Annotated in this window: 208 protein-coding genes, 4 tRNA genes, 3 rRNA genes, 1 other RNA gene and 1 pseudogene (2 of these 217 running past the window's edge); 84 read left to right on the top strand and 133 right to left on the bottom strand. The window is 69.3% G+C overall.

The genetic code is table 11. The features are described from left to right. The 3 genes from QM711_RS01360 to QM711_RS01350 all read left to right on the top strand — a co-directional run. On the top strand, window positions 1-211 hold the final stretch of the coding sequence (locus tag QM711_RS01360; protein WP_415095923.1) for a DUF2505 domain-containing protein. It extends 266 nt beyond the left edge of the window; 211 of the gene's 477 nt are visible here — the last part of the coding sequence; its start codon lies beyond the left edge, outside the window; the stop codon is at window positions 209-211. Between the two features lie 146 nt (window positions 212-357). Continuing rightward, window positions 358-1,581 (top strand): MFS transporter, encoded by a 1,224-nt coding sequence (locus tag QM711_RS01355; protein WP_415095922.1) that lies wholly within the window; start codon window positions 358-360, stop codon window positions 1,579-1,581. Continuing rightward, entirely contained in the window at window positions 1,556-2,293 is a 738-nt protein-coding gene (locus QM711_RS01350) for a MerR family transcriptional regulator (RefSeq protein WP_415095921.1), read from the top strand. The genes QM711_RS01355 and QM711_RS01350 overlap by 26 nt, the downstream gene beginning before the upstream one ends. 146 nt (window positions 2,294-2,439) lie before the next feature. Here the strand turns inward: QM711_RS01350 and pruA are convergent, their stop codons facing one another. The 4 genes from pruA to QM711_RS01330 all read right to left on the bottom strand — a co-directional run bounded on the left by pruA (window position 2,440) and on the right by QM711_RS01330 (window position 7,170). Continuing rightward, window positions 2,440-4,068: an L-glutamate gamma-semialdehyde dehydrogenase gene (gene pruA / locus QM711_RS01345; RefSeq protein ID WP_415095920.1), complete on the bottom strand. Its 1,629-nt coding sequence runs from the start codon at window positions 4,066-4,068 to the stop codon at window positions 2,440-2,442. A gap of 84 nt (window positions 4,069-4,152) precedes the next feature. Next, window positions 4,153-4,956, bottom strand: coding sequence for a Ku protein (locus QM711_RS01340; RefSeq protein WP_415095919.1), 804 nt, complete (start codon window positions 4,954-4,956; stop codon window positions 4,153-4,155). Window positions 4,957-5,080: 124 nt separating this feature from the next. Further along, window positions 5,081-5,914: a DUF6912 family protein gene (locus QM711_RS01335; protein WP_415095918.1), complete on the bottom strand. Its 834-nt coding sequence runs from the start codon at window positions 5,912-5,914 to the stop codon at window positions 5,081-5,083. Then, window positions 5,914-7,170, bottom strand: a complete 1,257-nt coding sequence (locus QM711_RS01330; RefSeq protein ID WP_415095917.1) for a wax ester/triacylglycerol synthase domain-containing protein — start codon at window positions 7,168-7,170, stop codon at window positions 5,914-5,916. The genes QM711_RS01335 and QM711_RS01330 overlap by 1 nt, the downstream gene beginning before the upstream one ends. A gap of 120 nt (window positions 7,171-7,290) precedes the next feature. Here QM711_RS01330 and QM711_RS01325 point away from each other — a divergent pair, with 120 nt between their 5' ends. From QM711_RS01325 to QM711_RS01315, 3 genes are all read left to right on the top strand, one after another. Continuing rightward, the gene (locus QM711_RS01325; RefSeq protein ID WP_415095916.1) at window positions 7,291-7,725 is read left to right on the top strand and encodes a hypothetical protein; all 435 of its coding nucleotides are present in this window, start codon (window positions 7,291-7,293) and stop codon (window positions 7,723-7,725) included. Then, on the top strand, window positions 7,722-9,008 hold the full coding sequence (locus QM711_RS01320; RefSeq protein WP_415095915.1) for a hypothetical protein: 1,287 nt from the start codon (window positions 7,722-7,724) through the stop codon (window positions 9,006-9,008). The genes QM711_RS01325 and QM711_RS01320 overlap by 4 nt, the downstream gene beginning before the upstream one ends. An 82-nt stretch (window positions 9,009-9,090) precedes the next feature. After that, the gene (locus QM711_RS01315; RefSeq protein WP_415095914.1) at window positions 9,091-9,561 is read left to right on the top strand and encodes an Rv3235 family protein; all 471 of its coding nucleotides are present in this window, start codon (window positions 9,091-9,093) and stop codon (window positions 9,559-9,561) included. A 547-nt stretch (window positions 9,562-10,108) separates the two neighbouring features. On the opposite strand, the gene secA is transcribed toward QM711_RS01315, so the two are convergent. Next, window positions 10,109-12,904, bottom strand: coding sequence for a preprotein translocase subunit SecA (gene secA, locus QM711_RS01310; RefSeq protein WP_415096845.1), 2,796 nt, complete (start codon window positions 12,902-12,904; stop codon window positions 10,109-10,111). A 325-nt stretch (window positions 12,905-13,229) separates the two neighbouring features. Here secA and QM711_RS01305 point away from each other — a divergent pair, with 325 nt between their 5' ends. Together QM711_RS01305 and QM711_RS01300 are read left to right on the top strand one after the other, a co-directional pair. After that, window positions 13,230-13,637, top strand: coding sequence for a YciI family protein (locus QM711_RS01305; RefSeq protein WP_415095913.1), 408 nt, complete (start codon window positions 13,230-13,232; stop codon window positions 13,635-13,637). 8 nt (window positions 13,638-13,645) lie between these two features. Further along, the gene (locus QM711_RS01300; protein ID WP_415095912.1) at window positions 13,646-14,785 is read left to right on the top strand and encodes an RNA polymerase sigma factor; all 1,140 of its coding nucleotides are present in this window, start codon (window positions 13,646-13,648) and stop codon (window positions 14,783-14,785) included. A 136-nt stretch (window positions 14,786-14,921) separates the two neighbouring features. On the opposite strand, the gene QM711_RS01295 is transcribed toward QM711_RS01300, so the two are convergent. The 3 genes from QM711_RS01295 to QM711_RS01285 all read right to left on the bottom strand — a co-directional run bounded on the left by QM711_RS01295 (window position 14,922) and on the right by QM711_RS01285 (window position 19,370). Then, on the bottom strand, window positions 14,922-16,316 hold the full coding sequence (locus QM711_RS01295; RefSeq protein WP_415095911.1) for a GntP family permease: 1,395 nt from the start codon (window positions 16,314-16,316) through the stop codon (window positions 14,922-14,924). A 77-nt stretch (window positions 16,317-16,393) separates the two neighbouring features. Further along, window positions 16,394-18,046 (bottom strand): N-acyl-D-amino-acid deacylase family protein, encoded by a 1,653-nt coding sequence (locus QM711_RS01290; protein WP_415095910.1) that lies wholly within the window; start codon window positions 18,044-18,046, stop codon window positions 16,394-16,396. Window positions 18,047-18,056: 10 nt separating this feature from the next. After that, window positions 18,057-19,370, bottom strand: a complete 1,314-nt coding sequence (locus tag QM711_RS01285; protein WP_415095909.1) for an alanine racemase — start codon at window positions 19,368-19,370, stop codon at window positions 18,057-18,059. A 485-nt stretch (window positions 19,371-19,855) separates the two neighbouring features. On the opposite strand from QM711_RS01285, the gene QM711_RS01280 reads away from it, so the two are divergent. Further along, complete coding sequence (locus QM711_RS01280; protein ID WP_415095908.1) at window positions 19,856-20,257, top strand: RidA family protein; 402 nt, start codon at window positions 19,856-19,858, stop codon at window positions 20,255-20,257. 151 nt (window positions 20,258-20,408) lie between these two features. On the opposite strand, the gene QM711_RS01275 is transcribed toward QM711_RS01280, so the two are convergent. The 8 genes and pseudogenes from QM711_RS01275 to QM711_RS01240 all read right to left on the bottom strand — a co-directional run. Further along, window positions 20,409-21,302, bottom strand: coding sequence for a winged helix-turn-helix domain-containing protein (locus tag QM711_RS01275; protein WP_415095907.1), 894 nt, complete (start codon window positions 21,300-21,302; stop codon window positions 20,409-20,411). A gap of 4 nt (window positions 21,303-21,306) precedes the next feature. Further along, entirely contained in the window at window positions 21,307-21,615 is a 309-nt protein-coding gene (locus QM711_RS01270; RefSeq protein WP_415095906.1) for a DNA glycosylase AlkZ-like family protein, read from the bottom strand. Between the two features lie 258 nt (window positions 21,616-21,873). Then, window positions 21,874-21,990 (bottom strand): 5S ribosomal RNA (gene rrf, locus QM711_RS01265). A gap of 73 nt (window positions 21,991-22,063) precedes the next feature. Beyond that, a 23S ribosomal RNA gene (locus QM711_RS01260) occupies window positions 22,064-25,185 on the bottom strand. Window positions 25,186-25,512: 327 nt separating this feature from the next. Next, window positions 25,513-27,026, bottom strand: a 16S ribosomal RNA gene (locus QM711_RS01255). Together the 16S, 23S and 5S rRNA genes form the textbook arrangement of a ribosomal RNA operon. 1,212 nt (window positions 27,027-28,238) lie before the next feature. Next, a complete protein-coding gene (locus QM711_RS01250; RefSeq protein ID WP_415085776.1) occupies window positions 28,239-28,577 on the bottom strand; it encodes a P-II family nitrogen regulator in 339 nt (112 codons plus the stop codon). After that, complete coding sequence (locus tag QM711_RS01245) at window positions 28,574-29,023, bottom strand: hypothetical protein (RefSeq protein WP_415095905.1); 450 nt, start codon at window positions 29,021-29,023, stop codon at window positions 28,574-28,576. The genes QM711_RS01250 and QM711_RS01245 overlap by 4 nt, the downstream gene beginning before the upstream one ends. A gap of 112 nt (window positions 29,024-29,135) precedes the next feature. After that, window positions 29,136-29,873 (bottom strand): annotated as a pseudogene (locus QM711_RS01240) (ammonium transporter); the annotation flags it as partial. Window positions 29,874-30,191: 318 nt separating this feature from the next. On the opposite strand from QM711_RS01240, the gene hpf reads away from it, so the two are divergent. Continuing rightward, window positions 30,192-30,815: a ribosome hibernation-promoting factor, HPF/YfiA family gene (gene hpf / locus QM711_RS01235; protein WP_415095904.1), complete on the top strand. Its 624-nt coding sequence runs from the start codon at window positions 30,192-30,194 to the stop codon at window positions 30,813-30,815. Window positions 30,816-30,936: 121 nt separating this feature from the next. On the opposite strand, the gene QM711_RS01230 is transcribed toward hpf, so the two are convergent. The 8 genes from QM711_RS01230 to QM711_RS01195 form a co-directional block, all read right to left on the bottom strand. Further along, window positions 30,937-31,632, bottom strand: a complete 696-nt coding sequence (locus tag QM711_RS01230; protein WP_415095903.1) for a ComF family protein — start codon at window positions 31,630-31,632, stop codon at window positions 30,937-30,939. 69 nt (window positions 31,633-31,701) lie between these two features. Further along, entirely contained in the window at window positions 31,702-33,399 is a 1,698-nt protein-coding gene (locus QM711_RS01225; protein WP_415095902.1) for an LpqB family beta-propeller domain-containing protein, read from the bottom strand. Continuing rightward, window positions 33,396-34,898 carry an MtrAB system histidine kinase MtrB gene (gene mtrB, locus QM711_RS01220; RefSeq protein ID WP_415096843.1) on the bottom strand — a complete coding sequence of 501 codons (1,503 nt, stop codon included), beginning with the start codon at window positions 34,896-34,898 and terminating at the stop codon, window positions 33,396-33,398. The genes QM711_RS01225 and mtrB overlap by 4 nt, the downstream gene beginning before the upstream one ends. Before the next feature lie 47 nt (window positions 34,899-34,945). Next, window positions 34,946-35,650 carry an MtrAB system response regulator MtrA gene (gene mtrA, locus QM711_RS01215; protein ID WP_415095901.1) on the bottom strand — a complete coding sequence of 235 codons (705 nt, stop codon included), beginning with the start codon at window positions 35,648-35,650 and terminating at the stop codon, window positions 34,946-34,948. A gap of 82 nt (window positions 35,651-35,732) precedes the next feature. Next, entirely contained in the window at window positions 35,733-36,293 is a 561-nt protein-coding gene (locus QM711_RS01210; protein WP_415095900.1) for a YqgE/AlgH family protein, read from the bottom strand. Between the two features lie 142 nt (window positions 36,294-36,435). Beyond that, complete coding sequence (locus QM711_RS01205) at window positions 36,436-38,868, bottom strand: hypothetical protein (RefSeq protein ID WP_415095899.1); 2,433 nt, start codon at window positions 38,866-38,868, stop codon at window positions 36,436-36,438. 410 nt (window positions 38,869-39,278) lie between these two features. After that, window positions 39,279-39,648, bottom strand: a transfer-messenger RNA (tmRNA) gene (gene ssrA / locus QM711_RS01200). Window positions 39,649-39,702: 54 nt separating this feature from the next. Beyond that, the gene (locus QM711_RS01195) at window positions 39,703-40,317 is read right to left on the bottom strand and encodes a DUF4870 domain-containing protein (protein ID WP_415095898.1); all 615 of its coding nucleotides are present in this window, start codon (window positions 40,315-40,317) and stop codon (window positions 39,703-39,705) included. 139 nt (window positions 40,318-40,456) lie between these two features. On the opposite strand from QM711_RS01195, the gene QM711_RS01190 reads away from it, so the two are divergent. Then, window positions 40,457-41,221, top strand: a complete 765-nt coding sequence (locus QM711_RS01190; protein ID WP_415095897.1) for a maleylpyruvate isomerase family mycothiol-dependent enzyme — start codon at window positions 40,457-40,459, stop codon at window positions 41,219-41,221. Window positions 41,222-41,283: 62 nt separating this feature from the next. Here QM711_RS01190 and smpB read toward each other — a convergent pair whose 3' ends face one another. From smpB to QM711_RS01135, 11 genes are all read right to left on the bottom strand, one after another. Beyond that, window positions 41,284-41,757: an SsrA-binding protein SmpB gene (smpB, locus tag QM711_RS01185; RefSeq protein ID WP_415095896.1), complete on the bottom strand. Its 474-nt coding sequence runs from the start codon at window positions 41,755-41,757 to the stop codon at window positions 41,284-41,286. Between the two features lie 79 nt (window positions 41,758-41,836). Then, window positions 41,837-43,204 (bottom strand): peptidoglycan DD-metalloendopeptidase family protein, encoded by a 1,368-nt coding sequence (locus tag QM711_RS01180; protein ID WP_415095895.1) that lies wholly within the window; start codon window positions 43,202-43,204, stop codon window positions 41,837-41,839. 48 nt (window positions 43,205-43,252) lie between these two features. Further along, window positions 43,253-44,155 carry a permease-like cell division protein FtsX gene (gene ftsX, locus QM711_RS01175; RefSeq protein WP_415095894.1) on the bottom strand — a complete coding sequence of 301 codons (903 nt, stop codon included), beginning with the start codon at window positions 44,153-44,155 and terminating at the stop codon, window positions 43,253-43,255. 51 nt (window positions 44,156-44,206) lie between these two features. Beyond that, a complete protein-coding gene (gene ftsE, locus QM711_RS01170) occupies window positions 44,207-44,893 on the bottom strand; it encodes a cell division ATP-binding protein FtsE (RefSeq protein ID WP_415095893.1) in 687 nt (228 codons plus the stop codon). 414 nt (window positions 44,894-45,307) lie between these two features. After that, window positions 45,308-46,417: a peptide chain release factor 2 gene (gene prfB, locus QM711_RS01165; protein WP_415095892.1), complete on the bottom strand. Its 1,110-nt coding sequence runs from the start codon at window positions 46,415-46,417 to the stop codon at window positions 45,308-45,310. Window positions 46,418-46,486: 69 nt separating this feature from the next. After that, on the bottom strand, window positions 46,487-48,775 hold the full coding sequence (locus QM711_RS01160) for an excinuclease ABC subunit UvrA (protein WP_415095891.1): 2,289 nt from the start codon (window positions 48,773-48,775) through the stop codon (window positions 46,487-46,489). Between the two features lie 101 nt (window positions 48,776-48,876). Then, the gene (locus QM711_RS01155) at window positions 48,877-49,224 is read right to left on the bottom strand and encodes a TfoX/Sxy family protein (RefSeq protein WP_415095890.1); all 348 of its coding nucleotides are present in this window, start codon (window positions 49,222-49,224) and stop codon (window positions 48,877-48,879) included. A 15-nt stretch (window positions 49,225-49,239) separates the two neighbouring features. Further along, window positions 49,240-49,599 carry a nuclear transport factor 2 family protein gene (locus QM711_RS01150; RefSeq protein ID WP_415095889.1) on the bottom strand — a complete coding sequence of 120 codons (360 nt, stop codon included), beginning with the start codon at window positions 49,597-49,599 and terminating at the stop codon, window positions 49,240-49,242. 33 nt (window positions 49,600-49,632) lie between these two features. Continuing rightward, window positions 49,633-50,058, bottom strand: a complete 426-nt coding sequence (locus QM711_RS01145) for an SRPBCC family protein (RefSeq protein ID WP_415095888.1) — start codon at window positions 50,056-50,058, stop codon at window positions 49,633-49,635. Next, window positions 50,051-50,383 (bottom strand): ArsR/SmtB family transcription factor, encoded by a 333-nt coding sequence (locus QM711_RS01140; RefSeq protein ID WP_415095887.1) that lies wholly within the window; start codon window positions 50,381-50,383, stop codon window positions 50,051-50,053. Before QM711_RS01140 ends, QM711_RS01145 begins: the two co-directional genes overlap by 8 nt. Window positions 50,384-50,495: 112 nt before the next feature. Then, a complete protein-coding gene (locus QM711_RS01135; protein WP_415095886.1) occupies window positions 50,496-51,287 on the bottom strand; it encodes an alpha/beta fold hydrolase in 792 nt (263 codons plus the stop codon). Between the two features lie 50 nt (window positions 51,288-51,337). On the opposite strand from QM711_RS01135, the gene QM711_RS01130 reads away from it, so the two are divergent. Together QM711_RS01130 and QM711_RS01125 are read left to right on the top strand one after the other, a co-directional pair. Continuing rightward, window positions 51,338-52,015 carry a TetR/AcrR family transcriptional regulator gene (locus QM711_RS01130; protein ID WP_415095885.1) on the top strand — a complete coding sequence of 226 codons (678 nt, stop codon included), beginning with the start codon at window positions 51,338-51,340 and terminating at the stop codon, window positions 52,013-52,015. 113 nt (window positions 52,016-52,128) lie between these two features. Further along, entirely contained in the window at window positions 52,129-52,518 is a 390-nt protein-coding gene (locus tag QM711_RS01125; RefSeq protein WP_415095884.1) for a DUF952 domain-containing protein, read from the top strand. Here QM711_RS01125 and QM711_RS01120 read toward each other — a convergent pair. Further along, a complete protein-coding gene (locus QM711_RS01120; protein WP_415095883.1) occupies window positions 52,487-53,038 on the bottom strand; it encodes a helix-turn-helix domain-containing protein in 552 nt (183 codons plus the stop codon). The genes QM711_RS01125 and QM711_RS01120 overlap by 32 nt on opposite strands. 59 nt (window positions 53,039-53,097) lie before the next feature. On the opposite strand from QM711_RS01120, the gene QM711_RS01115 reads away from it, so the two are divergent. The 5 genes from QM711_RS01115 to QM711_RS01095 all read left to right on the top strand — a co-directional run bounded on the left by QM711_RS01115 (window position 53,098) and on the right by QM711_RS01095 (window position 55,751). Beyond that, window positions 53,098-53,925, top strand: a complete 828-nt coding sequence (locus tag QM711_RS01115; protein ID WP_415095882.1) for a class I SAM-dependent methyltransferase — start codon at window positions 53,098-53,100, stop codon at window positions 53,923-53,925. Between the two features lie 113 nt (window positions 53,926-54,038). Continuing rightward, window positions 54,039-54,398 carry an ArsR/SmtB family transcription factor gene (locus QM711_RS01110; protein ID WP_415095881.1) on the top strand — a complete coding sequence of 120 codons (360 nt, stop codon included), beginning with the start codon at window positions 54,039-54,041 and terminating at the stop codon, window positions 54,396-54,398. Then, window positions 54,395-54,685 (top strand): SRPBCC domain-containing protein, encoded by a 291-nt coding sequence (locus tag QM711_RS01105; protein ID WP_415095880.1) that lies wholly within the window; start codon window positions 54,395-54,397, stop codon window positions 54,683-54,685. Before QM711_RS01110 ends, QM711_RS01105 begins: the two co-directional genes overlap by 4 nt. A 10-nt stretch (window positions 54,686-54,695) precedes the next feature. Beyond that, a complete protein-coding gene (locus QM711_RS01100; RefSeq protein WP_415095879.1) occupies window positions 54,696-54,926 on the top strand; it encodes an SRPBCC domain-containing protein in 231 nt (76 codons plus the stop codon). Window positions 54,927-54,968: 42 nt separating this feature from the next. Beyond that, on the top strand, window positions 54,969-55,751 hold the full coding sequence (locus QM711_RS01095; protein ID WP_415095878.1) for an alpha/beta fold hydrolase: 783 nt from the start codon (window positions 54,969-54,971) through the stop codon (window positions 55,749-55,751). Window positions 55,752-56,073: 322 nt separating this feature from the next. On the opposite strand, the gene QM711_RS01090 is transcribed toward QM711_RS01095, so the two are convergent. The 9 genes from QM711_RS01090 to QM711_RS01050 all read right to left on the bottom strand — a co-directional run bounded on the left by QM711_RS01090 (window position 56,074) and on the right by QM711_RS01050 (window position 64,936). Further along, on the bottom strand, window positions 56,074-56,301 hold the full coding sequence (locus tag QM711_RS01090) for a hypothetical protein (RefSeq protein ID WP_415095877.1): 228 nt from the start codon (window positions 56,299-56,301) through the stop codon (window positions 56,074-56,076). Beyond that, window positions 56,298-57,683: an MFS transporter gene (locus QM711_RS01085; RefSeq protein WP_415095876.1), complete on the bottom strand. Its 1,386-nt coding sequence runs from the start codon at window positions 57,681-57,683 to the stop codon at window positions 56,298-56,300. The genes QM711_RS01090 and QM711_RS01085 overlap by 4 nt, the downstream gene beginning before the upstream one ends. 602 nt (window positions 57,684-58,285) lie before the next feature. Further along, the gene (locus tag QM711_RS01080; RefSeq protein ID WP_415095875.1) at window positions 58,286-59,137 is read right to left on the bottom strand and encodes a hypothetical protein; all 852 of its coding nucleotides are present in this window, start codon (window positions 59,135-59,137) and stop codon (window positions 58,286-58,288) included. 22 nt (window positions 59,138-59,159) lie between these two features. Further along, entirely contained in the window at window positions 59,160-60,566 is a 1,407-nt protein-coding gene (locus QM711_RS01075) for a hypothetical protein (RefSeq protein ID WP_415095874.1), read from the bottom strand. Then, a complete protein-coding gene (locus QM711_RS01070) occupies window positions 60,563-61,207 on the bottom strand; it encodes a hypothetical protein (protein ID WP_415095873.1) in 645 nt (214 codons plus the stop codon). The genes QM711_RS01075 and QM711_RS01070 overlap by 4 nt, the downstream gene beginning before the upstream one ends. 459 nt (window positions 61,208-61,666) lie before the next feature. Continuing rightward, window positions 61,667-64,096: a bifunctional DNA primase/polymerase gene (locus tag QM711_RS01065; protein WP_415095872.1), complete on the bottom strand. Its 2,430-nt coding sequence runs from the start codon at window positions 64,094-64,096 to the stop codon at window positions 61,667-61,669. Further along, on the bottom strand, window positions 64,093-64,368 hold the full coding sequence (locus QM711_RS01060) for a hypothetical protein (RefSeq protein WP_415095871.1): 276 nt from the start codon (window positions 64,366-64,368) through the stop codon (window positions 64,093-64,095). Before QM711_RS01060 ends, QM711_RS01065 begins: the two co-directional genes overlap by 4 nt. A 116-nt stretch (window positions 64,369-64,484) precedes the next feature. After that, the gene (locus tag QM711_RS01055) at window positions 64,485-64,670 is read right to left on the bottom strand and encodes a helix-turn-helix domain-containing protein (RefSeq protein WP_415095870.1); all 186 of its coding nucleotides are present in this window, start codon (window positions 64,668-64,670) and stop codon (window positions 64,485-64,487) included. Next, a complete protein-coding gene (locus QM711_RS01050; protein WP_415095869.1) occupies window positions 64,667-64,936 on the bottom strand; it encodes a helix-turn-helix domain-containing protein in 270 nt (89 codons plus the stop codon). The genes QM711_RS01055 and QM711_RS01050 overlap by 4 nt, the downstream gene beginning before the upstream one ends. Window positions 64,937-65,053: 117 nt before the next feature. Between QM711_RS01050 and QM711_RS01045 the strand changes: the two genes are divergently transcribed. Both QM711_RS01045 and xerC read left to right on the top strand, forming a co-directional pair. Then, window positions 65,054-65,800, top strand: coding sequence for a hypothetical protein (locus QM711_RS01045; protein ID WP_415095868.1), 747 nt, complete (start codon window positions 65,054-65,056; stop codon window positions 65,798-65,800). Beyond that, window positions 65,797-67,173, top strand: a complete 1,377-nt coding sequence (gene xerC, locus QM711_RS01040) for a site-specific integrase (RefSeq protein WP_415095867.1) — start codon at window positions 65,797-65,799, stop codon at window positions 67,171-67,173. Before QM711_RS01045 ends, xerC begins: the two co-directional genes overlap by 4 nt. A 139-nt stretch (window positions 67,174-67,312) precedes the next feature. On the opposite strand, the gene QM711_RS01035 is transcribed toward xerC, so the two are convergent. The 4 genes from QM711_RS01035 to QM711_RS01020 form a co-directional block, all read right to left on the bottom strand. Then, window positions 67,313-67,386: transfer RNA gene (locus tag QM711_RS01035), tRNA-Val, on the bottom strand. Between the two features lie 28 nt (window positions 67,387-67,414). Further along, window positions 67,415-67,837 carry a DUF3052 domain-containing protein gene (locus tag QM711_RS01030; RefSeq protein WP_415095866.1) on the bottom strand — a complete coding sequence of 141 codons (423 nt, stop codon included), beginning with the start codon at window positions 67,835-67,837 and terminating at the stop codon, window positions 67,415-67,417. Window positions 67,838-67,971: 134 nt separating this feature from the next. Continuing rightward, window positions 67,972-70,728 carry a pyruvate dehydrogenase (acetyl-transferring), homodimeric type gene (gene aceE / locus QM711_RS01025; protein ID WP_415095865.1) on the bottom strand — a complete coding sequence of 919 codons (2,757 nt, stop codon included), beginning with the start codon at window positions 70,726-70,728 and terminating at the stop codon, window positions 67,972-67,974. Between the two features lie 157 nt (window positions 70,729-70,885). Further along, window positions 70,886-71,899, bottom strand: a complete 1,014-nt coding sequence (locus tag QM711_RS01020) for a PHP domain-containing protein (protein WP_415095864.1) — start codon at window positions 71,897-71,899, stop codon at window positions 70,886-70,888. A 122-nt stretch (window positions 71,900-72,021) separates the two neighbouring features. Here QM711_RS01020 and QM711_RS01015 point away from each other — a divergent pair, with 122 nt between their 5' ends. The 6 genes from QM711_RS01015 (at window position 72,022) to QM711_RS00990 (ending at window position 77,725) form a co-directional block, all read left to right on the top strand. Then, window positions 72,022-73,215, top strand: coding sequence for a PucR family transcriptional regulator (locus tag QM711_RS01015; protein ID WP_415095863.1), 1,194 nt, complete (start codon window positions 72,022-72,024; stop codon window positions 73,213-73,215). A gap of 132 nt (window positions 73,216-73,347) precedes the next feature. Beyond that, on the top strand, window positions 73,348-74,274 hold the full coding sequence (locus QM711_RS01010) for an ACP S-malonyltransferase (RefSeq protein ID WP_415095862.1): 927 nt from the start codon (window positions 73,348-73,350) through the stop codon (window positions 74,272-74,274). Further along, window positions 74,271-75,266, top strand: coding sequence for a beta-ketoacyl-ACP synthase III (locus QM711_RS01005; RefSeq protein WP_415095861.1), 996 nt, complete (start codon window positions 74,271-74,273; stop codon window positions 75,264-75,266). The genes QM711_RS01010 and QM711_RS01005 overlap by 4 nt, the downstream gene beginning before the upstream one ends. Window positions 75,267-75,320: 54 nt before the next feature. Further along, window positions 75,321-75,563: an acyl carrier protein gene (locus tag QM711_RS01000; RefSeq protein WP_298135049.1), complete on the top strand. Its 243-nt coding sequence runs from the start codon at window positions 75,321-75,323 to the stop codon at window positions 75,561-75,563. A gap of 85 nt (window positions 75,564-75,648) precedes the next feature. Continuing rightward, window positions 75,649-76,905 carry a beta-ketoacyl-[acyl-carrier-protein] synthase family protein gene (locus QM711_RS00995; RefSeq protein WP_415095860.1) on the top strand — a complete coding sequence of 419 codons (1,257 nt, stop codon included), beginning with the start codon at window positions 75,649-75,651 and terminating at the stop codon, window positions 76,903-76,905. A 400-nt stretch (window positions 76,906-77,305) separates the two neighbouring features. Continuing rightward, window positions 77,306-77,725, top strand: coding sequence for a hypothetical protein (locus QM711_RS00990; RefSeq protein ID WP_415095859.1), 420 nt, complete (start codon window positions 77,306-77,308; stop codon window positions 77,723-77,725). A 109-nt stretch (window positions 77,726-77,834) separates the two neighbouring features. Here the strand turns inward: QM711_RS00990 and QM711_RS00985 are convergent. Continuing rightward, window positions 77,835-79,123 (bottom strand): IS3 family transposase gene (locus QM711_RS00985; RefSeq protein ID WP_415095858.1). Its coding sequence is split into 2 segments (ribosomal slippage): window positions 77,835-78,850 and window positions 78,850-79,123, totalling 1,290 coding nucleotides; the frame shifts between segments, so codons are not numbered across the junction. A gap of 104 nt (window positions 79,124-79,227) precedes the next feature. Between QM711_RS00985 and QM711_RS00980 the strand changes: the two genes are divergently transcribed. Further along, window positions 79,228-79,794, top strand: coding sequence for a hypothetical protein (locus QM711_RS00980; protein ID WP_415095857.1), 567 nt, complete (start codon window positions 79,228-79,230; stop codon window positions 79,792-79,794). Between the two features lie 90 nt (window positions 79,795-79,884). Here QM711_RS00980 and QM711_RS00975 read toward each other — a convergent pair whose 3' ends face one another. Next, window positions 79,885-80,382 carry a DUF3145 domain-containing protein gene (locus QM711_RS00975; RefSeq protein WP_415095856.1) on the bottom strand — a complete coding sequence of 166 codons (498 nt, stop codon included), beginning with the start codon at window positions 80,380-80,382 and terminating at the stop codon, window positions 79,885-79,887. Window positions 80,383-80,541: 159 nt separating this feature from the next. On the opposite strand from QM711_RS00975, the gene QM711_RS00970 reads away from it, so the two are divergent. Genes QM711_RS00970 through QM711_RS00960 form a run of 3 tightly spaced genes read left to right on the top strand, consistent with a single transcriptional unit; the run spans window position 80,542 to window position 82,974 of the window. Then, on the top strand, window positions 80,542-80,964 hold the full coding sequence (locus QM711_RS00970; RefSeq protein ID WP_415095855.1) for a ChaB family protein: 423 nt from the start codon (window positions 80,542-80,544) through the stop codon (window positions 80,962-80,964). Window positions 80,965-80,996: 32 nt separating this feature from the next. Next, window positions 80,997-81,773, top strand: coding sequence for a crotonase/enoyl-CoA hydratase family protein (locus QM711_RS00965; RefSeq protein WP_415095854.1), 777 nt, complete (start codon window positions 80,997-80,999; stop codon window positions 81,771-81,773). A gap of 49 nt (window positions 81,774-81,822) precedes the next feature. After that, a complete protein-coding gene (locus QM711_RS00960; RefSeq protein ID WP_415095853.1) occupies window positions 81,823-82,974 on the top strand; it encodes a PQQ-dependent sugar dehydrogenase in 1,152 nt (383 codons plus the stop codon). A gap of 61 nt (window positions 82,975-83,035) precedes the next feature. Here QM711_RS00960 and QM711_RS00955 read toward each other — a convergent pair whose 3' ends face one another. From QM711_RS00955 to QM711_RS00940, 4 genes are read right to left on the bottom strand one after another with little or no spacing between them, the layout of a single operon-like run. Then, window positions 83,036-84,004, bottom strand: coding sequence for a VWA domain-containing protein (locus QM711_RS00955; RefSeq protein ID WP_415095852.1), 969 nt, complete (start codon window positions 84,002-84,004; stop codon window positions 83,036-83,038). Then, window positions 84,001-84,945: a VWA domain-containing protein gene (locus QM711_RS00950; protein WP_415096841.1), complete on the bottom strand. Its 945-nt coding sequence runs from the start codon at window positions 84,943-84,945 to the stop codon at window positions 84,001-84,003. Before QM711_RS00950 ends, QM711_RS00955 begins: the two co-directional genes overlap by 4 nt. An 11-nt stretch (window positions 84,946-84,956) precedes the next feature. Next, the gene (locus tag QM711_RS00945) at window positions 84,957-85,994 is read right to left on the bottom strand and encodes a DUF58 domain-containing protein (protein ID WP_415095851.1); all 1,038 of its coding nucleotides are present in this window, start codon (window positions 85,992-85,994) and stop codon (window positions 84,957-84,959) included. Window positions 85,995-86,010: 16 nt separating this feature from the next. After that, window positions 86,011-87,087 carry an AAA family ATPase gene (locus QM711_RS00940; protein WP_415095850.1) on the bottom strand — a complete coding sequence of 359 codons (1,077 nt, stop codon included), beginning with the start codon at window positions 87,085-87,087 and terminating at the stop codon, window positions 86,011-86,013. A gap of 268 nt (window positions 87,088-87,355) precedes the next feature. Between QM711_RS00940 and QM711_RS00935 the strand changes: the two genes are divergently transcribed. From QM711_RS00935 to QM711_RS00925, 3 genes are all read left to right on the top strand, one after another. After that, window positions 87,356-88,264, top strand: a complete 909-nt coding sequence (locus QM711_RS00935; RefSeq protein ID WP_415095849.1) for a hypothetical protein — start codon at window positions 87,356-87,358, stop codon at window positions 88,262-88,264. Further along, on the top strand, window positions 88,261-89,055 hold the full coding sequence (locus QM711_RS00930) for an HAD family hydrolase (protein ID WP_415095848.1): 795 nt from the start codon (window positions 88,261-88,263) through the stop codon (window positions 89,053-89,055). The genes QM711_RS00935 and QM711_RS00930 overlap by 4 nt, the downstream gene beginning before the upstream one ends. 223 nt (window positions 89,056-89,278) lie before the next feature. Continuing rightward, window positions 89,279-90,616 (top strand): serine hydrolase domain-containing protein, encoded by a 1,338-nt coding sequence (locus QM711_RS00925; protein WP_415095847.1) that lies wholly within the window; start codon window positions 89,279-89,281, stop codon window positions 90,614-90,616. Between the two features lie 12 nt (window positions 90,617-90,628). Here QM711_RS00925 and QM711_RS00920 read toward each other — a convergent pair whose 3' ends face one another. Together QM711_RS00920 and QM711_RS00915 are read right to left on the bottom strand one after the other, a co-directional pair. Beyond that, on the bottom strand, window positions 90,629-91,240 hold the full coding sequence (locus QM711_RS00920) for a hypothetical protein (RefSeq protein WP_415095846.1): 612 nt from the start codon (window positions 91,238-91,240) through the stop codon (window positions 90,629-90,631). Then, window positions 91,237-92,733, bottom strand: coding sequence for an FAD-dependent monooxygenase (locus QM711_RS00915; RefSeq protein WP_415095845.1), 1,497 nt, complete (start codon window positions 92,731-92,733; stop codon window positions 91,237-91,239). Before QM711_RS00915 ends, QM711_RS00920 begins: the two co-directional genes overlap by 4 nt. A gap of 112 nt (window positions 92,734-92,845) precedes the next feature. On the opposite strand from QM711_RS00915, the gene QM711_RS00910 reads away from it, so the two are divergent. Next, window positions 92,846-93,499: a cupin domain-containing protein gene (locus QM711_RS00910; protein ID WP_415095844.1), complete on the top strand. Its 654-nt coding sequence runs from the start codon at window positions 92,846-92,848 to the stop codon at window positions 93,497-93,499. A gap of 182 nt (window positions 93,500-93,681) precedes the next feature. Further along, complete coding sequence (locus QM711_RS00905) at window positions 93,682-94,218, top strand: hypothetical protein (protein ID WP_415095843.1); 537 nt, start codon at window positions 93,682-93,684, stop codon at window positions 94,216-94,218. Between the two features lie 243 nt (window positions 94,219-94,461). Here the strand turns inward: QM711_RS00905 and QM711_RS00900 are convergent, their stop codons facing one another. The 3 genes from QM711_RS00900 to QM711_RS00890 form a co-directional block, all read right to left on the bottom strand. Next, window positions 94,462-95,079: a TetR/AcrR family transcriptional regulator gene (locus tag QM711_RS00900; RefSeq protein ID WP_415095842.1), complete on the bottom strand. Its 618-nt coding sequence runs from the start codon at window positions 95,077-95,079 to the stop codon at window positions 94,462-94,464. Between the two features lie 60 nt (window positions 95,080-95,139). Continuing rightward, window positions 95,140-96,162 carry a ketopantoate reductase family protein gene (locus tag QM711_RS00895; RefSeq protein ID WP_415095841.1) on the bottom strand — a complete coding sequence of 341 codons (1,023 nt, stop codon included), beginning with the start codon at window positions 96,160-96,162 and terminating at the stop codon, window positions 95,140-95,142. Between the two features lie 153 nt (window positions 96,163-96,315). Further along, on the bottom strand, window positions 96,316-97,317 hold the full coding sequence (locus QM711_RS00890) for an iron-siderophore ABC transporter substrate-binding protein (RefSeq protein ID WP_415095840.1): 1,002 nt from the start codon (window positions 97,315-97,317) through the stop codon (window positions 96,316-96,318). A gap of 92 nt (window positions 97,318-97,409) precedes the next feature. Between QM711_RS00890 and QM711_RS00885 the strand changes: the two genes are divergently transcribed. From QM711_RS00885 to QM711_RS00865, 5 genes are all read left to right on the top strand, one after another. Further along, window positions 97,410-98,462, top strand: a complete 1,053-nt coding sequence (locus QM711_RS00885; protein ID WP_415095839.1) for a FecCD family ABC transporter permease — start codon at window positions 97,410-97,412, stop codon at window positions 98,460-98,462. Beyond that, window positions 98,459-99,514, top strand: a complete 1,056-nt coding sequence (locus tag QM711_RS00880; protein WP_415095838.1) for a FecCD family ABC transporter permease — start codon at window positions 98,459-98,461, stop codon at window positions 99,512-99,514. Before QM711_RS00885 ends, QM711_RS00880 begins: the two co-directional genes overlap by 4 nt. Continuing rightward, entirely contained in the window at window positions 99,511-100,326 is an 816-nt protein-coding gene (locus QM711_RS00875; RefSeq protein ID WP_415095837.1) for an ABC transporter ATP-binding protein, read from the top strand. Before QM711_RS00880 ends, QM711_RS00875 begins: the two co-directional genes overlap by 4 nt. A gap of 217 nt (window positions 100,327-100,543) precedes the next feature. Further along, a complete protein-coding gene (locus tag QM711_RS00870; RefSeq protein ID WP_415095836.1) occupies window positions 100,544-101,212 on the top strand; it encodes a GntR family transcriptional regulator in 669 nt (222 codons plus the stop codon). Continuing rightward, on the top strand, window positions 101,209-102,408 hold the full coding sequence (locus QM711_RS00865; RefSeq protein ID WP_415095835.1) for an MFS transporter: 1,200 nt from the start codon (window positions 101,209-101,211) through the stop codon (window positions 102,406-102,408). The genes QM711_RS00870 and QM711_RS00865 overlap by 4 nt, the downstream gene beginning before the upstream one ends. On the opposite strand, the gene QM711_RS00860 is transcribed toward QM711_RS00865, so the two are convergent. Further along, window positions 102,409-103,812, bottom strand: coding sequence for a CitMHS family transporter (locus QM711_RS00860; RefSeq protein ID WP_415095834.1), 1,404 nt, complete (start codon window positions 103,810-103,812; stop codon window positions 102,409-102,411). It abuts the gene before it with no gap. Between the two features lie 257 nt (window positions 103,813-104,069). Here QM711_RS00860 and QM711_RS00855 point away from each other — a divergent pair, with 257 nt between their 5' ends. Both QM711_RS00855 and QM711_RS00850 read left to right on the top strand, forming a co-directional pair. After that, window positions 104,070-105,803: an ATP-binding protein gene (locus QM711_RS00855; RefSeq protein WP_415095833.1), complete on the top strand. Its 1,734-nt coding sequence runs from the start codon at window positions 104,070-104,072 to the stop codon at window positions 105,801-105,803. 4 nt (window positions 105,804-105,807) lie between these two features. Further along, window positions 105,808-106,488 (top strand): response regulator, encoded by a 681-nt coding sequence (locus QM711_RS00850; protein WP_415095832.1) that lies wholly within the window; start codon window positions 105,808-105,810, stop codon window positions 106,486-106,488. 409 nt (window positions 106,489-106,897) lie between these two features. Here QM711_RS00850 and QM711_RS00845 read toward each other — a convergent pair whose 3' ends face one another. The 3 genes from QM711_RS00845 to QM711_RS00835 are packed head-to-tail and all read right to left on the bottom strand — an operon-like array spanning window position 106,898 to window position 109,148. Beyond that, complete coding sequence (locus QM711_RS00845) at window positions 106,898-107,779, bottom strand: sucrase ferredoxin (protein ID WP_415095831.1); 882 nt, start codon at window positions 107,777-107,779, stop codon at window positions 106,898-106,900. Continuing rightward, complete coding sequence (locus QM711_RS00840) at window positions 107,776-108,897, bottom strand: JmjC domain-containing protein (RefSeq protein ID WP_415095830.1); 1,122 nt, start codon at window positions 108,895-108,897, stop codon at window positions 107,776-107,778. Before QM711_RS00840 ends, QM711_RS00845 begins: the two co-directional genes overlap by 4 nt. Before the next feature lie 2 nt (window positions 108,898-108,899). Next, the gene (locus QM711_RS00835) at window positions 108,900-109,148 is read right to left on the bottom strand and encodes a hypothetical protein (protein ID WP_415095829.1); all 249 of its coding nucleotides are present in this window, start codon (window positions 109,146-109,148) and stop codon (window positions 108,900-108,902) included. Window positions 109,149-109,395: 247 nt separating this feature from the next. Between QM711_RS00835 and efeU the strand changes: the two genes are divergently transcribed. The 3 genes from efeU to QM711_RS00820 are packed head-to-tail and all read left to right on the top strand — an operon-like array spanning window position 109,396 to window position 113,636. Continuing rightward, a complete protein-coding gene (gene efeU / locus QM711_RS00830; protein ID WP_415095828.1) occupies window positions 109,396-110,991 on the top strand; it encodes an iron uptake transporter permease EfeU in 1,596 nt (531 codons plus the stop codon). Continuing rightward, on the top strand, window positions 110,981-112,240 hold the full coding sequence (gene efeO, locus QM711_RS00825) for an iron uptake system protein EfeO (RefSeq protein WP_415095827.1): 1,260 nt from the start codon (window positions 110,981-110,983) through the stop codon (window positions 112,238-112,240). Before efeU ends, efeO begins: the two co-directional genes overlap by 11 nt. 31 nt (window positions 112,241-112,271) lie before the next feature. After that, the gene (locus QM711_RS00820) at window positions 112,272-113,636 is read left to right on the top strand and encodes a Dyp-type peroxidase (RefSeq protein ID WP_415095826.1); all 1,365 of its coding nucleotides are present in this window, start codon (window positions 112,272-112,274) and stop codon (window positions 113,634-113,636) included. 185 nt (window positions 113,637-113,821) lie between these two features. Here the strand turns inward: QM711_RS00820 and QM711_RS00815 are convergent, their stop codons facing one another. Both QM711_RS00815 and QM711_RS00810 read right to left on the bottom strand, forming a co-directional pair. Further along, window positions 113,822-115,168, bottom strand: coding sequence for a DUF3100 domain-containing protein (locus tag QM711_RS00815; RefSeq protein ID WP_415095825.1), 1,347 nt, complete (start codon window positions 115,166-115,168; stop codon window positions 113,822-113,824). Between the two features lie 42 nt (window positions 115,169-115,210). Next, window positions 115,211-116,458, bottom strand: a complete 1,248-nt coding sequence (locus tag QM711_RS00810; RefSeq protein ID WP_415095824.1) for an amidohydrolase — start codon at window positions 116,456-116,458, stop codon at window positions 115,211-115,213. 282 nt (window positions 116,459-116,740) lie between these two features. On the opposite strand from QM711_RS00810, the gene QM711_RS00805 reads away from it, so the two are divergent. Further along, window positions 116,741-116,814, top strand: a tRNA-Ile gene (locus tag QM711_RS00805). Between the two features lie 268 nt (window positions 116,815-117,082). Further along, the gene (locus tag QM711_RS00800) at window positions 117,083-117,397 is read left to right on the top strand and encodes a hypothetical protein (RefSeq protein WP_415095823.1); all 315 of its coding nucleotides are present in this window, start codon (window positions 117,083-117,085) and stop codon (window positions 117,395-117,397) included. Window positions 117,398-117,736: 339 nt separating this feature from the next. On the opposite strand, the gene QM711_RS00795 is transcribed toward QM711_RS00800, so the two are convergent. The 6 genes from QM711_RS00795 to QM711_RS00770 form a co-directional block, all read right to left on the bottom strand. Then, a complete protein-coding gene (locus QM711_RS00795) occupies window positions 117,737-119,266 on the bottom strand; it encodes a TIR domain-containing protein (protein WP_415095822.1) in 1,530 nt (509 codons plus the stop codon). Between the two features lie 645 nt (window positions 119,267-119,911). Continuing rightward, the gene (locus tag QM711_RS00790; protein ID WP_415095821.1) at window positions 119,912-120,184 is read right to left on the bottom strand and encodes a type II toxin-antitoxin system RelE family toxin; all 273 of its coding nucleotides are present in this window, start codon (window positions 120,182-120,184) and stop codon (window positions 119,912-119,914) included. 4 nt (window positions 120,185-120,188) lie between these two features. Further along, a complete protein-coding gene (locus QM711_RS00785) occupies window positions 120,189-120,464 on the bottom strand; it encodes a type II toxin-antitoxin system Phd/YefM family antitoxin (protein ID WP_415095820.1) in 276 nt (91 codons plus the stop codon). A gap of 255 nt (window positions 120,465-120,719) precedes the next feature. Further along, window positions 120,720-120,869, bottom strand: coding sequence for a hypothetical protein (locus QM711_RS00780; RefSeq protein ID WP_415095819.1), 150 nt, complete (start codon window positions 120,867-120,869; stop codon window positions 120,720-120,722). Window positions 120,870-120,885: 16 nt separating this feature from the next. Continuing rightward, window positions 120,886-121,098: a hypothetical protein gene (locus QM711_RS00775; RefSeq protein WP_415096900.1), complete on the bottom strand. Its 213-nt coding sequence runs from the start codon at window positions 121,096-121,098 to the stop codon at window positions 120,886-120,888. After that, window positions 121,041-121,271, bottom strand: coding sequence for a maltose acetyltransferase domain-containing protein (locus QM711_RS00770; RefSeq protein ID WP_415096839.1), 231 nt, complete (start codon window positions 121,269-121,271; stop codon window positions 121,041-121,043). The genes QM711_RS00775 and QM711_RS00770 overlap by 58 nt, the downstream gene beginning before the upstream one ends. A gap of 305 nt (window positions 121,272-121,576) precedes the next feature. Here QM711_RS00770 and QM711_RS00765 point away from each other — a divergent pair, with 305 nt between their 5' ends. Continuing rightward, entirely contained in the window at window positions 121,577-121,870 is a 294-nt protein-coding gene (locus tag QM711_RS00765; protein WP_415095818.1) for a DUF4235 domain-containing protein, read from the top strand. Between the two features lie 136 nt (window positions 121,871-122,006). Here QM711_RS00765 and QM711_RS00760 read toward each other — a convergent pair whose 3' ends face one another. Then, entirely contained in the window at window positions 122,007-122,303 is a 297-nt protein-coding gene (locus QM711_RS00760) for a DUF4193 domain-containing protein (RefSeq protein ID WP_415095817.1), read from the bottom strand. A gap of 228 nt (window positions 122,304-122,531) precedes the next feature. Between QM711_RS00760 and sepH the strand changes: the two genes are divergently transcribed. Next, complete coding sequence (sepH, locus tag QM711_RS00755) at window positions 122,532-124,109, top strand: septation protein SepH (RefSeq protein ID WP_415095816.1); 1,578 nt, start codon at window positions 122,532-122,534, stop codon at window positions 124,107-124,109. A 42-nt stretch (window positions 124,110-124,151) separates the two neighbouring features. Here sepH and QM711_RS00750 read toward each other — a convergent pair whose 3' ends face one another. Further along, window positions 124,152-126,059 (bottom strand): ABC transporter ATP-binding protein, encoded by a 1,908-nt coding sequence (locus QM711_RS00750; protein WP_415095815.1) that lies wholly within the window; start codon window positions 126,057-126,059, stop codon window positions 124,152-124,154. 70 nt (window positions 126,060-126,129) lie between these two features. Between QM711_RS00750 and QM711_RS00745 the strand changes: the two genes are divergently transcribed. Then, window positions 126,130-126,333, top strand: a complete 204-nt coding sequence (locus QM711_RS00745; RefSeq protein ID WP_415095814.1) for a CopG family transcriptional regulator — start codon at window positions 126,130-126,132, stop codon at window positions 126,331-126,333. Further along, on the top strand, window positions 126,330-126,704 hold the full coding sequence (locus QM711_RS00740) for a type II toxin-antitoxin system death-on-curing family toxin (RefSeq protein ID WP_415095813.1): 375 nt from the start codon (window positions 126,330-126,332) through the stop codon (window positions 126,702-126,704). The genes QM711_RS00745 and QM711_RS00740 overlap by 4 nt, the downstream gene beginning before the upstream one ends. 61 nt (window positions 126,705-126,765) lie before the next feature. Here QM711_RS00740 and QM711_RS00735 read toward each other — a convergent pair whose 3' ends face one another. From QM711_RS00735 to QM711_RS00725, 3 genes are read right to left on the bottom strand one after another with little or no spacing between them, the layout of a single operon-like run. After that, window positions 126,766-127,395 carry a thymidine kinase gene (locus QM711_RS00735; RefSeq protein ID WP_415095812.1) on the bottom strand — a complete coding sequence of 210 codons (630 nt, stop codon included), beginning with the start codon at window positions 127,393-127,395 and terminating at the stop codon, window positions 126,766-126,768. Between the two features lie 3 nt (window positions 127,396-127,398). Further along, entirely contained in the window at window positions 127,399-128,517 is a 1,119-nt protein-coding gene (locus QM711_RS00730; protein WP_415095811.1) for an alkaline phosphatase family protein, read from the bottom strand. Beyond that, window positions 128,514-129,092, bottom strand: coding sequence for a DUF5998 family protein (locus QM711_RS00725; protein ID WP_415095810.1), 579 nt, complete (start codon window positions 129,090-129,092; stop codon window positions 128,514-128,516). The genes QM711_RS00730 and QM711_RS00725 overlap by 4 nt, the downstream gene beginning before the upstream one ends. A 109-nt stretch (window positions 129,093-129,201) precedes the next feature. Here QM711_RS00725 and QM711_RS00720 point away from each other — a divergent pair, with 109 nt between their 5' ends. The 5 genes from QM711_RS00720 (at window position 129,202) to QM711_RS00700 (ending at window position 136,721) form a co-directional block, all read left to right on the top strand. Further along, window positions 129,202-130,248 (top strand): App1 family protein, encoded by a 1,047-nt coding sequence (locus tag QM711_RS00720; RefSeq protein WP_415095809.1) that lies wholly within the window; start codon window positions 129,202-129,204, stop codon window positions 130,246-130,248. A 158-nt stretch (window positions 130,249-130,406) separates the two neighbouring features. Beyond that, window positions 130,407-132,851, top strand: a complete 2,445-nt coding sequence (locus QM711_RS00715; protein WP_415095808.1) for a DNA gyrase/topoisomerase IV subunit A — start codon at window positions 130,407-130,409, stop codon at window positions 132,849-132,851. A gap of 272 nt (window positions 132,852-133,123) precedes the next feature. Further along, entirely contained in the window at window positions 133,124-133,618 is a 495-nt protein-coding gene (locus tag QM711_RS00710; RefSeq protein WP_415095807.1) for a beta-class carbonic anhydrase, read from the top strand. A gap of 304 nt (window positions 133,619-133,922) precedes the next feature. Then, entirely contained in the window at window positions 133,923-136,091 is a 2,169-nt protein-coding gene (locus QM711_RS00705; RefSeq protein ID WP_415095806.1) for a RecQ family ATP-dependent DNA helicase, read from the top strand. A 270-nt stretch (window positions 136,092-136,361) separates the two neighbouring features. Next, on the top strand, window positions 136,362-136,721 hold the full coding sequence (locus QM711_RS00700) for a hypothetical protein (RefSeq protein ID WP_415095805.1): 360 nt from the start codon (window positions 136,362-136,364) through the stop codon (window positions 136,719-136,721). A 108-nt stretch (window positions 136,722-136,829) separates the two neighbouring features. Here the strand turns inward: QM711_RS00700 and QM711_RS00695 are convergent, their stop codons facing one another. Continuing rightward, a complete protein-coding gene (locus tag QM711_RS00695; RefSeq protein WP_415095804.1) occupies window positions 136,830-137,888 on the bottom strand; it encodes a hypothetical protein in 1,059 nt (352 codons plus the stop codon). An 88-nt stretch (window positions 137,889-137,976) separates the two neighbouring features. Further along, a complete protein-coding gene (locus QM711_RS00690) occupies window positions 137,977-140,064 on the bottom strand; it encodes a DNA gyrase/topoisomerase IV subunit B (protein WP_415095803.1) in 2,088 nt (695 codons plus the stop codon). Window positions 140,065-140,228: 164 nt separating this feature from the next. Between QM711_RS00690 and QM711_RS00685 the strand changes: the two genes are divergently transcribed. Further along, complete coding sequence (locus tag QM711_RS00685) at window positions 140,229-140,417, top strand: hypothetical protein (protein WP_415095802.1); 189 nt, start codon at window positions 140,229-140,231, stop codon at window positions 140,415-140,417. 111 nt (window positions 140,418-140,528) lie between these two features. Here the strand turns inward: QM711_RS00685 and QM711_RS00680 are convergent, their stop codons facing one another. Further along, window positions 140,529-141,230, bottom strand: a complete 702-nt coding sequence (locus tag QM711_RS00680; RefSeq protein ID WP_415095801.1) for a DUF6882 domain-containing protein — start codon at window positions 141,228-141,230, stop codon at window positions 140,529-140,531. 78 nt (window positions 141,231-141,308) lie between these two features. On the opposite strand from QM711_RS00680, the gene QM711_RS00675 reads away from it, so the two are divergent. Together QM711_RS00675 and QM711_RS00670 are read left to right on the top strand one after the other, a co-directional pair. Next, the gene (locus tag QM711_RS00675; RefSeq protein WP_415095800.1) at window positions 141,309-141,821 is read left to right on the top strand and encodes an O-acetyl-ADP-ribose deacetylase; all 513 of its coding nucleotides are present in this window, start codon (window positions 141,309-141,311) and stop codon (window positions 141,819-141,821) included. 119 nt (window positions 141,822-141,940) lie between these two features. Continuing rightward, window positions 141,941-142,564: a TetR/AcrR family transcriptional regulator gene (locus QM711_RS00670; RefSeq protein WP_415096837.1), complete on the top strand. Its 624-nt coding sequence runs from the start codon at window positions 141,941-141,943 to the stop codon at window positions 142,562-142,564. A 51-nt stretch (window positions 142,565-142,615) separates the two neighbouring features. Here QM711_RS00670 and QM711_RS00665 read toward each other — a convergent pair whose 3' ends face one another. Then, entirely contained in the window at window positions 142,616-144,004 is a 1,389-nt protein-coding gene (locus QM711_RS00665) for an RNA polymerase sigma factor (protein ID WP_415095799.1), read from the bottom strand. A 111-nt stretch (window positions 144,005-144,115) separates the two neighbouring features. Here QM711_RS00665 and QM711_RS00660 point away from each other — a divergent pair, with 111 nt between their 5' ends. Together QM711_RS00660 and QM711_RS00655 are read left to right on the top strand one after the other, a co-directional pair. Beyond that, the gene (locus QM711_RS00660; RefSeq protein ID WP_415095798.1) at window positions 144,116-146,233 is read left to right on the top strand and encodes a S9 family peptidase; all 2,118 of its coding nucleotides are present in this window, start codon (window positions 144,116-144,118) and stop codon (window positions 146,231-146,233) included. 184 nt (window positions 146,234-146,417) lie between these two features. Continuing rightward, window positions 146,418-147,362 (top strand): RNA polymerase sigma factor RpoD/SigA, encoded by a 945-nt coding sequence (locus tag QM711_RS00655; protein ID WP_415096835.1) that lies wholly within the window; start codon window positions 146,418-146,420, stop codon window positions 147,360-147,362. A 152-nt stretch (window positions 147,363-147,514) separates the two neighbouring features. Here the strand turns inward: QM711_RS00655 and QM711_RS00650 are convergent, their stop codons facing one another. The 3 genes from QM711_RS00650 to QM711_RS00640 form a co-directional block, all read right to left on the bottom strand. Further along, window positions 147,515-148,366, bottom strand: coding sequence for an acyl-CoA thioesterase (locus tag QM711_RS00650; RefSeq protein ID WP_415095797.1), 852 nt, complete (start codon window positions 148,364-148,366; stop codon window positions 147,515-147,517). A gap of 1 nt (window position 148,367) precedes the next feature. Continuing rightward, window positions 148,368-149,267: a PAC2 family protein gene (locus tag QM711_RS00645; protein WP_415095796.1), complete on the bottom strand. Its 900-nt coding sequence runs from the start codon at window positions 149,265-149,267 to the stop codon at window positions 148,368-148,370. A gap of 103 nt (window positions 149,268-149,370) precedes the next feature. After that, entirely contained in the window at window positions 149,371-150,021 is a 651-nt protein-coding gene (locus QM711_RS00640) for a maleylpyruvate isomerase family mycothiol-dependent enzyme (RefSeq protein ID WP_415095795.1), read from the bottom strand. A 75-nt stretch (window positions 150,022-150,096) separates the two neighbouring features. On the opposite strand from QM711_RS00640, the gene QM711_RS00635 reads away from it, so the two are divergent. After that, window positions 150,097-150,537: a MarR family winged helix-turn-helix transcriptional regulator gene (locus QM711_RS00635; RefSeq protein WP_415095794.1), complete on the top strand. Its 441-nt coding sequence runs from the start codon at window positions 150,097-150,099 to the stop codon at window positions 150,535-150,537. A 34-nt stretch (window positions 150,538-150,571) separates the two neighbouring features. On the opposite strand, the gene hrpA is transcribed toward QM711_RS00635, so the two are convergent. The 6 genes from hrpA to QM711_RS00605 form a co-directional block, all read right to left on the bottom strand. After that, window positions 150,572-154,609 carry an ATP-dependent RNA helicase HrpA gene (gene hrpA, locus QM711_RS00630; protein WP_415095793.1) on the bottom strand — a complete coding sequence of 1,346 codons (4,038 nt, stop codon included), beginning with the start codon at window positions 154,607-154,609 and terminating at the stop codon, window positions 150,572-150,574. 236 nt (window positions 154,610-154,845) lie between these two features. Then, the gene (locus QM711_RS00625) at window positions 154,846-155,715 is read right to left on the bottom strand and encodes a universal stress protein (RefSeq protein WP_415095792.1); all 870 of its coding nucleotides are present in this window, start codon (window positions 155,713-155,715) and stop codon (window positions 154,846-154,848) included. 9 nt (window positions 155,716-155,724) lie between these two features. Further along, entirely contained in the window at window positions 155,725-156,117 is a 393-nt protein-coding gene (locus tag QM711_RS00620; protein ID WP_415095791.1) for a pyridoxamine 5'-phosphate oxidase family protein, read from the bottom strand. A gap of 17 nt (window positions 156,118-156,134) precedes the next feature. Further along, complete coding sequence (locus tag QM711_RS00615; RefSeq protein ID WP_415095790.1) at window positions 156,135-158,510, bottom strand: phosphoketolase; 2,376 nt, start codon at window positions 158,508-158,510, stop codon at window positions 156,135-156,137. Window positions 158,511-158,802: 292 nt separating this feature from the next. Next, entirely contained in the window at window positions 158,803-159,744 is a 942-nt protein-coding gene (locus QM711_RS00610; protein ID WP_415095789.1) for a T3SS (YopN, CesT) and YbjN peptide-binding chaperone 1, read from the bottom strand. A gap of 80 nt (window positions 159,745-159,824) precedes the next feature. Next, on the bottom strand, window positions 159,825-160,757 hold the full coding sequence (locus tag QM711_RS00605; RefSeq protein WP_415095788.1) for an AEC family transporter: 933 nt from the start codon (window positions 160,755-160,757) through the stop codon (window positions 159,825-159,827). 80 nt (window positions 160,758-160,837) lie between these two features. On the opposite strand from QM711_RS00605, the gene QM711_RS00600 reads away from it, so the two are divergent. From QM711_RS00600 to QM711_RS00580, 5 genes are all read left to right on the top strand, one after another. Then, on the top strand, window positions 160,838-162,091 hold the full coding sequence (locus tag QM711_RS00600; protein WP_415095787.1) for an acyltransferase family protein: 1,254 nt from the start codon (window positions 160,838-160,840) through the stop codon (window positions 162,089-162,091). A 51-nt stretch (window positions 162,092-162,142) separates the two neighbouring features. Then, complete coding sequence (locus tag QM711_RS00595; RefSeq protein ID WP_415095786.1) at window positions 162,143-162,646, top strand: DedA family protein; 504 nt, start codon at window positions 162,143-162,145, stop codon at window positions 162,644-162,646. 212 nt (window positions 162,647-162,858) lie between these two features. Continuing rightward, on the top strand, window positions 162,859-163,431 hold the full coding sequence (locus QM711_RS00590; protein WP_415095785.1) for a PadR family transcriptional regulator: 573 nt from the start codon (window positions 162,859-162,861) through the stop codon (window positions 163,429-163,431). Beyond that, on the top strand, window positions 163,428-164,135 hold the full coding sequence (locus tag QM711_RS00585; RefSeq protein ID WP_415095784.1) for an ABC transporter ATP-binding protein: 708 nt from the start codon (window positions 163,428-163,430) through the stop codon (window positions 164,133-164,135). Before QM711_RS00590 ends, QM711_RS00585 begins: the two co-directional genes overlap by 4 nt. Next, window positions 164,132-166,861, top strand: coding sequence for an FtsX-like permease family protein (locus tag QM711_RS00580; protein WP_415095783.1), 2,730 nt, complete (start codon window positions 164,132-164,134; stop codon window positions 166,859-166,861). Before QM711_RS00585 ends, QM711_RS00580 begins: the two co-directional genes overlap by 4 nt. Window positions 166,862-166,943: 82 nt before the next feature. Here the strand turns inward: QM711_RS00580 and QM711_RS00575 are convergent, their stop codons facing one another. The 5 genes from QM711_RS00575 to QM711_RS00555 form a co-directional block, all read right to left on the bottom strand. Further along, window positions 166,944-168,284 carry a formimidoylglutamate deiminase gene (locus QM711_RS00575; protein ID WP_415095782.1) on the bottom strand — a complete coding sequence of 447 codons (1,341 nt, stop codon included), beginning with the start codon at window positions 168,282-168,284 and terminating at the stop codon, window positions 166,944-166,946. Then, a complete protein-coding gene (locus tag QM711_RS00570) occupies window positions 168,281-169,534 on the bottom strand; it encodes an allantoate amidohydrolase (protein WP_415095781.1) in 1,254 nt (417 codons plus the stop codon). The genes QM711_RS00575 and QM711_RS00570 overlap by 4 nt, the downstream gene beginning before the upstream one ends. Before the next feature lie 214 nt (window positions 169,535-169,748). Then, the gene (locus QM711_RS00565; RefSeq protein ID WP_415095780.1) at window positions 169,749-172,586 is read right to left on the bottom strand and encodes a vitamin B12-dependent ribonucleotide reductase; all 2,838 of its coding nucleotides are present in this window, start codon (window positions 172,584-172,586) and stop codon (window positions 169,749-169,751) included. Window positions 172,587-172,645: 59 nt separating this feature from the next. Further along, window positions 172,646-173,104, bottom strand: coding sequence for a transcriptional regulator NrdR (gene nrdR, locus QM711_RS00560; RefSeq protein WP_415095779.1), 459 nt, complete (start codon window positions 173,102-173,104; stop codon window positions 172,646-172,648). 303 nt (window positions 173,105-173,407) lie between these two features. Then, on the bottom strand, window positions 173,408-173,758 hold the full coding sequence (locus QM711_RS00555) for a hypothetical protein (RefSeq protein WP_415095778.1): 351 nt from the start codon (window positions 173,756-173,758) through the stop codon (window positions 173,408-173,410). Between the two features lie 371 nt (window positions 173,759-174,129). Between QM711_RS00555 and lexA the strand changes: the two genes are divergently transcribed. Both lexA and map read left to right on the top strand, forming a co-directional pair. Then, window positions 174,130-174,891 carry a transcriptional repressor LexA gene (lexA, locus tag QM711_RS00550; protein WP_415096833.1) on the top strand — a complete coding sequence of 254 codons (762 nt, stop codon included), beginning with the start codon at window positions 174,130-174,132 and terminating at the stop codon, window positions 174,889-174,891. Between the two features lie 40 nt (window positions 174,892-174,931). Then, a complete protein-coding gene (gene map / locus QM711_RS00545; protein ID WP_415095777.1) occupies window positions 174,932-175,705 on the top strand; it encodes a type I methionyl aminopeptidase in 774 nt (257 codons plus the stop codon). A 111-nt stretch (window positions 175,706-175,816) separates the two neighbouring features. On the opposite strand, the gene QM711_RS00540 is transcribed toward map, so the two are convergent. Together QM711_RS00540 and QM711_RS00535 are read right to left on the bottom strand one after the other, a co-directional pair. Continuing rightward, window positions 175,817-176,485, bottom strand: a complete 669-nt coding sequence (locus QM711_RS00540; protein WP_415095776.1) for a hypothetical protein — start codon at window positions 176,483-176,485, stop codon at window positions 175,817-175,819. Window positions 176,486-176,521: 36 nt separating this feature from the next. After that, window positions 176,522-177,532 (bottom strand): LacI family DNA-binding transcriptional regulator, encoded by a 1,011-nt coding sequence (locus tag QM711_RS00535; RefSeq protein ID WP_415095775.1) that lies wholly within the window; start codon window positions 177,530-177,532, stop codon window positions 176,522-176,524. 188 nt (window positions 177,533-177,720) lie between these two features. On the opposite strand from QM711_RS00535, the gene QM711_RS00530 reads away from it, so the two are divergent. Then, the gene (locus QM711_RS00530) at window positions 177,721-178,920 is read left to right on the top strand and encodes a Gfo/Idh/MocA family protein (RefSeq protein WP_415095774.1); all 1,200 of its coding nucleotides are present in this window, start codon (window positions 177,721-177,723) and stop codon (window positions 178,918-178,920) included. Window positions 178,921-178,951: 31 nt separating this feature from the next. Here the strand turns inward: QM711_RS00530 and QM711_RS00525 are convergent, their stop codons facing one another. The 5 genes from QM711_RS00525 to miaA form a co-directional block, all read right to left on the bottom strand. Further along, the gene (locus tag QM711_RS00525) at window positions 178,952-180,973 is read right to left on the bottom strand and encodes an ATP-dependent DNA helicase (RefSeq protein WP_415095773.1); all 2,022 of its coding nucleotides are present in this window, start codon (window positions 180,971-180,973) and stop codon (window positions 178,952-178,954) included. A gap of 9 nt (window positions 180,974-180,982) precedes the next feature. Then, window positions 180,983-181,849 (bottom strand): Cof-type HAD-IIB family hydrolase, encoded by an 867-nt coding sequence (locus QM711_RS00520; protein WP_415095772.1) that lies wholly within the window; start codon window positions 181,847-181,849, stop codon window positions 180,983-180,985. A gap of 65 nt (window positions 181,850-181,914) precedes the next feature. Further along, on the bottom strand, window positions 181,915-183,327 hold the full coding sequence (hflX, locus tag QM711_RS00515; RefSeq protein WP_415095771.1) for a GTPase HflX: 1,413 nt from the start codon (window positions 183,325-183,327) through the stop codon (window positions 181,915-181,917). Window positions 183,328-183,444: 117 nt separating this feature from the next. Continuing rightward, on the bottom strand, window positions 183,445-184,134 hold the full coding sequence (gene dapF, locus QM711_RS00510; protein WP_415095770.1) for a diaminopimelate epimerase: 690 nt from the start codon (window positions 184,132-184,134) through the stop codon (window positions 183,445-183,447). Between the two features lie 126 nt (window positions 184,135-184,260). Next, entirely contained in the window at window positions 184,261-185,175 is a 915-nt protein-coding gene (gene miaA, locus QM711_RS00505; RefSeq protein ID WP_415095769.1) for a tRNA (adenosine(37)-N6)-dimethylallyltransferase MiaA, read from the bottom strand. 146 nt (window positions 185,176-185,321) lie between these two features. Here miaA and QM711_RS00500 point away from each other — a divergent pair, with 146 nt between their 5' ends. After that, complete coding sequence (locus QM711_RS00500; RefSeq protein ID WP_415095768.1) at window positions 185,322-185,516, top strand: antitoxin; 195 nt, start codon at window positions 185,322-185,324, stop codon at window positions 185,514-185,516. Between the two features lie 298 nt (window positions 185,517-185,814). Here QM711_RS00500 and QM711_RS00495 read toward each other — a convergent pair whose 3' ends face one another. From QM711_RS00495 to QM711_RS00485, 3 genes are all read right to left on the bottom strand, one after another. Beyond that, entirely contained in the window at window positions 185,815-186,336 is a 522-nt protein-coding gene (locus QM711_RS00495; protein WP_415095767.1) for a hypothetical protein, read from the bottom strand. A 63-nt stretch (window positions 186,337-186,399) separates the two neighbouring features. Then, the gene (gene miaB, locus QM711_RS00490; protein ID WP_415095766.1) at window positions 186,400-187,860 is read right to left on the bottom strand and encodes a tRNA (N6-isopentenyl adenosine(37)-C2)-methylthiotransferase MiaB; all 1,461 of its coding nucleotides are present in this window, start codon (window positions 187,858-187,860) and stop codon (window positions 186,400-186,402) included. A 178-nt stretch (window positions 187,861-188,038) separates the two neighbouring features. Further along, window positions 188,039-188,866, bottom strand: a complete 828-nt coding sequence (locus tag QM711_RS00485) for an AraC family transcriptional regulator (protein ID WP_415095765.1) — start codon at window positions 188,864-188,866, stop codon at window positions 188,039-188,041. Between the two features lie 50 nt (window positions 188,867-188,916). On the opposite strand from QM711_RS00485, the gene QM711_RS00480 reads away from it, so the two are divergent. Then, window positions 188,917-189,471, top strand: a complete 555-nt coding sequence (locus tag QM711_RS00480; RefSeq protein ID WP_415095764.1) for a TIGR03086 family metal-binding protein — start codon at window positions 188,917-188,919, stop codon at window positions 189,469-189,471. A 10-nt stretch (window positions 189,472-189,481) separates the two neighbouring features. Here the strand turns inward: QM711_RS00480 and QM711_RS00475 are convergent, their stop codons facing one another. Together QM711_RS00475 and QM711_RS00470 are read right to left on the bottom strand one after the other, a co-directional pair. Further along, window positions 189,482-189,916 carry an SRPBCC family protein gene (locus QM711_RS00475; RefSeq protein WP_415095763.1) on the bottom strand — a complete coding sequence of 145 codons (435 nt, stop codon included), beginning with the start codon at window positions 189,914-189,916 and terminating at the stop codon, window positions 189,482-189,484. Then, window positions 189,913-190,872 carry an AraC family transcriptional regulator gene (locus tag QM711_RS00470; RefSeq protein WP_415095762.1) on the bottom strand — a complete coding sequence of 320 codons (960 nt, stop codon included), beginning with the start codon at window positions 190,870-190,872 and terminating at the stop codon, window positions 189,913-189,915. The genes QM711_RS00475 and QM711_RS00470 overlap by 4 nt, the downstream gene beginning before the upstream one ends. Before the next feature lie 120 nt (window positions 190,873-190,992). Between QM711_RS00470 and QM711_RS00465 the strand changes: the two genes are divergently transcribed. Further along, window positions 190,993-192,084 carry a HEAT repeat domain-containing protein gene (locus QM711_RS00465; RefSeq protein WP_415095761.1) on the top strand — a complete coding sequence of 364 codons (1,092 nt, stop codon included), beginning with the start codon at window positions 190,993-190,995 and terminating at the stop codon, window positions 192,082-192,084. On the opposite strand, the gene QM711_RS00460 is transcribed toward QM711_RS00465, so the two are convergent. The 11 genes from QM711_RS00460 to QM711_RS00410 all read right to left on the bottom strand — a co-directional run bounded on the left by QM711_RS00460 (window position 192,062) and on the right by QM711_RS00410 (window position 203,812). Continuing rightward, window positions 192,062-193,531: a HEAT repeat domain-containing protein gene (locus tag QM711_RS00460; protein ID WP_415095760.1), complete on the bottom strand. Its 1,470-nt coding sequence runs from the start codon at window positions 193,529-193,531 to the stop codon at window positions 192,062-192,064. The genes QM711_RS00465 and QM711_RS00460 overlap by 23 nt on opposite strands. Window positions 193,532-193,584: 53 nt before the next feature. Beyond that, window positions 193,585-195,213, bottom strand: coding sequence for a ribonuclease Y (gene rny / locus QM711_RS00455; protein WP_415095759.1), 1,629 nt, complete (start codon window positions 195,211-195,213; stop codon window positions 193,585-193,587). Window positions 195,214-195,467: 254 nt separating this feature from the next. After that, window positions 195,468-195,995, bottom strand: a complete 528-nt coding sequence (locus QM711_RS00450; RefSeq protein ID WP_415095758.1) for a regulatory protein RecX — start codon at window positions 195,993-195,995, stop codon at window positions 195,468-195,470. A gap of 2 nt (window positions 195,996-195,997) precedes the next feature. Further along, on the bottom strand, window positions 195,998-197,044 hold the full coding sequence (gene recA / locus QM711_RS00445; RefSeq protein ID WP_415095757.1) for a recombinase RecA: 1,047 nt from the start codon (window positions 197,042-197,044) through the stop codon (window positions 195,998-196,000). A gap of 178 nt (window positions 197,045-197,222) precedes the next feature. Further along, window positions 197,223-197,417 (bottom strand): DUF3046 domain-containing protein, encoded by a 195-nt coding sequence (locus tag QM711_RS00440; RefSeq protein WP_415095756.1) that lies wholly within the window; start codon window positions 197,415-197,417, stop codon window positions 197,223-197,225. 1 nt (window position 197,418) lies between these two features. After that, window positions 197,419-197,718 (bottom strand): helix-turn-helix domain-containing protein, encoded by a 300-nt coding sequence (locus QM711_RS00435; RefSeq protein ID WP_415095755.1) that lies wholly within the window; start codon window positions 197,716-197,718, stop codon window positions 197,419-197,421. Between the two features lie 155 nt (window positions 197,719-197,873). Next, window positions 197,874-198,380 carry a CinA family protein gene (locus QM711_RS00430; protein ID WP_415095754.1) on the bottom strand — a complete coding sequence of 169 codons (507 nt, stop codon included), beginning with the start codon at window positions 198,378-198,380 and terminating at the stop codon, window positions 197,874-197,876. Next, a complete protein-coding gene (locus tag QM711_RS00425) occupies window positions 198,381-198,962 on the bottom strand; it encodes a CDP-alcohol phosphatidyltransferase family protein (RefSeq protein ID WP_415095753.1) in 582 nt (193 codons plus the stop codon). A gap of 186 nt (window positions 198,963-199,148) precedes the next feature. Further along, window positions 199,149-201,578 (bottom strand): DNA translocase FtsK, encoded by a 2,430-nt coding sequence (locus QM711_RS00420; RefSeq protein ID WP_415095752.1) that lies wholly within the window; start codon window positions 201,576-201,578, stop codon window positions 199,149-199,151. 153 nt (window positions 201,579-201,731) lie between these two features. Next, window positions 201,732-202,724 (bottom strand): esterase/lipase family protein, encoded by a 993-nt coding sequence (locus tag QM711_RS00415; RefSeq protein WP_415095751.1) that lies wholly within the window; start codon window positions 202,722-202,724, stop codon window positions 201,732-201,734. Window positions 202,725-202,864: 140 nt separating this feature from the next. Further along, a complete protein-coding gene (locus QM711_RS00410) occupies window positions 202,865-203,812 on the bottom strand; it encodes a thiamine-phosphate kinase (RefSeq protein WP_415095750.1) in 948 nt (315 codons plus the stop codon). Window positions 203,813-203,853: 41 nt separating this feature from the next. On the opposite strand from QM711_RS00410, the gene rarD reads away from it, so the two are divergent. Continuing rightward, entirely contained in the window at window positions 203,854-204,750 is an 897-nt protein-coding gene (rarD, locus tag QM711_RS00405) for an EamA family transporter RarD (protein WP_415095749.1), read from the top strand. A 125-nt stretch (window positions 204,751-204,875) separates the two neighbouring features. On the opposite strand, the gene QM711_RS00400 is transcribed toward rarD, so the two are convergent. The 4 genes from QM711_RS00400 to leuC form a co-directional block, all read right to left on the bottom strand. Then, entirely contained in the window at window positions 204,876-205,991 is a 1,116-nt protein-coding gene (locus QM711_RS00400; protein WP_415095748.1) for a D-alanine--D-alanine ligase family protein, read from the bottom strand. Window positions 205,992-206,074: 83 nt separating this feature from the next. Beyond that, window positions 206,075-206,848, bottom strand: a complete 774-nt coding sequence (locus QM711_RS00395) for a lysophospholipid acyltransferase family protein (protein WP_415095747.1) — start codon at window positions 206,846-206,848, stop codon at window positions 206,075-206,077. 244 nt (window positions 206,849-207,092) lie between these two features. Beyond that, window positions 207,093-207,698: a 3-isopropylmalate dehydratase small subunit gene (gene leuD, locus QM711_RS00390; RefSeq protein ID WP_415095746.1), complete on the bottom strand. Its 606-nt coding sequence runs from the start codon at window positions 207,696-207,698 to the stop codon at window positions 207,093-207,095. 11 nt (window positions 207,699-207,709) lie between these two features. After that, window positions 207,710-209,107 (bottom strand): 3-isopropylmalate dehydratase large subunit, encoded by a 1,398-nt coding sequence (gene leuC, locus QM711_RS00385; protein WP_415095745.1) that lies wholly within the window; start codon window positions 209,105-209,107, stop codon window positions 207,710-207,712. Between the two features lie 93 nt (window positions 209,108-209,200). Here leuC and QM711_RS00380 point away from each other — a divergent pair, with 93 nt between their 5' ends. Beyond that, window positions 209,201-209,926 (top strand): IclR family transcriptional regulator, encoded by a 726-nt coding sequence (locus QM711_RS00380; RefSeq protein ID WP_264701618.1) that lies wholly within the window; start codon window positions 209,201-209,203, stop codon window positions 209,924-209,926. A gap of 312 nt (window positions 209,927-210,238) precedes the next feature. Then, on the top strand, window positions 210,239-210,961 hold the full coding sequence (locus QM711_RS00375; protein ID WP_415095744.1) for a transposase: 723 nt from the start codon (window positions 210,239-210,241) through the stop codon (window positions 210,959-210,961). Window positions 210,962-211,121: 160 nt separating this feature from the next. Here QM711_RS00375 and QM711_RS00370 read toward each other — a convergent pair whose 3' ends face one another. Continuing rightward, window positions 211,122-212,042, bottom strand: coding sequence for a L,D-transpeptidase family protein (locus QM711_RS00370; RefSeq protein ID WP_415095743.1), 921 nt, complete (start codon window positions 212,040-212,042; stop codon window positions 211,122-211,124). Window positions 212,043-212,210: 168 nt separating this feature from the next. Then, a complete protein-coding gene (locus QM711_RS00365; protein ID WP_415095742.1) occupies window positions 212,211-213,083 on the bottom strand; it encodes a GNAT family N-acetyltransferase in 873 nt (290 codons plus the stop codon). Between the two features lie 134 nt (window positions 213,084-213,217). Between QM711_RS00365 and QM711_RS00360 the strand changes: the two genes are divergently transcribed. From QM711_RS00360 to QM711_RS00350, 3 genes are read left to right on the top strand one after another with little or no spacing between them, the layout of a single operon-like run. Continuing rightward, window positions 213,218-215,329 (top strand): hypothetical protein, encoded by a 2,112-nt coding sequence (locus QM711_RS00360; protein ID WP_415095741.1) that lies wholly within the window; start codon window positions 213,218-213,220, stop codon window positions 215,327-215,329. Window position 215,330: 1 nt separating this feature from the next. Then, a complete protein-coding gene (locus tag QM711_RS00355) occupies window positions 215,331-215,585 on the top strand; it encodes a hypothetical protein (RefSeq protein WP_415095740.1) in 255 nt (84 codons plus the stop codon). Next, the gene (locus QM711_RS00350; protein ID WP_415095739.1) at window positions 215,585-215,983 is read left to right on the top strand and encodes a hypothetical protein; all 399 of its coding nucleotides are present in this window, start codon (window positions 215,585-215,587) and stop codon (window positions 215,981-215,983) included. Before QM711_RS00355 ends, QM711_RS00350 begins: the two co-directional genes overlap by 1 nt. A 52-nt stretch (window positions 215,984-216,035) precedes the next feature. On the opposite strand, the gene QM711_RS00345 is transcribed toward QM711_RS00350, so the two are convergent. The 4 genes from QM711_RS00345 to QM711_RS00330 all read right to left on the bottom strand — a co-directional run bounded on the left by QM711_RS00345 (window position 216,036) and on the right by QM711_RS00330 (window position 218,237). Continuing rightward, window positions 216,036-216,108, bottom strand: a tRNA-Glu gene (locus tag QM711_RS00345). Between the two features lie 67 nt (window positions 216,109-216,175). Beyond that, window positions 216,176-216,247: transfer RNA gene (locus tag QM711_RS00340), tRNA-Gln, on the bottom strand. Window positions 216,248-216,451: 204 nt separating this feature from the next. After that, window positions 216,452-217,432, bottom strand: coding sequence for a lysostaphin resistance A-like protein (locus QM711_RS00335; protein WP_415095738.1), 981 nt, complete (start codon window positions 217,430-217,432; stop codon window positions 216,452-216,454). Between the two features lies 1 nt (window position 217,433). Continuing rightward, the gene (locus tag QM711_RS00330) at window positions 217,434-218,237 is read right to left on the bottom strand and encodes a fumarylacetoacetate hydrolase family protein (protein ID WP_415095737.1); all 804 of its coding nucleotides are present in this window, start codon (window positions 218,235-218,237) and stop codon (window positions 217,434-217,436) included. Window positions 218,238-218,510: 273 nt separating this feature from the next. On the opposite strand from QM711_RS00330, the gene QM711_RS00325 reads away from it, so the two are divergent. Then, entirely contained in the window at window positions 218,511-218,801 is a 291-nt protein-coding gene (locus QM711_RS00325) for an isoamylase early set domain-containing protein (RefSeq protein ID WP_415095736.1), read from the top strand. A gap of 303 nt (window positions 218,802-219,104) precedes the next feature. Here QM711_RS00325 and QM711_RS00320 read toward each other — a convergent pair whose 3' ends face one another. Together QM711_RS00320 and cimA are read right to left on the bottom strand one after the other, a co-directional pair. Next, window positions 219,105-219,782: a DUF1707 SHOCT-like domain-containing protein gene (locus tag QM711_RS00320; RefSeq protein ID WP_415095735.1), complete on the bottom strand. Its 678-nt coding sequence runs from the start codon at window positions 219,780-219,782 to the stop codon at window positions 219,105-219,107. A gap of 82 nt (window positions 219,783-219,864) precedes the next feature. Then, window positions 219,865-221,448, bottom strand: coding sequence for a citramalate synthase (gene cimA / locus QM711_RS00315; protein ID WP_415095734.1), 1,584 nt, complete (start codon window positions 221,446-221,448; stop codon window positions 219,865-219,867). A gap of 178 nt (window positions 221,449-221,626) precedes the next feature. On the opposite strand from cimA, the gene tpx reads away from it, so the two are divergent. After that, window positions 221,627-222,124 carry a thiol peroxidase gene (gene tpx / locus QM711_RS00310; RefSeq protein ID WP_415095733.1) on the top strand — a complete coding sequence of 166 codons (498 nt, stop codon included), beginning with the start codon at window positions 221,627-221,629 and terminating at the stop codon, window positions 222,122-222,124. Window positions 222,125-222,184: 60 nt separating this feature from the next. Here tpx and QM711_RS00305 read toward each other — a convergent pair whose 3' ends face one another. Both QM711_RS00305 and QM711_RS00300 read right to left on the bottom strand, forming a co-directional pair. Beyond that, a complete protein-coding gene (locus QM711_RS00305) occupies window positions 222,185-223,273 on the bottom strand; it encodes a branched-chain amino acid aminotransferase (RefSeq protein WP_415095732.1) in 1,089 nt (362 codons plus the stop codon). A 38-nt stretch (window positions 223,274-223,311) separates the two neighbouring features. Further along, window positions 223,312-224,634, bottom strand: coding sequence for an aspartate aminotransferase family protein (locus tag QM711_RS00300; protein ID WP_415095731.1), 1,323 nt, complete (start codon window positions 224,632-224,634; stop codon window positions 223,312-223,314). A 131-nt stretch (window positions 224,635-224,765) separates the two neighbouring features. On the opposite strand from QM711_RS00300, the gene QM711_RS00295 reads away from it, so the two are divergent. Next, window positions 224,766-226,289: a PucR family transcriptional regulator gene (locus tag QM711_RS00295; RefSeq protein ID WP_415095730.1), complete on the top strand. Its 1,524-nt coding sequence runs from the start codon at window positions 224,766-224,768 to the stop codon at window positions 226,287-226,289. A 131-nt stretch (window positions 226,290-226,420) separates the two neighbouring features. Here QM711_RS00295 and QM711_RS00290 read toward each other — a convergent pair whose 3' ends face one another. Next, on the bottom strand, window positions 226,421-227,923 hold the full coding sequence (locus tag QM711_RS00290; RefSeq protein WP_415095729.1) for a CoA-acylating methylmalonate-semialdehyde dehydrogenase: 1,503 nt from the start codon (window positions 227,921-227,923) through the stop codon (window positions 226,421-226,423). Between the two features lie 198 nt (window positions 227,924-228,121). On the opposite strand from QM711_RS00290, the gene QM711_RS00285 reads away from it, so the two are divergent. Both QM711_RS00285 and QM711_RS00280 read left to right on the top strand, forming a co-directional pair. Next, window positions 228,122-228,364: a hypothetical protein gene (locus tag QM711_RS00285; RefSeq protein WP_415095728.1), complete on the top strand. Its 243-nt coding sequence runs from the start codon at window positions 228,122-228,124 to the stop codon at window positions 228,362-228,364. Further along, a protein-coding gene (locus QM711_RS00280) for a Clp protease N-terminal domain-containing protein (RefSeq protein ID WP_415095727.1) crosses the window boundary here: on the top strand, window positions 228,361-228,852 show its 5' portion. The gene runs 462 nt beyond the window's last position; only the first 492 of its 954 coding nucleotides appear in the window; it begins with the start codon at window positions 228,361-228,363; its stop codon lies off the right edge, out of view. Before QM711_RS00285 ends, QM711_RS00280 begins: the two co-directional genes overlap by 4 nt.

Below are 228,852 nucleotides of genomic sequence, written 5' to 3'. Positions count from 1 at the left end.
ACTCACCGTCCGGGGCATGCCGGCCCGGGCCGAAGTGGCCATCGACCTGCGTCCCGGCGGCCGCGGCACCCTGGTCGACTTCACCGGCGAGTTCACCATCAAGGTGCCGCTGGTCGGGCGCTCGCTGGAGGCCAAGGCCGTTCCGGCGCTGACCGCCGGCTTCGACGTCCAGCAGCGGGTCGGCGACGACTGGATCGCAGCGGGCCGCTGAGAAAGCACTGAATTACCGTTGGTCGAGCTTGTCGAGACCTCTCCCAAACGGGTTTCGACACGCTCAACCAGCAAGATCCTGAATCGACCAGCGCTTTCCTGACCCCACTTGACCTTGACGCTGCGTCAAGGGTCCACACTCGATTCGTGACCTCGAAGACGACCCTGCCGTTGTACCTGACGGCGACCGCCACGTCCCTGTTCGGGAACTCGGCGATCGCGATCGTGCTGCCCTGGCTGGTGTTGGAGCGGACCGGTGACCCCGCCATGGCCGGAACCGTCGCAGCCGCCAGTGCACTGCCGGGCGCGATCGCCGCCTTCGCCGGCGGACACCTGATCGACAAGGTCGGACGCCGCCGGATGTCGGTGCTTTCCGACATCGGCTCCGCCATCGCGGTGGCCGCGCTGGCGATCGTGGACGCCGCGGTGGGCTTGAACGTGGGCTGGTTCATCGCGCTGGGCGTGCTCGGCGCGCTGTTCGACGTCCCCGGGATGACCGCCAGGGAGACACTGCTGGCCAACGTGTCCGAAAGCTCCGGCGTTGCCCTGGACAAGGTGGCGTCGCTGCGCGGCATGTTGTTCGGCCTGTCCTTCCTGGCCGGCCCGGCGCTGGCCGGGTGGCTGCTGGCCCTGCTGCCCGCGATCACTGTGGTCTGGCTGACCGCGGCCTGCTCGGCCCTGGCCGCACTGGCGATCGGCCTGATGCCGCTGCTGCCCAGCACCGCCGCGGCAACCGACGACAACTCCCCGCTGGCCGGCTTCAGCCACATCTGGCGCAGCCGTCCGTTGCTCACCCTGCTGGTGGTGAGCCTGGGCTCGATGCTGCTGGTCGCGCCACTGCTGAGCATCGTGCTGCCGGCGCACTTCGTCACACTGGCCGCGCCCGGACTGCTCGGCCTCAGCCTGTCCGCCTACGCGGTCGGGACGATGACCGGGTCGGGCATCTACGGCTGGGCGTTCCGCGGCCGCCGCTGGGCGGCCTGGGTGGTGGCGAACCTGCTCTACGTCGTCTCCGCCGTGCTGATCGCCACTCTGGACGGCTTCTGGCTGGTCGCCGCCGGAATGGCGGCCGCGGGCCTCGGCTCGGGTCTGCTACAGCCGATCAGCACCGTGGTGCTCACCGAGCAGGTGCCGGACGCCCTGCGCGGCCGGGTGTTCGGCGCCTACGCCGCGCTGGCGATGGTGGTCAGTCCGCTGGGTCTGGGTTTGATGGCACTGGTGCTGTCCGGCGCCGACCTGCGCACCGGCGCCTGGATCCTCGCCGCCGGCTGGCTGCTGGTCGGCGTCTACGCGCTCATCGCCCCGGGGCTGAAGGGCTTCATCGAGCCGCGAGCGGAGGGCGTCCATGCTGAGCATCGGCCAGTTGGCTGACTACGTCGGGGTGACCCGCCGGGCGATCCGGCACTACCACGCCCTCGGCCTGCTGCCCGAGCCGGAGCGGGACGCGGCGGGCTACCGCAGCTACGACGCGAACGCCGTGGTCGAACTGCACCGGATCAAGGTGCTGGCCGACGCCGGCGTCCCGCTGTCGCGCGTCCGGGAGCTGATCGAGGCCGAGCCGGACGCCTTCCGCGAAGCCGCTGCTGAGGTGGACGTCGAACTGCAGGCGCGGATCGCCGACCTGGAGGCCACCCGACGGGCGCTGAACCGGCTCGCCGTCCGGGGCGAGCCGTTCCTGCCGCCGGAGGTGGCCCGGATGCATGGCGCGATGCGGGCGCTCGGGGTGTCGGAACGCACCCTGGACATGGAACGGGACGCCTGGCTGCTCATTCAGGTGTTGTTCCCCGAGCTGGTCAGCACCTGGATCGGGACTCAGCAGGCGATGCTCGAGGATCCGGACTACCGGGACCTCTACCTACGCACCGACCGGGCCTTCGACTACCAGGCGGACGATCCGCGGATCGAGCAGATCGCCCGGGCCACCGTGGACTGGATGATGACCCACCGTCCGCCGCCCGAGGCGTCCGAATGGAAGGACGACGCGCTCGCCCAGGAGTTGGTGGTCGGCTTTCGCCGCGACGCCTCCCCCGGCTGGAGCCGGCTGATGGAACGCATGGAGGAACTCGTCCAGGACTGCACCTGAGTGACGCCAAAGTGACCGAAAGAACCGTCCCCAGTGACCGAAAGAACCGTCCCCAGTGACCCTGGGGACGGTTCTCTTGGTCACCGGGGACGGTTCCCTTGGTCACCAGGTGGCTGGCTCACCGTTGATCGAGCCAGCGGACGGCCTCAGAGCATGTGCGGGTAGCCGATGGACGTCGGGGGCACCAGGGTCTCTTTGATCGCGCGCGGGCTCGTCCAGCGCATCAGGTTCCACATCGAGCCGGCCTTGTCGTTGGTGCCGGACGCCCGCGCACCGCCGAACGGCTGCTGGCCGACGACCGCACCGGTCGGCTTGTCGTTGATGTAGAAGTTGCCGGCGGTGTACCGCAGCCGGTTCTGGGCGAGTTCGATGGCCGTCCGGTCGGTGGCCAGGATCGATCCGGTCAGCGCGTAGGCGGACGCGGTGTCGACCAGGTCGAGCACCTTGTCGAAGTCGGCGTCGTCGTAGACGAAGATGCCGAGCAGCGGGCCGAAGTACTCGGTGACGAAGATGTCCTGCTTCGGATTGTCCGACACCGCCAGGGTCGGCCGGATGAACCAGCCCTCACTACGGTCATAGCTGCCGCCGGCGACGATCTCGGCGTCCGAGCTGGCCTTGACGGCGTCGATCGCGCCGGACAGCTTGTCGAAGGCACGCTCGTCGATCACCGCCGAGGTGAAGTTGGCGAAGTCCCGGACGTCGCCGACCGCGAGCGCCTCGGTCTGGGCGATCAGGTCGTCCTTCAGCTTGTTCCACAGGCTGCGCGGCAGGTAGGCCCGGGACGCCGCGGAGCACTTCTGGCCCGAGTACTCGAAGGCGCCGCGGATCAGCGCGGTGTTGACCATCGCCGGGTCGGCGCTCGGATGCACCAGGATGAAGTCCTTGCCGCCGGTCTCCCCGACGATCCGCGGGTACGAGCGGTAGTTGGCGATGTTGCCGCCGACCTCGCCCCACAGCCCCTGGAAGACCCGGGTCGAACCGGTGAAGTGGATGCCGGCCAGGTCCCGGTGCGCGAGTGCGACATCGGAGATCTCCTTGCCGTGGCCCGGCACCAGGTTGATCACGCCGTCCGGCAGGCCGGCGGCGCGCAGCACGTCGACGAAGATGTGCGCGGCCAGCATCTGCGTAAGCGCCGGCTTCCACAGCACCGGGTTGCCCATCAGCGCGGCCGAGGTCGGCAGGTTGCCGGCGATCGCGGTGAAGTTGAACGGGGTGATGGCGTAGACGAAGCCCTCCAGCGGGCGGTAGTCCATCCGGTTCCACACCCCGGGGCTGTTCTGCGGCTGGTTGGCGTAGATCTGCTGCGCGAAGTGCGTGTTGAAGCGCAGGAAGTCGATCAGTTCGCAGGCCGAATCGATCTCGGCCTGCTGCGCCGTCTTCGCCTGGCCGAGCATCGTGGCCGCGTTCATCCGGGCCCGGTACGGACCGGCAATCAGGTCGGCGGCACGCAGGAAGATCGCGGCCCGCTGGTCGTAGGGGGTGTCCGCCCACTCCGGCGCGACCGCCATCGCGGCGGTGACGGCCGCCTCGGCGTCGGCATGGTTCGCCTGCTGCACGTAGCCCAGCAGCTGGGAGTGATCGGACGGCATCCGCAACTCGTAGCGGCCCGCTCCACTGCCCGGACGGCGCTCGGCGCCGAAAGTGCCGAGCAGTTCGATCGGCTCGGCGGTCAGGTCAGCGAGCGCGGTTTCCAGTTCGCCCCGTTCAGCGCTACCGGGGACGTAGCTCTTGACCGGCTCGTTGACCGGCACCGGCACCGAAGTGATAGCATCCACGGCACCAGATTAACGCACAGACTCCTGCTGCAACAAGAAATATTCCGCCGTTGTGGCGTCAGACGCAACAGAATCTTTCGAGTCTCAGCCTGCCTTGGCGGCTTCTTCCCGTCGCTTCTTCGCTGCTTCGACCGAGGCCCGAAGGGCCGCCACCAGATCGACCACCTCGGCCTGCTGCGGCGCCTCCTCGGCGGCCTCCGGCGCGGGCGCGCCGGCCAGCTTGGCCTCGACGACCGCCTCCAGCGCCTCGCGATAGACGTCGGAGAACTGGCTCGGGTCGAAGGTCCCGCTGAGCTGGTCGATGAACATCCGGGCCATCTCGACCTCGGCGTCCGACACCTTCACGTCGGCGGACGGCTCGGCGAACGACCCGTCGCGCAGTTCGTCCGGCCAGAGCATGGTGTGCATCAGCAACAGATCGTCCTTGGCCCGGACCAGCGCCAGCGACTCACGGGAGCGCAGCGCCACCTTGACCAGAGCGGCCTTGCCGGCGTCCGCCAGCGCGCGGCGCAGCAGCACGTACGGCTTGGCGCCCGGGCCGTCCGCCTCCAGGAAGTAGGTGCGTTCGAAATAGGTCGGGTCGACCTCTTCGGCGTCGACGAACTGGACGACGTCGACCGCCTTGGTGGTCGGCAGCGGCAGGTTGTCGAAGTCCTCGGCCTCCAGGATCACCATCCGCCCGTCGCCGGTCTCGTAGCCCTTGGCGATCTCGGTGTACGGGATCTCCTTGCCGCAGGCTTCGCAGACCCGCTTGTACTTGATCCGCCCGCCGTCCTCGGGATGGACCTGCCGGAACGAGAGGTCCTTGGTCTCGGTGGCGCCGTAGACCTTGATCGGGATGGTGATCAGCCCGAACGAGATCGCGCCCTTCCAGATGGACCGTGGCATGACCGCCTCCTTCGCGTTGGTCCCAGCCTGCCGCATCACCCCTGGTCATGCCAGCACCAGCAGGGGGTGATGACGGACCGCCGAGTGCTCCGTCGCGGGTTCGCCGGCCGGTCTCCATCTCACGCTAACGAGGCCCGGTCGGCTCGCCGATTGTTCCGCGGCCGATCTCCCGGTCACCGTAGATGAGGGTGAATGCACGTCCCGGCGTCGCCAGATCGCGCGCAACCGGGGCCCAGAACAGCAACGCAACCGCGCGTTCGGAGTCTCCGGGGCTCAGCGGCACCTCGTCATCGGTGTAGATCTCGGCCCCCAGCTGCACGTCACCGATCAGGAAGAGGAAGGACGGGGTCGGGTTCTGGAACCAGGCGCTCTTCAGTCCACCGTCCGCGGTGGTCCGCAGGTCAAGGGACGCGCTCACCCAGGTGGATTCGTACCTGGTCCCCGAGTCCGACCCCCGGTTCTCATCTATTGCCACCACAGCCCCGGTGTCGTCGACGTTGAGCGGCCCCACCAGCGTGCCCCACTCCCCCGGACCGTGCCACAGCAACTCGTGCTCAGCCAGAAATTCGGCGACCTCATCCTCGTCCCAGGCCGTCGCCAGAGAGCGGCCCGCCAGCCGCTCGCCCAGAGCCGCGGCGGCGTCGGGCGCGTCGTCGCTGAACAGCGCGGTCACCGAACTCCACGGCAGCTCACCCACCTTGACCTCGCCGAACTCGGACCACGGCTCCGGTCGCGCGGACGCCTCGGCGACCGCCACCAGCCGCGTCCTGAGGTAGAGCAAGCCGTCGAGACCCGCGATGTGCAGCACGGTGTGTTCGGCGTCCTCGTCATCGGCGGCGGTGAATCCGAACGCCTTCCGCAGCGACGTCGTCACCGCGAAGGCCTGCGTGGGGACGATCGGACCGCCCACGGCCCACCAGGTCAGCCGCGAGGCGGTCAGCGGGATGAAGACCAGCATCAGCGCACCGCCCGCAGCAGCACCCCGAGTTCCTCGGCGACATCGCGGGCGAACCTCGGCAGCGGCACCACCGCGGACGCCGCGAAGCTGACCCGATCGGCCAGGCTGCTGACCCCGACGGTGATCACCTGATCGTCGACGGTGGACGCGAAGGCATGCAGTGCCCGGACCCGCTGCTCGCCCAGCCAGCGCGGCGTGGACGGCCCTGGCACGTTCGCGATCAGCACCTCGTGCGGGCGTCCGGACGTGACCGTGGCGGCCGCGACCGCGTGGCTGCTGGGCGGCGGGAAGCCGGCCAGTTCGGTGAGCTCGCGCGCGGGGACGAGCCGATCGGAGTCGATCCGGGCTTGGGTGAGCGTGGCGATGACGTCGAGCCGTTCCCGCGCGGTGATCGCGGTGACCGGGAGCTGGACGAACTGGGCGGCGACCAGGCAGCCGAGCGCGCTGGCGCCGTCGTCGTCGACCGCCAGCGGGATCAGCGCTACCGGTTCGTGCAGCAGCCGCTCCCCGGAGATCTGGGCACCACGGACGCCGGCCGTCGCCAGCGCGACGATGACGTCGTGCACGGTGCAGCCGGCCCCGGCCGCGACCAGCTTGAGGTCCGCGAGCGCGCATTCGACTGCGGCCACCTGGCGGGGGGTCGCCACGGTTGTCGCCTGCCGGACGCCGTACTGGGCCAGCCCGCCGAGCCCGGCTGCCGCGTCCTTCAGCGCCCGCACCGGGTCGCCGAGGTTGCGCAACAGCCCGGTGAAGCCTGGTGCTTCCTCCGCCGCGGGTTCCCAGGCGATGGGTTCGCCGGCGATCGGGGTGGGTTGCTCATCGAGCAATTCGTGCAGCAGGTGGACGTGGTCGGCGCCGTCGATCAGCGCGGGATGGGTCCGAACGACCAGTGCCCACGCACCGCCCGGCAGGCCGCTCAGGATGGTCGCGTCCCACAACGGATGCAGCCGGTCGAGCGGTAGTGCGAGTTGGTCGGCCAGCCAAGCCTCGATGGCCGCGCCGGCCGGCAGGGTGGCGGTCTTCAGGTGTCCGGCGACCCGGAAGCCGCGATCGTCGATCCAGGACTGCAATCCGGTGCCGGCGAGCTTCTGCCGGAACCGCGGCGCGTAGCCGATCCGCTGCCCGATCAGCCGGGCCAGGGTCGCCGGGGTCGGTGCGGACCCATCGACGACCAGCATGCTCAACTGGTGCCACGGCTGCGCCGGCTGGTCGCGAGCGAGCAACAGCGACTCGGTCATGCTGACGGGGTCGGCCACGATGACCTCCTGACTACGGTTGCCGGGACATCGGTCAGCCTACTTGGACGCGCCCAGCCGGCGGACGGCCGGGGTGGGTCGTACCGCCTACTGCCGGGCGATCGTGCCAGAATCGGGCTCGTGCGCGGAATCCTCTCCCTTGCGGCTCTCGTCCTGGTCCTGACCGGTTGCGCCGGTGCCCCGGCATCCGCCCCGAGCGCGGTCGCCTCGGCGTCCCCGCTGATCACGCCCGCCGAGACGGCATCCCCGGGCACACCCTCGCTGAGCACGCCGAGCGTCGCACCGACCCCCGGCGTCCGGACCATCACCATCGAGCTGGCCAAGGGGAAGGTGTCCCCCAACGGCAGCCGGGTCGATCTGGCCAAGGGCGAGCCGTTCGTCCTCGACATCACCTCGGACCGCGACGATGAAGTGCACGTGCACGGTTTCGACAAGGAGATCGAGGTCAAGGCCGGGAAGCGGGTGCAGGTGGAGATGACGGCGGACCGCACCGGTCGCTACGAGGTCGAATCGCATCACCCCGAACTGTTGATCGTCGTGCTGCAGATCCGGTGATCCTGCCGCTCCACGGGCTCGGGTCCCGGCAGGATCTGCCGCTGCCCTTCGAACTCGTCCTGCTCGGTGCCGCGCTGGCCCTGGTGGTGTCGTTCGCGGTGCTCGTCCTGGCGTGGCGCCGGCCCCGCTACACCCGGCCGGCCGGACGTCCCCTGCCCCGGCTCACTCGGCTGGTGGACGCGCCCCAGACCCGCGCCGTCCTGCGGCTGCTCGCGCTGGGGGTGTACGGCTGGATGGCGTTGGCGCTGTGGTTCGGGCAGGACCGGGTGACCAACCCGGTGTTCGGGTTCGTCTTCGTCTGGCTCTGGGTCGGCCTGGTGCCCGTGTCGTTGCTGCTCGGACCGATCTGGCGGCTGGCGAACCCGCTGCGCACCGTCGCCCGGCTGGTGCTGGCTCCACGGGGGCCGCTGCGGCCGTTGAGCGAGTCGGCGTGGCGGCGGCTCGGGGTGCTGCCCGGGGTGATCACGCTGCTCGGATTCGCCTGGCTGGAGCTCGTCCAGCCCGACAACAACACCCTCGCGGTGCTGCGCTGGTGGGCAGTGGCCTGGGTGCTGGTCGTGCTCGGCGGAGCGATTGTGTTCGGCGAACGGTGGGTGGCGGCGTCCGACCCGTTCGAGGTGTTCGCCGAGCGGGTGGCGACGCTGTCACCGTGGCAGCGGGTCGGCGACGACATCCGGCTGACCGATCCGTTGCGGCACGCGGCCACCGCGGCCGCCCCGCGCGGAGCGGCCTGGGTGACCTGCACGCTGCTCGGCATCACCGCTTACGACAGCTTCACCAACACCACCGGCTGGGTCGGCTGGGTGCAGTCCTCCGCGCTGCCCCGGGAGGCCTGGGGGACGTTCGGCCTGCTGGCGATGACGCTGCTGGTCGCGGCCACCTTCGCGCTGGCGGCTCGGGCGACGGCGTCCGGTTGGACGGACCGGGCCGCGGCCAGCCTGGTGCCGATCGTGGTCGGCTACACCGCCGCGCACTACCTGAGCCTGCTGGTGATCGAGGGACAGCGGACGGCGATCCTGGCCTCCGACCCGCTCGGCTTGGGTTGGAACGTCTTCGGCACCGCCGAGCTGGGTGTGAACACCGGCATCTTCGACTACCCGGAGGTGGTCGCCACCATCCAACTCGGCGCGATCGTGATCGGTCACCTGCTCGGCGTCCTGATCGCGCACGATCTCTCCCTGGGGGTGCTGCCGTCCCGTCGGGTAGTCCGCGGTCAGCTGCCGATGCTGGTGCTGATGGTCGGCTACACCTGCGCGGGACTGGTGCTGCTGTTCTCGCCCTGAGTTATCCACAATCTGGTCCGCGAGTGCCCCGCGACCCGTCGTTGTCGATGCAGAGTGAGGGATGCATTGCGCGCCAGCCCTCGTGACCCGGGCACCCGTGGTTCTCGCACCGGCCGTCCGACTCATCGAACCGTTCCTGCCGCTGCTGTCCTGGCAGGACCCGCTGCTGCCCTGGGACAATCCCGAACCCGTCGCCGCAGCGCCGATCCCCGAGGTGCCGGACGCGCTGCGCCGCCGTGCCGGAGCCCTGATCGCGGCCGCGGTCGAGGTGCTGCGCGGACGGCGTCCGCTGCTTCATCTGGAACCGCATCTCAGCGGGGTGGCGCTCGAACTGATCGGACGCCTGGGCTCCGCCGGTCCGCTGCCGAACCTGCGGCTCGCGTCCCTACGAGTGACCCAACCCGCCGAGTCGGCGATCGAGGCGTCCGCTCGCCTCACCCTCGGTGACGCGTCCCACGCGGTGGCGTTCCGGCTGGAACCTGACGCCGGACGCTGGCTGCTCACCGAACTCGAACTCACCCTGGGTGCGAAGATCCACCGCGCACTCAGGTGACCGGACCCTGACCGCGAACGTCGCGGGTCGCCCGGATCCCCACTGGCCGACCGACGGGTGGCCGGCACGGTCTCGACAAGCTCGACCAGCGCGTGGCCGGCACGGTCTCAACAAGCTCGACCAACCGAAACGGGCTCGCTGACGAACCGAGCAGGACGCGAGTCCCGGCACGGACGCAACTCTCAAAGCGGAGTGGGCTGCACCCCGTCCGGGTGGGTCGGGCGTAAGGCGACGCTCGTCCCCTGCCGGAAACCGCAGACGAACAGCAAAGCAGGACGAGCAGCGCCAATGGGCGGGACGGGGTGCAGCCCACTCCGCGGAGCAGAACGCAACCGGCAAGGACGCAACCACAAGACGTCTCGACAAGCTCGACCAACGGAAGGCCGGTCTCGACAAGCTCGACCAACGAAAGGCCGGTCCGAAAAGCGCGAACGGATCAGGTCTCTGCAAGGTGACCGAAAGAACCGTCCCCGGCGTTCCAGTTCCGGCAAGGTGACCGAAAGAACCGTCCCCGACGGTCCAAAGCTCAAGCGACCGGAGGCGGCCCTCAGCTACGGCGTCCGTGGCACATCTTGTACTTCTTGCCGGAGCCGCAGGGGCAGGGTGCATTCCGCCCGACACCGGCGTAAGGATCGTCGTCCTCATCCCGGCTGGCGACCGCTTCGCCGGTCTCCGAGGGGGCCGAGTAGGCCATCGGACGCTGTTGCCGCTCGCCGAGGCCCTTGGCCTTGACCACCGGACGCGCCTTCGGCTCGTCGACCTCGACGTCGTCCACCGCGTCGGGCTCGTCCGTTGCGACCGAGGCGATCAACTCTTCGAGCACCTCCGCCGACATCGGGACGCCGGCCGAGTCGGTCTGCAGACCGACCGTCGGCTGCTGCACGTTGACCTCGAGGTTGAACAGGAAGCCGACGACCTCCTCCATGAAGGCTTCCATCATGGCGTTGAACATGTCGCCGCCCTCGCGCTGGTACTCGACCAGCGGGTCGCGCTGTGCCATCGCTCGCAGTCCGATGCCCTCGCGCAGGTAGTCCATCTCGTAGAGGTGCTCGCGCCACTTGCGGTCGAGCACGGTGAGCAGCACCTGGCGCTCCAGTTCGCGCATGGTCTCTTCGCCGAGTTCTTCCTCGCGGCGGTCGTAGGCGGCCTGGGCATCGGCCTTGAAGTCCTCGACCAGCTCGTCGGCGGTCATCTCGACGCCCTCGTATTCGGAACGGTCCAGCCCGACCGGGTACAGCGTGCCCATCTGGGTCCAGAGTTGTTCCAGGTCCCAGTCCTCGACGAAGCCCTCGGTGTTCGCTCGCACGTACTGCTCGACCACCGAGTCGACGGTGCCGCGCAGCTGCACCTCGACGTCCGCGCCTTCGAGCACCCGGCGCCGGTCGCCGTAGATGGCGTGCCGCTGCCGGTTCATCACGTCGTCGTACTTGAGCACGTTCTTACGCATCTCGAAGTTCTGCGCCTCGACCTGCTCCTGGGCCTGCTGGATCGAACTGCTGACCCGCTTGTTCTCGATCGGGACGTCGTCGGGCACCTTCAAGGCCACCATCACCCAGTTGATGATGTCGGACTTGAACAGCCGCATCAGGTCGTCCTCGAGGCTGAGGTAGAACCGGCTTTCGCCCGGGTCGCCCTGACGCCCGGACCGGCCGCGCAGCTGGTTGTCGATGCGTCGCGACTCGTGCCGCTCGGAGCCCACCACGTACAGGCCGCCCAGTTCGACCACCTCGTCGTGCTCGGCTTCCACCTGCTCCTCGATCTCGGTGATCACCTCGGCCCAGGCCGTTTCGTACTCGTCGGCGTGCTCGACCGGATCGAGTCCCTTGGCGCGCAGGGCGGCGTCGGCGAGGAACTCGGGGTTGCCGCCCAGGATGATGTCGGTGCCACGTCCGGCCATGTTGGTGGCGACGGTCACCGCGCCCTTGCGTCCGGCGAGCGCGATGATCGCGGCCTCACGGGCGTGGTTCTTGGCATTCAGCACCTCGTGCTTCACGCCGGCCTTCTTCAGCAGTTTCGACAGGATCTCGGATTTGGCCACGGACGCGGTGCCGATCAGGATCGGCTGACCCTTCTCGTGCCGCTCGGCCACATCGTCGACCACGGCCTCGAATTTGGCGGCCTCGGTGCGGTAGATCAGGTCCTTGGCGTCGACCCGGATCATCGGCTTGTTGGTCTCGATCGGCAGCACGCCGAGGCCGTAGATCTTCTGGAACTCGCTCTCTTCGGTCTTGGCCGTACCGGTCATCCCGGCGAGCTTGTCGTACATCCGGAAGTAGTTCTGCAGCGTGATGGTGGCGAGGGTCTGGTACTCGTCCTTGATCTCGACCTTCTCCTTCGCCTCGAGCGCCTGGTGCAGGCCCTCGTTGTAGCGGCGTCCGATCAGGGTGCGGCCGGTGTGCTCGTCGACGATCAGCACTTCGCCGTCGAGGATGACGTAGTCCTTGTCCTTCTTGAACAGCTCCTTGGCCTTGATGGCGTTGTTCAGGTACGAGATCAGCGGCGTGTTGGCGCTCTCGTAGAGGTTCTCGATGCCGAGCCGGTTCTCCACCTCGGTGATGCCGCCCTCGAGGATGGAGACGGTGCGCTTCTTCTCGTCCACTTCGTAGTGGGTGTCTCGGTCCAGCCGGGCCGCGATCTTGGCGAACTCGGGGTACCACTGGTGGTTGTCCTCGGCCGGGCCGGAGATGATCAGCGGCGTCCGGGCTTCGTCGACCAGGATCGAGTCGACCTCGTCGACGATCGCGTAGTGGTGGCCGCGCTGGACGCAGTCGTCCAGCGACAGCGCCATGTTGTCGCGCAGGTAGTCGAAGCCGAATTCGTTGTTGGTGCCGTAGGTGATGTCGGCGGCGTACTGCTTGCGCCGTTCGGCCGGCGTCATGTGCGCCAGGATCACCCCGACGTCCAGGCCGAGGAAGTGATGCACCCGGCCCATCTGCTCGGACTGGTACTTGGCCAGGTAGTCGTTGACCGTGACGATGTGGACGCCCTCGCCGGTCAGCGCGTTCAGGTAGGACGGCATCAGCGCGACGATGGTCTTGCCCTCACCGGTCTTCATCTCGGCGATGTTCGCCCGGTGCAGCGCCACGCCACCCATCACCTGGACGTCGTAGGGGCGCTTGCCGAGCACCCGCTTGGTGGCTTCGCGGACGGTCGCGAACGCCTCGGGCAGGATCGCGTCGATGCTTTCGCCGTCGTCCAGCCGTTTGCGGAACTCGTCGGTCTGGGCGCGCAGTTCCTCGTCGCTCATCGCCTCGAAGTCGGGTTCGATCATGGCCACCTGATCGGCGACCCGGCGCAGTTCCCTGAGCTTGCGCCCGTCGCCCATGTGCAGCAGCTTGTCCAGAACACCCACGATGGTTTCAACGCTTCCTGGTCGATGACAGTCGCGCGCCATCTTAGTGTGCTCGGCCGACACCGCCCGCGCACCGGTCGTTGGTTCTGCGGCCGGCGCTGCAGTGGACCGCGGGGACGGTTCCTCCGGACACCTGCCAATGGACCGCCGGGACGGTTCTTCCGGACACCTGCCCATGGACCGCTTGTCCCCCTGAGTTGAGCACCTGTCCGATTCGGTTGGAGAAAGCTGCCCGCAGCATGTCGAGAAACCGCGACCGGCTCCGTCCCCGCTATAGAGCCGACCACAATGGTCGGCACCGAACCAAGGAGTCATGATGGCCAAGTACCTGCTGCTCAAGCACTACCGGGGCGCCCCGAAGGGCGTCAACGACGTGCCGATGGAGTCCTGGACGCCGCAGGAGATCACCGACCATATCCAGTACATGAACGACTTCGCCGCCCGGCTCGAGGACACCGGCGAGTTCGTCGACGGTCAGGCGCTGGCCCCCGAGGGCGCCTGGGTCCGCTACGACGGCGAGGGCCGTCCGCCGGTCACCGACGGTCCGTTCGCCGAGACCAAGGACCTGATCGCCGGCTGGATGATCATCGACGTGGAGGGCTGGGAACGGGCCGTGGAACTGGCCGGCGAGCTGTCCGCCGCACCGGGCGCGGGCGGCAAGCCGATCCACGAGTGGCTGGAAGTCCGTCCCTTCCTGACCCACGCACCGACCGTCACCGACTAAGTCCGGACGTGGACGAGTCTGCGCTGCGCGGCCTGATCCCGGCCGTCCTGGCGATCCTCGTCCGCCGCGGAGCCGACTTCGCGGCGGCCGAGGACGCCGTCCAGGACGCCCTGGTCGAGGCGTTGCGCAGCTGGCCGGACGACCCTCCCCGGGACCAGAAGGGCTGGCTGATCACCGTCGCCTGGCGGCGTTTCCTGGACGCCACCAGGAGCGAGGCCGCCCGCGAGCGACGCCAGCAGCTTGTCGAGGACGAGCCCGCCCCCGGCCCGGTGCCGGACGTCGACGACTCGCTGTGGCTGTACTTCCTGTGCGCGCACCCGCGGCTCACCCCGTCCTCGGCGGCGGCACTGACCCTGCGCGCCGTCGGCGGCCTGACCACCCGGCAGATCGCGTCGGCGTACCTGGTGCCTGAGGCGACGATGGCGCAGCGGATCAGCCGCGCCAAGCGCACGGTCACCGACGTCCGGTTCGACCGGCCCGGCGACGTCGACACGGTGCTGCGGGTGCTCTACCTGATCTTCAACGAGGGCTACACCAGCGACGACGCCGATCTGGCCGCCGAGGCGATCCGGCTGGCCCGCCAGTTGGCGGCCCTGCACGATCACCCGGAGATCGCCGGGTTGCTGGCGCTGATGCTGCTGCACCATGCCCGTCGGGCCGCGCGCTTCACCGCCGACGGCGCCCTGGTGCCGCTCGCCGACCAGGACCGTGGTCGCTGGGACACCGCCGCCATCGCCGAGGCGGTCGACATCCTGCAGGCCGCGCTGGCTCGGGACGCCCTGGGCGAGTTCCAGGCCCAGGCCGCCATCGCGGCGCTGCACGCCGACGCGCCGAGCACCGCCGAGACCGATTGGGTGCAGATCGTCGAGTGGTACGACGAGCTGGTGCGGCTGACCGACTCGCCGGTGGTCCGGCTGAATCGGGCGGTCGCCGTCGGCGAGGCGGATGGGCCGCTGGCCGGGCTGGCGGCGCTGGCCGAACTGGACGCATCACTGCCCCGGTTCGATGCCGTGGCCGCCCACCTGCATGAGCGCGCCGGCGACCTCGCCGAGGCCGCCCGGCGCTATGCGGCGGCCGCCCGGGCCGCGGACAACCTGGCCGAACGCGAGCACCTCTACCGTCAGGCGTCCCGGCTCAACACCCGCTGAGCAACGCGCCGACTCCGCGGTTGAGTGGGCCTAGGCCATCGGGAGTCAGTGGGAGTCGAGCTTGTCGAAACCTCGCTGGCTACGGGTTTCGACCAGCTCGACCAGCGCGGCGCCGCAGTGCGCAGGCAACGCTTCGCTATCGGACGAAGGTGAACAGCAGCGACGCCATCGCGAAGCCGACCACCGACAGCACAGTCTCGAGCACGGTCCAGGTCTGCAGGGTCTGCTTCACGGTCATGTTGAAGTACTTGGCGATGATCCAGAAGCCGCCGTCATTGACGTGCGAGGCGATGATCGAACCAGCCGAGATCGCCATCACGATCAGCGCCAGCTGAGGTTGCGAGAACTGGCCGCTGGTCAGCACCGGCGCCAGGATGCCGCCGGTGGTGACGATGGCGACCGTCGCCGATCCCTGCGCGATCCGCAGGCCGCAGGCGATCACGTACGCCGAGACGATGATCGGCAGACCGGCCGCCGACAACGTTGTGGCGACCGCCTTGCCGACCCCGGTGGCGGCGAGGACGGCGCCGAAGAAGGCACCGGCGCCGACGACCAGCAGGATCATCCCGATCGGCTTCAGCGACGAACCGCTCAGTTCGCCCAACTCCTCGGCGGTCATCCCCTGCCGGAAGCCGAGCAGCCACATGGCGATCAGCACGGCCACGGTCAGCGCGATGCCCGGGTTGCCGAAGAAGATCAGCGTGTCGCGCAGCGCTCCGGGCGGGGCGAAGACGTTGCCGAAGGTGCCGCCGAGAATCAGGATCATCGGCAGGCCGATGACCAGCAGGACGACGCCGAGACTGGGCTCGTGACCTTTCGCCTCCTCGGACTCGGGAACGATCCGGTCTTCGGGCACGGTGACATGGATGCGCTTGCCGATCCAGGTGCCGTAGACGATGCCGCCGACGAACCAGGCCGGAATGCCGCAGGCCAGGCCCATGATGATGATCCAGCCGAGCTCGACGTGGAACAGCCCCGCCGCGGCGACCGGGCCGGGGTGCGGCGGCAGGAAGGCGTGAGTGATCGACAGGCCGGCCAGCAACGGCAGGGTGTACAGCACCAGCGAGCGGCCACCACGGATCGCGGCCACGTAGATCAGGGGCGCGAGCACGAAGATGCCGATGTCGAAGAAGACCGGAATGCCCAAGACGAAGCCGGTGATGCCCATGGCGAGCGGGGTTCCCTTCTCGCCGAACACCTGGACCAGCTTGCCCAGCAACACCTCGGCACCGCCGGAGCGTTCCAGGATCGCGCCGAGCACGGTACCCAGGCCGATGATCAAGGTGATGTGGCCCAGGATGCCGGCGAAGCCCTTCTCGATCAGGGCGTCCGAACTCTTGATCGGGGTGCCGACCAGGGCTTCGATGCTGACCCCGCCGGCCAGCGCGACCAGCACACCGACGCCGACGAGGGCGATGAAGGGCTCGACCTTCAACTTGATGATCAGGAAGAGCAGCACGGCGATGCCGAGACCGGCCAGCGTCAGCAGCCCCGCCGTGTCCTGGCGCAGCCAGGTGAGAAAGGCGTCCATCTGTTTCTCCATTCGTGGTTGGGGTGACCGGGCGAGGGCGGCGGGGCTGGGACGTCCGGAGGACTGGGCGGACGGGCTCAGCCGTCGTTGGCGGCCGTCCCATCGCGGGTCCGGCGCAGCGCTCGGCCTGCCCGGGCACCGGTCGGGGCGCCGTCGGCGATCGCGGCGACGCCGTTGACGAAGACGTAGCGGACGCCGGCGGCCGGCCGCCGCGGTTCGGCGAAGGTCGCCGTGTCGGCGATCGTGTCGGGGTCGAACAGCACCAGGTCGGCCGCGTGGCCCTCGCGGACCAGGCCGCGGTCGACCAGCTTGAGCCGCGCCGCGGGGCGTCCGGTGAGGTGATTGACCGTCTCTTCCAGGCTCATCAGTCCCAGGTCGCGGCAGTAGTGGCCGAGGTAGCGCGGGAAGGTGCCCCAAGCCCGGGGGTGCGGCTTGCCGCCCACCAGCAGGCCGTCGCTGCCGCCGGTGTGCACCGGGTGCACCATGATCGCCCGGACGTTCTCCTCATGGCCGACGTGCTGCAGGATGCCGGTGCCGCAGTGGTCACGGAGAAGGATGTCGACGAAGGTGTCGAACGGATCGGCGCCCCGCTCGGCGGCGATCTGCTCGACGGTCCTGCCGACGATCCCGTCCAGTTCGGGGTTCTGGACGCCGCTGATCTCCAGCGTGTCCCACTCGGCGATCACGCCGTGGCAGCCGTCCGAACCGTCGACTTCGAGGGCCTGGCGGATCCGGGCCAGCGTCTCGGGGTTCTGCAGCCGCTTCAAGGTGGCCTCGATGCCGCCCGACGCGCTCCAGCTGGGCAGCGCCGCGGCCAGCGTGGTGGCGCCCGGCAGGTAGGGGTAGGTGTCCAGGGTGATGTCGACGCCGTCGGCGCGGGCGGCGTCGATCAGCGCCAGCAACTCGGGGGCGCGGCCCTTGTTGACGCCGAAGTTCATCGTCGCGTGGGCCAGGTGCAGCGGGCAGCCGGTGGCCCGGCTGAGCTCGATCATCTCGGCGTAGGCCTCGAGTGCACCCTTGCCGTAGGAGCGCTGGTGCGGGTCGTAGAAGCCGCCCAGCTCCCCCACCGTTGTGAGCAGGGCCTCGAGTTCGGCGGTGTCGGCGTACATGCCCGGGGTGTAGGTGAGGCCGGACGACATGCCGATCGCACCCTGGGCCATGCTGTCGCGGATGACCTGCTGTTGCCGCACGATCTCCTCGGGGGTGGCCGGACGGTCCTCGAAGCCGACCACCAGCGCACGCAGGGTCCCTTGCGGGATCAGGTAGGCGGCGTTGGTCGCGATCCGGTTGCCGTCGGCGTCCGGACGGTCCAGCCGGTCGAGGTACTCCCCCACCGTGCGCCAGTCCCAGTCGAAGTCGTCCGGGTTGGCGTTCCAGCCGGCGATCTGCTTGCGGACGCCGTCCAGGGTGGGCTCGTCGACGGGTGCGTAGGACAGGCCGTCCTGGCCGAGCAGTTCCGTGGTGACGCCTTGGCTGAGCTTGGCGTAATGGTCGGGGTTGACCAGCAGCTGCAGGTCGGAGTGCGCGTGCATGTCGATGAATCCCGGGCTGAGCACCAGGCCGGTGCCGTCGATCACCGTGCCGGATCCGGCGAGCGTGCGCGATTCGGTGAGCGCCCCAGGCTCGGCTATCCGGGCGATCAGGCCGCCGGCGATGGCGACGTCCGCGGTGTAGCGGGCCTCGCCGGTGCCGTCCACGACGATGACGTTGCCGATCACGGTGCTGGTCATCTCGCTCCCCTCAGAAAAACGTCCGGACGGTGCCGACGACGACGGGGTCGACCGGGTCGGCAACGCTGTCGAGCACCGGCATCAGTGTCCACTTGTCCAACGCGGTGCAGGGGTGCGACAGGCCGAGCAGCACCACGTCGCCGGGTCGCACGTCCAGTTCGTCGGAGTAGCACAGGAACGCATGCTGATCGTTCACCGCGGTGATCGCCGCACCGGGCAGCGGCCGCAGCGGCTGCCCGAGTTCCCCGCCGATGCCCAGGGGAATAGGCAGCCCCTCGTCGAACGGCAGGTCACGCTTGCCGCCCTCCAGGATCGCCAGGCCGGGTTCGGTACGGGACACCACCCGCGCCCAGAACCGCATCGCCGAGACGAACGCGTCAGCGGCGTCCGGGTCACGGCGGGACAGCGGCGAGATGCCGCGATAGAACCCGTCGTCGTGGATCACGTACGCCCCGCTGCGCAGGATCACCTCGACGCCGGAACCGGCGCAGGGGCCGAGGATCTCGACCACGTCGTCGAAGTACGCGCTACCGCCGGCGGTCAGGATCACCTCGTCGGTCTCGTAGGTGTCATCACCGGCGAGCGTCTCGTGGAGGTGCCGGAAGTCGCCGAGATAGCCACGGACCGCGCTGAGCCCCGCCTCGTCCCAGCTGTGCGCGAGCGCGCCTTCGTACCCGCCGATGCCGCCCAGTCGCAGGCGGGACGCCGCCCGCACCGCCTCGGCGACCGTGCGCGCGGCGTCCACACCGCGCGCGCCGGTTCGGCCGCCGCGTCCGCCGATCTCGACCAGGACCTCCAGCGAACCCGCGCCGGCGGCGTCCAGAACGCGCTGGAGCCGGTCGACGCCGGCTACCGAATCCACCCAGGAGACGATCCGGGCACCGGCCGCGACCTGGTCGGCAACCCAGCGGATCGCGGACGGGTCGGTCAGCCCGTTGGCGAGCATCAGGGTCCGGACGCCGAAGCGCCGGGCGACTCGGAGCTGGGCGGCGTTGGCCAGGGTGATCCCCCAGGCCCCGGCCTCGAGCTGGGCCGCCCACAGCGCCGGCGCCATCGTCGTCTTCCCGTGCGGCGCCAGCCGGACGCCGTGCTCGGCGCACCAGCGCGCCATCCTCGCGACGTTGCCGGTCAGCGCGGCGGCGTCCAGGGTGAGCAGCGGGGTCTGGAGGTCCGACAGGCGCAGCGAACCGGAGCCGAACTCCGCCGCCGTCCGCCCGTGCTGAGCCGCGGGGACGGCCTTGTGACGCCAGTCCAGTACCTCGGTCTCGAGCTCGGCCACCGCGGTGTGGTTGATTCCGAGCCGCGGGGATTGACCCTCGCCCATGACTGCCACACCCTTCTTCCACAATGCACCGTCTGGTCGGGTGAAGTCCTGTCCATAGGGGTCCACTCGGCGCCGCTTGTTGCAAATCATGCAATCGTGATTGCGTCTTTTGCCCGCCCATATCTAGCATTGAGCCTCCCCAGCGTCAATAGAAAATTGCCCGGCGAGCGGAGTCCCGATGAGTCAGAGCGTGCGGCGGGCGCTCGACCTGCTCGCTCAGCTCGGCGCCGGGTCCCGCTCCCTCGACGAACCTGTCCGTGGTTCACGGGTGCTGACCACGACCGTGATGCGGCTGCCGCACAGCCTCGAACCAAGGGCATTCGTGGTCCGCGATTCGCGGCAGCGCAACCTGCTCGGTCCGCGCTCCTTGGAGTTGTCGGCGCTGGCCTTGGAGCGGCGCGACGTCCGCACGGTCGCCGGTCCGCACCTGGTGACGCTCGCCCGCGCCGCCGACCCCTGTTGGATTGCACTGAAAGGACCCGAAAATGACCAAGGAAATCGTCCTCACCACCGACGCGCCGGCCCCGGCCCACGTGTTCTCTCAGGGGGTGAAGAAGGGCGGACTGTTTCAAGTATCCGGCCAAGGTCCGATGGATCCGGTCAGCAATAGCTACATCGGTGCCGGCGACGTCCGGACGCAGACCCGGCAGACTTTGGAGAACGTGAAGGCGATCCTGCTCGCCGGCGGGTCGTCGGTCGAGGACGTGATCATGTTCCGCGTCTACCTGACCAAGCGCGAGGACTTTCCGGCCATGAATGAGGTGTACGGCGAGTTTGTCGAAGAGAACTGCCCCAGCGGCCAACTGCCCGGGCGGACGACGGTCTTCGTCGATCTGCCGCACGAGGTGATGCTGGTCGAAATCGACGCCCTCGCCGTCATCGGCTGACGCCGGTTGGGCCCTTCGCGTGCTGCCGGTTGAGCGTGTCGAAACCGAGTCCTCTGCGCTGGTTGAGCGGGTCGAAACCAAAAGGGTCTCGACAAGTTCGACCAACGGAGCGGGATCTCAACCAACCCGAGACGTTCGCGCCGAAACGAAATCAACAGACGGCAGTGAGGTCGCGGGCCAGGGTGCCGCGATCGGCGACCAGCAATGTGTCCAGGCCCAGCCAGTTAGCCATCAGCCGCAACTCGTCACGCAGCCGGGACGCCACTTCCGCGCGACGTGCGTCGGCGGCCTCCTCCAGCCACGCCGACTGGACCTGCAGGACGCCCAGCGCCCGGTCAGCCTTCAGATCGACCCTGGCCACCAGTTCATCGTCGGCCAGGAACAGGTAGACGTAGTAGCCGTAGTCGCGTTGCGCGGCCGGGGTGTAGATGCCGAGCCGGTAGTGGACGCCGAACAATTGCAGGACGCGCGGCCGATGGTGCACCAGGGTGTCGAAGGGTGCGATCAGCGCCTGACCGTCCAGCCGCCGCGGTCGCCGGGCGCCGTCGCTCAGCCAGAACTGCTGCGACAAGCCGGCCACCCTCACCGGCTCGACAACGCCGGACGCCGCCAGCCGGCCGATGGACTCCCGGACGGCGACCGTCGGCAGGTAGAAATAGTCGGACAGCGCTTTGAGGTCGGCGACGCCGAGTGCGGTCGCCGAGCGCGACACCAGCGTGTCGACCGAATCGTCATCGGTCGGATCGGGCTGGGCCAGTACCGCCGCGGGCAACACCCGTTCAGTCAGGTCGTAGCGCCGTTCGAAGGCCGGATTGCGGCTGGCGACGCTGACCGTGCCGCTGTCGAAGAGGAACTCCAGGACGTGCTTGGCCTCGGACCAGTTCCACCCCCAGTGATCCTTGCGCCGGACCTCGCTGTTCTCGATCTGCCGAGCGGACAGCGGGCCGTCCTGCGCCAGGTCGGCGAGCACCCGCTCGAGCAGATCCGGCTTGCTCTCCAGGATGCGCTCGAGCGACGTCCGCTCAGCGGCGGCCCGGCGCCGCATCGCCCTACGGAAGGCGGGCTGGCAGGGCGACATCGATCAGGCAGGCGGCGTGCGCCCAGTACTCGAAGAGCCGGCGCGGCCCGCGTCCGGCAGCCCGGTCGAGCAGCGCCGGGTCGTAACTGCCGAGCCTGCTGAACAAGGGCATGTAGTGCGCCCGCACAGCCACATTCACCGAGTCGATCTGGAACTGCCCGACCCGGTCGACGACCCGCTGCAGGTGCCCCATCGTCACCGGCCCGGACGGCCGCGGCCGTCCGAACCCCTGCGCGGCGAGCGCGATCCGGCGTGCCTGGGCGATGCTCAAGGTCGGCATGGCCGCATGCTATCCACCCCCTCCGACAGATCCCACGCCGCTTCCGGCACAAGGGGACGGTTCTTTCGGTCTGAGGTAGGCCAACCCCGCCTGGCCGGTCACCGGCCGCATTCAGGAGCTGATCGTCATCTCTGCCCGAGCCTGCGAACACCGTCATGCCTGCGATCCTCTAGCTCCCTCGACCTCCGGAACCTCACCAACCGGGACGCAAAACACCCCCGTGGTGATCATTGCTGATCACCACGGGGGTGTTTAAATGTCCGGCGATGTCCTACTCTCCCACAGGGTCCCCCCTGCAGTACCATCGGCGCTGAGCAGCTTAGCTTCCGGGTTCGGAATGGAGCCGGGCGTTTCCCGCTCGCCATGATCACCGTAACTCTATGGAGTTGTCGATCGGTTCCCGACCGTTACTCAGGAACCGCACAGTGGACGCGTAACATCTTTGTAGAAAAACAAGCCCTCGGCCTATTAGTATCGGTCAGCTCCATGCATTGCTGCACTTCCACATCCGACCTATCAACCCGGTGGTCTTCCGGGGGCCTTACCAGATTAACTCTGTGGGAACCCTCATCTTGAGACGTGCTTCCCGCTTAGATGCTTTCAGCGGTTATCACTTCCAAACGTAGCCAACCAGCCGTGCTCTTGGCAGAACAACTGGCACACCAGAGGTTTGTCCGTCCCGGTCCTCTCGTACTAAGGACAGCCTCTCTCAAGATTCCTACGCGCGCAGCGGATAGGGACCGAACTGTCTCACGACGTTCTAAACCCAGCTCGCGTGCCGCTTTAATGGGCGAACAGCCCAACCCTTGGGACCGACTCCAGCCCCAGGATGCGACGAGCCGACATCGAGGTGCCAAACCATGCCGTCGCTATGGACGCTCGGGCAAGATCAGCCTGTTATCCCCGGGGTACCTTTTATCCGTTGAGTGACGGCGCTTCCACGTGCCACCGTCAGATCACTAGTCCCGACTTTCGTCCCTGCTCGAGATGTCTCTCTCACAGTCAAGCTCCCTTGTGCACTTACACTCAAAACCTGATTGCCAACCAGGCTGAGGGAACCTTTGGGCGCCTCCGTTACATTTTGGGAGGCGACCGCCCCAGTCAAACTACCCATCAGGCACTGTCCCTGATCCAGATAATGGACCTAAGTTAGATAACCAGAACGACCAGAGTGGTATTTCAACGATGACTCCACAAGAACTGGCGTCCCTGCTTCAAAGTCTCCCACCTATCCTACACAAGTCGTACCGATCACCAATACCAAACTATAGTAAAGGTCCCGGGGTCTTTCCGTCCTGCTGCGCGTAACGAGCATCTTTACTCGTAATGCAATTTCGCCGAGTTCGTGGTGGAGACAGCGCCCAAATCGTTACTCCATTCGTGCAGGTCGGAACTTACCCGACAAGGAATTTCGCTACCTTAGGATGGTTATAGTTACCACCGCCGTTTACTGGGGCTTAAGTTCAGTGCCTCGCTTGCGCTAACACGTCCCCTTAACCTTCCAGCACCGGGCAGGAGTCAGTCCGTATACATCGTCTTTCAACTTGGCACGGACCTGTGTTTTTAGTAAACAGTCGCTTGGGCCTGGTCTCTGCGACCCTCAATGCTCGAGGAGTAAATCCCGTCACACATCAGGTCCCCCTTATCCCGAAGTTACGGGGGTATTTTGCCGAGTTCCTTCACCACGATTCTCTCGATCGCCTTGGTATTCTCTACCTATCCACCTGTGTCGGTTTCGGGTACGGGCGGCTCACAACTCGCTCACGAAGATTTTCTAGGCAGCATAGGATCACCCACTTCAGGAGCCGTAGCTCCAAAAGGCATCATGTCTCAAGCACATGGGATGCGGATTTGCCTACACCCCGCCCTACACACTTACCCCGGGACAACCATCGCCCGGGATGGGCTACCTTCCTGCGTCCCTCCGCAGCTTGCCTAATACAATCGTGGGTCACAGACTCAAACCGGCTTGGACCGAAGTCCGCCACCAGCTCTCGCGTGCTTAGCATTGACTGCCTCGGCAGGGTCGTTGTTTCGCCGGTACGGGAATATCAACCCGTTGTCCATCGACTACGCCTGTCGGCCTCGCCTTAGGTCCCGACTTACCCAGGGCAGATTAGCTTGACCCTGGAACCCTTGGATATTCGGCGGACGGGTTTCTCACCCGTCATTCGCTACTCATGCCTGCATTCTCACTCGTGTGCTCTCCACGGCTGGGTCACCCCGCCGCTTCACAGCGCACACGACGCTCCCCTACCCATCCGCGCACCTGGACCACAAAGGCCTGGTTACAGCGCGAATGACACAGCTTCGGCGGATTGCTTGAGCCCCGCTAAATTGTCGGCGCAGAATCACTTGACCAGTGAGCTATTACGCACTCTTTCAAGGGTGGCTGCTTCCAAGCCAACCTCCTGGTTGTCTGTGCAACTCCACATCCTTTTCCACTTAGCAATCTCTTAGGGGCCTTAGCTGGTGTTCTGGGCTGTTTCCCTCTCGACTATGAAGCTTATCCCCCACAGTCTCACTGCCGCGCTCTCACTTACCGGCATTCGGAGTTTGGCTGATTTCGGTAAGCTTGTGGGCCCCCTAGACCATCCAGTGCTCTACCTCCGGTAAGAAACGCGCGACGCTGCACCTATATGCATTTCGGGGAGAACCAGCTATCACGTAGTTTGATTGGCCTTTCACCCCTATCCACAGCTCATCCCCTCGGTTTTCAACCCAAGTGGGTTCGGGCCTCCACGACGTCTTACCGTCGCTTCACCCTGGCCATGGATAGATCACTACGCTTCGGGTCTAGAGCACGCGACTATGTCGCCCTATTCGGACTTGCTTTCGCTACGGCTCCCCCACACGGGTTAACCTCGCCACGTACCACTAACTCGCAGGCTCATTCTTCAAAAGGCACGCCGTCACCCCCATACCAAAAGGCACAGCAGGCTCCGACGGATTGTAGGCAATCGGTTTCAGGTACTATTTCACTCCCCTCCCGGGGTACTTTTCACCTTTCCCTCACGGTACTTGTCCGCTATCGGTCATCAAGGAGTATTTAGGCTTAACGGGTGGTCCCGCCAGATTCATGCGGAATTTCAGGGGTTCCGCATTACTTGGGGTGACGCACGAGAGAGAGCGGCTTACGTCTACAGGGGTATTACCTTCTGTGCCGGAACTTCCCAGAGTCCTTCGACTTCAACACTCTTTTCTTACTCTCTGACCGGTCAACAGCCCGGTCGGTGCGGCCCCACTACCCCCAACATGCAACGCCTGTCAGCTATCACACATGCTAGGTTTGGCCTCTTCCGCGTTCGCTCGCCACTACTTACGGAATCACGGTTGTTTTCTTTTCCTGTGGGTACTGAGATGTTTCACTTCCCCACGTTCCCTCCAACTACCCTATGTGTTCAGGTAGAGGTCGCCGGACATTACTCCGGTTTCTTTCGAGGTTTCCCTATTCGGAAATCCACGGATCGAAGCTCGTTTACCAGCTCCCCGTGGCTTATCGCAGGTTACAACGTCCTTCATCGGCTCTTGATGCCAAGGCATCCACCGATTGCCCTTAGTAGCTTGTTATTTCACTACAAAGATGCTCGCGTCCACTGTGCAGTTCTCAAGAAACGGGCGGGCCCAGCTCAATCACCGACTTCCACCGGCAACCTCAACTGATCCGCTCTGTTGAAGGTGTTGCAGACGCAACCGACCCTTCAGGACCCAACAGCGTGCTCTCAGGCTTCGCTCCAGCAAAAGATGTTCCACTTCCCTTTCGGGACTGTACTGACTCTCCTGGTGACTAGGCTTCAAGTCAATGTTCCACTAGTAGCCTGCCGGCCCCACGAACACTCGCCGTGGCAAACCGTGCGCTTGGACGAGCTGATTAATTCTCGCCAAAAGGCTCCTTAGAAAGGAGGTGATCCAGCCGCACCTTCCGGTACGGCTACCTTGTTACGACTTAGTCCTAATTACCGGTCCCACCTTCGACGGCTCCCTCCACAAGGGTTGGGCCACCGGCTTCGGGTGTTACCGACTTTCATGACTTGACGGGCGGTGTGTACAAGGCCCGGGAACGTATTCACCGCAGCATTGCTGATCTGCGATTACTAGCGACTCCGACTTCATGGGGTCGAGTTGCAGACCCCAATCCGAACTGAGACTGGCTTTATGGGATTCGCTCCACCTTGCGGTATCGCAGCCCTTTGTACCAGCCATTGTAGCATGTTTCAAGCCCTGGACATAAGGGGCATGATGACTTGACCTCATCCCCACCTTCCTCCGAGTTGACCCCGGCAGTCTCCTATGAGTTCCCGGCCGAACCGCTGGCAACATAGGACGAGGGTTGCGCTCGTTGCGGGACTTAACCCAACATCTCACGACACGAGCTGACGACAGCCATGCACCACCTGTATACCGACCTTGCGGGGCACCTGTCTCCAAATGTTTCCGGTATATGTCAAACCCAGGTAAGGTTCTTCGCGTTGCATCGAATTAATGAACATGCTCCGCCGCTTGTGCGGGCCCCCGTCAATTCCTTTGAGTTTTAGCCTTGCGGCCGTACTCCCCAGGCGGGGCACTTAATGCGTTAGCTACGGCACGGAGAACGTGGAATGTCCCCCACACCTAGTGCCCACCGTTTACGGCGTGGACTACCAGGGTATCTAAGCCTGTTTGCTCCCCACGCTTTCGCTCCTCAGCGTCAGTTAATGTCCAGAGAACCGCCTTCGCCACTGGTGTTCCTCCTGATATCTGCGCATTCCACCGCTCCACCAGGAATTCCGTTCTCCCCTACATTCCTCAAGTCTGCCCGTATCGAAAGCAGGCTCGGGGTTAAGCCCCGAGTTTTCACTTCCGACGCGACAAACCGCCTACGAGCTCTTTACGCCCAATAATTCCGGACAACGCTCGCACCCTACGTATCACCGCGGCTGCTGGCACGTAGTTAGCCGGTGCTTCTTCTGCAGGTACCGTCAGTTTCGTCCCTGCTGAAAGCGGTTTACAACCCGAAGGCCGTCATCCCGCACGCGGCGTTGCTGCGTCAGGCTTTCGCCCATTGCGCAATATTCCCCACTGCTGCCTCCCGTAGGAGTCTGGGCCGTATCTCAGTCCCAGTGTGGCCGGTCGCCCTCTCAGGCCGGCTACCCGTCGTCGCCTTGGTAAGCCATTACCTCACCAACAAGCTGATAGGCCGCGAGCCCATCCCTGACCGTCGGAGCTTTCCAACCTCCCAGATGCCTAAGAGGTTCATATCCGGTATTAGCAGCTGTTTCCAACTGTTATCCCAGAGTCAAGGGTAGGTTGCTCACGTGTTACTCACCCGTTCGCCACTGATCAGAAAAGCAAGCTCCTCATCACCGTTCGACTTGCATGTGTTAAGCACGCCGCCAGCGTTCGTCCTGAGCCAGGATCAAACTCTCCGTTGAAAACTTTCAGCACCGACCGAAGCCGGCATGTGCTGTCAAAGGATTGCCTGACACTGACAGGATCCATTGCTGGATCTATCAATAATCAAAGGAATCACGTCCAAGAGACAACAGCCTCAAGGGACGGGATATTCGTTGTTCGCACACCCCGAAGGGTGCACATTGCATTGACTTTCAAGCACGCTGTTGAGTTCTCAAGATTCGGGTGCGCACCACGCCTCAGCCTCACGACCGCCGCTTGGGGCAACTCGACCTACCTTACAAGGGCTTGTGCTCGGTGTCAAACCAAGCTATCCTGCCCCACCCACCCCACAACAAACACCAGGCCTAGGCGGCTCCTGACCTGGAGACACACCGTACCCGCACTGCTCTGGATTGGAATCCCTCCGGCCCGTCCGCCCCGAATCTCTCCAGGCCGTCCGTCTCACCGAGAAGGCTTGGTAAACACTACGGAGCCAACGACACCTGGTCAAATCCGGCCCGACGCCCGGGCGAGAGCGGCCCCTGTGCACGCCCCCTCCGCCATGGCAGCGACGACCTGGAACACGGATCGGCCCCGCCGGCCCGCAGCTGAGACATGACCCACCGGGCCTCAGCGAGAAGCTCGGCGGCGTGCGGTGCGACCATGGCAGTACCGACCACAGCGACGGCAACGACATCACCACAATCACGTGACTGCCGACAGCCGTGCCTGCTCCAGTGCCACGGTGTAGGCGCCCACAAGGCCGCCGGGCCGAGCAGCACCAGAGCACTGGCTCCCCCGCCGGGCGTGCCGAGTGCAAGCACGACGAGGAAGAACGGGGTGCCCGCCGCACCGGCGATCAGCAGCACCGGACGCAGCCTGGAACCGCCGACCTTTCGCCACGCCCGTGGCCACCACGGCACTGTCAAGACGGCCGGCACGACATACCGGATGGCGCTCACGTCGACCGCATTGAGACGTCATCGGGCACCTACGCCTCTTCGGTGACCGCACTGAACGTAGGAGCGAATGTGGCCGCTGCGGTGAGCCTCTTCTCCCCTGTGGATAAATCAGTGCTGGACGGTCGAGTTCGATGACACCCGGCTCCGATCGCATCGAAGGCGGACCGAAAGAACCGTCCCCCGTACCGAAAGCGGACCGGACGCGCGGAACGGGGCTCCGAGCGAACTCGGAGCCCCGCCTTCCCGCTTGTCTTTGTGCGGGTCCCCCCAGGCTTTCGTATCGTCGGGTCAGACGGCCGCGAGACCGCTCTCCCCAGTGCGGACGCGGACGACGTTCTCTACCGGAACGACCCAGACCTTGCCGTCGCCGACCGACCCGGTGCGGGCGGCGCCGGCGATGACCTGGACGACCTCCTCGACCTCGGGATCGTCGACCAGGATCTCCAGGCGCACCTTGACGATGAAGTCGATGGTGTACTCCTCGCCGCGGTAGACCTCGACGTGACCCTGCTGGCGTCCGTAGCCGGACACCTCGCTGATGGTCATTCCGCCGACGCCGTGCCGGACGAGGGCCTTCTGGGTCTGCTCCAGCATCTCGGGCTGGATGATGGCGGTTACCAGCTTCACTTCATAGCTCCCGTCTTGTCGTTCTCGGGGAAGTCGTCCTTGGTGAGGACCAGCGTGTGCCCGACCCGGCTGGAGTAGTACACCGGGCTCAGGTCGTAGCCGGCCTCGCTGTGCTCGGCGAGGTCGATGCCGCCGAGTTCGTCAGAGGTGGACACGCGCCAGCCGATGGTGTGCTTGACCACCAGGGCGATCAGGTAGCTCATCACGAACGAGAAGGCCATCACCGAGAAGGCACCCACGGCCTGCCGCCAGAGCTGGTCGAAGCCGCCGCCGTAGAACAGGCCGGCAACCGCGGGCTCGGCCGGGTCACCCGAGGTGGCCGGATCCGCCAGCAGACCGATCAGCAGAGTGCCGACCAGGCCGCCGACCAGGTGGACGCCGACGACGTCCAGCGAGTCGTCGAAGCCGAACTTGAACTTCAGGCCGACCGCGTAGGCGCAGGCCACACCGACGACCAGGCCGAGGATGAGTGCGCCGATCGGGCTGACCGCACCGGCTGGCCGGGGTGATCCCGACCAGGCCGGCGACGATCCCGGACGCCGCGCCGAGCGACGTGGCGTGCCCGTCCCGCAGCTTCTCCACGATCAGCCAGCCGAGCATCGCGGCGGCCGTCGCGGCCAGGGTGTTCACCCAGGCCAGGCTGGCCAGCCCGTTGGCGGCAACGGCCGAACCGGCGTTGAAGCCGAACCAGCCGAACCACAGCAGGGCCGCCCCGAGCATCACCAGAGTCATGTTGTGCGGCCGCATCGGCTTGGTGCCGAAGCCGATCCGCGGGCCGACCACCAGGGCCAGCGCGAGTGCGGCGGTACCGGCGTTGATGTGGATCGCCGTGCCGCCGGCGAAGTCGATGGCTTGGATCTGGTTGGCGATCCAGCCGCCGACGACGGTGCCGTCGTCGTTGCTGAACGCGAACACCCAGTGCGCGGCCGGGAAGTAGACGAGGGTGCCCCACAGGACGGCGAACAGCGTCCAGCCGCCGAAGGACGCCCGGTCGGCGATGGCACCGGAGACCAGCGCAACGGTGATGATGGCGAAGCAGGCCTGGAAGGCGACGAACGCCAGGGCCGGGTAGCTCGCCTCGGGATCAGTGGTGAGCAGGCTCTCAAGGCCCGCGTACTCCAACGGGTTGCCGATGATGCCGAGGCCGCCGACAGAGTTGCCGAAGGCCATGCTGTAACCGAAGAGCACCCACAAGACGCCGATGACGCCCATCGAGATGAAGCTCATCATCATCATGTTCAGGACGCCCTTGGCGCGCACCATGCCGCCATAGAAGAAGGCGAGACCGGGGGTCATGAGCAGCACCAGCGCGGCGCTGATCAGGATCCAGGCGGTGTCGCCGGAGTTGAGCTCTAACAGGGTCATGGCGCAACCATCGCCCGACGGTGTTTCGTCGAGGTTCGGGCTCTGTTACGCGCAGATTGCGAGGTGTTACAGCTGGGTTGCCGTCCTATCGGCGACGCACAGGCGAGAGCCTGGTAAACCTCAGGTGGCATCAGTAGGTTGGACGCATGGCGCCACGGCCGCAGACCTCGCACAGCGGGTCGAGCCGGGCGCCTTTCGGGTTACCGCCCGTGCTCGCCGAGCCGGGCCCAGATCGACCAGGAGGTTGCAGTGGACGTTCTCGTCACCGGCCGGCATTGCCAGATCAGCGACGACTTCCGTGCGCGCGTCAGTGAGCGCCTGAGCGGAGTCGAGAAGCTGCGTGATCGGGTGATCCGGGTCGAGGTACAGGTGTCGGCCAATCCGCACACCCGACAACCCGACCAGGCCACCTCGGTCGAGATAACCCTGCGCAGTCGCGGCCCGGTGGTGCGTGCTGAAGCCACCGCCGACGAGAAGCTGATCGCCTTCGAGCACGCCCTCGACCGGCTCAAGTCCCAGCTCCGCCGGGCGGCAGACCGCCGCAAAGTGCATCGCGGACTCCGTGCCGGGCAGCAGTTCGGCGCGCCGCCGGTGGTGGCCGCGGCCACCCAGGACGAGGACCGCCCCGAGATCCGCAAGATCGCCGGTCTCGAGGTCCACGGAGACGGCCCGCTGGTGGTCCGCGAGAAGCTGTTCAAGGCGACCCCGCTCACGCTGGCCCAGGCGCTGGACGAGATGGAGTTGGTCGGCCACGACTTCTTCCTCTACGTGGACGCCGAGAGCGGCGCACCCAGCGTGGTCTACCGTCGCCGGGCCTACGACTACGGCGTCATCCACCTCGACGTCGCGGCCGCCGCGGAACAGAGCGCCTGAGCGGAGTCCACCGGGTCTCGGCAGGCTCGACCGGGCGACGCCGGTCGAGCCTGTCGGACCGCCCGGCTGCCTACCCACGCTCGACCGGGTCCACAGCGGGGACCTGTCCCAACCGCCGGCATCACCTCCGCCCTGGGCGGCCGCGGCCATCCAGCCGTGGAGTCGCGGCGACGACCGCCGCTCCGAGTACCTGATGACCGGCCGCGGTCAGCGCCGCGCCGGCGGCGGTCAGAGTGGCGCCGGTGGTGACAATGTCGTCGAGTAGCAGCATCGGTGCCGGTGCGAGCCGGCGGACGCGCATCCGGCCCAGCCGGTTACTGGCCCGGTCCGCGACGCTCAGGCCCACCTGATCCCGGGCCCCTGGGGCGAGGGTCAGTCCGCGCGCCGCCCGGATGTCGAGGCCCAGCCGGCGCAGCCGTCCGGACACCCGGCGGGCCATCAGCCAGGTCAGGTCGAACCCGCGCTCGGCCACGGTCGCCCGGCTCGACGGCATCGGCACCAGCAGCAGTGCTCCGCCGTGGCCGCGTTCGTACGCGACGGCGGCCACGCTGCCGAGCGCGAGATCGCCCAGCAGCGGCACCAGGCCGAGTCCCTGCCGCTCCTTGCAGGCCAGGATCAACGCCCGCAGCTCGGCGGCATAGTCACCGCGCGCCCAGATCAGGTCCGCGCCCTCGCCGGAGCGGACCCGACGCGGCGCGAGTTCGCGCACGGTGCGGTCGCAGGCCTGGCAGCAGACCGGGCCGGGTCGTCCGCACGCCGCGCAGCTGCCACCCCAGGCCAGATCCGCGGCGGCGTCGAGAACCGCACGCCATCGCATCGCCCGAGTCTGCCCGTTGGGGATCCGCCGCTGGTGACTATCCACAGGCCTGGGCCGAATACCCAGCGGTCAGGGCAGCGCGACCGCCTCGACCCGGTCCAGCCACGGCTCCCAGGTGAACCCGTCGACGAACCGCCAGGTCTGGCCGTCCGGACCGCGCAGCACCGCCCGTCCGGACGGCGCGGCCGCCAGCTGCACCAGAGCGGCGGTGTCGTTGGGACGGACGTCGGTCGCCACCGCCCCCTCGCTGTCCACACTGACCACGCGGGCGGTGGAACTGCCGCCGAGCAGCACCAGCAGGCTTGCCGAGCCGGTCCAGCCGACATCCGCCGGCTGCTGCCCGGCCGGCGCCCAGTTGGCCGGGGTCAGCTCGCGCCAGCCGACCAGCCGGAAGTCGCCGGCCGTCCGGACGATCGCTGCCACGCCCAGGCTGGTCCGCCCCTGGTTCTCGATCACCAGCGCCGCCCGCACACCGTCCGGTGCCGGAGCGAAGCTGCGAATCCAGCCCTGTGGAAGGCTGTCGGTGGTGACCGGAGTCTCCCTGCCGTCCCGGATCACCCGCAACCGGGCGTCCCGGGTCCGGTCCAGCACCGCCCACAATTCACCCTGCCGAGTCCAGCGGACGCCGGTGACCTGGTGACCGGTCAGCTCGACCCGCTCCGTCCCGTCCCGGACGGCGACGCTGCGCACTCGGGTGCCGCCGTCGGTGACCAGCGCCAGCACCTGTCCGTCGGTGCGGGCGGCCAGCGCGCTGGCCCTGATCGGCGCTCCGCCGACGGCCAGCGGCGCCGCACCCGGGTCGGCCCAGGTGGCGCGTTGCACCGTCCCCTCGCGAAGCAGGAACACCCCCTCGCCGGGGCTGGGCGGCAGTGGTGCGCCCTGGGGGAAGTCGCTGATCGACAACACGCCGCTGGTGCCCAGATCCCACCCGGCCCCGTTGCCGTGGATCCGGACCCCGGTGACGCCGTCCAGCGAGCTCAGTGACCAGACGAGTTCGGCGGCGAGGCGGCGCCGCGACTCGGTGTCCAGGGCCTCCAGCTCGCCGGTCAGTTCCACGGTCACCGTGCCGCCGGCGCCGAGGGTAGCCGCGGACGCCTCGACGCGCGTGCCCAGGGCCGGACGATAGGCGGCCGCGGCCGACCGGCTGGGGCCACCGAGCACGGCTCGGACGGTGGCCAGCAGGCCCGGCGTCCCGGTCTGGACGAATCGCGGATCGGGGACCAGCCAGGTCCCGGTCGCGTCCCACAGGCAGACGTCGGCCCGCACCCAGGTGCCGCTGAACAACGACTGCGACACCAGCAGCCCCCGCGGCGGGCGGGAGATCCGCCACTGTTTCTCAGTGTCGCGCTGCAGGCCGAAGTCGTGGTGGTAGGCCGTGGCGCCGGGGGTGAACGAGCCCTGCGGATCGAGCGTGCCCACCAGCGGGGCGGTCAGCACCACCCCCGAGTCGCTCACCTGCGGCGGGTAGCCGCCGGCATAGACCTCGACGCCGGACTCGGGTCGCCAGCCGTCCGCCGCGTCCGCGGTGAGGAATTGCCGGGCCACCGTGTAGCCGGGCTGGTAGGTAGCCATGGCGTGCAGGAAGCCCTCGACGATCAAGCCCGGCGAGGCGTCCTGGGCGGGGGGAACGGGCGCGATGTCGACGCCGGGGTTGGCCTGCTGCTGGGCCGGCAGGTGCCGCTCGACCGGACCGCTGGTCGGCACGGTCACGCAGCCGCCGAGCAGCACCAGGCAGCAGGCGGCCAGCACCGCCAGCAGGCGCCTCATCGCTGGACCAGCTCGGCATCGTCGGGCACCACCGGCCATGGCGAGGAGACGAAGCTCTCCCCCGCCCGACGCGGCACGGTCAACCGGAACTGCGCGCCGCGTCCCGGACGTCCCCAGGCGTTCAGCCAGCCGCAGTGCAGCCGGGCGTCGCCCAGCGCGATCGCCAACCCTAGGCCGCTGCCCCCCACCGACCGGCGCCGCGCCGGGTCGGCTCGCCAGAACCGGTTGAACACCTGGTGAGCCTCGGCGGCACTGAATCCGACCCCGTGGTCCCGGACGGCGACCGCGACCGCACCTTCGTCGCCACGGACATGGACGCTGACCGGCCGGCCCTCGCCGTGCTCGATGGCGTTGGCGATCAGGTTGCGCAGGATCCGCCGGATCCGCCGCGGATCGACCTCGGCCACGCAGGCCACGGGCGCGTCCAAGCGCAGCTCGGCACTGTAGCGCTGGGCGAGCCGGGTCTGCGCCGCGAGCTCCTCGGCGGCGATCTGGGCGAGATCGACCTCGTCCAGGCTGAGTTCGGCGGCGCCGGCGTCGAACCGGCTGATCTCCAGCAGGTCGGTCAGCAACTCCTCGAACCGGTCGAGTTCGGCCGACAGCAGCTCCGTGCTCCGGGTGGCCAGCGGATCGAACTCGTCGCGTTGCCCGTACAGCACGTCGGCGGCCATCCGGACCGTGGTCAGCGGGGTCCGGAGCTCATGGGAGACGTCGGACACGAATTGCTGCTGGACCCTGGACAGGTCCTCCATCTCGGTGATCTTGCGGTCGAGTTCGGTGGCGAGATGGTTCATCGAGCGCGCCAGGCCGGCCAGGTCTTCGGTGCCGCGCACCGCCATCCGGTCTTCCAGATGCCCGGCCGCAAGGCGTTCCGCGGCCAGCCGGGCCGCGCGGATGGGGCGCAACACCTGCAGGGTGATCAGGTACACCGTGGCGACCACGCCCACCAGCACGATCAGACCGGCGATCACCGTCGCGCGTTGGACGACGATCAGGGTCTCGGCCTCGGGTTGCTGGGTGAACAGGAAGTAGACCGGGTAGCGGGTGCCGCCCGGGGCGGACAACGCCGACCCGATCGCCAGTCCGGGGACGGCCGGACGCGCGTCCAGGAAGAGGATCTCGGTGGGGGTCGAATAGACCCCGTCCGCGCCCGCCACCGCGCGGCGCAGGGATTCGGGCACGCTGGCGTAGTCGAGACCCGCCGAGCCGATGTCCGAGACCGGGCCGGCGACCACCACGTAGTACTGGTTGCCGACCGAACCGCGGTAGGCGGCGTCCCGAGCCAGCTGGGTGAGACGTTCGTTGATGGACGCGGTGCGCAGGTTGAGCGTGCGCAGGTCGCGCTGCATCCCGTCCAGCACCACCGACGCCTCGGCCAGGCTGGCCTGCCGCTTGCCGTCCAGGATGCCGCGCGAGGACTGGTCCATCAGGAACCAGCCGGTGGCCGCCAGCACGGTGAGTGCGGCAACCAGGGCGGTCACCACCACCCGGAACGGCAGCGAACGCGACCACGGCGTCCGGCCGGTTCGCTCGGCGGCCTGGCCGCTCACGGTTCGCGAGGCTCTCCGGCCCGGTAGCCGACGCCGCGGACCGTGACGATGATCTCGGGGTGCTCGGGGTCGTGCTCGATCTTGCTGCGCAGCCGCTGGACGTGCACGTTGACCAGCCGGGTGTCGGAGGCGTGCCGGTACCCCCAGACCTCCTCCAGCAGCAGTTCGCGGCTGAACGCGTGCCGGGGCCGCTTGGCCAGCGCCAGCAGCAGGTCGAACTCGAGCGGGGTGAGGGCAACCAGGTCGCTGCCTCGCCGGACGGTGTGCTCGGGCACATTGATGGTCAGGTCGCCGATCGCCAGCACACCGGTCTCGGCGGGAATCTGGCGGCGCAGCCGGGTGCGGATCCGGGCCAGCAGTTCCTTCACCTTGAACGGCTTCGCCACATAGTCGTCGGCACCGGCTTCGAGACCTTCCACCACATCGCGGGTGTCGGACTTCGCGGTGAGCATCACGATCGGGACGCCCGAGACCGCCCGGATCTCACGGCAGACGTCGACGCCGTCGCGCCCCGGCAGCATCAGGTCGAGCAAGATCAGGTCGGGGCGGTAGCGATGGAAAACCTCGACCGCGCGCAAGCCGGAGCTGCACCAGGCGGCATCGAAGCCGTCGGCCCGAAGCACCAGCTGGAGCATCTCCGAGAGAGCGACGTCATCGTCGACGACCAGAATGCGTTGTGCGCGCTGTATGCCGTCCGACACCGCACCCCCTTGTTCCGGACGCCCACCGTGCTCGCAGTCTAGACGACCCCGCGGACACCCTTTCCGGTTGCGGTCTGCCCGGTCAGTTCCACTCGGGGTGGGCGGTCCAGGTCGCCAGCAGGGCCAGGTCGCCGCCCTGCCGGCGCAGCACCCGGCGCCACAGCGAGTCCGGGTCGCGGTCGTAGACGTCGGTGTAGGTAGCCCGGACCACATGCCACCAGCCCTGCTCCAGTTCGTGCTCGAGCTGGCCCGGTGCCCATCCGGCATAGCCGGCGAAGATCCGCAGGTCGCGGTAGGCGCCCTCGGCGATCTCGACCGGGGTATCCAGATGCAGCAGCCCCACCGCCTCGAACAGCGAGCGCCAGCCCGGCGGCTCCTCGTCCGGACGCTGCGGCGAGGCCAGGCAGATCGCCCCCTCCTGGGACACCGGCCCGCCCTCGAAGAGCACCTTCGGCTCGCTGACCAGCGGCGCCCAGGCGGGCAGCGCGGTACGTAGATCGATGGTTGCCTCACGGTTGAGCACGACGCCCAGCGACCCGGACTCGTCCGCGTCCAGCACCAGCACAACGCTCTGGTCGAAGACGCCGTCGCTGAGCTCCGTGCTGGCCACCAGGAGCACACCGGGAGTGGCTTCGACCGTCATGCAGACAGCATGCCACCCGCGATCGGCGTGTCGGCATCGCCTCGCGACGCAGGTCCCGGAAGCCGCGCTCGAGCTCGCTCAGCGGGTACGGCAGCCGTCGGCCGGGCGTGCCCCGTTCGACGGCAGCGGGCAAGCTCTGGATTCACAGGTCTTCCTCGTAGAGCGCGTCGAACTCATCCTGGGGAACTGGCCAACTGGCACCGTGCGCATCGGTCACGATCCAGTCGCCGGGCTCAGCCGACGCCTCGCCCTCGCGAGTGATCACGGTCTGAGGTTCACTCGCCTGCCAGGCCGTGACCACCCCGATCCGCCGGTATTCCTGCGCCCGGATCTGCTGGTAGGTCGTAGCGAACGAGTCGGGACCGATCGTGCGCGAGGACCCCTGCTCATCGATGACCCACCAGTCTCCGGCCCGGGCCTGCAAATTGTCGCCGCGCGGGCTGCGCCATTCGAACGGCTCATCCAGGCGCCACGCCCAGGCGCGTCCGCGGCGCTTGAACGGCCGGGGATCGGGTGCCCGCCGCGACGCCGGCGTCGCCTCGTCCTCCTCCCGATCGGCCGGCTCCACTGCCCGACCAAGCCCGGCCACGGGAGCGGACGGTGGCCTCTCGTCGGGCGGCACTATCCGGATCCCGACCTGGGCGAGATGGCCAGGAATCCGCGCGCATGCCGCGCGATCGTATTCGGCGGCGGTGGTCTCCTTGACCACCGCCCAGGGCTTGTTCCACTGGTGGTCATGGCGCGCATTGCGCATCTCGAAATGCGCCCAACGCCGATGCTCCAACTCCGCGAGCAACTCGATGGCGGCATCGGTGAACGCCACCGACGCGGCGGGCTGCGGTGGCGCCGCCTCCCAGCCGAAACCAATGGCGGCCAGCTTGACCGGGATGTCCCAGACCTGAGCCACGTTCGAACGACGCTCGTGCTCGGTGAGATGCTCCCACTCGGCATCGGCGAATACCGAGCCGGTGGCATTTCGGGTGACTCTCGCGACCTCGCGGTAGCCCATATGGGCGCTCATCGCGAGCGCCATCACCTCGTCGGACAGCAACCGGTCGGGCCGGGCGTCGACCCGCGCGACCGAGCGGCCCACCCGTCGGAGCAACGTGGGAAGACTGCTCGCCAGTTCGAGCAGTCGCACATGCTGGTACCCCGGCGTCACCTCCGCCGGAGTTCGCGGGACCAGGCCGGCAAGGTCGTCCGCAATCGCCAGGAGTTCGGCCGGGTCGAGTAGCAGTGCCTCGGGCCGGCCGACGGAGCCGGCCGTGACCTCGAAACCGGCGCTGCGCAGAATGGATTCGGCCCGCTCCGCGACGGCGACGATCGCCTCGCGGACGGGCGCTTCCTGGGCTCCGAGCAGCGCGAGGTGGCCGGCTTCGTGCGCGATCGGGCCGAACGCGCTGGGAACGTCGGCCGGCCAGCGACCGAGATCCGCCACGATCTCGTCCGCCAGATCATCGGCCGTACTCCGGCGCAGGTCGCCGGGCTCGCAGAGCAGTTCCTGTCGCCCGACCACCCGGACGCCAGGATGTCGGGTCACCGCCGACGCAAGGGTTCCCAGGACCGCCACCACGTGGATGTCGGATTGCAGTTCGCGCGCGATGGCGTTCGCGATCGGCATCGTCAACGTATCGTCCTCGAACGCCACATAGACCCGTGCCGGCGCGGTCCGGTAACGCCCGTTGTGGGGAAACCCACCCCAGGACTGCAGCCAGTTCGCCAGCGACTCGCGTACGACCTGTGCGGCCGCCCGGCCGTTGGGGTACAGCTCGCACCACTCGAGATTCACCTCGACCGGCAATCCGATCTGGACCGCCTGAGTCCAACTCGGATCGGTCCCGGCGCAGTGCACCGTGAGCCTCTCTCCCGGACGCTGCCACCCCCCGACGATCCGGTGCACCAACTCCACGGCGAGTGCGCCCTCCCCGATGACGGTGGGCGGCGGCGAGACGGCGTCCTCTCGATAGGGAGGGTGTCCGCGCAGCACCGCGGACGCGACGCGGGTCGCTCGGCACAGCACCGTTCCGGTCCCGGTGTAGCGCCAGTCGGCGGCCAACTCCCGATCGGACAGCAAGGTCACCACCTTCGCGTCGGCATCGTCGGTGAGCCGCCGCACCTGGTCGGTGAGCGTCATCGCTTCGTTGTCGTCCGGCGCGGAGATCACCACGAGCCTCGCCTCGCCGAGCACCTTGGCCAGCACCGTCGGTTCGGGCGTGGGCAGGTGGATGACCCCGGCGCGGCGAAGCTCCGCGACGTCCTGTGGCGGCAACGCTCCCACACTCACCACTGGTCCGGACGCCGGCGACTCGCGAACGCGGCGAGCGAGCTGAGTGGCTTCGGTGCCCGCGCCGAGCACGACCGTGTGCCCGCGTTGCCGCTTCGCCCGGCCCTTGGAGAACTGCGCCCGGAGCATCTCCAGGGCGACCGCGATGATTGCCAGGGAGATCGTCACCGGCGCGAGGAAGCGTGCCCAGGCGAGTTGCCAGGAGATCTCGCCGCCGGTGGGCCCGTCGAGGGCGAAGAGCGCCATCGAGCGATAGGCGGCGGTCCACCAGTCCATGTCGCTGCTGGTCATCCACCCGACCACGCCCAACCACGAATGCGATCGCCGGGAGAACGATGATCACCGTTCGACTGTGCTGCTCGACGAACAGCCACAACCTGGTCCACATGTGCGCCCCTCTCGCTCAGGGATGACCGCGCAAGCCCGCCCAACGACGCTGGCACAGCAAGTATCCAGCGCCGCCACTGCTGCCGTGGGGGCTGAGTGGACGCCGCGGACGCCAGGCCCGCATCGCCCGGGGAGACTGCATTGCTGGCCACGCGGCCAAACCGGGCGCTGGCCGGGCACGCCCAGTCGTCATCGTCGGCGCGATCCTGTCGCCCTCGCAAGGTGGTTGTTGCCCAGCTCCGGATGGCTCCACTGTGGCGGCGCGCAGCAATAACGAAGCGACGCCGGCGGTGAGAACCGCCGGCGTCGCCGCAGGGTGGAGGTGGGGGGAGTCGAACCCCCGTCCTCTGAAGGTGAACCAGGACTTCTCCGGGCGCAGTTGACTAGGCGGCTTTCTCGGCTCCTACCCTCGCGTCAACCCGTGGTAGCCAAGCCCAGTTCCAGTGAAGTCCCGAGCCGCCCCTGGAACACAGGCGGCTCAGCAAGCCTTCTATACGAGGCCAGGAACCGGACGGAAGGCTACGTCCGGGCTGACCCTTCGGTCACTGCTCAGGCAGCGAGAGCGAAGTCTGCGCGAGAATTGTCGGCAGTTATTGGTTTTCCAAGAATCGTTAACGAGATGTCCTTGGATCCTCGGCCCGCTTCTCCTGGGACTACCGTCCCGAGTCGAAACCAGTCACCCCCTGTTGAGTTGTCCGCCCGTGGCCGCGAACGTTCGCGGGCGAGCGTGTCAGCCTATCAACGTTTGCGCTCGGGCAAAACTTCCCACGGGACGAGCGCCCGCACCGGGTTGCGCCAGTCGTTGCCGCGGGCTGCACCGACCGCACCGAGCACGGTGACCACCACCCAGATCACCGTCCAGATCGCCGCGATCGGATTGCCGTCGCCCGGCAGCAGGCCGCCGAGGATGCTGGCAAGAATGCCCACCACGAAGGCGAGCAGCTGCCAGTTGAACGCTTTCGCCGCCTCGCGCTTGGCGTACGAGCCGGTCGGGCTGACCGCCCAGATCACCAGCGGGCCGAACAGCCAGACCAGGAACGGCGACAGGTGCGCGATGGTGGCCATCGTGGTGCTCCGGTCCATCACCGGCCGGGTCGGCACGATCTCACCGGAGATCACCGGGGGTTGTCCCGGGGCGCGGTAGCCGTAGCCGGAGGGCGCGAATGGCAGCGGGCCGTCGACGGCCGCTGCCAGCTGATCGAGCCGCTCGGCAGTGATCACCGCCGACATCCGGGCCTCGAACTCGGTCGAGTCGATCCGGCCCAGCTGGTGGGCCTCGCGAAGGCGCTGCTCGGCAGTGTCGCGATCGGATTTGGAGACGCTGTCCACTGGGGCGAAGAAGTCGTGGGTCATGCTCCAAGGATCCCGCGCGCGGGCGGCGAACCGTATCGGGCTCGGCCCCGCCCCTCCCCCGACCGGCGCGCTCAGGGTCGCACCGGCCGAGTGCTGATCGATCCGTTCCGACCGCCGGGGCAGGCCCTACCGTGAGCGCATGCCCAACACGCTGGAGTTCCGCGATCTCGGTGAGGGGATCGGCGACGCTGCCGCCGTCCTGCGCAACAACGCCGCAGCCGCCGGGCTGGACGCGTCGGTGCCGACCTGCCCGGGCTGGCGGGTCCGCGACCTGGTCACCCATCAGGGCCTGGTGCACCGGTGGGCCACTGCCACGGTGCGGGGTGTCGAGGCGCCTCCGGACGCCGAGGTCGAGGCCGAGGCTGCGACCGCGTCCGACCTGTTGGACTGGTTCGACGACGGGCTGGTCGACCTGCTGAACGCGCTGGCGGCGGCGCCAGCCGATCTGGACGTGCCGTTTTTCCTGCTCGACGCTCCCCCGCCCCGCCAGGCCTGGACCCGCCGGCAGTGCCATGAGACCACGATCCACGCGATCGATGCGATGGCCGCCAAGCTGGGCCGGTCACCGCGTCCGGACGAGTTGTGGTTCGCCCCAGCGCTGGCTCGCGACGGCATCGACGAGTTGTTGCTCGGGTTCGCCCCCCGCGCCAAGTACAATCCCCGGCGCCCCGAGCAGGCGACTCTCACGGTCGTGACCGACGACGGGCTCGCCGGCTGGACGGTGACAATGGGTCCGGACGGCTGCCAGGCCTCCACCGGAGCCGCCGCTGATTCCGACGCCCAGATCACCGCCTCAGCCCGGGCGCTCTACGCCGGTCTATGGAACCGCGGCCGCGACTACACGATGGCCGGGGACGCGGCATTGGTCGAGGATTTCCTCGACCAGCTACGGATCACCTGGTAACGGTCGCACCGGTCGCTCGCCTGGCGTGCGCGAACCGCTCGGCCGCCGACCCGAGCCGCGGACTACTCGCCGCGGTTGCGGGCGGCGAGTTCGCGGGCGGCTTCCCGATTGGCGTCGCGCTCGGCGATGGTCTGGCGCTTGTCCCACGCCTTCTTGCCGGTGCCGACGGCGAGTTCGACCTTCGCGTAGCCGTCCAGGAAGTACAGCGCCAGCGGCACGATGGTGCGTCCGGACGCGGTCGTGGCCCGCTCGAGCTTCTCGATCTCGCGACGGTGCAGCAGTACCTTCCGGTTCCGCCGGGCAGCATGGTTGGTCCAGGTGCCGAAGGCGTACTCGGGGATGTGGGCGTTGCGCAGCCAGACCTCGCCGTCGTCCACGGTGGCGAAGGCGTCCGCGAGCGAGGCGCGTCCGGTCCGCAGCGACTTCACCTCGGTGCCGGTGAGCACCAGGCCCGCTTCGAACCGTTCGCCCAGGTGATACTCGTGGTGCGCCTTACGGTTCTGGGTGACCATGGTCCGGCCCTTCTCGCGTGGCATGGTCCTACTCCTTGTTCGGCTGCCGGTCGTCCGGAAAGACGATCAGCCTAGCAAGGCCCGTCGGTGCCGGCTCCCAACCTCACAGCCACCGCATCGGGTTGACCACCCCGCCGTTCACGTACACCTGCAGGTGCAGATGGCAGCCGGTGGACATTCCGGTGGTTCCGACATACCCGATCAGCTGGCCCTGCCTGACTCGCTGCCCGGCCCGGACCACCATCCGGGACTGGTGGGCATAGCCGGTCGACACGTACTTGCCCCGCATCAGGCCGTGGTCGATGACGGTGTAGTTGCCGAACCCGCCCTGCCTGCGGGCACTGGCCACCCGTCCGTTCGCGGCCGCCCGGATCGGCGTGCCGCAGGCGGCTCCGAAGTCGGTGCCGCGGTGCATCCGCCAGACGTGCAGGATCGGGTGATAGCGCAGCCCGAACGGGGACCCGGCCGGTGCGTTCACCGGGCGGATGAAGCCCCGCGACGACTCCCGCGTCCGCACGGTCCTCGGCACGTACTTGCGTCCGGCCTTCTTCGCGGCAGCGCGCCGCTTGGCCTCCGCAGCCCGGCGCTTGGCCTCGGCGGCCGCGGCCTTCTTCCGGGCGATCTCGGCCCGTCGCCTGATCTCGGCCGAGATCGACGCCTCTTCGTTCTGCAGCCTGCGGTACTGGGCCTGCTCGGCGTTCAGGTCGGCCTGAGCAGCCTTCCGGGCGATGGCCAGCTTGGCAACATTGCCGGCGACGGCGTTCTTGGCCAGAACCGCCTTGCCCTGCAGCACCTGGAGCCGGGCCAGGTTGGCCTCGGCCTCCGCCTTGTCCGCGGCGATCTGCTTCTCGATGACCGCCTGCGCTTGCTTGGCGGCCTCCAGCTTCGCCTGCAACTGGCGCAACCGGGTCATCTCGGCGCTGGTCGCGTCCAGGATCGTGTTCGACCACTGCAGCCGCTGCGACAGGTCACCGGTGTCGGCGGAGTCGAACACGACGGTGAGTCCGACCAGATCCGTCTGCTGCTGGAACGCCTCGCGCGCCGCCTCGCCGATCCGGCGCAGTTGCGCGTCCACCTCGGCCTTTGCCTGCACCACTGCCTTCTTCGCGGCGGACAGCTTGGTCCGGGCTTCGGCCAGCCGCCGTCCGATCGCGGCGTCGACGGCTCGGGCACCGCTGACCGCGTCGTTGGCGGCGGCGAGCTTGCGTTGCGCCTTGGCCAGCGCCGACTGCGCCTTGGCCAGGTTCTGCAAGGCCTTGGAGACCTCCGCCTTGGACTCGGCCACGTCCGACTTGGACGAGACGATCGCTTTGCGGACGCCGTCGCGACGGTCCTTCAGGTCCTCCGCACCGGCCGGCGCGCCGAGACTGACGGTCAGGCCGACGGCCAGAACGGCGATCAGCGGACGCAGCAGGCGCAACGAGGTCCGGAGCGGCTTGTCCTTCGTGGTTCTGCAGGTGGGGGAAGGCACCTGGTTCACGATGAGGCCCCAATCGGTCGGTTGAGGGCCTCAGCTCATTCAGACCCTCAAGTACTTGCGAGTGGCTATCACCGTGGGGACGACCGAGAGGACGACACCAACGGCAACGACTCCGAGCATTGCCAACCCGACGTGCGGCCAGCCAATCCACTCGACACTCTGAAGTGAGGGTTGAGCCTTATCGATGATCAGGAATTTCTGCACCGCAGCCAGTGAACCGCAGGCAAGAATCGCGCCGATAAGCGCCGCCACGAGAGACTCGATCAAGAACGGCAGCATGATGTACCAGTTGGACGCCCCCACCAACCGCATGATCCCGAGCTCGCGCCGTCGCGAGAACGCAGCCATCCTGATCGTGGTGGCGATCTGCAGCGCCGCGGCGAGCAGCAGCCACAGACTCAGCCCGATCGTTGCCCACTTGGCCACGTTGAGCCACTCGAACAGCGGGTTGAGGTACTGCCGCAAGTCCTGAACGGCCTGGACGCCGGGAAGCCCGGCGACCGCCGAGACGACACCCTGGTACTGCTCCGGGTTCTTCAGCTTCACCCGGAACGAGTCCTGCATCATGTCAGCGGTCATGAAGCCGAGTGCGGGCGAGTCCTTGTAGACCCGCTTGAAGTCCTCCCAGGCCTCCGCCTTGCTTTCGTAGTAGACCGTCGCGACCTCGGGATTGGTCTCCAGCGTCGTCCGGATCGTCTGCCGCTGGGCATCGGTGACGTCCTGGCCGGGTTCGCAGTTGCGGCCCTGGGTGACCTTGCCGCACATGAAGACGCTGATCTCGATCTTCTCGTACCAGTTGCCCTTGGCGAGCTCGACCTGCTGCGCACCGAGCAGCCCGCCGCCGAACAGGGTGAGCGAGACCCACATGGTGATGATCACCGCCAGGGTCATGGTCAGGTTTCGGCGCAGGCCGGACCAGGCCTCACGCAGGGTGTGCCGCATGGCGGGCTCCTTCGCGGATTCGGGACGGGCGGGGCGGGTTCATCGGGCTGCTCACTGGTAGCCGTAGACGCCCTTGCTCTGGTCGCGGACGAGTTCGCCGTCCACGAGTTCGATCACCCGCTTGCGCATCTGGTCGACGATGGTGGCGTCATGGGTCGCCATCAGCACCGTGGTTCCGGTGCGGTTGATCTGGTCGAGCAGCTTCATGATGCCGATGCTCGTGGTCGGGTCGAGATTGCCGGTCGGCTCGTCGGCCATCAGGATCGCCGGACGATTGACGAAGGCGCGGGCGATCGCCACCCGCTGCTGCTCCCCGCCGGAGAGCTCCTCGGGCAGCCGTCCGCCCTTGCCCTCGAGACCGACCAATTCCAGGGTCTCGGGCACCACCTTCTTGATCGTCGAGGTGGGCTTGCCGATCACCTGCAGGGCGAAGGCGACGTTCTCGGTCACCGTCTTTCCCGGCAGCAGCCGGAAGTCCTGGAAGACCACGCCGAGTTGGCGGCGCAAGCCGGGCACCTTCCAGCCGTGCAGCCGGCCGAGGTCCTTGCCGGCGACGAAGACGCGCCCCTTGGTGGCCCGGTATTCGCGCAGCACGAGCCGGATGAAGGTCGACTTACCCGAGCCGGAACTGCCGACCAGGAAGACGAACTCGCCCTTGTCGATGGTGACGTTGATGCCGGACAGTGCGGCCCGGCGCTGGCCCTCGTAGATCTTGGTGACGTCCTCGAACGTGATCACGTTGCTACTCCGGTCGGACTCGGCAGTTGGGGAAGTTCCTGAGAAAGACTCAGCCGACCGCAGATGAGTCTAGGCGAGGTCGCGCCGCGGCCCAGGACGCCACGCCCGTCCCACGCCTGCTCAACCACCCCGAGAATCGCGGTGCCCGTCCATCCGCTCGCCTAAAAGGAAGTGCTGATCGATGCTGTTCCGAGCGAGGAGGTGCCCGGCGAGATGAGCGACGGCGCCCAGTTCTTGTGGGCGTATCGGGTCCTCCGGCGCAAGGGATGGGGGTCGTCGATCGCTCGTCGGGTGCGCCGCAGCCGGGACAGGATTGATCGGCGCTTTCCAAACTACCTAGCGCTCCCCCAGCTCAGCGAGCGGGAAACAGTTCGGGGAGCGCTGGGTGGGCGGACGGGACGGACGGGGTGAGAGTCAGCGCTCGCCCTGCTGGCGACGCCAGCGGATACCGGCGTCGATGAAGCCGTCCAGGTCGCCGTCGAAGACCGCGTCCGGGCTGCCCACCTCGTACTCGGTGCGCAGGTCCTTGACCATCTGGTACGGGTGCAGCACGTAGGAACGCATCTGCGAACCCCAGGAGTTGCCGCCATCGCCCTTGAGCGCGTTCAACTCGGCCTCGCGCTCGCGCCGGGCGCGCTCGAGCAGCCGGGACTGCAGCACCTTCATCGCGGCGACCTTGTTCTGCAGCTGGCTCTTCTCGTTCTGGCAGCTGACCACGATGCCGGTCGGCAGGTGGGTGAGCCGGACGGCGGAGTCGGTGGTGTTGACGCTCTGGCCACCCGGACCCGAGCTGCGGAACACGTCCACCCGGACGTCGGCCTCGGGAATGTCGATGTGGTCGGCCTCTTCGGTGACCGGCAGCACCTCGACGCCGGCGAAGGACGTCTGCCGCCGGCCCTGGTTGTCGAACGGGCTGATCCGGACCAGCCGGTGGGTGCCCTGCTCGACGCTCAATGTGCCGTAGGCGAAGGACGCCTTGACGGTGAAGGTCGCCGATTTGATGCCGGCCTCCTCGGCGTAGGAGATGTCGTAGACGTCGGCCGGGTAGCCGTGCCGCTCCGACCAGCGCAGATACATCCGCAGCAGCATCTCGGCGAAGTCGGCGGCGTCCACTCCCCCGGCCTCGGACCGGATGGTGACCACGGCGTCCCGCTCGTCGTAGTCGCCGTTGAGCAGGGTGCGCACCTCGAGCGCCTGGATGTCGGTGGAGAGCCGGCTCAGCTCGCGGGCGGCCTCGGCCATGGTGTCGGCGTCCGCCTCTTCCTGAGCCAGTTCGATCAGCACCGCGGCGTCGTCGATCCGCTGTCGCAGGGCGGTCAGCCGGTCCACCTCGGATTGCAGCACCGACAGCTTGGACGTCACCCGCTGGGCGTTCTCCTGGTCGTTCCACAGGTCGGGGGCGGACGCCTGCTCCTGCAGCTCGGCGATCTGCCGGTTCTTGGCTTCGGGGTCGAGCACGGCCTCGATCGACGTCAGCGTCTTGTCGAGTTCGGCGAGATCGGATTGCAGGTCTGCGGCAGCCACGAGGGTGCAGTGTACCGGCCCCGTCCCGCCGAGGGTTTCGACAAGCTCAACCCGCAAGCGTCGACAAGCTCAACCAGCGGTAGCCGCAGCGAGGGCGCGTCCGGTCAGTGAGGCTTCGTCGTCGACCAGTTCGGCCGGCGGTCCGGCGAACACCAGGCGTCCGCCGTCGACGCCGGCTCCGGGACCGATGTCGATGACGTGATCGGCCCGCGCGACCACCCGCAGGTTGTGCTCGACCACGACCAGGGTGGTGCCACGCTCGAGCAGGTCGTCGAACAACAGGTTGATCCGGTCGACATCGGTGGGGTGCAGGCCGGTGGTGGGCTCGTCCAGCACGATCCACTCCGCTCCGAGCTCGGTGGACGCCGCCAGGTGCCGGGCGATCAGCAGCCGCTGCTTCTCGCCGCCGGACAGTGTGTCCAGCGACTGCCCGACGGCGGCGTAGCCGAGCCCGACCCGGTCCATCCAGCCCACTGCGGCGACGATGTCGGGACGTCCGGCGAACAGCTGGGCGACCTCGTCGGCGGTCATCGCCAGCACGTCGGCGATGGTTCGGCCGTCGATCGTCACGCCCAGCGCGGTCGGGTTGAACCGGGAACCGTCGCAGGCGTCGCACGGGGTGGCGACGTCGTCGAGGAAGGCCAACTCGGTGGTGATGTAGCCCTTGCCATTGCAGGCCGGGCAGGCCCCCTTGGAGTTGAAGCTGAACCAGGCCGGCGCCAGCCCGGACGCCTCACCGAATGCCTGCCGGATGCTGTCGGCGACACCGAGGATGCTCAGCGAGGTGGACCGGACGCCGCCGCGCAGCGCGTCCTGTCCGACGACGGTGAACTGGGGCTGCTGGCGCGGCAGCTCCAGGGTCGCCAGCGAGCTCTTACCGGAGCCGGCCACCCCGGTGACCGCGGTCAGCACCCCGATCGGGACGTCCACGTCGAAGCCGGTCAGGTTGCGGGTGCGGGCGTTCCGCACCGGTACCCAGGAGCGCGGACGGGCCGCCTGCCGTTTGACGGTGAGGCGTTGCGCGAGCATGCGTCCGGTCGGGGTGTCGCTGCCGGTCAGCGCCCGCGGCGTGCCCTCGAACAGGATCCGGCCACCGTCGTGGCCGGCACCGGGGCCAAGGTCGACGACGTGGTCGGCGATCCGGATCACCTGCGGGTGATGCTCGACCACCAGGACGGTGTTGCCGGCGTCCCGGAGCCGTTGCAGCAGGCGGGTCAGCCGCAGCACGTCGGCCGGATGCAGCCCGATCGACGGCTCGTCGAAGACGTAGCTGACGTCGGTCAGCGCGCCGCCGAGGTGACGGACGATCTTCACCCGCTGTGCCTCACCACCGGACAGGCTGGCCGACTCCCGGTCCAGGCTCAGGTAACCCAGCCCGACTGAGATCAGCGCGTCCAGGATGGTGCGGATGCCGTCCAGAGCGGGGGCGACCTGCGGAATCCTCAGGTGTTCCAGCAGGTCGTGCAGTTCATTGACGCTGAGCGCCATCCAGTCGACGATCGAGCGGCCCTCGATCAGGCTGGCCCGTGCTGCGGCGTTGACCCGGGCGCCATGGCAGTCCGCGCACTGCCGCTGGGTGGTGATCCGGTCCAGTTCCTCGCGGACCTTCTTGGAGATGTTCGGGGGCCGGTTCTTCACATAGACGTCGCGCAGCCGGGTGACCACCCCGTCGAACCGGCCGGACGCCGGAAAGCGCGGGTCGGGATGGACTGGCTTCACCCCGTCGGCGTACAGGAACAGCTCCATCTCTTCGCCGGTGTAGTCGCGCAGCGGTTTGGACCGGTCGAAGAAGCCGCAGTAGGCGAAGCGCTTCCAGCGGTAGACGCCGGGACGGAACTGGGAGAAGCGGACCGGCCCTTGGTCGATGGTCTTGTCCAGGTCGATCAGTTCGTCGACGTCGATGTCGACCACCGTGCCGATTCCTTCACAGGTCGGGCACATGCCGGTGAGGTCGTTGAACGAATAGGCCGGCGAGTACCCCGCAGACGGCAGCCCGGCCCGGGAGAAGACCAGCCGCAGCAGCGGTGCCAGGTCGGTGGCCGTGGCGACGGTCGAGCGGGCGTTGGGGGTGAACCGGCGCTGGTCGATCAGCACGGTGAAGGTCAGTCCCGACATCGCCTGGACGTCGGGCGCCGGCAGTTGCGGCAGCCGGGCTCGCAGGAACGCCGGGTAGGAGTCGTTGACCAGCCGTTGGGCGCCGGCCGCGACGGTGTCGAGGACCAGGGATGACTTGCCCGAGCCGGACACCCCGGTGAAGACGGTCAGTGCCTTCTTCGGGATGTCGAGGCTGACTTCGCACAGGTTGTTGGTGGTGGCGCCGATCACCCGGATCCGGTCGGGTGCCTCGTGGTCGTCCATGCCGAGGAACCCTAGTCGCGTCCTGCCCGGACGGGGGCACACCCCGTCCGCTCACCTGCGACGAGACGTAGAGGGTCTCGACGAGCTCGACCAGCGGAAGGTCAGCTCGTCGGGCCGGTGAGGGTGCGATTGTGGTCGAGCGCGATGCCGAGCCACTCCGACAGGGCTTCGTCGGTGCCGATGGCGTCCGGGGCGACCTCGATCCAGCCGGGTCCCATCGTCCGGCCGGTGCCCATTTCGGCATGCGTGGCCCCCGGTTTGCCCAGGAACTCATCGTGCCGGCCGGCGTCGACGCGCACCAGCAGGCCGCCGTCCTTCCGGGCGCCGACGACCATCTTCTCGTTCACCTTGAAGGAGCGGACGCCGAACATGGACTTCTCGCGCATCAGCTGCTCGGACGCGAGCAGGGTGCGCACCCGCTCGGCCAGGGTGGCCTGTTCGGGAGTCATCGCCGGCCCCCGGCTTCAGTCCTGCCCGACCGGGGCATAGGAGAGCCTGTCGAAGATCAACACGCTTTCGCTGATCTTTCCGTTGGTCACGGTGAAGAACTCGGCGGCCGGGGCCGTGGAGGTCACCGCCGTTTCCGGATAGTAGAACAGTGCGACCCGGTTCCCCTCGGCAAACTCCGCGATGTCACCGATGCCGGTGAGCATGGGCGCGAAACCACCGATGAAGCCGCGGTAGGCGTCCTTGCCGGCCAGGTCGCCTCCGGGCGCGCGGCAGTTGATGTCGTCGGCGACCAACGCCATGGCGCCGTCGATGTCGCAGCTGGTCCAGGCCTGGTGATAGTGCCGGACGATCGTCGCAGGTGAGCTTGTTGTCATTGCTTTTCCCCTTGTCACGAGTAGGTCATAGGGTTACGGAAGCCAGTGGTCGATTCCCGGGTCAGCACCGGCCGCAGCCAGCGCCAACCGCGGCACGAAGTGCAACCAGCCGTCCCGGTGGCCGGCCAGTTCGGTCTCGGGCAATCCCGAATGGGTCAGGTCGACCCGGGTGCCGGCGCCGATCGCGGTCAGCCGGAACTCGACCGTGGACGCCCCGGCGGGCAACACCGGACTGCCGGCGAATCCCCACGAGACCACGACCTTGGCCGGCGGCTCGACGCTCAGGTACTCACCACGGACCGGGTATCCGGCGATGTCGACGGCGAACGCGCCTCCCGGACGGGCATCGAGGCTGGCGTACTGCCCCATCCAGGCGGTCATGCCGGCCTCAGTGGTGAGGTACTCGAATACGACCTCCGGCGGCGCGGCGATCTCGATCGAGGTCGCGTACTCAGCCATCGCCCGGTTCCTGCCCGCCCTCGATGGCGGCCTTCAGCGCCGCCAGTTTCGAGGGCCAGAAGTCGTCCAGGTACGAACGGACCGCCGCCAGGGCGTCGGTGTTCACCGCGAACAGGTGCCGGGTGCCGTGATCGGTGCGATGGGCCAGGCCGGCGGCCCGCAGCACGCCGAGGTGATGCGACGCGGTCTGCTGCGACAGTCCGGTCGCCGTCGCAATCTGCCCGACCGGACGCGGCCCCGCCCGGACTACCGCCAGGATGGCCCGCCGGTTCGGATCGGCCAACGCGCGCAGCGCGCGGTCGAGGTCGATCTCAGCCGCGCTCATGGCCGCCTGTCTTCGGTTCGCACACCCACAAGTTATCACAAGCGGTTGTTTGTACTTATCGCGGCGAGTGAAAGCCCGAATCACCACCAGCGCTTTCCCCAGGGACGTACACCTAGCGCGGCCCGGCCGGCGCACAGACCGCGACGCTCGAGCTCCAGTCGTGGCCGGCCAGGACCTCCGGCCCGGACAGGTAGACCTCGTGATCGGCCGCTCCCTCCACCATCTCGACCCGCAGGCCGTGCGCGGCGACGAGCCCGTCGATCACTGCGGCGTGCAGTGGGCTGGTGCCCGCGGAGCGGGCCAACCGAATCCGGTCGGCCGGGAGTGTGCCGGGGGCGAACTCGTGGCGGGTGATCACCGGGCCGTCATCGCGGACGGCCGCCTCGGCATTGACCATCTGCGCGGCAACCTCCGGCGAATCCAGGTCGGCCTGGCCGTCGGAGATGATCGCGAGTTGCAGCGCGAACGCGCCGCGCCAGTCGCCCGGGTGCCCGGCCAGGTACTCGTTGATCGGCGCCACGATCTGAGCGTGCAGTTCCGCCCCACCATCGAGCGCCGTGATCACTGCGGGCTCCCAGGCGATCACCTCGATGTCCAACGCGGGCCACGAGGCGGCGAGTTCCAGCGCGATCACCCCACCCGAACTGAAGCCGAGCACCTGCACCTGGCCACCGAGGTCTTCGACGATGGCTGCGGCGTCCGCGGCGTGTTGCCGGACGCCTCCCGCCGGCCAGCCGTCGCGAGGGGTGGCACCGGTGCCACGACGGTCGTACCAGGCGACTCGGCGGCCACGCTCGGCGAACGCCAAGGCCTGGGGTTCGAGCATCGCGGCGTCCTCGGCGCCGCCGTGGATCAGCAGGAGGGCCGGCCCCGAGCCGGCGGTGCGGTAGGTAAGCGTGGCCATCAGAGATTCCTTTAACTCTAGATATATTGAATATCTGCTAGGGTAAGCCAATGATCGATGGACGGCAAGGCCTACGCTCCAGCCGCCCCTCGGCCGAACGACGCAGGTACGACACCAGCGGACGCCGTGCCCAGTCACTGGCGAACCGGGAGCGGATTCTGCGCTGCGCCCGCGACCTGTTCGTGGAACGTGGCTACGCCCCGGTCAGCGTCGCGGACATCGCTCAGGCCGCGGGCGTCTCGGTGCCGACGGTCTTCGCCCGCTTCGGCAGCAAGGTATCCCTGCTCAAGAACGCCGTGGACGTGGCGATCGCCGGCGACAGCGAGCCTGTCCCGTTGGCCAGGAGGCCGGCGATGCTGCACGTCCGGGCCGGCGCGACCGCCGAGGAGATCGCCGATCGCTTCGCCCATCTCATCGCGACCATGGCGCCGCAGGTGGTGCCGATCGCAACCGTTGCCTACGCCGCTGCCGATTCCGACCGTGAGATCGCCGGCCTGGTCGCCGAACTTGACCGGCAACGCTACGCCGGTGCCGGCGCGCTCGCGTCGGTGATGCTCGAACGCTCGCCCGCACTCGGGGTCGACCCGGTGGAACTCGCCGACCAGATCTGGCTGGTCAACGCGCCGTCCACCTGGGGACTCCTGGTGAACGGACGCGGCTGGTCGCCGCAACGTTTCGAGGACTGGGCTCGCCGGACGCTCCGGGCGGCCCTGCGGCCGCTGGCATGAGGGCGGCACGCACCGGACCGGTTCCGGAGCGGCGCCAGGCTTTCACCCAGCCGCAGCTGGGCCGCCCAGGCCGAGGTCCGTCGACGCGGAGCAGGCGCCGATAGGTTGAGCCGGTGGAGATCCTGCACATCGCTCACCGGTCCGACTGGGAGCGGGCGGAAGAGGCCGGCAGCTACACCGTTTCAACCCGGGGACTGAGCCTCGACTCGGTCGGTTTCATCCACGCCTCCGGCGCCGATCAGGTGAGCGGCGTGGCCCGTGCGCACTATGCCGACGACCCCGAACCGCTGGTGGTGCTGGTGCTCGACGCGGATCGGATCGTCAGCAGCGGAACCCCGGTTCGCTACGAGGACGGCGGCGACGGCCAGGACTATCCGCACATCTACGGACCGATCCTGCCTGCCCACGTCGTGGCCGTACTCTCGGCGGGATTCGCCGGCGGCACCTTCTGGTGGGGGTCTCCCGGGTCAGCTACTGGTGGGCGTGCTGACCTTCGGCGGTGAGGATCGTCAGCACCTCCACCGGGCCGGGACCGTGGGTGCCGATGGCGTGCGGGATCATGGTGGAGAACTCGGCCGCGTTGCCCTCGTCGACGACGATGAGCCGGTCACCGAGCCTGAGTGCGGCGGTGCCGCTGAGAACGGTGAACCAGTCTCGGCCGGGGTGCACGCCGGCTTCTTCCAGCGCTGGCGGTGGCGTGGTGATGCGCATCTTCGCGACCGTGAGCCCGCCGGGGGTGCGAGAGGAGGCGAGGGTCCAGGTGGTCATCCCACGCCGCTCATCCCGATGCGGGCGAATGACGACGTCCTCGTCGTCGGGCGACTCGGTGAGTTGATCGATCGTGGCATCGAGGGCACGCGCGATCAGCACCAACTGATCCAAGGCGAGTCGCCGGGCTCCGGTCTCGATCCGGCTGAGGTTCGACGGGCTTAGGTGAGCACGCTCAGCGAGGGTGTCCAGCGACCAGCCCCGGGCGAGCCGCAATGCCCGGATCCGCTGTCGGACGAGTCGGTCCACATCCATGTCTTGCTTCATACGCAAAACGATATGCTCTGTGCGCATGCTGCGTCTAGGCTGGAGTCATGCCCAGCAACCCGCATCAGGCTCAGCACGCGCATCGGCATTCCCAGCACGGTTCCGCCCTGCTGGAGACCTTGCTCGAACTCGATTCCCAGGTGCACAAGGCCCTGCTCCACGAGGCGCTGGACGCGGTGGCGAGCGTCGCGCCCGCCGATGCCGTTCGCTCCGCACTGGACGTGGGCGCCGGGACCGGTGCTGCGACTTTTGAGCTGTCCAGCCGCTACCCGGAGGCGGAGGTGATCGCGCTCGATGCGAACCCGGCGATGACGCGGCGAATCGCGGCCCACGCCGTCCGGGTGGGGAACCGTCGGGTGCGGACCGTCAACCGCCCGCTGCTCGAGGGCGGTCTGGGCAAGGAGTCCGTCGATCTGGCGTGGGCGTCGTCGGTGTTCCACGAGTTCGCCGATCCTGCCCGGGAGTTCGCGCTGCTGGCGGAGACGATCCGACCGGGCGGCGTTCTGGCGATCATGGAGATGGACGCCCCACCCCGCGTCCTGCCCGATGAGTACCACAGCCTGGAATCGCGGCTGCGGCACCTGGCGCACGCTGACCTCGCCCGGCCGGAGTGGGCCGACCAGATCTGGGCGGCAGGCTTCGAGCTGCTCGCCAAGCGCACGATCGTCGGCGACCAAGAGCTTCCCGGCGACGGCCCGGGTGGGGCATACGCGCGAGCAGAACTCGGCCGTCTCGCTCGCCATGCCGGTGCCGGTCTGGACGCACGCGCCAACGCCACACTGTCGCAGCTTCTGGGCGCTCAGTCCGCCTCGACGGCCCTGTCGCGCGTTCACATCCGAGGCAGCAGGAGCCTTTGGCTCGCCCGGCGGCGCTGATGGCCCTGGTGCTCCGGTGCCGCGGTTTGAGCGCCGACGACGTCGACGATCTCGCTGATTCGCCGCGTCCAGCCCGCGTTGACAGACCGGCAGGCCGGCCTTAGTTTACTGTCATGGAAAGTTCCGGAGATGGAAACTATGGTGTGGGCCGCGCCCTGGCCCCCACCTTCGCGGCGCTGGCCGATCCCACCCGGCTCGCCCTGCTGGAACGGCTGCATGCCGGCGACGCAACGGTCTCCGAACTCGCGGCGGGCTTCCCGCTGGGCACCCCGGCGATCTCCAAGCACCTCACGGTGCTGGAGCGGGCCGGCCTCATCTCGCGGCGTCGTGATGCGCAGCGACGCCACTGCCACCTGGAGCCGCTCGGGTTCGAGCGCATCGACGCGTGGATTCGTCATTACACCCTGCTCTGGTCGGGCAGCCTGGATCGCCTGGACGACTACCTGGGCGAGATCGGCGAGGACGACCGATGACTGCCGCGACGACGGCGACCCGGCTGCCGGGCGCGCTTATCCTCACCCGACGGTTCGCGGCGCCACGGGAGAAGGTGTTTGCGGCATTGTCGCGTCCGGAGCATCTGCTCCGCTGGTGGGGGCCGCCGTCGTGTCCGGTGGTCGACTGCACGGTGGATTTCCGGCCGGGTGGCATCTGGCACTACCGATTGCGCAGCGCCGACGGACGCGAACATTGGGCGCGAGCGGTGTATCAAGAAGATCGATCCCCCCTCGATGTTGTCGTATGTCGAAAGCTCCTCGGATGAACACGGCGCGGTGACCACAGAGCTCCCGCCGACCTTCGTCACCATCACGCTGGACGAGGACGCCACCGGCACCCGCTTCACCGCACACCTTCGGTACCAGTCGGCAGTGGACGGGGAAAGGGCCTTCAGCAGGGGTGTCGAGCGCGGCTTCGGGCAGGCCCTTGACCAACTCGACGCACTGCTGGCGCTGAAACCGATCGACGACGCCGTGCAGCCCGGCACTCACGTCGCCGGGCGCTGACGACGGCGTCCAACCAGAAGCCACGAAAGAAGGAGAGTTCCGTTGTCTCAGGTCATTTCCCGGGACGGCACCGTCATCGACTACGAGACCTTGGGCCACGGTCCGTCCGTTGTGCTCGTCGACGGCGCGATGTGCTTCCGCGACTCCGGTCCGATGCGGCCGCTCGCCGCGCTGCTCGCCGAACGGCTGACCGTGCACGCCTATGACCGCCGCGGACGTGGGCGGAGCGGCGACACCCGGCCCCACGCGGTCGAGCGCGAGGTCGAGGACCTTGCCGCACTGATCGAGGCGACCGGCGGCACGGCCGCCCTCGTCGGCATCTCGTCCGGCGGCGCGCTGGCACTGACCGCGGCTGCGGCCCTCGGTGCGGACAGGGTTGACCGGGTTGCCGTCTTCGAGCCGCCGTTCATGCCCAGCCAGGCGCTTCCGGGGGCAGCGGCGTACACCGCGGAACTGACCGCGGCGCTCGCCGGCAACCGCCCGGACCAAGCGGTGGCGGCCTTCCTTCGCCGGGTGGGGACGCCACCGGACGTCATCGACGGTCTCCGCGGATCACCGGCGTGGGCCGGGATGGAGGCGATTGCCCCCACCCTCGCCTACGACGACGCCGCGATGGGCGACAGCACGGTTACGATCTGGCTGGCGGACGTCGGCGTGCCCGTCCTCGCCCTCGCCGGTGGCGCCAGCCCGGCGTTCCTCCGCTTCGGCGCCGAGGAGGTGGCCCGGGCCGTCCCGGACGGTCGTTTCGTTCTACTGGACGCCCAGGGTCACGATGCAGGCGCCGAGGCGTTGGCCACCCAGCTCACTCCGTTTCTCGCCGGCTGAGCCGGCGAGGTCGCATGCGCCTGCGGGCAGGCCGGCGATGCCGAGGATGAGCGCGGCGCGGCGGGCGACCGGCGGCGTCCGAATGGATCCGGAGACGCCGGCGGCGATGAGGGCAATGGCGCGAGGCCGAAGATCGGGCGTGTGCCGACGGGATGCCCGAGGAGGTTGACGTCCCCGGGGAATGAGTCCGAGGAGGATCCAGGAGCTCTCAGAGATCGCGACCATGATCTGCCAGGCGCGTGGCTCGGCCTGAAAGCAGCGGGAACCGATCAGCGCAGCGATGCCGGCCAGAAGCAGGATACTCGGACGACGAACGCGGCATTCATCCGGAGTGGAGCGGAGAGCACACGTCGTGCAGGACCGGCCCGCACACGGTGGCACCGAGGTCGCCGATGTAGTTGTCCCGCCAGCTGTACGCGGGCAAGGTCCACGCGCTCTCGGCAACGACGTGCGCGATGAAGAACTGTGCAGTGCCGGTGACGGAGAGGACCGCCCCGATGGTGGCGCTGCGGACTCTCTGCACGGACGTGCTGGCGGGTGCGGTGGTCATCTGGCGTGATCCTTGGGGTGGATGAGCATGGTGAGCAGGGCACCTGCGAGAAAGAGAGTCCCGACGCCGGCATAGGCTGTGGTGTAGCTGTGTACCTCGGCGGCAGCTTCCTGCCCGGGGTGGCCCGCCAGGAAAGCTGTTCCCGCCGCGGCAGCGATAGTGCTGAGCGTCGCCACGCCGACGGAGCCGCCGAGCTGCTGGGCGGTGTTGACGCTCGCGGCCGCCGCGCCCGCGTCGGCGTCGTCCACGCCGGCGGTCGCGGCACCGGTGGCGGTGGCGATGACCAGGCCGATTCCCGCGCCGATGAGAAGCAGGCTGGGTAGCAGATCGGTGGCGTAGCTCGCGGTGGTACCCAGGCGGACAAGGAGCAATGCGCCGGCTCCCGCCACGGCCAGGCCGAGGGGCACCACCGACACCGCCAGCACAACGGGAACGGGCAGGAAGGCGAGGCCGGTGGCCAGTTGCGGGTAGCCGAGGGTGCTCTGAAGGTAGAACGGCAGGAACAGGAAGGTCGTGAAGAGGCCCGCCGACGACACCAGCAGCGCGACGAAGGCGCTGCCTCGAGTGCGGTTGAGCACGACGCGCAGCGGGAGCAGGGGCGCGCTGGAGCGGATCTGGATGATCACGAACACGGTCAGGAGCGCGACAGCCGCGGCGAGGTACGCGATGGTCGCCGGAGCGCTCCAGCCCGACGTCTCCGCATGGGAGGTGCCGAGCACGAGGGTGAAGAATCCCGCGGTGACCGTGATCGCGCCGGGGATGTCGAGGCGCTGTACCGCCCCGACGGCGTGGGGAAGCAGGATGAGTGCTCCGACGATCGCGGGGGCGGCGATGACGGTGTTGATGTACATCGTCCAGCGCCAGGACAGCGCCTCAGTCAGAGCGCCGCCCAGCAGCAGACCGGTGGCGGTGCCGACCATCGAGACGGCACCGAAGATTCCGAACGCCCGGACGCGCTCCTTCTCATCGGTGAAGGAAACGGACACGAAAGCAAGTGCCGATGGCGCGAGCAGCGCCGCGAACGCCCCCTGCGCGATGCGGGCCGCGATGAGCAGGTCCACCGACGGGGCCGCGCCACCGACCGCCGAGGCGATCGCGAAACCGACGAGACCGGCGACGAGGGTCCGCTTCCTGCCCCACCGGTCACCGAGCCGGCCGCTGAGCAGCAGCAGGCTCCCGAAGGTGAGTGCATAACCCGAGATGATCCATTGGCGTGAGCTGTCCGGGAAGCCGAGCTCCGCCTGCGCAGAGGGAAGCCCGATCGTCACGATGGTCGTGTCGAGCGCAATCATCAGCTGGGCGAGGGCGATGACGGCGAGCATCCACCAGCGTCGCGTCGTTGAGCGAGTCGTGGTGATGGATGTGGGCGCGTTTTCGGGCATGACGAAGTCGTCTCCTTGGGAAGAAGCGAGGAATGGGCGGCGACGGCGTCGCCGGGACGGCTTAGGCTGTCGCGGGCCGGCGGACCTGGCCGTGGTTGGTGAGCATGGCTTCAGCGTAGGTGCGCCTGCCTCAGAAACATGCCACCTTGCTCATAACGCAAGGGTTCATCGTGCGGTGTGGCAGTGGGACGTGCACGCCGGGTGCGCCCGTGAGCTGGATCAGCACCTTCGTGGGAATCTGCCCCGGGAGCCTCTCGACGTGGCAGAGGCTCGACGTGGCAGAGGCGCAACACCCGGGCCGGCCGACTGCGCAGTCTGACCTGGCTGTCTCTCCGACGTCGTTGGTTTGAACAACGACACTTTGGTGGGCGCAGAGGGACTCGAACCCCCGGCCACCTCCTTGTAAGGGACCGATTGCCCGTGCTTTCGGGGTCCGTTTCATGCCGTTTCGTGCTTTCTGGTGCCTTACGGGTCCGAGCACTATGCCGTCCTGTTCTATCCCGTATCCGCCCGTATTCGGCCGTTTGTGAGAGGGATTGTGAGAGGTCCACCAAGAGCAAACGGCCCGGCTCCCGCTAAGGGGCCGGGCCGCGTTGCTCGGGCTACTGCTGGGCGAGCAGTTCCTCGATCTCGGCGAGTTCGGCGGCTTCCCGTTCGTTAGCCGCGGTGGCGTCGGTGACGGCCTGCTCGAACACCCGCGTGGTCGCGGTGGCGATCTGCTGGTGTTCCTGGTGGGCCCGCTGGTGTTGCCGGGCCTTGTGGTGGAGGCGGGCGCGTTGCTCGGCGTCCTCGCGGCCGGGCGCGAGGCGGGGTTCGGCGCCGCAGGCGAGCGCGAGCGTGATCTCGTCGGCGTCGGGCGGGAGGGCCATGCCGGGCCGGGTGGAGTCCACCAGGTTGTTCCAGGCGCGTTGGGTCCATTTCCAGGCCACGCACCAATCGCCGGCCGGGGTGCGGTTCGGCGCGGGCCTGCGCCGCAGGATGCAGTGGTGCGCGGTCAGCAGGTCGCGGATGTCGCGGCGGTCGGTGATCGCCCGCACGTAGGCGGTGTTCAGGCAGTCCAGGAGGCCGTCGAGGTGCTGCTGCAGCAGGCCTTCGGTGGCGTGGTAGACGTCCAGGCGGACCTCGCGGGTGACTTCGGCCGTGACGGTCTTGAGTGCCTTGCCGAGCACCGTGCGGTGGAACCGTTCGGCATGGTCGGACTGGGCCAGGTCGTGGACGGTGAACGGGGGCGGCGGGCTGGCCAGGTGGCCGATCCGGTCCAGGTGTTCGGCGTGCTCGATCAGGCCGTCGGCGAAGGTGGCCGGGATCTCCTGGCCGTGGGCGGTGCAGGCCTGCACCAGGGCCAGGGCGTCGACGAAAGTCCGCGAGCCGCTGTCGAAAAGGCCGCTCGGGGGCGGTGTTTGCCGGTTGAGTTCTCGGGCTGCGCGCAGGGCGCGGGTGTTGTGTTCGGACACGGGTGTTCCCTTCTGGTGTGTGTTATCCGATGTTGAAAATTCGGTTGCCGAGGCGCCGCCGATCCGCGGGTTCGGCAAAGGTGAGCGCGATCGCGTCCGCGCGGTCGGGGCTGGCTTCGCCGCGGGCGCGCATGGCGTCCTTGGACTCGATCAGCACCCGCCCTTTGGAGTCGAGCTTGTAGCGGTGGCGGGCGAGCTGTTGGGCGAGTTCGTCGTCGGCCGGGTCGAGGTCGAGGACGCCGTACTCCATGGCCTGCCGCAAGCGCCAGTAGGACTCGGCGCGGAGGTTGGCGAACATCGAGGGGTCGGTGGCGGCGGACGCCGAGATGATCGGCACCACGTTCACGCCGGCCTCGTTCAGTAGGTCCGTGACGCCGCCGCCCACGCCGGTGTCGTCCACGTGGACGGGAATGCCGCCGAAGCGGCGGGAGAGCCGTATCAGCAGGCCGGCCGCATAGGTGGTGGGCTGCCCGCGGAAGCTCTGGAGGATCCGCACGCCCCAGCCCGTACGGAGCGCGATCACGGTGCTGTCACCACCAAAGCGGGCCACGTCACAGCCCAGCAGCACGACACCCTCGGACGAGGTGTCAGTACGCGCCTGGGCGGCACGGATCAACTCCCACGACACCAGCGCGTCGGCGTCGGTGGCCGGGAACTCACCCAGCACCCGGGAGGCGTACTGAGGGCTGTTCACGCCCCAGGTGCGTTTCGCGTCGGCCACCCATTCCCGACTGGGCAGGACGGCCAGCAGGTCGTCGGACACGTCCTCGCCGGTGAACGCCGGGGTGTCGGTGACGGGAATGTGGACCGGGTGCCAGCCCGAGCCGGGCTCGAAACACCGCTCGAACCGGCCGCCTCGGCGATCAGGGTTGCCGATGGCCAGCTGGCGGGAAGTCTCGGAGGTGACCACGCCGGCCACGGCATCCCACAGCGCATCCGGCAGGCCGGCGGCCTCGTCCAGGACTGCCAGGACGTGCCGGGCGTGCAGGCCCTGGAACGCCACCTCGTCGGTATCGGCAGGCTTCTGCCCGATCGCGACCAGCTGGCCATCGATCCGCCACGTGTTGTCGAGCCCGATCGAGCCGGGCAGCCCGAGCCGGGTGTGCAGCTTGCGCAGCTCGCCCCACAGGATGGCGCTGACCTGCCGGCCCGTCGGTGCGGTGCTCACCACCATGGCCTCACCGACCGGGAACCGCGACACCCACCAGGCAGCCAACACCGCAGCGGTGAAGCTCTTGCTGACGCCGTGGCCGGCCCGCACCACCGTGCGGCGGTTCTCGCACACACTGGCCATCACCTCGCGCTGCTTGGACCACAGCTCGGTCCCGTTCGCCTCGGCCCACGCGGCCGGGTCGGCGGCCAGCTGCGCTCGCTCGGTGGCACCGCCCATCAGGTCGAGCAGCTGACCCCACGGGTTCGCGGCGGTCACGACAGCACCGCCTCGGCGCGAGCACGCGACAGGGACGGCCTGACGCTGCCTGAGGGGGCGCCAGCGTCCGGAGCGGCCTGTCCCTCGGGCAACAGGCCGAGGGCTGCCAGCGCGGCGCCCAGGGCTGCCGGGACGGCCGCGTGCTGCTCGGCGCTCAGCCCTATCTCGGCCAGCACCCGGTTCAGCACCTCGGCCAGCTGCTGGGCCTGGCCCTGCACGATCCGGGCCTGCTGCGCGATCACCAGCTCATCGGCCTTGCTGGCGATCACCACCGATGCCGCCTTGCTCAGCCGGTCCAGCCAGCCGCCCAGCATGTCCAGCCGGGCCGGGTCGGACGGCACGCCGGCCTCCTGGCCCTGCAGCACCGTCACCACCCGGTGAGCCGAGCGTGCCGCGTACAGCAACATCTCAGCCGGACTCGCCTGCACCGACACCGGAAGATCCTCACGGACAGCGGCCAGCAGCTCGGCCTCGGCCATCCGCTGCTCACGCTTACGCCGCACCTGAGGCGCCTTGCCGCCATGCTGCGGACACACACCGCCGCCGCGCACCAGGTGCTTGCACTGCTGGCCGGTGGCCTTCGCTCGCGCCGTACACCGGGTGCCGGCGTTCGGGTCCGGACGTCTGATCTTCTCGGTCATTTCCTCGGTTCCTTCTACGTTTGGGCTCGAAAGCGCCTGGTTGGTGAGTGGTTCTGTGAGAGTCGGAGCAACAGCCCTAGTCATGTGGCCCGGACCCCCTCTCTGTTGAGGAGGTGGCCCAGAGCGAATCCCCATGAGGTCGCGGCATCCCGTGAGGTCCGCGAGCAGGGCTCGGCGCTCCCTGCGCGACAGGCGTGCGAGACCGCTGCCGGAAGGTCTGCGACATTGGGCCGGGGCACAACCGGAGTCGGGCGGAAGGCCGGAGAATCTGGGGCCACAGGGGGCCACGGGGGCCACCGGTGGCCCCCGGTGTCGGTGTGCGCCCGCGTGCTCGCCTCTCAGAGAACCCGCTCTGACTAGGAAACAAACAATGGTTGTGTGGACTCGCGTCACGCGCGAGGCGCGGGCACACAGTGGGCCGGGGGCCACCGTGGCCCCGTGGCCCCCTGCCGTGGCCCCTCATGCCAGTACCTCTCGGGTCACCGTCTCGGTCGCGGGCTTCGAGGGACCGGGTACCCACCGCGTCCGGGTGTCATCCCCGGCATTCCGGATCCAGCCGTGGCGCTCGGCCTCGTCCCTCGCGGCGTCCCGGTGCTCAGCCCCGCCGTGGCGACGCAGAGCGCGGGACAGGCAGCGGCCGGTGCAGCCCTCGCCCGGCTCGTGCTTTGCGTCCGCCGCCCGCTCGCCCGCGTTGTGCTGCTGCACCATCTGCCAGATCAGGGCAGCGAGACGGGGCACCAACAGGCCCGCCCGGGTGTCTTCCCGCACCTGGTCCTGCACGCCGAGCTGCCGGCCTCGGGCGACGCTCCGCTCATGCGTCGCCCGGGCGAGCACCTGGACGCAGTCCTCGCGGGTCCGGTCGGACACCTCCATGACCCGCCCGGCGAGTTCCCACAGTTCGAGGGAGACGTCCGCCTCGCCGTGCAGGAAGGCGAGAGCAGCGGCGAGCTTGGTCCGGGTCAGCAGTGCGTGCCCGTCCAGGTTCTGCCCTCGGTCGAGGTTCCGAAGCCTGGCGCGGTGTGCCTCGCGGATGGCCAGCCGTGCCTCGCCCGGCAGCTGCACGCGGGTACGGCCGTCGGTGCCGGCCTCGCCGTGCAGGACGGGCAGCCACACCAGCGGACCCGGCCATTCGGGCATGTCGTCCTCGTCGGCGGCGTTCGCGTCGGTGACCGGCAGCCAGGCCCAGCGCTGCGGCGTCCCGGCGCTGGCGTCGTCCAGCAGGATGCCTGAGAGCTCCGGCTGGACGCCCGCAATCGCCGCGAAACGGTAGGCCATCGCGGGCACCTCACGGTCCCGCTCGCGGGTGGCGTTCGAGGTGGACAGGTCGTCCCCGGTGAGCGCGTTGCGAAGGATCGGGCCGAGGGTGGCGCCGCTGCGGGAGTTGACCGCAGCTACCCGCTCGATCTCGTCCACGACCAGCAGCGAGTTCGGCTTGGCGCGCAGCTTCCAGACCTTGGGCCTGGCGGCGCCAGGGTTAGGAGACCTGGCCGGCAGCGGGATCTCGACCCACTCCAGGAAGCTCTGGACGATGCCCTCGCCCGAGCCGGCCCCGAGCACCTTGGGCCTGATCCGATTGTTCACGGCAACGGCCGAGCACAGGGCGCCGTTGCCGACGGGCGCCCCGGCCAGCAGGTCGCGGGCCACCTTGTCCGAGGACGACTTGCCGACCCCCGAGGGCCCCACCAGCGCCACCGCGAGGTTCAGGCTGGCGTCACCGCCGACGGTGGGCGGGAGCACCACAGGCACGGGCGTCTCCGCAATCACACGAGCCAGGACACAGCCCAGCACCGCCCAGGGAGACACCAGCCGCGAGCGGGCTGCCTGCCGGATCGCCTGCAACCGGTCGGACGCCCCGAACACCGCCGCCTCCAGGCCCTCCAGCGGGTCCGCCTCGGGCACTCCCGCACCGCTGCCCGGCTGTGCCTTCAAGTCGGCAGCGATCCGGCACGGATCGCCGCTGGCCGGGCCGTCCGGATGCTTCGCCGCAACCTTGCAGGCCGCACCGGTGAGCATCCGCTCGAACTCCGCAGCAGCGCGGCGCTCGGCGTTCTCCGCGTCCAGATCCAGCTTCTCCCACTGCTGGCGCAGTAAAGGCAGCGCATGTGCGAAACCGCGGTGGCCGGCCGCCGCCTGCGCAACCAGCCGATAGACCAGCGCGTTCATGGTGTCGTGCCGGGAGGTGCCGTCGTTCAGCCGCGCGGGGGCGTCCAGCACCGTGTCGATCACCACAGGGCAGGCCTCGGCGTTCGCAGCCTCCGCAGCCATCAGGGCGCCCAGCCACGCCGAGCCGGCCTCGTCCGAGACCTGCCCGCGCGGACCTTGGGTGTCGGCGGGCAGGCCGGCCAGCCACGGCTCAGGCAGAGCGGGTATCTCGCCGAAGTTGGGCGGCCTCGGCGAGGGCTGGCCGTCCGGGGCGTACCAACGGTATTCCCGGCCCTCCGGATGCACCGAGGGCGCCACGACGGCGTAGCGGTGATGCCGTTGGATCGCCTCAATGCCTGCCTCCAGGACGCCAGGGAACCGACGCCCGGGCGGAACCCGGTAGAACGCGATCGCAGAGGATCCGGGCCCATGCTCCGACCCCCGCGAGGTGCTCACCCAGGTGGGCGGAAGCGGCCCGTGCTGGGCCACCAGCCCCGCCAGGCTGGCCGCTCCCGGCTTGTCGCCGTAGCCGTCCACGTCGATACCGAGCACACCCTCGGGCATGCGCAGAGCCACGTTCGCATCCTGCGGGAAGCGCTGCGCCCAGTCCGCCAGCTCAGCCGGCCCGGCATCCCTGCCGTGCTCGCCTGAGAACCCACTGGGAGGCGGGGTCTTCTTGCCGGGCGGCAGCGGCAGCGGATGCCAGCCCGCAGCGGCGTAGGCGCTGATGGCGTCGTGCAGGCTCACCGCTCGACCAGCTTCTCCAGCGCGGCCGCAATGCGATCCAGGGGCAGCTCAGTCACAGGCGCACCGGTCGCCGCCGCGAGCTGCTGGAGCGCCTCGGCCTGTGCGCGGCCCGCCGCTGCCTGCTCGGCGGCCAGCGTGTAGACGGCGCGGGCCAGGCTGCCGATCTGCTCAGCGATCAGCTCAGCGGCTGCGGTGCCGTCGGACGGACAGACTCGTGACGCGTCGCAGCACGAGTTTTCGGGCCGGTTGGGTATCCTGGTAATGAAAGTCATTGTTGGTTGTCTTTCGGTCATTGCTTAGACGCTCTGGGGTCCTCGGCCCGCTCCAGGGCGTCGAAGCATGTTTGGGAGTTGCTCTCGGGCGTGTTCGCCCAAGTTCTTGCTGGGGCTCAGGCCTCGGCCTCGCCGAGCATCGCTAGCAGACGCTGGCGTGGTACGAGCAGCTTCCGGCCCACACGCAGCGCCGGGATCTCCCCGGCGCGGACAGCGGCGTAGGCGGCGGATCTGCCGATGCCCAGCACCGCAGCCGCTTCCTCCACCGTCATGGTCAGCCGCTCGGCGGCCGGCGCGGTCACAGCCGGACTCCGGCCGGTTCCGGGAGCGGGCCGCCGTTGAGGCGCTCCAGTAGTCGCAGGTAGGCGGCGGCGTGACGCTCAGTAGGCAGCCTCAGGCCACGCTCCCACTTGCTGACTGCGGACGGCGTGACGCTCAGTAGGCGGGCTACCTCGGTGGTGTGGAGTCGTCCCGCCTGGCGCAGCCGACGCGCTGTTCCGTTCTCGCACGCCCACCGGAGCGCACCCACAGAGGCCAGGCCGGCCAGTTCGTGCTCCGATATCTTCATGGCTCAAAGACTAAGGCGGTAGGTGACGGATACATGCCAAGTTAGGGACGGATTCTCAGGCCTTATCAGCGCGGGATTCGGAGCGGATTCCCGAACGGATGTGCCATACTTGTTCCTGTGAGTGACCACTACATTTCGAGAACGCCCGTCCCGGTCACCTTGGACGGCAGGCACTACCGGGCTACCGTGCATCTCGCCTCGGCTGATGGCGTGCTGCGCTGCGTCGGCATTGATCTGCGTTCTGTCGAGGTCCACGAGACCTATGCGGACGGGAAGCTCGTAGAGCAGTACGCGAAGCCCTACGGGAGGCCGCAGAGCCTCGGAGAGCCTGACACCTCAACGCTCGGGTGGAACGAGGTGAACAGCCGGGTATGGCGCGAGTTGCCGGTCGGGAAGGTCGTCGCCGAGGCGATCGAGGCGACCGGTGACCTGGTGAGGCACTTCGAGCTGCCGGTCAATCTGCCCTCTGTCGAAGATGCTCAAGGCAGGACGAAGCCGGGGCCTGCCGCGAAGCTGAGCCGAGACACTTTGAGGCGGGTGGCTGCCGCCTACTCCAAGGCCCCGCCGCGAGAGAGGACCACTGCGGTACGGCAGTTGCTGGAGAGGGAACGCTTGGCCGCACTGCGAGCGCTACGTGAAAGTGGACAGGAGCCGGACGAGAGGGACCGGAAACCGGTGACTGACAACCGCGCGAGGAAGGCCGTAGCCGCCGCCCGCACGGCTAAGTTGCTCCCCCCGGCTCCGGAGCGTCGTAGCGGGCCGGCGACAACGGACCTGGCGACCGAGGCGATCACCCAGGCCAAGGCTCGCGGGATGCTCCCGCGGGACAACGAGAACACAACACAGGAAGGGGCCGACCAATGACCATCAGCACAACCGAGCAGGGCGCGAGACCGCCCGACCCGCTCAAGCTCTGCGCTAGCTGTGGGCTGCCGCGCGGCAACCAGCGGCGGGGCTGGGAACCGATCACCCGAGGGGACGGCACCGTGCGCGGTTGGACGTGCCCGGCCTGCCCGCGTGCGGACGAGCCGATCCGCCGTCTGGCGGGCAAGACCGGCACCGTCCGGTTCCGGGTTGTGGTGGACGCCACACCGCCCGGAGCACCCAAGCGCCGCCAGGTCACCCGCACCCTGCCGACCCTCGACGCAGCCCGTGCCGTGGTCGAGCAGGTGCGGGCCGAGGTCGCCCGCGCTGGCGAGTTCGCAGCACCCGCGGCGCTGACGTTCACGGCCTACGCAGACAAGTGGCTCCCCCGCCGCCAGACCACCGGCAAGCGGCCGCTCTCAGCGACCACGGCCGCGGAGTACCGGCGGTACCTGACACGGGATATCGGCCCGTCCGCGCTGGGCCGGATGAAGCTTGCCGACATCAGGCGTTCCGACGTGGTGAGGTTCCTCGACGGCCTGACCGGCGACGGCCGGGGGGCGCCCACCGTGACCCGGATTCTCACCGTCGTGCAGAGTGTCCTCAGCGGTGCGGTCCGCGATGAGTTGTGCCCGGTGAACGTGGCTCGGGGCGTGGAAGCGCCCACGGTCGCAGCGATCGAGCGTCACCTCTGGGAACCGGCTCAGCTGGCCGCCTTCCTCCGGGTCGCGGGCGAGCACCGGCTCGGCGCGCTGTTCGAGTTCACCCTGCACACCGCACTACGGCGTGGCGAGGTGTGCGGCCTGAGGTGGCGAGATGTTGACCTCACCCGTGGGACTGCCCAGATCGTCAACAACCGGGTGCTGGCGGGCAACCGGGCCACCGAGCACTCGCCCAAGACCGACGCCTCGGCAACCGGGATCGAGTTGCCCGCGGCTGCTGTAGCGGCGCTGAAAGGGTGGAAGGTGCGCCAGGACATCGAGCGCAGCGAGGCCGGGGACGCCTGGTCGGAGAGCGGGCACGTGTTCACCCGCGAGGGTGGCCAGCCGCTGAACCCCGGCTACGTCACCAAGCTGTTCCGCAAGCTGGCCGGGATCACGGCCGCCCGTCTCGCCGCTGAGCAACGCGACCAGGACGCCGAGCCGTTGCCGCCGCTGACCCTGCACGGGCTCCGGCACATCGCCGCCTCGTACATGTACGACGCGACCGGCGACCTGCTCGCCGTCTCGAAAGCGCTGCGGCACGCGAACACCTCGGTGACGCAGACCGTCTACACGCACATGCGCCAGGGGAAGCAACGGGAGACCTTCGGCGCCATCGCCGCCCAACTCCAGGGCAGCGGTGCACCGGCGAAGGCTGCGGCGGAGAGCTAACCGCCGCAGCCGTTCCGCCGCTCGTGAGAGGTTCTGTGAGAGGCGACAGTGAAAGGCCCCAACCCGGAGCTAAACGGGTTGGGGCCTTTCGCGGTGTCACACCTAGCCAGAACGGAGTTCTCGGCCGAGGGTCACCGGGTGGGCGCAGAGGGACTCGAACCCCCGGCCACCTCCTTGTAAGGGAGGTGCTCTAACCAACTGAGCTATGCGCCCGCTGCCGTCCGGCGGTCTATTGTGCCAGCTACCGGCGGTTGCCCTTCGGACGGACCAACTTCCGCGCCTGCCACCCCGACGACACCGACGCCGGATTGGCCAGCGCCAGCCCGGCGGTCAGGGCGCCCTCGGCGATGTCGGTCGGGTCGACGTAATCGGCGCGGCCCACCTTCGGCGTCAGCAACCAGATGTAGCCGGTCGGTGACAGGTCGGTGAGGGCATCCACCAGGCCGTCCACCACGTCGCCGTCGCTGTCGCGCCACCACAGCAGCACCACATCGACGGCTTCGTTCGACTCGTACAGCAGGTCGCCGTCGATGGCGTCCATGATGGTGTCGCGCAACGCCTGATCGGCGTCGTCGTCCCAGCCGAGTTCCTGCACCGCCAGTCCCGGAGTGAAACCCAGGGCAGCGGCAGCCGACGCGTTGGTCGTGCCGTCGGTGGTGGACACCTGCTTCCTCTCTGGCTCCGGGAAAGAAGTTCTGTCCGCTTAGCCTGCCAGAATTTCGCACTGGACGGAAAGCGGCCACCGACGGCGATGGGCCGGTGCCCGCCCGAAGCGGTCACCGGCCCATCTCGGTTCGATCAGGCGTCGCCGCCCGCAGACCCGGAAGCCCCGGCAGTCACGTCCAGCAACCGGTACTTCTCGGCCGCCTGGCCGGGCGCCGAGGCGTCCACCTCGCCCTTCGCGGCCAGGGCCTGCAGTGCCCGGACGACCATTGAGGGACCGTCGATGTGGAAGAACCGGCGAGCGGCGGCCCGGGTGTCGGAGAAGCCGAAGCCGTCCGCCCCGAGCGAATGGTATTCACCGGGCACCCACTGGGCGATCTGGTCCTGGACCAGCCGCATCGAGTCCGAGGTGGCGATCACCGGGCCGGGACGTCCCTGCAGCTGCTTGGTCACGTAGGGCACCTGCGCCTCCTGGTCGGGATGCAGGAAGTTGTGCTCGTCGGCGGCCAGGCCGTCGCGGCGCAACTCGTTCCAGGAGGTGACGCTCCACACGTCCGCCACCACGCCCCAGTCGTTCTTCAACAGCTCCTGCGCCTCCAGCGCCCACGGCACGCCGACCCCGGACGCCAGCAGCTGCGCCCGCGGCGCGTCGCCGCCGACGCCCTCGGCGGAACCCTCCTTGAGCAGGTAGAGACCCTTCTTGATGCCCTCGACATCGACACCCTCGGGTTCGCGCGGCTGGACCATCGGCTCGTTGTAGAGCGTGATGTAGAAGATCACGTCCTGCGGGTTCTCGCCGTACATCGTCTCCAGGCCGTGCTGCATGATGTGCGCGATCTCGTAGGCGTAGGCCGGGTCGTAGCAGCGCATCGCCGGGTTGGTGGCGGCCAGGATGTGGCTGTGGCCGTCCATGTGCTGGGTGCCTTCGCCGGCCAGCGTCGTCCGGCCGGCGGTGGCGCCGAGCAGGAAGCCGCGGGCCAGCTGGTCGGCAGCGGCCCACATCGAGTCGCCGGTGCGCTGGAAGCCGAACATCGAGTAGAAGATGTAGATCGGCACCATGTGGACGCCGTGCGTCGCGTAGGCGCTGCCGGCGGCCGCGAAGGCGCCCATCGAACCGGCCTCGTTGATGCCGACGTGCAGGATCTGACCGGTCTTCGCCTCGCGGTAGGCCAGCATCAGCTCGTTGTCGACCGGGGTGTAGGTCTGGCCGTGCGGGCTGTAGATCTTGATCGTCGGGAAGAATGAGTCCAGGCCGAAGGTGCGCGCCTCGTCCGGGATGATCGGGACGACGTGCGGCGCGAACTCCTTGTCCCGCATCAGGTCCTTGAACAGCCGCACCCAGGCCATCGTGGACGCGATCTGCTGCTGACCCGAGCCCTTCTTGACCGACGCGTAGGCCGAGTCGCCCGGCAGCTTGATCGGCTTGGGGTTGTTGCGACGCTCGGGCAGGCCACCGCCGAGGCTGCGCCGACGCTCCAGCGCGTACTGGATCCGCTCGTCGCTCGGGCCAGGGTTGATGAACGGCGGACGGTAGGGGTCGGCCTCCAGGACGGCGTCGGTGATCGGCATGTCCAGGCGGTCGCGGAACTGCTTGAGGTCGTCCAGCGCCATCTTCTTCATGCCGTGGGTGGCGTTGCGGCCGGCGAAGTGCGAGCCGAGGAAGTAGCCCTTGATGGTGTGCGCGAGGATGACCGTGGGCGCGCCGGTGAACTCGGTGGCCGCCTTATAGGCCGCGTAGACCTTGTGGTAGTCGTGACCGCCGCGGGTCAGCTTCCAGATCTTCTCGGCGTCCCAGCCGTCGACCATCTTCGCCACCCGGGGGTCGCGGCCGAAGAAGTGCTCCTTGACGTAGTCGCCGTCGTTGGCCCGGAAGGTCTGGTAGTCGCCGTCGGGGGTGTTGTTCATCACGTTGACCAGGGCGCCGTCCTTGTCGGCGGCCAGCAGCGGATCCCAGCCGCGGCCCCAGACCACCTTGATCACGTTCCAGCCGGCACCGCGGAAGAACCCCTCGAGCTCCTGCATGATCTTGCCGTTGCCGCGCACCGGGCCGTCCAGCCGCTGCAGGTTGCAGTTCACCACGAAGGTCAGGTTGTCCAGTTCGTCGTAGGACGCCAGCTGCAGCGCACCGCGGCTCTCCGGCTCGTCCATCTCGCCGTCGCCGAGGAAGGCCCAGACCCGCTGCTGCGAGGTGTCCTTGATGCCGCGGTTGTGCAGGTACTTGTTGAACTGTGCCTGGTAGATGGCGTCCAGCGGGCCGAGACCCATCGACACCGTCGGGAACTCCCAGAACCACGGCATCTGCCGCGGGTGCGGGTACGACGGCAGCGCCCGCAGCTTGCCGTCGACGACATGGCTGTGCTCCTGGCGGAAGCCGTCCAGGTCGACCTCGGTGAGCCGTCCCTCGAGGAAGGCCCGCGAGTACATGCCGGGCGAGGCGTGCCCCTGGTAGAAGATCTGGTCGCCGCCGCCGGGGTGGTCCTTACCCCGGAAGAAGTGGTTGAAACCCACCTCGTACAGCGTCGCCGACGAGGCGAAGGAGGAGATGTGGCCGCCGACGCCGATGCCCGGCCGGTTGGCCCGGTGCACGGTAATCGCGGCGTTCCACCGGACCAGCCGGCGGAATTTACGCTCCAGCTCGGTGTCGCCCGGGTACCAGGGCTCCTTCTCCGGCGGGATGGTGTTGATGTGATCGGTGGCGGTCAGCGACGGGACGCCCAAGTGCCGCTCGCGGGAGCGCTCCAGCAGCTTCAGCATGATGTAGCGGGCCCGGTTCCGGCCGCCCTCGTCGATCACCCCGTCCAGTGACTCCAGCCATTCGGCCGTCTCCTCCGAGTCAATGTCCGGCAGGCTGGTGGGGAGCCCGTTGAGGATCGGGCCGACAGTCTCGCTCATGGCCACTGGGGAGTCCTTTCTCATGCGCGGCCCTGACCGGCGGCGATGCCCGGCCTGGGAGTTTCGGGTCCATCCTGCCTTATCCTCGCGGTCGAGCACATCGTGGCGCTCACAGAGTGTCCGGCGTCCGGGCTGCCACTGCGCAAATGGCCGTCGATCAGCGCGCTTTCGTCCACTCCAGCAGTCGCTCCACACCCCAGGTGGTGACGATCCGATCAGGATCGATGCCGGCCGCCTCGGCACGGGCGGCACCGTAGGAGAGGAACTCCAACTGGCCCGGCGCATGGGCGTCGGTGTCGATGCTGAACAGGCAACCGGTGTCGTTGGCGAGCGCCAAGAGCCGGTCGGGCGGATCGCGGCGCTCGGGGCGCGAGTTGATCTCGACAGCGACGCCGAACGCCCGGCAGGCCTCGAACACCACCGCGGCGTCGAAGGAACTCTCGCCGCGGGTGCCGCGCTCGCCCTCGATCAGCCGTCCGGTGCAATGACCCAGCACGTTGGTGCGCGGGTTGGCGATCGCGGCGACCATCCGGTGGGTCATCGATTCGGCGTCCATCGCCAGCTTGGAGTGCACGCTGGCGACCACCACGTCCAGCCGGTTCAGCATGAACGGCGACTGGTCCAGCGAACCGTCGTCGAGGATGTCGACCTCGATGCCGCGCAGCACCCGGAACGGGGCGAGCGCCTCGTTCAGGTCGTCGATCAGGTCCAGCTGTTCGGCGAGTCGCTCCGCCGACAGTCCGCGGGCCACCCGCAGCCGCGGCGAATGGTCGGTGACCGCGGTGTACTCGTGGCCGAGTGCCCGGGCGGCCAGCATCATCTCCTCGATCGAGCTGCCGCCGTCGGACCAGGTGGAGTGGGTGTGCAGGTCGCCTTTGAGCAGTGCCCGCAGGCCGGGCTCGGGATCGACCAGCGGTTTTGCGGCGGCCCGTTTGCGGGCCAGATAGTCCGGGACGCGTCCGGCCAGCGCCTGCTCGATCACCGCCACCGAGGACGTGCCCAGCCCGGATACCCGCTTCCAGTCGGACGCGGCCGCGTGGTCGGCGCGTTCCGCTGCGGGCATGCCGTCCACGATGTCGGCCGCGCGACGGAAGGCTCGGACGCGGTAGCTGTCGGCGCGCTCGCGCTCCATCAGATAGGCGATCTCGCGCAACGCCACCACGGGATCCATCCGGCCTGCCTCCTCCGTCCCGGCCCCACGATCGCCGGCCTCCCCCACCCTAGGCTCCCGGGCCATGGGCCGGCGGCCCGCCGGCCGGGTTCCTCTATGGTGTTGCCGACGAAGGGAGCGCGGTGGCCGCCATTCCAGGGATCGGACGCGGCTGGCCGCAGCCCGGCCGGCAGCGCGGCGCGCTCGCCAAGCGGCTGGCCCAGGCCGCCCCGGAGATGACCACCGCGGCGCTGGCCGAGATCGAGGCGCGGCACCCCTGGTTCGGTGAACTGGACGCCGAGCACCGCTCGTGGGTCACCCTGGTCGCCCGCGCCGGCATCGACGGCTTCGTCCGCTGGTTCGCCGACGAGGGCCGCGACGTCAACCCCGCGGACGTCTTCGACGCAGCCCCCCGGGCACTGATGCGCCGGATCACCCTGCACCAGAGCGTCGACCTGATCCGCACCACCATCGACACCGTCGAGGGCCAGCTGGAACGGCTGGTGCCGCGCGGCGACCGCTCCGGGGTCTATCTGGCGATCGTGCAGTACTCACGCGAGATCGCCTTCGGCGTCGCCGAGGTCTACGCCCGCGCCGCCGAGGCCCGCGGCGGCTGGGACGCCCGACTGGAAGCCCTGGTGGTGGACGCCGTGATCCGAGGCGAAGCCGACGAGACCGTGCTCTCCCGGGCGTCCACGCTGGGCTGGCGCTCCCCCGCCGCGATCACCGTGACCATCGGCGAGGCGCCGGCGAAGGACCAGGCGGTGGAGGCGATGCGCCGGGCGGTCGCCGCGCACGGCTTCGACCTGCTCGCCTCGACCCAGGGCGACCGGCTGGTGGTGGTGCTGGGCGGGCATTCCGGCACCGCCGGCACGGCGCTGTCGGTGATCACCGAGGTGGCCGACCACTTCGGGCCAGGTCACATCGTGGTCGGCCCGGAAGTCAGCGACCTGGTCGACGCGGCCACCTCGGCGCGCGGTGCCCTCTCCGGGATCCGGGCGGCGGACGCCTGGCCGAGCGCCCCGCGTCCGGTCGCCGCCGAGGACCTGCTGCCCGAGCGGGCGCTGGCCGGCGACGGCCACGCCCGCCGGATGCTGGCCCGGGAGATCTACGGACCGCTGCGCGACGCCGGCGCCGACCTGCTTGAGACCCTGGTCGCCTACCTGGACAACAGCGGCTCGGTGGAGGCCACGGCGCGCACCCTGTTCGTCCACCCGAACACGGTCCGCTATCGGCTGCGACGGATCGCGGAGGTCTCCGGCTATCACCCGGCGGACGCCCGCAGCGCCTATGTGCTGCGGCTCGCCGTGACCCTCGGACGGTTGATCACCTCGTAGTTACCACAAAGCCGGAGCAGTCCAGTCCGCCTCCGACTGGGCGTGGCGTTGTGGGAACCTCACAAGAAGGTCTGTGACATTTTCGTCATGTCCCGCTGTCAATCCCGGGCGGATTCGCGCAAGAGTATTCCCGTGCTAGCAATCCTTGCGCCCGGCCAGGGTGCCCAGACCCCCGGGTTCCTCAGCTCGTGGCTGGCTGATGCCGTCGTCGCCGACGAGTTGGGCGCACTCTCCGAGGTCGCCGGCGTCGACCTGGCCCACTACGGCACCGAGGCCGACGCCGAGGCGATCCGGGCCACCGAGGTCGCCCAGCCGCTGCTGGTCGCCGCCGGGCTGGTCGCTGGGCGGGCGCTGCTCGCAGCGGGCCCCAACCCGGACGTGGTCGCGGGGCACAGCGTCGGCGAGATCACCGCGGCGGTGCTGACCGGTGTGCTGTCCGCCGAGGGCGCGATGCGTTTCGTGGCGACCCGCGGCCGGGGCATGGCGGCGGCGTCCGCGCTGCGTCCGACCTCGATGATGGCCGTCGTCGGCGGCGTCCCCGACGAGGTGTCCGCCGCGATCGAGGCCGCCGGCCTGACCGCGGCCAACAACAACGGCAAGGGCCAGATCGTCGCTGCCGGCACCGTGGAACAACTCGCCGTGCTGGCCGCCAACCCGCCGGCCCGGGCCCGGCTGATCCAACTGAGCGTCGCCGGCGCATTCCACACCGTGCACATGCAACCCGCCGTCGCCGAACTTGCCGCGTTGGCGGCGGACCTGACCACGGCTGCCCCGTCCACCAAGCTGCTCAGCAACGCCGACGGCGCGGTGGTCGACGACGGTGCCGAGGTGGTGCGCCGGCTGGTCAGCCAGGTCGGCAACCCGGTGCGCTGGGATCTGTGCCTGGACGCCCTGGCCGAACTCGGCGTCACCGGCATTCTCGAACTGCCGCCGTCCGGCACGCTGACCGGCATCGCCAAGCGCAACCTGAAGGGAGTCGCCTTGTTCAACCTCAACACCCCCGACCAGCTCGCCGACGCCCGCACCTTCGTCGCCGAGCACGCGGGGGTGGCCGCATGACCGCACCGATCGCGGTCGCCGCCGGCGCACCGTTCGCCAAGCTGCTCTCGGTGGCGTCGTTCGTGCCGTCCCGGGTGGTCGACAACGCCGAGATGTGCACCTGGATCGACTCCTCCGACGAGTGGATCCAGCAGCGCACCGGCATCGCCGAGCGCCGCTGGGTCGGCGAGGGCGAGGACGTCGAGACGATGGCGCTGGCCGCTGCCCGGACGGCGATCGAACGCTCCGGCGTCCCGGCCGCAGAGATCGGCGCGGTGATCGTCGCGACCGTCTCCTACTTCCATCAGACGCCGAGCATGGCCGCCAAACTGGCCCACCAGCTGGGCACCAACGGCGCCGCCTACGACATCTCCGCGGCCTGCGCCGGCTTCTGCTACGGCCTGGCCCAGGCCGAGGCGCTGGTCCGCACCGGCGCCGCCCGCTACGCGCTGGTGATCGGCGTCGAGGAACTCAGCCGGTTCACCGACATCCACGACCGCGGCACCGCGTTCCTGTTCGCCGACGGCGCCGGGGCCGCCGTCGTGGGCCCCAGCGAGACCAACGGCATCGGCCCCGTCGTGTGGGGCTCGGACGGCGGCCAGGCCGAGGCGATCACCCAGACCAGCGAATGGAACGAGGCGGTCTCCACCGGCGAACGCCCCTATCTGACCATGGACGGCCGCTCGGTCTTCAAGTGGGCCAGCGGCTTCATCACCGAGGCCACCAAGAACGTCCTCGATGTCGCCGGGCTTGCCCCCGCCGACCTGGACGTATTCATTCCGCATCAGGCCAACAACCGGATCACCGACGCCATGTTGCGGCACCTGAAACTGCCCGAGCATGTCGTGGTGGCGCGCACCATCAAACAATTCGGCAACAATTCCGCTGCATCGGTGCCGATGGCGATGGACGCGCTGCTGAGTTCCGGCGAGGCCAGATCGGGACAGACCGCGTTGCTGATAGGTTTCGGCGCCGGCCTGGTCTATGCCGGCCAGGTCGTCACCCTACCCTGACCCCTCTATTCTTCCGGGAGCCCCCGGAAAGGCCCTACGACAAGGAGAAACCCTATGGCCACCACCGAAGAGATCCGCGCTCAGCTGGCTGAGCTCGTCAACGACGTCGCCGGTGTGCCGGTGGAGGACGTCCAGCTGGACAAGTCCTTCGTCGACGATCTCGATGTCGACTCGCTGGCGATGGTCGAGATCATCGTCGGTTGTGAGGAGAAGTTCGGCGTCACCATCCCCGACGAGGACTCCAAGAACCTCAAGACCGTGGGCGACGCCGTCGCCTACGTCGAGGCGCACAGCTGAGCTGAGCCCGCTGCGTGCCCCGGCCCCGCACTTCGAAAGCGGGCCGGGGCACCCCTCACCCATTACCGAACCACCTCGGAGAGTCATGCCTGAGATTGTGATCACCGGCATCGGAGCCACCACGCCGCTGGGCGGCGACGCGGCCTCGACCTGGGCCGGCCTGCTCGCCGGAGAGTCCGGCGTCCACCGCCTCACCGAGGAGTGGGCCGAGGAACTCCCGGTCAAGATCGCCGCCCATGTGAAGGTCGATCCGTCCACCGTCATCGAGCGAGTCAAGGCACGCCGGCTCGACCGGTCCACGCAGCTGGCGCTGATCGCGGCCCAGGAGGCCTGGCAGGACGCCGGCCTCACCTGGGGCACCGACAACGAGGTGGACCCCTACCGGCTGATCGTCTCGCTGGCCAGCGGAATCGGTGGCCTGCACTCCCTGCTGAACAACTGGGACGCCCACCGCGACAAGGGCTACCGCCGGGTCAGCCCGTTCACCATCCCGATGCTGATGGCCAACGCGCCGGCGGCCAACGTCGGCATGGCGATCAGCGCCAAAGCCGGCGTACACACCCCGGTGTCGGCGTGCGCGTCCTCCAACGAGGCGATCGCGCTCGCGCTCGACCAGTTGCGGCTGGGCCGGGCCGACATCGCCGTGGTCGGCGGCACCGAGGCCACCATCCATCCGCTGCCGATCGCCGCCTTCGGTCAGATGCAGGCGCTGTCACGGCGCAATGACGAGCCCGAGAAAGCGTCCCGGCCCTGGGACACCGGGCGCGACGGCTTCGTGATGGGCGAAGGCTCGGCGGTGCTGGTGATCGAGACCCTCGAGCACGCCCGGGCCCGCGGCGCGAAGAGCTACGGGACGCTGGCCGGGGCCGGCATCACCGCGGACAGCCACGACATCGTCCAGCCCGACCCGAGCGGTGCGGGCCAGTACGGCGCGATGCAGAAGGCGCTGGCCGATTCCGGGCTGTCGGCGTCCGACATCAGGCACGTGAACGCACACGGCACGTCGACCCCGCAGGGCGACGTCACCGAGGCCGGTTCGATCCGCTACGCCCTGGGTGATGCCGTCGATCGGTGCGTGGTGACTTCGACCAAGTCGATGACCGGGCACCTGCTCGGCGGCGCCGGAGCCCTGGAAACGCTGGCGACGGTGCTGGCCCTGCGCGACCGGACGGTCCCCCCGACCATCAACCTGGAGAACCAGGAGCCCGGGCTCGGCATCGACATCGCCGCCAACGCCTCGCGTCCACTGCCCGAGGGTGATCTCGCCGCTGTCAACAACTCGTTCGGTTTCGGTGGCGCCAACGTCGCGATCGCCGTCACCAACGCCAACGTCACCCGCTAAGTCTCAGCGAACGCTCGCTGAGCTATTTGGGGCTCGCAGAATTCAGCGAGCCCCGAATAGTTCGGCGAGCGTTGGGTTCGGGGTGGACCCGCGACCTGTCCGACGAATTCCTCTCCCGCTCTCCCTTGGTAGTCGCGTTCGGGACGTGGTAGGTTGCGGCAATGATGAGGGGATCAAGACGATCCCGAGGTCTTGCGGCGGCGATTGTGGCGGGGAGTTTTGGCTCTTTGGGTCGCCCAACCCGCGACGGTCACTCTGGCGGCAACTTACGACCTCGTGGTGCCCAGTGGAAATTACTATCTGACTACCTGCGCAAACTCGACGGCATCGTATCCTCACGGATACTGCAACAGACAATTCATCTGTCTACTATTACGTTCAATCGTCGGTCAGCTCCAGCATGAAATCGCGGGTTGCGTCCGCGCTCGGGGAGTACGCGTCGACCGACCTCTCGGTCACCTATGACAGTTCGCCCGTGTATTCGGGCAGCGGTGAAACGGACATCATCTACCAGACGGCCAATCTGGACGCGGGCGTGTACGGGCTGACGTGGTGTGACGATGCCGTCAACTCGTCGTCGTGGGAGTGTGACCAACAGTACGTGAGGTTCAATAGCGATTCGGGGACCCCCATGGATGCGATGCTGGCCTGTCACGAGTCGGGTCATGCCGTCGGAGTCATGCATGGAGTGTTCGGTAGCCCTTCGGTTGCCAGCAACGACACCTCGATCATGGGCTGCGGTCGAAACCCTTATACGACTGCATCCGCCGCTCAGCATGTGAGTTTGGAAGTGAAGGACAGTATCAATGCGAGCTATTGATAGTCGGGTGTCGATCGCGGCAGCGATTGCGATGGTGACTCTATCCGGATGCATGACGGCCGCACCCACGCGGACTGCGAGTTGAACCGACCCAGGTTCTTTGCCGCTTCTATGCGGGTTGCGGCTCTTTGGTGAGGGTCGCGTAGTAGGTCGCCTCGTATTCGTCGGGGTTGACCATTCCGAGGCTACCGTGAAGCCTGCGGTTGTTGTACCAGTCGACCCAGCCGGCGGTCGCGTACTCGACGTCCGCGATGGTCTTGTACGGGCCGTCGTGGAAGATCGTCGTACGCACGCACTCGGCCTTGTAGAGGCCGTTGATCGTCTCCATCAGGGCGTTATCGTAGGCGTCGCCGACCGATCCGATCGACGGTGCGATCTGCTCCAGCGCGAGGTGCTCGGTCAGCACAATCGATGTGTATTGAGAGCCCGCATCGCTGTGATGCCGGAGCTGCTTCGGGCCTACAGGGTGGCCTTGCCGGTCGCGTTCCCACAGCGCCATTCGCAGCGGGATCATGACCAGATCGACGTGCTTGGTGGTCTGCGCGTGCCAGGCCACGATGCGTTGGGAGAACACGTCGAGGATGAACGCGACATACACCCAGCCCGCCCACGTTCTGACGTATGTGAAGTCGGTGACCCAGGTGTGATCCGGCCGCGGGGCGGTGAAGTCCCGGTTCAGCAAGTCCCCGGCGCGGATCCCGTCCTTCGCCTGGATCGTCGTGCGGATCGCCTTCGCACGCGTCACCCCGGACAGGCCCAGGGCCCGCATCGCACGATCCACGGCGCCGCGTGAGGCGTCAGCGATCGCGGTGCGTCGGATGAACGCGGTCATCTTCTTGCGCCCATACAGGCCCTCCGGCGTCATCTTCCGACGCTCCACCCCCTCGGCATCGATGACCGTGGTCCAGGTCGCGTCACGGACGGCGTCGACGACCTGCGCGTCGGTGACGGTCCGGATCGATATGCGGCCTTGCCGCCACGCCCGATAGGTGCGCGCGGCGACCTTCACGCCCTGCTCTCGCAGAACGCGGATGATCGACTCGACCGCGTGCCCCTCGGCCCTCGTCCGATCGATGAAACCCATGATCAACGGTTGCGGGGGTCGAGTTCCCCCACGAAGAAAGTCGTCGCCGCTTTCAAGATCGCCACGTCCTCGCGCAGCTTCCGATTCTCCGACTTGAGGCGGCGGATCTCGGCATGTTCCTCGCTGGTCTGCCCGTCCCGGTCACCGGCGTCGATATCGGCCTGCACCACCCACCGCCGCAGCGACTCCGCCCCGACGCCTTCCTGGCGGGCGACGGCCGCGATGGCCTTCGCGTTCGAGGGGTACTCGGCCCGGTGCTCGCGCACGAGCCGGACAACGCGCTCACGCAACGCAGCATCAATCTTCCTCGGCATGATGAACATCCAATCAACTCAAAAGGATGCGGCACCAAACCTGGGTCGGTTCAAGTCCCGAGTTTGGGCCCCTCACCGTGAGCCATGGCCTCACACTTGTGACAATGGAGTCGGTCCAGGACTGGGCGACATTCGCCGATGACGTCGTGCTAGTGCGCGTCCTAAGTGAAGAGAAAATGGCCGTGTCCGAGGAAGAGCGCGCAGCAGGTGAGAGCTACATTCCCCGGACGATCACCGTCGAGGTTCGCCGGACGCTCTGGTCCCAGCCGGCGATCGATCGGGCGGTCCCGCTCACCATGACCTTGGAGCAGGGAGCTTGGCTCTTCGGCAGGGATCGCCCTGAACGCAGGGTTCTTGCCGACCTGAAGGGATCGTGGGGACAGGTGGGGCATGATTACGTGGCGGCGATCGCCTATTCGGGCTTCGGCCCAGCGGAATCGGCGAAGAAGAAGTGGGGCGTGTTGACCATGCTGCCCGCTGATGGCGGCGTCGTCGGCAACGGTGAGGCAATCGTCGGCGACGCTCTGACCGGATCGTTCGTCTCTGCGGTCAAAGATGCCGAGGTCTCGAACGTGACCAAGGTGCTGGCCGCCGCTTCGCCTTACCCGAAGGCAGTCAAGGTGATGGACCGCGACCTGTCGGTCCGGGCCAGTTCCGTCAACAGCGAATAGGCGTCTCTTGCGCGGGCAGGCAAGGCCCGGTGGACGGACATCGTGCCTCGATCGGCAATCCGAGCCAATACCAACGCTGGCGTGTCCTGATCAGACCACCTGGTGCAGCCAACGGACGTGGGCGCCGTCGCCGGCTTGCCGGAAGACCTCGAGTTCAGCGTCCCAGGCGGTGCCGAGCAGGTCGGCGATCGTGTCGTGCAGGGATCGGCGTCCCAGCGCGTCGGCGGCGATCGCCGCGTTGAGCCGTCCCTCGTTGATCATGATGTCGCCGTGCAGGCCGATGCTGGCGTGGAAGATCCCCAGCGCCGGCGTGTAGGAGTAGCGGACAGCTTCGGAGTGCGCGGTCGCGTCCTCGGTGATCTCGAAGCGGAGCCGCTGCCAGCCCTTGAGCGCGCTGGCCAGCTTCGCCGACGTGCCCACCGGCGCCGTCCAGGTGTACTCGGCTCGATAGGACGCCCGTGCAGCGGGCTGCGGCGTCCAGTCCAGATGGACGGGTACGCCGAGAGCACCGCCCACGGCCCAGTCGACATGCGGGCACAACGCGGACGGCGCGGAGTGGATCTGCACCACTCCATGGGTGGTCGCCATGGTCTTCTCCTTCGGCCGAGCAGCTGCCTTCCCCTGCATCTCTCGGTCGTGGAGTGCGTCCATTGTGCCCCAGGCGTCACACCGGGACCAAGCGCAGCCCGCGCGATGACCACCGTTTCGGGCGTTGTCCGGCCACCGACACGCGAACAGACTGGCTGCATGCCGAAGACCACGAAGAAGAGCAAGCTCAAGAAGTCCGAGCTGCCCGGCCCCGTCCGACGCTCCGGGAAGAAGGCCCGGCGCACCTTCGCGAAGACCTACCTCTCCGCGATGGAGAGCTACGACGACGAGGCCCGCGCCAACGCCACCGCCTACGCCTCGCTCAAGCACTCCTACGAGAAGGTCGGCGACCACTGGGAGCCCAAGGACGAGCCCGGCCCCTCCGACGCCCGGGCCGAGCAGGGCGGGCTGAACAGTGAGGAATCCGCCGGCGGGGTGGACGCCAATGCCACCAAGCAGCACCTGCTCGAACTGGCCCGACGGCTGGACGTGCCAGGGCGTTCGACGATGACCAAGAGCGAACTGGTCGAGGCCCTGCAGAAGGCCAACGACAAGGCCAACGCGCACGCCCGGAAGCGCTGACAAACGACCGCCTGAGGGGCTTGGATGGTCGGATGAGCGATCGGGTGCTGGTCGAGCGACGCGGACACATCCTGCTGATCGGGCTGAATCGTCCCGAGAAACGCAACGCCGCCGACCTGGCGATGCTGCACGAACTGGCCGGGGCCTACACGCTGCTGCACACCGACGCCGAGCTGCGGGTCGGCGTCGTGCACGGGATCGGCGACCATTTCACCGCCGGCCTGGACCTGCGCGATGTCGGCCCGGGCCTGGCCTCCGGCGACCTCGATCTGCTGCCGCCGGGAACGATCGACCCGTGGGGTGTGCTGACCGGGCCGGTCGCCAAGCCGGTGGTGGTCGCCGTCCAGGGCAGCTGCCTGACCTTGGGCATCGAACTCGCCCTGGCCGCGGACGTCGTGGTCGCCGCGGCCGGCACCCGTTTCGCCCAGCTCGAAGTCGCTCGCGGGATCATGGCGTTCGGCGGCGCGACCATCCGGCTGCCCCGGCTGGGGTGGGGTGATGCGATGCGCTGGCTGCTCACCGGCGACTTCTTCGACGCAGCCGAGGCACACCGGATCGGGCTGGTCCAGGAGGTCGTCCCGGACGGCACCCAGCTGGACGCCGCGCTCGCGCTGGCCGAGCGGATCGCGGCGCAGGCCCCGCTGGCCGTCCAGGCCAGCCTGGCCAATGCCCGGCTGGCGCAACTGGATCCGCATGCGGCGGCCGGACGGCTGCATCCGGTGGTGGCGATGCTGGCCGGCACCGACGACGCCCGGCGCGCCGTCACCGACTATCTCAGCGGTGCCCCGGTCAGCTTCGAGGGCCGCTGACGGACCGCGGCGGTACAGTCGGGACACCCCCACCGGAGAGGCACCCCCAATGTCACTCGCCGTCACTCGCCTGTTCGCGTCGGTTACCGCGCTCGTGCTGGGCGCGTCCTTGCTCGGCGCCTCCACACTGACGTCCTCGCCCCCGGCCGGCGCCGCCGCACCCGTCGTCACCACCGTCGCGTCCGGTCTGAGTCTTCCCTGGGACGTCACCTGGGTCGGCAACGTGATGCTGTTCAACGAACGGCCCGGGCGGCTTTGGTCGCTGCGTCCGGGCGGGACCCCGCAGCGCGTCACCGTGCCGCTACCCCGGCTGTGGACGGCGTCCGAGGCCGGCCTGCTCGGCATGGTCGCGCACCCGGCGGCGGCGACGAACGGGCTGTTCTACACCTGCATGTCGGTGGCCAAGGGCACCGGGCCGGGAGACGTCCAGGTCTGGCAGTGGCGGCTGAAGAGCCCGACCGAGGCGGTGAAAGTGAAAGTGATCCTGACCGGCATCCCGAGCAACAAGGGGCGGCACAACGGCTGCCGGCTGCGCTTCCGGGCGTCCGACCTGCTCTATATCGGCACCGGGGACGCCGCCCAGGGCACCGCCGCGCAGAACCTCAAATCACTCGGCGGCAAGGTGCTGCGTGTCCATGCCGACGGCCGGATCCCGAGCAGCAACCCGTTCTCCAGCAAGGGTGGCAAGGCTCGATATGTGTGGAGCTACGGTCACCGCAACGTCCAGGGGCTGGCCTTCCGGAGCACGAGCAGCCAGCTGTGGAGCGTCGAGCACGGCCCGGATCGCGACGACGAGGTCAACCGGGTGATCCGCGGCGGCAACTACGGCTGGTCCCCGACCCCCGGCTACAACGAGAGCGTGCCGATGACCGACCTCAATCGGTTCCCGAAGGCGGTCCGAGCCAAGTGGCGCTCGGGGAAACCCACCGTGGCCACCAGCGGCGCCACGTTCCTGTCCGGAGGTCAGTGGGGAACCTGGAACGGACGCCTCGCGGTCGCCATGCTCAAGAGCCAGGGCATCCGGCTGTTCACCGTCGGACGCGGCGACAAGGTGACCGAGGCGGCGATCATCGCGACCGGCTACGGCCGGATCCGGACCGTGCAGCAGGGTCCGGACAGCGCGCTCTACTTCACCACCTCGAACGCCACCGTCAAGGAACCGGCCGTCGACAAGGTGTATCGGCTGACGCTCGCGGGCTGAGGAGCTGCCCGATCCGGAATGGGTCTCGACACGCTCACCAACGCACATACCCCGCTGAACGCTAAGGCCAGCGGGCACCGAGGGAGATCACCGCGATCGCGGCCAGGACGGCGAAGCCGAGGGCGTAGCCGGTGTAGACCTCGGTGACCTCCTGCTCTTCCTTCACATAGCCGATCTGCTGGGCGATGTTCTTGTAGACATCCTTCAGCTCGGACGCCGACCCGGCGGCGAACTTCTTTCCGCCGGAGATGTCGGCCACCTTCTGCAGTTCCTCGTGGTTGACCGGCACCGGCTCGCGGCGTCCGCGGTCGACGACGTAGCCGTCCCGGGTGCCGTAGGCGATGGTGTAGATCGGGATGCCGCGCTTCTTGGCCTCCTGCGCGGCCGGCGCGGAATACCTGGGGATGTTGGTGAAACCGTCCGACAGCAACACGATCGCACCCGGTGCCGGTTCGTTGGGGTGGTCGGGGTCCACCGGGGCCAGCGCAAGCGCGTCCAGGGACGAGTAGATGCCCTCACCGATCGAGGTGGACGGCGCCACTTCGAGGCCCTCGATGGCGCGGGAAACCAGTCCGCGATCGGTGGTCGGCGCGACCACGATGGACGCCGTCCCGGCGAAGGCGACCAGGGCCACGTTGAACCGTGGCGGCAGCATGCCGAGGAAGTCCTTGCCGGCGGCCTTCGCCGCGTCCAGCCGATTCGGCTGGACGTCCTCGGCGATCATCGAGCGGGACACGTCGATGGCCAGCACGATCGTCGCCCGGTCGCGGGGCACGTCCACCTGATCGCTGGGTTTGGCGAAAGCGACGTTGAGCGCGGCCAGGGACAGCACCGCCGCGCCGACCGCGATGTGCCGCTTCCAGGCCTGCTGTTTGGGCAGCACCCTGTTGAGGTTGGAGATCCCGGTGGTCCGGGTCCTGGTGCTCTTGCGCCGCAGCAGGACGAGATAGAGCAGCAGCAGCACCGGGATCAGCACCAGCCACCACAGCCGGCCGGGCTCCAGGAACGCGATCATCGGATGCATCATCATGGCCACCTAGCTCCCAGCGAGACCGCGGCAAGCGCGGCCACCACGGCGAAGGCGAGACCGTAGCCGGCCCAGGTCGCGGTGACCTCCTTGCGGACCTCTTCGTAGCCGACCTCGCTGCGGATGTTCTTGTACACCGAGTCCAGCTGGCTGGCCGACTCGGCTGTGTACGCCTGCCCGTTGGTGAGTGCGGCGATGCGCTGCAGCAGCGGCTTGTCCGGCGGCACCTTCTCGCGCTTGCCGTCCAGGTCGACGTAACCGTTCTCGGTGCCGTAGGCGATCGTGTAGACCGGGACCTTCGCCCGGGCCGCCGCGGCCGCCTCCTGGGTGGGCGAGCGTCCGGCGGTGTTCTGTCCGTCCGAGAGCAGCACGATGGCGCCCGGCGGCACCGAGCCGTCGGCGGCCTTCGGGGCCGATTGCAGCGTGGCCATCGCCACGTTGATCGAGTCGCCGATCGCCGTCGAATCCTGCAGGGTGAGCGCGTCGATCGCGCGGTTCACCTGCCCGCGGTCGGTGGTCGGCGGCAGCCGGGACGCCGGGTTGCCGGACAGGCTGACCAGGGCCACGTTGTAGCTGGGCGGCATCGAGGCGACGAACCGTTTCGCCTCGGTCTTCGCGGCGTCCAGCCGGTTGGGCTTGACGTCGGTGGCGGCCATCGACTGGGAGATGTCCAGCACCAGCACGATGGTGGCGCGCTCGCGCGGCACCCGGTCCACTCCGCTGGGACGCGACCAGGCGATGGTCAGCGCGACCAGGCTGAGCAGCGACAACGCCACCGCGAGATGACGCCGCCACTGGGACTGGACCGGTACCACCGCGCCGAGGATGGAGGTATTGGTGAACCGCATGCCGGTGCGGTTCTTCCGCCTGGTCAGGTAGATGTATGCGGCGACCAGCACCGGGACGAGCAGCAGCCACCACAGACGCTCCGGATTCAGGAACATCTGATCGAGATTCACTTGCTCACCCCCTGCGGCGGTTGGTGCAACATGCCCGCGACCCGGCGGTAGGCGAGCACGAAACGGGCGATGTCCTGCACCCAGTCTCTATCGGTGCGCAACTGGATGTGGGCGGCCCCGGCCCGCCGCAGCGAGATCCGGATCCGCTCGCGCTGGGCGGCGGACGCCGCGTCCATCCGGGCCCGGGCGCCGGCGTCGCTGGTGTTCACGTAGCGCTGGAAGTCGGTTTCGGGGTCGCGGATCAGGATGTCGCCGACATCGGGGAACTCGATCTCGCGCTTGTCCACCACCTCGACAGCGATCACCTGGTTGCGCACCGCCAGCCGGCGGATCGACCGCTCCCAGTCGGGCTCGACGTTCGGATCCAGCTCGGAGTCGCCCGCGGAAAGGAAGTCGGAGACCACGATGCGCATGCCGCGGCGGCGCTGCAGCCGGGTGAGTTGCTCGATCCCGGCGGCCAGGGTGTAGGGGCCGACGCTGTGGTCGGGCACGATCGGCTCCTCGAGCATCCGGCGCAGCAGCCCGTACAGCGCGGTCCGGCCCGACCGAGCGGGCAGCCGGCGGATCGCGTCCGGACGCATCATCAGGCCACCGAACCGGTCGCCCATCCGCTGGGACAGGAAGCCGATGGTGGCGATCGCGGCGATCCCCAGGTCGCGCTTGGTGACGCCCTCGGTGCCCCAGTTCATCGACGGGGTGACATCGAGCAACGCCCACACCTCGAGTTCGCGGTCGGCGATGGTGTCGCGGACGTGCGGCGCCTGGGTGCGCGCGGTGACTGCCCAGTCCATCTTGCGGACGTCGTCCTGGCCGGGCACGTAGAGCCGGGCGTCGTTGGTCTCCGAGCCCGGGCCGGGCAGCAGCCCCCGGTGGTCGCCGTGCAGGAAGCCCTCAAGCCGGCGGACCACCGTCAGTTCGAGCCGGCGCAGCGCCGCCTCCGGTGCCAGCTTGTGCAGCGGCAGGGTGGCCCGGGTCGGTTCGCGCAGCACCGATTCGACGACGTCCAGGTCGTCGTCGGGCGGCTCGAACTGCATCTGTTGGGACAACGGCTCAGTTCTGGTAGCTCGGGTTGTGCCGGTGCTGGCCGTGGGCCTGGTCGCGCTGCTGCTGGTTCCACACCGGCGTCGGCGGCGGCACCATCGCAACGATCCGTTCGACCACCTGGGCCGGGGCGATGTTGTCGGCGACGGCGTCGAAGCCGAGCACCAGACGGTGCGACATCACGTCCTTGGCGACGGCCTGGACGTCGGTGGGCAGCACGTAGTCGCGGCCGTGGATCAGGGCCAGCGCCCGGGCGGCGGCCACCAGGCCCAGCGTGGCACGGGGCGAGCAGCCGATCTGGATCACCGAGGTCAGGTCGGGCATGCCGAACTCGGCCGGCGTCCGGGTGGCCAGCACCAGCCGGACGATGTACTCGGCGACCAGGTTGTGCACGAAGACGTTGGACGCCTGGTCCTGCAGTTCCTTGACCCGGGCGGGGTTCAGCACGTTGGTCGGCTCCGGCGGCTGCACACTCATCCGCCGGAGGATCTCGAACTCCTCGTTGCCGCGCGGATAGGGCACGTCGACCTTGAGCAGGAAGCGGTCGCGCTGCGCCTCGGGCAGCGGGTAGACACCCTCGGATTCGATCGGGTTCTGGGTCGCGATCACGATGAACGGCTTCGGCACCGGGTAGGTGGTGCCGCCGATCGAGACCTGCCGCTCGGCCATCAGCTCGAGCATCGCCGACTGGACCTTGGCCGGCGCCCGGTTGATCTCGTCGGCGAGGACGAAGTTGACGAAGACCGGGCCGAGCGCGATGTCGAACTTCTCTTGCCGGGCGGAGTAGATCCGGGTGCCGACGATGTCGGACGGCACCAGGTCGGGAGTGAACTGGATCCGGGAGAAGTCACCGCCGACCACGGTCGCGAAGCTGCGCACGGCAAGGGTCTTCGCCACGCCGGGGACGCCTTCGAGCAGGACGTGGCCCTTGGCCAGCAGGCCCACCATCAGCTGCTCGACCATGTGCTCCTGGCCCACGATCACTCGCTGCACCTGGGCGATCGCCTCACCCAACGCGCGGGCGGCCTCACGCGTGGCCGGATTCCCTTGCGGCTGCTGGCCGGGGGCCTGGGTCGGATTGGACACGCGTGTCTCCTGCTCGCCGAATGCACCTTGGGACGGGCTTGACCCGCCGAATCTCGAGGCCACCTTACCGGGCAGGACTGTCAGCTCCCTGTGCGCCGGACGGGCATGCGTGAGTTGGTGCCTGGCACCGAACGCGCCGCAACCGAGGTGCTCCTCCGGGAGCGTGGCATCCGGGGTCTATCCCTCGCACCGGAAGAACTCGTGGGATCGGGCAGAATGGACGCCCCGCCCGGTCGTCGGTTGGCCAGGTGTGATGAGATGGGAGCCGATGTCCGAGCAGCAGAACCCGGCCCCCGGCGACCCCCAGTCGTCCGGCGCGGTGCCGTTGACCCCGCTGCTCGGTGACGATCCGCCCAAGGTGGGCGACTTCTGGCTTGACGCCCGGCTGGTGGCGGCGCCGTCCGGGGTGGCGTTCGCGGCGCACGACGAGGCGAATACCCCGGTGATGCTGCTGCTGTTGTCCGAGGGTGCCTCCAACGACGCGGCGGCGCGTGACCGGCTCTCGGGCGTGGTCAACCAGTTGCACATCGACACCGTCGTCGCTCGCGGCGGGCATGGCCAGGACGAAGGCCGGCTGGGACACCGGTACCGGCACGAGGACGACGACCCGGTCGACCCCGACGACGCCCCGCTGGCGCCCTGGGTGGCACTGGCCTACGACGGCTCCCCCGCCGCGATCGCCGAGGCGTCCCGGATTCTCGACGAGGTGCAACTGGCCCGGCTGCCGTTGCAGGGCACCCCGGCCGGCCCGGACTACCGGCTGCACTGGATCGACCGGACCGGTCCAGGCGTCGCCCGGCTGTGGCCGCTGCCCTGGCCCGGACGGCACGACCGGGCCGGCTGGGTGTCGATCCTGGCGTCCTGGCTGCTGATGCTGCTGATCGCCGCGCTGGCGGTGCTGATCGCCATCCTGATCTTCCAGGCGTCGCCGCGACAGATGCCGCCGCCGCCGGTGCCGCCGACCGGTTCACCGCCACCGCAGTCGAGTTCGCCGTCCCCGCAGTCCGGCTCGCCCTCGCCGCAATCGGGATCGCCCTCGCCCCAGTCCGGCTCGCCCTCGCCGCAATCAGGATCACCCTCGCCCCAATCGGGCTCGCCGTCCCCACAGTCCGGCTCGCCCTCGCCGCAGTCGGGCTCGCCGGCCGCCGGTCCGCCCTCCCCCAACTCGCGGTTGTGAGCATTCGACTGATCGTCACCGATCTGGACGGCACCTTCGTCGACCCGGTCGGCGAGGTCTCCGCGCTGAATCGGCAGGCGCTGGGATTCGCCGCTGAGTGTGGGGTTCCGGTGGTGGTGGCGACCGGGCGGCCCTCCCGCTGGCTGCAGGTGCTGGACGGCCTCGCCGGCGTCCATCCCGAAGTGGTGGTCAGCAATGGCGCCGGCATCTACCACCTGCATCAGCGACGGCATACCGTCGTCGAGGGTCTCGATCCGACCGTTGCCCTGCAGGTCGCCGACGACCTGCGAGAGGCGATCCCCGGTCTGGTCTTCGCGCTGGAGTGGGGCGAGCAGTTCGGCTGCGAACCCGGCCTGCCGCAGGATCGCGGTGACTGGCTGCGGGTGGGACCGCTGCGGGAACTGGCGGACGAACCGAAGCCGGTGCTCAAGTTGTGCGCCTTCCACCTGGGCCTGGACAGCGACACGCTGGCCCGGCTGGGCCGCGAGGTGATCGGCGAGCGGCTGACCATGACTCATTCGCATCTCGGCGACTACGGCCTGCTCGAGATCAGCGCGCCCGGGGTGACCAAGGCGTCCGGGCTGATCGGGCTGTGCCAGCGGCTCGGCGTGGACGCCGCCGAGGTGGTCGCGTTCGGGGACATGCCCAACGACCTGCCGATGCTGGCCTGGGCGGGGCACGGGTACGCCATCGCCGAGGGGCATCCCACCTTGCTGAACGCCGGTTTCCGGCTCACCGAAGGTCCGCAAGAGGAAGCTGTCGGACGGGCCATCCTGAACCTGCTCGGTTGAGGAAGCATCGATCCTTCGCCGGTTCAGCTTGTCGACGCTTACGGGTTGAGCTTGTCGAAACGCTTCCATGCCCGCGGACACCGATTCAGGTCTCGACAAGCTCGACCAGCGACGGGCTTGATTCGTGTCTCGACAAGCTCGACCAACGACGGGCTCGATTCGGCTCCCGACAATCTCACCCACCGCGTCCCCCAATGGGTGCCTCGCCGGTTACCCTCACCGCATGCGGGGGAAGCGTCGGTTGTGGGTCCGGGTCGCGGTCGGACTGCTCGTGGTCGTCGTGGTGGCAGCGGTCGGCGGGTACTGGTACGAACGTCCGCTGTTGCGCACCGGAACCGGATACGCCGCGCACAGTGCGTGCGCACTGGACACGATCGCGCATCGGCCGATGACCGACGATCTGCCACCCAACCCATTGGTTCCCTACCTGCGGTTCGGTGCCGACGCCGGTGGCTACCGGGGATCGGTGCTGGGTGCCCTGGCCGCGCAGCAGGCCTGGGCCGTGGACGGGTTCGGCTGCACGCTGGCGCCGCAGCGTCCCTCATTCGGAGCGGCTACCCCCATCTCCGCGGCTGCCAATCCCCTGACGACCCAGCCCACGCCGTCGCCGGGTCCGGCCCTCGAAAGGGCTCTGGCTACGGCCTTCGGCGATGACCTGGATCAGGCCGGACGCGACCGGCTCGGCACCCGGGGCGTGGTGGTGGTCCGGGACGGCAGGATCGTCGCCGAGCGCTACGCCGGCGGTTTCAGCGCTGGGACGCCGCAGCTGGGCTGGTCGATGGCCAAGAGCGCGACCAGCTTGCTCACCGGCATCATGGTAGCGAAGGGCAAGGTGGCGCTCGCCGACGACCGGCTGCGTCCGGAGTGGACCGACGAGCGGGCACGGATCACCGTCGAGGACCTGCTGCGGATGCGCAGCGGGCTGGCCTGGGACGAAACCTACGACCTGGGCACCACCATCACCGCGATGCTCTACGACCAGCCCGACATGGCGTCCTTCGTCGCCTCGCAGCCGCTGGCCCATCCGGTCGGGGCCGTCCAGCAGTACTCGTCCGGTTCGACCACCCTGCTATGCGGCGTCCTGCGGACGAAGACCGGGCAGGGCGCGGACCTGCCGCGAGCCGAGTTGCTGGCACCGCTCGGGTTGTCGTCGGCGGTCTGGGAGGCCGACGCCACCGGGACGCCGGTGTGCAGTTCGTACCTGTGGGCGACACCGCGCGACTGGGCCGCGCTCGGCCAGTTCGCGCTGGCCGACGGGGTCTGGAACGGACGCCGGCTGCTGCCCGAGGGCTGGATGCGGCAGACCACGACGGTGGTCACGCCGCCGTCGGCGGAGGATCCCAACTACGCCGCCGGCTGGTGGGCGAACCTGACCGCGTCGGGCTCGGTCGTCGACCAGCGGTTGCCCCGCGACGCCTACTGGGCCAGCGGCCACGACGGCCAGCGGGTGTACGTGGTGCCATCGGCGAAGCTGGTCGTCGTCCGGCTCGGCTTCTCCCCCGTGGCCGACGACCTGCGCACCGAACAGTTGGTAGCCGACGTCATCACCGCGCTCGGCTGAGTGCGGACCGGGTCACCTCGTGCGCGGCAGGAGCACCGCCAGCACCAGCCACGCCGTCCCCCACCCGGCGAGCGCCAACTCGGCGACGGTGCCCTGCTGACCGAAGGCCGGCGTCGCGAGAATGAGGTAGAGCAGGCACACCAGCGGCCACACACGCAGCGGTGCCGAGAACGTCGCGGTGAGCGCTGCGGCGATCGCCACCGGGACCATCCCGACGATGTGCAGCAGGGTGGCAACCACATAGAGCACGGCGGTGTCCTCGCCCCGCACTAGTGACACCACCTCGGCGATGCCGACCATCGCCCAGCTCACCCCGGTCAGCCACAGCCCGGCGCGGGCGAGGCGTCCCCCGCGGATGGCGGAGCGGCCGAGTCCGGCCACCACCCCGATCAGGAGAACGGCGGACACCGCCGACACGATACTCAACAACGCCGGTCCGGCGAGGCTCTGCGGAACGACCGTCGCCAGCGCGGCGGATGCATAGCCCAGGGCACCGGCGATCCCGGCCCGAACGACGCCGCTCCGGCGGCTGAGCGGGCTCGTGGTGTTCGGTGGGGCCGGCAACCCGGACGTCGGATGATTGCGCCGAGCCAGTTCCCGCGCCTGCAACTCGTGGCCGCTCATGACGCCACCCGCGCCGTCTCGGACATCCCGACGCGGTGCAGGTAACTGCCCTCGCCGACCAACGCGGCCACCGCGTCCCGCAGCGAGCGGGACGGGTCGGACGCCCCCGCCCACCAGCCGGCGGTGACACCGTCGGGCCGGGCCAGCAAAGCGCCATCGGTGGGGATGCCGAGCCAGCGGGCGGTCAGCGGGTCCACCCGGCGCAGTCCCACCGGCGGGCCCGGGACCTGCGCGGCCGCGGCCCGCCAGCGCTCGGCCGCGCTCGACACCAGCAGCGTCAGGCCGTTGCCCAGCAGGTCCAGCGTGGACAGCTCACCGACCGCGCTGGGCAGCCAGGCGTGCCGGAGCCGTCCGCCGAGGTCGGCAGCCAACTCATCGACGGCGGTGCGGGCACCACCGGAGGGGTCGCCCGAGCGCGCCACATTGTGCGCGGCCACCGGACGCCGTTCGCCCTCATAGCTGTCCAGCAGACCGTCGGGTGCCCAGCCGTTGAGCACCCAGCCCAGCTTCCAGCCCAGGTCGTAGCTGCTCTGGACGGCCGAGTTCAGCCCGGTGCCGCCGCGCGGGGTGATCTGGTGCGCGGCGTCCCCGGTGAGGAACACCCGCCCGGTCCGGAACCGGTCGGCGAGCCCGGCCGCGAAGGTGAACGAGCCGATCCGCCCGATCGCCGCTTCCAGGTCCGGGACCCCGCTGGCCAGCCGGATCAACCGGGTCGCCTCCTCGGGCGAAGGCACCGGCAGCTCCGCGATCGACGCCGAAACCGCACCGTAGATCCACCGGTCGCCCTGACCAGAGGGCACGAACACGCCCGCGGCAGCCGGATGGTCGATCCGGTAGAGGAAGTAGCGCCGGTCGCCCACGACGTCCCACAACGGAGCGCGGAACTCGACGCTGATCGCACGGGAGAGCGCGCCGGGTCCGCTGACGCCGATGCCGACTGCCTGCCGCACCCGGCTGCGGACGCCGTCCGCGGCGATCACGTAGCCGGCCGAGACCCGTCGCTCACGGCCAGTGGCCAGATCGCGCAGCGTGACCAGCACCTGGTCGTCGCGTTGCTGCAGACCGACGAACTCGGTGCCCAGCTCGACCGCGGTGCCCGGGTAGCCGCGCAGGGCGTCCAGTAGGACGGGCTCGAGATGATCCTGAGGCACGCAGGCCGGCGAGGTGGGGCTGAGCACGATGCTCTGTTCGCGGCTGGGGAAGCTGGTCGGGTGTTCCGCGCCGGAGATCGTGAGGGTCTCCCCCGCCCACTCCTTCCACTCGACGTCCACCCCGCCGGCGCGAACGCTGGACTCCAAGCCCCACGACCGAAGGATCTCCATGGTCCGGGTGCTCAGTGAGGTGGCGCGCGGTAGTGCAGAGAGTGATCGGCGGCGCTCGACCACCTGCACGGCCACCCCCTGGCGGGCGAGGCTGAGCGCCGCCACGAGGCCGGCGGGACCCGCTCCGACGACCAGCACGGTGCTGGCGGCGGAGACCGATGACAAAGACATGATGACCTCCCGATCATTTGACTAAACATTACGTCTTGTTGAATCGAGTATCCGCAGGACAGTCTGTCGTGTCAACTTGACAGACCGTCCCGCCGAGCGCACACTCAACTTCATGAGACATACTGTTGAGTCAAGTTGCGCACCGCTGCTGGTGCAATCGCGTGAGCAAGGCGGCACCCGACGGCGGGTCGTTCGTCCCGGACAAGGACGCGTCGGCGATCTCGGAGCGATCAGCGTCGAGTTCAAACTCGACGGTGCGGACACCGGTGGCGCCCTGGCGATCGTCGAGCATGAGTTCGGCGTCGGCGCCCTGGTGTCGCCACACCGGCACACGTTCGAGGACGAGTTCTCGATCGTGACCAAGGGCCGGATCGGCTTCCGGACCGGTGACCACGAGGTTGTCCTCGGCGTCGGTGGCTACATCGCCAAACCGCGGGGTGAGGTGCACGCCATGTGGAACGCCGGCGACGAACCCGCCCGGATGATCGAGGTGATCAGCCCCGCCGGATTCGAGCGCTTCTTCCACGAAGTAGCCGACCGCTCGGCCGCCGGCGACACCGACCCCGAGCGGGGACGCGCGCTCGCCGACTCGTTCGGCTTGGAGGTCGTCGATCCGCCGTGGCTGGCCGACGTCGTCCGGCGGTACGGCCTGAGCGACGCCGGTTCGATGGACGAGGCGTCCGTGGGTGAGACGGCGGCTCCGTGGGGCACTGCGCACGAGGTCGTCGGGACTGCAGGTTCGCAGTTGGCGGGGGCCGTCCGATGAAGGGCGCACGACGCTTGGTCGGACTGATCGCCGCCGCGAGCGCAGTCATCGCTGCGACCGCATTGCCGGTTGCGGCACAGCCGTCCGCCGGACAGCCGGCCGCCATCCAGTCGAGCACGGGGCGGTCGGCCGCGGCGCTCCCCCACCGCGGCGGATCGGGCGATGGATTCCCGACCCGGAGCGTGACCGGCTTCTTGGCCCTCGATGGCCACGGGTTCGACACCAACCCCCACGACTACGACATCGCCGACCGGGCACTGGCCACCGTCTTGGCCGAGCACCCGGACAGCCCACTCGCCGCCCTTCGGGAGGGCAGCGAGCCACTGACCGTCTTCCTGCCCAACGATGGCGCGTATCACCGATTCGTCGCCGACTCACTCGGGCACCGGAACTCCACGGAGGCCGCGGTGTTCGCCGACCTCGCCGACTCACTGTCCATCGACGGCCTGGAGGCACTGCTCCTGCAGCCTCAGGTCGTTCCCGGCCGGACGCTCAGCTACCGCGGCCTGCTGCGAGCGGATGGAACCGGCCTGGACACGCTGTCACCGTTCGAGCGAACAGCGATCGAGCTGGACGTGCGGCACCGCCTGCTGGTGCGGCTGAAGGACGCCGACCCCGACGACCGCGACCCCATGATCGTCCGGCCCAACCTGAACCTCGGCAATCGACAGGCGATCCACGGAACCGACGCCGTGTTCCGGATCATCGACCTGCCGTAGCCATCCATCGGGGGAAGGGTTCGACAGGCTCAGCCAGCGATGGTTGAGCCTGTCGAACCCCGTCAGTCGCGTGACCAATCTCGTGAGCCGACAAGAACCGTCCCCGCTTACCACGTCCGGTGAGAATGGACCGCGGGTCTGTTCCCACGGACCACAACTGGCCCAACGCCCCCACGCCGATCCCGCCAGGTTCGACCGGCGGACCGGACGCCGCCGGTGCGGATCGGCGCCGGTCTACCGGGATCAGTCCCGACAGACGGCTCGCTCGGCCATCCAGACCAGGGTGTCGACCGCGTCGTCCACACTGAGGCCTTGGCCACTGATCAACAGGTCGAGGCTTTCGAAGCTGGTCAGCACCCAGAGTGCGTTCAGTACCTGCTCACGGGACAGTCCGGGGCGCTGCAGATCCTGATCCACCAGGTGATTGGCCAGGCTCTCCATGCCTGCCCGGCGATCCTCCTCCATATGCCGGACGGCGCCGCCGGCCGACTCGGGATCGAGCCGGTCCATCGAATGCAGCACCCGGTAGACGGCCAGTTCCGAGCCCTTCATCCGGCTTGCCGCCGCGATCCCCTGCCGAAGATGCTCGCGGGCATCGTCGGCCGAGACCGCCTGGGTCAGCTCGGCGATCCCCGTCCGCTGCCACAGGTCGGCGACGAAGGCGTCGAACATGCCCGCCCGGGACCCGAACGCCAGATAGATCGTCGAACGCGAGACGCCCGCGAGCTCCGCGACGCGCTCCAGGCCGGGCCGCTCGGTCGGACGTTCCCGCAGGCACTGGCCCACCGCGTCCATGATGCGCCGCTTGGTCTCTTGCGCCGTCTCGGCGCGGACCACCTGCTCGTACTTGCGTCTCGCCATCCGCCCACCATATTCAATGGACACATCGTAGGACAAATATCCTGCCGAGCATCCCCGTCGCTACGGCAGCCGGCGGAGCAGGGCGTCCGGATTGTGCCGATAGGTCTTCGGGCTCGATTCCCCGGCGGACAACGCCTCGAGGGTGGAGGTGAGCAGGGCGTTGACCGGGGTCGGGACGCCGGCTTGGGCTCCGTACCGCGCCACCGCGCCGTTGAGGAAGGAGACCTCGGTGCGTCCGCGTCCACCGTGCAGGTCGATGTGGAAGCTGGGCATCTTGTCGCCGCGGCCGGCACCGAGCGCCTTGGTCAGCGCTGGCTGGGCGATCAGCCGCGGCAGCCGGGTGGCCAGGGCAAGTGCCCGGACGGGGGTGCCGGGCAGGTCGACCACGCCATGGCCGAGCGCCTTCATCACCGCCAGACACTCCCGCAGCACCGCCACCTCGAGACCGTAACTGCGCTTGTCGGAGAAGAGTTCGGCGACCGTTCGATCCAGGATCGCCGAGGTGGCGTTGCCGGTCAGGTTGGTCAGCAGCTTCGACCATTTCATCGCGCCCGCGTCGGCGAACAGCCGTCCGGACAATCCGGCACGTTCGAGCGCCGCGACCAGAGGTTCGCTCAGCCGGTGGCCCATCGCCACCCCGATGCCGCGATGCTTCTCCTCGACGACCTCGCCGAGTCCCGGTTTGCTGACCGCGGTCGCCACGGTGCCGGCCAGCACCCGGTCGGCGCCCAAGGTCGCCGCGATGGTCGGCTCGTTGTCGACGCCGTTCTGCAGCGACAGGATGCTCGGCACCTCGTGCCCGGTGGCGACCAGCTCGTCCAGTGCGGTCTGGGTGTCGAACGACTTCAGCGCGAACACCCCGATGTCGTAGGGACCGGCGGCCAGGGCGTCCGCGGCGCTGCCGTGCAGGGTGACGTTGCTGACGATCCGGGTGGCGTCCGCGGTGTGCAAGGTGAGCCCGCGAGAGGCCAGCGCCTCGGCGGTGGCAGGCCGCTCGATGAAGCTGACCTCCTCACCGGCGGCGGCCAGGCTGCCGCCCACGTAGCTGCCGATCGCGCCCGCGCCCAGGAACAGGAACCTCATGACAGGACTCTCTCGGCTCGGCGTCCACCAGGCAAGCTGGCACCGCGCCCAACACCCAAACGCTCGCCGAACTATTCAGGGCTTGCTGAGTTCAGCGAGCCCTAAGTAGTTCGGCGAGCGCGTGGGTGTGGGGGTGGGCGGAACCGGGAAGGGCTACTTGACGACAGCCTCGAGCTTGGGCGCCAGCCGCTCGATGGCGTACTTGCTGGCCATCGTGCTGCCCAGCGAGTAGGCGGCGGAGAGGTCGCCGTCGATCACCACGGCGCGCCCGGCCTTGACCGCTGGGACGGCCTTCCAGGCCGGGTCACCGGTCAGTTCGGGGGTCTTGATGAAGATCGGGAAGGCGACGATCAGGTCGGCGTCGATGGTGTCCAGGTTCTCCGGGGAGAGGCTCACCGAGAAGCCGGTCGCGCCCGGCTTCATGGCGGCGATCTTCGGGTTCAAGACGAAGCCGAGCTTCTCCATGAAGGCGACCCGCTCGGCGCCCTTGATGTATGCACCCCAGCCACTGCCGGACTTGGTGGCGGCCGTCACCGTCTTACCCTTCCAGCCGGGGTGGGCCGCAGCGGCCGCGTCGAAGGCGTCCGACACCTCCTTGAGCAGCGCCTTGCCCTTCTCTTGCTCACCGAGAGCGGCGGCGATCATGCTCACCTGCTGCTCCTGCGTGGTCAGGTAGCTGTCACCACCGGTGGGGACGCCGATGGTCGTCGCGATGCTCTTCAGCCGGTCGTAGCGGGCCTGGTCGCCGGAGCTCTTCACGTCGAGGATCAGGTCGGGCTTGAGCTTGGCGATCTTTTCGTAGGACGGTTCCATGGTGCCGATGATCTCGGGCGCGGTGGTGTACATGCCCTTCGCCCACGGCCCGACTCCCTCACCGCCGAAGCCGAGCCAGTCGGACGCGCCGACCGGCTGGACGCCGAGCGCCAGCGCCGTCTCGGCGTCGGCCCAGCCCAGCGCCACCACCCGCAGCGGCTTCGCCTTCACGGTGATGTCGCCGAATTTGGTGGGCACGGTCGCCGGGAACGCGCCCGCGGCCGATGCCGAGGCCGACGGGCTGGCCGAGGCGCTCGGCGTGGCTTGCGGTGTGGACGAACAAGCCGACAGTGCCGCCAGCAGGGCGGCCGCGACGGATGCCGCGAGGGCTCGCATACGCATGTATTTCCTTCGGTCGAGCGGATGATGGACGCCGCGGTCTCAGCGACGGCAGCGGGCGAGAATTTAGGTAAGGCTAGCCTATGATCTTCCCCGTGACCGCCCTCCGTCCGCCCCCCGGCACCGCGAGCCCCCCGGTCACCGCCACTCACTCAGCCGGCAGCCGGACGCTCGGCGCGCTGCTGCTGCTGGCGGCCCTCGGGGTCGCCGTGATCGCGAGCCTGGCGATCGGCGCCCGCTCCATTCCCCCGCTCGAGGTGCTGCAGATCCTGCTCGGCAACGACACCGGCCAGAACGCCCTGGTGGTGATCGACCTGCGGGTGCCGCGGACGCTGGTCGGCCTGGTCGCCGGCGCGGCACTGGGCGTCGCGGGCGCCCTGATCCAGGCGGTCACCCGCAACCCGCTGGCCGACCCGGGCATCCTCGGCGTGAACGCCGGCGCCGCTTTCGCGCTGGCGATCGGGACCGGCGTGCTCGGCGTGTCCGGCGCCCTCGGGACGCTCACGCTGGCCTACCTGGGCGCTTTCGGCGCGTCCCTGCTGGTCTACCTGATCGGCTCGCTCGGCCGCGGCGGGGGCAGCCCGGTCCGGCTGATCCTGGCCGGGGTCGCGCTCGGGGCTGTGCTGGCCGGCGTCACCCGGGCGATCGTGCTGACCGACCGTGAGCGCTTCGCCGCGATGACGGCGTGGGAATCCGGCTCACTGCTCGACCGGGACGCCGGGCTGCTCAACTGGGCGACGCCCGCTGTCCTGGTCGGCCTGGGGATCGCGCTGGCCATCGGCTCGTCGCTGAACGCCATCGCGCTCGGCGACGACCTGGCCGCGGCCTTGGGCGCGAACGTGCTGCGCACCCGCGTCCTCGCGGTGGCCGCGGTGATGCTGCTGGCCGGCACCGCCACGGCCCTCGCCGGGCCGATCTCGTTCGTCGGGCTGATGGTGCCGCACGCCGTCCGGTGGTTCACCGGACCGGACCAGCGCTGGATCATCGGCTACTCCGCGCTCGCCGCGCCGACGTTGCTGCTTGTCGCGGACGTGTTGGGACGGGTCGCCCTCGGCCAGGACGAACTGCCGGCCGGCATCGTCACCGCACTGGTCGGAGCGCCGGTGCTGATCTTCCTGGTCCGCCGCCGGAAGGCGAGCGAACTGTGAGCGCCGCCACGGACACTCGCCCGGCCAACCCCCGTGCGGGCAGCGTGCCGGTGCCGCTGCTCGGCGGCTGGGCCCCGGTCCGCGGACTATTGGTCGCCAGCATTGTGGTCGTCGCCGCCCTGGTGCTCGCCGTGGTCGCCCTCGGGCTCGGCGATCTGCCGCTCAGCCCGGCCGAGGTGGTTGAGGCGCTGTTCGCCACCGACGGGAGTTTCACCTCCACGGTGGTCCGCGACTGGCGACTGCCGCGGGTGCTGGGCGCCCTGATCTTCGGGGCAGCGCTCGCCGTCTCCGGCGCCGTCTTCCAGTCGCTGACCCGCAATCCGCTCGGTTCGCCGGACGTGATCGGCTTCGCCACCGGCGCGTACACCGGCGCGCTGATCGCGCTGACCGTGGTCGGCGCGGGCGCGATCTCGGCCTCGGCCGGCGCACTGGCCGGTGGCCTGCTCACCGCGGTGGTGGTCTATCTGCTCGCCTACCGGCGCGGCATGCAGGGCTTCCGGCTGATCATCGTCGGCATCGCCGTCACCGCCATGCTGCACGCCGCGAACCTGTTCCTGCTGTTGCGGGCGCAAGAAGACGTGGCGATGGCGGCCGCGATCTGGGGCGCCGGCTCGATCTCTTTGCTGGGCTGGCCGACGCTGGTCCCCGCGATGGTCGGATTGCTGCTGTGCAGCCCTGGGCTGCTGCTGATTCCTGGTTTGCGCCAGTTGGAGCTCGGCGATGATTCGGCCGCCGCCCATGGAGTCTCCGTCGAGCGCGTCCGGATCGGGCTGGTGCTGTTCGCTGTTGCCCTGGTGGCGATCGTCACGGCCAGCACCGGCCCGATCGCCTTCGTGGCGCTGGCCGCACCCCAGGTCGCCCGGAGGCTGGCCGGCAGCGCCGGCATCCCGCTGATCTCATCCGCTGCCGTCGGTGCCCTGGTGCTGCTCAGCGCCGATCTGATCGCCCAGCAAACCCTGCCCGTCGACCTTCCGGTCGGCATCGTCACCGTCGTGCTCGGCGGTGCCTATCTGCTCACCCTGCTGGTCCGCGAAGCGAGGAGCCGGTCATGACCTCCCCCGCCCACGAAAGCCTCGGCCTGCCCCGGTTGCGCGCCGAGGGCGTCACGCTGCGCTACGACCAGCGGGTGGTGAGCACCGGCCTGACCGTCGACATTCCCGATCGCGAGTTCACCGTGATCATCGGACCGAACGCCTGCGGGAAGAGCACCCTGCTGCGTTCGCTGTCGCGGCTGCTGCGTCCGGCCGAGGGCGCGGTCACCCTGGACGGTCGCGCGCTGGACGCCTACAAGCCCAAGGAGTTCGCCCGTCAGGTCGGGCTGCTGCCGCAGTCGTCCATCGCCCCGGACGGGATCACCGTGGTCGACCTGGTCAGCCGCGGCCGGTTTCCCTACCAGAAGCTGGTCCGGCAGTGGACGCCTGCCGACGAGGACGCCGTGCGCACCGCCATGGCTGCCACCAATGTGGCCGAACTGGCCACCCGCGAGGTGGCCGAGCTCTCCGGCGGCCAGCGGCAGCGGGTCTGGGCGGCGATGGCGATCGCCCAACAGACCCCGGTGCTGCTGCTCGACGAGCCCACCACCTACCTCGACCTCACCCACCAGATCGAGATGCTCGACCTCTTCGCCCGGCTGCACCGCGACGGCACCACCATCGTCGCCGTGCTGCACGACCTCAACCAGGCCGCCCGCTACGCCACCCACCTGATCGTGATGAAGGCCGGACGGCTGATCGCGGCCGGCCCGCCCGGGCAGGTGCTGACCGTCGAACTGGTCCGCGAGGTATTCGAGCTGAACTGCCTGGTGATCGACGATCCGGCCTCGGGAACACCGCTGATCGTGCCCACGGACGGGCACTGGCGCTGAGCCTGTCGCTGGTTGAGCCTGTCGCTGGTTGAGCTTGTCGAAACCAGGTCGGCTCCACCGAGGGTCTCGACAAGCTCTCCCAACGAACCCACCCGTCGCAAGGGTCTCGACAAGCTCGACCAACGAACTAGGTCGGCGCCACCGGGGGCTCGACAAAGCTCGTCCAACGACTCCAACCGGGTCGAGCAACACAGCCTATAGGCTATAGGCTGTGCAGGTGGCCACTCCGTTCCCCAGCAAGAGCCAGTTCGCCTACGCGGAGGTGAAACGTCGCATCCTCGCCGAGGAACTGATCCCCGGCGGCCCGATCGGGCAGGAGCGGCTGGCGTCCGAGCTGGGCATCAGCACCACCCCGCTGCGCGAGGCCCTGAAGCAGCTGGCCGGCGAAGGCCTGGTCACGCTCAGCTCGCACCGGGACGCCATGGTCACCGAACTGACCGCACCCGAAGCCCGAGACCTGCTCGACCTGCGCCGCGTCCTCGACCCGTTCGCCGCCGAACTCGCCGCCGAACGCCGCGGAGAGGCCGACCTCGCCGCCATCGCTTCCGCTCTGGACGCCCTGCATCCGGTGGCCGCCCAGGCCACCGCCGAATCCCTGCACGCCCACCGCGCCTTCCACCGGGCCGTCTACCAGGCGTCGCACAACCCGTCGCTGATCGCCATCCTGGACGGCCTCTGGGACCGTTCCGATCGCTACCGGCTGCTCGGTCTGCGGCACCGGAGCAGTCCTCGCGAGCACGTCGAACGGGTCCGCGCCGAGCACGCGGCGATCGCGGACGCCGTGTCGTCCGGCGATCCGGTCGCCGCCCGCGCACTCATGCTCGAGCACGTGGATCGCAGCCTGATCGGCAATGTCATCGCCGAACTCGCCGCGGACGGCCGGTGAGCGGCCGGGGACGCCGCCAGTTCCTGCTGCTACTGGCGACCCTGGTCGTCACCCAGACCGGGCTGCACGCGGCGCGTCCGCTGATCTCGTACCGGACCATCGCGATGGGCGGCGGCGGATTCGAGGTCGGCATCGCGGCGGCGGCGTTCGCGGTGCTGTCGGTGCTGGCAGCGATGCCGCTGGGCCGGTTCACTGACCGGACTGGCCGGACCCTGACGCTGCTGGTGATCGGCACCGTGCTGTGCGCCGCCGCGGTCACCTGGCTGGCGCTGGCCCCCGATCTGCTGTCGGTGGCGGCGTCCTCCACCGCACTGGGGTTCGCCCATGTGCTGCTGATGGTCGGTGCGCAGGGCCACGTCGCCAAGATCGCCGCCGACGACGAACTGGACGCCGGCTTCGGCTGGACGACGGCGTCGGTCTCCGCCGGCCAGCTGCTCGGACCGCTGCTGGCCGGTTTCGCGCTGGGTCCCGGTCAGGTCGGCGTCGCGGGCTCGGCGTGGGCGGCCGGGCTGGCCGCGGCCGTCGCCGCCGCGGCAATCCCGTTGGCGGTCTGCCTCGGACTGACAGTCCGCACCCGGCAGCCCGCTCGCCGCCCCGCCCCGAATCCGGCGGAGCGGATCGGCAGCCTGGAGCTGACCCGGCGTCCCGGCGTTGCCAGCGCACTGCTGACCAGCATGGCGCTGCTCACCGCGGTCGACATCCTGACCGCCTACCTGCCGCTGGTAGCGCACGACCGCGGCATCGATGCGACCGCGGTCGGGTTGCTGCTCGGCCTGCGGGCCGCGGCCTCGCTGGCCTCGCGGATCGGGATCGGACGGCTCGCCGCCCGCTGGGGCCACGACCTGCTGGTCACCGCGAGCACGATCGGCTCGGGGGTGGCGCTGGCCGTCATCGCGCTGCCGGTGTCGTCGATGGCGGTGCTGATCCCGACCGCCCTGATCGGCGGGTTCCTGCTCGGCATCGGCCAGCCCTTGACCATGACCCTGGTGGTCCGGTCGGTTCCGGCCACGGCGCGTGGGGCCGCGCTGGCCCTGCGGCTGGTGTCGAACCGGGTCGGGCAGGTGGTGCTGCCGACGCTGGCCGCGATCGGCACCGGCTGGCTGGGCGCGGCCGGTGCGCTGTGGTTCTCGGCCGGGGTGCTGGCGGTGTCCGGGCTCGCCCACCGGATCGACCGACGGACGCCCGGCACCGGCTGATCAGAGCGGGACGCCGCCCACGGTGAACATGCACAGCAGGAAGGCGGCGAAGGTGCCGAGCCCCCACTTGGCCGAGGTGATCTGCCACTTGCCCATCTCGACGCCGGTCAGGTTCAGCAGCAGGTAGATGAAGCCGACCAGCGGGCTGAGCAGGTGAAAGGCCTGGCCGGCGGTGGAGGCGATGGCGATGTCCATCGGCGCGAAGCCGTTCTGGACGCCGACCTGGTTCAGCACCGGCAGCACGCCGAGGTAGAACGCGTCGTTGCTGAGCAGGAAGGTGCCCGGCGCCGAAGCGATCGCAGTGACCAGCGGCCAGTGCGAGCCCAGGGCGTCCGGCACCCAGTCCGACAGCGCCTGGCCCATCGCGCCGCTCATCCCGGTGCCGGCCAGGACGCCCATGAACACACCGGCGGCCAGCACCATGATGATCACCTGGACGGCCGACGAGCCGTACTTCTCGACCACCCGGCGCTGATCGACCAGGTTGCCGTAGTTGATCACCAGCGCCAGGGCGAAGCCGATCGCGAAGATCAGCGCGGCGTTCACTTTGGGGATGAACGGCAGCTCGCCACCGAAGATCAGCACCACCATCATCACCATGGTCAGCACGAGGTTGAACCAGACCTTGTGCGCGCGGCCCAGGTCGACGTCCTCGGGGTGGGTGGTCTTGCCCACCTCGGCGAGCTCCTCGGGGGTGATGTCCACCACCCCCAGCCGCTTGCGCTCGGCCAGCCCGCGGATCACGGCCACACCCACCACCCACAGCGCCGCCAGCACCATGCCGGGAATGATCCGGCGCAGCAGCTCTCCCTCGTCGACCTTCAGCGCGGCGATGATCCGGGCGGTCGGACCACCCCAGGGCAGCAGGTTCATGATCGAGTTGGCCAGGATGATCAACACCGCCAGGTCCATCATCTTCATCTTCAGCTTGCGGTAGACCGGGATCATCGCCGAGCACACCACCAGGGTGGTGGTCGAGCCGTCGCCGTCCACCGACACCGCCAGCGACAGCACGGCGGTACCGACCAGCACCTTCAACGGGTCACCCTTGACCACCCGCAGAATGAACGCGACGACCGGATCGAACAGGCCGGCGGTCAGCATCAGACCGAAGTACAGGATCGCGAACAGCAGCATCACGGCCGTGTTCGCCACCCCGGTGATCTGCAGCTCGGCATTGCTGCTGATGCCGGCGATGGCGAATTTGAAGATGTCCGTCCACTTGAACGCGCCGGTGACGAAGGCGGCGACGATGCCGACCACGAGGGGAACCAGCACCAGCGAGGTGAACGGGGTGGCCCTCTTGGTCATGATCAGCGTCATGAAACCGGCCACGATGATCAGTCCGAACATCGCCAGCATCGCGCACTCTTCCTCTTCGAAGACACCCTCGGAACGGCGCATGAGCGCCCGGCCGACTGCGAGCGGCCACCTCGGACGCGGTGGGGACTGCCTCGTCCGTCTCCCCGGGAGGGTATGGCCGGGCTCGGACAGGCGGCAATACTCCTGGCCGTGAACACAATGAACGAATGCCGAGGCACTGAGCCCGATCAGCGGCTCCGGTGCCGGACGGCCGCCGCGCCGGGACCGGAGGCTGGGCTGGAGCATCGAGCCCAGCTGGGGCCGGGGCGGACCGGGTCCGGATTTGCGATAGTGAGCGCATGGCTGCTGCGCCGGCATCGGGGGGCTCCTCCAAGGGGCTGCGCCGCCGTGTCGGCTCCCGGCGTCACGGACTGTGGTCAGGCACCCAGGACAGGTGGAGCGTTTCGGCGCAGATCTTCTCGCTGATCGTGCTCGTGCTGGCCATCACCATCGCGCCGATCTGGCTACTGGCCGTGCGATCGGCGACCGAGACCGCACGGGCGGAGGCGGTTGCCAGGGCCGAGGCCGCGGCGGTCGCACTGGCCGGGTCACCCTGGCTGGTGGACGCCGCCGGCTCCGCCGATCCGCCGGCCGCGCTTCGGGACCCGATCGAGCGAATCCGAGCCGCCGACAACCTGCTGTTCATCATCGTGATCTCCCCGGACGGCATCCGGTGGACGCACCCCACCGGCGAGCGGGTCGGCGGTCCCTACAACGGCAGCTGGCGGCCGGCCAGGGCAGGCGGCAAAGTCGTCGAGGAGTTCACCGGCACCCTCGGCCCGTCAGTCCGGGTCGTGGTGCCGGCCAGGTACGCCTCCGGCCAAGTGGTCGCTCTGGTGTCGGTGGCGGTCGCGATGACCTCGGTCAACCAACTCGCCTTGGACCGGGCGGCCCCGGTGATCTGGTTCGCCGCGGGATCGCTGGTCATCGGTCTGCTCGGGTCCTGGGCGATCGCCCGCCGGCTGCACCGACAGACCCGCGGCCTGGGGTCGGTGGGCCTGCGGCGGCTGCACACCTACTACGAGGCTGTGCTGCACTCGCTGCGGGCCGGTCTGGTGATGGTGGGCAAGGACGGCACTGTGGTGTTGATCAACGACCACGCCCGCAGTCTGATCGGGATGCCTGAGATCGAGCCCGGCCGACAGGTCGCGGATCTGTGGCTCGACCCGGAGCTGATGGAGTTGATGACGTCCGATCGCGAGTGTGACGGCGAGCAGTTCGTCGAGGACGGGCGGGTGCTGGTGGTCACCCGTGAGCGTGCCGTCTTCGACGGCGAGGACCTCGGCTGGGTGACGACGCTCCGGGATCGCACCGAACTCGTCCGGCTGACCGGAGAGATCGACTCGCTGCGGTCCTTCAGCGAGATGCTGCGCAGCCGGGCTCATGAGGCCGACAACCGGATGCACACGGTGATCATGCTGGTCGAGCTGGGCCGCGGCCAGGATGCGATTGCCTACGCAACCGCGACCATCGCCAGTAGCCAGGAGCAGGTCGAGGCGGTCACGGAGGCCGTCAAGGACGCGCCTTTGGCGGCGCTGCTGCTGGGCAAGTCGGCCCAGGCCCACGAGCACGGGGTCGAACTGCTGCTGGCCGACGATCTGGACGTGCCGAGCACCGGTGAGCGTGCCGCCGACGTCCTGGTGATCGTCGGGAACCTGGTCGACAACGCGATCGATGCGGTCGCCGGAATGCCTGGCGAGCGCTGGGTGCGGGTCTCCGGTCGGCTGGACGGCGCCCGCCCGGGTTCGGACGGCGACGACGCGAACGACCTGCCCGCCGGCGACGATCCCGTTCTGGTGCTGGAGATCAGTGACTCCGGTGCTGGGGTCGACCCCGCGGATCTGGACCGGATCTTCACCCGCGGCTGGAGCACCAAGCCCGCCCAGCACGAGCTTCGGCCGCATGGACGCGGTCTCGGGCTGTCCCTGGTGAGTGGGGCGCTGCGACGGCTGGGTGGCTCGATCAACGTCCGGAGGGACCCGTGGCGGTTCGTGGTGCGGGTTCCGCTGCCCGGACCCGGTTCGGGAGAATGACCCGGTGATCAGGGTGCTGGTGGTCGACGACCAGCCGGTGGTGGCCGAGGGACACAGCCTGTACGTGCAGCGCGTCCCCGGCTTCGAGGTGGTCGGCATCGAACTGGACGGCGCGGGCGCGCTGCGTCGGTGCGCCGACGGTGGCGTCGACCTCGTCCTGCTCGATCTCGACATGCCCGGCATGCACGGGCTGGAGGTCGCCCGCGCCTTGCAGGCGATGCGGCAAGGACCCGACATCATGGTGCTGACCGCCTCCCGCGATGTGCCCTCGATCCGTGAAGCCGTCCGCAGCGGCGCGGTGCATTACGTGATCAAGCCGTTCGCGTTCGCGACCTTGCGGGCAAAGCTGCTGCACTACGCGTCGTTCGCCGCGGCCGCGACCGGCGACCGCGAGGTGCTCGACCAGGGCGAGATCGACGCCGCCCTGGCTGCCCTGCGCGATCCGGCCGGACAGCAGTTGGCCAAGGGCATGTCCAACGAGACGATGGCGGCGATCCGTTCGGCGATCCGCGCCGAACCCGACGGGCTGTCGGCCAGCCGGGCGGCCGAGATCATCGGGGCGTCCCGGGTCACCGCGCGGCGCTACCTGGAGCACCTGGCCGACACCGGCGGGTGCGAACGGGTGCCGGTCTACGGTCGGGCCGGACGCCCGGAGGTCACCTATCGGATGCGGATGCTCTCCTAACGCCTACCTGGGTTGAGCGTGTCGCGCTCGTGGGTCGAGCGTGTCGACGCCTGCGGGTTGAGCTTGTCGACGCTTGCGGGTTGAGCTTGTCGAAACCCCCAACGAGGACCCCGGCTCAGGTCTCGACAAGCTCGACCGACGAGAACCCAGGTCTCGACAAGTGCTTCCCTGGCGACCACCCACTCGCTGGTCGAGCTTGTCGAGACCCCGGCCGACCAGGACCCAGCTTCAGGTCTCGACAGGCTCGACCGACCGACGAGAACCCAGGTCTCGACAAGTGCTTCCCTGGCGACCACCCACTCGCTGGTCGAGCTTGTCGAGACCTCGGCCGACGAGGACCCAGATTCAGGCCTCGACGAACTCGACCAACGAGGTGGTTTCAACAGGCTCAACCGGCGGGCCCCTGTGATCAGTTGAGCCGGGTGAAGGCGACCAGGTCGTAGGCGACGGCACCGGAGGGCTGGGTGCTCTGGCAGGTCAACAGCTCCGGTGCTCGGGCGCCGTGCCGGACGTCCACCCGGTAGGTCCGCCCACCGGCGGCCAGGGTGACCGAGAACAGCGTGCCGTCCCGGCGCAGCCGCCGGACGCGCACCGCGTCCAGGTCACGCAGACCGAGCCGCTCCCGCAGGACGTGCTCGGCGGCCTGCTCTGGCCAGGGCACGCTGCAATGGCCCCGGTACCGCTCCAGGGTGACCCGGCCGGCGAGGTGGTCGGCCACGACGTCCGGACCGTCCTCGGGGGTGAGCCGTCCGTAGCAGTGGGCGTCCGGCAGCACCAGCAGGTTGGCCGCGAACCGATCACCGCCCAGGTGGGACGACTCCCAGGTGAGTTCCGGCCAGGAGGCACCGAGGGCGGCGGCCAGCGGACGTCCGCGTTCGGCGCAGCAGGCATCGTGCCGGCCGTGGGTGCAGACCAGCAGGACCGGGTCCGGGTGCGGAGTCAGCCCGACCCCGGCGCCGCCACGAATGCCGCTCAGGTCCAGGTCGGCGACCTCGGCGAGATCGGAGACGGTGGTGGTCTCGCACCAGCCGTAGCGGGCGTTGACCACGAAGATCCGGCGCGGCCCGGCCAGGTACCGCCCGGGCCGCCGGATCAGCAACGGCCGGACGCCGAAGTCACGCTGCCAGTGCCGCAGCGGTTCCCGCACCGGGCCGGGCAGCCGCCGGCTGCGTAGGATCTCCGGACCCCACGGGCCGGGATCCTCCAGCAGCAGGAAGTGCCGCACCGTGGAGGCCGTGCCGGCCAGCGGTTCGCCACGCTGCTCGCTGGCCACCGAGCAGCGGACGCTCACCGGACGACTTCCAGGAGCCCCTCACGGACCAGCCGGCGGGCCAGCACCAGCGCACCGGCCTGGTCCAGGTGGTCGTGCAACTCGGCGGGGGTCAACCGGTCGCGGGCCAGCACGGCCTCGATCGCGGGCCGGATCCGGGCCGGCAGGCTGACCTGCCGGTCGCCGAGCAGCACCAGCAGCCGATCGCCGTCCGGACGCAGCAGGCAGGTGCTGCCCGGACGCCGGCGCAGCACTGTGTCGGCTGTGACCGCGGGGGCGTCCAGCACGTCGAGCAGTGCCCCGCCGAGCAGCGGCTGGCGTCCGGTGGCGAAAGCTCGTTCGTGCCGGCGCACCACCGCGTCGGCATCGGCGTCCCGGACGGCGTCGGCCAGGCCGGCGAGACGTTCCCGGAGTGCGGCGGCCAGGCCGTCCGGGTCCGTGAACAGGGCTGCCGGCAGCGGCTCGTCCGCCCGCTCCAGCAATGGGTCGACCACGCGTTTCAGCAGGTCGCGCCACAGATAGCGGTTGATCCCCAGCGTGACGTGCAGGGACGCGGTGGCCTGGGTGCGCGCCGCGTGCGGCGTGCCGGTCGGCAGGTACATGGAGGTGCCGGGCACCATCATCACCTGGTGGGCTCCGGCCTCGTCGTGCACCTCCCACTCCTTGGCGCCGAAGGTCTGGAAGACGAAGACGTCGTGGGTGTCGGAATGCAGCGCGAAGCCCTGGGAGCCGGGCGGGGTCAGGTAGGCGTTCGCCTGGCAGGGATGCCCGAGCTGTTCCTCCAGGCCGCGGACGAGGGCCCGCAACGGCTGCCAGTAGCGCTGCAGGCCCTGGAAGACGATGGTCGCTCCCCCGGCGAACTCGTCCAGCAGCTTGCGGGCGTCAACCAGCCCGGTCAGCTGCTTGCCGGCGATGGTCGCGTACCTGGTGAACCGGGATTCCGGCAGCACCGAGCCGTTCTTGGCCAGCCGCAGCTGCGGGGTGCGCAGGGCAGTCTCGGTGATCAGGTGATCGGCCTGGTCGATGCCGAAGATGCCCTCGAGCAGGCCGGGCTCGACCTCGTGGACGAGGATCCGGCGACCCCAGACCTCCTCGACGAAGGTGCCGGGATCGCCGGAGAGCAGACCGAGTGGATCCATGCTCAGGCGTCTACCCCGTCGGCGTCGCCGGTATCGCCGTCCACCCCGTCGGTGCTGTCACCATCGGTTCCGTCGCCGTCCACGCCGTCGGCGTCACCGGTATCGCCGTCCACACCGTCGGTGCCGTCACCATCAACGCTGTCCGCATCGCCGCCGTCGACACCATCGGCATCGCCGACCGGATCCGTTCCCGGGACGCCGTCGGTCAGGATCTCGTCGTCGGTGAGGGACTCCCTCGGGGTCTCGCTCATCTCACTCCTTCGGGTCGGGCCGCGGAGCGCGGCGGGGCTACGCCTGCGACTGTAGTCCGGGCTCGACCGGGCGAACAGCCCCGACCGGGTGTGCGCGGTGCACGACCGGTCTCAACCTGGACGTGCGCAAAATGTCGGACACCGAGGGAATACTGTGGCTAAGGTTAGGCAAGGCTAACCAACCGCCACGGCCCCAACGGGAGCTGAGACCGCGCGCGGCACCATCGACATTCGCGGACGGCAAGACGTGCTGGCAACCTTCATCATCGGCCTGCGAGAGGGGCTTGAGGCCGCCCTCATCGTGGGCATCATCGCGGCGTTCCTGCGTCGGCACGGGCGCTCCTTGACCCCGATGCTGATCGGTGTGGGTGCCGCGATCCTGCTCAGCCTGGGCGTCGGTGTCGGGCTGCGGCTGGTCGAAATGGGCCTGCCCCAGGCGGCCCAGGAGGGCATGGAGGCGATCATCGGCGTCGTCGCCATCGCCTTCGTCACCGGGATGCTGCTGTGGATGAACAGCAACGCCGGCGGGTTGAAGCGGCACCTGGAGAGTTCGGCCGACCAGGCGCTGAGCGCCGGCACCGGACGGGCACTGGTGGTGATGGCATTCCTGGCGGTGCTCAAAGAGGGCTTCGAGACCTCCGTCTTCCTGCTGGCCACCTTCTCGGCGTCGACCAACGCCGCACTCGCGGCGACCGGCGCCACCCTCGGCATCCTGACCGCCGCGGTGATCGGCTACGGCCTCTACACCGGCGGCATGCGGCTGAATCTCGGCCGGTTCTTCCGGATCACCAGCGTCTTCCTGCTGCTGGTCGCCGCCGGGCTGGTGATGAGCACGCTGGGCAAGCTGCACGGCGCCGGCTGGCTGGACGCCGGTCAGGGCACCACCGTCGACCTGACCTGGCTGGCCCCGCCCGGGTCGCTCCAGGGTGCGCTGTTCACCGGCGTCCTGGGCATTCCGCCCGATCCGCGGGTGATCCAGGTGGTCGGCTGGTTCGGCTACGTGGTCCCGATGGCGATCTACGTCTACTGGCCGAAGAAGTGGCGTCCGGACGCGCGGACCGCCGTCCGGCTGAGGTTCGGCATCGCCGGCGTGCTGGCTGCCGCGGCGATCGCCATGTTCGCGGCGATCGCCCCCGCGCAGTTGGCCACCCTCGGCCCGGCGGCCCTGGTCGACCAGGCCGGCCAGAATGCTGGCAGCGTCCGGGCCGAGTCCGGCCGCGCGGTGGTCACGATCGGCGGTGGCGAGTCGGTGATGCCGCTCGGCAGCGGCACCACTGGTGCCCATCGCACGGTGCCGGACGCCGTCGGCTACCAGCAGGCCTGGCAACCGGCCGAGCCGGGCGCGTTGCCGTCCAGCCTCACCCTGGACGAGCTGATCGCCCTGAACGGCGGACGCGTCCCGGTGGGGATCAACCCGCAACTCGCCAGGGGCCCGTTCGCCGTCACGTGGACGGGCAGCGGTGAGCGCCGGCTCTGGCTGGTCGGCAATGAAGTACTCGACTTCACCCAGGCCGAGACCACCACCGCCACGCTGAGTGGCGGCGGCCTGCCCAACCCCCGCACCCTGACCCTGTCCGGACGGCTGCCCTCGGGCGCGCAGCTCGGCTCCGGCAGCCTGCGGGTCGACGATGCCCGCGTCCGGGCCGCCGAGCAGGCCGCGTCGACGCTGCGGATCCAGCAGGTCGAGCGCGGATTCTGGGGACGGACGTTCCCCGCCCTGCTGCTGATCGCGGCGGCGGCCAGCCTGATTCTTGCCGAGCGCTCCCGGCGCCGGCTGCCCCCGCCCGACCCGATGGTCGTGCAAACCGAATCCGTACCAAGGAGGAACATCAATGTCCCATAAGACCCACGCGGCAGCGGGGCTCGGCGCCGTCATCGCGCTGGCCGCCGGCCTGAGCGGGTGCGCAGGCGCCGCACCGAGCACCACCAGCCCTACCGCGTCCGCCTCGGCGTCGACCTCGGCCGACGGCGCGGCGCCGGTCGTCAACGGCGTCTCTCAGGTGAAGATCACCCTGACCGCCGGTGACAAGGGGGACGCCTGCACCGCCGACCACCTGACCGCGGCCGCGGGTCCGGTGACGTTCTCGATCGAGAACGTCAGCGCGACGGCGATCACCGAGGTCGAGATCCAGAGCGAGCTGAAGATCCTCGGCGAGAAGGAGAACCTGGCCCCGGGCCTGCCGGTGTCGCCCTTCACCATCACCATGGACGGCGGCCAGTACACCTTGTACTGCCTCGGCGCCACGCCGCAGACCCAGGCCTTCACCGTGACCGGCCAGGCCGCCGCGGCACCCACCGGCTCGACCGCGACCCTGCTGACCAACGGGGTCAAGGAGTACGCGACCTGGGTCGGCACCCAGGCCGACGGACTCAAGGCGGCTGTCGCCGCACTCAAGGCCGCCGTCGATTCCGGCGACGTGGCCAAGGCGCAGGCCGCGTACGTCGCGGCGCGTCCGTTCTACGAGAAGATCGAGTCCGACGTCGAGGGCTTCGTGATGCCCGGCTTCAAGGTGGACGACAACAAGGGCAACCTCGACTACCTGATCGACATGCGCGCCTCCAACCTGGACGAGAAGGTCGGCTGGTCCGGCTTCCATGCCGTCGAGCGCGACCTGTGGAAGTCCGGCAAGATCACCGCCGCGACCAAGAAGTACGCCGCTGACCTGGAGACCAACGTCGGAAAGCTCGTCGAGGTCGTCAAGAAGCTCACCTTCAAGCCCGAGGACCTGGCCAATGGTGCGGCCGCCCTGCTCGAAGAGGTGCAGTCGGGCAAGATCACCGGCGAGGAAGAGGCCTACAGCCACACCGACCTGTGGGACTTCCACGCCAACGTGGAGGGCGCCCGGCAGGCGTTCGCCTACCTGCAGCCCGGCCTGGAGAAGATCGACGCCGACCTGGTCAAGCAGGTGGTCACTCAGTTCGGTAACGTCGACGATGCGCTGAGCAAATTGCGTGACAAGACCTCACCCGGCGGCTACCTGCCGTGGAACGAGGCCAACCGCAACAAGAACCGCAAGGCGCTGAGCCAGGCTGTGCTGGCATTGCAGCAGCCGATGCAGAAGATCGCCGAGAAGGTCGTCACGGCGAGCTGACCAGCAGAACCGGGTGGGACGGGAGCAGGAGATGGCTGAGGAGTCGAACCTCGATCCTTCGGGCAGCGCCGGCGTCCGTCCCCCCGATCCGTCGGCGGCGGAGGGGGCCCGCCCCCCGGGCGGCTCCGCTCCACGGCCGGGCGAGTGGTCGCGGCGCCGGCTGATCGCCGGTGGCGCGGCAGCTGCCGCCGCCGGAGCTGCCGTGGGTGGCGGGGTGACCGCGGCATTCCTGCGTGGCGAACCCGCGGCGACCGGCGCGCCGGTGCCGGCGTCCGACGGCGCCGACAGCGTGGACCTGACCAGGACCGTCCCGTTCTACGACCAGGCCCACCAGGCCGGTGTCCGGACGCCGCCGCAGCGGCACGCGGTGTTCATGACGTTCAACCTCAACTCCGGGGCCACCCGGCAGGACCTGCAGGTGCTGCTGGCCCGGTGGAGCGCCGCCATCGCGCAGCTGTCCCGCGGCAAAACGGTCGGCACCATCGAGCCGGCCCGCCCGGACGCCGTGGGCACGGACACCGGCGAGGCGCACGGGCTCGCACCGGCGTCCCTCACCGTGACCGTGGGGCTCGGCCCCGGGGTCTTCGACAAGCGCTTCGACCTGGCACACCGGCGTCCGGCGTTGCTGGCCGAACTCCCCCGGATTCCCGGCGACGTGCTGCAGCCCGAGTTCACCGGGGGCGACCTGTCGCTGCAGGCCTGCGCCGACGATCCACAGGTGGCGTATCACGCGATCCGCAACCTGGCCCGGATGGTGACGACCACCGCACACACCCACTGGGTGGTGATGGGTTTCGGACGCGCCAGCGCCGGGCCCGGCCAGGAGACGCCGCGCAACCTGATGGGTTTCAAGGACGGCACCCGCAACGTGGTCACCGACGCCGACTACGACCAGTTCGTCTGGCTCTCCGACGCCGACTGGATGACCGGCGGCACGTATCAGGTGGTCCGGAAGATCGCGATGACGATCGAGACCTGGGACTTCGACCGGATCTCGGACCAGCAGCAGATCTTCGGACGCACCAAGGACGAAGGTGCTCCGCTCACCGGCGAGCTCGAGTTCGACACCCCGGACTTCGCCAAGCAGGCCGAGGGCTCCTACGTGATCGACCAGACCTCGCACATCGCCCTGGCCGCGCCGGAGAACAACCGCGGGGTGAAGATCCTGCGACGCAGCTACAACTTCACCGACGGCCTCAACTCCCAAGGCCTGCTGGACGCCGGACTGCTGTTCATCAGCTATCAGAACACGCCGCAGCACTTCGTCGACCTGCAGAGCAAGCTGGGCCGGTTCGACCTGCTGAACGAGTACATCCGGCACATCGGGTCGGCGGTGTTCGCGATTCCCCCCGGCCCGGCGACCGGTAGCTACATCGGCAAAGCGCTGTTCGACTGAGCGTCGCAGCCGCGTGGTTCGGACGTCGTCCGAGGTCTCGACACGCTCGACCAACGGTGCCAGGCCTTGCTGGTCGAACGTGTCGACGCTTGCGGGTTGAGCGTGTGACGTTGCGGGTTGAGCGTGTCGAAACCCCCTGCCTACGCGGCGTCCGAGGGTCTCGACAACGCTCGACCAGCGCTCTGCTACCTGTGCAGGATGCCGAGCACGACCTCCGCGATCACCGTCGAGGCGAGGAAGGTGGCGCCGATCACCACGAAGCCGACGGGCAGGATCTTCCAGCCGATCTGCCGCAGCATCGGCAGATCCTTGCCGATGCTGAGGCCGGCAACGGCGAGCATCAACGTGATCACCGACAGGTAGTCCACCGATTCGGCGGTGTGCAGAACCCAGCCCGCGGCAGGGAACCAGGGCGAGGTGATGTAGGTGCCGATCAGAATGACGGTGATCAGTGCCGGCACCTTGCCCTTGGTGAGGCCGGTGAGCCAGATTGCGGCGCCGACCATCCCGGCGATCATCGCGTAGGTGATCACCATGTCGAGGGAGAACCCCTTCTTCACGATGGTGGCGGTGATCAGTCCCGCCACGGTCAGGATCAGCAGGCTGGTCGCCGGGTTCAGGTTGACCTTCGGGACGTCCAGCACCTTGGCGAGCGCGCTGAGCTTTTCGGACGACTCCTTCTTCACAACCTCCTTCTGGTTGCGGGTCAGGAATTTGTAGAACCGGTCCGCCAGCGGCAGCGAGATCCACAGGGTGAGCGGGACGCCCACGACCGCGGCGATCAGGTTGGCCGTGGTGGCGAGCGCCGCGATGGTGTCGGCGAACTCCGGGTGCGCCGCACCCACCGAGGCGATGCCGGCGGCCATCATCGAACCCGAGCCGACGCCGGACCCCATCGCCAGCGCCTCCCAGCGGAAGATGCCGAGCGCAGAGATGACGGAGGCGACCAGGCTGACCACGATGGCACCGAAGATCGAGCCGAACACGTACATCGACAGCACGCCCCGGTACTGCGGCGAATCTGCGCCGAACCGCGACGTGACCATGGCGAAGGAGGGTTCACGGTCGATCGAGAAGGTGGCGCCGACCGTGGCCGGCCCCATCCGCAACAGGACGGCCAGCGGCAATGCGAGCAGCAGCGAGCCGAACACGTTGCCCAGTTCCTGCAGCAGCAGTGCCGGACCCGCCGCGAACAATGCCGGCAACTGCTGACCCAGGGTCAGGCCCAGTCGGGCACAGAGCACGAGGACGGCCACGCTCATGATGGCGTTGGCCGTGTGCTGCAGGTCGATCGGCAACGGCCGCCAGGTCTGCCCGGAGATGAGCACGCCCATCAGCAGTGCCCAGATCATCGGCAGCAGCATGATCGAAACGCTGCCCAGCGGCACCGTCAGCGGCCCGATCAGCTGGGCGATGGCGGCGAGCACGACAATGAGCGCGAATAGCAGCCACAGCCCTTTGTCTTTGAGCGAAATGTTGAAGATCCGTGGCGGAGCCGCGGTGGCCTCCGTGCCTTCTGGTGTTGCGGACATAGGGACCTTTCGGTTCGGAGGGTCGCTGATCCCGACCAGTGCTCAGGACGAGAACTTGGCTTGGGTGGCGCCTGCGGGGCGGGCTGCTTTGCGCGCCTTGAAGTCCGCCCGCAGTTCTGGGGTGAGCGCCACATCGAGAACGGTCGCGGCCATGCTCACCGCGCCGTCCATCAGCGCCTCGTCAGCCGCGGGACTCGCCGCGATCGCGGTGAACGCCGGGTTGTGCGGCGGTGCGTCCGCGCCACGGAAGGTGACCAGCGGATGGATCGCCGGCACCACCTGCGAGACGTTGCCCATATCCGTCGACCCGCCCCCGAGCCGGACCTCGGGGTCGATCGTCCGTCCGCGGGCGGCGAAGTTGACGTCCCACAGTGCGGCCAGAACCTGGTCACTGACCACCGGCGCGTACGGGTGTTCGGTGGGCGCCCACTCCCAGGTGCAGCCGGTCCCGATCGCGCCCGCTTCGAAGCAGCGCAGCACCTTCTTCTTCATCTCGCGCCAGGTCCCGAGGTCGTAGGCCCGCAATTCGACCTGGACGACCGTCCGGTCGGGAATGATGTTGGTCGCCTCGCCGCCGTGCGAGATGAATGCGTTGAGGTTGGTCTGCTTGGGGAGATGCTGACGCAGCATCGCGAACGCATTGAGCGCCAGCAGCGCCGCGTTGGACGCGTTGATGCCCAACTCGGGAACGGCCGCGGCGTGGGCGGTCAACCCGGTGTAAGTCACCTCGAACCGGTCCACCGCAGTGGAGGACATCCCCTGCGCGCTGTGGCTGTCGCCGGTCATGTCCGGCGTCGCGGTCATGCCGTGCACCATCATCGAGAAGTCGGCCTGTTCGAAAGCACCGGCTTCCAGCAGAGAGACCTTACCGCCGCCATGTTCTTCGGCCGGGGTACCGAGTAGGACGACGCGCAGACCAACCTCGTCCGCCACCTTCGCCAAACCCAGCGCTGCGCCCACCCCGGCGGCACAGATCACGTTGTGCCCGCAGGCGTGCCCGACGCCGGGCAGGGCGTCGTACTCGGCGCAGATGATCACGGTGAGGTCCCCGTCGCCGTAGACAGCCTCGACGGCCGTCTCGACACCGTAGGCGCCGAGCTCGACCTCGAAGCCCGCTTCGCGCATGGTGTCGGCGACCAGCGCCGCGGCCTTGTACTCCTGCCACGACAGCTCCGGGTTGGCGTGGATCGTGCGGCTGATGTTCAGCAGCTGCTCGCGCAGACCCTCGATCTCTCGTGTGGTCTGTTCCTTGACAGCCGTGAGGTCAGCCGTGGCCTCCAGATGGGTCATGCCTCGTTCTCCCTTGTCGCAGAGCTCTCGCCGGCTCAACTGAAGCTCACCCTATTTGCCGAAAACCCAATCCGAGAAGGTATTTGCCCAGATGGTTAACAGACCCGTAAGACGGACGGTGGCGGCTGGCGCTGTCCGCGTCCGTTCTTGGCGTGCGCGGCGGGGGTCGGACCGGCGTCAAGCTCCGGCCAGGGGCAGGAAGTCACTCCGATACACTCTGAGCCGGCCCAGCTCACGCCATCGGGTGAAGCGAGGGTCGTCGACGAGCGGTCGCGCGTCGTTGGGGCGGTAGCTCAGCAGGTCAGAGCAGGGGACTCATAATCCCTGGGTCGCGGGTTCGAGCCCCGCCCGCCCCACGGGCAGATCTTTCACCAGTCATCTTCACTCAGGACTCAATGCTGGCGTCCACGAGGGCGAACTCCGAGGTTTACGCTAGAGCATCATCTGGCGCCAACGCTAGGACGGATGCGGCTTCCCGACATCACCAACAACGCCGTGCAGCGCTGGCACGACGAGGCGATGAAGGACAACACCGACAGCCCTCGGGCGAACGCGAAGGCGTACGGCTCCTCCGGGCGATCATGAACAACGCCGGTCCACGAAGACCTGATCGAGGCCAGCCCAGTGCACATCCGCGGGGCCGGCCACCAGCCGAGGCGGTGCCGGTTCAAGCCCGCCTCGGTCGAGGAACTCGACGTGATCGTGGAGAACATTCCTGACCGGTGGAAGCTGATGGTGCTGCTCGCGTCCTGGTGCCCCCTACGCTACCGCGAGCTCGCCGAGCGGCGCCGCAAGGACATCGAGCTGCGCCACGTCAGCGGTCGCTGGACCGACGTGATCCAGGTGCGCCGCGGCGTCGCCTGGGCGAACTGCAAGATCCAGGTGGAGCCGTCGAAGTCGGAGGCCGGCATCCGCCACGTGGCGATCCCGCCCACCTAATTCCCATCATCAAGGACCACCTCGAGACCTTCGCCGCACCCGGCCAGCAGGGGCTGCTCTTCCCGGCCACCAACGACGCCAGCAGTGGCCCTCCACGATCACGAGCTACTTCAAGAAGGCGGTGGCGATCGCCGGACGCACCGACCTCCGCTTCCACGACCTTCGCCACACCGGCGCCGTGATGGCCTACAGCAGGGGGCCACGCTCGACGCTCTTCAAGCAAAGCTCGGGTACTCGATGGCAAACGCGGCCTTGCTCTACCAGCACACCGCTAAAGGCTGCGACCAGATGATCGCGGAGAGCCCTTCTCGGCTACTCCAGCAGGCCCATTGAGCAGGTTCAGGCCTTCTTCCGCGCCCGGGTCGTGCGGACGTCGGCAATCTTCTCCTTGAGAAGTCTCACAGTCTCCCCGCCTTGTGCGTCTTGGTCCCCGTGGCGCGACCATCCAATGTGACCGACTCGGCCGGCCTCATCGAAAGCTCCCACCGGGGCATCGTCCAGCACGACTGGGACGACCTCTCCGGTCTTGAACCTGTCGCGAAATTGTTTCGACTCGAACCGGGTCCATACACGCTTCGGATATTCAGGGCCGAGTATACAAACCACAATGGCCGCGTCACTTGCATAAATCGGCGCTAGGTACTCCTCCACATCCTCTGCAAGTATGCGCGCCTGCTCGTTCCGATCATAGAATACTTCGAACTCATCATCCTGCAGTCGCAAGAAGAGCAGTTCTGCGATGCTTCTGTCCGAACCCGCAAATGACAAGGCGAAGTCGTACCGGGAAGGAAAGTCGATTGACAGGAAGCCTACCTCTTCGGCGAACTGTGGCCATGAAATATTGCGGATGTAGAACACGAACTGTGGATCCTGAACGACTAAGGTTGAGCTAGACGAGTCGTAATGAAGAACGCTTTGAACATCCTTCGACGAACGCACAAGATCTCCAAGGAACCCTTTCGTTACAACTTGACTTACACTCCCGCGCTGTTCTGGGTGGAGAGTTGCCTCCCTGCTTGCATTGATCGCCCAGTTCTTGCTTTGACTCAGCCAATACAAGAGGTGGAGATACGGCGCGCGACCCTCGCGCCTCAGCTTCGAACCGCGAGCAAACTCGGTAGCGACGCTGTGGAATGATCGGGCCAACTTCGCCATCACGCCAGCTTTCACCATTTCATAACTCACCTCGGTGGTTCGCACATCTGGCGCCGCCGCGTAGATCCCGTCCCTAAGGCAGGCTTCATATGCGAGCATCTGCGCTAGATAAAAGCTACCTTGTGCGTCTTTGACGATTTCGTCCCTAATTGCGAGTCCGATATTTAGCGCAGACTCACCCTTCTTCACGAGCTCTTCGATCTTGTACTCAGGGTTTGCCTCAAACGGAATCACATCGATTCGGTTCGCCAAGTCTCGTCCGAATGAGATGAGGGTCTGGCCAGCGTTATTGATGCCAATTACTACTAGCTTGCTGTGGCTCGCGCCCTGATCGGCCAAAGTCTTCATGAGATCGGCTAACTCAAGCTTCTGTTCGTCAGAAAGGCGATGGAAGTCGTCGATTAGTACGGTGCCGAACGGCAGCTGGTTCGGGAGGTCAGCGATCAACGCGAGGTCCTCCTTCTTTCTCGCGCTCAGCGAGATCGTGAGTGCGTCCGCTCCAGCCTCGGTGATGGCGTTTTGGGCAGCCGTCGTCTTTCCAATCCCGGACGGCCCCTCAATGACAACGCTTCGCCCTGGGGTGCGCAAAGCGACCAGAAGGCGGGCGTACTCAACCGGCGCGACGAACGTGTGCGTGGGCACGCCCGAGAGGACAAAGACATCCTGCAGCGCGACTGGAGCATCGTCACCTTGGTCGGATGAAGGCGTTGACACGGATTCTCCTTCTTGCGAGGTGCGGAGCCTATTGCGTCGTCTGTACGGCGATGCCGGCCCGTAGAGCTTAGGCTAGCGCCCGCGACCGACGGCGGGGTCCAAGGCAGTCGCTCGTGTCGGACAGGACGCAGTCGCGCTTGCTCGGGTGCCGCCATTCCGAGCGGGGTCACCAGCGAAGTGATGTGCTAATTCAGGGCGCCTCGTTGACGGGATCATGCATGGAAGTTTCTCGCGATCCTCACCCGGACACGGATGATTCGTTTGCCCGAACGGAAGGCAGGCAACTCGCCAGTGGCGATGCGACGCCGCAGGGGTGGACGCTGATGATGAGGATGTCGGCGGCCGCGGACAGCGAGACGAAGGCGCCAGGCTAGGTGCTCTCGATGGCGGACATACTTGCTCCCTTCGGTAGGTGGTGTTCAGAAGCCGTGCTGGGGCGGTGGCGGTCGTGGCCGTTGCCGCGCAGGTGTTTGTGCTCCGTCGGCGTCGAGGTGGCGGTGTGACGGTATTCCACACTTCCTGCGGCCGCGGAGCCGGCGGCCAGAGCCCTTCTCTGCGAGCCCGTGGAGCCAAAGCGATCACGAGCCGGGTCGTGCGTGAGTGCCCGGTCGAGCGTCGGGAGAGGCCGGCCCCACTCGCCTGTGGTCAGGGGTGATACGCGTCGCGGCGATGGACGACCGAGACAACCTCGATGACTAGGCGCTGGTCGATGATTCGGTAGATCACCCTGTATTCGCCGCGGCGCGCAGCGAAGAGTGGGGCGAGCGGCTCGCGAAGAGGCTTGCCGACTTTTCGCGGATCTTGGCGCAGCGGACCCATGATGAACTCGAAGGCTGCCGTCGCGACCTTCTCGGGGAGTTCGCGCTCAATGGCACGGCGGGCCGATCGGGTGAAGACCACCTCGTAGCGGCCGGGCATCCGGCTACCTCTTGCGGGTGGCTAAGGCGGCGCGGACCTCGTCAGCGGTGAAGACCTCGTCGGCCTCAAGTTCGGCGAGCCCAGCCTGGATCGCAGAGACTTCGTCGGGGCTGCTGAGAATGTCGAGCGTCTCGAGCAACGAGTCGTAGTCGTCAGCACCCAACAAAACCGCGACGCGGTCTCCGTTGCGAGTGACCTCGAACCGCTCGTGGGTCGTGACCGCCGACTCGACGAGCCTCGACAAGTTCGCCCGAGCCTCCGCCAAGGACAGTGTGGTCATGTACAGAATTCTAGCGCGCAGCACCTACGGCGGGCTATCCAGGCCAGATCGTATCCAGGTGGTGCTCACCGCCGATGCCTCGCATCCGACCGATTCCCGACGGTCCTGGCACCGCAGTGTTTGACGAACGGGCTGCGAATAACCCCTACCCAACCCGCTCTGGCTCGTTGGACTGCTCAGCGCGATCTGGTTCGCACAGATGCTCAGCATCGCCGGGCGACCACGGCCCAGCTGCGGAGTGCCGCGGACGTCGTTTCAGGACGCGGCGGCGCCGTACGCGGCGAGATAGTCTGCGCGATCCTGCTCCGTGATCTCGCGGACGACCCGGCAGGGGCTGCCCATTGCAACGGCATCCGGCGGGATGTCACGCGTGACGACGCTGCCGGCGCCGATCACCGCGCGCACTCACGGTGACACCGGGTCACACGATGACGTGGGCGCTGAGCCACGCACCCTCCCCGATCGTGATCGGCTCCGCGTACTCGTAAATGTCGCCGGTCCGCTGCTGGAAGTCGACCGGGTGGCTGGCCGTCGCGAGCGTGGCCCGGGGACCGAAGAGCACCATTCTGCCGATGGTCACCGGAGCGCAGTTGAGGATCGTGAGATCGTAGTTCGCGAAGACGAAGTTCCCCATCGAGATCTGTGCACCGTTGTCGCAGCGGAACGGCGGTTCGATCCACGCCTGCTCGACGCTAACGAGGAGCCCGCGCAGCAGTTGTTGTCGTACTCGTGGAGTACCCACTTGGTCGCCGCTCGCCTGGCGGAAAGTTCAGGATCGGTGGAGCGGTAGCTGCGGCCCGCAATCATCCGCTCGCGCTCGGTGCTACCAGTCATGCTCTCTCTACGGTGTGGCCACCGCCCTCTGTAGTGACACCCCAGCTTGGGCCTACCAGGACGCCCCCGGCACCACCGATCGGCCTGCCGACCGACGACCTACCGCAAGGCCGGGAGACCCGGTGCTCGAGCACATCCTTCGGCGTCCGGCTAAATCACGGGGGCGCCTCTCGCAGGCGATCAACATCGAAACCACGGCACGGCACCGACAGGTGGGGTGGGTCGGGGAACGCCGCACTAGACTTGGCCACTCGCGAAGGCCAACGAAGGAACCATCGATGAACATGTCGCAACGACTGGTCTGGAACCTCTACGCCGGGGCGGTGGGTGCACTGAGCGCGATGCTCGCGCAGAAGGCTGTCCGCGGCGCCTGGAAGATGGCTACCGGCGACGAGCCGCCTGATCCCAACGATCCGGCCACGCCGCTGAGCGAGGCGCTGATCTGGGCGCTGGCCGGCGGCATCGGCATCGGGGTGAGCCAGTTGCTCACCAACCGGTTCGCGGCTGCCCGCTGGGAGAAGGCGATGGGGACGCCCGCGCCGACCCGATCCCGGGTCAACTTCCACCTCTGATCGTGCGGCCCCCTGGCCCGGCTGGGTGCTGCGGCCCGGGAAGATCAAGGACGCGACGATCACCGGCCGAGCGCGGCGAAACCCTGACCAGTGCAGGATCTCACCGGGCTCGACCGGTGCTGGCCGGACGTTCGGGTCAGTCGGCGCAGTCGACGCAGTAGGTGTGCCCGTTGCGGGTCACAGCGATCTGGCTGCGGTGCTTCACCAGGAAGCATGAATAGCAGGTGAACTCGTCGGCCTGGCGCGGCAGCACCCGGACGGTGAGTTCCTCGTGGGAAAGATCGGCGCCCGGGAGCTCGAACGATTCGGCAGCCTCGACCTCGTCCTCATCGACCTTGCCGGAGTTCTTGTCGTTCCGGCGGGTCTTGAGTTCCTCGATGCTGTCTTCGTTCTCCTCGTCCGTCTTGCGGGGGGCGTCGTAATCGGTTGCCATCTTGTTCCGTAACTCCATTCCGAGCGCCCGCCCGGTGGGCGGCCGCGCTCAGCGGTTTCACTCGTCCTCAACGTGTCGCAGGCATACATATCACACGCCTCCAAACATTGCGGGTCACGGCGCCCTTGTCTCAGCCACGGGGACCCGCGCCCGCCCCGTCGAGGGGTCGCTCCGGCGTCCGACCCGGTAGGTTACGCACTAGCACGAACACAGGAGAGCGATCGAGCGATGCGCACCGCCCACCCACTCGGGTTGACTCCCGACGGGAGGAGCCTGATCGTCGTCCTCGACGACGAGCAGGTGGCGATCCCCGCCGACGAACGACTGAAGACAGCGCTGCGCAACGACCGTGCACGCATCGGACAACTGGAGATCGACATGGAAAGCGCACTGCGGCCACGCGACATCCAGGCCCGAATCAGGGCCGGGGAGTCGCTGGAGGCCGTGGCCGAGGCCGCCGGGGTCCCGATCGCGAGGATCGAACCGTTCGCGGCCCCGGTCATCGCCGAACGCGACCACATCGCCGGCCTGGCCCAGACCAACCCGGTGCGGCGCGCCGGCGACGCGGTCGCCCACCGCAGCCTGCGCAACGTGGTGACCGACCGGCTGCTGTCCAGCGGGATCGACATCGACGACGTCGAGTGGGACGCCTGGCGCACCGAGGACCGTAGGTGGACCGTCCGGCTGTCATACGAGATGGAATCAGTCTTGCGTCAGGCCGACTTCGGCTACGACCAGACCGGCCGGTTCTCGGTCGCGGCGAACGACGATGCTCGCTGGCTGACCGGCGAGAGCGCTCCCGAGCGGGCACGGAGTCGGCTCACCGGCGACCCCGACACTCGGCCTGGAGCGGACCGCAACGACGAACTGGCGATCGTGCGGGCCATTCAGCCCCAGTTCGCGATCACCCCAGACCTCGACGACGATCTGCTCGACGAGCCCGACGACGACAGCGGCTCCGACAGTGAGGACGCGTTCGCCGAGGGAGACCTCGCCGAAGTGGACGGCGTCTACGACATCGTCCCCGGTGACCGGACCAACCTCGACGTGCTCTATGACATGCTCTCCAGCTTCGACGAGGACTCGGTGCAGATCTATGCCGGTCTGGTCCGGCCGCGCGCCGAGCAGCCGGCCGCACCGGCGCTCGACGAGGGGCCGGCGTCCGGACTTCCGGACGGCGAGTTGCTGCTCGATGCCGGTGAGCCCACCGAACGGATCATGGACGTCGACGAAGACGAGGCACCGTCGTCCGAGGAATCGCCGGCGACATCCGACGACTCGATCGAGGCCGAACCGGTCGACGGCGAGGCAGCTGGTCTCGGGGGTGTAGTCGACGAGCCACAGCCGGTCGAGCCGGCCGACTCCGGCGAAGCCACCGAGCGGGACGCGGCGCCCGCGATCGATGTGCCGGGCGAACCCGAACCGCTGCTCGCCGCCGACCACCGCGACGACGACGAACCTGACCACGGCGATGCTCACGCCCCGGCCCCCGACGACGTGACCGAAGCGGTCGACGACGTGACGACGAACGCGGACGAGGTCGCCGCGGACGAGGTGGACGCGGACGAGGTGGCCGGCGAACCAGCCGAGGCCGCCCCGGTGCTCCAGGCCGAGTCGGCGTCCCCGGCCGATGCGACCACTCAGCAGACCCGGCCCGGCCGGATCAAGCCTGCTCCGGGCGAACCCGAGCAGCCGAGCCTGGTCGACGAGGCGGGCAACGAGCCGTCTCGGCCGCTCAAGCGCAAGCGAGCAAGCGTCCCGAGCTGGGACGAGATCATGTTCGGGGCGCCGAAACCCAAGAGCTGACCGCCGACGGCCCGCACCCGCGGCCGCCCGGACGCCGAGCGACTATCCGGTGGCGCCGGTTTGCACCACGGGTTCCGCCTCAGGGTGTTCCGCCTGGTCGGCGAACTGCGTCCGGTACAGCTCCGCATACAGGCCACCGGCCGCCAGCAGCTGGACGTGGGTGCCCTGCTCGACCACGCGTCCGCCGTCCACCACCAGGATCCGGTCAGCGCCTCGCACCGTGGAGAGCCGGTGCGCGATAACGATCGACGTCCGGTCGCGCAAGGCGTTGTCGAGGGCGTGCTGGACGGCGGCCTCGCTCTCGCTGTCCAGGTGCGCGGTTGCTTCGTCGAGCACGATCAGGCCAGGCCCCTTGAGCAGCAGCCGGGCCAGCGCGAACCGCTGCTTCTCACCGCCCGAGAGACGGTGGCCGCGGTCGCCCACCACGGTGTCCAGGCCCTCCGGCAGCGACTCGACCAGCCGCCAGACCTGCGCGGCGCGCAGGGCCGCCTCCAGTTCGCCGTCGGTGGCGCCGGGTTTGGCGTACAGCAGGTTGGCCCGGATCGTGTCGTGGAACAGGTGCGCCTCCTGGGTGACCACCCCGACCCGCTCGTGCAGCGAACTCAGCGTGGCGTCGCGCAGGTCGACACCGTTGATCCGGATCGCTCCGTCGGTCGGGTCGTAGAGCCGCGCCACCAGCGAGGTGATCGTGGTCTTGCCGGCGCCGCTGGGCCCGACCAGGGCGACCAGTGCGCCGGGTTCCACGGTGAACGAGATGTCGTGCAGGACGTCGCCTCCGCCCTTGCGATCCCCGCTCGCCGAGCCCTCCAGGGAGGCCAGTGAGATCTCGTCGGCGGACGGGTAGCGGAAGCTGACCCGGTCGACCTCGACCCGCACCGGGACGTCCGGCACCGCGACGGCACCGAGCCGCTCGGCGACCAACGGCTTCAGGTCGAGCACCTCGAAGACCCGCTCGAACGACACCAAGGCGGTCATCACATCGACCCGGACGTTGGACAGCGCGGTCAGCGGCGCGTACAGCCTGGCCAGCAACGCCGCCAGGGCCAGCAGCGTGCCCACGGTGAGCGCGCCGTTGACCGCCATCACACCGCCCACGCCGTAGACCATCGCGGTCGCCAGCGACGCCACCAGTCCGAGCGCGACGAAGAACACCGAGCGGTTCACCGCCAGGCTGACGCCGGTGTCGCGGACCCCGGCGGCATGACCGGCGTACTCGGCGTCCTCGCGTCGCGGATCGCCGAAGAGCTTCACTAGCAGGGCGCCGGCGACGTTGAACCGCTCGCTCATCTGGGCACCCATGTCGGCGTTCAGCACCATCTGCCGGTGGGTCAGCGCGGCCAGCCGCCGGCCGAGGATGCGGGCGGGAATCAGGAACAGCGGCACCAGCAGAAAAGCGCCGATGGTCAGCTGCCAGGACAGCGATGCCATCGCGATCACGATCACCACCAGGCTGATCGCATTGCCGACCAGGTTCTGCAACACCGAGGTGAACGCCTGTTGCGCGCCGATCACGTCGCTGTTCAAACGGGTCACCAGGGCGCCGGTCTGGGCGCGGGTGAAGAACGCGATCGGCTGCCGCAGGACATGGCCGAACACCTGGGTGCGCAGGTCGAAGATCAGGCCCTCGCCGATCCGCGACGAATACCAGCGTTCGACCAGGGTGAGCGCGGCGTCCGCCAGCGCCAGGACGGCGACCACGACCGCGAGCTGGATGACCAGACCGGCGTTGCCGGGGATCACCCCGTCGTCGACCAGGCGCTGCAGGATCAGCGGAGAGGCCACCACCAGCAGCGAATCGACGACCGTCAGGCCGAGGAACATCGCGATCAGCCGACGGTAGGCGCCGGCATAGGACGGCACCCGGCGCCGGGTTCCGGGCGCCAGCCGGTGATCGCGAACAGACGCGTCCCTGGTCATCGAGTTCATGACCTGCCAACCGGAAAGACTCACGATCCCACTCAACCACGCGGCACCGACAGTGATTCCCAGCCGCCCGCTACCACGTTGGTCTCGTCGTGCCATGGCAATGACTCTTCGACTGAACCCCGAGGACGAGCGGGCGTTGGCCCTGTTGGCCGAGTCCGACGGAGTCAGCAAGCAGGAGGCCACCGTGCGCGCGATCCACGAGGCAGCCGCCCGGCGGTTACGACGCGACCGAGTGGCCACGTTGTCGGCGGCAGCCCGTGAGCACTACGCCGATCTGCTCGACCGTCTGGGTCAATGATCGAATATCTCTCGTTCGAGGATCTGTTGACCCTGGTCGAGGATCTCGTCGTTGGCCCGGTACGCGATCTCGGCCTGCTGGACTCAGCACTCCACCGGCCGCAGGCGAGCGTCTTCGGTGACGACGCCTACGCCGGCCTCGACACCAAAGCGGCCGTACTGCTCGAATCGCTGGTTCGCAACCAGGCGCTGATCGACGGCAACAAGCGGATCGGGTGGCTCGCGATGGTGGTCTTCTACGGCCTGAACGAGGTCGGCATCGAGGCACCGGATGACGACGCCTACGACCTGGTCATCGCGATCGCCGAGGGACGCGTCGGTTACCCCGAGATCGCCGAGCGGCTCGCCCGCTGGCGACCGGAACCGCCCTGATGTCGGTGGCCTCCCCCTAGTGTCCTGTCAGGTTGTTTCGCTGAAGCAACCTGACAGGACACTACCCGACTTCGTCACGACTGGACGCCGCGGCGGCGGTCATCCGCGCCCGGTGATGCCGTCGGCAGAGCACCTGGTAGGCGACCACCCGGTCGGCGGTGGGCACCACGTCGCCGACCATCACCTGGCTGCCCTCGGTGACCATCCGGCCGTCCACGGTTCGCGCGTTGTGGGTGGCGGGCGCCCCGCACCAGCATCGCGGCCGCACCTGCAACAACTCCATCCGGTCGCTCAGCTCGACCAGCCGGCGGGTGGCCGGGAACAACTCGGTGCGGAAGTCGGTCAGGATCGCGAAGCAATGCACGTCGACGTCCAGGTCGTCGACGACCCGGGCCAACTGGTCGATCTGCTCGGCCGGGTAGAAGTGCGCCTCGTCGCAGATCAGGTAGTCGACCCGCCGTCCATTTGCCAACTCGCCGGTGACGTAGCCGTAGAAGTCGAAGTCGTCGGTCACCTCGATGGCCGGCTGCTCCTGGCCGATCCGCGATGAGATGGTCGCCGCGCCGGCCCGGTCGTCGCGGCTGAACACCCGCCCGGCGCGTCCGGCCTGAGTCTCGGTGAAGTGGGTCTGCAACGCCAACGTGGACTTGCCGCTGTTCATCGGACCGGTGAAGAAGACCAGTTGCGCCACGGCTCAGCCGATCAGCAGCGGGACGGTGAGCTCGGCCGGGGTGAGCGAGCCGTGCATGCCGACCAGGTTGAACTCGTTCGGCTGGGTGCGGGTCATCACCGCCCGGTCGGTGGCCATCGCCACCAGGACGTCGCCGAACCGGTCCGCGAGCCGAGTCGGCAGCGGACCGAACCAGCCGGCCTCGACCGCCTCGTCGCGGGTCAGCACCCAGGCGTCCGGACCCAGCCAGTCGGCCCAGCGCGCGGCGACCGGTTCAGCGCCACCGGACACGTAGAGCTGCCGGAACCGGCCCTCGCCGCCGATCAGCTGGACGCCGGCCAGCAGGTCCGGTTCGTCTTCGACGGTCAGGCGGCGCTCGACCGCGATGTCGACCATGCCGTGGTCTCCGGTGATCAGCAGCCGGACGTCGTCGGGCAGCGCCGCGCGCAAAGCCGCGGCCAGCGCGTCCACCCGGACGAGTTCGGCCGCCCAGTGCTCGGACTCGGTGCCATGTTTGTGGCCGGCATGGTCGAGGTCGCGATCGTAGAGGTAGGTCACGCTGCGGGGCCCGGACAGCGCCGCCTGCACGGTGAGTTCGATCCGGCGTCCGGACGCCGAGTCGTCGGCATAGCCGAGGAAGTCGGCCCCGCGCAGCGCACAGGTGGTCAGGCCGGTGCCCCGGAACCGGGTCGGCGTGACCGTCGCACACCGGACGCCGGCCTTGGCCAGCCGCTCGAAGGCAGTTAGCTGCGGCTGGACGTCGAGGCCGTCCAGCCCGTCCTCCCAAAGCAGCGCGTTGAGCAGCCGGCCACCGAGCCGGAAGGTGTAGCCGGCCAGGCCGTGCTGTCCCGGCGCCAGCCCGGTGCCGAGGCTGGTCACCGAGGTGACAGTCGTGCTGGGTGCCCCCGAGGTGATCGTCGACGACGCCGGCGCGTCCAGCAGGCCGGTCAGGAACGGCGCGAGCTCGGGTCGTCCACGCAGCAGGTCGCTGCCGAGCCCGTCCACCAGCAGCACCACGAAACGCTCCGCCGCGGGCAGCCCCAGGACGTTGTCGCGGCCCGGTTGGCCGAGGATCGCGCCGATGCTCGGCAGCAGATCCGCCAGCGTCGAGTGCCCGTAGGCCGGCGGCGTGGGCAGGTTCACCGGCCACCGCCGGAGGCGACCTGCAGCGCGGTCGCGAACGAGACCAGCCGCGCAACGTTGTCGGCACCGTCGGCGGCGATGCTCATCCGGACGGTCAGGTCATCGGCGGCCAGGGTTCCGGTGTAGCCGTGGTCCGCGTCGCAGTCCGGGTCGCCGCAGTGCGCCGGCTCCAGGTCGAGACGCCGAGCCGTCCCCCAGCCGACGCTCAGCCAGGTCTCGACGGTCGCCGAGCGGTTGCTGCCGTACCGTTCGGGTTGGGCGACGACGCGGGTCAACGCGACCGAGGTGACCCTGTCCAGACCCACCGACTCGGTGGTGGACATCGCCTGCCCACTCTCGCCCGGGGCGTCCGACTCATCGGTGTGGCCGACGATCAGTCGGGTCGGGGTGAGCACCAGCACCGACATGTGCCGCTGGATCTCGTCGCGGGCGAAGGTCGCCTCGTGGTGGACGACGTGGTTGCGGACCACCTCGCCGGCGATCGCCATCGCGATCGTCTCGGCGATCAGGTCGGGAAAGTACCCGCAGGCATCGATGTCCCGGCGCAGCGCGGCCGGCAGAGCGGGCGAGGTCACCGGCTCATCTTGTCATCGCAGACCGCACCACCCAAGTCGGAGGGACAAGCTCGGCGGCTTGGGGTGCGGCGGCTCGCCGTGGCAGCGCAAGCCGTCTACCGTGAGGCCGGTGAGCACCAAGCCGTTCATCGCCGCTCGGATCGAGGAATTCCTCGACCGGCGGGTCGAGGCCGTGTTCCGGGCGATCGGCTGGCGCGAGCAGGTGATCGCCTACACCGGCTACGGCTCCTCGGATTTCCTGCGGGTGATGGCCCGGGTGAAGCTGGTCCCGCAGTGGTCGCGCAGCCAGCTCGGCCGGGCCACCAAGGAATTCGTCAAGCGGCGCGGCTGGCGCAGCTTCCTGACCGCCCCGTGCGTCCGGGTGCCGGTGACGCTGACCGTGGACGGCCGGACGGTCTACGCCACCACCGACCGCGGCGGCTACCTCGACCATCGGGTGTTCAGCCACGACCTGGAGCCGGGCTGGCGGCAGGTGACGCTGCGCACCGCCGGCAGCGATCCGGTCAGCTGCGACGTCCTGGTGGTCGGCGACGACGCCCGCTTCGGACTGCTCTCCGACATCGACGACACCGTGCTGACCACCTGGCTGCCGCGTCCGATGATCGCCGCCTGGAACAGCTTCGTCCGGGACGAGTCGAACCGGCAGTCGATCCCCGGCATGGCCCGGTTCTACCACCGCTGCCTGGACGCCCACCCGGGCGCCCCGATGATCTATCTGTCCACCGGGGCGTGGAACACCTACGACTTCCTGACGCGGTTCCTGGAGCGGCACAACTACCCGAAGGGGCCGCTGCTGCTCACCGACTGGGGTCCGACCAACACCGGCTGGTTCCGCTCGGGCATGGAGCACAAGCGGACCAGCCTGCTGCGGCTGGCGGCCGAGTTCCCCCGGATCGCCTGGGTGCTGGTCGGCGACGACGGCCAGCACGACCCCGAGATCTACGCCGAGTTCGCCAACTCGCACCCCAGCCATGTGGCGGCGGTCGCCATCCGGCAGCTGTCCCCCACCGAGCAGGTGTTGGCCCATGGCACCAACATGCCGCTGGAGGAGGCGGACGTGCTGGCCGGCACCGACTCGTCCTGGGTGGAGGCTCCGGACGGCCGCGGGCTGGCGGCCAAGCTGCGGAGCGCGCTGAAACCGGACCCCGCCGACTGAGCAGGTGCGGCCCCGGCCGCTCGACGCGCCGGCCCGGTTGCGCTCGAAACCCGGCGTCCGGCAGCGTGTCAGGCCGACGCCGACGTTGCCCGAAGGGCCACAATCGGCTGAGCGGAAGCACTGGAACCTAGTAGACGGCAACCGAAAGCGAGGCAGCGGTGGCGGGTCCCCCGGCCGACGACGACCTGATCGAACGCATCGTCGACATCGACATCTCCGACGAGATGGAGACCAGCTACCTCGAATACGCCTACTCGGTCATCTACAGCCGTGCCTTGCCGGACGCCCGCGACGGCCTCAAGCCGGTGCAGCGCCGCATCCTCTACACGATGGACGACATGGGCATCCGCCCGGACCGGCCGCACGTGAAGTCGGCCCGGGTGGTCGGCCAGGTGATGGGCCTGCTGCACCCGCACGGCGACGCCGCGATCTACGACGCCCTGGTCCGGCTGGCCCAGCCGTGGGCGCAGCGGCTGCCGGTGGTGGACGGCCACGGCAACTTCGGCTCGCTGGACGCCGGACCGGCCGCGATGCGCTACACCGAGTGCCGGATGGCGACCGCGGCAAGCGCGATGACCGCCGGGCTGGCCGAGGACACCGTCGACTTCCGGCCCAATTACGACGGCAAGGAGACCGAGCCGGTCGTGCTGCCGGCGGCCTTCCCGAACCTGCTGGTCAACGGCACCACCGGGATCGCGGTCGGGATGGCCACCAACATTCCGCCGCACAACCTGATCGAATGCGTCCAGGCGCTCAAGCACCTGATCGCGCACCCGGACGCCGACACCGAACAGCTGATGCGCTTCGTCCCGGGTCCAGATCTGCCCACCGGCGGCAAGATCGTCGGGCTGGACGGCGTCCGGGACGCCTACCTGACCGGACGCGGCAGCTTCCGGATTCGCGCCACTGCCCGGATCGAGCAGGTGCATGCTCGGCGCAAGGGCATCGTGGTCACCGAACTGCCCTACATGGTCGGCCCGGAGCGGGTGATCGAGCAGATCAAGACCGCCGTCCAGTCGAAGAAGCTGACCGGCATCGCCGACGTCAAGGACCTGACCGATCTCGCCAACGGCACCCGGCTGGTGATCGAGATCAAGAACGGGTTCAACCCCGACGCCGTGCTGGAACAGCTGTACAAGCTGACCCGGCTCGAGGACTCGTTCGGCATCAATGCCGTCGCCCTGGTCGAAGGCCAGCCCCGCACTCTCGGGCTGCGGGAACTGCTGACCGTCTATCTCGAGCACCGCCTCGAGGTGACCCTGCGCCGGACCAGGTTCCGGCTGGGCAAGGCCGCGGACCGGCTGCACCTGGTCGAGGGGCTGCTGATCGCGATCCTGGACATCGACGACGTGATCGCGATCATCCGGGGCAGCGACGACGCCGCGACCGCGAAGGCCAAACTGATCGAGGCGTTCGAGTTGTCCGACGTCCAGGCCACCTACATCCTCGACATGCAGCTGCGCCGGCTGACCAAATTCTCCCGGATCGAGCTGGAATCCGAGCGCGACGAACTGCGGAAGCGGATCGAGGAGTTGCAGGCGATCGTCGACGACCCGGCACTGCTGCGGAAGCTGGTGTCGAAGGAACTGGACGAGGTGGCCCGCACCCACGGCACGCCGCGGCGCACCGTGCTGCTGGCCTCCGGCGGCGGCGCGGTCTCCGCCGCCAAGGCATCGGCGACACCGCTGGAGATCGCCGACGATCCCTGCCGGGTGCTGCTGTCCTCGGCCGGCCTGCTGGCCCGCACGGATTCCGCCGAACCACTGGCCGCGGTGGGCGGCCGGGCGACCCACGACGTGATCGTCAGCATGTGCACCACCACCGCCCGCGGCGAGTTCGGACTGATCACCAGCCTCGGACGGGTGATCCGCGGCCAGACCATCGACCTGCCGTCGGTGCCGAGCACCGCGCAGGCCCCGAACCTGCAGGGTGGTTCGCCGGCGTCCGAGCTGTTCGCGCTGGAGGCCGACGAGCGCATCCTCGGCGTGACCGGCCTCGGCGACGACACCGTCGGCTGGGCGCTGGGCACCGAGCGCGGTGTGGTGAAACGCGTCAACCCCGACATCCTCGGCAAGGACTCCTGGGAGATCATCCGGCTCGACGACAAAGACCGGCTGGTCGGTGCGGTCGAACTGCGCGACGACACCGGCGAGTTGGTGTTCGTCACCTCGGACGCCCAACTGCTGCACTTCGCGGTGGCCGGCGTCCGGCCCCAGGGCCGCTCCGGCGGCGGCATGGCCGGGGTCAAGCTGGCCGCCGGCGCCCGGGCGGTGTTCTTCGGCGTCAGCCCGGCGTCCGACGCCGTGGTGGTCTCGGTGGCCGGCTCGTCGACCGCACTGCCCGGAACCGACGCAGGCAGCGTCAAGGTGACCCCGTTCGAGGAGTATCCGGGCAAGGGACGCGGCACCGGCGGCGTCCGGTGCCAGCGCTTCCTCCGCGGCGAGGACGTCCTCCAACTCGCCTGGGTGGGCCCCTCCCCCGCCGTCGCCGCAGCGGCCAGCGGCGCCGCCGTCGACCTGCCCCCGATCGACCCCCGCCGGGACGGCTCCGGCGTCTCCGTCGGCCAACCCATCGCCGCGGTCTCGACCCGCACCCACCGCTGATTCCGGTACGCGGGGACGGTTCTCCCGGTCACCGGGGACGGTTCTTTTGGTCACCGGGAACGGTTCTCCCGGACACCAGGGACGGTTCTCCCGGTCACCGGGGACGGTTCTCCCGGACACCAGGGACGGTTCTCCCGGTCACCGGGGACGGTTCTCCCGGTCAGCCGGCCTGCTCGCCGAGATCGCCGCGAACCGCCCGCCGGCCGCCAGCAACTCGTCCGGCGCTGAGTGGGACGTCTGCGGGAAGGCCGCGCGGGGTTAGGGTGAGGGCCGTGACCGACGAGTTCGCTGATCTTCTGGACGCCAACCGGCGCTATTCCACCTCCGCACCCCGCAACTTCGACGGCTACGCGCATGCTGGCGTCGCCGTCGTCACCTGCATGGACTCCCGACTACAGCCGTTGGAAATGCTGGGCCTGATGCTGGGCGAGGCCAAGATCCTGCGCACTCCGGGCGGCCACGTCACCGAGGACGCCCTCAACGGCTGCATCCTCGGGGTCAATCTGCTCCGGGTCGATCGCATCCTGGTGATCGCCCACACCAGGTGTGCGATGGCTGCCTGCGACGACGCCGAGATGCGGCGCCGAGTGACCGAGGCCAGCGGACGGGACGCGGCCACCCTGAGTGTGGGCGCCACCACCGATCAACGGGGCAAGCTGCGCGCCGATGTGAAGCTGCTCACCGAACACCCGCTGCTCAAGGGCAAGGCGCAGGTCGGAGGGTTCCTCTACGACGTCGACACCGGCCTGCTCAGCCAGGTCTGCTGAGCGGAGACCGCCTGCTGGTGTCCGGGGGGACGGTTCTCCCGGTCACCGGGGACGGTTCTCCCGGTCACCGGGGACGGTTCTCCCGGTCACCGGGGACGGTTCTCCCGGTCACCGGGGACGGTTCTCCCGGTCACCGGGGACGGTTCTCCCGGTCACCGGGGACGGTTCTCCCGGTCACCGGGGACGGTTCCTTTGGTCACCTGGTGGCCGAACCAACACCGTAGGACGATCTCGACAGACCGATCACCGGTGGTTGGGGCCTGCCATTCAGAAACTGTCGGCGGTGCATGAGACGGTGACAGACATGACCCACTCCGCGACCGACACGGCCCCTCCGGCGAGCGATCTGCGCGAGCGCGCCACCGCGATCCTCGCCGACCTGACCGGACGCCCGGACGCCGCCTTCCACCCGGGCCAGTACGAGGCCATCGAGGCACTGGTCGCCGACCGACGCCGCGCCCTGGTCGTGCAACGCACCGGCTGGGGCAAGTCCGCGGTCTACTTCATCGCCGCGCTGCTGCGCCGCCGCGAGGGTTCCGGGCCGGCGCTGATCGTGTCACCCCTGCTGGCGTTGATGCGCGACCAGGTGCGGGCCGCTGAGCGGGCCGGCGTCCGACCCGCGGCGATCAACTCGGCCAACGTCGCCGAGTGGCGCGAGATCGAGCAACTGCTCGACGACGACGCTGTCGACGTGTTGTTCGTGTCGCCGGAACGCCTGGTCAACCCGCGATTCCGGGCCGAGCAACTGCCGCGTCTGGTCACCTCGCTGGGCCTGCTGGTGATCGACGAGGCGCACTGCATCAGCGATTGGGGCCATGACTTCCGACCCGACTACCGGCGGATCCGCGACCTGATCGGCGAGCTTGGCGACGGCGTCCCGGTGCTGGCCACGACAGCGACAGCCAACCAGCGGGTGGTCGACGACGTCGCCGAGCAACTCGGCACCGGCGGACGCGACGTGTTCACCCTGCGCGGCGCCCTGGCCCGCGATTCGCTGCGGCTCGGCGTACTCGAACTGGGGACGGCGCACCGGCGGCTGGCGTGGCTGGCCGAGCACCTCGACACGCTGCCCGGAAGCGGCATCGTCTACTGCCTCACCGTGTCGGCCGCCGAGGACGCCGCGACTTTCCTGGCCGAGGCGGGGCATCGGGTACTTCCCTACACCGGCCGGACCGACGCCGCCGAGCGCCAAGCCGCCGAAGAGGCCCTGCAGGGCAACGAGGTGAAGGCACTGGTCGCCACCTCTGCGCTCGGCATGGGCTTCGACAAGCCCGACCTGGGTTTCGTGGTGCACATCGGCGCACCCAGCTCGCCGGTCGCCTACTACCAGCAGGTCGGACGCGCCGGTCGCGCGACCGACCGCGCCGACGTGTTGCTGCTGCCCGGCATCGAAGACCGCGACATCTGGCACTGGTTCGCCACCAACGCGATGCCCACCCAGGCCCGGGCCGATGCCGTGCTGGGCGCCCTGGCCGACGCCGACCGCCCGTTGTCGGTGCCGGCGCTGGAGGCTCGGGTCGATCTGCGCCGTGGCCCGCTGGAGTTGCTGCTCAAGGTGCTCGCGGTCGACGGCGCCGTCGAGTATGTCCCGGGCGGCTGGGTCTCGACCGGACGCCCGTGGCACTACGACGCCGAACGCTACGAGCGGATCGCCGCCGCCCGCGTCGCCGAACAGGACGCGATGCTCGCCTACCAGGCGCTCGACAACTGCCGGATGGCCTTCCTGACCCAGCAGCTCGACGATCCGCACGCGGCGCCGTGTGGCCGCTGCGACGCCTGCGCCGGGGCGTGGTATCCGAGTGAGGTAGCTGTCGCGACTGCCCGGACGGCGTCCGAATCGCTCGACCGGGTCGGTGTCCCGCTTCCCCCGCGAGCCTTGTGGCCGACCGGGCTCGACCGGTTGGGCGTCCGGTCCGACGGCAAGCCGGTCAGCGGCAAGATCCCGCCCGCGGAGCTGGCCGAGCCCGGACGGGTGGTCGCCCGGCTGACCGACCTGGGCTGGGGCGGACCGCTGCGCGAGCTGTTCGCGACCGACGCCGACGGCCGTCCGGTGGACGCCGAGGTACCGGCCGAGCTGGGACGGGCCTGCCTACGTGTGCTGAAGGACTGGGACTGGGCCCAACGCCCGGTCGCCGTGACCTGGCTGCCGAGCATCGGCCGGCCCCGCCTGGTGGAGTCGCTGGCCACCGGCATCGCCGCCGCCGGACGCCTCACGCTGCTCGGCCCCCTGGCCCTCAATCCGGATGCCGGCGCCGGTCAAGGTGCGAGCAACAGTGCGTACCGCGTCCGCGACCTGTGGGAACGGTTCGCGGTGCCGGACGAGCTCGGCCGCCGGCTGAACGATCTGCCCGGACCCGTGCTGCTGATCGACGACCTGGCCGACTCCCGCTGGAGTCTCACGGTCGCCGCCCGACTGCTGCGCCGAGCCGGAGCCCCTGCCGTTCTGCCGTTCGCACTGGCACTGACCGGCTGACGCCCAGGAATTCTTCGAATCTCTCGCGTCCGGTTGTATTTTCTGCGCGATACCTCTATCTTCTACAGAGGCCAGACACCGCAACCAAGAAGGGAGGCCGGAATATTGATGACAGAACAGACCCTGTGGATCGACGGCACCGTTGTGCCCCGTTCCGGCCCCGTGGGCGGTTCCGCGCTGCTCGCCGACTGAGTCGGTAGACAGAGCTGGCCCACTTGGGCCGAAACAGGTCCCGCCGGCTGCCGATCACGCCGTGACGAACGGATATTCGTGCTGTCCGCGCGCCAAATCCACACAAATGGACGCCATTTGGCCGTCCCTTTGCGAGCTCGCGACATTCTCGCGCACCCGCTATTTGAGTCTGCCATTTCTCAAGATTTCGAAAGCACCATGTCTACTCATCAGAAGATCCATCACACACAGTCCAATCTGTCCGAACTGCCCCGTCTGCGCCTGCTCGACCGGCTCGCGCTACACGGCGGTCTCGCACTCATCGAGTGGGCTCACCGGACCCGACCCATGACCGAGCCGATGAAGAACCGCCGGCCCGACCTCAGCCGACACCTGGACACCCAGGTATCGCATCGCGAGTTGACCGAGGCTCGTCATCGGCTGAACGCCCTCGGCTGACTCAGCAGCACGGCTGCTCGATCAGGCCCTCCCTAACTAGTTCTGCCCTCCCGCATGCGGGAGGGCAGAACTAGTTAGGGAGGGTTTCGTCCGCGAGCACGACCGAAGTCAGCCGAACTCTCGGACGGCAGCGGCGAAGGTGCCCGCGGCCCGGGTCCACACCGGGGTACCGGTGAACAGCCCAGGCAGGATCGGCACCAGGCCGGCGGAGAAGTCCTCGCTCGCCTGAATCGGCAACAACGACGGCAGGTTGTCGATCACGATCGCATCGAGCGGCACCGGGTCGTCCCAGATCCGCCGAACCGGCTCCGACCAGGTCGTATGCCGGTTGCTGACCGGCAACAGGTTCAACGCCGAAGGGACGTCCGCAGTCACGTCGGCGAGCACCCGCAGTCGGCGGCCGGCGCGCGTCCGGTCCGCCTCGGTGAGGAACGGCGGCATCGGCACACTCGCATGGACACAATGCACCAGCAGATCGTGGGCGACCAGGGCGTCCGAATCGAGGTCAGCGGTGTCGTCCCGGTCCCAGCGCGAGGGCACCACACCCGCCAGGCACAGCGCGTCGGTCGCACCGCGTCCGGCCCGGCCGAAGGCTCCGGTCACCACAGCGGCAGCGCCCGACAACGAGTCCTCGGCCTCTTCCAGCCGGCCGGCCAACTGGTCAAGGGTCATCGGCTCCAGCGGCGCAGCCAAGGCCCCGCAGAGTTGCAGCGCGCCGAGCGAGGCGCCGACGAAGCCCGCCCAGTAGCCGAACGCCACCACGCGTCCACCGCGTTCGTCGACCAGGTACTCCAGATCGAGCAGTTCTCCGCCGCCCGCGACGAACCTCCGCAGCAACTCGGACGCCCCCTGCTGACCCTTGTAGGCATGCCCGAAGTAGACGTGGCGCTGGCTCAGCGCGCCGGGTGACTCGGGCAGTTCCTTGATGCCAACGACCACCACATCCGTCCCGGCATCACGCCACGACCCGGCCGGCACCACCGGGAGCCCCGCATCAGCGTACTGGGCGTCACCGAAGACACGGGCGGTCGAGGACTCGACCAGCACCTCGATGCCCGCCGCGCGCAGCGTCGCGGCGCCTGCCGGCGTGATCGGCGTGCGCCGCTCGCTGGGCCGCTCCTCCGCACGAAGAATGATGGTCGGTGCCGACGCCGGGCTCGCTGTCATAACCGCAGGCTATCGCCCGGCCCAGCCGGGAGTGCCCAGCCGGCGCCCCGCCGGGTCGGGCGGCCGCCGGTGCACCGTCATCCAGTTTTCAGGCGTCGATCCGCTCCGCGTCCAGCGCGTAGGCGCCGGCGACGATGAACTCCTTGCGCGGCGCGACCTCGTTGCCCATCAGTTTCTCGAAGGTGGCCATCGCGTTCTCCAGCGATTCGCCCTCTTCCACGGTGATCCGGCGCAGCGTACGATGCCGCGGGTCCATCGTGGTCTCCTTGAGCTGGTCGGCGTCCATCTCGCCCAGTCCTTTGTAGCGCTGCGGTTCCTTGAAGTTGACGCCGCGTTTGGTGAGTTCGGCGAGCTTCCGCTGGTACTCGGCCTCGTTGTAGGTGTAGACGTACCGGTCCTGGCCGCGCCGCGGGTTGCTCAGTTCGAACCGGTGCAGCGGCGGGACGGCGGTGTACACCCGGCCGGCCTCGATCATCGGCCGCATGTACTTGAAGAACAAGGTGGTCAGCAAGGTGCGGATATGGGCGCCGTCGGAGTCCGCGTCGGCCATGAAGATCACCTTGCCGTAGCGGGCCTGCTCGAGTTCGAAGCCGCGGCCGGAACCGGCTCCGACCACCTGGATGATCGAGGCGCATTCGGCGTTCTTCAGCATGTCGCCGACGCTGGCCCGCTGCACGTTGAGAATCTTGCCGCGGATCGGCAGCAGCGCCTGGAACTCCGAGTTCCTGGCCAGCTTGGCCGTCCCCATCGCCGAATCGCCCTCGACGATGAACAGCTCGGTGCGATCTCCGTCGGTGCTGCGGCAGTCGGCCAGCTTGGACGGCAACGTGCTCGACTCGAGGGCGTTCTTGCGCCGCTGGTTCTCTTTGTGCGCGCGAGCCGCGACCCGGGTGCGGGACGCCGAGACCACCTTCTCCATCACGGCCCGGGCCTGGCTACGCTGCGCTGCCCGGCTCGAGGTGAGGAAGTCGGTCAGCTCGGACTCGACGATCCGCGCGGCCAGCCGGGTCACCGGGGGCGTGCCGAGCACCTCTTTGGTCTGGCCCTCGAACTGCGGTTCGGCGAGCCGAACCGTCACCACCGAGGTCAGTCCTTCGAGAATGTCGTCCTTGACCACCTCTTCGCCCGATTTGAGCAACCGGGTGCCTTCCAGTGCCCTGCCGAAGGCCCGCACCATGCCGCGCTCGAAGCCGCTGACATGGGTGCCGCCCTTGGGGGTGGCGATGATGTTGACGAACGACTGGACGTGTGAGTCGTAGCCGCTGCCCCAGCGCAACGCGATGTCGACCTCCAGCGTCCGGTCGACGTCGGTCGGTGTCATCGCGCCGTCGTCGTCGAGCATCGGCACCGTCTCGGTGAAGGAATCGGTGCCCTGCAGCCGGAGGACCTCGGTGACCGGGGCGTCGGTGGCCAGGAATTCGCAGAACTCGGAGATCCCGCCGTCGTGCTTGAACACCTCTGTGGTCGGCTCGTCGCCGCGGGCATCGGTGACCACCAGCTCCAGGCCGGGCACCAGGAAGCTGGTCTGCCGGGCCCGGGCCACCAGATTGGGCAGGGAGAGCTGAGCGTCAGGCAGGAAGATCTGCCGATCGGGCCAATATCGCACCCGGGTTCCGGTGCGTCCGCGCGCTGCCCGGCGCACTTTGGCGAGCTGGGCGCCCGGCGTGAACGCCGCGTCGGGACCGGCTCCGTCGAAAGTCCCCGGCACACCACGGCGGAACGACATCGCCCAGGTCGCCCCGTTGCGATCGACCTCGACGTCGAGTCGGGACGCCAGCGCGTTCACCACCGAGGCCCCGACGCCGTGCAGGCCGCCGGTGGCGTTGTACGACCCAGCCCCGAACTTCCCGCCCGCGTGCAGCTTGGTGAAGACCACCTCGACGCCGGACAGACCCGTCCGCGGCTCGATGTCGACCGGAATGCCGCGGGCGACGTCGGCGACCGCGATGCTGCCATCGGCACCGAGTTCGACCCGGATCGATTCTCCGTACCCGGCCAGCGCCTCGTCGACCGCGTTGTCGATGATCTCCCACAGGCAGTGCATCAGCCCGCGGGTGTCCGTCGATCCGATGTACATGGCCGGTCGCTTGCGGACGGCCTCAAGTCCCTCGAGGACCAGCAGGTGGCGGGCTTCGTAGTCCCGCCCCTCAGCCGCCGGCTTGCCTTTGATCGTCACGCGATGAGGCTAACCGACGGCACCGACACCATCGCGGACCCGCCGCGCGGCGCGCCCCTCCTGGCCTGGGTTGCCCTGCGGGGGTAGTCTCGCGCCACGGAACAAACGGACCGGCCTAGAGGTTGATACTGGTAGACTCAACTCGGTGACAGAAGGGAATGCGGATGAGCACGATGGCGCTTGAGGAGCTGACCGCAGCAGACCGCTGCGATCGATGTGGTGCGCAGGCCTACCTGCGGGTGACCCTGCACGCCGGCGAACTCCTCTTCTGTGCCCACCACGCCAAGGCACATGCCGATCGGCTGAAGCAGGTGGCACTCACCATTCAGGACGAGACCAACAAACTGAACTGACACCCCCGACGACCATGGAACGCCCCGGACGCTGTCCGGGGCGTTCGTCGTTGTCCGGGTTTCACTGCCGTCTGGTTCGGGCCGCCCTGAGCCGGTTCGTCGTGCGCAACCTCACCTGGCGGACGGATTGAGGGTGCCGCTGATGTTGGAGATCCGCCCCTGCTCGTCGAACAGGACACTGAGGGTGTCCGGCCCGATTTGCACCTTCAGCTGCCGCTCGTCGCCGGTCACCCGCAACCCGTGGACGGCGGCGTAGGTCAATACCTGGGCGCGCGGATTGCCCGGTTGCAGATCGACGGCGGCCATGATCCGCCGCGGGAACGTGACCCCCTGGGCCGCCGGACGCGGCACCGCCGGGTCGACGATGCCGAAATAGGCGATGCCCGCTCCGTAGTCCGCGGAGTAGAAGGCGGTGGCACCGGCAAGCGGCGCGGCGAGCAACGCCACGCTGGCGCCCGCACCCAGTCCGGTGTCGAGGACGCCGTCCAGGCTGAACTGTGGTTCGCCGAGCTCCCATAGACCCCAGGGCTGCGCCATCTCGGCGACCCGGCGGACCGGGCCGATGGCCGGCAACGCCGGCGAGAAGCCCTGGTTCGCCCACGCCCACAGCCAGGTTCGCGACTCCTTCGACACCGTCCCCAGCAGCAGCACGCGCAATGGTCGCCCGGCGATCGTCACCACACCCTGCTCGATGTCGGCCTGGTAGGAGCCGTTCAGGTCGACGACCTGTGCCAGCGCGTCCTGCGCCTCGATGGCGACGGCGACGTGGGCCACGACGGCCTCGTTGAAGCGCTGATGGTTGTGATCGGACATGGCGGACACCCTACTGCCCGAGTCGGGCGCCGGTCGCAGCCGCTGGGCAAATCGGCGCACCGGTGCCATCGTGGAGCGGTGACCACGATCACCGCTGAACTGGGCGACATCACCGCCGAACGGGTGGACGCGATCGTCAACGCCGCCAACTCGACGCTGCTCGGCGGTGGTGGCGTGGACGGCGCCATTCACGCCGCGGCCGGGCCACGCCTGCTCGAGGCCTGTCGGCGGCTGCGCCGGACCGATTGGCGCGACGGGCTTCCGGTGGGCGAGGCGGTGGCCACTGAGGCGTTCGACCTGCCGAGCCGCTGGGTGATCCATACGGTCGGGCCGAACGCTCACCGCGGACAGACCGATCCTGCACTGCTGTCATCCTGCTTCACCCGCAGCCTGGAGGTTGCCGCAGGAGTCGGCGCCACCAGCGTCGCCTTCCCGGCGATCAGCGCGGGCGCCTACGGCTGGGACGCGACCGACGTCGCCCGGATCGCGGTTCAGGCGGTGCGGACGCATCCGGCGTCCGGCATTGAGCAGGTCCGCTTCGTGCTCTTCGGCAGCCGACTGCTGGACGCCTTCCGGCGCGCTCTCGAATGAGCCGCGGTTCGATCGGCGGCGGAACCCGCGTCCTGTTGCCTGTCGCGGTGGTTCTGATGCCGGATCGCAACTGGATGCGGAAAACGCCGGTGAGCCGGCGTGATTAGGATGCGATCGTGATGACCAACCCGGGCAGGTATGCGAAGGGCAAAGCGAAGCGCGAGGAGATCCTGATCCGCGCCCTGGAGGTGGTCGGGCGGGCCGGACCGCGGACCGCGTACCTGACCGACATCGCCGAAGCGGTCGGGCTCACGCCGGCCGGACTGCTGCACTACTTCGACAGCAAAGAGGAGTTGTTCACCGAGATCCTGCGCAAGCGCGATGAGGTCGACATCGCCCAGTACTGGCCGCAGACCGCTGAGGCCGCTGACCTCACCCAGTTGCGCAAGGGCTACGTCGACGCGATCAGCCACAACGCCCAGGTGCCCGGTCTGGTTCAGCTGTTCACCCGGATGTGTGCCGATGCGCCCGACCCCGCCCATCCGGCGCATCGGCTCTTTCGCGAGCGCGGCGAGAAGCTCCGCGCCTACTTCGGCTCAGGTATCCGCAAGCTGCAGGCGTCGGGCGATCTCGACGACCGCATCGACCCCGAGATGATGTCCCGGATCCTGCAGGCGGTCTCCGACGGCCTACAACTGCAGTGGATGATCGAGCCCGACGTCGACATGGCGGCCGGCGTGGACGCCCTGTTCGCGCTGCTCACCCCGCCCTCGGACGCCACCGACGAGTCAGCAGGCGCCTGATCGTCGCTGCCAGGTCGTGTCGAGACCTAGCCCGCCGAGGATCGCTACCGGTCAGTCGAGGTAGTCGCGCAGCACCTGAGAGCGCGACGGGTGCCGCAACTTGCTCATCGTCTTGGACTCGATCTGCCGGATCCGCTCGCGGGTGACGCCGTACACCTTGCCGATCTCGTCCAGCGTCTTGGGTTGGCCGTCGGTCAGCCCGAAGCGCATCGAGACCACGCCGGCTTCACGCTCACTCAAGGTGTCCAGCACGTCGTGCAGTTGCTCCTGCAGCAGGGTGAAGTTGACCGCCTCGGCCGGAACCACCGCCTCGGAGTCCTCGATCAGGTCACCGAACTCGGAGTCGCCGTCCTCGCCCAGCGGGGTGTGCAGCGAGATCGGCTCGCGGCCGTACTTCTGCACCTCGACGACCTTCTCCGGGGTCATGTCGAGTTCCTTGGCCAGCTCTTCCGGGGTGGGCTCGCGGCCGAGATCCTGCAGCATCTGGCGCTGCACCCGGGCCAGCTTGTTGATCACCTCGACCATGTGCACCGGGATCCGGATGGTGCGGGCCTGGTCGGCCATTGCCCGGGTGATCGCCTGCTTGATCCACCAGGTCGCATAGGTGGAGAACTTGTAGCCCTTGGTGTAGTCGAACTTCTCGACCGCGCGGATCAGGCCGAGGTTGCCCTCCTGGATCAGGTCGAGGAAGAGCATCCCGCGACCCGTGTAGCGCTTGGCCAGCGAGACCACGAGTCGCAGGTTCGCTTCGAGCAGGTGGTTCTTGGCGCGCCGGCCGTCCACCGAGATCCACTCGTAGTCGTCGACATCGGACGCCGCGATCGAGCGGCCCGTGTTTATCGACTCCTCGGCGAACAGCCCGGCCTCGATCCGCTTGGCGAGGGTGACTTCCTGCTCGGCGTTCAGCAGCGCGACCTTGCCGATCTGCTTGAGGTAGTCCTTGACCGGGTCCGCCGTAGCTCCGGCGACCAGCACCTGCTGCTCCGGCTCGTCGGCGTCGTCGGCATCGGAGACGATGAAGCCCTCGTCCTCGCTGAGCTCCTTCTCGGTGACGGCCTCCTTGGCCTCCTCGAAGGTCGAGTCATCGACATCGTCCAGAGAGCGGCGTTTGCCGCCGACCGTCAGCACGACGTCGTCGCCCTCGCGGGCGAACTTCACGTCGACCGCCTCGGGGGCAGCCAGCACGTCTTCGACGGTCGGGGTTGCGGCGTCCGCAGGACCGGCCTTGGTGGTAGCCGCCTTGGGCCGCCGTGTGCGGCCGGTCGTTGCCGGCGCCTTCGCGGTGGTCGCGGCGCGGCGTCTGGTGGGCGCCGCCGCCTCGGCCGGTTGAGCTTCGGACCTGGCTGCGGCAGTGGAGCGTGGTGACACAAGTAGCCTTTCGGATTCTTGGTTTTGGGCACACGACAACCGGGGGTTGTCAATGGCCGGCGCCTGAGCCATTCTGGCACGCCACCTGGGACAATCCAAACCGGGTCAGCCTCACCGGTGCGAAGTCGTGTCCTAGTCGTAACCTGGGGCCGGCACGAGACCCACCCCACTAGGGTTGTCGCCATGTCCCAGCCGCCGCGCCCGACGGCGCGCCCCGCCGCCCGCAGTCACCACGGCGACGAATTCGTCGACGACTTCGCCTGGATGAGCGACAAGCACGCACCGGAGTTCCTCGACCACCTCGCCGCGGAGAACGCCTACACCGTCGAGCGAACCGCCCACCTGGAGGACCTGCGCGCCGACCTCTACGACGACATTCTGGCCCGCACCCGGCAGACCGACCTGACCGTCCCCGACTTCATCCGGCACGGCGACGGCTCCACCTGGTGGTACTACAGCCGCTCCGTGGAAGGTCTGGACTACCCGATCCACTGTCGGCTGCCCGCCGACGACCCGGACCAGATCCCCGACGTGACCGGCGCCCCCGCCGGCGAACAGGTGGTGCTCGACGAGAACCAGTTGGCCGAAGGGCAAAGCTTCTTCGCCCTCGGCATGTGCGATGTCTCCCCGGACGGCACCAGGCTGGCCTGGAGCGAGGACGTCAGCGGCGACGAACGGTACCGGCTCCGAGTCGTCGAGCTGGCCACCCGGGCCGAGTTACCAGCCCCGGACGTCCCGATCGCCGGCGGCGGCTGCTGGTGTGGCAACGACCGGCTTATCTACCTGACCGTCGACGAGGCCTGGCGTCCCGACCGGGTCTGGCTGCACACCCTCGGCACCGGCGCCGACGCCCTGCTCTGGCATGAGCCGGACGAGCGGTTCTGGCTGGGCGTCGACGAATCCCGCGACCGGGCTCGGGTCTTGCTGGCGGCCGAGAGCAAGCAGTCCGGCGAGTACCGGCTGCTGGACGTTGCGGACCCCACCGCCGGGATGCGGCTGGTGGCACCACGCCGGCAGGGTCTGGAGTACGGCGTCGAGGTCGGCACCGACGCCCTCTACATCGTCCACAACGACGGCGCCCCCGAGTTCGCCTTGTCCTGGGCGCCGTTCACGGCGTCCGGCACTGCTGACTGGCGGACGCTGGTGCCGCAGCGTCCGGGCGTCCGGCTGCTCGGCGTGCACGCCTACGCCGACTATCTGGTGCTGACCTCGCGGCGCGACTGCCTGCCGCTGATCGAGGTGCTCACCCGCCGTCCCGACTGCGGGTGGGGCGAGCCCGTCCCGATCGCGTTCGACGAGCCGCTGTACAACGCCGGCGCGATGTCCGCCGACGACCCGGCCACCGACCGGATCCGGCTGGTGCACGAATCGCTGGTCACCCCGCGCCGGCTCGACGAGTACCGGCTGGACGACGGACGCCGCCGGACCCTGAAGCAGACCACCGTCCTGGACCATCCGGTGCACGGCCCGTATGACCCTGCCGCCTACGTGCAGCGCCGGGAGTGGGCGCTCGCACCGGACGGAACCCGGGTGCCGCTCTCGATCGTGCACCGTGCCGATGTGGTGCCCGACGGCACCGCGCCGGCACTGCTCTACGGCTACGGTGCCTACGAGGCGGCGATGCTGCCGTGGTTCTCGATCCCCCGGCTCAGCCTGCTGGACCGCGGCTTCGTCTGGGCCGTCGCGCATGTCCGGGGCGGCGGCGAACTGGGCCGCGCCTGGTACGAGCAGGGCAGGCTGCTCGCCAAACCGGCCACCTTCACCGACTTCGTCGCCTGCGCGCGGCATCTGGTCGAGACCGGCTGGACCAGTGCGGACCGCCTGGTGGCACAGGGCGCTTCGGCGGGTGGCCTGACGGTCGGCGCTGCCGTCAACCTGGCCCCGGACGCCTTCCGCGCCGTGCATGCCGACGTCCCGTTCGTGGACGCGCTGACCACCATCCTCAACCCGGAACTGCCGCTGACGGTGACCGAGTGGGAGGAATGGGGCGACCCGCTGCACGACGCCGAGGTGTACCGGTGCATGAAGTCCTACACGCCGTACGAGAACATCCGGGCGGTGCGCTACCCGGCGGTGCTGGCGACCACGAGCCTGAACGACACCCGGGTCGAGGTCGTCGAGCCCGCGAAATGGGTCGCGCAGCTGCGCCGCACGGTCGCCGCCGACCCCGCCCGTCCGATCCTGTTGCGCACCGAGATGGTCGCCGGGCACGGCGGCGTGTCCGGGCGCTACCAAGCCTGGCGCGACCTGGCCTTCGAGCTCGCCTGGATCATCGATCAGGCGGTGCCCACGCCTCGTTGACCGGTGCCGTCCGGACCGAGCCGAGGCTCGGCACGAGCCACGAGTGCCCATCGGCCACGTCCAGGTAAGACCGTGGTCTTTGTTTCGGGGTCCGGGCTGCGCTCAGGGTTCATTGGGGGCCGTCGCGGGAAACAACGGCGTCCGCGGTGCGTTGTACTGAAGACGGAGCGAAAGGACTCACATGATCTCGACTGCGCACCGGATCCGGAGCACCGACGGAATCGATGGCAAAGACGCCGTAGGCCTGTACCTGGACGGCATCGCCAAGACTGCCCTGCTGACCGCCGAAGAGGAGGTCATCCTCGCCAAGCGGATCGAGGCCGGGCTGTTCGCCAGGGCGTTGCTCAACGGTACCGCGGGCGCCGAGGTGACCCGTCCGAAGGGCGTCAGCACCGACGAACTCGAACAGATCGCCGCCGAGGGCGATCAGGCGTTGCAACGCTTCATCACCGCGAACCTGCGGCTGGTGGTCTCGGTGGCCCGCAAGTACGGACGGGCCCAGATGCCGCTGCTCGACCTGGTCCAGGAGGGCAACACCGGGCTGATCCGCGCGGTGGAGAAGTTCGACTACAGCAAGGGCTTCAAGTTCTCGACCTACGCCACCTGGTGGGTCCGGCAGTCGATCTCCCGGGGCATCGCCCAGCAGGGCCGGATCGTCCGCTTGCCCGTGCACGTCGCGGAGCAGGTCAATCAGGTCTCGGCCGTCCGCCGCACCCTTGAGCGCCGGCACGGACGTGAGCCCGAGTTGATCGAGATCGCCGACGAACTGGGTCTCACCGAGGAGCAGGTGATCGACCTGCTGCGGCTGGCCCGTGATCACGTCAGCCTGGACGCTCCGGTCGAGGAGGACGGCGACACCGCCCTGGGTGACCTGCTGGCCCGCGAGATGTCCCCCGGCCCCGACGAGATGGTGCTGGACGCCGAGGACCGGGCCCGGCTGGACGGCATGCTGTCCGCGCTGGACGAGCGCTCCGCCGATGTCGTCCGGCGCCGCTACGGACTCCTCGACGGACGGCAGGCCAAGCTCGCCGACATCGCCGCGGTCTGGGGCATCACCGCCGAACGCGTCCGCCAGATCGAGCGGCACGCCATCGCCAAGCTGCGCAACGCGCACGACCTCGCCGCCTGAGCTCACCGAACGGAAGCGGCCCGCCCATTCCCCCCGGGCGGGCCGCTTCCTTATGCCCGGCCGGCTCGGCCACCCCACTAGGCCCTGCCTAACTAGTTCTGCCCTCCCGCATGTGGGAGGGCAGAACTAGTTAGGGAGGGCCCAGCGTCGTGTCAGGCGTCCAGGACGCGGATCAAGCCCTCCTGAGCGCAGGACGCCGCGAGGACGCCTGACTGCGTGAAAAGCCGTCCTTGGGAGAAGCCCAGACCGCCGGACGCCGAGGGCGAGGTCTGGTCGTAGAGCAGCCACTCGTCGGCCCGCACCGGACGGTGGAACCACATGGCGTGGTCGATCGAGGCGGCCTGCATCCGCGGGGATAGGAACTCCACCGGGTGGGCCAGCACGCTGACGGACAGCAGCGAGATGTCGGACAGGTAGGCCAACACCATCTGGTGCACCCGCGGGTCGTCCGGCAGCCTCGACTCGGCCCGGATCCACAGCTGCAGCTGCGCGGATCCGGACTCGCCTCTGATCGGCTCGGTCGCGTAGCGCGCCTCCAGCGCCCCCCACTCGGCCTCCCACACCGCCGCCGTTCTCGCCGAGCGCTCCCCCAGCACCTGCGCCGCGGGACGGCACTCCGACGGCGCCGGCACTCCGGGCGGAAACGGATCGGCATGGTCCAGGCCTGGCTCGGGGACGTGGAACGAACAGACCATCGAGAAGATCGGCTTGCCCTCCTGCCGGGCCACCACCCGCCGCTGGGTGAAACTGCGGCCGTCCCGGGTCGGTTCGACGACGTACAGCAGTGGGCTGGCCGGTGAGCCGGGCCGCAGGAAGTAGGCCTTCAGTGAGTGCGCGACCCGATCGAGCGCCACGGTGCGATAGGCGGCGCCGAGGGCCTGGGCGAGCACCTGCCCGCCGAACGACCGCTGCAGCACCGTCTCCGGCTGCGGACCGCGGAACAGGTCGGTGTCGAGCTGTTCGAGGTCGAGCAGTCCCACCAATTCGGCCGCGGTACGCGGCACGTCAGCCCTGCCCGCTGGACGAGTCGTCCTGCTCGGCCAGGAACTGCTCCACCGCCGCGCCGATCTCGTCGGCGGTCGGCACCGAGGCACGTCCCGACTCGGAGAGCTGGTCGTACTGCTCTTCGAGCGCGGCCAGCACGGCGGGGAACTCGGCGTCCTCCTGCACCTCGGCGCTGATGGTGACCAGTTGCTGCTCGGCCTCGGCATCCAGGTCGCCGAGCGGAATGAACAGGCCGGTCGCCTCGTTCATCCGGCGCAGCACAGCGGCAGTGGCCTGCGGGAAGGTGGACTGGGCCAGATAGTGCGGGACGTGCGCGACGAAGCCGAGCCCGGTCAGTCCGGCTTGGCCCGCACGGAACTCGAGCATCGCCGAGAAGCTGCCGGGGATCTGGATCCGGTCGATCCACAACGGGTTACCGGTGGCCAGCTTCGGGTCGGTGGAGTGCGAGGTGACCAGGGTCGGCCGGGTGTGCGGGACCGCCATCGGCACCCCGCTGCCGGTCAGCAGCATCGCCGAGTCGAGCCGTTCGGCGATGCCGAGCACCGCCTGCGCGGCCCGGCGCCACTGGCTGTCGGGCTCCGGGCCGACCAGCAGCAGGAAGGGCCGTCCGGCTGCGTCGGTCACCTTGTGCAAGAGCAGCGAGAAGTCGTTCATCGACACCCAGCTGTTGGTGTCGAAGACCATCTGCGGACGGCGGCTGCGGTAGTCGTGCAGCTGGTCGTGGTCGAACTCGGCCAGCACCTCGTGGTCGCAGTGCTCCAGGATGTGGGCGGCGAGTCCGCGGTTGATCGCGGCCGCGTCCACGTACCCCTCGAACAGGTGGATCAGCACCGGACGGACGCCGTCCAGGCTCGACCAGACCTCGGGGTTGAACGTGTACAGCAACCGGGGATCGATCACCCGGCCACCCTAGCGCGGGCGGCTCGAACCGCCGAGTGACTACGCCGACGGCGTACGCGACGGTGCGTTGCCTCCCCGGCACGGCCGAGTTCCCCGTCCGCCGCTAGGCGCGGGCGAAGGCGACGCGCAGCCGTTCGGCACCCGGACCGGTCAACCCATCCACTCCCGGACGGCGTCCGGTCAGGGCCAGCAGAACGGCGCTGATGGGTCCGCGCGCCAGCGGGCCCACCCCGATCTCCCAGGCGATATCGGACGCCTCGAGGCGAACCTCGCGCACGGGCAGGGCACGGAACACCGCGGCCTTCCGACCACCCGCATAGGACCAGACCCGGGAGGCCGCCTCGCCCGCCGCAACCTGGGGCAGCGGCAACTCCCGGCGCAGCGGGATCGCGATGTCCTGGCTGTGCACCAAGATGTCGATCAGCGTTTCGCGGGGAGTGAGGCCGATGTTGTGCCGACGCGACCCGATCGTGTCGCGCAGCCCCCCGATCAACTCGGCGGGGTCAGCGGATGCCTTGACCCGCGCCGCTTCGCGAATGGTGCGATTGAGGTCACGGACGCCGTGACGCAGCGCCATCCGCAGGCCGTCGACGAGCCCGAGTTGTTGCAGGGTGAGATGCGCCGCCACATCGCGGACCGTCCACCCGTCACACAGCGAGGGCTGGCACCAGTCCTGGTCGGACAGCGTCGCCAGCAGATCGGCGGTGGCGCCACGATGGGTGTCAATGGCTGCCCACACCTGATCGATGTCCATCGTCGCCACCTCACTGATATAGTCCTAGTATCGAATCATAATAGTTCGATACTAGGACTATCTGCAAGGGGTGTCATGACCGAGGAGATCCCCGGCCTGCCGGTGTTGCTGTTCATCGCCCAACGCGCTGTGGAGAGCCGGGTGGTGGCGGCGGTCCAAGCGGCCGGGCATACCGAACTGACCCTCGCGCTGGGCAGGGTGGCCGCGCGCATCGGGCCGGCGGGCACCCGTCTGACCGAACTAGCCGAACAGGCCCAGGTGGCAAAGCAGACCGTGACCGCAGCGGTGGATCGCCTGGAACGGCTCGGCTATGTGGAACGGGTGCCCGACCCGACCGACGCTCGGGCCAGGCTGGTCCGGCTGGCACCGCTCGGCGAACAGGTGGTCGCGATCGCGCGGGTGGAGGAAGCTGCGGTCCTCGCGGAGTGGACGAGACATCTCGGCGCGCGTCGGATGGCTCAGTTGTGCGACATCCTCCGCTCGCTTCGCGAGATCGCCGACCCGTATGGGCCTTGATCGCAAGCCGCGGCAGCAGCCGGAGGGGCGGCAGTCAGCGAGTGAGTGTCGCCGGTGCCGGCGCGCTTGCCATCGCCGTCCGGACGCGTTTGGCCGACACCGGCGCCGCGGTGCCCAGGGTCTGCGCAAAGAGACTGACCCGGAGTTCCTCCAGCAGCCAGCCGATCTCGGCGACGGCGGCCGGGAGCGGCCCGGCCGGGTAGCGGGTGCACAGCGTGGCGTATTCGTCCTCGAGCTCGTCGATCACCTGCGCGCCGGCGCGCTCGCGTCCGGGATTGGAGCGGGCACCGGTCAGCCGCAGTTCGATCCCCTGTAGGTAGCGGGGCAACCGGGACCAGTGCGGCTCGGACGTCGCGGCGATGAAGCCGGGGTGGATCAGGCCGGCGAGTTGCTCGGTGACATCGGTCCGGGTCTCAGTCGGCGCGGACGCCAGCGCCAACTGGACCCGCTGGTAGCGCTGCAGGATGTCACCGGTGGTGGTGACGATGGCCAGCATGCGATCGGCCGTGCCGGAACGCACCCGGTCGCGGAGGGCCGCGAAGGGGGCGCTGTTCCGGATCAGCCAGGGGTCGGTCGGCGGAGGCTGCTGGTTCGATGAGTTCGGCCAGCGGGACGGACCGATCAGCGAACCCGCGGCGGCCAGCCGGGCGTCGGCGAGGAGTGCGGGCACGGACGGGTACGGCGACGCGGCGAGGGCGAATTTGACCGGGTTGCTCAGCCGCGAGACGACCCAGTTCGTCGGGTCGGGACTGGTCAGCACCACCAGTCGGCGCAGTCCGCGCAGGTGTGATCGGACGGCCTCGTCCGGTGTCGCGTACACCGTGACACCGACCGTGTCTCCCCGGTCCGACAAGGCCGGATAGCCGACCACCGCACCCTCGACCTGCTCGGCGATGGTACCGAAGTCCCACTGCTTGGCACCGGCGTGGGTGTGCTCGGCGGCGCCGGCATTGAGTTCCTGCCGCACCTGCGCGCCGAGCTGCTCGGCCAGTGCCGGCAGGTCCTTGCCGGTGGCCACCTGGTCACCGTCACGAGTGACGACGAAGCGGACCCGCAGGTGGCCGGGGACGGCATCGATCCGCCAGGCCTCGTCGGGCACCTGGACACCCGTGAGCATCCGCACCGCACGGCCCAGTCCGATCGGCAGCGGCTCCCCCGCCACCGGATTCTCGGCGAGCCAGGCCAGGGCACGTTTCGCGGTGTCCGGCGCGGGGACCAGCCGGGCACGCCACTGCTTGGGCAGCGCCCGGATCAGTTCGGTGGCCAACTCCTGCCGCAGGCCGGGAATCTGCCAGCCGAAGTCGTCCGCGGCTACCTGGTTCAGCTGGGCCAGCTCGATCTCGACGGTGACGCCGTCCTGGCCGGAGCCGGGGTCGAAGACGTAGCTGACCGGCAGGTCGAGGTCGCCGGTGCTCCAGTGATCGGGGAACTGCTCCGCGTCCACCCGGTCGTCGGTGAGCAGGTCCGCGGGAGCCAGGTCGAGCAGGTGGTCGTCGCGGCGGCGGGCGTCGCGCCACCAGCGGTCGAAGTGGGCGACCGAGACCACGTCGGAGGGGATCCGTGCGTCGTAGAAGGCGTACAGGGTGGCGTCGTCGGCGAGCAGGTCGAGTCGCCGGGTGCGCTCGGCGAGCTGTTCGGCGTCCGATCGGACAGCCTCGTTGCGGGCCCAGAAGTGGTGCCGGGTATGCCATTGGCCCTCAACAAGCGCGGACTGGATGAACAGCCGGCGGGATTCCTCGGGGTCGATCCGGCCGTAGGAGACCGTTCGTCCGGCGACGATCGGGACGCCGAGCAGGGTGACCCGCTCGGTGGCGACCACCTGTCCGGAGCGGGCCGACCAGCGCGGCTCGGAGTAGGTCCGGCTGAGCAGATGGCTGCCCACCTCCTCGACCCAGGCCTCTTCGATCGGCGCGACCGTACGGGCCCAGAGCCGGGTGGTTTCGACCAGTTCGACGGCCATCACCAGCGGCGGGTTGATCCGCGCCGCGGCCGAGCCGGGGCTGATCGCGAACCGGCTGCCGCGAGCGCCCAGGTACTCCCGCGGGCCGCGTCGACGCTTGTCGGCGGGCCTTTTGTCGCCGGGCTTGGCCGTGGTGCGTTCGTCCAGCAGACCGACGTGGGACAGCAGGCCGGACAGCACCGCGAGGTGCACCCGGTCGACGCCGGCCGGTTCCGCGTTGCGGGACATACCCAGGTCGCGGCAGACGGTCTTCAGCTGCTCGTTGAGGTCTTCCCACTCCCGGACCCGCAGGAAGTTCAGATACTCCGCGCGACACATCCGGCGGAAGGCGTTGCCGGAACGCTGCCCTCGGGCGGTGCGCAGGTAACGCCACAACCGCAGCAGCGCGGCGATGTCGGACGGGTCGCGCGGCGCGTCCTTGCCTTCTTCCGGCGACTCGCTGAAGAACCGTCGGTGCAACTGGTCGGCCTGTTCCTGCTTGTCAGCGGGTCGTTCCCGGACATCGGGCACGGTCAGCCCGGCCACCACCGCCTGGGCTTCGCGCAGGCAACCCTGGCGTTCTGCCTCGACCAGCATCCGGCCCAGCCGCGGGTCGACCGGCAGCCGAGCCAGCTGATGCCCGATCGGGGTCAGCCGGACGCGGTCGTTACGTCCGCCTCGCCGTCGCCTGCCGCTGGTCGGGCTTGTCGAGACCCCGCCGCCACCGCTGGTCGAGCCTGTCGAGACCCCTCGATCCGCAGCACCGGGTTTCGACAAGCTCAACCCTCGATCAGTCGAGGCCCCGCCACCGTTGGTCGAGCTTGTCGAGACCCCTCGGTCCGCCGAGTCGGGTTTCGACAAGCTCAACCCACGTGACTCGGCCCGGTCGGACTCGATCGCGCCCAGCTCGGTGAGCAGCCGCAAGCCATCGCCGATCTGGGCGGCGTCCGGAGGTTCGACGAACGGGAACCGCGCGATGTCGCCGAGCCGGGCCTGGGCCATCTGCAGGATCACCGAGGCCAGGTTGGTGCGCAGGATCTCGGGTTCGGTGAACTCGGGACGGGCGGTGAAGTCTTCTTCGTCGTAGAGCCTGATGCAGACGCCGGGCGCGACCCGGCCGCAGCGTCCGGCCCGCTGGTTGGCGGAGGCCTGCGAGATGGGCTCGATCGGCAGTCGTTGCACCTTGGTGCGGGCCGACCAGCGGGAAATCCGGGCGAAGCCGGGATCGATCACCGAGCGGATGCCGGGCACGGTCAGCGACGTCTCGGCGACGTTGGTGGCCAGCACGACCCGCAGGCTGGTGTGCCGGGCGAACACCCGGTGCTGTTCGTGCGCGGACAGCCGGGCGAACAGCGGCAGGATCTCCACCTCACGGCGGGTCAGCTGCGGCCAGTCCAGGCCGGCGATGGCGTCCGCGGCGTCCCTGATCTCGCGCTCGCCCGAGCAGAACACCAGGATGTCGCCGTCCGGGCCGTCCAGCATCAGTTCGGTGACGGCGTCGCAGATGCCGTCGATCAGGTCGCGGTCGGTGCCGGATTCGATCACCGGACGCCAGCGCACCTCGACCGGGTAGGTGCGGCCGGAGACCTCGATGATCGGCGCGTCGCCGAAGTGTTCGCTGAACCGGGCGGTGTCGATGGTGGCTGAGGTGACGATCACCTTGAGGTCCGGACGCCGCAGCAGCAGTTGTTTCAGGTAGCCGAGCAGGAAGTCGATGTTCAGGCTGCGCTCGTGGGCCTCGTCGATGATCAGGGTGTCGTAGCGGCGCAGGTCGCGGTCGTGGCCGATCTCGGCGAGCAGGATGCCGTCGGTCATCACCTTGACCTTGGTCTGACGGCTGGTCTTGGCAGTGAACCGGACCTGGTAGCCGACCACCTCGCCCAGCGGCGTCCCGATCTCTTCGGCGATCCGTTCGGCCAGGCTGCGGGCGGCGATCCGGCGCGGCTGGGTGTGGCCGATGCGTTCGCGTCCGGCGGCCAGGCAGAGTTTGGGCAGCTGGGTCGTCTTGCCCGAGCCGGTCTCGCCGGCCACGATCACCACCTGGTTGTCGCGGATGGCGGCGACGATGTCGCCGGCCCAGGCAGCGATCGGCAGCACGGCGTCGACCGCCAGCTTCAACTGCTCCCCAGACACGATCGTCCAGCGTATACGGAGGTCGCTCTGCGACCGGAGTTGAGGAGCGCAGCGACGATATACGGAGGTCGCTCTGCGACCGGAGTTGAGGAGCGGGGACGAGAGACCCAACTGTCCCCTGGTGACCAAGAGAACCGTCCCCAGTGACCAAAAGAACCGTCCCCAGTGACCAAAAGAACCGTCCCCGGTGACCGGGAGAACCGTCCCCGCGTACCGCGGATCGGCCGGAGGGGAACCTATTTGACCAGCACCACCGGGCAGCCGGCGTGGGTCATCACACCTCGGGCGACACTGCCGACGGTGTAGGTCGGGAAGCGGACATCGGTGCCCAGCGCCAGCACCGACACGGTCTCGCTGAAGGCGGCGAGCTCGTCCACCGGGGAGCCGTAGCGCACCTCGGTGTGGATCGGCGGCGCGGACGGGTGGCGGGCGACCACCTCGGCGACCAGGGCGGCCTGCTGGGTGACGGTCTGCGCCATCGCGGTGTCGATCTGTTCCTGGCTGACGCTGGAGCGAAAGATCCGGCTCTGCGGCGCCTTGCAGACCGTGACCACGCTCACCGGTTGGCCGGCGAACAACGGATTGCCGAGCACCCAGTCCAGTGCGCTCACCCCGGCTCCGCCGGCTTCCAGTGCGACACCCACCGGCCCCTGCGGGTAGTCGGCGGCGTCCGCCACGACGGCGAGCGGGCAGCGCACCGAGGCGGCCAACCCGACCGAGGTGGAACCCGAGAACTGGCGGCTGTGGCTGGTGTTGGCGCGGCGTCCGACGACCACCATCGAGCAGTTCTGGCTGAGCTGGGTGAGCACCCCGACCGGCGACCCGACGGCCACCTTGACCCGGATCCGTTTCTTGGCAACGCCGAGTGCATTGGCCATCAACGCCGCCTCGGCGAGCAGCCGGCGGGCGGTCGCCTGCACGTCGCCGGCGTCGAAGACCAGACCCCAGGGGCTGTTCACCACGGTGTCGTCGGCAACGTAGACCAGTTGCAGCATGGTCTTGCTGGCGGCCGCCACCCGGGCCGCGTACTCCAGCGCCCGGACGGCGTCGTCGGACGCGTCGTAGCCGACCAGGATCGGCGGCGGACCGGTGTACGGCTTCGGCATCGGACGTCCTCAGATCGCGGCGATCGAGCGCCCGGCGTAGTGGTCGGGCAGGATGCCGATCACGATCGGACGGTCGCCCGGCGGCCAGGGAAAGGGCATCTGCTCGGGAAGGGTCTGCACCGGCGCACCCGACATGCCGTGCACCAGCACGCTCCACCCGGTCGAGGTCTCCGGGTCGAGGTCGTCGACCTGGAAGGACACCTCCACCGGACGGACGAGCTGCGCCAGCGGCGAGCCCGCAGCCGTCCGAAAGACGATCAGGTCGTCCACCAAGCCGTAGCTGACGGGCAGGATCTGCACTCCGGAGGCCGAGTTCCAGCCGACCCGACCGAAGGTGCGGGTTGCGAGCAACAACCGGCATTCCCCCGCGTCCAGAGTGGTCAGGTGCCCGTACTGCGCCATAGGGCGACCCTACTGCCTCAGGACTGCCCGCCCAGCCGCCAGTCCCGCACCTCGGGCATGTCGTCCAGATGCTCGACGATGTGGCTCTGGTGCCGGGCCAGCTGCCCTTCACAGAACCGCATCAGATCGCCGGATCCCCGCCGGGTCACCTTCATGTTGTTCAGCACATCCATCACCAGGTGGTACCGCGAGGCCCGGTTGCGCACCACCATGTCGAACGGTGTGGTGGTGGTGCCCTGCTCGATGAACCCGCGGACCCGGAAGCGGTCGGCGTCCGGACGCCCGTGCACCAGTTGATGGATCGCGCCGGGGTACCCGTGGAAAGCGAAGATCACATCCCGGTTGTCGGTGAACAACTCGTTGAAGTACAACTCGCTCATCCCGTGCGGGTGATCCTTGGGCCGCTTCAGGCACATCAGGTCGACCACGTTCACCACCCGCAGCCTGATGTCCGGCAGCGACGCCTTGATCAACTCGGCGGCGGCGACCGTTTCCAGCGTCATGATGTCGCCGGCGCAGGCCAGCACCACGTCGGGCTCAGCCGCGTCCTCCTCGGTGCCGGCCCACTCCCAGATCGAGGCGCCCCGGGTGCAATGCTCGACCGCCTCGTCCATGGTCAGCCACTGCGGTTGCGGCTGCTTGTCCTGAACGATCAGGTTGACGTAGTTGACGCTGCGGAAGCAGTGGTCGGCGACGCTGAGCAGGCAGTTGGCGTCCGGCGGCAGGTAGATCCGGGAGTGCTCGGAGCCGCCGTTGAGCACCACCTGGATCAGGCCGGGACCCTGGTGGCTGAACCCGTTGTGGTCGTTGCGCCAGGCGGTCGAGCTGAGCAGGATGTTCAGGCTCGGCACATCGGCCCGCCAGGGCAGATTGGCGGCCTCCTGCAGCCACTTGCCGTGCTGGATGGTCTGGCTGGCCGACACCATCGCGAACGCCTCGTAGGTGGCGAACAGCCCGTGCCGTCCGGTCAGGTTGTAGGCCTCCAGCCAGCCGTGGCAGTTGTGCTCGCTGAGCACCTCCATCACCCGGCCGTCCGGGCTCAGCTTGCTGTCGGTGTCGTCCACCTCTTCCATCCAGGCCCGGTCGGACGCCTCGAACACCGCGCCGAGCCGGTTCGAGTTGGTCTCGTCGGGGCAGAACAGGCGGAAGTTGTCCGGGTTGCGGCGGTACGCCTCGCGCATGAACTCGCCCAGCTTGCGGGTCGACTCCACCTTGTCGGCGGCCCGCTGCTCCACCGGGACGGCGAGGTCGCGGAAGTCGGGCAGGTCGAGCGGCTCGGCGAGCAGGCCGCCGTTGGCGTACGGCGTCCCGGACATCGACTTGGGCTTGTCGGGGTTGGCGCTGCGGACCAGCTCGACCGGCCGTCCGGCCTCGTCGAAGAGTTCCTCGGGACGGTAGGAGCGCATCCACTCCTCGAGCTGCCGAAGATGGTCCGGGTCGGTCTTCACCCCGGACAGCGGCACCTGATGGGCCCGCCAGGTGCCCTCGACCAACTGGCCGTCGACGATGTGCGGACCCGTCCAGCCCTTCGGAGTGCGGAGCACGATCATCGGCCACCGAGGACGTCCCGGCTCGGCCTCACCGGCGCGGGCCTTGCGCTGGATCTCCTTGATGGACGCGTACGCGCGGCCGAGCGCCTCGGCGAACCGGTGGTGGATGCCGGGCTGGTCGTCGCCCTCGACCTCGAGCACCTCGTAGCCGTGACCCTCGAGCAGGCTGCGCACCTCGGCGCGCGGCTTGCGGGACAGCACCGTCGGCGCGGCGATCTTGCCGCCGTTGAGGTGCAGCACCGGCAGCACCGCACCGTCGTGGGCCGGGTTGACGAACGAGATGCCCTTCCACGAGCCCTCCAGCGGCCCGGTCTCGGCCTCGCCGTCGCCGACCACCGCGATGGTCAGCAGGTCAGGGTTGTCCAGCACCGAGCCGAAGGCGTGGATCAGCGCGTAGCCGAGTTCGCCACCCTCATGGATCGACCCCGGCGTGGTGACCGACACGTGGCTGGGGATGCCGCCCGGCGCGGAGAACTGGCGGAAGAACCTCAGCAGGCCGGCGGCGTCCTGGGTGATCTGCGGGAAGGCGTCGGTGTAGGTGCCCTCCAGGTAGGACGCGCCGACCAGGGCGGGGCCGCCGTGACCCGGTCCGGTGATGTAGAGGCAGTCCTGCCCGGTGTGCCGGATCAGCCGCGAGACGTGGGCATAGACGAAGGCGAGGCCCGGGCTGGTGCCCCAATGGCCGAGCAGCCGCGGCTTGATGTGCTCGGGCGCCAGTGGTTCGCGCAGCAGCGGGTTGGCCATCAGGTAGATCTGGCCGACGGTCAGGTAGTTGTTGGCGCGCCACCACGCGTCCAGGCCGGCGAGTTCGGATTCGGTCAGTTCGGGGAGCGTTGCTGACATGCATTCCACGCTAGCCACCCTCGGCGAACCACAGCTGGAGTTTGCCAGAAGTTCACCCTTCGCCGCCCTGGTCGGTCGAGCTTGCCGAGACCGCTCGGAAGGATCTCGACAGGCTCGATCAGCGGGGCACTAAGCCCAGATCCACCGATCTGCGGCTACTGCGCGACCCCCAGCTGGGCGCCCTGGCTGCGCCGGGCACGCTCGCCGTACGACCCGGTACGCCTTCGCGCACTCGGCTTGCCGTTGCACCCAGCTCGCGCCGCTCGCTACGCCACCCATCGGTGGATCTCGGCTAAGCCTCCGAGGAGAAGGTGGTCCGGCCGCGCAGCTTGGACGCCAGGTGCTCGTCGATCTCGTCGGCGACCACCGACACCGCCCGCAGCGCCTGGTGCAGGTGGGCCGGGACGAACGGCTGGGCGAAGATCGACAGCGAGACGAAGACGCGGTCCTTGATCAGCATGAACCGGACGAACCGGGCCTCGGTGTTCAGGTCGCTGAGCACTTCCATCGCCCGGCTCCGGCCGTCCACGTCGTGGACGACGGCCGAGAACACCAGGACTTCCTGGGCATCGGAGGTGGCCCGGACGAACACCATGGTCGAGCCCACCCGCAGCGCGAAGTCGCCGTCGGCGTCCTGCAGCGGCTGATGGCCGAGCAGGTCGACCAGCTCGGTCTCGATCAGCCGGTCGAGTTCGGCCTTGCCGCCGACCAGCCGGGCGGCCAGATCGTCGGCGTCGAAGCTGGTGGTGGGCGCCTCCCGGGCCCCCGGCGGAGTGAGGATCTCGGCCAGCTGATCGGGCGCCAGGAAGGCCGGATGCGGCACCCCGTAGACCTCGCGGAGCACCTGGGACGCCTGCTCGGCGAGCTCGGCCGCTCGTTCCTGGCTGCCGGTGCGCCAGAAGTTCGCCGTCGGGTAGCCGTCGTCGACGTTCGGCGGCTGCCAGCCGAAGGCGTCCAGCGCCTCCAACTGGGAGGTGGTCAGCTGGAACTCCTCGCTCAATGCCGCATTGCCGGCCGCCTCGGTGACCAGGTCGTCGTTGGACAGGCAGCGGAACAGCACGAACGGGGCGGTGCCCTCCTGCTCGGTGGCCAGCGAACCGATCCGCAGCGACGAGCCGGGGTCCATGTGCGAGATCACCTCGCCGAGGCGTCCGGCGAACTCCGACCAGGCCTCGTCGGTGCTGCGCTCGAGGTCGAAGTTGTACACCTCGCTGGCGTTGTTCGGATCGTCCACGCGTCCAACCTAGTGGACGCCCGGCCCTTGGGAACCGGTGCGCCCGATGGGACGGCGTCCGGCGCCGCGTCCGGCGGTGGTCACCCGCCGAGCAGGGTCGCGAGCAGGGTGATCGTCGGCACCGAGATCACCGTGGACACGAAGATCGAATCGCGGGCCAGCAACTCCCCCACCTCGTAGCGGGAGGCGATCACGTAGATGTTCTGCGCGGCCGGCAGTGCGGCGATAACGGTGACCGCGAGGAGCTCGGCGGGTGCCAGACCGAAGCCGACTCCCAGCGCCCAGGCCAGCAGGGGCTGCAGGACGATCTTGGCCGCCACGATGACGCCGACCTCGCGCAGCTGCGGACCTCGCCGCGGCAACGGGTCGAGTCGCAGCGAGATGCCGAAGGCGAGCAGCATCGCCGGCACCGCGACGCCCCCGACCAGGTGGACCGGAGCCATCAGCAGTTCGGGAATCCGCACGCCGGCCAGGTTGAGCGCCACCGCGAGCAGGACGGCGACGGTGATCGGGTTGCGCAGCGGCAGCGTCGGATAGCTGTGCCAGGACAGCGGCCGTCCCGCCCGCCGGGCCGCCAGGGTGTCCAGGATCGCCAGCGCGGACGGCTGCATCAGGCCGATCTGGACCAGCATGATCGGCGCCATCCAGGTCATGTCGCCCATGATCGCGGCCGCGATCGGCAGGCCCAGGTTGCCGGCGTTGGTGTAGCAGGCGCCGAGGGTGGCGATCACCGTGCGGGCGTTCGGCGGCCCGATCAGCGTCCGCGCGGCGACCAGGTAGCAACCCGCGGTAATCGCGATCGCCAGGATCGACACCACCAGGGTGCGCGAGAACAGATGGGCCAGGTCGGCGTCCACGACCAGCGAGAACAGCAGCGCCGGGGACGCCACCAGGAAGGCGAGCCGGCTCAGCACCGTGCGCTGCAGCTCGCCGAGCACTCGAAAGTGCGCCAGCAGCACCCCGGCTGCCACGATCGCCCCGATCGTGAAGAAGCCGGTCAGCGCACCCTGCACGCCGACGACCGTAGCGCCGCGGCCGGGGTCCGCCGGACGCAGTGCGGCATTCGGTCAGCCCCCGCGTAGCATGTCGGCCGATGTCGCAGCGCAATCACCTGATCGACCTGGCCCGGGCATTGTCGGTGCTGGTGGTGGTCACCTTCCACTGCCTGCTCTACCGGATCGTGGTGGTCGACGGCATGCCACAGGTGGTGCCCTGGGCGCCGCAACCGCACGCGGCCTGGTGGACGGCCAGCTGGTTCGTGATGATCATTCCGCTGTTCTTCATCGCCGGCGGGTTCGCGCATGCCCTGGTGATCGACCGGATGCGCGCCGAGGGCCGCGGCTATTCCTACTATCTGGCCGCCCGGGCGCGCCGGCTGGTCGGCCCGCTGCTGCTCTTCGCGGGCTTCGCCACGGTGCTGAGCACCGCCGGCGCCTGGCTGGTCTCCGCCCCGCTCAGCGTGGCGCTGAGCACGCAATTCGCGCAGTTGCTGTGGTTCGTGGCGATCTATCTGGTGGTCGTCGGGATCGCGCCACTGATGGTCAGCTGGCACGACCGGTTCGGCTGGTGGCCGCTGCTGGTGCTGACCCTGCTCGCCGCGGCGGTGGACGCCTGGTCGTTCGCCACGTCCGACTTCACCCTGCGGTATTGGAATCTGCTGACCGTGTGGCCGATGTGCCATCAGCTGGGCATCGCCTACCACCGGGGCTGGTTCCGGCGCGGTCCGGTGTGGGTGCCGGTGGCGACGTTGGCCGTCGCGGCGGCGACGATCCCGGTGCTGGTGTTCGGCCTGGGCTACCCGGCGTCCTCGATCGGGCTCGGCGACATTCCGATCGCCAATGTCCTGCCGCCCACGGTGGCGATGATCGTGCTGGCGGCCGGCCAGGTCGCCGCGCTCGGGCTGCTGGAGCGCGCCGGGGTGGCCCGAACCCTGCCGCCCCGGGTGGAGCGGGGCCTCGGGGTGGCCAACGCGCTGGCCGTCACCACCTACCTGTGGCACATTCCGTGCATCGCGGTCGCCGGCGGGGCGCTGTTCGGGCTCTCCCGGATGGTGCCGGGACTGACCGGCGTCTTGCTCTCGCAGCCGGCGGTGGTGATCGTCACCTGGCTGCTGATCGGCGCGGTGATCCCGCTGATCGGACGGCTCGAGTACGCCTTGATCCCCCCGCTGGGACGCACCCCCGGCCGCGGCGCGATCGCCGCCTACCTGCTGCTCACCGCAGGCACGTTCCTGGTCTGGCGGCACGGCACCGTGCTGCATCCCAGCGAGCCCTGGTCGCTGGCCGGCCTCGCCCTGCTCGGCACCGGGATGGCGTGGCTGGCGAGGGCGACGAAGGCAGAGCCCTGACCTCGGCAACCCGTCCACTAGGCTGACCGTGCGGCGAGGGAAGGTGGTGCGGTGGACCCGACCCAATGGGACGCGCCGTTCCCGCTCATCGTCGCCGCCCTGTTCTGCATCGTGCTGACCCGCTCGAACGCCACCTACTGGGTCGGACGCCTGATCGCACGCGGGGCGTCCCGGACCCGCGCCTCCCGCTGGATGGAGACGCCGGGATACCGCCGCGCCGCGGCCCGGCTGAACACCTGGGGAGCCCCGGTGGTGGCTGCGTCCTTCCTCACCATCGGCGTGCAGACCGTGATCAACCTGGCCGCCGGGGCGAACCGGATGCCGTTGATCCGGTACATCCCCGCCACCGTGGTCGGCTCGACCGCCTGGGCGTTCCTCTACGGGTCGGTCGGCTTCGTCGGCTTCGAGGCGTTCACCCTGCTCTGGGAGCACTCCCCCGCCGCGGCGGTCGTCGGTGCGATCCTCGCGCTGGCCGGATTGGCCTGGTTCGTCGTCCGACAGGTGCGACGCGGCCGCTCGGTCGCGGACCTCGAGGCAACCTCCGACGAGCGCTGATCTCGCCGGTCGAGAGCCCGGCAAGCGCCGGTCTCGTCGGTCGAACCTGCCGAGACCTCGGAACCCGGGGCGCGGGCTGATCTCGTCGGTTGAGCTTGTCGAGACCTCGGAACCCGGGGCGCCACGCCGTGGCCAGATGGTGGGTGCATCCACGTACATACTCGGTATATGGTGACTGACCAGTGGATATACCGAGTATGTAGGAGCGGGTCATGTCTGTTCGATTGGGTTTGCTGGCGCTGCTGGCCGAGGGTGCGCGCTATGGCGCCGAGTTGAAGGCGGGGTTCGAGCAGCGCACCGGCGGCACCTGGCCGGTGAACGTCGGACAGGTGTACACCACCCTGGACCGGCTGGAACGCGACGGCTTGGTCACTGCCGACGCCGGCGATGCCGAGGGACGCATCCGCTACTCGCTGACGGCGACCGGACGCGAGGCGGTCGCCGACTGGTGGCGTACGCCGGTGGACCGGCAGGCAACCCCGCGCGACGAGTTGGTGATCAAGCTGGCGATCGCGATCACCTCGCCCGAGGTGGACTCGGCCGCCGTGGCGCAGGCGCAGCGCTCGGCCACCATGCACCGGCTGCAGCAGGCCACCCGGCTGAAGCAGTCGATCGATCCGGCCGCCGACCTGGCCTGGCTGATGGTCGTCGAGCACCAGCTGTTCGCCGCCGAGGCCGAGATCCGCTGGCTCGACCAGGTCGAGGCGAGCGTGCGCCGGTTCGGCACGGTCACGCCCGCGCCGACCGACGTCGTCGCCGACGAGACCGCGGAGATGCGGCGATGAGCGCGCCCGCCCTTCGGCTCACCGACGTCGTCCGCACCCACGGCAGCGGCGAGACGGTCGTACACGCCCTGCGCGGCGTGTCCCTGGAGGTGTGGCCCGGCGAACTGGTGGCGGTGATGGGGCCGTCCGGAAGCGGGAAATCGACCCTGCTGAACCTGGCCGGGGCACTGGACCAGCCGACCGGCGGTGAAGTCTCCATTGACGGCGTCGTGCTTGGTGGCCTCAAGCCCGACCAGCTCGCCCAGCTGCGGCGCAGGCGGGTCGGGGTGGTCTTCCAGAGCTACAACCTGATTCTCGCCCTGACCGCCGCCGAGAACATCGCGCTGCCCCTGGAACTGGACGGCCATCCGATCCTGGCGGCGCGACAGGACGCCCGAGCCGTCCTGAAAGACCTTGGCCTGGGCGGGCTGGCCGACCGGTTCCCCGACCAGCTCTCAGGTGGGCAGCAGCAGCGGGTGGCGATCGCTCGCGCCCTGGTCGGCGAGCGCCGGCTGGTGCTGGCCGACGAGCCGACCGGCGCGCTCGACTCGGTGACCGGCGAAGAGGTGCTGGCGGTGCTGCGGGCCCGTTGCGACGGCGGTGCGGCCGGACTGCTGGTCACCCACGAACCGCGGCATGCCGCCTGGGCCGACCGGGTGATCTATCTGCGCGACGGCGTCGTGGTGGACGGCACCGCGGTCCGCGCCGAGCGGGTGCCGGCGTGAGCACCGCCGTGGCGGCCCGGACGGCCGCCGACGTCCCGCTCGGACCGGTCCAACCCCGAACCCGCTCCTGGTGGACCGGATGGCGGCTGGCACTGCGGATGGCGCGCCGCGACGTCCGGCGCGATCGCGGACGGAGCTGGTTCGTCTGGCTGATGATCGCCGTCCCGGTGGCGATCCTGGCCGCCACGCAGGTGCTGGTCGCCTCGTTCGACCTGTCGCCGATCGAGCGGGCCAGGCTGGCCACTGGCGGGAATCAGGCCGTCATTCACTGGTCCGGGCGTCCGTTCGAGCCCTCGCTGAACAGCTACGGGGACGTGGTTCCCGAGGACGAACCGGCAGCGGCCGAGGCACCGACCCTGCCCGGCTGGGGAAAGTCGCTGGCCTCGCGCGAGGCCGCGGTCGCGCGATTCCTCGACCGGCCGGTCAGCGCGATCACCTGGAGCAGTCCTACCTTCGGCGTCGCCGAAGTCGGGCTGCTCATGGTGGGCGTCGATCCGCGCAGCCCGGCGATGGCCGACGTGATCCGGCTGACCGAAGGTCGGCTGCCGGCCTCGCCCAGCGAGGTCCTGGTCACCGCGCGCGGCGTCCGTTCCGGCCTGCCGACCGGCGGGGACGTCCGGCTCACCCTCGGCGACACCGCGGCCGGCTACACGGTGGTCGGACGCGCCGACCTGCAGCTGCTCGGCAGCTACGACCTGCTCGGCTACCCGCAACAGACGAGCGACGAACTGGGATTCCTGGTGCCCGGCGACCGGACCGTGACCTGGGAGGACGCGACCCGGCTGGCCAGCCACGGCTTCACCACCACCAGTATGGCGATCGTCGCGCACCCGCCGCGTCCGCTGCCGCGGTCGGGGCTCGGTTTCGGAATCGGGGACGTCGCGCTGGTCGTCGGCCTGGTGGAGGTCGCGCTGCTGGTCGGACCGGCGTTCGCGATCGGTGCCGCACGTCAGCGACGCAGCCTGGCACTGGCCGCCCTCAACGGTGCCGAGCCGCGGCAGCTGCGCCGGGTCGCGCTCGGGCAGGCCCTGCTGGTCGGTTCGACGGCCACGCTCACCGGCACAGTGGTCGGCACGGGGGCGGGTATCGCATTGTGGCCGGTGTGGGCCTCGGATCCGGCCGAAACGCACGGTCCGCTGGACGTGCCCGGGTTGGCTTTGGCGCTGTTGCTCGCACTGGGGACGCTGACCGCGCTCGGTTCGGCGCTGGTGACCACCCGCGGCCTGGCTCGGCTGTCTCTGGTTTCGGCGCTGAGCGGCACCACCCGTTCGGCTCCGCCCGGACGCGGCGCGCCGATCGCCGGCGTCCTGCTGCTCACCACCGGATTGGCTGCTACCTGGTGGTCGACAACGCTGCCCCGCGACGCGAACTCGATGGTCCCCTGGCTGGTGCTGGCGGGTGGCCTGGCCGCTCTGGCCGGGCTGCTGCTCAGCACGCCCGCGCTGCTGCGGCTACTGGCCCGGCTGGGGTCGGGCGCTCCGGTCGCCCTGCGAATGGCGTTGCGCGACCTGGCCCGGCACCGTGGCCGGGCGACCGCGATCGTCGCGTCGGTGGCCGGCGGCGTGCTGATCCTCACCGCCGTGTGGACGGCGATGGGCAGCGGCGATGCCGACCGCGCCCGGCGCCACATCCCGGTCACGCGTGCCGGCCAGGCCGTCATCACGGGCGTTGAGAGCGAGTCGGGCCGGGCCGGCGTCGCGGCCACCGTCCGTTCGGTTGACCCTCGGCTGCGGACCACGTCTGTGGCGGGCACCGCCGTGCCCAGGCCCGGTGGCGACGACGGGGACACGCTCAACATCGCCGGGTTGCGGAAGGGTTGCACGGCGGCCGACCTGTTCGACGGGCAGGGTCGGGCGACATCGCGCTGCCGTTCGGTGTTCGCCTATCCAGGCTCCGGCATCCTGGTCGGCGCCACCGCCGATCTGGTGCGGCTGTTCGGGTTGGACGCCGCGCAGGCCGACGCCTTGACGCACGGCAGGCTGCTGGTGAACACCGAGCCTGTGCCAGGATTCGAAGGCACCTCGGTGAACGAGCTGGACCGGGGACGGCTGCAAGTCGCCTATGTCGACTACATGATCGGGGCGAAGCAGCGAACCGAGTGGCTCCCGGCCCTGGCGATCAGCACCGAGGTAATCGGCCGCGGGGCGCCGCCGGCCCGCTATTCGGTGCTGGCCAGCACGTCGACCGCCGTCACCCTGGGCTGGTCGGTGGAGTTGTGGCAGCTGCTGGTGGACGACCCGGACGGCCCGATCACCGCCGCCACCGAGGCGGCGCTGCGCGAGGCGCTGGCCGCTCCGGGAATCGACGTCCAGGTCGAGCACGGCTTCGTGCCGGAGCCGCAGCCGGTGCTGTGGCTGATCGCAGGCACCCTCGCCCTGCTGGCGGTGATCGGCGCGGCCATGTCGACGATCCTGGCCGCGGCCGAGCTGCGCCCGTTCCTGGCCACCTTCACCGCGGTCGGCGCGCCACCGGCGTTGACCCGCCGGCTGGCGATGGCGCAGGCAGCCGTGCTGGGCTTGCTGGCGTCCGGACTGGGATCGTTGCTCGGGATGGCGCTCGGCGCACCGCTGGGGGCGATCTCCACCAGTTGGGAAGACGCCGAACCAGTCGTGGTGTTGCCCTGGCTGGCCGCCGGGGTATTTACGATCGGGGTACCCGTGGTTGCCGGCGCAGTGGCGGCGCTGGCGACTTCCAGGGCCCCGGCTACAACACGCATCGCTGACTAGGCCATTCGCCGCTCGCGCCGCCGCTGGTCGAGCCACCACCGCTGGTCGAGCTTGTTGAGACCCGTAGCTGGTTTCGACAAGCTCAACCGGCGAATGCGAGTGCTTCGGCGAGCAGCCGTCCGGGATCCCCGAGCAGGTGTCGCCGGCCGCGGACGACCCGGTGTCCGTCCACGATCACGTCGGTGACGTCGGCGGCGGCGGCACACATCACGATCTGGGCAGGGTCGGCTCCGGCCGTCCGGACGCTGGCCAGGTCGACCGCGACCAGATCGGCCCGGGCGCCCGGCTCGATCCGTCCGGCGTCGGTCCAGCCCAGGGCGCGATGGCCGGCCTGCGTCGCCACATGCAACAGGTCGCCGGGGGCGAAGCTGCCGCGGCGTCCGGACGCCAGCCGCTCGTGCTGCTCCAGCCGCCGGGCCTCGCCGAGCAGGTCGATCGCGACGTGCTGATCGCTGCCCAGGCAGAGCGGGCTGCCAGCCCTGCACAGCCTCGGGAACGGGCCGATGCCGTCGGCCAGGTCGGCTTCGGTGCTCGGGCAGGCGCAGATCGCGGTGCCGCTGCCGCCCAGCAATTCGATGTCGCTCTCACTCAGGTGGATGGCGTGGACGGCGGTCGTGTCCTTGCCCAGGGCACCGGACCGGGCCAGCAGCTCGGTGGGCGTGCAGCCGTAATGAGCCTGGGTGGTCTCGTTCTCGGCCGGCTGCTCGGAGAGATGCACGTGCAGCGGCAAGCCATGGTCGGCGGCCGCTGCGGCGACACCGGAAAGCTGATCGGCCGGGACGCCACGGACCGAGTGGATCGCGGCACCCAGCCGGGCGTGCGGGGGCAACTGTCCCTCCGGCATCAGGAGCCGCTCGATCCGCGTCCGCCAGCCGGACGCGTCCCCGTCGCCGAACCTGCGCTGCGGACCCTCCAGAGGCCGGTGTCCCCCGGCGTCCAGACCGCCGGACAGGTAACAGGTGTCCAGCAGGGTGATCCGGATTCCGGCCGCCGCCGCTGCGTCGACCAGGGCCAGGCCCATCGCGTTCGGCTCGTCATAGGGCGCGCCGCCGGGGGCGTGGTGCAGGTAGTGGAACTCCCCCACGCAGCTGATTCCGGCGGTTGCCATCTCGGTGTAGACGGCGGTGGCGAGCTGCCGGTAGCTGTCCGGATCGAGGCGGGCGGCAAGGGCATACATCTGTTCGCGCCAGGTCCAGAAGGTGCCGCCGTCGCCGTGGGTGCGGCCCCGCAGCGCCCGGTGGAAGGCGTGCGAGTGGGCGTTGGCCAGGCCGGGCAGGACGATTCCCGGCAACGTCTCGGCACCTTTCGGCGGGGTCCGGACGCCGCTGGTCACCGCGGTGATCCGGCCGTCGGCCTCCTCGACGAGGACACCCGACCGGACGCCATCCGGCAGCCAGGCGTGCTCCAGCCAGTAGCCGCTCACTCCGGCTCCCCGGCCAGCGCCTCGACCACCCGGACCAGGGCGTCCACGCCGGCATGGCAGTCGTCGGTCTCCGCATGCTCGTCGGGCGAGTGCGAGATGCCGGTCGGGTTGCGGACGAACAGCATTCCAGTCGGGACGCCGGTGGTGGCCAGGATGCCGGCGTCGTGGCCCGCGCCGGTGGCCAGCACCGGGGCATCCAGCAGTGCCGAGAGTCGGCGCACCAGCGGGGCGTCGAAGTCGGTGGCGTCGGTCCAGGACTCCTCGATGGCGTCCTGCCCGACGGTGCTGGCGAGGTGGCTGACGGCGTTGCGGACGGCGTGGGCGTCGGCACCCCGGGCATCCAGCCAGGTCTGCACCAACGACGGGATCGCGTTGACCCCGTTGGGCAGCACCCGCAGCTTGCCGACCGTCGCGACGCAGCCGAAGTGCTGGGCGGCGGCCCGGGCCTGTTGGATCACCGCGGCCGCGATCAGCATCGGGTCGTCACGATCCTCCAGCCGGGTGGTGCCGGCGTGATCGGCCCGGCCGGCGAGATCGAACCGCCAACGGCCGTGCGGCCAGATCGACGAGCCGACCGCCACCGAACCTTCGGCGGGGTGACCGGGATCACCCAGCGCTCGGCCCTGTTCGACGTGGAGTTCGATGAACGTCCCGACCCGGCGGAGCGTCTCCTCGTCGCGGCCCACCATGGACGGGTCATGCCCGGACGCCCGCATCGCGTCGGCCATCGTGGTGCCGTCCGCGTCGGCCAGGCTCAGACCTCGCTCGGCCGTCATCGCGCCGGTGAGCAGCCGCGATCCGGCACAGGCCACCCCGAACCGGGCACCCTCCTCGTCTCCGAAGCAGGCGATGCCGAGCGGACGAGTGGGGCTGAAGCCGGCGGCGTCCAGCTGGTCGAGGGCCGCGAAGGCCGACACCACCCCCAGCGGGCCGTCGAAAGCGCCGCCGTCGGGCACCGAGTCCAGGTGCGAGCCGAGCACGAGTGCGGGTCTGCCCGCGGCGACCCCGGCGTCCGGGTCGCCCCGCCAGGCCCACAGATTGCCCACCCGGTCGGTCACCAGATCAAGACCCCGGCGAGCGGCCTCCGCTGCGAACCATTCGCGCAGGGTTGCGTCCTGCGGAGTCCAGGCGAACCGCCGATAGCCGCCGGTGGCCCGATCACGTCCGACTGGGGCCAGCTCTGCCCACATCCGGTCGAACGATGCGTGCTCCGGCTCGGCGGCTCGGGATCCAGTCGGCAATGCGGTCACGGCTCCTCCAGCGAGATGAAACGTTTCCATGTCACACCTCGCGGCGGCTAGCTGCGAGATGATCGATTACCGCGTCTGGAATCCGAGACGCCCCGACGGGCCGCTCGTTTGATTGAGCCTTTCGACGCTCACGCCGACAGCCGCATCGATCGCGTCGCCGGTGAAATGGCGAGCGGGCGGAAGGGAACCCGTCCCCTCCGCCCGCTCCGAGGCCTCAGCTGCAGCCGCTGGTGCTGCCGCAGCCCTCGCAGATGTAGCAGCTGCCGCTACGCCGCATCTTGGTGCCGCAGGTCATGCACAGTGGCGCGTCGATCGCCATGCCGGAGATCTTCTCCAAGACCTCGGCGGTCGAATGCGCTTCGACCAGGGCAGGCTGGTTCGGCCCGTCCTCGTGCACCTTCACCTCGTCGCCGGCGTCGTTCTTCAGCGCCTCGGACTCGATCAGCGCCGCCTCGTCCTCTTCGGAGAGGTACGAACCGGTCTCGACGTAGCGAGCCCGCTCGGCGGAGGTGTGGATACCCAGCTCGGCCCGCTCGTCGAAGGACAGGTAGTCCAGCGCCAACCGGCGGAAGATGTAGTCGATGATCGACTGCGCCATCCGGATGTCGGCGTCGTCGGTCATGCCCGCCGGCTCGAACTTCATGTTGGTGAACTTCTGCACGTAGCTCTCCAGCGGCACGCCGTACTGCAGCGCGATCGAGATCGCGATCGAGAAGGCGTCCATCACGCCGGCCAGCGTCGAGCCCTGCTTGCCGAGCTTCAGGAAGACCTCGCCGAGGCGTCCGTCGTCGTAGGCGCCGGCGGTCATGTAGCCCTCGGCACCGCCGACCGAGAAGGAGGTCGTCCGGCTGGCCCGCGACTTGGGCAGCCGCTGCCGGCGCGGCCGGTACTCGACCCGCACCTCGGGCTTCGGTGCCGCCTCGACCGCGGCGGGCTCTTCCTTCTTCTTCGCGTCGGACAGCGGCTGGCCGACCTTGCAGTTGTCCCGGTAGACCGCCAGCGCCTTGATGCCGAGCTTCCAGCCCTGCAGGTAGACCTCGGCGATCTCCTCGACGGTGGCCGACTCGGGCAGGTTGACCGTCTTGGAGATGGCGCCGGACAGGAACGGCTGGGTGGCGGCCATCATCCGGACGTGGCCCATCGGCCGGATCGCCCGCTCGCCCATTGCGGTGTCGAAGACCTCGTAGTGCTCGGTCTTCAGCCCCGGCGCGTTGACCACATGGCCGTGCTCGGAGATGTACTCGACGATCGCCTCGACGGTCTCGTCGGTGTAGCCGAGCCGCTTCAGCGCATGCGGGATGGTCTGGTTCACGATCTGCATCGACCCGCCGCCGACCAGCTTCTTGAACTTGACCAGCGAGAAGTCCGGCTCGATGCCGGTGGTGTCGCAGTCCATCATGAAGCCGATGGTGCCGGTGGGTGCCAGCACGGACGCCTGCGCGTTGCGGAAGCCGTTGGCCGCGCCCAGGGTCACCACCTTCGCCCACTCGTCGGTCGCCACGTCATGCACCGTGGAATCGAGATCGGTGAATGTGCGCACCTCGTCGTTGGCCGCCTGGTGCTTGCGCATCACCTTCTGGTGCGCGGACGCGTTGCGGGCGTACCCGGCGTAGGGGCCGACGATCGCGGCCAGCTCGGCCGAGCGGCGGTAGCTGGTGGCCGTCATCAGTGAGGTGATGGACGCCGCCAGCGCCCGTCCGCCCTCGGAGTCGTAGCCACGGCCCACGGCCATCAGCAGCGCACCCAGGTTGGCGTAGCCGATGCCCAGCTGGCGGTAGTCGCGGGTCGTCGTGCCGATCGCCTCGGTCGGGAAGTCGGCGAAGCAGATCGAGATGTCCATCGCGGTGATGACCAGTTCGACCGCCTTCACGAAGGTGGCGGCGTCGAAGGTGTCGTCCTCGCCGAGGAACTTCAGCAGGTTGAGGCTGGCCAGGTTGCACGAGCTGTTGTCGAGGCTCATGTACTCCGAGCACGGGTTGGACGCGGTGATCCGCCCGGTCTCGGGGTTGGTGTGCCAGGCGTTGATGGTGTCGTCGTACTGGATGCCGGGATCGGCGCACTCCCAGGCGGCCTTGGCCATCTTGTCGAACAGCTGGCGGGCGTCGACGGTCTCGATCACCTCGCCGGTCATCCGGGATCGCAGGCCGAACTCGGCGCCGTCCTCGACCGCGCGCATGAACTCGTCGCTGACCCGAACCGAGTTGTTCGCGTTCTGGTACTGGACGCTGACGATGTCCTTGCCGCCCAGGTCCATGTCGAAGCCGGCGTCGCGCAGCGCGCGGATCTTGTCCTCTTCGCGGGCCTTGGTCTCGATGAACTCCTCGATGTCGGGGTGGTCGACGTCGAGAACCACCATCTTCGCGGCCCGGCGGGTGGCTCCGCCGGACTTGATGGTGCCTGCCGAGGCGTCCGCGCCGCGCATGAAGCTGACCGGGCCGGAGGCCGTCCCGCCCGAGGACAGCAGCTCTTTGCTGGAGCGGATCCGGGAGAGGTTGAGGCCGGCACCCGAGCCGCCCTTGAAGATGAAGCCCTCTTCCTTGTACCAGTTCAGGATCGAGTCCATCGAGTCGTCGACGCTGAGGATGAAACAGGCACTGACCTGCTGCGGGGACTTGGTGCCGACGTTGAACCAGACCGGGGAGTTGAAGCTGAAGTACTGGTGCAGCAGCATCCAGGTCAGCTCGTGCTCGAAGATGTCGGCGTCGCCGGACGTCGCGAAGTAGCCGTTGCTCTCGCCGGCGCGGCGGTAGGTGGTCACCACCCGGTCGATCAGCTGGCGCAGGCCGGTCTCACGAGCCGGCGTATTCAGCGCGCCGCGGAAGTACTTGGTGGTGACGATCGTGGACGCGTTGACGCTCCAGAAATCGGGGAACTCGACACCTCGCTGTTCGAACACCGTCTCGCCGGTCTTCCAGTTCGTCTGGACGACATCGCGCGACTCCCAGGCGACCTGGTCGTAGGGGTGCACACCCTCGGCGGTGAACACGCGCTGCAACGTCAGCCCCGACGGCCTGGCGGATCGACGGCTTCCGGCACGGGCGGTTTCGGTCATGGGTTGTGCCTTCTTTCGGGTGTGATCTGGGGCCGCACGCTGCGGGCTCCCCAGTGGGTTCAGCGTGGGGCGACCAACTGGCCGCGGAGGTTCTCGATCTCGGCCGCGAAGTCGTCGACGGACTCGAAGTGCTGGTAGACGGACGCGAAACGCAGGTAGGCAACAGCGTCGAGGGTCCGAAGCGGACCCAGGATCGCCAGACCCACGTCGTCGGCGGGTATCTCGGCCTGACCGGACGCCCGAAGCGCCTCTTCGACCTGCTGGCCCAGCCGGGCCAGGTCGGCCTCGGAGACCGGACGCCCCTTGCAGGCCTTGCGGACTCCGGTGACCACCTTCTCGCGCGAGAACGGCTCGACGACGCCGGATCGCTTGACCACCACGAGTTGCATCTGCTCGAGCGTGGTGAACCGGCGCTCGCAGGAGGGACACTGCCGCCGGCGACGGATCGCCGCGCCGTCTTCAGCGACCCGCGAGTCGAGAACCCGGGAGTCTGTGTGGCGGCAGTACGGGCAATGCACGGTGCTACACCCCTTCGTCTTCGTCGGTGAACGGCTCGCCCCTGTGGAGCGGACTGTGCATGGACTGTGGAAGAGGCTGTGGATAGAACCACAATCTGTGGATGAACCACAGCCCTGTAACTACTACATGTAGACGATAGGTCGGTGACAGCGACGACGCAACCGTGACGCGGCGTGTCTTGGCCAGATCCGGCCGACGAACCACGACGAATACCCCACACCCCGCAGGCGAGGCCGCGCCGGGGTCGATTCCACCTCCATTCGCGGTGCCCCGATCGCGGCGTGGGCCGCGCCCGAGCCCGCTCAGCCTGCCTGGATCACCGAGGGCGACTGCGGCACACCCGGGTCGTTGGAAACCGCCAGGAAACCGCCGAGCAGCGTCAGGACTCCGGCCGCCACCGCACCGAGGAACACCGCCATCACCACAGCCAGCCCACGCCGGGTGAGCTGCAAACCCTGGCCCAGCCGGATCTCCACCGGTGCCGACACCCGGGCCCGCACCAGCGGCGGTGCGGCCGCCACGGCGGGCCGGCCGACAGGGCTTGCGGGGTGGCTCGGACGCGCGACCGGCCCCCGCGTCTGCGGGACGTGTCGCCACCGCGGACGGACCGACGGCGAAGCGACCACCATCTCCTCGACCAGCATCGCACTCATCTCGCGCTCCCTTCCTCGAACATATGTTCGACGGTCATTCTTGCCTGCGATCGATCCGAGTGCAACCCCTATTCGTACAGTTGTTCCCGATCGATCGATTCGATACGAGCAGTCAACACGGTGGCTCTGACAGTTTTCGCAGGCACCCTGACAGCCGCCAGGCACCGTCGGTTGCGGTGCCGCGGGAGAGATCCGGATCCCGGCTCGACCCGGCGGCGCCACCGGGCCGGCGACCCGAACGTCGATGCCGCGACACGCTCGAACAGATGTTTGAATGCGGCACGCGTCAGCCCTAGTCTGTGCGCATGGCTGGTAGGAACCCGTTCGACAAGACCCCGCGGCGCGGCCGCCCACCCAAGCAACCGCCCAAGATGAGCGTGGGCCGTCCGAGCAACGCCGAAGTGGCGCAGCAGCTCGAGATGGCCAAGATCGCCCAGCTGCCCGACGGACCGGCCGACACCGAAGGGCTGACGCCGCGGCAGCGGCGCATCCTTGAGTTGATTCACCTGGCGGTGAGCAGCCGCGGCTACCCGCCGACGATCCGCGAGATCGGTGAGGCCGCCGGGCTGGCTTCCCCGTCCAGCGTCTCCCATCAGCTGCGCGCGCTGGAGGCGAAGGGCTATCTGCGGCGCGACCCGCACCGGCCCAGGGCGATGGAGGTGCGGCTGCCCGCGTCCCTGTCCGAACCGGAGAAGCCGAGCGGTCCCGATCCGGTGGACGAGGTCGTCGATGTCACCGGGATCGGCGATGCCCTGCCCGAGGCCGTGCACGTGCCCGTGGTCGGTCGGATCGCCGCCGGCGGCCCGATCCTGGCCGAGGAGCGTGTCGAGGACGTCTTCCCGCTGCCCAGGCAACTTGTCGGCGAGGGCACCCTGTTCCTGCTCGAGGTCAGGGGTGATTCGATGATCGAGGCCGCTATCTGCGACGGCGACTTCGTCGTGGTCCGCCAGCAGCCGACCGCCAACAACGGCGACATCGTGGCGGCGCTGCTCGAGGACGAGGCGACGGTGAAGACGTTCAAGCGCGCCGACGGCCAGGTCTGGCTGCTGCCGCACAACCCCGCCTACTCCCCCATCGACGGCAATCAGGCGTCGATCCTGGGTAAGGTGGTCGCGGTGCTGCGCCGAGTCTGAGAGGTTCGGGGACGTCGCAAGTCGAAAGAAGGCCAACCCCGTGATCGAGATTCTGAGCCCGGCGCGGCTCGCGCGAGCGCGTACGACCGGTGCAACGGTCGGCCGAATCCTCCACGAGCTGCGAAGCCGAAGCACCGTCGGCACCAATCTGTTGGACATCGACCGCTGGACAAAGAGCCTGATCGCGGCCGCAGGTGCGCAGTCCTGCTACGTCGACTACGCACCCTCGTTCGGACGCGGACCGTTCGGTCACTACATCTGCACGGGGGTCAACGACGCCGTACTGCACGGCCGGCCGTACGATTACGCGCTTGCCGAGGGCGACCTGCTCACCCTCGACCTGGCCGTGTTGCAGGGCGGGGTGGCGGCCGACGCCGCGATCAGTTTCGTGGTCGGCGATGTCGAGCGGCCCGAGAGCGCCGCTCTGATCGCGGCGACCGAACGCGCGTTGAGTGCCGGGATCGCCACCGCGCGGCCCGGCGCCCAGATCGGCGACATCTCGCACGCCATCGGCTCAGTGCTCAGCGAGGCGGGTTACAAGGTGAACACCGAGTTCGGCGGCCACGGCATCGGTTCCACCATGCACCAGGATCCGCACGTCCCCAATTCCGGCCGTCCTGGGCGCGGCTACCGGCTGCGGCCCGGACTGCTGCTCGCACTGGAGCCGTGGGTGATGGCCGACACCGCCGAGCTGAAGGTCGGTCAGGACGGCTGGACGCTGCGCAGCGCCACCGGGTGCGCCACGGCACACACCGAGCACACCATTGCGATCACCCCGGACGGCGCCGAGATCCTCACCCTGCCGTCCAATTAGTGAAGCGCCGGATCGACGCGGCCATCGCCCGGCGAGCTGGTGAACCCCTTGCCGGAGCGGCGACTCGAGGGCCTCGGCACTTTCGACGGGCACCGAGCGGGGCTCCACCGATCAGCCGGTCCTGACCCGGACCACGACATAGCCCCGCAGCCGTTCCAGCGCCGGGCGGAAGCCGGTAATCGTGACGCTGACTCGTCCCATCGTGATCCTCGACCCGGCCTTGACCGGCACGACTACGCCCGCCTCACCGGGCTTGCTGAGGCCGGGCCAGTGGGTGAGGGTCGCCGAGTCCGTGGTCACACCGGTCACCCGCATCCGATTGCCGGTGCCGATCCAGGCCGCGGTCGCGCGATCGTCGGGCCCTGTCGGCGCGAAGATCAGGCCCGCCTCCGGCGAGGGTGCCGGCACCCGGGTCAGCACCGGATCGAAACCGATCCGGGCACGGTTGTCGGCCGGTGCCAGCCGGCTCATCGTCCAGCACATCCCGCCGATGAAGATCCAGTCCCCGTCTCGCAGGCTCACCGTTGAGCCGAAACCGGACTCGTCGCCGTCACGCCAGATCGACACCTGGTCGATGTCCACCGACCGGTTGAGGTAGCCGACCCGGGCCGCTCCGAGGGTGCCCACGGTTCCCTGCACGATGGTCAGTTGCGGCTCCCTCCGCGACGGCGCCGGGGTCGGCGTGGGCATCACCGACGGGACTCCGCAACCAGCCGCGACCAATGGCAAGGCGGCAAGCGAGCCGAGGTGGAGAAGCTGGCGGCGTCCGAGGATCGTCATGCGGTCCATTGTCGGGACTACGGGTGCCAATCGCGCTCAGCAGCCGCAGGATTCCCGGACCACGAGTTCCATGGGCATGGCTTGATGACCTGATCGCTGGTCCTCGGCCAGCACGGCTCGGACAGCGGCCTGCGCCATTGCAGTGGTGGGTTGTCGGATGGTGGTCAGCGGCGGCCAGCAGTACTGCGTTTCGGCCGTGCCGTCGAAGCTGACCACGGCCAGATCCTGAGGTACCCGCAGACCCTGCTCGTGCGCGGCCCGCAGCAGCCCGATCGCCTGCAGATCCGAACTGGCGACGATCGCAGTGGGTCGCGGGGCGCCGCGCAGCAGCCGGAGGCCCGCGAGATATCCCCCTTCCCGAGTGAACGCTGACCGGTCGAGCGCACCGAGCGGGCGGCCACAGCGGGCGTGGGCGAGCGCCCAGCCGGACTCCCGACCGTCAATCGACACCTCGACCGTGTCCCCGATGATCAACGCGACGTCGCGATGATCATGGACGTGCAACAGGTGCTCGACCGCAGCGGCCATGCCGGCGGCGGCGTCCGGACCGACGCTGGCATAGCCGGAGAGCGGCACGGCGGAGTCGATCATCACGATCGGGGTGCGCACCCCGCGCTTGACGAGTTCGCCGACCCGGCTCGGTTCCCCGGCACGAGCGAGAATGAGGCCGTCGATCTGTCGATCACAGAGGTCGAGCATCCGCCGGAGCTCGATGTCGGGATCGAAGCCGGAGTTGGTGATCAGCAGGGCATAGTCGAGTTCCGTCGCCGCCCGCTGAATCTCCAGGGTGTATTCGGCGTAGAAGGGGTTGGTGTTGTCGGGCACCACCAGGCCGAGGGTCTTGGTACTGCCCAGGGCGAGCGCGCGAGCGGTTCGATTGGGTCGATAGCCGAGTCGGGCGATCGCGTCGAGCACCCGGGCCGAGGTCGCCGCTGAGACGGCCTTGGGGCCGCCGTTGACCACGTAGCTCACCACGGCCGTGCTCACTCCGGCATACCTGGCGACGTCGACCCGGGTGACCGCGCCCACGGTCACAGCCTCGTCCATGCTTCCCCCTCCGGACCGCCCAGCAGCAATGATCTACGCGGGAAGGATAGGCCTTCTCGCTCCGCCGCGCCGCTTGCTGATCTGACGTGGACCAGCACTTGCGGAGCATCAGGTTACCCGCGTAACTTCTTCGGCATCGCGCCGCGCGCAAGCGCCCCATCTTCGACCTGTTCAAGGAGTCACTCGTCATGCCCTTCTCGATCGCCATGATCGGTTCCGGCCAGTTCGCCGGTTCGTTCGCCCATCTGTTCCAGCTGCACCCGGGCGTATCGAAGGTGTATGCGGTCGACACCATCGCCGAGCGGGCCGACGAGTTGGTCGGCCGCTACGGGCTCGCCGGAACCTTCCCGTCCTTCGACGAGGCGCTGGCCAGCCGGGACGTCGATGCCGTCGCGATCCTCACCCAGCGCTGGACCCATGGGCCGCTGGTGGTCCAGGCGCTGCGCGCGGGCAAGCATGTCTACTCCGCGGTGCCGATGGCGATCAGCGCCGAGGAGATCGGCGCGATCATCGATGCCGTCCGCGAAACGGGTCTGACCTACATGATGGGTGAGACCAGCCACTACAACCCGGCAGTCGTCTACGCCCGCGCCCTGGCGGCGAAGAACGAGTTCGGCCGGCTGTTCTATGCCGAGGGCGATTACGTGCATGACATGGACCTCGGCTTCTACGACGCGTACCGCTTCTCCGGCGGCGAGAACTGGAAGGCGACCGCGTCCTACCCGCCGATGCTCTACCCGACCCATTCGATCGGCGGCATCCTGGGCGCCTGGGACACCCACGCCACCAGCGTTTCGGCGATCGGCGTGGTCGACGACCGGGGCGACGGCGTGTTCGACCGCGCGGTGAGCATGTTCGACAACGACTTCTCGAATATGACCGGCCTGTTCGAGGTCGCCGGCGGCGGATCGTTCCGGGTCAACGAGTTCCGCCGGGTCGGCTTCCCGTCCTTCATCCGCGAGTCCCGGTTCCGCTGGTTCGGCACCGACGCCAGCTTCGAGGAGATGACCACCACCGCCTACCGGCAGGACCGGACCGGTGTGGTCGACGTGTCGGAGCTGATCGAGCCGCGCAAGGCCACCGAGGCCGAACTGGCCGAGTTGACCGACGTCTCCCCGACCCTGCGGGACGCCTTCCTGTCCGGGCTCGCCCCGGTCCACGACGCGAGCCGGCTACCGGCCGAGTTCGCCGGCGCGCCGAACGGCCACGAGGGCAGCCACCACTTCCTTGCCGACGACTTCGTCACCGCGGTCAACAACCAGACGCTGGCGCCGGTGAACGCCTGGCAGGCCGCCCGCTACACGCTGCCGGGCATCTACGCGCTGGAGTCGGCCCGCCGGAATGGCGAGCGGCTGCGGATCGACGACTTCGGCGACGCGCCGGCCTGACTGCACGGCGAGCTGGTCGGTCGCCGACCGATCAGCTCGCAGCCGCGCGGACGTCCTGCAACCGCCGCAAGGCGCCGATCGCGGTCTCCCGGTCGGTGGTCATCCAGAACTCCGGCATGGAGGCACGCAGGAAGCTGCCGTACCGGGCGGTGATCAGCCGCGGATCGAGCACCGCGACCACCCCGCGGTCGGTGAGCCGGCGGATCAGCCGTCCGGAGCCCTGGGCCATCAATAGGGCGGCGTGGGTGGCGGCCACCGCCATGAAGCCGTTGCCACCGCGTTCGGCGACCGCGCGTTGGCGGGCCTGCATCAGCGGGTCGTCCGGACGCGGGAACGGGATTTTGTCGATGATCACCAGTTCGCAGGTGTCCCCGGGGACGTCGACGCCCTGCCACAGCGAAAGGGTGCCGAACAGGCTGGCCTCGGGTGTGGCGACGAACCGCCGGGTGAGCTCGCCCAGCTGGGCGTCGCCCTGGCACAGGATCTCGGCGTCGGGCAGTTCCTTGCGGCAGTGCACCGCGGCGGCCTCGGCGGCGCGTTGCGACGCGAACAGTCCCAGGGTGCGGCCACCGGCGGCCCAGAGCAGCTCGGCGACCTCGGCCAGCGTCGACGGCGCGATGCCGTCCCGGCCGGGCGGCGGCAGCGTCTTGGCGACGTAGAGGATGCCCTGCCGGCGGTAGTCGAACGGCGATCCGACGTCCAGTCCGCGCCAGCGCGGCCTCTCCGGCTCGCCGTCGTCCGCGCTGTCTCGGCTGTACGGCTCGGTGAGCCCGACCGAACCGGCGACCGCGTCGAAGTTGCCGCCGATGGACAGCGTGGCCGAAGTGAGCACGACCGGGCGCTTGGCGAAGATGCCCTCGCGCATCAGCCCGGCCACCGACAGCGGAGCCTGATTCACCTGGCGTCCGAACCGTTCCCGCTCGGACACCCAGACGACGTCGTGCGGCGCCAGCGCTGCCAGCTGCTCGGCGATGTCGAAGACCTCCTTGGCCGCCGCGGACGCCTGCTTGCGTTCGTTGTCGGAGTCGTCGCCGCCGCTCATCCCGGAAACCACCCGGCGGGCCACGTCGCGAACCAGTCGCAGGCTGTTCGCCAGCGCGCCGTCGGCGTTCTCGACGCGGGCCAACGGTGCGTCGTCGAGCGCGGTCCGGAGCGCCTCGCCGGCGTCCAGGAACTCCAGGGCGACCTCGTCGTCGAGCCAGGGCAGGCAGCGGCGTCCGACCCGTTCGATGAGTTGCGGGCTGAGTTCGTGGGACGCCGCACCGGTCACACGGCTGACCAGCTCATGGGCCTCGTCGACGATCACCGCATCGTGTTCGGGCAGCGCGGTGCCGCCGTGCATGGCGTCGATCGCCAGCAGGGCATGGTTGGTCACCACCAGTTGCGAGGACCGCGCCTGGTCGCGGGAGCGCTCGACGAAGCACTGCGAGCCGTACGGACAGCGCTGGACGCCCAGGCATTCGCGCACCGGAATCGAGACCTGGGTCCAGGCCTGGGTGGTGTGCGTGGGCGCATCGTCGCGGTCGGCGGCACCCTTGGCCTCGGCTTCGGTCTCCACCCATTCGCGCAGCGCCACCACGTCGGCCCCCACCTTGGAACTGACGTCGGTGGCCACCGCGGTCAGCGCCTCGGCCAGTTCGCTGCCACCCAGCAGGCTCTCCTGCTCGGAGCCCAGCGTGTCCCGCACCCGGTACAGGCAGGCGTAATTGGTGCGCCCCTTCAGCACGGCATGGCTGACCCGCTTGCCGGTGACCCGCTGGCAGGCGTCCAGGGCGGCCGGAATGTCCTTGCGAGCCAGCTGGGACTGCAGCGCCAACGTCGCGGTCGCGATGACGATGCGCTCGGACGGCGTCTGCACCAACTGCGCGAGTGCGGGAGCCAGGTAGCCCAACGATTTGCCGGTGCCGGTGCCGGCCTGCACCAACAGGTGGTCGCCGCCGGCCAGGGTCTCGGCGACCGCGGCCGCCATCTCGTGCTGACCGGGACGCTGGGCGCCGTCGATGCCCTCGACCGCCGCACCGAGGATCGCTTCGGTCAGGTCGGCATCGGGCATTGGATCAACCTACCGCCCGCGACCGACATCGCCGGGTTCATCGCCCAGCAGGCCGAGGTGGTCGAAGGCGGCGTAGAGCCCGTCGGCCTCGACATCGCCGGTGATGTGATCGGCGATCGCCTTCACATTCTCGGACGCGTTGCCCATCGCCACCCCCACCGCGCAGTACTCGAGCATCGGGATGTCGACCGAGGCGTCCCCCACCGCGATCGTGTCGGCCCGGTCGGCGCCCAGGTGTGCCAGCAGCACGTCGACTGCATGTGCCTTGTCGATGTTCGCCACGCCGAGATCGCCGAACAGTGCCGCCGACCCGCGTCCACCCCAGGTGGCGGCCTTCAACTGCGGAAACGTGGCCGCGGAGTCGAGATGGTCCTGGTGATCGCCCAGAACGAAGCTGATCTTGTTGACGTCGTCGCGGTCGAGCAGCGCGTCATAGATCATTTCCGGGAAGACGTCATCGACGGTCACCGTGTCGCTGTCGGCAGCGCCCTTTCCGGCGATGTAGGCCCGCACCGCGGGCAACGCCGCGGTGCGGAAGTTCGCGCTGCCGTACAGGCCCGAGTTGGCTTCGAGGTAGAACTCCAGACCGCGGGCATGCAGCCAGTCGACGACGGCCCGGCAGTCCGGTGAGGTGAGGGTCTGGTGGGCGACGACCTCGCCGTGGTGCTCGACGTAGGAGCCGTTGCCGCCGATCATTCCGTCGATGCCGATCTGCCAGAGCTCCGGGTACATCTCGGCCTTGCTGCGACCGGTGGTCAGGTAGACGAGATGGCCTGCCCGACGGGCCTTGCGGATCGCCTCGACTGCCGAGCGGGGCAGCCGGTTGGCATAGTCCACCAGGGTTCCGTCGACGTCGAGGAAGATGATGCGTGACACGGTGCCTCTCAGGTCAGGACTGGGTGAGCTAGCGGACGGGTAGGTCGAAACCTGGTCAGCGGAACTCACCGGACGAACGGCGCCAGTTCCCCGGCCAGTCCCCGGTTCACCCGCGCGGTGACAGCGGTGCCTTCCGCGGTGTGCTCCAGGGTGACGATCTCGCCGCTGGTGTGGATCTTGTCGATCAGGTCGCCGCGCGCGTAGGGAACCAGGGCGGTGATCTCCACCGCCGGCCGGGGCAGCCGCTCCTCCACCCGGCGGCCGAGCTGTGCCATGCCGTCGCCGGTCCGGGCCGACACGAACACGGCGTCCGGGTACCGGGTGCGCAGCCCCGCCAGGGTGGTCGGGTCGGCGGCGTCGGTCTTGTTGATCACCAGCTGCTCGGCGATGTTCCCGGCGCCGATCTCGGCGAGCACGGTGCGCACCGCCTTGATCTGGCCCTCGGGGTCGGGGTCGGAGCCGTCCACCACGTGCAGCAGCAGATCGGCCAGCACCGACTCCTCCAGGGTCGAGCGGAACGCCTCGACCAGGTCGTGCGGCAGGTGCCGGACGAAGCCGACCGTGTCGGTCAGGGTGTAGATACGGCCGTCGGCACTCTCGGACCGGCGGGTGGTCGGGTCGAGGGTGGCGAACAGGGCGTCCTCGACCAGGACGCCGGCGCCGGTCAGCCGATTCAGCAGCGACGACTTGCCGGCGTTGGTGTAGCCGACGATGGCCACCGACGGGATCTCGTTGCGCTGCCGTTCCTGGCGCTTGGTGGCACGCACCTCGTCCATCTCACGAAGCCGCTTTCGCAGCACCGAGATCCGGGTGCGGATCCGCCGCCGGTCGGTCTCGATCTTGGTCTCGCCAGGACCGCGCCCGCCGATCCCGGCTCCGCCGGCCGCCCGGCCGCCGGCCTGTCGGGACAGGTTGCCGCCCCAGCCGCGCAGCCGCTGCCGCAGGTACTGCAGCTGGGCCAGCTCGACCTGAGCCTTGCCCTCGGCGCTCTTGGCGTGCTGGGCGAAGATGTCCAGGATCAGCGCGGTGCGGTCGATCACCTTGACCTTGACCCGGTCCTCCAGGTTGCGCAGCTGAGCCGGCTCGAGTTCACCGTCGCAGATCACCGTGTCGGCGCCGGTGGCGATCACCACCTCGCGCAGTTCGTCCACCTTGCCGCGTCCGATGAAGGTGGCCGGGTCGGGGTGGCTGCGGCGCTGGACGAGCGCCTCCAGCACCTCCGATCCGGCGGTCTCGGCGAGCAGCTTCAGTTCCGCCAGCGCGTTCTCGGCGTCGCGCTGGGTGCCGCTCGTCCAGACGCTGGCCAGCACCACCCGTTCGAGCTGCAGGTCGCGGTATTCGACCTCGGTGATGTCGGCGAGCTGGGTGGACATGCCGGCCACCCGGCGCAGCGAGAGCCGCTCGGCCAGGTCGAGTTGATCGCCGTCGAAGTCGGTGCTCTCCGGATCGTCGGCGTCGTCGTAGCTCAGGTCGGTCACAGGTTCACTGTGCCACGAGCGACGATGACGGCGGGACCGGTGAGCCTTGCGCCGGCCGGATCCAGATCGACCAACAGGGTGCCGCCGGGTGGGTCGACCTGCCAGCTGCCGGTGTCCTCACCGGCCTCGGCGGCGGCGGCGACGGCCAGCCGCCACGGTGCCCGTCCCGCACGAGAAGGTCTCCCCCACGCCGCGCTCCCAGACCCGCATCCGGACGTGGTGGTCGCCGGCCGGCTCGATGAACTCGACGTTGGCGCGGTGCGGAAACACCGCGGCCGGGTAGCCGGGCTCGCGGCTGAGGTCGAGGGCGTCGAGCTCGCCCGGCGACAACAGCACGGCCGCGTGCGGGTTGCCGACGTCGACCGCCCGACCCGGATAGCTGCGGCCACCCACCGTCACCGCGATCGGGTCGGGTGCGACCACCGGCCGGCCCATGCCGATCCGGACCTGCTCGCCGTGCAGGAACTCGCCGTGCCGGATGCCGGCCCGGGTCACGATGTCGACCGGCTGCCGCTCGATCAGGCCCTCTTCGAGCAGGTAGCGCAGGAAGACCCGCAGGCCGTTGCCGCACATCTCGGCGATCGAGGCGTCCGCGTTGCGGTAGTCCATGAACCAGGCGTCGCCATGTTGCTCGTAGCCGGGGACGTGCCGGGCGCGGACAGCGCGAAGGGTTCCGTCACCACCGATGCCGGCCCGCCGGTCGCAGAGGAACCGGAGTTGTTCGTCGCTCAGTTCGCGGTTGCCGTCGGGGTCGCTGAAGCACACGAAGTCGTTCAACGTTCCGTGTCCCTTGGCGAAGGTGAGCATGGGACGAATTGCACCGCAGTCCGGCGATGACGGTCAAACTCGACCGTGCTGAGCCGCCGACCGCTGCGCCTCTCAAGATGATGTGAATCTGGGCACCGAGTTCGGTGCCCAGATTCACATCATCTTTCAGAGCTCGCTGACGACGACCTCGGCCAGGTGCCCGTCCTCGCCGGGCAGCCAGCGGATCCGCGGATCGCGGCGGAACCAGCTGAGCTGCTTGCGGGCGAACCGGCGCGTCCCGGCGATCGTCTGCCGCTTCGCCTCGGCCTCGGTGATCTCGCCGTCCAGGTGGGCGAGCACCTGCCGGTACCCCAACGCCCTGGACGCGGTGAGTCCGCGGCGCAGCCCGTGCTCGATCAGCGCGCGCACCTCGGACACCAGGCCGTCGGCCCACATCCGTTCCACCCGAGCCTCGATCCGCTCGTCGAGGAGCGCTCGGGGCAGTTCCAGACCGAACTGGCGGACGCCGTCCAGCGCGTAGCGCCATTCCGGCAGTGTCGCCTTCCAGGAGCCAGTGAGTTCGATCACCTCAAGGGCGCGGACGATCCGGCGTCCGTTCCCGGGCAGAATCTCGGCCGCGGCCGGTGGCGACAACTCGGCCAGCTTGCGATGCATCGCCGCCGCACCGCGTTCGGTCAGTTCGTCCTCCAGGCGTCCACGCACGACGGGGTCGGTGCCGGGGAACTCGAAGTCATCAAGGATGGCGTGCACGTACAGCGCCGAGCCACCGGCCAGAACGGGCACCACGCCGCGGGCGCGGCAGTCGGCGATCGCGGCTCGCGCCAGTTCCTGGAAGGCCGCGACACTCGCCGTCTGATCGACGTTGATGATGTCGACCAGGTGGTGGGTGATGCCGCCGCGCTCGGCAAGCGTCGGCTTGGCGGTTCCGACATCCATCCCGCGGTAGACCAGCATGGAGTCGGCGTTGACGATCTCGGCCGGACGCCCACGGTCTGCGAGCAGTCGGGCGACGCTGACGGCGAGCGCCGTCTTTCCGCTAGCCGTCGGGCCGTTCAGCACGATCAGCGGCGGCAGGGACACGCCCTCATTGTGCCGCAGGCCAACCGCTGGGCCGGCCCGCTCGACGGAGATCGAGCAGGCCACACCCCTTGGCATCACCCGCAGCACCGGGTAAGAATGGGCACGAGCCGGACTCGCACCGGGACGTACGAGAGAGAGGAGGCCGAATGGGATTCGTCGACAAGATCAAAGAGGCCGTGGCCGGCCACGAAGATCAGATCGAGGGCGCCATCGAACAGGTGGGCGACTTCGTCGATTCGAAAACGGACGGCAAGTACGCGGCCAAGGTCGATCAGGCTCAGGAATTCCTCAAGGATCAGACCCGGAAGGCCGCCGGCCCTCCGGAGCCTCCACAGAGTTGATCGGCTGATCTTTCGCACGAAAAAGTTCACTACGGATGGGGTCGGGCAATCGCCCGGCCCCATCTGCCGTGTGTCCCGAAAGTCCCGTCAGCGGACAGAACAGCGTCCCCAACTGGAGCGGCCGGATCTGGTGATCGCATCGGAGCTCGGACAGCTTTCAGTCGACGGAGCGCCATAGTCGTTCGGTGAGTTGGCGACCCCTCTGCATCGGCTTCGACAGGCTCGACCAACGGTTGGTCGCGTTGCTCAGCCCGTCCTTACCGGCGTGCCGGGAAGGTCAGCGCCGCTGGTCGCTCCCTCACTGCCCCGGGTGCCCGGACGCCGGGTAGCCGGGTTGGCCTGCGAGCGGCGGGTAACCGGGCTGACCGGCCTCCGACTGCACCGGATATCCGGCTTGGCCCGTGGGTTGCGGCGGGTAACCGGGTTGAGGCAGCGACTGCGGCGAGTATCCGGGCTGGGACGGGTTCCCGTAGCCGCCCGGACGTCCGGGATCGGCCGGGTACCGGTAGCCTCCCGGCCCACCGTGAACGAGTTCGCTGCCGCGGGCGGCCCGTCCGGCCGCCACGATCAGCAGCACCGTGCCGGTGATGTGCAGCACCAACAGCACGACGTTGATGATCTGGACCAGGCTCAGCATCGACCGCTGGATCGCCAGGTACGGGGTGACCATGCCCGCCAGTTGGGCGACGCTGAGCACTCCGATACCGCTCCACAACAGCGTGCGAGCGGCGGCGTTGACGCGCGGGCCGACGGTCGCTCCCGCGATGACCAGTGCCAGGATCATCGGCAGCGAGTAGATCAGGCTCACCCAGTTGAACATGGAACCTCTTCCTCAGGCTCCGGAAAGGCTAACCCATCCCGGGATCGCTCCCGGGGGGCGTAGTCAGCCGGCGCTGACGGTCGCTCGTCGCGGAAGTCCCAGCCCGATCAGCTTCTTCTGTGGCGTGTGCCGGGCGTCCCAGGCGTCGCCACCGCGAGTCCGGCGCAGACCGGTGATACCGCCGTCGGCGACCAGATGATGGGGGGCGGCGTAGCTGATCTCGACCATGCCGATGTCGCCCGGACGCGGCCGCTCGGCACCCTCGGGGATCGCGACGTGGACCAGCCGGTTGTCCCGGGCCCGGCCTGACACTCGCGCAGTGGCGGCGTCCTTGCGGCCCTCGCCGGCGGCGAACATCACCTCGACGTTCCGGCCGACCAGCGCGGAGTTCTCCGCCCAGGCCAGGTCGCCGACCAGTTCGACCAGCCGCTCGTAGCGCTCCTGGACGACGGCCTTCGGCACCTGGTCCGGCATGGTCGCGGCCGGCGTCCCCGGCCGGATCGAGTACTGGAAGGTGAACGCGGCGGCGAACCGGGACGCCTCGACCACCCGCAGGGTCTCGGCGAAGTCCGCCTCGGTCTCGCCCGGAAAGCCGACGATGATGTCGGTGGTGATCGCGGCCTGCGGCATCGCGGCCCGGACCCGCTCGATGATCCCCAGGTAGCGCTCCGAGCGATACGACCGCCGCATCGCACGCAGCACCTTGTCAGAGCCCGATTGCAGGGGCATGTGCAGGCTGGGCATCACGTTCGGCGTTTCGGCCATCGCGGCGATCACGTCGTCGGTGAACGCGGCCGGATGCGGCGAGGTGAACCGGACGCGTTCCAGGCCGGCGATGCCGCCGCAGGCGCGTAGCAGCTTGCCGAACGCCAGCCGGTCGCCGAACTCGACACCGTAGGAGTTCACGTTCTGGCCGAGCAGGGTGATCTCTTGGACGCCCTCGTCGACCAGGGCCTCGATCTCGGCCAGGATGTCGCCGGGCCGCCGGTCGGTCTCCTTGCCGCGCAGTTGCGGGACGATGCAGAAGGTGCAGGTGTTGTTGCAGCCGACACTGATCGACACCCACGCCGAATACGGCGACTCGCGCCGGGTGGGCAGCGCCGACGGGAACGCCTCCAGCGCCTCGACGATCTCGACCTGGGACTCCTGCTCGATCCGGGCGCGCTCCAGCAGCACCGGCAGCTTGCCGACGTTGTGAGTGCCGAACACCACGTCCACCCAGGGCGCCTTGGCGACGATGACGTCCCGGTCCTTCTGCGCCATGCAGCCGCCGACGGCGATCTGCATGCCCGGGTGCCCGGCCTTGACCGGCGCCAGATGGCCGAGGTTGCCGTACAGCCGGTTGTCGGCGTTCTCGCGGACCGCGCAGGTGTTGAACACCACGACGTCGGCCTGTTCACCGTCGGTGTGCCGGGCATAACCGGCGTCCTCGAGCAGTCCGGCGATCCGTTCGGAATCGTGGACGTTCATCTGACACCCGTAGGTGACCACCTGATAGGTGCGGGGTTGCGCGGTAGTCGTCATCTCGGGGCGACAGCTTACCGGCTGAATCGACGAGCGCCGCGGTCGGGGCGCTGGGCACCGGTTGAGCGTGACTTCGAAACCCGTTGCGGGTCACGACACGCTCGACCAACGAGAAGCCGGCGCTCCTCGAACCTCGATCCACCGATGCTGAGTCGATCGGTGAAGCGAATCTGACCGCTCACTGCTCGGCCAGGTACTGACCGGGAGTCAGTCCGGTGACCGCCCGGAAGTCATGGGTGAAGTGGGCCTGGTCGACGTAACCCAGCTCGGCCGCCAGCTCGGCCAGCGGCCGCTCCCCCGCCTTCAGGCCGGCGACGGCGTCGTGCAGCCGTCGCCGCTGGATCAGCCACTTGGGGGTGAGGCCGACTCGATCGACCACCAGCCGTTGCAGGCTGCGTTCGGTCAGCGCGAACGCGTCCGCGACCTCGGTGACCCGGGTCGCCTCGGGATGCTCGACCAGCCAGTCGATGATCCGGTTGATCAGCAGACCAGCGTCGTCCACGGGCAGCAGCGGCGCGACCGCGTCCTCGTAGGCGGCGATTGCGGCTCGGTGGGCGGCGGGGGCGTGCGGATTGTCGCCCATCGCCGTCCTGATCCGATTGACCAGGGCAGGGCCGTCCATCGACGACACCGTACCCAGGTCGACGTGGGCGTCCACCAGGTCGCTGACCGGACGGCCCAACAGGAGCCGGCCGGCGGCCGGCCGGAACAGTACGCCGACCGCCCAGCCGCTGCCCTCCAGGGTCACCTGCGACAGCCCGCGGCTCACCCCGTAGCAGCGGGCGTAGCTGTTGCTCACCACGATCAGGCAGACCGGGTACTGCAACGTGCTCTGGGTGGTCGGCTCCGGCAGCCTCCACACCGGAATCCAGTACCGACCGACCAGTTCCGTCAACCCCGGCGACGGGCCGTACCGGTAGATCGGCGGCGAGGGCCGGACGGCGGAGGTCAGGTGAGCGCGGTCGACCGGATCGGCGGGCCGGCCGATCGAAGACGGATCGGGCATGTGTCGGATTATCACAAGGCGAGCGGCCGTGCGCTTCCTAGCCTGGGTCCATGACCAACACCATCACCACCTTCACCGACCGAGCCGACCGCTTCAGCAGCATCGTGGCCGGCGTCGGCGACCGCTGGGACGCCCCCAGCCCCTGCGCTGACTGGACCGCCGCCGACCTCGTCCGGCACGTCATCGACACCGAGCACGACTTCCTGGTCAAGCAGGGTCTCGTCGATGGCGACGCCCCGAGCGCCGACGATCCGGCGCAGGCCTGGACGGAGCATCGGGACCAGGCCATCGAGGCCCTGGCCGCGGACGGCGTGGCCGAGCGCGCCTACGACGGCTATTTCGGCCCGACCACTGTCGGCGACACCATGGCCGACTTCTACGGCTGGGACCTCACCATCCACGGCTGGGACCTGGCCCGGGCCACCGGTCAGGACGGCGCCATCACCGACGACGAGGCGTCCCGGCTGAGCGAGATCGCCGACGGCTGGGGTCCCGCCCTGCATTCGGAGGGCGTCTGCGGGCCGGAACTGCCGGTGCCGGACGGCGCCAGCCCGACCGAGCGCCTGCTGGCCCGGCTGGGCCGCGATCCGCACTGGACGGCGTAGCCTCGCCGGGTCAGCGGCTCTCCAGGTACGCCTTCAGCTTGCGCAGGTGTCCGCCGTCCTCGCGTTTCATGATCGCCGCGATCACCGGCAGCATCATCCGGCGCAGGCCGGCGGCCTCGAGTTCGCAGGCCCAGTGGAGTCGGGTGCCGTGGGCGTCCGGAGTGAGCCGGTAGTGGTATTCGACGGTGATCCCTTCGGCCTCGGTGCTGATGCCCAGCTGGGTGCTCGGCTGGTAGGCGGTGACCAGGAGGTCGGCGCTGGACTCCTTACCGCCTACGACGCGGGTCTCCCGGAAGACCGTGCCGACGCCGGTGGGTCCGTCGGTGAGCTTGGTGCTCTGGGTGATGTTGTCCAGGAACGCGGACGCCCTGGTCGGGTCGGCGAGGACCTCGAAGACCCGCTCCGGGGGCGCGGCGATGTGCTGATCGAACTCGAATCCGTTCACGATGCTCCTGTCGGCTGCCGTTTCGTCGGTTCCAGGGGGACGTAGGCGTGGGTCGAGGTCCGCCGGGGTCGTCCGTCGACGACCTCGCAGTGGTGGACCTCGAACGGCGGCGCGGCGCGCAGGCCGTAGTCCCGCGGAGGCAGCCACTCGACGCCGATGTAGGCGAAGGTGCGGGCGATCTCCTCGACCCCGCCGGTGTGCCGCCGGACCACGCACAGCCCGGGCTGCTGACACCGGTAGCCGGCGGGATAACCCACGGGCAGCGGGCCGTCGACGATCAGGCAGGCGTCGAACCTGATCCGGTGATCCTCGGTGACGTACGGATCGTCGTGGCTGATCCCGACGACCGCGTCCGGGGAGTAGGCGATGCCGTGGGCGTCGGCGTACTCGGCGACCGCGTCCCACGGCTGCAGCGGCCGGCCGCCTCCGGCCACCAGGTTCTGGAAGCCGTTGTGCCGCAGGAAGAGCAGGTGCCGACCCGGCGTGCGCTCCACCCAGAACGGCACCTTCCCCATGTCGAAGCGCAGGGTGGGCGGCGTCTGGTCGGTGAAGCCGGCGGCGGTGTCGCCGAGCAGATCGTCACCCGCGCACGCCCGATAGGCCTGCAGCATGGCGCGGAACTCCGACGGGGTCATGCCGAACCGGCGGGCGAATGCCCGGGTGAAGGTCTCGTGCGTGGTGAAGCCGGCCTGGAGCGCGATCTCGAGCACATTGTCCGGGCTGACCTTGAGCCGGTAGACCGCCCGCTCCAGACGCAGCCGCCGCAGGTACTCCTTCGGGGCCTCGCCGGTGACCTGCCGGAACACCCGGTGGAAGTGGTGCGGTGAGAAGCCGGCTATCGCCGCCAACTCGGCCAGCCCGAGTGGCTCGTCGAGATGCTCCTCACAGTGGAACAGCACCGGCAGGACGCGCTCGCGATGCCTGGCGGAGGTCGTCGAGAGTACGGGCCGGAACACCCCCTCAACGTACAAGCCGGCATGTGCCCGCTCTCGACCTTCTTTGCGAACTCCGGCGGGAACGACGAGTCCGCTTCCCGGCGCCTGCTGCTGGTGACACTGGCGGGATAGCCTCCGGTCATGACCCAGCGCGTCCCGGACGGCCCGTTGCGGATCGGCGAGGTGTCCCGGCGCACCGGGCTGACCGTGCGGGCGCTGCACCACTACGACCGGCTGGGCCTGCTGGTGCCGAGCGAACGCAGCTGGGGTGATCACCGGCTCTACACGCCGTCCGATCTGCAACGGCTGCTCGCGATCCAGCACCTCCGCGCGCTGGGCCTGAGCCTGGCCGAGGTGGCGGCGGCGCTGGACGATCCCGGCTTCGACCCGAACCGGGTGCTGGACGACCACATCGACCGGCTGCACGCCCAGCTCGCGTTGCAGCAGGAATTGCTGCAACGGCTCCAGGTGCTGCGGGCGGGCAACGAGGCGGGCTGGCCGGACCTGCTGGAGGCGATCGCACTCACCCAGCGGCTGCAGCATCCGGACGCCACCGTCCGGGTCCGCGCGGTCCTGGACGGCGACGCCGTCCCACTGCCGGCGCTGCTGGACCGGCTCGCCGCCGAATCCGACCCGGCCGTCCAGGACATGCTGGGCTGGGCGGTCGTCCAGCACGGCGGTGAAGCCGCCGCGCCGCTGATCGAACTGCTGGTCAGCGGGCAGGCCGGCGTCCGGCTGCACGCGGCGCGGGCGCTGGCCAAGCTGGGTGACCCGGCGGCCGTCGAACCCCTGCTCGCACTGCTGGACGACCCGGTCGAGCAGGTTCGCGCCGCGGCGGTGACCGCGCTGGGCAGGCTGGCCGACGAACGCTCCCTGCCCGCCCTGATCGGGCTGCTCGGCACTACCCAGAGCACTCTCGCCGCGGCGGTCACCGATGCGCTGATCGACTTCGGCGACGCCGCCGCACGACGGCTGGCTGCCGATCCGCCGGCCGCGGCGCCCGCCCGGGCGCAGGCCATCGAGGTGCTGGCCCAGCTCGACGGTGCCCTCGCCCGGGACGCGCTGCTGGCCCACGCCGCGGACCCGGATCCGCAGGTCCGGCTGGCGGCGGTGTTCGCGCTGGCCGACGTCCCCGGCGAGGCCGCGGACGCGGCGCTCGCCGACGCCGCCGCCTCCGGGGACCGTCAGCTGGTCACCCTCGCTGAGCGGATCATGGCCGATCGCCGACGCTGATCCGGCGGAAGCCGGTCAGCCGGATGCCGCGTCCGTACAGCAGCCCGTCGATGGTGACGCCGGGATCGGTGATGCTGACCTGGTTCAGCAGGACGTGCCGGGTCGCATAGTCGGCGGCGGCACCGGCGACGACGCGTTCGTCCAATGACTCGGGAACACCCTCCGAGCGCGCCTGACGCAGGCTCGCCTCCCGCACCCGCTCCCACTCGCGCGCCGGGACCTCCGTCGCGGCGAGATGCCGCGGCCGGCCGAGGGCGACCTGCAGCCCCACCTTCGCCAGGATCCGGTCCGTCTCGGGTCCGGGTGCACCGGTGTGACCGATCAGGACGCCGATCCGCGGCACCCCGTCCACCAGCTGCAGGTAGTGGCTGGACGGGCCCTCCAGTCGCTCCACGGACGCCAGCGCGAGCGCTTCGCCGGCCAGCGCCGAGAGCCGGTCCAGTGCGTCACCGACCCTGGTCCCGTCCGGGAGGACGGCGGCGGGGAGGGTTGCCGCATCGAGGCGGGGATCGCCCACGGCCAACTCCGCGATCCGGCCGGCGAGGTCGAGCATTGCCCGGCTCTCGGCGAGCGCCGCGTGCTCGCAGGCCAGACCGACCAGCACGCCGGGTGCCGCGGCCACCAGGCCGTGTGCCAACACCCGGCCCTGGGCCGGCACAGCCCGCGCCGGTGGCTCGCTGCGGTGCCGACGGGTGAGCCGCGCGGCCAGCCCGCGCAACCGGGGGTCTTCGGCGTCCGCCGCGGCCCGGACGGCGTCCCGGGCCTGGGCCGAGTCGAGCTGACCGAGCGCGTTGAGCACCGCGAAGCCGACCAGCGGATCGGGGTCGTCCAGGGCTTCCCGCAGGGTAAGGACACCCGGGTCGGCCGCCGGTGACCCGATCAGGCCGAGGGTGTCAGCGGCATGTTCCCGGACGGCCGCCGAGTCCGAACGGCGGAGGCGCCGGCCGAGCTCCGGCACGCCGATGTCACCCAGGGCTTCGAAGGCGATGCTGAGCGAGTTGCGCAGTTCGCTGTCACCGCGACCCAGCTGCTCCGCCAGCGCTTCCACGACATCAACCGATCCGGTCTGCCCGGCCGCCCACCAGGCCCGGGACGCCACGGCGTCCACCGGGTCGGCGATCACCGGCAGCAGGACGTCCGCGTCGCCGGCGTCGCCCAGCTTGCTGAGCACGTGGCAGGCCTGCATCCGGGTCAGCCAGCTGGCGTCGCCGAGGGCGGCCAGCAGCAGCGGCCGGGACGCGTCGGCGATCCGCAGCAACGCCCAGGTCAACGTCTCTCTGATCGCGTGGCTCGGCTCGTTGCCCAGCCGCGCGACCAGCGCCGGGGCCGCCTCCGCGGCTCGCCAGGTGCCCAGATCGACCGCAGCACGCAGCCGCACCTCGGCGTCGGCGTCGCCCAGCAGGACGATCGCGGTGATGATGTCGGGTCGAGTGACGGTGTCGTTCATGCCGGCACTCCACCACCTGACGTCGGGTCAGGTTCAAGCCCGGTCGGACAGCGTCAGTGCGCGGTCTCGGTAACCCGGGACTCGCGCACCACGGTGACTTTGATGCTGCCCGGATAGGTCAGCTCCGCCTCGACCTGCTTGGCGATCTCCTTCGCCATCACATGAGTTGCCGCGTCGTCGACGCATTCGGGCTGCACCATCACCCGGATCTCACGTCCGGCCTGCATGGCGAAGACCTTGTCGACGCCCTTGTGCCCGCGGGCGATCTCTTCCAGCCGCTGCAGCCGTTTGACGTAGACCTCCAGGCTCTCCCGCCGGGCGCCTGGACGGCCGCCGCTGATCGCGTCCGCGGCCTGGGTGAGCACCGCGATCACCGTCTTCGGCTCGACCTCGTTATGGTGGGCCTCGATCGCGTTGACGATGTCGGGATGTTCGCCGAACCGGCGGGCCAGTGCGGCGCCGACCACCGCGTGCGAACCCTCCACCTCGTGGGTGAGTGCCTTGCCGATGTCGTGCAGGAACGCTGCCCGTCGCGCCGGCGCCGGGTCGATCTGCAGTTCGGACGCCATCAGGCCGGCCAGGTGCGCGCACTCGACCAGGTGTTTGAGCACGTTCTGGCCGTACGAGGTGCGGTACTGCAGGGCGCCGATGGTCGGCAGCAGGCCCGGGTCGAGGTCGGTGAGGCCGACCTCGGCCACCGCGTCTTCGGCGGCGCGCAGACAGATCTCGTCGATCCGCCGCTTGCTGCGCTCGTAGACCTCCTCGATCCGGGCCGGATGGATCCGGCCGTCCGCGACGAGCTCGGTCAGGGTGAGCCGGGCCACCTCGCGACGCACCGGATCGAACGACGACAGCAGCACGCTCTCGGGGGTGTCGTCGATCATCACGTTGACGCCGGTGGTCTGCTCGAAGGCGCGGATGTTACGGCCCTCGCGTCCGATGATCCGGCCCTTCATCTCGTCGCCCGGCAACGGCACCGTGGTGACCACCGACTCGGTGGTCTGTTCGGTGGCCAGCCGCTGGATGGCACCCACGATGATCTGCCGGGCCCGTTGCTCGCCGTCGCGGCGCGCCTCGGCTTCGATCTCACGACTAAGTTGGACGGCCTGCAACCGCGCCTCGTGCTCGACCTGGGCCAACAATTCGGCCCGGGCCTCCTCCGACGTCATGCCGGCGATCCGGGTGATCTCGGCGCGCTGCTGCGTCTCGACCTCATCGAGGGCGGCTCGGCGGGCGTCCAGGTCGGTCAGGGTCAGCTCCAGATCGCCCAGCCGTTCGTCGAGCTTGCGCTGCACCCCGGCATGCTGATCTTCGCGCTCGCCCACCCGGCGTTCGCGACGTTCGACCTCTTGCAACAGCATCTCGACCCGCTCGCGCTCAACCCGACTGGCGGCATCACTCTCGAGCCGGTTGCGTTCCGCGTCGGAACGGAGTCGATCGGCTTCCGCCCGAGCGGCGGCGATGATCTCGTCCGCCTCGGCCTTGCGCGCCAGCGGATCGACCCGGGCCACCAGGGACTGCAGCCGGGACCGCTCCTGCTTCTCGGCCTCGACCACCCGTCGGGCCGCCTGCTTCTGGGCCTGCTGCTGGTTGCGCACCATCGAGACCACGACCAGCGTCAGCCCCACCAGCACCAGTGCCAGGACAACGGCGACGATGGCGAGCACCTGCATGGGATCCATCGGATACCTCCCGTCGTCGGCGAACACCCGGTACGCCAACGCACGGATCACCATGACAATCAAGCGATGCCGGACATCCGTCCGATCATCGCCGTCCGCTCCGCCTCCGGGGGTGGCGGGAACTCCGATCCCGCGTCCTTGCTAAAACGTTGAAGAAGTCGATCGCATGAGGGTGATGGGTCGTTGACACACCTGTGGGTGAGGTTAGGCCCCGACGGGCCTGCGTTCAAGCGCCACTCCTTGTCGCAATGGAGTTAGCCGGTGTAATCAACGTCTCCGGGCGGCACATCCGCCCCGTCGGAGGGCAACTCTCGCAGCGCCGAGGCGACGACTGAGGCAGAGAACCCGCGCCGGGTCAGCTGACCGGCCAGCCGCCGGTACCGCACCTGGTAGGAGAATCGTTCGAGGCTGCGCGCCCGAGCGGCCACCAGTTCGCGGGCGACAGCCAGATCGGTCTCGGAGCTGACCTCTGCCGCGGCCGCCTCGATCAGGTCGGCGTCGACGCCCTTGTTGCGCAACTCCTGCCGCAGCGCGCGCGTCGACCGCCGGCGCCGATGCTGAGCGTCGAAGACGGCCCCGGCGAACCGCCGGTCATCGATCAGCCCCACGTCAGTGAGCCGGTCGAGAACCTCCCGGGCCGCCTCCGCCGGAACCCGGCGCTTGGCGAGCGCCCGTTCCAGCTCGAGTCTGGTCCGGTCCCGGACGCTGAGCAGTCGCAGCGCGATCTCACGCGCCACCGCGACCGGATCGGCGTCCGGGCCGTCGGGAGCCTCGCTCGGCATGATCAGAACGCGACCTCACCGGTCACCGGATCGACGCCGGGCGGCACGTCGCCGACCTCGCCGATGCCCAGATGCTTGAGGATCCGGCTTTCCAACTCGTCGGCCACCTCGGGGTTCTTCTTCAGGTACTTGCGGGCATTCTCCTTGCCCTGACCCAGTTGGTCGGCCTCGTAGGTGAACCAGGCACCCGCCTTGCGCACCAGGCCGGTCTCGACACCCAGGTCGATCAGGCTGCCCTCGCGGCTGATCCCCTTGCCGTAGATGATGTCGAACTCGGCCTGCTTGAACGGCGGCGCCATCTTGTTCTTCACCACCTTGACCCGGGTGCGGTTGCCGACCATGTCGGAGCCGTCCTTCAGGGTCTCGATGCGGCGCACGTCGAGCCGCACCGAGGAGTAGAACTTCAGCGCCTTGCCGCCGGTGGTGGTCTCGGGCGAACCGAACATCACCCCGATCTTCTCGCGCAGCTGGTTGATGAAGATCGCGGTGGTACCGGCGCCGGCCAGGGCACCCGTCATCTTGCGCAGCGCCTGGCTCATCAACCGGGCTTGCAGACCGACGTGGCTGTCACCCATCTCGCCTTCGATCTCGGCTCGCGGAGTGAGCGCAGCCACCGAGTCGATCACGATCAGCGCCAGCGCGCCGGACCGGACCAGCATGTCGGCGATCTCAAGCGCCTGTTCACCGTTGTCGGGCTGGCTGACCAGTAGGGCGTCGGTGTCGACGCCCAGCTTCTCGGCATAGGCCGGGTCGAGCGCATGCTCGGCATCGATGAACGCACAGATGCCGCCCGCCGCCTGCGCGCTGGCGATCGCGTGCAACGCCACCGTCGTCTTGCCGCTCGATTCGGGACCGTAGATCTCGACCACCCGGCCGCGGGGCAGCCCGCCGATGCCGAGCGCCACGTCGAGCGCGATCGATCCGGTCGGGATCACCTCGATCGGCTGCCGGGTCTCCTCGCCCAGCCGCATCACCGAGCCCTTGCCGTGCTGTTTCTCGATTTGGGCGAGAGCCGCCTCGAGCGCCTTCTCGCGATCTGCAATCGCCATGTCGTGTCGTCCTTCCTCGTCCGGCCGTCGCCGTCTCCCAAGCTCTTGCTGTCACCTTACGAACGGGCACTGACAAAAGAGTCAAACTCGTTCGCGCCTGTGGATAACCGGCTGTTCAGCCCGGGCCACCGGACTTGAACACTACCGAACAAATGTTCGAAACACGTCCGACACGCCGTCACCGCTCGGACGCGGGAAGCTCCAGATTGCGCCAGACCGCGCGCCAGATTTCCTTGCACGGCACTCCGGCGGCGAGCGCCTCACGCACGGTGCGGCTGCCGAGCTCGGACACCACGTGACTCTCTGCCCACAACAGCGCCGGGACCCGCCCCATCTGGTTCGTCAGGCGTGCCCACAACTCGGCTTCGCGCACGTCAGGCGGCGACCCGCGCCCGGACCGGCAGGTGCACCACCGCGTCCCGGTCATCGTATTTGTCGCTGACCCGGCGCAGCACCACGGACAGCGGGACGCCGAGGGCGCCGCAGATCGCGTTCAGCAACTCGCTGGAGGGCTCCTTCTGGCCACGCTCGATCTCGGACAGGTAGCCCAGGCTCACCCGCGCCGACGAGGACACCTCGCGCAGGGTGCGCCGATCGGCGTTGCGCAACTCACGCAACGACTCGCCCAGCAATTCCCGCATCAACTGCGGCCGGTCGGCCTCGGCAGCGATCATGGCCACGACTCTACCCATCCATAGCTCTCATTGACGTCCTGCCTCAACACGAGTCGGCCGGGATATGTTCCGATTCCCCACCACCGGCCCCGCCGCAGCCGCCCGGACCCGGCGGACCGGGGGCTCGGCGCACAAAGCGCCTCCGGCGTCCGGCCTCAGTCCCGGCTGACCGGATCGAGCAGGTCGAGCAGCATCCGCAGCGCCGCCGCGACGGTCTGTTCCCGGACCGCGTCGCGGTCGCCCTCGAACTCGAAGCGCAGCGCGGTCGGTGAAGACCGGATGTTCCCGATCGTGGGTCCCAACACCGCGATCCACACCTCGCCGGGCGGCCGTCCCTCCTGCGAGGCGGGACCGGCCACCCCGGACGCCGCGAGCGCGTAGTCGGAGCCGGTCAGCTCCTGGACGCCGACCACCATCTCGACCGCGGTCTGTTCCGAGATGACCCCGTGGCTGTGCAGCACCGCGGGGTCCACGGCCCCGATCCGGGCCTTCTGCTCGGTGGCGTAGACCACCACGCCGCCCAGGTAGTACCGCGAGGCGCCCGGGACCGCGGTGAGCGTCGCACCCAGCAGTCCACCGGTCAGCGACTCCGATGTCGCCAGGGTCAGACCACGCTCGGTCAGCGTCCGTCCGACTACCTCGGCGAGCGACCGCTGGGTCATCTAGTCCTCCTGTCCGGCCGGGCCACGGTTCCGCAGAGCGATCGCCTCGCGGATGTAGGCGATCGCCGTCACCAGGGTCACGCCGACGGCCGCGGTCATTGCGATCCAGGCCGTCCACTGTAGCCAGACAGGCATCAGCGGCAGGCCCGGAAGGTACAGCAGCAGCGCCACGCTCTGCAGCACCGTCTTCAACTTGCCACCGGCGTTGGCTGCCATCACCCCGTACTTCAGCATCGCCACGCGCATCCAGGTGATGCCCCACTCGCGCGCCAGCACCAGCGCCGTCACCCACCAGGGCAATTCCCCGATGATGCTCAGCCCGACGAACGCCATCCCGGTCAGCGCCTTGTCGGCGATCGAATCCCAGAGCTTGCCGAAATCGGTGATCAGGTTGTAGCGGCGGGCGATCCGGCCGTCCACGGCGTCGGTTGCGATCGCGATCGCGAAAACGGCCGTGGAGCCGAGCCGCCAGCCGAGATCCGCGGGGTGGCTGAGCAGCATCCAGGCGAATACCGGCACCAGCACCAGGCGCAGCAGGGTGAGGGCGTTCGCGGCGTTGAGCCGGCTGGGCTGCTCGCTCATGAAGCCTCAGCCGGATCGGCGCCGGCCCGCTCGGCGGCTCGGGCCGCGGTGCCGGCATCCCCGCGCATGGCAGGGAGGTTCGCCAGTTGCACGCACGCGGTCACGTCGCAAATCTATCCCAGCCACCTGTGTGACGGCTGGTCGAGCCGCCTACTGTCGCACGAGCCGTCCCGGGTGCGTTCGGTCTCAGCCTTCGCGGAGGTTGACCAGCACCTCGTCGAGGTCGTCGGGCTTCACCAGCACCTCGCGCGGCTTCGAGCCCTCGGACGGTCCGACCACACCGCGGGTCTCCAGGATGTCCATCAGTCGTCCGGCCTTGGCGAAGCCGACCCGCAGCTTTCGCTGCAGCATCGAGGTCGAGCCGAGTTGCAGGTTGACCACCAGGGTGGCCGCCTCGAGCACCAGTTCCAGGTCGTCGCCGATGTCCTCGGCCACCTTGGCGGACGCCTCGGGCGCCGCCGCGACATCGTCGCGGTACTGCGGCTGCAGCTGTTCGGTGACGTGCTTGGCGACTTGGCGGATCTCAGCCTCGGTGACCCAGGCACCCTGAACCCGGATCGCCTTTGACGCCCCCATCGGCAGGAACAGCCCGTCGCCCTGACCGACCAGCTTCTCGGCGCCGGGTGAGTCCAGGATGACCCGGGAGTCGGTCATGGACGCCGTCGCGAACGCCAGCCGGGACGGCACATTGGCCTTGATCAGGCCGGTCACCACGTCGGTCGACGGACGCTGGGTGGCCAGCACCAGGTGGATGCCGGCGGCCCGGGCCAGCTGGGTGATCCGGACGATCGAGTCCTCGACGTCGCGTGGCGCGACCATCATCAGGTCGGCCAGCTCGTCGACGATCACCAGCAGGTACGGGTAGGGCGCGAGCACCCGCTCGGACCCCGGCGGCAGCTTCACCGCGCCGGCTCGGACGGCCTTGTTGAAGTCATCGACGTGCCGGAAGCCGAAGGCGGCCAGGTCGTCGTAGCGGGTGTCCATCTCGCGGCACACCCACTGCAGCGCCTCGGCGGCCTTCTTCGGGCTGGTGATGATCGGCGTAACCAGGTGCGGAATGCCCTCGTAATGGGTGAGTTCCACCCGCTTGGGGTCGACCAGCAGCAACTGCACCTCGTCCGGGGTGGCCCGCATCATGATCGAGGTGATCAGCGAGTTCACGAAGCTGGACTTGCCCGAGCCGGTGGCGCCGGCGACCAGCAGGTGCGGCATCTTGGCCATGTTGGCCACCAGGTAGCCGCCCTCCACATCCTTGCCGAGGCCGACCGTCATCGGGTGGTGGTCGTTGCGAGCAGTCGGGCTGCGCAGTACGTCACCCAGCGAGACGATCTCTTTGTCGGCGTTCGGGATCTCGATGCCGATCGCCGACTTGCCCGGGATCGGCGACAGGATCCGGACGTCGGCCGAGGCGACCGCGTAGGCGATGTTCTTGCCCAGCGCGGTGACCTTCTCGACCTTGACAGCGGGGCCGAGCTCGACCTCGTAGCGGGTCACTGTCGGGCCGCGCATGTAGCCGGTGACAGTGGCGTCGATCTCGAACTGGCGCAGCACCTCGGTGAGCCGTCCGACCACCGCGTCGCTGGCCTGGGTGCGGGCTTTCGGCACCGATCCGGCCTTCAGCACGGTCGGTTCCGGCAGCAGGTACTGGACGTCGCCGCTGAGCTGGAGCTGCTCGGCCCGCGCCGGTGCATGGCTGTGCTCGGGGGCCGGCAACTCGTGTTGGACCGCTTCGGCGGACGGCGCCCGCCCCGCGGTGACCGGCTGGGCCGGTTCGGGCTCGTCCTCGATCAGGTCGATCTCGGCCGGTTCCAGGTCACCCACCAGCGGCGTGTCGTAGGCCTCGTCGACGCCGTACTTCAGTTCCGGGGTCGCGGGCCGTTCGGGCTTGCTGGGCAGCTTCGCCCGGAACTCGGCGAACCGGGTCGCCAGTTCGTGCAGCGGAATGCCGACGATGACCAGCACGCCGAAGAGCAGCAGCAGGACCAGCAGCGGAACCGCCACCCAGACGGTGACCAGGTCGGCGACGATGGTGGACGCGATGAAGCCCAGCGCTCCGCCGGCTTCCCGGACGGCTTCGGCGTTGGGGAACCGGGGCATCCCCTTGGAGATGTGGATCAGGCCGAGCAGGCCGAGCAGCGCGCTGCTCCAGCCGACCACCTGACGGCCGGCCGGGCCGTTGTGGTCGGGGTGCCGCAGGGTTCGCCAGGCCATCGCCAGGGCGAGCAGCGGAAGCGCCACCCCGAGCGAGCCGAACACGGTGCTGACCCCGATCCGGACCCAGCGGCCGAAGGCGCCTGGCATCCCGAACCAGAACTCGGCCGCCACCAGGATGGCCAGCGCGATCAGGGCCAGGCCGGCGCCGTCCCGACGCAGCGCGGGGTCGAGGTCGCGGGCGCCGTGCCCGATGCCGCGAGCCAGCGCACCGACGCCGCGGGCCAGCGCGTTCCAGACCGCGGCGATGCCGCGACCGAGCGCCGGCAGTACGCCGGGACGCTTCTTGGTGCGCCCGCGCGAGGACGAGCGGGCCGGTGGTTTCTTGCTTCCGGACGACCGCGGTGCGGAACTGCGCGTGGCGCTGTTACGCGACCGCGATGGGGAAGACGCGCGGGTCGCCATGCCCGACACCCTAGGACATCGGGTGCCTTCCGCCCAGCCTCCACGCCGCCAACACCGGTCAGCTCCCACCAGCTGGCGGCGGGGTGGAAATAGTGATCCGGATCGGGCCGGAACAGACCGGCCCGATCCGGATCCTTGTTTGACGCCCGCGGTTCAGGCTGCGGCGAGGACCGGATGATCGCCCAGCAGGGCGATCACCTGACGCTGCAGGCCGGTGTCCCAGAGCGCCTCGACGTGGGTCAGCCGGTTGACGGTGTGGCTGGCGGCCCACGGCAGCCGAGCCGACGCGTCCGCAACCACCACGTCGCCTTCGCCGTCGCGGAGCGCCGGGCTGAGCAGCGCGAGCCGGTCCAGGACGCCGAGCACCTCGGTGAGGCCGCGGCTGCGGGCGATCCGGGCGGGTGCCGATGGCCGGCGGCTCGGTCCCGCCGGATCGAGCAGTGGGTAGATCCGGCGCAGATCGGCGCTGATCCCGCCGAAGGTGTGCCAGGGAACGCCCGCGGGCGCGGGCCGTCCGGCCAGCTCGCGAAGGGTCGGACTGCCGGGCGCCAGCTCGGCGACCGCCGGGGACGCCGAAAGCGAACAGAGGCTGGCCAGCACGGTCGGGCGCAGGCCGAGTGACGCCACCGCCGCCTGCAGCCGCCGCGCGCTGCGATCGACTCCCACCGCCAGGCCGGCCAGGCCGGATCCGGCATACGGCGTATGCAGCGTGATCACCTGCCGGGTCCGGTCGAGGATGCCCCGCAGCCGGACTTGCCGAGCGGCCCGATCGAGCAGCATCCGGGCCAGCAGTCCGCCGCGGCTGTGCGCGACGACTGCCAGTGGCAGCCGGCGCAGCCGCGGGTCATTGCTGAGCGGTCCGGCAGCGATCTCGGCCAACTGCTCGAGGTTCGGCGCAAGCGGTCCGTCCGGGGCCGTCTGGGTGTAGCTGAAGGTACTGAACCCCGAAGCCAGCAGGGCTTCGCGCCAGCCTACGCGGCCGGGCTGGGCGCCGGTCATGCTGGCCAGGCCACCGTGGAAGCCGTGTAGCAGCAGCACCAGCGGAACCCCCGGGGTCAGCGGCCCGTCGACCTGAACCCACCCCCCGTCCGGCAGCCGCAGGCGCGCGACGGAGTCACGGGGGTGCGGCGCGGCCTGGGCGGTCATCGAAAGTCTCCTTCTGCTTGCCGAGAAGGAGGCGGCGGCCGTCGCCGTGATACTCCGCCGGGGCCCGCACGAGGTCGGGAGAGGCTCGGCCAGCGGTGCGTCAGTCGGTCGGGTCGCCTGGCGGAAGCGGCCCGCCGCGCTCAGAAGTGACGCCAGCCGACCGCGTCACCCTCCCAGGCCGCACCGTCCACGGTGACCGTCGGGTCGCCGGCCGCGACGGCACCGATCACCCGCCAGCCCTCGGGTACGTGGCCCGGGTCGAAGGTGGCCAGCAGGGCATGGTCGTCACCGCCGGTCAGGATGAAGGTGAGCGGGTCCCCTCCCCCGACCGCCGCCGCCACCACGCTCTGCGGTTCGGCGATGTCGAGCTTCGAGGTGTCCACATCGATCGCCACCCCGGACGCCTCGGCGATGTGCCCGAGGTCGGCGAGCAGGCCGTCCGAGCAGTCGATCATTGCGGACGCCCCGGCCTGCTGCGCGACGATGCCCTGGCCGTACGGCGGCTCCGGCACCCGGTGGGCCACCACCACGGCACGCGGGGAGCGGAAGCCGCGGTTCAGCACGGTGAGGCCGGCGGCGGCCCAGCCGAGCCGTCCGCAGACCGCGACCACATCGCCCGGACGCGCCCCCGCCCTGGTCACCGGCCCACGCCCCTGCAACTCGCCGAACACCGTCGCGGTGGCGGTGATGTCGCGTCCGCGGGTGATGTCGCCGCCCAGCAACAACGCACCGGAGAGGGCGCACTCCTGCCGCACGCCGGCGTTGAATCCTTCGACCCAGGAGACCTCCAGCTCAGCCGGAAGGGTGAGGGCCAGCACCACCCCGATCGGGCGCGCACCCATCGCCTCCAGGTCGGCGACGGCGGCCGCCACCGCCTTGCGTCCGACGTCCTCGGGAGCCGACCAGGTGCGGCGGAAGTGGACGTTCTCGACCATGGTGTCGGTGGAGACCGCCACGTCGCCGTCCGCTGCGAACACCGCGCAATCGTCGCCGGGACCGACCCGCGCCGCCGGGCCGGTCGGCAAGCCGGCCGTGATCGAGCCGATCAGGTCGAATTCGTGGGTCTCGGCCATCGTGCGTCCCGCCATGGAAGTTGAGCTTAGGACCTTGTCGGTGGAACCATCCCCTGGTGCCGGAGATCAGCCGCAAGCAGGCGTTGGGGGCGGCCTCGGCCGCGTACGTGACCTGGGGCTTCCTGCCGCCCTTCCTCGCCTCACTCAAGCCGGCCGGTCCGCTGGAGATCCTCGCCCACCGGATCGTCTGGTCCTTCCTGCTGGTCCTGGTGCTGCTGTTCGCGCTGCGCGGCGGCTGGGCCTGGCTGCGCACGTCGGTGTTCACCCGCGCGGCGCTGCCGAGCCTGGTCGCGGCGGCCGGGTTGATCGGCGCGAACTGGCTGATCTACATCTGGGCGGTCAACAACGGCCACGTGGTCGAGGCCTCGCTGGGATATTTCATCAATCCGCTGGTGATCGTGTTGGCCGGGGTGGTGCTGTTCGGCGAGCGGATGGGTCTCGGCGCCCGGATCGGCGGCGGGATCACCCTGGCCGGGGTGATCGTCATCTCGGCCGCGAGTTGGCAGGGACTATGGGTTTCGCTGTCGCTGGCGGTGAGTTTCGCGCTCTACGGGGTGGTGAAGAAGCGCTCCTCGCTGACCGCCCTGCAGGGACTGCTGGTGGAGTCGGCATTTCTCCTTCCGCTGGCCTTGCCCTACCTGCTGTGGCTCGGCCCGAGCGGCCAGTTCGGGCATGCGCCCGGCCTGACCGTGCTGCTGGTGCTGGCCGGCGCGGTCACCGCGGTGCCGCTGTGGTGCTTCGCGGTGGCGGCGCCGCGGCTGCCGTTCGGGGTGCTGGGCATCCTGCAGTACGTCTCGCCGACCATCCAGTTCCTGCTCGGCATCACCTTGTTCGGCGAGCAGGTGACACCGACCTACTGGGTGGGCCTGGTCGCGGTCTGGATCGGTTCGGTGATCTATCTCACCCTGACGATCCGGGCGCACCAGCCTCCCCCGGCCACCGAGCCGGTGTAGCGGGAGTCAGCTGCGCTCCTCGATACCAGGGCGGCGAGCGCGGCGGCGGCATTCGCTCGACGGACGCCGGCATCGACCGGCCCGGGTGCTCGACCCGCGTCGCCGAGCCTCGCCGGGGACACACCTCAGCGCAGGCCGGCCGGCCGCTCCAGCGCCTGCTCGATCAGATCGGCGATCAGGGCCGGGTAGTCGATCCCCGAGGCTGCCCAGAGCGCCGGGAACATCGAGATGTGGGTGAAGCCGGGCATCGTGTTGATCTCGTTGACCAGCACCCGGCCGTCGGCGGTGAGGAACAGGTCCACCCGCGCCAGGCCCTCGGCGCCCATCGCCTCGAAGGTCCGGGCAGCGACGCCGGCGGCGCGCTCCCGCAGGTCGTCGGCGAGTTCGGTCGGCACCTTGAGGACGGCGTCGTCGTCGGAGACGTATTTGGCGTCGAAGTCGTAGAAGGCGCCGTCGGCGCGCATCACGATCTCGCCGGGCAACGACACCCGGGGCGCTCCCCCGCGTCCGCCGAGAACGGCGAACTCGATCTCGCGGGCACCGAGCACACCCTCTTCGATGACCAGCTTCGGGTCGAATTTCTGCGCGAACAGGACGGCCTGCTCGAGTTCGTCGAGGCTGTCGACCTTGGTGATGCCGACGCTGGAACCGCCGCGGGCCGGCTTCACGAAGATCGGGAAGCCCAGCTCGGCGATCCGTTTCAGGGACGCCTCCCGCTCGGCATCCCACTGCCGGGCGGTCACGGTCACGAACCGGCAGCCCGGCAGCCCGGACGCCGACAACGTCCGCTTCATCAGGTCCTTGTCCATCCCGTTGGCGCTGGCGGCAACTCCCGAGCCCACGTAGGGGATGCCGAGCATCTCGAACATGCCCTGGATGGTTCCGTCCTCGCCGAACGGCCCGTGCAGCAAGGTGAACGCGACGTCGAAGGGCCGGACATCGATCAACCGGTCGCCGGCGATGGTGGCGATCCGGGCACCGCCGGCCTCGGCGCCGGGCAGCAGCACGGCGGTCGGCAGCGATTCGTCGAGGCGCGGCAGCACGTCGCCCTGTTTGCGCAGGGTACGGAGCTTGTCGCCGTCCACCTGGACCCAACGCCCCGACGGAGTGATGCCGATGCCAACCACCTCGAAACGCTCGGGATCGATGGCTCGGCTGACACCCCCGGCGGTCAGGCAGGACACGTCGTGTTCGGAACTGGTGCCACCGAAGACGATGCCCACCCGGGTGCGCTGAACCATGCTTCCTCCTGCGTTCGGCCGTCCTCCGAACCCTAGAGGATCGGCTCCACAGGTTCGTGCCGACGACCTGCCCGGGACGCGGTTCAGACCACTTCGCCCGCCCAGTCCCGCGGAATCCGCTTGCCCGCCCGCCGGTCGTAGCGGTCGGCAGGCGGCGTTCGACCACGCAGCTCGCCGACCAGCGCGCTGATCGCGTCCATGATCCGCATGCTGCCCTCGGCGGCGGCGGTGGGCGACTCGCTGGCGTCGTACAGGTCTCCCAGATCCACCGGATCGCCGACCAGCACCTGCATCGTCGAACGCGGCAGCAGCCGTGGCACCGATGCCCCGCGCCCGGCCATCACCTGGTGTGCCCCCCACTGGCCGATCGGGACCACCGGCGCCCCGGTCTGCAACGCCAAGCGAGCCGCTCCGGGATGGCCGGTCATCGGCCAGCCCTCCGGATCGGCGGTGATGGTGCCTTCGGGATAGATCACCACGCATTCGCCCCTGGCCAGGGCGTCCGCGGCGGCAGCCAGCGATTCCCGGGCCCGCGGCGTCCGGCGTTCGACCGGGATCTGAGCCAGCGACCGGGCCAGCCAGCCAACCACCGGGAGATGCCAGAGCTCGCTCTTGGCCAGCGCCCGCGGCCAGCGTCCGTGCCAGATCAGGAAGTGGCCCAGTGCGACCGGGTCGAAGTTCGAGATGTGATTGGTCACCACGATCACCGCGCCGGTGCGGGGCAGCTTCTCGCCGCCCCGCCAGTCCTGCCTGGTGACCACCCGCAGCACCGGTCCGAGCAGCTGGGCCAGCACCCTGAACAGCGGCTCAGCGGGCGTCGGGTTCGCCCGCGAGAGCGGCAGCGCTGCGCGAGTCATCTCTGGCTCCTAGACGGGCTGGGGTCGCCTCAGGGTACTGGCGGCCCGGCGGCCGAAAAGCGGCCCCGAGCGGGACGTGTCCAAACTGCAACAAACCTTGCGCGCCACTAGGACCGAAGCGGCCGGGTCGTGCCGATCTGAGCGACCACCGCGGATTGGGCTTGTCGAAACCCCTGCCAGGAAGCGCACGTCCAGGTCTCGACGAACTCCACCAACGAAGACCCGCGGTTCCGGTCGTCGCGGCTCAGCCGGCGGTGCGGGCCGGCTGCGTCCGCGGCAGGAAGGCCGGACGCCGGGCCTCGAAGGCGCTGATCAGATCCGCATGCTGCAAGGTGAGGCCGATGTCGTCCAAGCCGTTGAGCAGCCGGTGCCGGGTGTAGTCGTCGATGTCGAAGCCGTAACGGTCATCGCCGGCGGTGATGGTCTTGTCGACCAGGTTGACGGTGAGGCTCGCGCCCGGATTCGCCTCGATGAAAGCCCAGAGCTGCTCGACCACGTCCTGGCTGACGACGGCGATCAGCAGGCCGGCCTTGCCCGAGTTGGAGCGGAAGATGTCGCCGAACCGGGATCCGATGACGACCTTGAAGCCGTAGTTCTGCAGCGCCCAGACGGCATGCTCGCGCGACGATCCGGTACCGAAGTCCGGGCCGGCGACGAGGACCGAACCGCTCGCGTACGCCGGGTTGTTGAGCACGAACTCGGGGTCGTTGCGCCAGGCGGCGAACAGCCCGTCCTCGAAGCCGGTCCGGGTGACCCGCTTCAGGTACACGGCCGGGATGATCTGGTCGGTGTCCACGTTGCTGCGGCGCAGCGGAACGGCCACCCCGGTGTGGGAGTCGAATTTGTCCATCGGGCTGCTCCTTACAGGTCGGCGGGCGAGGACAGGGTGCCCCGCACCGCGGTGGCTGCGGCCACCGGCGGCGACACCAGGTGGGTGCGGCCGCCCTTGCCCTGGCGGCCCTCGAAGTTGCGGTTGGAGGTGGACGCGGACCGCTCACCGGGGGCCAGCTGGTCGGGGTTCATGCCCAGGCACATCGAGCAGCCGGCCTCGCGCCATTCGGCGCCGGCGTCCTTGAAGACCTGGTCGAGCCCTTCGTCCATGGCCTGCAGCCGGACCCGAGCCGAGCCGGGCACCACCAGCATCCGGACGCCGTCGGCGACCCGGCGGCCCTTGATCACCGAGGCGGCCAGCCGGAGATCCTCGATCCGGCCGTTGGTGCACGATCCCAGGAAGACGGTGTCCACCCGGATGTCGCGCATCGGCGTACCCGCTTCGAGCGCCATGTACTCCAGCGCCCGCTCGGCGGCGGCTCGGTCGACCGGATCGGTGAAGGCGTCCGGGGTCGGCACGGCGGCACCCAGCGGGACGCCCTGGCCGGGGTTGGTGCCCCAGGTGACGAACGGCGTCAGCTTGTCGGCGTCGATGTCGACCTCGACGTCGAAGACGGCGTCGTCGTCGGTGTAGAGGGTCCGCCAGAACTCGACGGCGGCATCCCAGTCGTCGCCCTCGGGGGCGTGCGGACGGCCCTTCAGGTAGGCGAAGGTGGTGTCGTCCGGCGCCACCATGCCGGCCTTGGCGCCCCACTCGATCGACATATTGCAGATCGTCATGCGGCCCTCCATGCTCATCTCGCGCATGACGTTGCCGCGGTACTCGACCACGTAGCCCTGGCCGCCGCCGGTGCCGACCTTGGCGATCAGCGCGAGCACGACGTCCTTGGGGGTGACCCCGTCGGCCAGCGTGCCGTTGATGTTGACCGCCATCGTCTTGGGACGGGCCTGCGGCAGCGTCTGGGTGGCCAGCACATGCTCGACCTCGGAGGTGCCGATGCCGAACGCCAGCGCGCCGAAGGCGCCGTGGGTGGAGGTGTGCGAGTCGCCGCAGACCACGGTCAGACCGGGCTGGGTCAGGCCGAGCTGCGGACCGATGATGTGCACCACGCCCTGGTCCTTATCGCCCAGCGAGTGGATCCGGACGCCGAACTCCCTGGTGTTGTTGCGCAGGGTGTCGACCTGCAGCTTGCTGACCGGGTCGGCAATCGGGCTGAGGATGTTCAGGGTCGGGGTGTTGTGGTCCTCGGTGGCCATCGTCAGGTCGGTGCGACGGACGCTGCGGCCAGCCATCCGCAGGCCGTCGAAGGCCTGCGGAGAGGTCACCTCGTGGACGAGATGAAGGTCGATGTAGAGCAGATCGGGCTCGCCGGGAGCGGTCCGGACGACGTGGTTCTCCCACACCTTGTCACTCAGGGTCTTGCCCATGCTGCCTCCCAGATCTGGCACGCGGATGAACGGCTGGCCTACAATACGCCTGGATCGCTTGCATATCATGATTCGAGACGGCAGTATCGGACTATGGACAACTCTAGTGGTGTTGGGGTGCTCGACAAAGCGGCTCTGGTACTGACCGCGCTCGAACAAGGGCCGACCACCCTGGCCGGACTGGTCACCGCAACCGGCTTGGCCCGACCGACCGCACACCGGCTCGCAGTTGCCCTCGAACATCATCGGCTGGTCAGCCGCGATCTGCAAGGCCGCTTCGTCCTCGGCCCGCGGCTCACCGAACTTGCCTCGGCCGCCGGCGAGGACCGGCTGCTGGCCACCGCCGGCCCGGTACTGGCCCGACTGCGCGATATCACCGGCGAATCGGCGCAGCTCTTCCGCCGCCAGGGCGATATGCGCGTCTGCGCCGCCGCCGCCGAGCGTCCGGCCGGGCTGCGCGACACCGTCCCGGTCGGTTCGCAGCTGACCATGTCGGCCGGTTCCGCTGCCCAGGTGCTGCTGGCCTGGGAGGATCCCGAGCGGATCCAGCGCGGCCTGCTCAGCTCGTCCTTCTCCGCGGTCGCGCTGGCCACCGTCCGACGCCGCGGCTGGGCCCAGTCCGTCGGCGAGCGCGAGAACGGCGTGGCCTCGGTGTCGGCGCCGGTGCGGTCGCCGTCCGGCAAGGTGATCGCCGCGGTCAGCGTCTCCGGCCCGATCGAGCGCCTCTCCCGTCAGCCCGGACGCCTGCACGCCCCCGCGGTGATGGCCGCCGCCGAGCGGCTCAGCGAGGTCCTGCGCCGCAGCGGCGCCGAGGGCTGACCTCGGGGACGGTTCTTTCCGTTCCAAACCCGCACGCCCGGGGACGGTTCTTTCCGTTCCAAACCCGCACGCCCGGGGACGGTTCTTTCCGTTCCAAACCGGATGCCGGGGTTTGATCACCCTGCTCACACCTCGGCGGCCGACTGGATCCAGCGGCATCGACGCCGGCCCCGATCCGGAGTTATCCACAGATTGCGGCTGACCACTCGTCCGCCCTGCACCTGTTGCCTAGGCTCGTGCCTCCAGTCGAACCCGGAGAAGGCCATGACTCGTCACGCTCGGCAGCCCGCCGAATCAGGGATCTATCACGTCATGATGCGGGGCGTGAATCGGGATGCAATCTTCTTGGAGGACGAGGATTTCGAACGGTTCCTGCGTGCCCTCAGCCTCACCAAGGACGCGTCGGGCTGTCTCGTTCTCGCCTATTGCCTGATGGCCAACCACGTCCATCTCGTCATCCAGGCCACTGGGGAGCCTCTCGCGACCGTAATGAAGCGACTCGGCGTCCGCTATGCGACGTGGTTCAACCGCAAGTACGGCCGGGTCGGACATCTCTTCCAGGATCGCTTCAAGAGCCGTCCGGTCGATGCCGACGAGTACCTGCTCACTCTGGTGCGTTACGTCTGGGCCAATCCGGTGAAGGCCGGTCTCACAGCACGGCCGGAGGAATACAGGTGGAGCAGCCGCAGATTCCTTGATGAGAAGTCGGGAATTGCGGACCATCACCGGCTTGAGCAGCTACTTCCGGCGGGAACTCTCCACGAGCTCGGCAACACGGCGCCCACCGCGCCCGGCGCCGAGATGCTCGGAATGTCCCCGCCCACCCAGGCCGACGTCGACGACTTCGTGCTTGAGATCTGCGGGACGCGCCGACCGGCGGAGTTCCAGGACCTCCCGCTGTCAGTCCGGCGGCGGACCGTGAAGGAGCTCCGGACGCGCGGCGTCCGATATGGGCAGATCGCAGCGGCAACCGGCTTGTCTCTCTACGCCGTTCGCAGGCTCCAAGCCGCCGCGACCACCCTGACCCCCCGCTAGAGCAGTCAAGAACCGTCCCCCGACATGCGAAACGCGAACGAAAAGAACCGTCCCCCGACATGCGAAACGCGAACGAAAAGAACCGTCCCCGAGCATGCGAAACGCGAACGAAAAGAACCGTCCCCCGGCATGCGTGGCCTCGCGCGAAGCGGACCGATGATCAGGTGGTGGACTTGGGCGAGAAGATGTGCACCTTGGATCCGATCGGGGTGTTCTTGAAGATCCAGATTGCGTCACTGCGCTTACCGATGTTCACACAGCCGTGGCTCGATGCGCGATAGCCGACCCGATTGAAGCCGGGTGAGTAATGCACGTACATGTCCGGGTAGAACATGGTGCTGTACGGCATGGCTCCGGAACCGTAGTTCTCGGAGTAGGGGTTGACCTGCTTGTCGTACACCTTCCAGGTGCCGTTCGCGGTCGGGAAGTTGCGCCAGATGTGGGTTTTGGCGTGCTGCGCGTAACCGCCGAGCCGGACCTTGAACGTCTTGACGACCTTGCCGTTCTTCAACCAGCTCAGCCTGCGGTGCGCCTGATCGACGCACAGGACGACGCCCTTGGTGTAGCAGGTCTTCGGCAGCTCACTGGACACGCTCGGCGCCTTGGTGGCCAGCGCCATCCAGGTGCCCTTGCCTACCCAGCCGTCGGCGGTCAGGCCGCGCGAACGCTGGTAGTTCAGGATCGCGTTGGCACCCGCCACCGTCACGTACCGGGACTTGGCCCACGGGTAGAAGCCGGCCGACTTCAGTTCGGTCTGCAAGAAGCTGACACAGGAGCCGGACGACCCGGCGCGCAGCTTCTGCGACATGCAGGCCTTGTACTGCTTCCGCTTGGCCGCGCTCAAGTGCGCGAGCGGATCGGCCGGAGGCGTGGGGGTGGCGGACGGGGTCGCCGACGTGGACGTGCTCGGCTGGGTCGACCCGACCGTGGTCGGGGCCACCGAGGGCGCGACCGCCGGTGTGGCGACCGCGCACCCGCCGAGCAGGGCGAGCGTGGCGACGGCGCAGCCGACTGCCGGCAGCAGCGGACGCCGGCGACTGGCCCGGTCGGAAGCGGTCAGCGGGAAGTGGGGTGTGGTCACCACGGTCCTCCAGAAAGAAATGGGAACCAGGGCAGCCTACCTGCCGCGGGGCGAAAGCTCCGCATCGGCTCACCGAGGGCACGGCGGCGCGGACGGGCCGCGGGACCCCTGGCCCAGACTGAGCCGATAAGGATCTCGGCACCGCCCGAGCGGCGGTGGCCGCGCTGATCAGCTGGTTTCGGGGACCGGGCTGCGGTATCGGTAGTGGTGATCGGTCCAGAACCCGAACCGGCGGTAGAGTCCGATCGCGGCCGCGTTGTCGGCCAGCACTTGCAGGCAGGTCAGCGCCGCCCCACACTGCACACCGCGGGCGACCAGTGCCCGGGTGATCAGGCTGCCGAGGCCGCGCCGGCGCGCCCGCGGCACCACCTCGATCGCGCTCAGCACCGCAAGCTCCCCAGCCAGCGCGAGCCGTCCGATCCCGATCAGCTCACCGTGCGCCCACAGCGACAGGTAGTGCGCCGGCGCGGCCGCGACAACTCGGCGGGCCGCGTCCGGCGGAACCCTGCCGGCTCGGTGATAGCGGCTCATCCAGTCCGAATCCGGCTTTGGCGACCAGCGGAGTTCGGGGTCGGGGAGACCGTTCCCGGACCAGACGTCGGTCTCCGCCGCCATCGCATCGGCCGCCATCGCATCGGCCGCCGTGGGATCGGCCAGCATCACCGCCGTCCAGGGCTCACTGATCCAGCCGCGCGCATCGCACAACTCGGCAACCCCGGGGACCACCTCGCCGTCCGAAGAGCCCGGACGCCGATCCTGTGCAGCCGGCAACCGGGCGGGCAGCTGGAACCGCGGCCGCAGTCCGCGCTCGGCGTACCAGGCGACCACCCGATCCACCGCATCCGGCAACGGCATTCCGGGGTCGCCGAGCGGCAGAGCCGAGTTGGCGCGTCCGGTGAAGCCGCCGGCGGCCCGCAACTCCCACTCCCCCAGCCGGGCCTGCTCCAGCCCGGGCCAGGTGCGGGCGCAGCGGCGCTGCAAGCTGACGATGTCCACCGCACCACTGTGCCCGCCGGCCAGCACGCCGTCCGCGCCGGCCATCGACCGGACCGGCGGCTACGCAGTTGTGCTGCTCCGCAGTTCTACCCCCGCATCAGGCGTATTCCGCCGGCCGATCCGGGCGCTCCTCAACGCGACGCCAGGGCAACCGGCCCTGCCCACTCCAAGGAGCCACCATGGCAACCCGCGATCAGTTCGTCCTGAAGGTGCCGCTCGACCACCGCGAGCTGACCGACCTCGCCCGCGACGACCAGGTCAAGGTCGTCGCCCGGACGCCGGACGGCAACACCAGCAGCACCACGGTCACCCTCGGCGGTCAGGACGCCAGCGAGGCACGACTCACCTTTCCCGCCCGCCCCGGACGCCTCAAGGTGGCGATCGGCCCCGCGGACGCCGACGACAGCCAGATCCTGGACGCCGAGACATTGGCGGTCAGCGTGCCGTCCCGGATGTGGGAGGACCTGAAGCAGGTCACCCTGGCACCGATCAAGATCGGCCCGTTCCATTGGGGCTGGTGGAAGCGCTGGTGCCGGACGATCACCGTCAAGGGCCGGCTGGTCTGTCCGGACGGCCGCGGCGTGCCCGGCGCCCGGGTCTGCGTGGACGACATCGACCGCTGGTTCATCTGGACCAGCCGCGACGAGATCGCCTGCACCACCACCGAACCCGACGGCACGTTCAGCATGACGTTCCGCTGGTGCTGCGGCCTGTATCCCTGGTGGTGGTGGTTCCGCGTCCGCCCCTGGACCCTCGACGACAGCCTCGCCGGCCAGGTCGCCAAGGTGCTCGATCAGTTCCCCGACATCCGGCTCGAGCCGCCCACCCTGCAGCCCTCGCTGGCCACCTTCGGCACGCTGCTGGGGCGCCAGGACCGCGAGTTGGCGGCGATCTCCCGGCAGCCGCTCAGCGACCTCGACCCGGCAACTCTCGACAAGGTGCGCGACCGGCTGGTCTCGGCACTGCCGGCCTCGCCCGAGCTGGAACGGCTGGCCATCTGGCCGTGGCTGCCCTGGTCGCCCTGGCGGGACTGCCGTCCCGACCTGGTCTTCCGGGCGGTTCAGGACTGCGGCCAGGGTCCGGTCACGGTGCTGTACGAGGGCGTCAACGAGACTCGCTGGGACGTTCCCGACGACCTCGAGGTCACCCTGGTCGCCAACCGTGAGGCGTGCTGCCTGCCCGAGCCGCCCGGCGAGGACTGCTTGATCCTGGACTCGGTCTGCGACCACGGCATGCACCATGTGGCCGGCAACGCCGGCGCTCCGGCCGGCACCCCCGCGGCCGTGGAGGGCTACCTGGTCACCTACACCGACGGCGTCGACCAGCAACTCGACATCCCGTTCGGCGGCAGCGTCCCGATCCGGCAGAACCCCAGCGACCTGATCGGCGTCGACTACTACGCGTTCGAGCACTCCACCGACGGCGGAACCACCTGGCTGCCGTTGCCCAAGGGTGCGGCGGCCCCGTTCTCCCGCTACTGGCAGTTGTTCCCCGGCCCCATCGTCGGTAGCGAGGCGTTCAACCCGGTGACCGTGGGCGCCTACGAGGTCTACGAGACCCGGCGGCACTTCGAGGACACCCACTACGGCGACTGGTCGCCGGGCGGCAGCAGGTACTGGATGTCCACCAACTACGACCTGCTGTTGTCGCTCGACTCGACCAAGCTGGTCGACGGACGCCACCACCTGCGGGTCGTCCAGTTCACCAAGACCGCTCCGGAGGAGTTCACCGGCCCCGAGCCCGTGCTGGGCTGCGATCGCGAGACCCAGGCGTCCTGCGTTCTGGTGATCGACAACCGGGTGATCACCGCGCTCGGCCACGACCCGAGCCACAACTGCGGCGGCGTCCACGTCTGCACGGTCGAGCCGGACACCTTCATCGGCAAGGTCTTCATCGACGGCGTCGAGGTGGCCCCGTGCGACACCATCCGGCCCGAGCGCGGCAGCGTGACCGAGATCGAGTTCGAGGTCACCGATCCGGACGGCCACCTGGGCTGGTTCACCCTGACCACCCACTTCGCCAACTCCAGCGTGGTGGACCTGCTCGCCAACGGCACCCTCAGCTGCATCAGCGGGGGTCCGGACGCCAGCGACTACGCCGGTGCGCTGGCCGGCGGCGCCACCCGGCCGTTCTGGAGCGGTGGCACGTTCCGGCTGAAGATCGACACCCAGGTCGCCTTCCCTATCCCGTGCTGCTACCTGATCCGGCTCGAGGCGGGCAAGCGGACGCTGGAGAACTGCGCCCAGTGGATGCGCAATGTCAGCGAGGTCACCCTCGGAATCGGGGTGTGAGATGAGCTGCTGTGGCGGCAATCGGGCGGCGTTGCGGGTCACTGCGCCAGCGCCCGGCGTGGCGGCCCGCCCCGAGGCGGCAAGCGTACGGGCGGCGCCGGTGCGGTTGCGCTGGCGACGCCGGGTGACCGCCGCCGTGGACGGGCCGGTCACCCGGACGCGCTACCAGGTGTCCGCCGAGGCTCCGGTGATCGTGGTCGACCCGCGCGATGCGGTGGCCCTGCTGCGCACCGGCTTCTTCGAGCGGCTCGGCTGATGCCCACCCCCCGCACGGCGGCCGGCCGGATCCCGCGATCCGGCCGGCCGCCGTTGGGGACGTTGATCGGCCTCGGGGTCGGCGCGCTGGCCAGCTGGCGGGTCAGCCGGCTACTGGTCAGCGAGGACGGCCCGGGCCAGGCCGTCGTCCGACTGCGGAGAGCGGTGGACGGCCCCCCGCTCGCCGGGCTGATGGACTGCTTCGCCTGCACCTCGGTATGGGTCGGAGCCGGCGTCGCGGTCGTGCTGTTCGGCGGCCGGCTGCCGGTCCGGGACGTCGCCGCCGCGGGTCTGGCGTTGTCCGGTGCCGCGATGCTGATCGAGCGGATGGCTCTCGACAACGAGTATCTGCCCGAGCCGGACATCGATTCGCCGCTGGTGACGGTGTTGGACGAGTGACGCGAGCGCGATCCGAAACGACGAAACCCGCCCAGTGCGGGCGGGTCCTCGGCAGCCCCGACGGGATTCGAACCCGCGCTACCGCCTTGAGAGGGCGGCGTGCTAGGCCGCTACACAACGGGGCCCTAGCGGTCGCACGAAGCGACCTGTGGAAGATTACCAAGCCAGCACAGCTGAAGCGAATCTTCTGCGCTGGGGTACTAGGACTCGAACCTAGACTGACGGAACCAGAATCCGGCGGGCTGCCAATTACCCCATACCCCATCGCTGGCCCTTGTCGGGCCAGCGAGGAGCAACGTTACCGAATCCGCGGCGCGGCCTCCAAATCAGGGCTCACCGAGCGGCACGCGGGAGGTCTCGACCTTCACCTGGCAGGCCGTCCCAGACGAGGATCCGGATTGGGCAGGTCTGACCCGGCCCGATCCGGATCCCTATTGCGTGGGGTCCGGCCGGCGGCGACCCGCTGGCTCAGTGTCCCCGCTCCCACGGGTCCACACCCTCGGCCGTGCGGGTTCCCGGCGTGGTCACCGCCAACTGCAGCCGGCGTCCGAGCAGCAGGGCGAGCAGAGTGAACACGCCGAAGCCGCCCAGGTCCCAGGCCAGGTCGATCCAGCCGATCACCTGGGTGGCCTTCACCTCGGCGATCGTCGAGTACAGCCCGGCGTAGCTGAACGCCATCAGGTTGTTCACCACATGGGCGCCGATCGCCGCCTCAAGGCCGCCCGTGCGCACCACCAGCACCCCGACCAGGACGCCGAAGGCGAACCGGTCGAGGAACAGCGGCAGGTTCTGGGTGCCGTGGAACAGCGCGAACAGCGCGGCCGAGCAGACCACGCCGAACCAGGGACTGCGTGGCGCCAGGGTGTGGAACGACTGCAGCATGTAGCCGCGGAAGAAGAACTCCTCGGCCGCCGCCTGCAGCGGCGAGGTGAGCAGGATCAGCACCAGGAACACCCAGTAGTCCGGTTGGGGTTTCAGGGTCGGGAACGGCTGGCCGAGGTGCTGCAGGAACAGCATCGCGTTGAACAGCACGAAGGCCAGCACCATGCTGAGCGCGAGGTAGCGCCAGCGGAACCACGGCCGGACCGAGGCCAGCCACTCCGGGCGCCGGCGATGCAGGAACAACACCGCCCCGAGGCTGATCGGGATCAGGGTGGCCAGCGCCAGATGACCCGAGAGCATCCCCCAGGGGATCTCGAACCTGCCGACGGCCCGCAGCCAGTCGCGGTACTCGCCGCCGGGCCGCAGCAGCAGCCAGCCGAGCCCAGCCATCAGTTGCGAGACCAGCTGGGCGAAGACGAAGAAGGCGAGGATGGCGGCCATGATGCCGGCGGCGGACCGCAGTTTCGGCCGATCGGTCCCGCCGAGCAGGATCTCGTCGTAGCGGACGCCGGTCGGAGTGGGTTCGGTGGCGAAGCGGTCCACCCAGGACCCGTTGAGCGCCGCCACCTCAGCTCTCCGCCACGACGGGATTGGTCAGCGTGCCGAGGCCGGTGATCTGCACCGAGACCGAGTCACCGGGCTGCATCGGACCGACGCCCTCAGGCGTCCCGGTAAGGATCACATCGCCGGGCAGCAGCGTGGTGAAACTGGTGACGAACTCGATCAGCCGCGGGATCGGGTAGACCATCAGCGAAGTGTCGGACGCTTGCCGGGCCTGCCCGTTGAGGGTGGTCGAGATTTCCAGCTGCGCGACCTCGTCCAGGCTCAGGTGCGTGGAGATCCACGGCCCGAGCGGGCAGAAGGTGTCGTAGCCCTTGGCGCGACTCCACTGCCGGTCCTTGGCCTGCAGGTCGCGGCAGGTGACGTCGTTGGCGATGGTGTAGCCGAAGATCACCTCGGCGGCCCGCTCGGCCGGAACCCGGCGGCAGATCCGTCCGATGACGATCGCCAGCTCGCCCTCGAAGTGCAGGTCGGAGGTCTCCGGCGGGTACAGGATCGGCTCCCCCGGCCCGATCACCGACGTGTTCGGTTTCAGGAAGGCCAGCGGTTCGGTGGGAACCGTGGAGTTGAACTCGGCCGCGTGCGCCGCGTAGTTCTTGCCGATGGCCACGACTTTGCTGCGCGGGATGACCGGGCTGACCAGCCGGATGTCGTCGAGGGCATGCCGCTCTCCGGTGTATTTCACCGGCCCGGCCAGCGGATCGCCGCTGATCGCCGCGATGGTGTCGGGGTGCCCTCCGGCGTCCTCGGCCAGTTCGACGATGCCGTAGCTGGGGTCGCCGTCGTCGGCGACATATCGGGCGATGCGCATGGCCGCAGCCTAACCGGCCGACCCGGGAGCGATCCGGTCCACGCGGGGTGTCGGACGCCGGCGGCCGCTTAGCGCCGATCGCGCCCGGTCGCCGGGGCGGCCCAGGCGTCCGATCGGGTGATTGTAGGGCCGTCGGCGGTGCTGCAGCTGGCTGACACGCTCGAAATAGTCACATCGACTAGTGCCTGCCAGACTGGACGCCGGGCAGACTTCCCCCCTCCTCGGCGCCCTTGTGAACCTCCCATTGCACGATTCGAAAGGCCTGTAACCCCGATGCTGAAGCTGACCGGCTCCCGGAAGTCCGACACCCGCAAGATCACCTTCGCGTTGCCCTCCGATCACCCCGCCGGCAAGGTCTCCGTGGTGGGCAACTTCAACGACTGGACCCCCGGCACAGACCCGCTGAAGAAGCGCTCCAACGGCACCATGAGCGCCACCGTGACGCTCCCGTCCGACTACATCGTCGCCTTCCGCTACCTCGGCGAGAACGGTCGCTGGTTCGATGACCACGACGCCGACTTCATCGATGCCGGCGCCAGCGTGATCCTGGCCCCGGTCAAGTGAGCCGTTCCACCCGCTGACGGTCTTCCGCTCGCTCAGGGAGTGCTGAGCAATGCTGTTCCGAGCGAGCACGTGCCCGGTGGGATGAGCTGCGACGCCCAGATCTTGTGGGCGTATCGGGTCATCCGGCGCAGGAGCTGGGGGTCGTCGATCGCCCACCGGGTGCGCCGCAGCCGGGACATGATTGATGAGTTTCGCTGGTTGAGCTTGTCGAAACCGGTTGCCAGAGGGGTCTCGACAAGCTCGACCAGCGATGATCAGCGCTTCCCCAAATAGTTCGGGGAGCGCGGGGACGGGCCGGCCGGCTCAGCGGTCCTGGCCGAGCCGTTTGCGGTCGAACCAGTTCGCACCGCGTGCCTTGAACGAGCCCAGGCCGACCGAGCCGCGGGCGACGATCAGCGGATTGCCCCAGGCCGCCTGGCTGGGCACCTTGGAGCTGACCGAGCCCCAGCTCTTCCCCAGCCGGTCGCAGAGCACGCCCCAGCCCTCGGGCACCACGACCACCACCGTCCCGGCGCCGGGCAGCACCTCCAGGTCGATCACCTCGCTGACCGCCCTGGCCTGCAGGCAGTCCAGCCGGACCGTGTCGGCCAGCGCCTGGACCTGGAGGAACGGCGGCACCTCCCACTGCCCGGTCCGCTTGGCACCGCTGAATCCGGCGTTGAGAACCAGCGGATCGGCGGGTGAATAGCCGGGACGCAGCGTGCTCGGCGACGGCAGCGGCGGGTAGCTCTCGCCCGGCACAGCCGGATAGGCCTCGACCTGCTGCAGCCGGACGGGCGCCATCGACGGGCTCTCCGGCGGGCGCAGGTCGGAGAACAGCGCGTGCAGCTCGCCGTAGGTCCGGGCTTGCCGCGCGGTCGCCGTGCGCTCAGCCAGCTCCTCGGGCGACAGTTTGCCCTCGCCGGCGGCACGTTCCAGTTCGGCTACCGCGGCGTCCCGTTCGGCGTTGCCCACCCGCAGGTGCGCGTTCGGATCGGTCATGCGCCGATCCTAGGGTGCTTCGGCATCGCTGCGGAGACGGCGTCCTACGCTGCCGGGCGATCCCCGGTGACGGCTTCGAGGCTCAGTTGTGCTTGGTCAGCCCCCACCGGTACGCGTCGTACAACGCTTCCCAACTGGCTTCGATCACGTTGGTGCCCACCCCGACGGTCGTCCAGGTCCGGTTGCCGTCGGTGGTGTCGATCAGGGTCCGGACGATCGCGTCGGTGCCGTGCCCCTGGTCGAGGATCCGCACCCGGTAGTCGGTCAGTTCATAGTCGTCGACCTGCGGGTAGGCCCGCTTCAGCGCCGTCCGCAGCGCGTGGTCGAGGGCATTCAGCGGGCCGTGCCCTTCGCCGACGAAGGACAGCGTCTCGCCCTGCGCCCGCAGCTTCACCGTCGCCTCCGAGTCGCCCTCTGGCCGCACTTCGTGCTGGGTGAAGACCCGCCAGGTGAGCACGTCGAAGAACTCCTCGGCCAGGCCCAGTTCGGCGCGCAGCAGCAGCTCGAAGCTGGCGTCGGCGGACTCGTAGCTGTAGCCGCCCATCTCGCGCTGCTTGACCGTGTCGGTGATCCGTCCGGCCAGGTCGCGGTCGGACAGGTCGTAGCCCAGCTCCTCACCCTTGAGCTGGATGTTGGCGCGGCCGGCCATGTCCGAGACCAGCATCCGCATGTCGTTGCCGACCAGGGTCGGATCGATGTGCTGGTAGAGGTTGGCGTCCACCTTGATCGCGGACGCGTGCAGGCCGGCCTTGTGGGCGAAGGCCGAGAATCCGACATAGGGCTGCTTGGTGCCCGGCGGGATGTTGGTCACGCCGGCGATCGCGTGGCTCAGCCGGGTCGCGTCCCGCAGCGCCGACTCGGGGACCACCGACCAGCCGTACTTGAGCTGCAGGTTGGCGATCAGGGTGATGATGTTGGCGTTGCCGGTGCGCTCGCCGTGGCCGTTCACGGTGCCCTGGATGTGCATCACGCCGGCGTCCACCGCGGCCAGGGTGTTGGCCACCGCACAGCCGGTGTCGTTGTGGCAGTGGATGCCCAGGTCGACCCCGATCGCGCTCGCCGCGGTCACCACGTCCCCCATCTGGGCCGGCAGCATGCCGCCGTTGGTGTCGCACAGCACGGCCACCTCGGCCCCGGCCTCGGCGGCGACCCGGACGCACTCCAGGGCGTAGGACGGGTTCACGATGTAGCCGTCGAAGAAGTGCTCGCAGTCGACGAACACCCGCCGTCCGGCGGCGACCAGGTGGCTGACGGTGTCCCGGATCATCTCCAGGTTCTCCTCCAGCGTGGTGTGCAGCGCCCGCAGCACATGCTCGGAGTGGCTCTTGGCGACGATGCAGATCACCGGCGTCCGGGCATCGATCAGCGCCTGGACCATCGGGTCCTGAGCGGCGGTGGTGCCCACCCGGCGGGTGAAGCCGAAGGCGACCAGCTCGGCGTGGTTGAGAGTCAGTTCCCCGTCGGCCGCGGCGGCGAAGAAGGCGGTGTCGTTGGGGTTCGCACCGGGCCAACCGCCCTCGATGAAGTCGACCCCGAGTTCGTCGAGCAGGACGGCGATCCGGAGCTTGTCGGCGACGGAAAGCTGCAGGCCCTCCTGCTGTGCTCCGTCGCGCAGGGTCGTGTCGAAGACGTGGAAAGTGTCCGGCGCGACAGGAAAGCTCGACATTGTGCCCTCGTTCATGGATGGAATGCGCGCGGCGTTACGCGACAACCAATCGAGTGTGCCGCCAGCCGCGGAAGGCACGTCCATCGATCTCAGGCACTGAGACCGCACCCTCGCGGTCGCCGGCGGGCGACCCGCGGCCGGTTTGATCCCGGTGGACCGGACGGGGTAAGACAGGCCCATGGCCATCACTCTCGCCCGAGGCGTCCCTGTCGCGACCGCCGGGGACCCGCCTGCCGTGGGGACGCGACTGCCCTCCTTCACGCTGACCCTGCCTGACCTGACCGACGTGACGCTGGAAGATTTCGCCGGCCGGACGCTGGTGCTCAACATCTTTCCCAGCGTCGATACCGGGGTCTGCGCGATGAGCGTCCGCCGGTTCAACGAGCTGGCCGCCGGACTCCCCGAGACCACCGTGCTCTGCGTCTCGCAGGATCTCCCGTTCGCCCTCGGACGTTTCTGCGGCGCCGAGGGCATCGCGGACGTCGTGGTGAGCTCCGCGTTCCGGTCGAGCTTCGGCCAGGACTACGGGGTCGCCCTGACCGACGGGCCGATGCGCGGGCTGCTGGCCCGGACGGTGGTGGTCGCCGGCCCGGACGGCGTCGTCCGGCACGTCCAGGTCACCGAGAGCACCGGCAACGAGCCTGACTACGACGCGGCCGTCGCAGCCGTCGGCTGAGCACAACCAATTCGGGCTCGCTGAACTCGGCGAGCCCGAAATAGTGGAGCGCTGGACGCGTCAGACCACCCGGCGCATCCAGCCGTGGCTGTCGGCGGCCCGGCCGTACTGGATGTCGAGGATCGCCGAGCGGATCTGCATGGTCCGCTCTCCCGGCTCGGCGCCCACCACGTGGTCGCCCTGCCGGGAGCGGAACTCGGCGACCGGGGTGAGCACGGCCGCAGTGCCGCAGGCGAACGCTTCGACGATCTCGCCCGCGTCCACCCGGTCGAAGATCTCGGCAAGGGTGATGACCCGCTGCACCGGCCGCAGGCCGAGATCGGCGGCCACGGTCAGAATGGAGTCCCGGGTGACGCCCTCGAGAATGGTCCCGGTCAGCGCCGGGGTGATCAGCTCTCCGTCGGTGGTCACCACCATCAGGTTCATCCCGCCGAGTTCCTCGGTGTTCACCCCGCTGCCGGCGTCACCGAACAGCACCTGCGAGCAGCCGTGCTCGGCCCCTTCGTACTGGGCGATCAGCGAGGAGGCATAGTTGCCGCCGCATTTGGCCGCCCCGGTGCCGCCCTTGCCGGCCCGGCTGTACTCGTCGGTCACCCAGATGTTCACCGGCTTGACGCCGCCGGCGAAGTAGGGGCCGACCGGGCTGGCGATCACGGCGTAGCTGACCACGTGCGCGGCCCGCACCCCAAGGAACGACTCGTTGGCGAACATGAACGGCCGCAGGTACAGGCTGGCCTCGCCGCCCTGGGCGTCCGGCGTCCAGGCGGCGTCCGCTCTGACCAACTGCTCGACCGAGGTGAGGAAGTCCTCGACCGGCAGTTCCGGCAGCATCAGCCGGCGCGCGGACGCCTGCAGCCGCTCGGCGTTGCGCTCGGGACGGAACAGCCAGATCGAGCCGTCGGGCTGCCGGTAGGCCTTGAGGCCCTCGAAGACCTCCTGCGCGTAGTGCAGGACGGCGGTGGACGGATCAAGCTGGAACGGTCCGTACGGCACCACGGCGTCCTCGCCCCAGCCCGAGCCCTGCCGCCAGGTCGCCACCGCCATGTGGTCGGTGAAGTACACCCCGAAGCCCGGATCGGCGTGAATCTCGGCGACCCGCTCGGCGGACGCGGGGGCGCTGGTGGCGGTCAGCGGAAAGGTCAAGGACATGGCCGCAGAATACTGATCGGATCCGGCCCGCGTCGCGGTCAGGCGGCGTCCAGGGCGTCCAGCGCAGCGTCGATGATCTCGAGGCCCTCGGCCACCTCCGCCGCGGTCACCACGCAGGGCGGCACGACGTGCAGCCGGTTGTCGGCGGTGAACGGCAACAGCCCGCGAGCCAGCAACGCCGCCTTGAGTGCCGCCATGGTGGACGCGCTCACCGGCGTCCGGCCGGCGCGATCGGTGACCAGTTCCAACGCCCAGAACACGCCCGTGCCGCGCACCTCGCCGATCACCTCGTGGCGCTGCTGCAGCGCCTCCAGCCCGGGACGGAGGTGGTCGGCGCCGATCCGCCGGGCGTTGCCGATGATGTCTTCGTCGGCCATGGCGGTGATGCTCGCGACGGCACTCGCGGTGGCCAGCGGATGGCCCGAATAGGTGAGCCCGCCGGGGAACACCCGCTCATCGAAGGCGGCCGCGATCGCCTCGCTGATGATCACGCCACCCAGCGGTACGTAACCGGAGTTGACCCCCTTGGCGAAGGTGATCAGGTCGGGACGGACGTCGAAGGCGTCCAGCGCGAACCACTCGCCGGCGCGTCCGAAGCCGGCCATCACCTCGTCCAGGATCAGCACGATGCCGTACCGGTCGCACAACGCCCGGACGCCGCTCAGGTAGCCGGGCGGGGGCATCAGGATGCCCGCCGTGCCGGGAATGGTCTCCAGCAGGATCGCGGCGACCGAGTCGGGACCCTCGCACTGGATCACCCGCTCCAGGTGGCGCAGCGCCCGCTCGCTCTCCTGCTCCGGAGTCTCGGCCCAGAACTCGGAGCGGTACAGGTAGGGCCCGAAGACGTGGACGTGGCCGCGCGCGTACTCATTGGGCAGCCGGCGCCAGTCGCCGGTTGCGACGATCGCCGCGCCGGTGTTGCCGTGATAGGAGCGGTACCGCGAGATCACCTTGTCGCGCCCGGTGGTCAGCCGCGCCATCCGGATCGCGTTCTCGTTGGCGTCGGCACCACCATTGGTGAAGAACACCTTGGCGAAACCCTCCGGCGCCCGCTCGAGGATCAGTTCGGCGGCCCGGGCCCGGGCCTGGTTCGCCTGGCTGGGCGCGATGGTGGCGAGCCGTCCGGCCTGCTCCTGGATGGCGGCCACCACAGCCGGATGCTGGTGGCCGATGTTTGTGTTGACCAGCTGGCTGGAGAAGTCCAGATAGCTGCGGCCGTCGTGGTCCCAGACCCGGCTGCCCGAACCGCCGGCGATCGGCAGCGGGTTAAGCGCCGCCTGCGCCGACCAGGAGTGGAAGACCTGCGAGCGATCGGCGGCCGCCACGGTGCTGTTGTCGGCCTCAGGGAACAATGCGGACACGGGCACTCCTCGGGTGCGAGTCGGGTGACGGTCGCAGTCTGGCAGCCCGTCACCGGCACCGCAGTGCCGGAATAGTCGATCAAACAGACCCGCACTGGACAGTTCGTCGGTGCCGATGATCTGATGCCGGCATGCCGGTCACCCTGCGGTCCCTCACTGCCGATCCCCGATTCGGCCTGCGACTGGTCGTCGCCGGTGCCGACCGGGTCGCCTGGGAGAGCCCGATCGCCTGGGCGCACAGCTCGGACCTGCCCGATCCCACCCCGTGGCTGGAGCCCGGCCAGCTGCTGCTGACCAACGGGGCCCAGTTCGGCACCACGCCGGCCCCGTCCCACCGACAGGCCGACGACTACGCGCAACGGCTGGTGGCCCGTGGCCTACTGGCCCTCGGCTTCGCTACCCGCATCGTCCACGACGAGATCCCGGCGAATGTCGCGGCGGCCTGCGAACGCGCCGGGCTGCCGCTGCTGGAGGTACCCGGGCACGTCCCGTTCATCGCGATCGTGCGTCATGTCGCGGACGAGATCGCGGCCGAGCGGCACCGCCGCCTGGAGTGGTCGCTGAGCGCCCAGCGCGCCCTCGGCCGGGCGGCGTCCCGGGCGGACGGGCTGGCCGCGGTGCTGCATGAACTGGAACGCCACCTGGACTGCTGGGTGGCCCTGTTCGACGCGGCCGGCAATCGCATCCCGGTCCGGATGATCCGGGACATCCCGGCGGCGCTGACCGGCGAGGTCCAGGAGGCCGTCGGCGACGTGCTGCGCCGCGGCCTGCGGGCAGGCACCCGGCTGCCGGCCGGCCATGGCGCGATCACCCTGCAGGCGCTGGGCCAGCGCGACGAGGTGCGCGGCGTGCTGGCGGTGGGTACCGCGCTGCCGCCCGGCCACGCCGAATCCGACCTGATCCTCAGCGTGATCGCGCTGGCCAGTATCAGCCTGGAGCAGAGCCGGCTGGTCGAGGCAGCCGGCCGGTCGCTGCGCACCGGCGTCCTGGAACTGCTTCACGCCGGGACGGTGACCGCGGCGCACGCCCTCGCCGACCGAGTCGGGGGTGCCCTGCCGGAGGCTCCGCTGCAGATCGCCGTGCTGCCACTGGAGACGGTCACCGAGCCGGTCCGCTACGAGCTGGAGCGAGAAGCCAGGGACGGTGCCCCGTGGTTCGTGGCCGAGCGGGACGAGCGACTGGTGGTCGTCACCGCGGTCGGGAACACGGCCCGCCTGGTCGCGGTGCTGGAACGGCATCGGCTGCCGTCCGGGGTGTCCGGCGCGGGCGATTGGACGGACTTCGCCAGACTCGCCGCCGAGGCGGAGAACGCCCTGGCCAGGGCGCGCGGCGGTGGACGTCCGGTCCGGTTCGACGAGCTGCTCGGCGACGGCCTGGTCGGCGCGCTGGCCGCCCACGGCGGCGCCGAACTGGCCCGCGGGCTGCTCGCCGGCTTGACCGCGTCGAGCGACCGCGCAGCCCTGATCGCGACCGCGCGGGTCTGGCTGGATCAAGGCTGCGCGTGGGATCCGGCGGCGCGCACGCTCGGCGTCCATCGCCACACCGTGCGCAACCGGATCACCGCCGTGGAGCAGGCCACCGGACTCGATCTCGACACCCCCCGGGGCCGGACCGAGCTATGGCTGGCGCTGGAACTGCTCGACGTTCGGATCTGAGCGGATTCCCAGGGGGTTGAGCGCGTCGAAGCTCTCGTCAGCGGGGCTGAGGTCTCGACCAGCTCGACCCGACGACAACCTCGACCGACCACGACGACCTCGACCGACCACGACGGGCTCGCCGACGACGATCAGTGGTTCTGTGGGAAGCCGAGGTTGATGCCGCCGTGGCTCGGGTCGAGCCAGCGGGTGGTGACCACCTTCTGCTGGGTGAAGAACCGGAATCCTTCAGCACCGTAGGCACGGGTGTCGCCGAACAGCGAATCCTTCCAACCGCCGAAGGAGAAGCTGCCGACCGGCACGGGGATCGGCACGTTGACACCGATCATGCCGACCTGCACGTCCAGCTGGAACTGCCGGGCGGCACCGCCGTCATTGGTGAAGATCGCGGTTCCGTTGCCGTACCGGCCGGCGTTGATCAGTGCGACGCCCTCCTCATAGCTCGCCACCCGGACCACCGACAGCACCGGGCCGAAGATCTCGTCGGTGTACACCGCCGAGCCGGTCGGCACGTGATCGACCAGGGTCGGGCCCAACCAGAACCCGTCGGACGCGCCGTCGACCTCGATGCCGCGTCCGTCGACCACCACGGTGGCCCCGTCGGCCAGGGCGACGTCGATGTAACCGCTGACCTTGTCGCGATGCTGGGCGGTGATCAGCGGCCCCATGTCACAGGCCCGCCGGCCGTCGCCGACCTTCAGCCCGGCGATCCGCTGGGCGATCCGGGAGACCAGCTCGTCGGCCACCGGTTCCACGGCCACCACCACGCTGATCGCCATGCAGCGCTCCCCTGCCGAGCCGAACCCGGCGTTCACTGCGGCGTCCGCGGCTAGGTCGAGATCGGCATCCGGCAGCACCAGCATGTGGTTCTTGGCGCCGCCGAGCGCCTGCACCCGCTTGCCGTTTGCCGACGCCGTCCGGTAGACGTACTCGGCGATCGGGGTCGAACCGACGAACGAGACCGCGCGGACGTCGGGGTGCTCGAGCAGCCCGTCGACGGCCACCTTGTCACCGTGCAGAACGGTGAAGACGCCGTCGGGCAGCCCGGCCTCCTGCCACAGTTCAGCCATCCACAGCGACGCCGACGGGTCCTTCTCGGACGGCTTGACGATGACGGCGTTGCCGGCCGCGATCGCGGCCGGGAAGAACCACATCGGCACCATCGCCGGGAAGTTGAACGGGGAGATGATGGCCACCACGCCCAGTGGCTCACGTACCGAGTGCACGTCGACCCCGGTGGAGACGCCCTGGGAGAACTCGCCCTTCAGGTGTTCGGCCAGGCCACAGGCGTAGTCGACCACCTCCAGGCCGCGAGCCACCTCGCCGGCGGCGTCGGAGAGCACCTTGCCGTGCTCGGCGGTGATGATCGCGGCCAGCTCGGACGTGCGGGCGGCCAGCAGTTCGCGGAACCGGAACAGGATGGCCTGGCGACGAGCCAGCGACAACGCCCGCCAGGCGGGGAAGGCAGCCTTGGCCGAGGCGACGGCCGCCTCGATCTCGGCGTTGCCGGCGAGGCACACCCAGGTGGCCACGACACCGAGCGCGGGGTCGTAGACGGGCGCCGTCCGGGTGCCCTCGGGGATCTCAGGCTTTCCGGCGATCCAGTGCGGAACGTAGCTGGGCGTAGCGGACACGGACGGCTCCTTGGCGATCGACTCGGCGGTGACTGCGACGGTACGGATCTGGGCGACCGCAGCCAATGCCGGAACTGTCCAATCCCGCTATCCAGATTCGCCAATTCCGTTCCCGGCAGCCTGCAGAGTCCGTCCGCGGCAGCTCTTGTAGAGCAACCTGAGTTGACAACTGCGGGTTCGTCAACCTAGGTTGCTCCCATGATCGCAGTCGAGGTGGCGCGCACCGCGTCCGACACCACTGACCCGATGGCCGGGCTGCGCGCGGTGGCATCGCTGCGCCGCGTTGCCGACATGCTCGAACTGAGGCAGGTCGAGGAGGCATTGCGGGCCGGGCACGGCTGGCCCGAGATCGCCGCCGCGCTCGGCGTCACCCGGCAGGCGGTCCACAAGAAGTACGCGCGCCGCGTCGCGGCCGAACTGCAGGGAAGGAAGAACCGATGAGCATGCTGCTCACCAGCCGCTGGACCGGGGCCGCCCACCTCGAGGCGGCCCGCACCCGGCTCGGCGAAATCGACGTCGACCATCTGTACCTCGGGCTACTCGCCGTCGGCGGCCACGCGGCCCGCACTCTGGGCGCTCACGGTGTCTCGCTGACCTCGGCACGACAACGCGTCCGGGAGTCGCTGGCCTCCGACCTGGCGGCCCTCGGACTGGACGTACCCGACGCCGTCCTTCCGGCACCGAAGGCGGCTCGAGACCTGGACTTCGCCGACTGGCGGGCGTCCGGCCCGGCGCACGATCTGGTCGCCGCCCAGGCGAAAGCCCGAGGTGGCACCTGCGCGGCCTTGCTCGCGCTGATTGACGAGTCGTCCGGGGTGGTGCGGCGCCTGCTGATCGCGGACGGCGTCGATCCCGACGTGCTGGCCGCCGAACTGGCCGGTGTGCCGGGAGAACCGGACGCCGAACGGGTGCCGGCCGACCCGGGCCTG

Source organism: Micropruina sp. (assembly GCF_047602385.1).
Lineage (GTDB): Bacteria > Actinomycetota > Actinomycetes > Propionibacteriales > Propionibacteriaceae > Micropruina.
Note: the sequence above shows the minus strand (reverse complement) of the source record. Positions and strands in the feature narration are given on the sequence as shown.

Excerpts from the sequence above, each read along its gene's own strand:
- QM711_RS01350 (WP_415095921.1), top strand. The coding sequence starts at position 1,556 with ATGCTGAGCATCGGCCAGTTGGCTGACTACGTCGGGGTGACCCGCCGG.
- QM711_RS01340 (WP_415095919.1), bottom strand. The coding sequence starts at position 4,956 with ATGCCACGGTCCATCTGGAAGGGCGCGATCTCGTTCGGGCTGATCACC.
- QM711_RS01335 (WP_415095918.1), bottom strand. The coding sequence starts at position 5,914 with ATGCTGGTCTTCATCCCGCTGACCGCCTCGCGGCTGACCTGGTGGGCC.
- QM711_RS01305 (WP_415095913.1), top strand. The coding sequence starts at position 13,230 with ATGGCCAAGTACCTGCTGCTCAAGCACTACCGGGGCGCCCCGAAGGGC.
- QM711_RS01295 (WP_415095911.1), bottom strand. The coding sequence starts at position 16,316 with ATGGACGCCTTTCTCACCTGGCTGCGCCAGGACACGGCGGGGCTGCTG.
- QM711_RS01290 (WP_415095910.1), bottom strand. The coding sequence starts at position 18,046 with ATGACCAGCACCGTGATCGGCAACGTCATCGTCGTGGACGGCACCGGC.
- QM711_RS01285 (WP_415095909.1), bottom strand. The coding sequence starts at position 19,370 with ATGGGCGAGGGTCAATCCCCGCGGCTCGGAATCAACCACACCGCGGTG.
- QM711_RS01280 (WP_415095908.1), top strand. The coding sequence starts at position 19,856 with ATGACCAAGGAAATCGTCCTCACCACCGACGCGCCGGCCCCGGCCCAC.
- QM711_RS01275 (WP_415095907.1), bottom strand. The coding sequence starts at position 21,302 with ATGCGGCGCCGGGCCGCCGCTGAGCGGACGTCGCTCGAGCGCATCCTG.
- QM711_RS01270 (WP_415095906.1), bottom strand. The coding sequence starts at position 21,615 with ATGCCGACCTTGAGCATCGCCCAGGCACGCCGGATCGCGCTCGCCGCG.
- QM711_RS01230 (WP_415095903.1), bottom strand. The coding sequence starts at position 31,632 with ATGCGATGGCGTGCGGTTCTCGACGCCGCCGCGGATCTGGCCTGGGGT.
- QM711_RS01225 (WP_415095902.1), bottom strand. The coding sequence starts at position 33,399 with ATGAGGCGCCTGCTGGCGGTGCTGGCCGCCTGCTGCCTGGTGCTGCTC.
- QM711_RS01210 (WP_415095900.1), bottom strand. The coding sequence starts at position 36,293 with ATGACGGTCGAAGCCACTCCCGGTGTGCTCCTGGTGGCCAGCACGGAG.
- QM711_RS01205 (WP_415095899.1), bottom strand. The coding sequence starts at position 38,868 with ATGACCAGCAGCGACATGGACTGGTGGACCGCCGCCTATCGCTCGATG.
- QM711_RS01195 (WP_415095898.1), bottom strand. The coding sequence starts at position 40,317 with ATGACCCACGACTTCTTCGCCCCAGTGGACAGCGTCTCCAAATCCGAT.
- QM711_RS01190 (WP_415095897.1), top strand. The coding sequence starts at position 40,457 with ATGCCCAACACGCTGGAGTTCCGCGATCTCGGTGAGGGGATCGGCGAC.
- smpB (WP_415095896.1), bottom strand. The coding sequence starts at position 41,757 with ATGCCACGCGAGAAGGGCCGGACCATGGTCACCCAGAACCGTAAGGCG.
- ftsX (WP_415095894.1), bottom strand. The coding sequence starts at position 44,155 with ATGCGGCACACCCTGCGTGAGGCCTGGTCCGGCCTGCGCCGAAACCTG.
- QM711_RS01160 (WP_415095891.1), bottom strand. The coding sequence starts at position 48,775 with ATGGACGACCACGAGGCACCCGACCGGATCCGGGTGATCGGCGCCACC.
- QM711_RS01155 (WP_415095890.1), bottom strand. The coding sequence starts at position 49,224 with ATGACTCCCGAACAGGCCACCCTGGCCGAGCGGGTGCGCACCCTGCTC.
- QM711_RS01150 (WP_415095889.1), bottom strand. The coding sequence starts at position 49,599 with ATGACAACAAGCTCACCTGCGACGATCGTCCGGCACTATCACCAGGCC.
- QM711_RS01145 (WP_415095888.1), bottom strand. The coding sequence starts at position 50,058 with ATGGCTGAGTACGCGACCTCGATCGAGATCGCCGCGCCGCCGGAGGTC.
- QM711_RS01140 (WP_415095887.1), bottom strand. The coding sequence starts at position 50,383 with ATGAGCGCGGCTGAGATCGACCTCGACCGCGCGCTGCGCGCGTTGGCC.
- QM711_RS01135 (WP_415095886.1), bottom strand. The coding sequence starts at position 51,287 with ATGGCCACGCTTACCTACCGCACCGCCGGCTCGGGGCCGGCCCTCCTG.
- QM711_RS01130 (WP_415095885.1), top strand. The coding sequence starts at position 51,338 with ATGATCGATGGACGGCAAGGCCTACGCTCCAGCCGCCCCTCGGCCGAA.
- QM711_RS01120 (WP_415095883.1), bottom strand. The coding sequence starts at position 53,038 with ATGGATGTGGACCGACTCGTCCGACAGCGGATCCGGGCATTGCGGCTC.
- QM711_RS01115 (WP_415095882.1), top strand. The coding sequence starts at position 53,098 with ATGCCCAGCAACCCGCATCAGGCTCAGCACGCGCATCGGCATTCCCAG.
- QM711_RS01110 (WP_415095881.1), top strand. The coding sequence starts at position 54,039 with ATGGAAAGTTCCGGAGATGGAAACTATGGTGTGGGCCGCGCCCTGGCC.
- QM711_RS01105 (WP_415095880.1), top strand. The coding sequence starts at position 54,395 with ATGACTGCCGCGACGACGGCGACCCGGCTGCCGGGCGCGCTTATCCTC.
- QM711_RS01090 (WP_415095877.1), bottom strand. The coding sequence starts at position 56,301 with ATGACCACCGCACCCGCCAGCACGTCCGTGCAGAGAGTCCGCAGCGCC.
- QM711_RS01085 (WP_415095876.1), bottom strand. The coding sequence starts at position 57,683 with ATGCCCGAAAACGCGCCCACATCCATCACCACGACTCGCTCAACGACG.
- QM711_RS01070 (WP_415095873.1), bottom strand. The coding sequence starts at position 61,207 with ATGACCGAGAAGATCAGACGTCCGGACCCGAACGCCGGCACCCGGTGT.
- QM711_RS01060 (WP_415095871.1), bottom strand. The coding sequence starts at position 64,368 with ATGACTTTCATTACCAGGATACCCAACCGGCCCGAAAACTCGTGCTGC.
- QM711_RS01050 (WP_415095869.1), bottom strand. The coding sequence starts at position 64,936 with ATGAAGATATCGGAGCACGAACTGGCCGGCCTGGCCTCTGTGGGTGCG.
- xerC (WP_415095867.1), top strand. The coding sequence starts at position 65,797 with ATGACCATCAGCACAACCGAGCAGGGCGCGAGACCGCCCGACCCGCTC.
- aceE (WP_415095865.1), bottom strand. The coding sequence starts at position 70,728 with ATGAGCGAGACTGTCGGCCCGATCCTCAACGGGCTCCCCACCAGCCTG.
- QM711_RS01020 (WP_415095864.1), bottom strand. The coding sequence starts at position 71,899 with ATGGATCCCGTGGTGGCGTTGCGCGAGATCGCCTATCTGATGGAGCGC.
- QM711_RS01005 (WP_415095861.1), top strand. The coding sequence starts at position 74,271 with ATGACCGCACCGATCGCGGTCGCCGCCGGCGCACCGTTCGCCAAGCTG.
- QM711_RS01000 (WP_298135049.1), top strand. The coding sequence starts at position 75,321 with ATGGCCACCACCGAAGAGATCCGCGCTCAGCTGGCTGAGCTCGTCAAC.
- QM711_RS00995 (WP_415095860.1), top strand. The coding sequence starts at position 75,649 with ATGCCTGAGATTGTGATCACCGGCATCGGAGCCACCACGCCGCTGGGC.
- QM711_RS00990 (WP_415095859.1), top strand. The coding sequence starts at position 77,306 with ATGAAATCGCGGGTTGCGTCCGCGCTCGGGGAGTACGCGTCGACCGAC.
- QM711_RS00980 (WP_415095857.1), top strand. The coding sequence starts at position 79,228 with ATGGAGTCGGTCCAGGACTGGGCGACATTCGCCGATGACGTCGTGCTA.
- QM711_RS00975 (WP_415095856.1), bottom strand. The coding sequence starts at position 80,382 with ATGGCGACCACCCATGGAGTGGTGCAGATCCACTCCGCGCCGTCCGCG.
- QM711_RS00970 (WP_415095855.1), top strand. The coding sequence starts at position 80,542 with ATGCCGAAGACCACGAAGAAGAGCAAGCTCAAGAAGTCCGAGCTGCCC.
- QM711_RS00965 (WP_415095854.1), top strand. The coding sequence starts at position 80,997 with ATGAGCGATCGGGTGCTGGTCGAGCGACGCGGACACATCCTGCTGATC.
- QM711_RS00960 (WP_415095853.1), top strand. The coding sequence starts at position 81,823 with ATGTCACTCGCCGTCACTCGCCTGTTCGCGTCGGTTACCGCGCTCGTG.
- QM711_RS00955 (WP_415095852.1), bottom strand. The coding sequence starts at position 84,004 with ATGATGATGCATCCGATGATCGCGTTCCTGGAGCCCGGCCGGCTGTGG.
- QM711_RS00950 (WP_415096841.1), bottom strand. The coding sequence starts at position 84,945 with ATGTTCCTGAATCCGGAGCGTCTGTGGTGGCTGCTGCTCGTCCCGGTG.
- QM711_RS00945 (WP_415095851.1), bottom strand. The coding sequence starts at position 85,994 with ATGCAGTTCGAGCCGCCCGACGACGACCTGGACGTCGTCGAATCGGTG.
- QM711_RS00935 (WP_415095849.1), top strand. The coding sequence starts at position 87,356 with ATGTCCGAGCAGCAGAACCCGGCCCCCGGCGACCCCCAGTCGTCCGGC.
- QM711_RS00925 (WP_415095847.1), top strand. The coding sequence starts at position 89,279 with ATGCGGGGGAAGCGTCGGTTGTGGGTCCGGGTCGCGGTCGGACTGCTC.
- QM711_RS00920 (WP_415095846.1), bottom strand. The coding sequence starts at position 91,240 with ATGAGCGGCCACGAGTTGCAGGCGCGGGAACTGGCTCGGCGCAATCAT.
- QM711_RS00915 (WP_415095845.1), bottom strand. The coding sequence starts at position 92,733 with ATGTCTTTGTCATCGGTCTCCGCCGCCAGCACCGTGCTGGTCGTCGGA.
- QM711_RS00910 (WP_415095844.1), top strand. The coding sequence starts at position 92,846 with ATGAGACATACTGTTGAGTCAAGTTGCGCACCGCTGCTGGTGCAATCG.
- QM711_RS00900 (WP_415095842.1), bottom strand. The coding sequence starts at position 95,079 with ATGGCGAGACGCAAGTACGAGCAGGTGGTCCGCGCCGAGACGGCGCAA.
- QM711_RS00895 (WP_415095841.1), bottom strand. The coding sequence starts at position 96,162 with ATGAGGTTCCTGTTCCTGGGCGCGGGCGCGATCGGCAGCTACGTGGGC.
- QM711_RS00890 (WP_415095840.1), bottom strand. The coding sequence starts at position 97,317 with ATGCGTATGCGAGCCCTCGCGGCATCCGTCGCGGCCGCCCTGCTGGCG.
- QM711_RS00875 (WP_415095837.1), top strand. The coding sequence starts at position 99,511 with ATGACCTCCCCCGCCCACGAAAGCCTCGGCCTGCCCCGGTTGCGCGCC.
- QM711_RS00860 (WP_415095834.1), bottom strand. The coding sequence starts at position 103,812 with ATGCGCCGTTCCGAGGGTGTCTTCGAAGAGGAAGAGTGCGCGATGCTG.
- QM711_RS00855 (WP_415095833.1), top strand. The coding sequence starts at position 104,070 with ATGGCTGCTGCGCCGGCATCGGGGGGCTCCTCCAAGGGGCTGCGCCGC.
- QM711_RS00840 (WP_415095830.1), bottom strand. The coding sequence starts at position 108,897 with ATGGATCCACTCGGTCTGCTCTCCGGCGATCCCGGCACCTTCGTCGAG.
- QM711_RS00835 (WP_415095829.1), bottom strand. The coding sequence starts at position 109,148 with ATGAGCGAGACCCCGAGGGAGTCCCTCACCGACGACGAGATCCTGACC.
- efeO (WP_415095827.1), top strand. The coding sequence starts at position 110,981 with ATGTCCCATAAGACCCACGCGGCAGCGGGGCTCGGCGCCGTCATCGCG.
- QM711_RS00820 (WP_415095826.1), top strand. The coding sequence starts at position 112,272 with ATGGCTGAGGAGTCGAACCTCGATCCTTCGGGCAGCGCCGGCGTCCGT.
- QM711_RS00815 (WP_415095825.1), bottom strand. The coding sequence starts at position 115,168 with ATGTCCGCAACACCAGAAGGCACGGAGGCCACCGCGGCTCCGCCACGG.
- QM711_RS00810 (WP_415095824.1), bottom strand. The coding sequence starts at position 116,458 with ATGACCCATCTGGAGGCCACGGCTGACCTCACGGCTGTCAAGGAACAG.
- QM711_RS00790 (WP_415095821.1), bottom strand. The coding sequence starts at position 120,184 with ATGCCCGGCCGCTACGAGGTGGTCTTCACCCGATCGGCCCGCCGTGCC.
- QM711_RS00785 (WP_415095820.1), bottom strand. The coding sequence starts at position 120,464 with ATGACCACACTGTCCTTGGCGGAGGCTCGGGCGAACTTGTCGAGGCTC.
- QM711_RS00775 (WP_415096900.1), bottom strand. The coding sequence starts at position 121,098 with ATGGGGAACTTCGTCTTCGCGAACTACGATCTCACGATCCTCAACTGC.
- QM711_RS00770 (WP_415096839.1), bottom strand. The coding sequence starts at position 121,271 with ATGATTGCGGGCCGCAGCTACCGCTCCACCGATCCTGAACTTTCCGCC.
- QM711_RS00765 (WP_415095818.1), top strand. The coding sequence starts at position 121,577 with ATGAACATGTCGCAACGACTGGTCTGGAACCTCTACGCCGGGGCGGTG.
- QM711_RS00760 (WP_415095817.1), bottom strand. The coding sequence starts at position 122,303 with ATGGCAACCGATTACGACGCCCCCCGCAAGACGGACGAGGAGAACGAA.
- sepH (WP_415095816.1), top strand. The coding sequence starts at position 122,532 with ATGCGCACCGCCCACCCACTCGGGTTGACTCCCGACGGGAGGAGCCTG.
- QM711_RS00745 (WP_415095814.1), top strand. The coding sequence starts at position 126,130 with ATGGCAATGACTCTTCGACTGAACCCCGAGGACGAGCGGGCGTTGGCC.
- QM711_RS00740 (WP_415095813.1), top strand. The coding sequence starts at position 126,330 with ATGATCGAATATCTCTCGTTCGAGGATCTGTTGACCCTGGTCGAGGAT.
- QM711_RS00705 (WP_415095806.1), top strand. The coding sequence starts at position 133,923 with ATGACCCACTCCGCGACCGACACGGCCCCTCCGGCGAGCGATCTGCGC.
- QM711_RS00695 (WP_415095804.1), bottom strand. The coding sequence starts at position 137,888 with ATGACAGCGAGCCCGGCGTCGGCACCGACCATCATTCTTCGTGCGGAG.
- QM711_RS00685 (WP_415095802.1), top strand. The coding sequence starts at position 140,229 with ATGAGCACGATGGCGCTTGAGGAGCTGACCGCAGCAGACCGCTGCGAT.
- QM711_RS00680 (WP_415095801.1), bottom strand. The coding sequence starts at position 141,230 with ATGTCCGATCACAACCATCAGCGCTTCAACGAGGCCGTCGTGGCCCAC.
- QM711_RS00670 (WP_415096837.1), top strand. The coding sequence starts at position 141,941 with ATGACCAACCCGGGCAGGTATGCGAAGGGCAAAGCGAAGCGCGAGGAG.
- QM711_RS00665 (WP_415095799.1), bottom strand. The coding sequence starts at position 144,004 with ATGGCTCAGGCGCCGGCCATTGACAACCCCCGGTTGTCGTGTGCCCAA.
- QM711_RS00660 (WP_415095798.1), top strand. The coding sequence starts at position 144,116 with ATGTCCCAGCCGCCGCGCCCGACGGCGCGCCCCGCCGCCCGCAGTCAC.
- QM711_RS00640 (WP_415095795.1), bottom strand. The coding sequence starts at position 150,021 with ATGGACATCGATCAGGTGTGGGCAGCCATTGACACCCATCGTGGCGCC.
- QM711_RS00635 (WP_415095794.1), top strand. The coding sequence starts at position 150,097 with ATGACCGAGGAGATCCCCGGCCTGCCGGTGTTGCTGTTCATCGCCCAA.
- QM711_RS00625 (WP_415095792.1), bottom strand. The coding sequence starts at position 155,715 with ATGCCGAAGCCGTACACCGGTCCGCCGCCGATCCTGGTCGGCTACGAC.
- QM711_RS00620 (WP_415095791.1), bottom strand. The coding sequence starts at position 156,117 with ATGGCGCAGTACGGGCACCTGACCACTCTGGACGCGGGGGAATGCCGG.
- QM711_RS00615 (WP_415095790.1), bottom strand. The coding sequence starts at position 158,510 with ATGTCAGCAACGCTCCCCGAACTGACCGAATCCGAACTCGCCGGCCTG.
- QM711_RS00600 (WP_415095787.1), top strand. The coding sequence starts at position 160,838 with ATGTCGCAGCGCAATCACCTGATCGACCTGGCCCGGGCATTGTCGGTG.
- QM711_RS00590 (WP_415095785.1), top strand. The coding sequence starts at position 162,859 with ATGTCTGTTCGATTGGGTTTGCTGGCGCTGCTGGCCGAGGGTGCGCGC.
- QM711_RS00585 (WP_415095784.1), top strand. The coding sequence starts at position 163,428 with ATGAGCGCGCCCGCCCTTCGGCTCACCGACGTCGTCCGCACCCACGGC.
- QM711_RS00565 (WP_415095780.1), bottom strand. The coding sequence starts at position 172,586 with ATGACCGAAACCGCCCGTGCCGGAAGCCGTCGATCCGCCAGGCCGTCG.
- QM711_RS00555 (WP_415095778.1), bottom strand. The coding sequence starts at position 173,758 with ATGAGTGCGATGCTGGTCGAGGAGATGGTGGTCGCTTCGCCGTCGGTC.
- lexA (WP_415096833.1), top strand. The coding sequence starts at position 174,130 with ATGAGCGTGGGCCGTCCGAGCAACGCCGAAGTGGCGCAGCAGCTCGAG.
- QM711_RS00540 (WP_415095776.1), bottom strand. The coding sequence starts at position 176,485 with ATGACGATCCTCGGACGCCGCCAGCTTCTCCACCTCGGCTCGCTTGCC.
- QM711_RS00535 (WP_415095775.1), bottom strand. The coding sequence starts at position 177,532 with ATGGACGAGGCTGTGACCGTGGGCGCGGTCACCCGGGTCGACGTCGCC.
- QM711_RS00530 (WP_415095774.1), top strand. The coding sequence starts at position 177,721 with ATGCCCTTCTCGATCGCCATGATCGGTTCCGGCCAGTTCGCCGGTTCG.
- QM711_RS00525 (WP_415095773.1), bottom strand. The coding sequence starts at position 180,973 with ATGCCCGATGCCGACCTGACCGAAGCGATCCTCGGTGCGGCGGTCGAG.
- dapF (WP_415095770.1), bottom strand. The coding sequence starts at position 184,134 with ATGCTCACCTTCGCCAAGGGACACGGAACGTTGAACGACTTCGTGTGC.
- QM711_RS00500 (WP_415095768.1), top strand. The coding sequence starts at position 185,322 with ATGGGATTCGTCGACAAGATCAAAGAGGCCGTGGCCGGCCACGAAGAT.
- QM711_RS00495 (WP_415095767.1), bottom strand. The coding sequence starts at position 186,336 with ATGTTCAACTGGGTGAGCCTGATCTACTCGCTGCCGATGATCCTGGCA.
- miaB (WP_415095766.1), bottom strand. The coding sequence starts at position 187,860 with ATGACGACTACCGCGCAACCCCGCACCTATCAGGTGGTCACCTACGGG.
- QM711_RS00485 (WP_415095765.1), bottom strand. The coding sequence starts at position 188,866 with ATGCCCGATCCGTCTTCGATCGGCCGGCCCGCCGATCCGGTCGACCGC.
- QM711_RS00480 (WP_415095764.1), top strand. The coding sequence starts at position 188,917 with ATGACCAACACCATCACCACCTTCACCGACCGAGCCGACCGCTTCAGC.
- QM711_RS00465 (WP_415095761.1), top strand. The coding sequence starts at position 190,993 with ATGACCCAGCGCGTCCCGGACGGCCCGTTGCGGATCGGCGAGGTGTCC.
- QM711_RS00460 (WP_415095760.1), bottom strand. The coding sequence starts at position 193,531 with ATGAACGACACCGTCACTCGACCCGACATCATCACCGCGATCGTCCTG.
- rny (WP_415095759.1), bottom strand. The coding sequence starts at position 195,213 with ATGGATCCCATGCAGGTGCTCGCCATCGTCGCCGTTGTCCTGGCACTG.
- QM711_RS00450 (WP_415095758.1), bottom strand. The coding sequence starts at position 195,995 with ATGCCGAGCGAGGCTCCCGACGGCCCGGACGCCGATCCGGTCGCGGTG.
- recA (WP_415095757.1), bottom strand. The coding sequence starts at position 197,044 with ATGGCGATTGCAGATCGCGAGAAGGCGCTCGAGGCGGCTCTCGCCCAA.
- QM711_RS00435 (WP_415095755.1), bottom strand. The coding sequence starts at position 197,718 with ATGATCGCTGCCGAGGCCGACCGGCCGCAGTTGATGCGGGAATTGCTG.
- QM711_RS00430 (WP_415095754.1), bottom strand. The coding sequence starts at position 198,380 with ATGACCCAGCGGTCGCTCGCCGAGGTAGTCGGACGGACGCTGACCGAG.
- QM711_RS00425 (WP_415095753.1), bottom strand. The coding sequence starts at position 198,962 with ATGAGCGAGCAGCCCAGCCGGCTCAACGCCGCGAACGCCCTCACCCTG.
- QM711_RS00420 (WP_415095752.1), bottom strand. The coding sequence starts at position 201,578 with ATGGCGACCCGCGCGTCTTCCCCATCGCGGTCGCGTAACAGCGCCACG.
- QM711_RS00415 (WP_415095751.1), bottom strand. The coding sequence starts at position 202,724 with ATGACCGCCCAGGCCGCGCCGCACCCCCGTGACTCCGTCGCGCGCCTG.
- QM711_RS00410 (WP_415095750.1), bottom strand. The coding sequence starts at position 203,812 with ATGGCGGGACGCACGATGGCCGAGACCCACGAATTCGACCTGATCGGC.
- QM711_RS00400 (WP_415095748.1), bottom strand. The coding sequence starts at position 205,991 with ATGGTTCAGCGCACCCGGGTGGGCATCGTCTTCGGTGGCACCAGTTCC.
- QM711_RS00395 (WP_415095747.1), bottom strand. The coding sequence starts at position 206,848 with ATGACTCGCGCAGCGCTGCCGCTCTCGCGGGCGAACCCGACGCCCGCT.
- leuD (WP_415095746.1), bottom strand. The coding sequence starts at position 207,698 with ATGGACAAATTCGACTCCCACACCGGGGTGGCCGTTCCGCTGCGCCGC.
- leuC (WP_415095745.1), bottom strand. The coding sequence starts at position 209,107 with ATGGGCAAGACCCTGAGTGACAAGGTGTGGGAGAACCACGTCGTCCGG.
- QM711_RS00380 (WP_264701618.1), top strand. The coding sequence starts at position 209,201 with ATGGACAACTCTAGTGGTGTTGGGGTGCTCGACAAAGCGGCTCTGGTA.
- QM711_RS00375 (WP_415095744.1), top strand. The coding sequence starts at position 210,239 with ATGATGCGGGGCGTGAATCGGGATGCAATCTTCTTGGAGGACGAGGAT.
- QM711_RS00365 (WP_415095742.1), bottom strand. The coding sequence starts at position 213,083 with ATGGCCGGCGCGGACGGCGTGCTGGCCGGCGGGCACAGTGGTGCGGTG.
- QM711_RS00360 (WP_415095741.1), top strand. The coding sequence starts at position 213,218 with ATGGCAACCCGCGATCAGTTCGTCCTGAAGGTGCCGCTCGACCACCGC.
- QM711_RS00355 (WP_415095740.1), top strand. The coding sequence starts at position 215,331 with ATGAGCTGCTGTGGCGGCAATCGGGCGGCGTTGCGGGTCACTGCGCCA.
- QM711_RS00350 (WP_415095739.1), top strand. The coding sequence starts at position 215,585 with ATGCCCACCCCCCGCACGGCGGCCGGCCGGATCCCGCGATCCGGCCGG.
- QM711_RS00330 (WP_415095737.1), bottom strand. The coding sequence starts at position 218,237 with ATGCGCATCGCCCGATATGTCGCCGACGACGGCGACCCCAGCTACGGC.
- QM711_RS00325 (WP_415095736.1), top strand. The coding sequence starts at position 218,511 with ATGCTGAAGCTGACCGGCTCCCGGAAGTCCGACACCCGCAAGATCACC.
- QM711_RS00320 (WP_415095735.1), bottom strand. The coding sequence starts at position 219,782 with ATGACCGATCCGAACGCGCACCTGCGGGTGGGCAACGCCGAACGGGAC.
- cimA (WP_415095734.1), bottom strand. The coding sequence starts at position 221,448 with ATGTCGAGCTTTCCTGTCGCGCCGGACACTTTCCACGTCTTCGACACG.
- tpx (WP_415095733.1), top strand. The coding sequence starts at position 221,627 with ATGGCCATCACTCTCGCCCGAGGCGTCCCTGTCGCGACCGCCGGGGAC.
- QM711_RS00305 (WP_415095732.1), bottom strand. The coding sequence starts at position 223,273 with ATGTCCTTGACCTTTCCGCTGACCGCCACCAGCGCCCCCGCGTCCGCC.
- QM711_RS00295 (WP_415095730.1), top strand. The coding sequence starts at position 224,766 with ATGCCGGTCACCCTGCGGTCCCTCACTGCCGATCCCCGATTCGGCCTG.
- QM711_RS00285 (WP_415095728.1), top strand. The coding sequence starts at position 228,122 with ATGATCGCAGTCGAGGTGGCGCGCACCGCGTCCGACACCACTGACCCG.